The following is a 228887-nucleotide window of genomic DNA, read 5'->3' as shown; positions in this document are numbered from 1 at the left end:
TAAGCCTGCCAAACGACAGAACATCATATTGCCAAGAAACTTGGTTGAAGAAGAATTGGCGAACATTTGGAAGCAAGTCCTCGGTGTTAACACAATCAGTATTGATGATGACTTCTTTGCTATTGGCGGACATTCACTAAAAGCACTGCAAGTCATACATACACTAAAACATCAGCAGAACATTGACATACCGATTGATTTCTTGTTCGAACATCCGACAATCGCTCAGCTTGCCGAAAAACTTTATTCTAAACAGCTGACAGCGGCAGATGAACAGCATGTGATCAAACTGAACCAGCACGGCGCGCAAAATCTTTTCTGCTTCCCGCCGATATCGGGATTTGGCATTTATTTTAAAGACCTTGCTTTATTACTGAATGAGAAGGCAGCCGTATACGGGTTTCACTTTATTGAACAAGACACCCGCATTGAACAATATGTTAATTGCATGACGGACATACAGCCTGAGGGCCCATACGTTTTATTAGGCTACTCTGCAGGCGGAAACCTGGCTTTTGAAGTGGCACAGGCTATGGAGCGCAAAGGATTAGAAGTCAGCGACTTCATTATCGTGGACGCTTATCTAAAAGAACAGCCTTTGCCTATTGATACCGGGAATGACGAATCTGCAGCATATCTGCCTGAAGCAGTCAGAGAAAAGGTGATGAAGAAAAAAAGAAACTATCAAGAATATTGGGCACAATTGCTGAATGAAGGGCACATCAAAGCAAGCATTCATTTCATCGAAGCTGGAATTCAAATCGAAACCAGCGAGAATACAAGCTTAACGAAATGGGAAGGCGCCTGTGGAAACTACAGCGAGTACACGGGTTTTGGCGCTCATAAAGACATGCTGGAAGGAACATATGCTGAAAAGAATGCTGACATCATCCTTGACATTTTAGAAAAGATCACTTCAAATAAAGCAATCCCGCACAAACAATAGAACAGATTCGCGGACAGAGGCATTCTCTGTCCGCTTCTTTTTGTATCAAAGAATGGATCGATGACACTAGGGAATGATAACATCATCCTTTTTCTTGGAGGCTTGTCATGGATCATCTATCTTTTCTTACGTTTATCATGCTGATTCTAGCCAGTTACAGGCTGACACATTTGATTGTATTCGACAAAATCACAGAATTTATCCGAAAACCTTTTATGAAAAAGAAAAGGATTGTTGATCAAAACGGGCATGTAGATGAAAAAAGCGTGCCGGCTTCTAACTTTGGATACATGCTCAATTGCTACTGGTGTGCCGGTGTTTGGTGTGCCATCTTGATCGGACTTGGCTATCTTTTTTTGCCTCGTATTGCAATACCGCTGATCTTTATTTTAGCTATTGCCGGAGCACAAGCGATCCTTGAAACGGCTGTCGGTGTCGGCGTAAAACTTATTGACGTGTTAAAAAGTCTGCAAACCATGATTAATGATAAAAAGTCCTAAAAGCGGTTCACAACATGCTTTAGGACTTTTTTCGTTTATTTAGTGAGATAGACATTCTGTTAATCACCCTTTTATAGCCCGGGAATACCGTAATAGCGAATAGTGAAAGTGATGTAATGGGGGAGAAGAAACAGAATGAAGGTTTGCCAAAAGTCGATTGTCCGTTTCCTTGTCAGCTTGATCATCGGAACGTTTGTCATTTCCGTTCCGTTTATGGCCAATGCGCAGTCTGACAGGGAGCTGAGAGCCGTATGGATTGCTTCCGTATTAAATATTGATTGGCCGTCCAAAAAAGGGTTATCTGTGAAAGAGCAAAAACAGGAGTATAGCAAACTGCTGGACGATGTGCAAAAAATGGGAATGAATGCCGTTATCGTTCAGATTAAACCGACGGCTGATGCCTTTTATCCGTCAGCTTACGGGCCTTGGTCGGAATACTTAACCGGTGTCCAAGGGAAGGACCCGGGCTATAATCCTCTTGCATTTATGATTGAAGAAACCCATAAACGAAATTTGGAATTTCACGCGTGGTTTAACCCTTACCGTATTACAATGAATCATACAGATCTTAATAAATTGTCTGAGAGTCACCCGGCAAGAAAACATCCAGATTGGGTTGCCGCCTACGGAAACCAGCTGTATTATCATCCAGGCATTCCAGAAGCGAGAGATTTTATCGTCAAAGGCATTGAAGAAGTCGTAAAACATTATGATATCGATGCTGTTCATATGGATGATTATTTTTACCCTTATAAAATAGCAGGACAGGAATTTCCTGATCAAGCACAGTATGAACAATACGGAAAAGACGCTTTTTCTAATATCGATGACTGGCGGCGGGACAATGTGAACCAGCTTGTCAAACAAATCAACCAAACAATTAAAGCTGCAAAACCGTATGTCAAATTCGGCATCAGTCCCTTTGGAGTATGGAGAAACGCCGCAGATGACCCGACCGGATCGAATACAAAAGCAGGCGTCAGAAATTATGACGATCTATATGCAGATACAAGACATTGGATCCAAGAAGGCGACATCGATTATATTGCTCCGCAAATTTATTGGAGTATCGGCTTTAACGCAGCGGCTTACGACGTGCTGGCTGATTGGTGGAGCAATGAAGTCAAAAATAGGCCTGTTCACTTATATATTGGCCAGGCAGCATATAAAATCAATAACAATTTTGATCCGCCTTGGTCCGACCCTGAGGAATATGTGCGGCAAATCACTTTGAACCGCCAGCTTGAACTGGTGAAAGGAAGCATGCATTTCAGCCTCAAGGACCTCAACAAAAATCCGCTTGGCATCAAAGACAGGCTTATCGCCGATCTTTACAGCAAGCCGGCACTGGTTCCGCAAATGCCTTGGCTTGACAATACCGCCCCAAAAAAACCGAAGCTTACGAAAGTCACCGAAGACAAAAACGGCAATCTTCTGCAGATTAAAGATCACCCATCAAATCAAAAAACGAAAGAAACAGCCTATTATGCGATATACAGAGCCGAAGGGAAAAAGCAGAACACATTGCTGGCAACGCAAAGAAAAACACATGAGCAGCAAACCTTCTTAGATAACACGGCAGATCCTAACAAGAAATATACGTATTATGTCACTTCAGCAGACCGGCTTCATAACGAAAGCAAGGCTTCCAAACGAACAACAAAATAAGAAATGAGAAGGACGGCTTTCTAAGTCGTCTTTTTTTAAAAAGTGATTTTGGAGACAGGAAACGATGGTAAACCGCTGTAGGCGGTGTTTGGACATTTTCCATTATTGGAATCTGAGAAACTAGTGCTAAGTAAATCGAAGAGAAACACGTACAGGACGTGTTTTACGTTTTCATTTCTAGTCTGGTTAGGTGCCACATTATTTTTTGTGCTGTTCGAAGATGCTGTGTTGACTGATCCGGCTGAAGAAGCCTTTTTGCCGAACTTTCTTCTCTTGGAAGCGGGCACCGCTCTTGTTTTATGCCTTGTGTTCTTTCTCTATCAAAAACTCGATCAATCACAGTTCGCGGTGATCAAGCTAGGTATATGGGGATCAGCGGTCGGTTTATTGATTGATACGATTTCCCTTTGGAATCTCCCTCATCTTCCCGGCTTTATCAAAGGGCCAAGTTATTGCGTTTGCGATATGGATGGTATGCGCCTACTGCATGTATTTGCTCATTCCGCTGAAATTATCACATAAAAAATGATTCAGTTTTAATTTTCAGACTTTTCTTGTCAGGGAATGATTATAGAACTCGCCTAATAGGATGTTACAAAGATGTGAAGGAGGAAACGATGTGAATTTTGAGCTGACAAAAGAACAACAAATGGTGCGTAAAATGGTAAAAGATTTTGCGAAAAAAGAAATTGCTCCTCACGCTGAACATGTAGATCAAACAGGCGAGTTCCCGATGCAAACATTTAAAAAAATGGGTGAACTCGGTCTGATGGGTATTCCATTTCCAGAAGAATACGGCGGATCTGGCGGTGATACGATTTCATATGCCTTAGCGGTTGAAGAAGTCGGCAAAGCCTGCGGCAGTACTGGATTAAGCTATGCTGCAGCGGTCTCGCTAGGCGCAAGCCCTCTATACTACTTCGGAACAGAAGAGCAAAAACAGACGCATTTGACGCCGCTGGCTTCAGGCACAGCACTCGGATCATTCGGCCTGACGGAGCCAAATGCCGGCTCAGATGCAGGAGGCACTCAAACAAAAGCGATTTCAAATGGTGACGAGTATGTAATCAACGGCGAAAAGTGCTGGATCACTAATGCAAGCTACGCACGCACAGTTATTGTAACCGCCGTAACAGGCAAAAACAAAGACGGAAAAAACATCATCTCCGCATTAATCGTGCCAACTGACACACCAGGACTTACGATTACGAGCCCGTACGATAAAATGGGCGTCCGCGGTTCGAATACAGCGGAAATTTTGCTTGAGGATGTAAGAGTGCCTGCGGCCAACTTACTAGGCGATCCAACAAAAGGGTTTAAACAGTTTCTATATACGCTGGACGGAGGGCGAATCTCCATCGCTGCTCTTGCAGTCGGCATTGCCCAAGCGGCCCTTGACGCATCATTGGCATATGCGAAAGAACGAAAGCAGTTTGGACAGCCGATTTCTTCCTTTCAAGCGATTCAATTTAAGCTTGCTGACATGGCGATGGAAATTGATCTGGCACGGCAAATGGTGTTAAAAGCCGCCTGGCTGAAAGACCATAACCACCCGTTCACCAAAGAAGCGGCGTACGCCAAGCTATTCGCATCTGAAATGGCGACAAGAGCTTGCAATCAAGCCATTCAAATCCATGGAGGTTCAGGCTATATGAAAGAGTATGGGGTGGAACGGATGCTGAGGGACGCAAAATTAATGGAAATCGGTGAAGGCACATCTGAAATTCAGCGTCTCGTGATCGCCAGACAGCTTTTAAAATAAAAATGTAAACGCTTTCCTATCATTGAGAAAGGAGGAACAATGAATGGCTGAACTCATCCATTCCACAATCGGCAGGCTGCTGGAACAAACAGCTGATGCGTATCCCGATCGAGATGCTGTTGTGTATCCAGACCGAAATATCCGCTATACGTACGCTCAATTTGACAGTCTGTGCCGTCAAACCGCTAAAGGTCTTATGCGGATGGGGATTGGAAAAGGAGACCACGTCGCCATATGGGCTTCTAATATCCCTGAATGGCTTGCCGTCCAGTTCGCAACTGCGAAGATCGGAGCCGTGCTCGTAACCGTCAATACCAATTATCAAGCACACGAGCTGGACTACTTGTTAAAGCAATCGGATGCCGCCGCGCTTATTATCATGAATTCATACAGGGGCACTTCTTATCCAGACATCGTGAGCAGTTTAATTCCAGAACTGCAAGAAGCAAAGCCCGGCCAACTGAAATCTGAACGCTATCCCTTTTTAAAAACGCTAATCTATATTGGCAATAAACGGTTGCCTGGCATGTATCATTGGGACGATACAGAGATATTGGCGAAAACAGTGACAGATGCTGAGCTTGAAGAGAGAATGAACAGCTTGGATAAAGACAATGTGATTAATATGCAATACACATCAGGAACGACAGGGTTTCCAAAAGGCGTGATGCTGACCCATTTCAATGTCATCAATAACGCTGCTAATATCGCTGAATGTATGGCTTTAACCTCTCAAGACCGCATGTGCATCCCGGTTCCGTTTTTTCACTGCTTTGGATGCGTCCTTGGGGTTTTGGCATGTGTATCCGTCGGGGCAGCCATGATACCCGTGCAAGAATTTGATCCCGTTACCGTCCTTAAAACGGTAGAAAAAGAGAGATGCACAGCGCTCCATGGTGTGCCTACCATGTTTATCGCTGAGCTGCATCATCCGAATTTTGATGCATATGATCTATCGACGCTCCGAACAGGAATCATGGCCGGCTCTCCCTGTCCAAGTGAAGTGATGAAAGCTGTGATTGAAAGGATGGGCATGAAAGACATTACGATCGCCTATGGACAAACCGAAGCCTCGCCAGTCATTACGCAAACGAGAGCAAATGATTCCTTCATAAGAAGAGTCGAAACAACCGGCCGCGCCCTGCCACATACTGAGGTGAAAATTGTAGAACCTGGGACATGTCAAGAAGTTCAAAGAGGCATGCAGGGAGAACTGTGCACCCGTGGCTATCACGTCATGAAAGGCTATTATAAAGACAAAGATGCGACCAGAAAAGCAATCAATCATGACGGATGGCTGTTTACCGGAGATCTTGCTGTCATGGATGAAGACGGATACTGCCGCATCACCGGAAGATTAAAAGATATGCTCATCAGAGGCGGCGAGAACATTTATCCGCGGGAAATTGAAGAATTTTTATACCGGCATCCCGCTGTTTTAGATGTACAGGTCGTTGGTGTGCCTGACGCCAAATTCGGGGAGGAAGCTGCAGCCTGGATTAAACTGAAAGACGGTAAAAGCGTTTCACCTGATGAGCTTAAAGCCTATTGCAAAGGGAAAATCGCCCGCCACAAAATTCCGCGTTATGTTATTTTTACGGATGACTATCCGATGACGGCCTCAGGCAAAATTCAAAAATATAAACTGCGAGAAAAAACGATTGAAATGTTCAACCTATCATCAAGTCAATGAGGTGAAATCATGTTTACAAAAGTACTGATCGCCAACCGCGGAGAAATTGCAATGAGAATTATCCGAACATGCAGCCGTCTCGGCATTAAAACGGTTGCGGTTTATTCAGAAGCCGACAAGGACGCGCTCCATACAAAAGCCGCTACAGAGGCTTATTTGATCGGGGAATCGAGAGTCAGTGAAAGTTATTTAAATATAGAGAGAATCATAAAGACGGCGAAAAAAGCAAATGCCGACGCGATCCACCCTGGATATGGATTGTTATCAGAAAACAGCCGATTCGCTGAACGCTGCAAGCAAGAAAACATCGTGTTTATCGGACCTTCCCCTGATATCATCGCAAAGATGGGCAGCAAAATTGAAGCGCGAAAAGCAATGGAGGCTGCAGGTGTCCCTGTGGTGCCGGGCGTTTCTGAATCCCTCGGAGATATAGAGGCAGCCTGCCGCACCGCAGGTCAAATCGGCTATCCTGTCATGCTGAAAGCTTCAGCGGGCGGAGGGGGCATCGGAATGCAGCGTGTTGAAAATGAAGAAGCATTAAAAAAAGCGTACGAGGGAAACAAAAAGCGCGCAGCAGATTTTTTCGGTGACGGGTCGATGTATATAGAAAAAGTTATTGAACATGCGCGTCACATCGAGGTTCAGCTTTTGGCCGATCAACACGGCCATACAGTACATCTGTTTGAACGTGATTGCTCTGTTCAGAGGCGCCACCAAAAAGTCATTGAAGAAGCACCGTCTCCATTTGTAGACGATGAACTAAGAATGAAGATTGGGCAAACAGCGGTAAAAGCAGCAAAGGCAATCGGCTATACGAACGCAGGCACCATCGAATTCATAGTTGACCAGAAGCAAAATTTTTATTTCCTCGAAATGAATACGAGACTGCAAGTTGAACACCCCGTGACTGAAGAAATAACAGGCCTGGACTTAGTTGAGCAGCAGCTGCGGATTGCTGCGGGCCATACACTCACATTCTCCCAAAAAGACATCCAACGGAACGGGCATGCGATAGAGGTTCGAATATACGCGGAAGATCCCAAGACCTTCTTCCCGTCACCAGGTACGATCACTGCGTTTTCACTTCCTGACCAAAAAGGAGTCAGACACGAATGTGCGGTAGCAAAAGACAGCACCGTTACCCCTTTTTATGACCCGATGATCGCTAAGATGATTGTCAAAGGCCAAACCAGAACAGAAGCAATTGAAAAACTAGAGACAGCGCTTCGCGACTATCGTGTAGAGGGAATCAAAACAAATCTTCCGCTTCTCATACAGGCTGCGGCAACAAAGGCATTTAAAGGAGGGGATGTCACGACTGACTTTTTGAAACAACACCTGTAAAGGAGGCAGTTGTCATGACGGTTAACATACAAATGGCAGGAAACCTGTGGAAAGTCCACGTCAAAGCCGGCGACCAAATCGAAAAGGGCCAGGAGGTAGCCATTTTGGAATCGATGAAAATGGAAATCCCGATCGTTGCAGATAGAAGCGGAATCGTAAAAGAAGTCAAAAAAAATGAAGGCGACTTTGTAAATGAAGGAGACGTACTGCTCGAACTGAGCGATTCCACTCAATAATTTGGAGGAAGAACATGTCATATCCTAAAAAAGTGACAATCAAAGAAGTCGGCCCGCGTGACGGCTTACAAAACGAGCCCGTATGGATCGCAACAGAGGATAAAATAACCTGGATCAACCAGCTTTCCCGGACAGGGCTTTCGTATATTGAAATCACATCCTTCGTTCACCCGAAATGGATTCCGGCGCTTCGAGATGCTATCGACGTAGCAAAAGGCATCGACCGTTTAAAAGGGGTAACGTACGCGGCACTTGTCCCGAATCAAAGAGGACTGGAGAATGCACTTGAAGGAGGCATTAACGAGGCTTGCGTTTTTATGTCCGCCAGCGAGACGCACAACAGAAAAAACATCAATAAATCCACTTCTGAATCCCTTCATATACTCAAACAAGTAAACAACGACGCACAAAAAGCAAACCTCACAACAAGAGCCTACCTCTCGACTGTTTTCGGCTGTCCGTACGAAAAAGATGTCCCCATTGAACAAGTCATTCGCCTTTCAGAAGCTCTATTTGAATTTGGGATTTCTGAACTTTCGCTTGGAGATACGATTGGAGCGGCTAATCCCGCCCAAGTGGAAACTGTACTTGAAGCTCTTTTGGCACGATTCCCGGCTAATCAAATTGCCTTGCATTTTCATGATACGAGAGGAACCGCTCTGGCCAACATGGTCACAGCACTCCAAATGGGCATCACGGTGTTCGACGGCTCGGCAGGCGGGCTTGGGGGATGCCCATATGCGCCAGGTTCATCAGGAAACGCCGCAACTGAGGATATCGTGTACATGCTTGAACAGATGGATATCAAAACAAATGTAAAGCTAGAAAAACTGCTATCTGCGGCCAAATGGATAGAAGAAAAAATGGGCAAACCGCTGCCGAGCAGAAATTTACAGGTGTTTAAATCATCTTGATAAAAGGGAGGACGCATACAATGGGAGACTCTATTCTTTTTACTGTTAAAAATGAACATATTGCGTTGATCACCTTAAACAGGCCTCAGGCAGCAAATGCTCTTTCAGCGGAAATGCTTAGAAACCTGCAAATGATTCTTCAGGAAATTGAATTCAACTCAAACATCCGTTGCGTCATCCTCACAGGCACCGGTGAAAAAGCGTTTTGTGCAGGGGCAGACCTAAAGGAACGGATAAAACTGAAAGAAGATCAGGTTCTGGAAAGTGTATCTCTCATTCAAAGAACGGCGGCTTTACTTGATGCCTTGCCGCAGCCGGTCATAGCTGCGATAAATGGAAGCGCATTAGGCGGCGGACTAGAATTGGCATTGGCATGCGACCTTCGAATCGCAACTGAATCAGCTGTGCTGGGACTTCCGGAAACAGGGTTAGCTATTATCCCGGGCGCTGGAGGGACCCAAAGGCTGCCCCGGCTGATTGGCAGAGGAAAAGCAAAAGAATTCATTTATACAGGCAGACGCGTGACCGCACACGAAGCAAAAGAAATCGGCCTTGTAGAGCATGTCACGGCTCCTTGTGACCTTATGCCAAAAGCAAAGGAACTGGCCGCAGCCATTTCTGCCAACGGGCCGATCGCTGTCCGTCAGGCTAAATTTGCAATCAATAGAGGATTGGAGACAGATCTCGCTACAGGCCTTGCGATTGAACAAAAAGCGTATGAACAAACCATCCCGACAAAAGACAGGAGAGAAGGGCTTCAGGCCTTTCAAGAAAAAAGACGGGCCGTATACAAGGGAATATAAAAGGGAGGCAATGCTCATGGATTATGAAAAGGAACGAACAGAACGGGCTGAACGGATTCGAAAAGGCGGAGCGGAAAAGTATCATCAAAGCAATCGGGAAAAAGGCAAGCTCTTTGTCAGAGAGCGGCTTTCCCTTCTCTTTGACGATGACATTGAGCTAGAAGACGCTTTTTTTGCGGAATGTATGTCAGACGGGCTTCCCGCTGACGGAGTTGTAACCGCTATCGGCAAAATCGGCGGCCAAACCGTTTGCGTCATGGCGAATGATTCAACAGTGAAAGCGGGGTCATGGGGAGCAAAAACAGTTGAAAAAATCATCAGAATTCAAGAAACCGCCGAAAAATTAAACTGTCCGCTCATTTATTTAGTCGATTCGGCAGGCGCCCGAATTACCGACCAAATCAATGTCTTTCCAGGGAGACGCGGTGCAGGAAGAATTTTTTACAATCAAGTCAAATTATCGGGACGCATTCCGCAAATCTGTCTGCTTTTCGGACCATCTGCAGCAGGTGGCGCTTATATTCCGGCCTTCTGTGATATCGTCGTTATGGTAGACGGTAACGCCTCCATGTATTTAGGCTCGCCAAGGATGGCGGAAATGGTTATTGGCGAAAAAGTGTCTCTTGAAGAAATGGGTGGTGCCCGTATGCATTGCTCAATCTCCGGCTGCGGAGATATTCTTGCAGAAACTGAAGAAGAAGCCATACAGCTGGCGCGGGCTTATTTGTCTTACTTTCCGGCAAATTTTCAAGAAAAAGCGCCCATTCATGAGAAACGCCCGCCAAAACACTTCAAAACTCCGCTTGCCGACGTCATTCCGCAAAATCAAAACGCACCTTTTGATATGCATGAGCTGATTGAGCGGGTCATAGATGAAGACTCATTTTTTGAGATCAAAGCCTTATTTGCACCGGAATTATTGACGGGCCTCGCACGAATCCACGGACAGCCTGTCGGCATTGTTGCAAACCAGCCGAAGGTAAAAGGAGGCGTCTTATTCCACGATTCAGCAGACAAAGCGGCTAAGTTTATTACCTTATGTGACGCTTTTCATATCCCATTGCTGTTCTTAGCCGATATCCCCGGTTTTATGATTGGCACAAAAGTAGAACAGGCTGGGATTATCAGACACGGAGCGAAAATGATTTCTGCGATGTCGGAGGCAACTGTTCCAAAACTCTCTGTCATTGTCCGAAAAGCTTACGGGGCTGGGTTGTATGCAATGGCAGGGCCGGCATTTGAACCGGATTGCTGTCTAGCGCTCCCAACCGCCCAAATCGCCGTCATGGGCCCTGAGGCAGCTGTAAACGCTGTCTACGCTAAAAAAATCGCCGAGCTGCCAGAAGAAGAGAGAGCCGCATTTATCAGCAGCAAACGGGAAGAATATAAAGAGGACATCAATATCTACCGTCTGGCTTCAGAAATGATCATTGATGCTGTTATCCCAGCCAATTCGCTGCGTGATGAGCTGGCCAAACGGCTCATGGCATACATGACAAAGGAAATGACATTTACCAATCGAAAGCATCCGGTTTATCCGGTGTAAAAGCAAGAACTTAGGAGCGCAAAAAAGCGCTCCTTTATATATTTACAATAACAACATTATGTCAACTAATTACATTTGTATAAAACGCTTTGTTTTTTAGAATAGTAAATAAAGGCTGCCGCACCTCTAGCGGCAATTGTCAGTTTATCATAAAAAGGGGCCCACATTATGTATCATTTATATTCACATAACGACTTGGACGGAGTAGGGTGCGGAATCGTAGCAAAATTAGCGTTCGGAAAAGACGTAGAGGTCCGGTATAACTCTGTCAACGGCTTAAACGCACAGGTGCAGTACTTTTTAGAAAAAGCGAAGGAGAGCAACAGACAGGACGCGTTATTCATCACCGATCTCGCCGTCAATGAAGAAAACGAAGAGAGATTGAATGAGTATGTTCATGCAGGGGGCAAAGTGAAGCTCATTGACCATCATAAAACAGCCCTTCATTTGAATGAGCATGAATGGGGATTTGTCCAGGTGGAATACGATGATGGAAGGCTCACATCCGCGACATCGCTTTTATATGGCTATCTCGTTGAAAATGGCTTCATGAAACCGACAAATGCCTTAGATCAATTCACAGAGCTCGTCCGCCAATACGATACATGGGAGTGGGAGCGGTACGATCAAAAACAGGCGAAGCGGCTTAATGATCTTTTCTTTTTGCTGTCAATCGATGAATTTGAAGCAAAAATGATCCAGCGCCTTTCCACGCATGACGAATTTTTCTTCGATGATTTTGAAGAAAAACTGCTTGATTTAGAAGACGAAAAAATCGAGCGCTACCTCCGCAGAAAGAAAAGGGAAATGGTACAAACCTTTGTTCACGAACACTGTGTAGGCATCGTTCACGCTGAATCGTACCATTCAGAGCTGGGGAACAGGCTAGGGAAAGATAACCCGCACCTCGATTACATTGCGATTTTGAGCATGGGGTCAAAACGAGTCAGTCTCCGCACCATTCATGATTACATCGATGTGTCAGAAATCGCTGGCCGATATGGCGGCGGAGGGCATGCAAAAGCGTCCGGCTGTTCAATAACCGATGAAGTATACGAGTTGTTTGTAGCTGAAGCTTTCCGTATTGATCCTGTACGGCCGGATGCCTTCCGTAACATCTATAATCTAAAGGGATCTGCGAATGGATCATTATATGAAAATCGCGCACAAATGAGATTTTTTCTTTTCCCTTTAGACAACGAATGGAATATTCAAATTAACGGAGAAACCCAAGACGAAACATTCGCAGCGTTTGAAGAGGCAGAATGGTTTATTAAGAGAAATTATGCCGCATCGCTCGTGCGGGATGAAGTGTTTGTCGCATTTTTAGCGGAGAATCTGAAGCTGGCAAATCAACATCGGAGGTAAAAAAATATGCATAGGGGAGCGTCAGTCACCCCTATGCATATCTGCTAGCTATCGTTTAAATATGGCTGTACGTTTCTTAATCACAAAATAAAGGGCTATCACGACAACAGCCAATATCATAATCGGTGTTGTATAAGTGCCTGCTATATTCTCAACATCATCCCACTGGCTTCCTAGCTGTATGCCTAAATAAACAAACAGAATAGACCATGGAATGATAGCAAGCACAGTCAGTACCACAAATTTGAGAAAAGGCATTCTGGCAATACCTGCCGGAATGGATATGGCATGTCTGACAACCGGTATAAAACGAGCCGAGAAGACAACTCCAGCGCCGTATTTCTGAAACCAGTTTTCCGACATGTCGATATGATGCTTTTTAATCAATAAATACTTCCCGTATTTGTCCAGAAATGGCCTGCCGCCATAGCGGCCGATCCAGTAAATAAAGATCTGGGCAATGGTGCCCCCGATAACACCCGCAATAATTGCGCCAATAAATCCAATCGTGCCCTCCGATACCATATAGCCGCCATAAGCTAATACAATCTCACTCGGAATGATTTCAATCATTAACCCAATCGCAATACCCGCATATCCCATGTTCGTCAGCCATGTTAAAATTTCGCTTATCAAACTGCCCACATTCTTCACAACCTGTCCTAATCTTTTTCACTATTATATGACTGATTGACGAGCAAGATGGTTACAATTTTTTTACCGCAGCATTTCTTTCGTTTCCTGTTTGATCACATCTTCTAAATAGGCCAAAAGCTGAGATCTCATTTCGGGACGCATTAAGCCGATTTCGGTGCTCGCTTTAAAACAGCCTAGCTTATCGCCAATGTCATATCGATTTCCTTCCAGCAGCCGGGCATGGATCGGCTCCTTACGGCAAACCTCACGAAGCGCATCTGTCAGCTGAATTTCGTTGCCCGCGCCTCTGCCAATTGTCTTCAAAACGGAGAAGATCGAAGAATTCAGCACATAACGTCCCATTACTGCGATTTCCGAAGGTGCTTCTTCAGGAGAAGGCTTTTCCACTAAATCGTTCACTTCATATACATGCCCTTGAGACCCTGATGTATTTATAATACCATATTTGCTGACATCCTCAGGGAGAACTGACTGTACACCGACAACCTCTGTGCCATAAACGTCATATACATCCATTAATTGCCGAAGAGCCGGTGTTTCAGACACCATAATATCATCACCTAAGAGAACAGCAAAAGGCTCATCTCCGATAAAATGCTCCGCACACAGCACCGCATGGCCTAATCCGAGCGGTTCTTTCTGGCGGATGTAATGAATGTTGGCCAAATCGGCAATCTGCTGCATTTCCTTAAGTGTCTCCGTCTTGCCTTTTTCCCGGAGATTGAATTCCAATTCCGCCGACCGATCAAAATGATCTTCAATCGAGCGTTTGTTTCTCCCTGTAATAATCAGTATATCTTCAATTCCTGACTCTGCGGCCTCTTCTACAATATATTGGATTGCTGGTTTGTCGACGATTGGGAGCATTTCTTTAGGCTGCGCCTTTGTCGCCGGCAGAAATCTCGTTCCTAAACCCGCTGCGGGAATAACTGCTTTTCTCACTTTTTTTCTCATTCATCCTCACTCCTGATCCTGTATGTTTTTCAGTGAATCTCCAAATACCCAGATTCGGTTTCCGATAAAATTCATCATCATTCCGCCGATAGTGGCGGCGAGCTTACTCACCAAAAGCGAGCAGCCGCAATTTTGAAACAAATAAAGCAGCAAAAAGGTGATCCCCGACGCGGCAATATTAATCATGAGAAAACGCACGATCTCTTTCCCGTCAGCCTTACGTTTCACACAAAACGTCCAATTCCGGTTCCACACATAGCTGTTGACGATACCTGCAGTATAGGAGCAGATCTGCGCCGGCAGATAAGAGACATGACAAGCGGTAAGAAGAAAGAAGACACCAAAATCTATCAGCGTATTGCCGACGCCTACGGTGCAAAAACGGCCTAAGGTCTTTATTTTTTCTTTCAGCGTAACGGACCTCCCTTCATAAAAGATGCGAGTGGCAGTCATATTTGTTGATATGGATTACTATAGCGGACAGTGTTGAATAAACAATTAATAAAATATGAACAAAACATGAAAAAAGCGGGTATACTGCTCAATAGTTTTTATACTCTTTAAAAAGCAGCGGCATGAACGGCTGATTTTTCGAAAACGCTCATTACATAAAGATGAAAAAATATGACATATTTCGCAGGGGAAGAGGGCGAAATGATAACGAAAGGTCTTGCAAAGAAGAGAACAATACTTCAATAGATTGAGTGGTTTTAAGCCTTGATTCCCTATCAGCAGAGATGATGTCTATTATGTCAATAATCGAGGGAACAGTCTAAGCGAAGAAGAGTCGGTAACAGCCGTATATGTAGCCCCATCTAAACAATGAATAAATGTATCCAGTTCCTTTGTAGAATCGAACACGAATTCCTCCAAAAGTATTCTATACACTATTTTTTTAATAATGTAGGATGTTAGATAAAGGGATTTTTTTGAATAAATATACATACCTGCTCAAGCGTTATAGGGGACTTGAACAATTCGCCATTTTATTTTCTGGACAATGACCGCTAGGAATAGGGGAACTTTTCTAGATTGATCTTGAAGAAACAAGTGGTGCAGTCTTCATGACCTGTTGTTAACAAATTTCAAAAGAACCCTTCATTTTAAGGAAAAAGGAGGCTGTTAAGTGATGAGGAAAAAGTGTAGCGTATGTTTATTTGTTTTTGCTTTACTATTGAGCTGTTTATCTGGAAAGTCTGCGTATGCTGCCACCAGTAGTACAATTGCAAAACATGTAGGGAATTCAAACCCGCTTATCGACCATCATTTGGGCGCAGATCCGATTGCGCTGACCTATAACGGGAGAGTCTATATTTATATGTCAAGTGATGACTATGAATATAATAGCAACGGAACGATTAAAGATAATTCATTTGCCAATTTGAATAAAGTATTCGTCATTTCTTCAGCGGATATGGTTAACTGGACAGACCACGGAGCCATTCCAGTAGCAGGTGCCAATGGAGCTAATGGTGGCCGTGGGATAGCAAAATGGGCAGGGGCGTCATGGGCACCGTCAATCGCAGTAAAAAAAATCAATGGCAAGGATAAATTCTTCCTTTATTTCGCAAACAGCGGCGGAGGTATCGGGGTTCTCACCGCAGACAGCCCGATTGGTCCATGGACCGATCCAATCGGAAAACCGCTCGTAACGCCAAGTACGCCAGGAATGTCTGGTGTTGTATGGCTTTTTGATCCGGCAGTATTTGTAGATGACGACGGCACCGGTTACCTGTATGCCGGGGGAGGCGTTCCTGGCGGTTCAAATCCAACGCAGGGACAATGGGCCAATCCTAAAACGGCTAGAGTCATAAAATTGGGGCCTGATATGACGAGTGTTGTTGGAAGTGCATCTACAATTGATGCGCCTTTCATGTTTGAAGATTCGGGATTGCACAAGTATAACGGAACATATTATTACTCCTATTGCATTAATTTCGGCGGCACGCACCCGGCCGATAAACCCCCGGGTGAGATCGGGTACATGACCAGTTCAAATCCCATGGGTCCCTTTACATATAGAGGGCATTTCCTGAAAAATCCGGGTGCATTTTTCGGAGGTGGCGGAAACAACCATCATGCTGTTTTCAATTTTAAAAACGAGTGGTATGTGGTGTACCACGCGCAAACTGTCAGTTCCGCTCTGTTCGGGGCCGGCAAAGGATACCGTTCTCCCCATATTAATAAGCTGGTGCATAACCCAGATGGATCCATCCAAGAGGTAGCAGCAAATTATGCAGGTGTAACACAGCTTTCCAATTTGAATCCTTATAACCGGGTAGAAGCTGAAACGTTTGCTTGGAATGGACGCATTTTGACAGAGAAGTCCACAGCACCCGGCGGGCCAGTAAATAATCAGCATGTAACAAGCATTCAAAATGGAGACTGGATTGCTGTAGGAAATGCAGACTTCGGAGCGGGCGGTGCCAGGTCATTTAAAGCAAATGTAGCATCCACTTTAGGCGGGAAAATAGAAGTGCGCCTCGATAGTGCAGACGGTAAGCTTGTTGGAACTCTGAATGTGCCTTCAACAGGCGGAGCGCAAACGTGGAGAGAAATAGAAACTGCAGTAAGCGGGGCAACCGGTGTGCACAAAGTATTCTTTGTATTTACCGGAACAGGTACAGGAAACTTGTTTCATTTTGATTACTGGCAGTTTACGCAAAGATAGGACTCGTAATGGGACCGCTTAAAAACGAGGAGGGTGAAGTACGAGCCATCACCGGAACAGCCCGCCATTATGGATATGCCATACAGATTTTTTAATACCGTAAAAGACACATGACGAAGGAGAGGAATAAATGATTCCACGCATAAAAAAAACAATTTGTGTACTATTAGTATGTTTCACTATGCTGTCAGTCATGTTAGGGCCAGGCGCTACTGAAGTTTTGGCAGCCAGTGATGTAACAGTTAATGTATCTGCAGAGAAACAAGTGATTCGCGGTTTTGGAGGGATGAACCATCCGGCTTGGGCTGGGGATCTTACAGCAGCTCAAAGAGAAACTGCTTTTGGCAATGGACAGAACCAGTTAGGATTTTCAATCTTAAGAATTCATGTAGATGAAAATCGAAATAATTGGTATAAAGAGGTGGAGACTGCCAAGAGTGCGGTCAAACATGGGGCAATCGTTTTTGCATCTCCCTGGAATCCTCCAAGTGATATGGTTGAGACCTTCAATCGGAATGGTGACACATCAGCTAAGCGGCTGAAATACGATAAGTACGCCGCATACGCGCAGCATCTTAACGATTTTGTTACCTTCATGAAAAATAATGGTGTGAATCTTTATGCGATTTCGGTCCAAAACGAGCCTGATTACGCTCACGAGTGGACGTGGTGGACGCCGCAAGAAATACTTCGCTTTATGAGAGAAAACGCCGGCTCGATCAATGCCCGCGTCATTGCACCTGAGTCTTTTCAATACTTAAAGAATTTGTCGGACCCGATCTTGAACGATCCGCAGGCTCTTGCCAATATGGATATTCTCGGAACTCACCTGTACGGCACCCAGGTCAGCCAATTCCCTTATCCTCTTTTCAAACAAAAAGGAGCGGGGAAGGACCTTTGGATGACGGAAGTATACTATCCAAACAGTGATAACAACTCGGCGGATCGATGGCCTGAGGCATTGGATGTTTCACAGCATATTCACAATGCGATGGTAGAGGGGGACTTTCAAGCTTATGTATGGTGGTACATCCGAAGATCATATGGACCTATGAAAGAAGATGGTACGATCAGCAAACGCGGCTACAATATGGCTCATTTCTCAAAGTTTGTGCGTCCCGGCTATGTAAGGATTGATGCAACGAAAAACCCTAATGCGAACGTTTACGTGTCAGCCTATAAAGGTGACAACAAGGTCGTTATTGTTGCCATCAATAAAAGCAACACAGGAGTCAACCAAAACTTTGTTTTGCAGAATGGATCTGCTTCAAACGTATCTAGATGGATCACGAGCAGCAGCAGCAATCTACAACCTGGAACGAATCTCACTGTATCAGGCAATCATTTTTGGGCCCATCTTCCAGCTCAAAGCGTAACAACATTTGTTGTAAATCGTTAAGAGCACAAAGACACACAAAAATAATAGAGTGTCTGAATTGGCGATTTTTCCGATTGGGAAATCGCTTTTTTATTTTGTTGCTGAATTACAGGAAGAAGAAAGGATGTACATAAAAACAGCAAAGCTTTAATCTTCATCTTTTCTAGTTTACATAATATATATTCTAGGAAGTAAAGAAAATAAATAAATTCCTGTCTCAATATAAAAGTATACTTAAGTTAGTGAGACAGAAATTAAAATTTTTCTGCTGAATGACAAATCAAAAAAATGGCGTTGTCAATCCATAATAAACGGCTTCTAAATCCTCCAGCGTCATATCGCCATATGCGCATTTGATAACAGAATCAGCAAACACATCATAGTCATAATCTGTAGAAAATCCTTGCTGCAGCTGTTTTTCGTAAACTTCGATCTGATCTTTTTGATGCTGGATATCTTTTTCCTTACCTGGATAGTCCGGACCATTTATCATATTACTCATTTTTTTGTACAGCACCATATACTGTTTCAGTATTTCATCCACAACGCAAACCTCCTATTAGATGATAAAAACGGACATCGTTACTGATGTCCGCCAAAAAAAGCTTAACTAATTTGGTTCTGTTCCCCAAATCAGTTTTCCTTGATCATATAATGTGATTTTTTTCGTTGTTTTAAACGTATTTGATTTGAAAAAGGAATAATCGCCGCTTTGTGCATAATTGCTCCAGTCATCATTGTGAAGACGGAGCTGAATATTCCCTGTGCTTGCTCCCGGTGCCAGCGTTCCGTTTTTAAACCCAAGTTCCAGATAGGTATCTGCACCTTGCTTTGGTTTATGCAACGTCACAAACTTGTGTGTCACATTGCCGCATCCAATCTGCGCGTAGTCACAGTCAAAGTTTTGGCCTTTGTTTTTCGCTTTATACCAGTAACGGGCAGTGACATCTTTTAAATCAACCGTGGTATTGCCGTTATTTTTTATTTGAAGCTGCGGACGGATTTGGTTGCTGTTCATACTCCCATCCCCTGCTCTGTATTGTACAGAAATACCGTTTTCCTGTGTGGGTTTATCTTTTGCTGGCGTTTCAGGAATGTCCTTCGTCGAATCTTTGGTGCCGAGAATGTTTTCTCTAACGAATGTTCCTGAAGCAGATAAATCTGACAACTGCCAGCCGCCTGTTTTAGATGCCCCCGGCTTTAAAGCTGAGGATGATTCCTGCTTATCAGAAAGATTCCAGTTCACCCAGCTAATGGTCTTGCTATCGAGATATTTCAGCCATTCCCGCGATTGATCAAGGAATACACCGCCATTTCCGGAAGCATCACTTGTCCCCCATTCTGTCACAAAAATAGGCGCTCCTTTGCTGAGTGCATAGTTTGCTTTATCCCGTAAAAACTGGCCGTGTGTGCCGGCATAAAAATGAAGTGCGTACATAACGTTTGCATCTTTTAGCTGGTCATCGGCTGCATCATTCACATCCTGGCTCCATGTACCGGTTCCGACAATGATGATGTTGTCTGGATCATTTTTGCGGATAACGGAAATCACTTCTTCCGCATACGGTTTAATATCACGCTTCCAGTTCACATCACCGTTTGGTTCGTTTGCAATTTCATAAATGACGTTTGGCGTGTTACCGTAAAGACTTGACATTTCCTTGAAGAATTCTTTTGCCTTCTCTTTATTTTGGTTTGGATTACCGTCATTTAAGATATGCCAGTCAATGATGACATATATCCCAAGCTCTTTTGCCGCTTCAACCGCTTCTTTTACTTTATTTTTCACGGACGGGTTGTCAATGTAACCGCCATCTGCCGTATACATCGCTGCACGGAAAACGGTGATACCCCAATCGTCCCTCAGCCATTTTAAGCTGTCTTTATTGACATATTCTCCATACCATTGCAATCCGTGTGAACTGATCCCCTTCAGCTGTACCGCTTTACCGTCTCGGTTAACGAGCTGTGTACCTTTTATGCTAAGCTGGCCATTCTTGGCTACTGGCGTTTTTGTCCCTGCTGCTGATGCCGGCGAAGCCAGCATGCCGCCCATTGTCAATAACGTAATCAATAAACACGTAATAAAAATCGAGATTGACCGTTTCATATCTGATCTTTTCCTCCTTCGCATCATTTTGGCTCTCCACTTCTTATGAGCACGAACTCATTGTAAAAATCTTTCTCATGATTGTCTATCAACCTAATTTCTTGTTTTTGGGAGGTTTAAAAGCCTGTCAATTTACTCTATCTCCATTGAATAAGACACACATGACACATATAGAACAAAGAAAACTGGACTGAATTGGGACTTTACACGTCATTTTTCATTCGAGTCGAAAAATTAAATTTATTTCCAATAATGAAAAAGCTGCATTCAACTATTGAATGCAGCTTTGTTTTATATTTATATTATGCTTCTTGTTTCTCATCTTCCCATGTTTCAGCGTTTTTCAGCCCTGGGATGTTTTTCGCTTTAAACACAGGATCAAGTCCTTGCTTACGCTGTTTCGCGTAATCTTTATACACTTTGTAAGCAACGTTTGACAGCAGCGTAATCACAATTAAGTTGATCAGCGCCATGATACCCATAAAGAGGTCCGCCATATCCCAAACGATTTGGAAGCCTGATAAAGATCCATACACAACCATAGCAATTACAGCGATACGGTAAATGTTCAGCCATGTTTTGCTTGTTTTAATAAATTCAATGTTTGTCTCGCCATAATAATAGTTGCCGACAACTGAACTGAATGCAAACAAGAACATTGCGACTGCGATGAAAGTCGGCGCCCAGCCTCCAATATGATGGTTAAGAGCAGCCTGTGTTACTTGGATGCCGTCGCCTTTTGGTGTTACACTGTACAGCAAAATAATAAATGCTGTGGACGTACATATGATAAATGTATCGAAAAATACACCTAATGTTTGAATAAAGCCTTGCTTTGCCGGGTGGGATACATGAGCCGTCGCAGCCGCGTTTGGTGCGCTCCCCATTCCTGCTTCGTTTGAAAACAGTCCGCGCTGCGCACCGATAACGATGATGCCGCCTATTCCGCCGCCGACGACTTGTTCAAAACCTAAAGCATTTTTAACAATTGTAGCGATAACGCCAGGGAAAGCCGTAATATTCGTGATGACAACAAATAAAGCGATAAGAATATAAATGCCTGCCATAACCGGCACAATTAGCTGTGAAACAGCGACAACACGTTTTAAACCGCCGAAAATGATAAACGCAGTTAAAACCGCCAGAACTATGGCTACAACTATTTTATTCACATGGAATGCACCATCCAATGCTCCAGCAATTGTATTTGTTTGAACAGCGTTAAAAATCAAGCCGAATGAGACGGTAATTAAGATTGCAAAAACGATGCCAAGCCATCTGGCACCAAGACCCTTTTGAATATAGTAGGCCGGCCCTCCGCGGAAATCCTCCCCGTCTCTCACCTTATAAAGCTGCGCTAACGTACTCTCAACAAAGCTTGAAGCCATACCTACTGCAGCCACTACCCACATCCAAAATACAGCGCCTGGTCCGCCTGTCGCAATTGCTAAGGCTACACCAGTCAAATTCCCTGTGCCGACTCGGGATGCGGCCGAAATAAAGAATGCCTGCATAGATGAAACACCTTTATTTCCTTCCGGCTTCTCCCCTACTATTCTGAACATTTCAATAAAATAACGGAATTGGATAAAACCAAAACGTATGGTAAAAAATAATCCAAGCCCTATTAAAATATAAAATAGGTATTTCCAGATGAAATCACTTGGAATATTAATCAAACTATTGAAAAAAGACTCCATATTTACCTCCCGTTTTCATCAATTCAATACGAATTCGATTTTGATGTTAGATTTTTTAACATAACGAGTTTTATTATATCACAATATGACGAATTAGGAAGTTTTTTCGAGAAGAATATTGTCATATCCAGATGTTACTCTGTTGATCCCTTCTCTATTATTTTCCTACGAATAAAAACATTCCTTGCAAGCTGGCATTTAATTAAGAGTGCCCTATTAACAATGTAATGATTTCTTCCCATTCTCTTGCCTTCCCTATGATTTAGCTCTTAAATAAAGTAATAAACCCTAAACAACAAACATATCATCTAAAATATGCTTTTATTCACAACATAAATCGGGTATACATACACTAAAAAAAGAATGTTTCTCTTTCAAAGATAAGTAAAAAGATATATACTTAACAAAGTGAAATTTATTTTTAAATTTAATAAATCAGGTTTACTTTTAGGATGGATTGGGGTATTATTATAAAAATATTCAGTAATATTAAAGGAGGGGGAGATCATTTGAAAAAAGTAACGATATTGAAAGCATCCATCTTATTCTTGGCGATTGCCAGTTTTCATTTGCTCTCAATTCCCCACGCCTTTGATATCGGTCATCATTATAAAGCCGTAGCCGACCAGCAGGAAATGCATGAGATGAAAGCCGGCCAAAATGCTGATGATGAGAAGAAATCCATCACAGGGGCATTTACACTGACCGCTTTATGGGCAATGGCTGTTCTGCTGTTGACCGCTGAAAGCAAAAGTACGGGATACTCCCGCAGACGTCAGCGGAAAAAAAGCTTTATACTAGCCAAATTTTATCAATCGTCTTATTTCGGCAAACTTCATGTTCAACATCACCCGATTATGTAACGAAAATATGAGGAGGCTGTTTAACATGTTGTTTATCTTAAGAATGGTGATTTTAGGCTTATTCTCTTTCACAGCGCTAAATTTATTTGTATGGCAGGGAATTGAAGTCATTCATGCGGTAACAGATCTATTCACCAACCATGAAAGCTGATAAAAAACAAACGAAACCCGCTCATATAGTATGAGCGGGTTTTTTATTATTGTTCTGTATGAAGGCGCCAAACAGCTGTAACCTTACCTGATTCCTCTTCATCAAAAAAGAAAGAGCCATTGCTGTATCTGTCGTTTGTCCGCAACTCTTTTGCCTGCAGTTCTTTTCTGTCGCCTTTTTCTGTTTCTGCCATTAGTCGCTGTTCAAGACCGCAAGCGAACAGTGCTACAACTCGGTGTGGATTCTTTTTCAGTTCCCTTAGCATTACGACACCGCGTTTTGCGCGGGATGTCTTCTCGAACTCAGAAAGACTCATGCGTTTTACCGCTCCCCGCTGTGTGAACAAGACAATTGAATCAGATTGTTGAAGGATCTCACCGGAGACAACAAAGTCATCCTCTTTTAAGTTAATCCCTTTGACACCTGCCGCACGCGCGCCAACTACATTCACTTCGTCTTCTCCAAACCATAGACCGTACCCTAAGTGAGTGGCCATAAAGATCTGGCTTTCCCCATTTGTTACATGTACATCAATCAGTTCATCTTCACCCTTCAGATTTAAGGCCACAAGCGCCTTAGAATAACGCTGTGCTTTATAATGGGTGAGCTCTGTCTTTTTCACCATGCCGTTTTTCGTAAAGAATAGAAGATATGCCGACGGATCAAATTCTTTTATCGGTATGGCCTTTACAATCGTTTCATCACGGTCAATAGTGATCAGATTTGAAAAATGCTGGCCCATGTCCTTCCATCTGATATCAGGCAGCTGGTGAACAGGACAATAGATGTAGCTTCCTTTGTTCGTAAAGAGCAGCAGCACGTCTGTCGTATTCATTTCAAACTGATGCAGCATCCTGTCCGTATCTTTCATTCCGAAGTCCTGTCCGTTGGAAGCGGCAAATGAGCGCTGGCTCGTCCGTTTTAGGTAACCATCCTTCGTAACGGTTACATATACATCCTCAGATGCAACCATGACTTCGAGATTGATTTTAATTTCCTCAATTTTTTCTTCAATCACGGAGCGTCTCGTATCTGCATATTTCTTTTTCAGTGCTTTTAAGCTGTTTGTAATCACTTTTAGCAGTTTTTTATCATTGCTCAGAATAGATTCGAGCTCTTCAATTTTTTTACCAAGCTCTTCTGCCTCTTCCTTAAGCGCTGTAATATCTGTATTGGTTAAACGATATAGCTGCAATGACACGATGGCTTCAGCCTGAGGCTCCGTAAATTCATATTTCGCGATCAAATTGTTTTTAGCGTCACGTTTATCGCTAGAAGAACGGATTGTTGCAATCACTTCATCCAAAATAGACAAAGCTTTCATGAGCCCTTCTACGATATGATGTCTGTCTTTTGCTTTTTGAAGCTCGTAAACAGACCGGTTTGTGACAACTTCCTTTTGGTGTCCGATATATGCATCCAAAATAGACGGCAGGCTCATCAGCATCGGACGGCGGTTATGGATAGCCACCATATTGAAGTTATATGTGATCTGCAAATCAGTATTTTTGTATAAGAAATTCAAAATGCCTTTGGCATCAGCTTCTTTTTTCAGTTCAATGACCACTCTCAGCCCTGTTCGATCCGTTTCATCACGAACCTCTGAGATGCCTTCAACCTTTTTATCAATACGGAACTCGTCCATTTTTTTTACAAGGTTTGCTTTATTTACTTCAAATGGAATTTCAGTAATGACAATTTGTTCTCGTCCGCCTCTGATTGTTTCAATTTCAGCCTTTCCGCGGATAATGATTTTTCCTTTTCCGGTTTCGTAAGCTTTTCTTATCCCGTCAACGCCCTGAATAATACCGCCTGTCGGAAAATCAGGCCCTTTAATGACTTCCATAAGTTCATCAACAGAGCAAGATGGCATTTGAATACGCTTAATGACAGCATCAATGACTTCTCCCAGATGATGAGGGGGAATGTCGGTCGCGTATCCTGCTGAAATCCCGGTAGATCCGTTGACCAATAGGTTAGGAAACATCGCCGGGAGTACGACAGGCTCCTTGCTTGTATCATCGAAGTTCGGCACAAATTCAACCGTGTTTTTGTCAATATCCCGAAGAAGCTCAGATGCTATCGGAGATAATCGTGCCTCTGTATAACGCATGGCTGCCGGGGGATCTCCGTCGATGCTTCCATTGTTTCCATGCATTTCGATTAACACATTACGAACTTTCCAATCCTGGCTCATCCGCACCATTGCTTCATAAACCGAGCTGTCACCGTGCGGATGATAGTTACCGATGACGTTACCGACCGTTTTGGCCGCTTTTCTGAAGTTTTTATCAAACGTATTTCCATCTGTATGCATTGCATACAGAATTCTGCGCTGTACCGGCTTTAATCCGTCTCTCGCATCGGGCAGCGCCCTGTCTTGAATAATATATTTACTGTAGCGTCCAAAACGGTCGCCGATCACCTCTTCTAATGGTAAATCATGAAATAATTCTGGCTGTGACAATCATTAAACCTCCTCAGCGACCGATAAGTTTTCATTTTCTAAAATATTGCTTTCTTCATCTAAGCCGAAAGCGACGTTTTTCTCAATCCACTTTCTGCGCGGCTCTACTTTGTCTCCCATTAACGTCGTCACACGTCTCTCTACACGTGCCGCATCGTCAATTTTGACCCTAACAAGTGTGCGGGACTCCGGATTCATCGTCGTTTCCCACAGCTGGTCTGCGTTCATCTCTCCAAGACCCTTATATCGTTGAATGGTATAGCCTTTGCCGACTTTTTTCAGGACATCACCCATCTCTTCATCAGACCATGCATATTCAATGATTTCCTTCTTCCCGCTTCCTTTACTGACCTTATATAAAGGTGGCAGCGCAATGAACACCTTGCCATGCTCAATGAGCGGTTTCATATAGCGATAGAAAAAGGTAAGAAGCAGCACTTGAATATGGGCGCCGTCAGTATCGGCATCGGTCATAATGATGATTTTGTCGTAGTTGATGTCATCGATTGAGAAATCTGCTCCGACTCCCCCGCCGATCGCATGAATGATCGTATTGATCTCTTCATTTTTAAAGATATCAGCAAGCTTAGCTTTTTCTGTATTAATAACTTTACCGCGTAAAGGCAGAACCGCTTGGAATCTGCGGTCTCTTCCCTGTTTGGCTGACCCGCCTGCTGAATCTCCCTCAACGAGATACAATTCATTTTTTGCCGGGTTTCTTGAACCCGCAGGCGTCAGCTTTCCGCTTAAAGTCGCTTCTGATTTTTTTCGTTTTTTGCCGCTTCTTGCTTCTTCACGGGCTTTGCGTGCCGCTTCGCGCGCCTGACTCGCCTTGATTGCTTTTTTGACAAGAAGCGTTGCGGTGTCCCGATTTTCCTCTAAAAAGTAAGCAAGCTGCTCTGAAACAATCGCATCAACCGCTGATCTTGCTTCACTGGTACCGAGCTTTCCTTTTGTTTGTCCCTCAAATTGAAGAAGCTCCTCAGGAATGCGGACAGAAATAATGGCTGAAAGCCCTTCCCTTATATCGGTGCCTTCAAGGTTCTTATCCTTTTCTTTCAGCAAAGCCACTTTTCGTGCATATTCATTAAAAGCACGCGTCATCGCAGTTTTTGCACCTGACTCATGCGTCCCGCCGTCTTTTGTTCTGACATTGTTGACAAACGACAAAATATTTTCAGAATAACCATCGTTAAACTGGAACGCAAAGTCCACTTCTATAGAATGATGCTCACCCTCAAACGAGACCACTTCAGACAAGACGTCTTTTTCTTCATTTAAATAAGCAACAAACGCTTCTATGCCGTTTTCATAATAAAAGACCTCATGCTGGTCATTGCGTTCATCAATCAGCTCAATTTTCAATCCTTTTAACAAAAACGCAGACTCTCTTAAGCGCTCAGAGAGCGTTTCAAAATTATAAGTGGTTGTGCTGAACATCGTTGGATCTGGCTTAAAGTGTGTAAGAGTTCCCGTCTTTTTTGTTTTGCCGATCTTTTCGAGAGATGTAACCGGTTTTCCTCCATTTTCAAATCGCTGCTGATAGACAAAACCGTCCCGCTCTATGGTAACCGTCAGCCATTCAGATAAAGCATTCACGACTGATGCACCAACTCCGTGGAGCCCACCGCTTGTCTTATAGCCGCCTTGGCCGAATTTTCCTCCGGCATGAAGCACCGTTAAAATCACTTCAGGGGTTGGTTTGCCGAGCTTATGCATTCCGGTCGGCATGCCGCGGCCTCTATCCTGTACAGAAATACTATTGTCTTTATGTATTTTGACGATTATGTGATCTCCATGGCCGGCAAGCACCTCGTCGACAGAGTTATCTACAATTTCATAAACCAAGTGGTGCAAACCCCGCGCGTCAGTAGAGCCAATATACATACCCGGCCTTTTCCTGACAGCCTCAAGGCCTTCGAGCACCTGTATGGCATCTTCGTTGTAATCAAATTGCTGTTTTCTAGCCAAACGTACAAACCCCTTTCAAAAACTAACATTGTCTTTCTCTTTTTCAGTGTTACACATCATTTGTATATAAGATATTTTTTATAAACCTCGCCTCGAGCCAGTACTGCCTTGGACTCTTCATTATAACCAATATGTTTGCAATCGCAACATAGAGCTAACGAATCAGTTCTTCTCAAAACATCGGCTAGTGCTGTTTTCACACTATGAGAACGTATGTTTGTTTATTATATATAAAGCAGCAGACCTTCGCAAATCGAACGGCCAAACCCAGCTGGACAAGGTATTCAAAAAAAGCTGTTCAAGCTTTATTGTATCTGTTTCACCGTAATACGCAAACAATATCTTAAAATTAAAAAGCAAAAATCCTTGAATTTACAAGGATTTTTGCAGTTCTGCACCTATTTTGTTACAGCGTGTGCCACTTTTATGCACAGATCCATGATAACCGTTCTGCCTTTTTCTTTTAGCATCTGGTATGCTTCCTCATTAACTAGCCCTTGCTGTGCCCAAAATACTGGCGCATCTGTCTCTAAAAACTCTTCCGCCACTCCAGGAAGCTGTTCTGAGCGCCGGAATACATTTACGATGTCAATCGGACCGTCAATCTCTTTTAAAGATGAAACGGCTTTGACACCTAGCGCCTCATCAATTGTCGGGTTCACAGGGATAATTTCATAACCCGCGTCCTGCATTGCTTTTGAAACCATATGTGACGTTCTATCCGGACGGTCTGAAAGCCCTACTACGGCTATACGTTTGCTTCTTTGAAGAATCTCTTTAATTTCCGCTTTAGAAGGGTTTTGCATCGTATGTCACTCCTTTTCCACTTATTTTACACGATCAAAACAGGAGAAATCAAAATATGATGCATGTTTGATTGGATTTGTAAGCAAACTTTACAAAAAAACTTATCATCAGATCATGACATCTCATGTTAAAATAAAAAGAAGGGAATTTGAAAAAGGAGAAATGTAGATGTTAATTGCTTTATTGATTATTTTGGCCTACTTGATAGGCAGCATTCCATCTGGCTTAATTGTGGGCAAGCTTGCCAAGGGAATTGATATTCGGGAGCACGGAAGCGGCAACTTAGGCGCTACCAATGCATTCCGTACATTGGGTGTAAAAGCTGGTTCGGTTGTCATAGCCGGAGATATTTTGAAAGGGACACTGGCAACTGCATTGCCTTTTCTCATGCATGTTGATATTCACCCGCTTCTTGCAGGAGTCTTTGCTGTTTTAGGCCACGTGTTTCCCATCTTCGCCAAATTTAAAGGCGGTAAAGCCGTGGCGACATCAGGAGGCGTTTTGCTGTTTTACGCACCCCTGTTATTTATCACGATGGTTGCGGTATTCTTCATCTTTTTATACTTGACTAAATTTGTTTCTCTCTCATCGATGTTAACAGGGATCTATACTGTTATATATAGTTTCTTTGTCCATGATACGTATTTATTGATTGTCGTTACCCTGCTCACTATTTTTGTCATATACAGACACCGAGCGAACATTAAACGAATTATCAATAAAACAGAACCTAAAGTAAAATGGTTATAAGCTTAAAAAACTTCTCTTTTGACACAGAATAGCCTAATACGTTTATAATAGAGAAAATTCAAATGAAGAACAAAGGGGTGTTCTGTTATGAATATGACAATTAACGAAGACGCATTGAACTGGTATAAAGAAGAACTCGATTTGGAAAGCGGAGACCAGGTTCGCTTTTTCGTGCGCTATGGAGGCTGCAGCAACGTTCAAAAGGGTTTTTCTCTCGGTGTAGCGAAAGATGCCCCACAAGAGGCTGGAGTCACTGCAGAAGCTGACGGCATTACCTTCTTTATTGAAGAAAGTGATTTATGGTACTTTGATAACCACGACCTTCTCGTCAGCTATTCAGAAGACGCTGATGAACCGGTTTTTGAATACCAATAAAAAAGAACGCACATGATGTGCGTTCTTTTTTTACAAATGAAATCGTATAAGATGATCGGTTAGGTTTTCTTGTTCCAAAATATATTTTTGTGTTTCACCCAGCAGATCAAAGTGAGGAAATTCACTTTTCTTATGGATCCATTCTTTTTTTAACCCGTACGCCGCTCCCCACTGAACCAGCTTATCAATGTCTGCACAGCCGGCTTTTGTCACAGTCCTTGCTTCTGGAAATCGGTCATCCAGCCAGTAATGTGTTAAAAATGCGATTTCTCCTCTTTTCACTGCTTGTTTCCACCGGTTAAGTTCCTCCCGTTTCACACCAAACGCCATATCCCGTTCACTTCCCTATTTTTTGGCCTTTTCATATGCTGTGTGCCAATCAGGAAAAGCTTTGCGGAATTGAATTGGCTTAAAGCTTTCTTTATCCACACAAATATGAGATGAGGTGGCTTTGATGGAAAGCTCACCGGCCGGATTATAAATGTGATAACCATAGACGGTTTTAAAGCCGTTATATTCCTCTATCCATGTATGTACAACCGCGGTTTCTCCGTAATGAAGCGGCTTTTTATAGGAAATGTTGATATCAACGACTGGGGACAGAACGCCTCTTTTTTCCATATCACTATATAAAAAGCCTAAGTCCTTAATTAAGGCCGTTCTGCCGACCTCCATCCACACAAGATAATTTGCGTGATAGACAATTCCCATTTGATCTGTTTCTGCATAACGCACTTCTATTTCTTTTTTTGATACATGCAAGATTACTCTGCTCCCTTAACGTCAATTTAGCCCCATTTTACCATAATCAAATCAGAAAGAAAAAAACCAGGTTTCCCTGGTTTTTTAAGAACGGTATCCGTTCTGTCTCGCTGCAGATTCGTCCTGTATTTCATTACGAAACGCTTCAATGCTCTGTTCGCGTCTTGCATTTTTTTCTTTGATACGCTGTTTATCTTCTCCTGAAGCAAACTCCATTGATGCTTCTGCTTCTTCTATATTTTCAATTGTATTTTGAACCATATCCTGCAATTTTTCCACATTGTCAGAGCGATCATCAGGATTAGGCTGCTGATATTGATTTTGGTTCTTTGTCATTCGGATGTACCTCCTAGAAATAAACTCGATTTTTCGCTACTCGCCTTTTGTCTGCATGATGATCGGCCGCTGACCTGAAGTATCATGCATTTTTTCCCCTTTATTGGCTTTATATTTTACAGGCTTTGTACCCAAGTGGCTTGGAGCATATTGAGGCTGACCGTTTTTCTTGTTGTTTCCCATGTTTATCCCTCCTCAACAGATAGGTTTCTCAAAAGGAGGGGTAAACATGAATACAAATTAAAGGTTATTTTTGCTTAAATCGCTGTTCAAGCTTTTCCTCAAGCTGATTTAAAAACTCTGTATTGGTCATCAGCTCTTTTTTGTTTTCCATGACGAGCTCATGAAAAGAACGTTTTCTCATCTTCTTCACGCTTTTCACCTCCGCATATTCTTTTATTTTTTCCAATTCTGAAAACTTGTAAGCATATCTGAGCATAAAAAAAACTGAATCTAATCAAGATCCAGTTTTTGTTCCATTTCTTTTTTTGTCATGGTGCCAACGTGTATGTCTTGGATAACACCTTTTTCATCTAAGATATATGTCGTTGGATATGACATCACGTTATAGTCAGCATTGATCCCTTTTTTATCAATCAGAATTGGGAACGTTAAATCATACGTATCAGCAAACGCTCGGACCTGTTTCTCACTTTTCTCAGCTGAAGTGAAATTTACCGCAACAACCGCAAGTTTGTCGGCGTATTCTTTTTGCAACTTTTCCATCGCAGGCATTTCCTGACGGCACGGCTTACACCAAGTTGCCCAAAAATTGAGCAGCACTTTTTTGCCTTTTGCATCCTGTAAAGAGCTTTTCTCTCCTGACAGCGTTTTCAAAGAAAAATCAGGTGCTTGTTTCCCCACTTGAATTCCGACTTCTTTTTTGCTGTATGTTTGATATAAATTCCATCCCGTATAACCGGCAAGCATGATAAGCAGGATCCCTGCGAGCCATTTTTTCAGCATATGCCACCTCCGCAGCACATTGTGTCATAAAAAGAAGAGAAAGCGAAATGCCTTCTCTTCCTATTGATTCATCAGGACTGCTTCATTTTTTCACGAAGCACCATTTGAAGGATGCCGCCATGGCGGTAGTAATCAATTTCAACTTCACTATCAAAGCGGACGACTGCTTCAAAAGTTGTTACATTGCCGTCTTCATTGATTGCTCTTACAGTCACAAGGTCACGAGGACGAACCGTTTCATCAACATCTACCTCAATGACTTCTTTACCCGTTAAGCCGAGTGTATCCGCATTTTCACCTTGTTTAAACTGAAGCGGCAGCACACCCATGAATACAAGGTTGCTTCTGTGAATTCTTTCGAAGCTCTCTGCAATGACCGTTCTGATGCCGAGAAGGTTTGTTCCTTTTGCAGCCCAGTCACGTGAAGATCCCATACCATAGTCTTTTCCTGCTAATACAACAAGACCAGTTTTATCTTCTTTGTATTTCATGCACGCATCATAGATGGATGTTACTTCACCAGTCGGCCAGTACGTTGTAAATCCGCCTTCTGTACCCGGTGCAATTTGGTTTTTGATGCGAATGTTTGCAAATGTTCCTCTCATCATGACTTCATGGTTTCCGCGGCGGGAACCGTAGGAGTTAAAGTCACGAGGAGAAACACCTTTTTCTTGCAAGTACTTTCCGGCAGGCGTATCTTTTCCGATTGCCCCCGCAGGAGAAATATGGTCAGTTGTGACTGAATCGCCGAATTTACCGACAACACGCAAACCTTTTAATGGTTCAACCTTGCCTGGCTCAACAGACATTTCTTCGAAGAATGGCGGATTTTGAATGTAAGTTGACTCGCTATCCCATTTATATAAAGCTTCATCTGTTGTTTCAATTTCGTTCCAGCGCTTGTTGTCATCAAATACTGTTTCATACTCTTTGCGGAATAGCTCTGGCGTAACAGTTTGCTTAACAAGTGCATTGATTTCGTCCATTGACGGCCAAATATCATTAAAGTATACGTTTTGACCATCCTTGCCCACACCAATTGGATCGGTTTTCAAGTTAATGTTTACCGTTCCAGCCAGCGCATATGCCACAACAAGCGGCGGTGAAGCAAGATAGTTGCCTTTAACAAGCGGGTGAATACGTCCTTCAAAGTTACGGTTTCCGGAAAGGACAGACGTAATCAGAAGATCATTTTTCGCAACCGCTTCTTCAATTTCCGGTGAAAGCGGACCTGAGTTCCCGATACATGTTGTACAGCCGTACCCAACGAGGTTAAAGCCAAGCTCTTTCATGTATGGAAGAAGGCCTGAATTCACAAGATATCCTGTAACAACTTTAGAACCCGGTGCAAGTGACGTTTTCACGTAATTAGGCACCTTAAGCCCTAACTCAACCGCTTTTTTCGCTACCAGTCCGGCGCCGATCAGAACGTATGGGTTTGATGTATTTGTACAGCTTGTAATCGCAGCAATGGCGATCGCACCCGTTTTCATAACTGTTTCTTCACCGTTAAGGAGTTTAAACTTAATTTCTTTATTTTCTTCCTCAGCATTTAAACCGAATCCTTGGTTACCTGCAGGGCTGACTAAGTGCTTTTTAAACGTTTCCTGCATAGCAGATAGCGGGATCAAATCCTGAGGACGCTTTGGACCCGATAAGTTTGCTTCAATTTGAGACAGGTCAATTTCAACCACATCAGTAAATTGAGGGTCTTCCGCATCTGGAGTGTAGAACAAGCCATTGCTTCTGCAGTATGCTTCAACAACATCAATATGTTCAGGATCACGGCCAGTCAGGCGCAGGTAGTTAAGCGCTTCTTCATCTACTGGGAAGAATCCGCATGTAGCACCGTATTCCGGAGCCATATTCGCAATTGTTGCGCGATCTGCAAGCGGCAGTTCAGCAATTCCCGGTCCGAAGAATTCAACAAATTTACCGACAACGCCTTTTTCACGCAGCACTTGTGTTACTTTTAACGCCAAGTCAGTAGCTGTTGTTCCGTTTGGAAGCTTGCCGACAAGTTTCGCGCCGATTACCTCTGGAACTGGGAAGTAAGAAGGCTGTCCAAGCATTCCCGCTTCAGCTTCAATTCCACCGACACCCCAGCCGAGAACACCGATACCGTTAATCATTGTTGTGTGTGAGTCTGTTCCGACAAGCGTATCAGGATACGTTACAAGCTCGCCGTCTTCTTCAATGGCATGGACAACACTTGCCAAGAACTCAAGGTTGACCTGGTGCACAATACCTGTTGCAGGCGGCACTGCCTGATAATTGTTAAACGCTTTCTTTGCCCAGCTTAAAAATTTGTAGCGCTCTGCATTTCTTTCGAATTCCAAGTCCATATTTACTGCTAATGCATCTTCTGTACCAGCTTTATCTACCTGTACAGAGTGGTCGATAACGAGATCAACAGGAATTTCAGGGTTGATTTTATCAGGATCTCCGCCGACAGCTGCCATTGCTTTACGCAGTGAAGCCAGATCTACTACTGCCGGAACCCCTGTGAAGTCTTGTAAAATAACACGAGACGGTTTGAACGGAACGTCGATATCCTTTAATTCGGCAGTTCCCCATTTTGCCAAATTTTCCACGTGTTCTTTTTTGATAACGAAGCCGTCAACTTGACGCAATACTGATTCTAAAAGAACTTTGATGGAATAAGGAAGCTTCGAAACCTTTCCTATACCTGAATCTTCTAACGCTTTTAAAGAGTAGTAATGATATGTTTTCCCATTTGTAGTAAACGTTTTTCTCGCTTGGAAAACGTCTTTTGCTGCAGTTTTTTGCTCGTTTGCCATTCTCCAAAATCCCCCTTCAGATCAGATCATTCTCAGATGAACATTACATTCCATCACAATTTTCTCACAATTTCATATTAAAACAAAATCATACATAAGTAAATATCAATGTTTTTATTAAATACAATAAGTTCGGCTTATGAGAAAAATGTACCGGTAATTTTTACTGTTTACGCTCTCTCATATAACACAATAAAAGGAGCCATATTATGATTGAGGTGATAATGATGGTCAAAAGAAAAGCGAATCACGTCATTAACGGAATGAATGACGCAAAAAGCCAAGGCAAAGGCGCCGGCTATATTGAAAACGACCAGCTTGTACTGACTGAAGCAGAACGCCAAAATAACAAAAAAAGAAAAACCAATCAATAACACCGAACTCTTTTAAGGAGGTTCTCATTTTATGACCAATAAGAATACAAGTAAAGATATGCATAAAAACGCCCCCAAAGGACACAATCCCGGCCAACCTGAGCCTCTAAGCGGAAGCAAAAAGGTAAAGAACCGAAACCATACAAGACAAAAGCACAACTCAAGCCATGATATGTAAGAAAAGCAGACCTTAGTGTCTGTTTTTTTATGCGTTCACCCATTTATAATCCACCGCATATGATGTTAAGCAAGGTTGATATGTGGAGGAATGCTTCCATGGACCATTCAAAACGCAACGATGCAAATGATTTCGATAGTATGGATGAATGGCTTCGGCAATTTTTTGAAGACCCCTTCGCCTGGTACGACGAAACATTGCCTATTGATTTATATGAAACTAGTCAGCAGTATATTATAGAAGCGGATCTGACTTTTTTACAGCCTACACAAGTAACAGTTACCCTTTCTGGATGCGAGTTCATCTTAACTGTCAAATCGTCAGGACAGACTTTTGAAAAACAAATGATGCTTCCTTTTTATTTTAATGACAAAACAATTCAAGCCGAATGCGAAAATCAAATACTCACAGTCGCCGTCAATAAAGAAACAGAAGATGGCTCTTCTTTTTCTCTTCAATTTCCTCTCAGCTAAACATAAAAAGTCACTTTCATCCCCTATTATGAAAGTGACTTTTTTTTCCGTCCATTTATCGTCAAATACCCTCTAGTGACTCTCCCATGGCCAAATAGCAGATTCACTATACAATAGAATATGATCTACTATCTCTTTTGACTAGACGTCTATCACTTTTTTCTATTCTTTTTTTACTGTGTTCTTCTAATCTCTCTTCGTATACAATATGGTTAGAATAAGGGGGAATGATTGATGCTGGAAGGATGGTTTTTATGGTTTATTCTGTTTTGGGTGATCATGATGGTAGTCTTATTATCAATCGGCGGTTTTTTCATGTTTCGAAAGTTTTTAAAGCGTTTACCAAAAGAGGACGGCAGATCAGAGCTTGATTGGCAGGATTACTATATTGAAAACAGCAGACATTTATGGAACGATGAAAACAAACAGTTTCTAGATGAATTGACTGCGCCGGTGCCAGAACTGTTCAGAGATGCAGCAAAAGCCAAAATCGCAGGCAAAATCGGTGAGCTTGCATTAAAAGAAAAGGTAGCAAAGATTGATCAGCAACTTATGATCAAAGGCTATATTCTCGCAACTCCTAAAAGAGACCATACCTTCTTAAAAAGGCATCTGCGGGACAAAAAAATCGATTTGGAACCTTATCAGACCCTTCTCAAATAAAAAACCTTTCCTGACAAGAGGAAAGGTTTTTTAATTCATTTGAATATTAGCTGACTGCAGCTCGTTATGAAGTTTTCGATATGATAAATACATGGCGATTCTCCAAGGCACAATCATACCGAAAGCCAGAATCCAAAACATTCCGCTCAGTGCACCATAATCGATTGATGTGCTCAAGATGGATTTCATCACGATTCTGATCACCAAAAGACCGACTAATATAAAAACAAATGCTTTAGAGCGTTTCATGTAAATTTCATTATTTTTAATTTCGAACTTAGAAGTTTTGATTAGAAAAATAGAGAAAATCACACCTAAAGTGAATGCTTCCAAAAACTCTGCACCAGTTACCCAAAATACCGGAAATAAAAACATTAACGCTCCCGTACTCATAAAAATCGGCGGAAGAATGATTTTTTTTGGTGAAACAGGCTTGTCAGAGGACTTTATTCTGACCACCATCACAGCTACAGCCATTAACACAGCAATAATCGATGAAACTATAATCATCATACTTATCATTCCTTTGTTTCTCGGAGTGTTGATACTATATACTATACTCCAAAACAATAAAAAAAACCATTTTGAAAAGAAATGACTTTAATGTCCCATAACGCGGCTTACAGCTTCCAGCACTTTTGTTTCCTCAAACGGCTTAACAATAAAATCCTTTGCCCCCAGCTCAATTGCTTCCGTTACAATTCTTTGCTGGCGCATGGCGGTGCACATGATGACCTTCGCTTTAGGATCAAAGGTTAAGATATCACGAAGCGCTTTTATGCCGTTTTTCACCGGCATTGTAATATCCATTGTCACAAGGTCCGGTCGCAGTTTTTTATACAGGTCCGCTGCTTGTTCACCGTCCGCCGCTTCGCCTGCGATTATGTAATTTGCATCTTCCAAGATCTCTCTGATTTTCACTCTCATGAACTTGGCGTCGTCTACAACTAAAACTCTTGTCATATTCCCCTCCAACAATCGATTTCCACAGATAATAGTCTTATTGTACCAAAAAACAAAAGGATTATTAGTAGTACGAAAGTAATTTACCGTCAAAAACCAGTAAAGCCTCCAAAAAGATCTGACAGCAAAATAATGATCAGGCTCATCCAATTAAAGAATAACAGCACACCAATCACAATCATCAAAACGCCGCCAGCTTTCATAATGAAAAGCTGGTTCTTCCTTATCCACTTCAGCTTTGTGATAAAAAAAGACAATAAAAGAAACGGTACCGCAAAACCGAGTACATATAACATCATGTATGGCACCGCTGAACCCGGATTGGTGCCTGCAAGTGTGATAACAGCACCTAATATCGGACCGGTACATGGTGTCCATCCAGCTGCAAATGCCATTCCGATTAAGACCGACCCTAAAAACCCGCTTGGTTTATGCTTAAAATGGATTCTCCGCTCTTTCATCATAGCCTCAGGCCGAAACACACCGAGTGTAATGAAACCGAACAAAATAATAAGCAACGCGCCAATTTGCCGAATCGCATCGTGATAATCCCTAAACAGGCTGCCAATAAAAGATGTTCCATAGCCTAAAGCAATAAAAATGACTGAAAAGCCAAGCAAAAAACACAAAGTATGAAACAGGCTTCTTTTCTGCAGCAGCAGCTTTTCTGTTTTTACATCGTCCATGCTGACCCCTGTAATATATGACAAAAAAGCTGGGTAAAGCGGCAGGCAGCAAGGCGAAATAAAGGATAAAAATCCCGCACCGAATGTCAAAAAATAATTCACGTCTCCCATGTCATCATCCCTTCATGATTTGACATTCCTTCAAGTTATGACAAAATCATTTCATTTTTTTAACACTTTCACTTGAAGGATTTCTATTTTCAGAAAAAACTTATATAATTTAATTTGACATTGAGACATTATACTCCTTCTCATTTGAAAATTAGTATAAATATGGATATAATATAAACATTCACTTTGAAGATCTAATGTATGAAAGGATACATCCCTGTGATTAGAGAGCATCTATTAAAAGAAATTGAAAAAAAAAGAGCAGAGCTGCTGCAAATTGTCATGGCGAACGGAATGACATCTCATATTACGATAGAGCTCAGTCAGGAGCTTGACCATCTTCTCATACAATATCAAAAGCAGCGCCTTCGAGCAGTAGCGGGTGATGAATGATTGCAAAATAAAAAACCCGTATAAGGGTTTTTTATTTTATAACCATGTTTCTCTATATCATAATCTTTACGTATTATTTCGTTTGATTATTCATGGCTTTCATCATTTGATTGATTTTCTTTTGAGAAGGTTTCATTCCCATTTGCATCATCATCATGCGTAACATTTGTTCATTAATAGGCGGATTCTTTTTCAGGTAGCTCATCATATATTTACGAGCAATAAAAAACCCGAGTGCAACACCTATGAGCAATGCAACAACGCCCACTAGGATGCCAACCCATAAAGTCATTTTATTTCCTCCTTCATGTTGTCTAGTTTAAAGTGTACTAAACCAAAAGCTATTATACAACATTTACATCTCTTTTTCTTCGGTTTTAGACAAAATTTCTTTCTTTCACTGGATTTAGCCATCCGTAACGCTTCGAATTGAAATCCATTGCTAAAAAGCAAGGGCTTACTTTTCTTAACACTTCAAAGAATATCGTTTCTGCCTCGTAATCTCCCGAAGCCACAATTTCTATCATGTGCTCCTTCATCATAAACGTCGCGTGGCCTTTTGCTTTCGGCAAAGCTATTCTATAAATATAATCCAGCTGCCTGTAATCCGTCTTGTTTAAATTCATTTTTAACCGCTGATGCATATGTAAAATCGGGATTGGTTGTGTAATATATTGAATCTGTTTCTCTGTCATTTCATACTGCTGCTTTTCAAGGCTTGTCCAATGATAGTCTTGAAACAGCTCAAACATAACCGATTCCCGGCCGAAATAGTGATTGGCAAATTCCTCTTTGATCAGGTACGTATAGTAGTGACGTTCCATCTTTTCATCCCCTTTTCCAGCAGCATTTCATTTGCTCTCTATTATACAAAAAAAGAAAAGAAAGAATTGTCTATTACTGTTAAACAGCCAATACTATTTTTGTCGGATAAACAAGAAAAAGAGGATGATTTGACTCATCCTCTTTCAAAAGCTTACTTATTGATTAATGCCTTAACTCGATTCACTACGTTCGGAACTGAGAAGCCGTATTCGTTAATGATGGTTTCACCAGGAGCAGATGCACCGAATCGGTCTATGCCGAGAACGTCACCTTCAAGCCCCGTGTATTTGCCCCATCCAAATGATGAGCCCATTTCAATTGCAAGACGTTTTTTCACATCTGCAGGAAGGACTTCGTTTTTGTATTCATCAGATTGTTTCTCAAAACGGTCCATTGAAGGCATGCTGACAACAGAAACATCGATATTTTCTTTTGCCAATTCAGCCTGCGCTTCAATTGCAAGACCTACCTCTGATCCGGAAGCGATGAGAAGAGCGTCAGGTGTTTCGTTTTTAGATTTAGAAACGACATATGCACCTTTTTCTACTCCTGCCAATGCTTCTTCAGATGTTTGATCGATGGTAGGAAGGTTTTGACGTGTAAGCACTAGCGCTGTTGGGTGGTCAGTGCTTTGCACTGCAAGCTTCCATGCTGCTGCTGTCTCATTGCCGTCTGCTGGACGGATCAAAGAAAGGTTAGGCATTGCACGGAGTGAAGCAAGCTGTTCAACAGGCTCGTGCGTCGGACCGTCTTCACCAACCGCAATACTGTCATGTGTGAAGACATATGTCACAGGAAGGCCCATTAACGCTGCAAGACGAATCGCAGGACGCAGGTAATCAGAGAAGACAAAGAAAGTTCCGCCGAATACACGAAGACCGCCATGAAGCGCCATACCGTTTAAGGCTGCACCCATCGCAAATTCACGTACACCAAACCAGAAGTTTTTGCCTGAGTAATCAACCGCTGTAAAATCACCGGCATTTTTAATAGTCGTTTTGTTCGATCCCGCTAGGTCAGCAGAACCTCCGACAAAGAAAGGAATTTTTTTCGCAAGTCCGTTGAGAACTTCACCGGAAGATGCACGGGATGCCAGGCTGCTTCCTTTTTCATACACAGGAACCTCTTGATCCCAGTCCTTCGGAAGCTCTCCTTTGATTGCCAGTTCAAGCTGTTCAGCAAGTTCAGGATAAACTTCTTTATATTTAGCGAATTGAGCATTCCATTCTTGTTCTTTTTTCTCACCTGATTCTTTAACAGCTGCAGCGAAATGCTCATAAACTTCTGACGGAACGTAGAAGTCTTCTTCATATGTCCACGCATAAGCTTCTTTTGTTAATTTGCTTTCCTCTTTACCAAGCGGCGCACCGTGAACACCGGATGTACCGGCACGGTTAGGTGAACCGAATCCGATTGTCGTTTTCACTTCAATTAATGTAGGTTTCTTTTCATTTTGGCGTGCTTTTTCGATAGCCGCTGTTAATTCTTCAATATTGTTTCCATCCTCAACATAAAGAACTTCCCAATTCATTGCTTCAAAACGCTGTTTCACGTTTTCAGAGAATGAACGGTCGAGGTCTCCATCAAGAGAGATGTCATTAGAATCGTATAGTACGATCAGACGGCCAAGCTGAAGATGGCCTGCGAGTGAAGCGGCTTCAGAAGAAATACCTTCCATTAAATCACCATCACCGCAAATACTGTATGTATAATGATCGACTACGTTAAATGAATCGCGGTTGTATGTTTCCGCTAAATGGCGTTCAGCAATTGCCATACCGACTGCCATGGCAATTCCTTGGCCAAGCGGACCTGTTGTAGCATCAACACCGGCAGTATGTCCGAATTCCGGATGTCCTGGTGTTTTGCTGCCCCACTGGCGGAATCCCTTAAGATCTTCAATACTAAGATCAAACCCGCTTAAATGAAGCATGCTGTATAATAGTGCTGACCCGTGTCCAGCAGATAAAACAAAACGGTCACGGTTAAACCAGCCAGGGTTTGCCGGACTTACGTTCATAAATTTTGTCCACAGCGTGTATGCCATTGGAGCGGCTCCCATCGGCATCCCTGGGTGACCAGAATTTGCTTTTTCAATAGCGTCTATTGACAGTGTGCGAATGGTAGCAACTGATTTCTTTTCAATTGTATCCATAAAAATCCCCTTCCTTATGTGTTGTACCCTTACATCATAAATGTCTGACGACTTTTTCTCAACTGTTTCAGCTTAAATTTGAGAGAAACTTGTTGAATTTTGTCACATAAGAGTTTTGATTATAGTATATGCAAAAGAGGAATACGATATTGCCGTATTCCTCTTATATTAGTGAAGTTTGTTATTTCTTTGTTCTCTTTTTAGCTTTTCTGGTGTAACATCATTGCCTTCTGGGTCAATGATTTTCACACTTTTTAACGTGTTCTTCATAGAAGAACGAAAACCTTTCAAGTACTCTTGACGGAGCTTTTGCTGTTCGGCTTTTTCTTCTTCTGTAATAACGCCAGCTTTAGCTTTGGCAGCAAGTTCATTAATTCTGGCAATTTTCGCGTTTGAAATCATGTTAAACTCCTTTATTGCATTTTGTCTATATAGTACTAGATCAAAAAAAGTTTTACAACTGATTCACTCTGCTGTCTCTTCATTCTCTATGTATTCCTGAAAACGCCGGTGAACGGTTGCTTTAGAGACATCATAGCCAAACCCTCTTAGGGTAGCCGCGATTTCAGCAAACGTCAGTTTATTCGCTCTCAGGCGGACGATCTCTGAGATTGGCACCTCTATTTTTTCTTTTCCACTGTTCCCATGTTGGTTTTTTAAGTTTTTTTGCGGTTTAAAACCGTTTTTTACTGCACGTTTCATTCCCCGTCTGATTTTCATGTTGTGAATCTTTCGCTGATACTCTTCCACAATGCTGACGATTTCCAAGACCATTGAGTCAGCCTCCGATAACTCCAGTTCACCTCTATGAGCCGTTGTATAGACTTTCACACCTTCTCTATAAATACAATGAAGCAGTGCGATTTTTGCGTTTCCCCGTCCGAGCCTAGTCTCATCCTGAACCAAAATGACATCAATTCCAGCGTTCTTAATCACATCAAGCAGCTCAAATACACCATCCCGATCCATTTCATATCCGCTGGCTTTTTCTGAAATCACTTTGACCACTTCCATGCCGTTCTCCGCTGCAATGGCCGTAAGCTCCTCCTCCTGCCGCTTTAATGACGTTTCCTGCTGTTCTTTATTTGTGCTTACACGGGCATAAATGAGTGCTTTCATTTTATCTCTCTTTCCTCTCTATCTTACAGTTGCTAATTCATATGCATCCTGATGCTTCTTTTTCAATGGGATCACTAACTCATCACCCGGCTGGATATCAGAGGTTTGAAGTTGATTTTTATCAGCTACCCATTCAATAAAATCATTTTTGTTTATCTTTTTTGTATCGGCTACCTGATCAGCAATTGACCAGAGTGTGTCGCCTTGCTGGACTTCTATTTTAACATACTGATTAAGCTCTTGGCCGCTGCTTGTATATGACAGCATAAGGATAACCGCGCTCAAAATCACTGTGAACAGACCGACAAAAATAATAGATTCTTTACTCATGATCATAACCTCCAACAGGAATGTTTGTTCGCATTTTTATAATTTCAGTATATACGAACAAACGTTTCTGTCAATTGTTTTTTCGAACCTATGTTTGTACTGTAAGGAAAATCATGCTATAATCTTCTTAAAATCGACGTTTTGAGGTGCGAAAAATGACGAAGCTATCAAAAAGGCAACTTGATATCCTCCGTTTTATTAAAGCAGAGGTTAAATCAAAAGGATATCCGCCTTCCGTGAGAGAGATCGGAGAGGCTGTCGGGCTTGCGTCCAGCTCTACTGTCCACGGCCATTTGGCCCGCTTGGAAACAAAAGGGCTGATCAGACGGGATCCGACAAAACCAAGAGCAATAGAAATTCTTGATGAAGAAGTAGACATTCCGCAAAGCCAGGTCGTTAATGTACCGGTCATCGGGAAAGTCACGGCGGGATCTCCTATTACAGCAGTAGAAAATATTGAAGAATATTTTCCGCTCCCTGACCGCATGGTTCCTCCAGACGAGCATGTATTTATGCTGGAGATTATGGGAGACAGTATGATAGATGCTGGTATTCTCGATAAGGACTATGTCATCGTTAAACAGCAAAACACAGCGAACAATGGGGAAATTGTAGTTGCGATGACAGAAGATGATGAAGCAACTGTAAAACGATTCTATAAAGAGGATACACACATTCGCTTGCAGCCTGAGAACCCAACGATGGAACCTATCATTTTGCAGAATGTCAGCATTCTAGGGAAAGTGATTGGCGTGTTCAGAACCGTCCATTAATCTATTGATCTATCAGATGCATGAAATAACCCCCTTTTCCTTTACGGAGAGGGGGTTTGTTGTTCAAAAAAAGCAGGCTCGCCCTGACTTTTGGGTGCGAGCCTGAATAGGAGGAAAAAGAACATCATGTTTACACCATAATTATCCACCAAACAATTGTTGAAGTCAAGAAATTTTCTTTCCCTCAGGAAACTTTTATTCAAAATATGAACGTTTAGAATATTAGACGCTATCTTCTTAAAAACGTTTCATTTTTAGGTCGTGGAAGGATGCGGTTTTATATTTATTAAAGGGCGAGGCAATTGATATAACTGAAAATTTAGTACATAGTTTAGGTAGTTCAACACTCTGTTAAAACAGCTCGCTTTCTTCATATAAAATGTAATATGTATTTCAAATTCTCCTTCACCGAATCACTTGTGCAGTTCAAAAGATATGGCATCGTTGAACTAATCGGGTAGAAACCTTCCCCAAACATAAAGTCTCCACCAACACCCTTCTTTAAATTTAACCTTATATGAAATATGGTGTGTGATATCAAAAGGCCGTTTCATCATAAAAGTGCATATGGGTTTTTTCTTGTTTGTAATATCGAAGCCTGTCTTGAAGTGTTCCGGTATGAAATTCAAATTTGTGGCCGTCAGGGTCGGTAAAATAAATTGATTTTCGATCGCGTTCATCTCGTTCTCTGCCAGGCAGAATATTGACATGAAGTCTTTTTAATTTAGCTGATACCTCCTCAAATTCATGATCTTCAATTGTAAAAGCAATATGGGTATAAGAAAGCTTAATGTCATTTCTCTGGATGTCTGGTTCTTCATTAAGCGCTAGCCAGATGCCGTTCATGTCAAAATATGCAGTTGTTCTTCCCTTTACCAAAAGCTTTGCATCAAACACTTTTTGATAAAAATCAATCGATGTATCCAAATGCGTAACTGAAAATAACAAGTGATTGATTCCTTTTATCTCCACAAATCATTCCCCCCTTGAAAGCTGATCATCCACATATACGACTTTTTTCATAAAAAGATTCATACTGCTGAAAAAAATACCAGTGTAAACAAAAACGGACTGTTTAAAATAGTAACATGACCATTATGAATGGTTTTGAATTGCATTATTTATCATTTGTTTACGCCCAAGAATTTTCTTCAAAAAATAACAAATTAGGTGGTCAAATGAAACATATCATTGCGCTTGCTTCAAAGATTGCTTTCACTCTCGCCCTTTTATATGTGATTTTGGACAGAGTCTATCACGCATCCTTCTTAAGTGTGATGTTTATTGCACTTTTCTTAGGTTTTGTGTCCTATCTTTCTGGTGACATGCTCGTCTTACCCAGAACAAACAATATTACAGCTTCATTGGCTGACTTTGGCCTTTCATTCGTTATTCTTTGGGTATTTGTTTTAACCCAAACAAGAAACGATTTCTCACCATTTGGAGCAGCTCTCCTTTCCGCTGCCTGTCTTACTGTTTTTGAATACTTTTTTCATCGGTATTTACTGAAAAATGTGCTTGATGAAAATTTCCGAAATGAACTGTCAGCGAGAGATAACACCTTACAGTATCAAACGGAAGCCGCGGACGAGCTGTTTCCCGAAACGAATGAGAAGCATAAGGAATAGGAGGCTGTCTTATCGCCTCCTATTTTTCAGTAGCTATTTTTGAGAAAACGGAACATCACTTCTGTAAACTCATAAAACCTCTCATTTTGAGTAACAGCTCTGCTTTTTAAAGAAAAGATGCCGAACAAAGACTTTCGAAACCCTGTGCTCATTTCTATCTGGATACTTAAACCTGTTTTTGATTTATTTGCAATGTTATTCGGACTAACGCCCGCATGTGGATGGTCCGGATTGAGCAATACAGCAGGAAAACCGGCATGCTGCAATTTCTCAACTAAATCTGCCGCTCTTACGCGATCTGTACCGCCGACTTCGATCTGCTGATCTTCTTCTGCGTACCCGTGTAATGAAATGACATATTCATGATTTCCCGTCATTTTAAGGGCCCGAGGTTCATCAAAGTGCGTGCTCGTAATGTGCAGGACTGAGTTTCCTGCCGATTTTAAGCCTTCAAATAAATACATCGAGTACTCTTTGCTGAGCTCTCTCGCTACTTCACTTGTCCCGCCTTCAATACCTCCTCCGTGAATAGCTAAAACAAGAACAGGGCTTCCGGTTTCTTTCGTAACAATGTCGTAATCAGAAGGATCTTCATTGTTTTTTAATTCCTCAAAATTCTGATATACATCTTCAGCATAAATTGAAGAAATCGGAGCAAATACCATAAAAATAAACAATAATTTTACAATTTTAATAGTTGATGGAAAACGTTTGGCTATGTTACAATCAACATGCTTCAAGGAATGGAGCAAACGGCGGAGCAGGGATACTTTGGCCGGTTTCATCTACTCCGCCTCTAAGTCCAAATCAACAGGATGTAGGTCTCTTTGAGGCTTTAGCACGAATTCTCTTGTCCTCCTTGTTAAATTTTTGTTAAATTCACAATATTATATACCATTAGCCCGGGCGCTGTTCTTCTCATTTTTGAATTTATTAAAAGTAAGCTGGCACCACCTCCCCCATTTCCATACAAAACAAAAATGCACCTGCCCTTTGGCCTGTGCATTTTTATTTTCTCTTCATTCTTCGTTTTTTTACTTGATTTAATTTCATGATGTTTTTTTCAATTTTTCTTATGTTTCGCCTTTGCGGGATTGTTTTCATTTCATAATAAACAGAAATAAACCCGCTTAATGTCACTGCTGCAATATAAAGGGCGCGCTGTTTGATCATCCGGTCAGCGTGTCCATGATCATTCGCTTCTTTTTCCAGCCTTTCGATCACAGCTTTATCAAACAGCTGATCGACATACACTTGTTTCATTCCCACTGCAAACCCCGCAGCCAGCCAAAGAATCAGAAATAAACTGATATAAAACACCATAAACCCTTCCTTTCCTGTCTTGATGCGGCGCAGAATTTTTTTAAAACAGTTCACCTATTACAACTGGCAGACGAAGCTTCTTCTTTGTGTTAGGTTCTTTCAATAGGCTGGTTAATATGTGTAATGCTGTAATGAACAGTTAGAAATTTTATTCCAAACAGCCACATATGATGAACAGCGGTTAATTTGTTGTCATGTGCAGCTTCTATCAGAAAGGTTTCAGATAAAGGAAGCGGACAAGTTCCCGCTATTGTTTGCAGATAAATCCCCTCATCCCCCGCTCTGCTTTTTCTCCGCCTGCTTGTTAAAACCAGCTTCTCCTGATGATGATATGGCTTTAAAATACCTGTCATGCTGCTGAATGGAAGCGGTAAAGAAATATTCATATACCCCTCTCCATTTGAACGATACACTGAATAAAGAGCGGTAAAAATGGTTTCGTTTTTTTCATTTGTTCTAATCCAGGCACGTACTCTTTCCCTTCCGTCTTTTTTCGAATGAACACCTTTTATCTTGCTGTACATCCTATACCAGTCAGGGTTCGTCGAAAGATGTATTTGGCCGATTCTTCTGTTGAACCATTCGTAAACAATTGCAAGCGGCCGAAACCACGTGCTCCATGTTACTTTTGCTTTAATATTGTATTCGATGGTTTGTTCATAAAACGAAAGAATGAGCGGCGCCAGTTTTTCTGGTGAAAAATCTTTTGAACGCAGGCTGCCCATATCATCCACAAGTCCGCTGTACCGAGCGTTATTTTCAGCTTGAACTCTAGCTAAAAATTCTTCTCCAATCTTTCTTTTTCCGTAGATACGGCTGAATGTCTTTACACTGTCTGCATCAAAAGACTTCGAATCCTCTATTCTCCACCCTATGAGAGCGGGCAAGATAACACCAAACGCGTTGACAAAACCGTGAATCCAAATCATCTGATTGATGGTCAATGTAACTTCTTGCCGAAATACACCAAATGAATAAATCATCGAGAAAGCAATCGTTATCATTAAAACAGCGGAAGAAACCCGAATAAGAAATGTCGCCGTCTTGGTGCGAAAAGCTGCCGTGAACACCAAAAATGCATGAAAATAAATCGCCGCCATATAAATGCTAACCGCAATGACATCAAGTGTTTTTGAATATGTGATGCCCAGTGCGATAAGAAGGGGCGAAAGCAATATCACCCATGTTATCCAACTATACAACATCCGATGTTTTCTAATGGTTCTGCCGAGTAAGCCGTTGAAGATCGGGAACAGAAAAGCAGAATAGTGAAAGTGGACAGCAGTCAGCAAAATGATGAGAGGGCCAAATTGCATGATCTGCAAATGGGCAGCATAAGCAAAAAACCAAAATCCTCCTCCCGCCAAATAAATAAGACCGAACAAAACTGATGTCTCTTCGATTCTATGTATCTTTGTTTCCCAAAGGCGGAGGATCGCATACAATGCAATAAAAACTGTGTACATCCACCAGATTAGCGCGAAACCTCCAACCTCCGTCACTAGAGCCAGCACCGCAAAGAATGCGGCTACCGGATAGCACTGGATTAGCCCATATTCCATAAACTGAGCAGCACGAACCGGCGATTGACGAAAAACAAAAGGGAAAATTCCAGGCACGAAAAATAGAATGGATAACAAAACGAGTGCCTCTGCCACTGAAATATCCGGTGCTTCCGCTGCAAGAAATCCTATAAAACAAAGCGCACTGACTATGCCATTTCGTTTCATGATTCTCTCTCTTCCTCCTGAAACGTTCCTTTATAAAAGAAAAGAGTGCCAAGAATTGTATTTTGCACATGCACTTCAATGGTGAAACAATTCTTTTTTTCATCAAACGTTTCGCAAACTACGGATGTACCGGTCAGCCATTTCGGCAACGGGATTCTTTTTCCAAATATCAATAGCCATTGCTTTCCCGATGTGATTGTAAGAGAGCCGTCAAGAGATGCCTCGAACGTCAAAACAGACAACAGCAGATGAGGTTTGCCGAAGAAATCAAGTATTCTATTTTCTTTCTCGTCATATATCATTATCGCGTCAAAGAAACGTTTTTTGCCTTTAAAGAAAAATGTACGATTCCATTCTATCCCTGTATGTTGTGATTTCAAAAGACAAGTTCTATTTTGTATTGTAAATGGAATGTCTTTGCCTCTTTCTGAAAAGAAGCATCTGAAAAAAACACCTAGCTTTAACAGCATTCTAACCAGAAAAGAGCCTCCGCTTATTTCTGACATCGTTCCCGTCCCGCTGAATGTATGAGACCCGTCTAATTGGTACCGTTTCTGCAGCTTGGGATGCAGCAAATGATAGTTAATAATTGATTTTTCATAAATCGAACTCACAATGTCACTTCTTTCTCTTTCGTTTTGTGCGCCTGGCACTGGGGAGCTGCAGGCTAAGAGCGCCGCTTGCAGCGGAAAACACACTCAATAGAACCCACATGAATATTTCGGAACCTAGACAAGCAAACCCAGCAAAAATACAAGCCTGGACACCATGAATGATCCATTTTCTTTTTAAAGAAATCAGCCACAAAATAGCTAAGCCTATCTCCGCTGTTCCTGCCAATATGCTTGTCTCAACACCTGCAAAGCCTTGATAGAACCAAAACAGGCTGAAAAACAGACACATGAACACATAGATGATAGCGGATCGAATAAAGCGCTTCGGATGTTTATTTTGCTCTACCCAAAGCCTTAATGCATCAAAGCTCCAGGCAGTCGCCCAGCCAAGCAGCGGTCGAAATAATAAACGATCGATCCATCTTCCCGGCAGTCCGTAGGCTGTTTTGTATTGGTACTGTGTTAAAAACGTCATTTTCCCATTTTCTCTCTGTATATACTTCCAGTAGCCGCTTCCATGCCGAATCAGAGATAACGGATGATTAGAGCCAAAAGCCAGTGAAGAAGACCTTTCAGATGAACATTTGTTGAAAACACCGACGGTTTCTCCAGTACCTGACACCTTTAATCCAAAGCCTACCCTTGTTTCGTAAAGAAACTTCTGTTTTTCGCATGGTTGTCTATTCAAATACGTAATATTTGAAAACCGGAGATCCCATTCCTTATGCAGTGATGGGTTTTGTGTATATTCCCAGAGTGTATCCAGATCAGATTTCATTTCGATTTCTACATAAATCGGTTTCTGCCTCACAGCCCCTTCTCCCTTCTATTTCAAGCAATTCCTATATTAGCATATTGGTCGATTTGAAAAGTGTATATCTTTCCAAAAAAAGTATAAAAAAGAGAAGAGAGGTTTCCTTCTCTTCCTTGGGATTCATTACTGAGTTTTAACCGTGCCGTAATGAGTAATTGTGACGTTCACACTGTATGTGATGTCGGCTTTACTGAAGGTGTCATCCCAGTTATTTTTCACCCTTTTCCATAAGTGAGGATATGTAAGTCTTAAAGATTCATCAAAACCCGCAACATCTGCTTTATAATCATGCTGAATTTTTTTTAATACCTGACCAACTATTTTCTTTACTTCGTTTTCAATAGTCGTTTCGAGACGATCTATAAACTGGGTGTCCAACGCCTCTTTTGTGTTCCAGTTTTCAACCAAATCGCCTTCTGATTCAATATCGACATGGAATGAAATATCTTTCCCTTTTACGATTGGCTGAATTTTACTTTTGATTTTATTGATATCATACGCTATCGTTTGTTGGCTCTTTTTATCATGGCTTTTGACAACTCCGCCTTTCCCTTCTCCTCTAATCCATGTAATCCCCTCAGTTTCATATTCATTTAAAGTGCCTATCATTTTTTTCGATTTTCCGTTGATTACAGCTGCTCCGGAATACTTGACCGCTCCATTCGCCGCAACCACATTTTGCAGTAAAAAGCTGCTGCCAGAATGCAGTTTTCCAATTAGTTTCGCGAGTGTCATAGGGGGAAGAATTCTGGAAACTTTATGTTCATTTTCACCTAATCCAATCAGCCGAAATGCCGGAATTTCTCCGTTCTCTTTCAGCTGGAGAGCGTCTCTTGCTTCCCCTTTAGCAGATAAAACAAGACAGCTCAGCCTGATTTCATTATCACGAAAAAATTGATCCAGCATTTCGTCGATAGGAAATGTGTGCAGCACATCTTCACTCATGACAACAACTTTTAAATGCGGGCTAAACACTTCTCGGTCCCGTCTTAATGCAACCTCACTTCCGATCTGCTGTAATGAATCCCCTGTTTCACTTATATTAATGTACGCTTTTTGTGCTCCTTGTCCGCTACCGCCTCCCCCGCTTGTGCCCGCGCCTGCCGCTTTTTCATTAACAAATTGATAGGTCAGCGTAATGTTGTCTTTTTTCGGATAGCTCCCGCCCTCTTCTTTTAACTCTTTTTCAGTGTTCGTTTCTTTTCCTTTATCAATTGCGATAGCGAATGTGAGACCCAGATCTTCTATTTCCCGACTGCTCCAGCATCCTGTTACGCAAATCATCAGCAGACATACTATGACCATAGCAGGCAATTGACGTTTTAGTTTACTTTTCACCTCTTTTCCTCCATTTCGAAATGACTAACAGCAAAATCGGCAAAGCGCCAAATATATACAAAGCGATATGACTGACCGTATCGCCCAATATAAAGACGTCATTTTCATTTTTCGGCATGCAAGAGAGGATATATATAACAGGAAGCAGCCCAAACATACATGAAAGGGGTTTCTTTTTAAAAACTTGTGAGACTCCCAGGGAAGCTGCATAAAAAGTGATAATAAACGTGGCAAAAAGCTGCATAATCCAAATCACAAGCAGAAATGATTCAAACCGTTCAAATATTAAACCAGGTATTTCAAAACTTCTCATCAGGTCAAGCCCCGGCCATGTTCTCGTCACAACTCCCTCAACTGATAGTGCACCGATGACCATAATCATCGTAATCATATAAAAACTGGTCACAACGCCTGTCCCGATCACAACTGCTTTCACCGCATTTTTCGGCTTTTTCATAAATGCTACTAAAATGAACATAATTTCTGAACATGTAAATGAAAGGTTCGTTGTCTTTACACCTCTAAGAACCGGCATGATTCCATCACCTAATACAGGCCGCAAATTGTTGATCTCAAATATGCCTAAACTCATGAGGGCTATCGTTAAAAAGATGATGACCGTAATCGGAAAAATCATTTCAAAAAGCCGTGCAATCGGATCTAGGCCTTGTGTAATTGAATAAAGCCCAATCCAAAGAACTGTCATAATGATGGCCCAAGACGGTGTCCCTTCGAGGAGAAAAAAATCCACGATTTCGGACATGACTCTGACTTCAAATGCACCGAGTGCCAGAAAATAAGTAATAAAAACAATACTGATCAGATGCCCGAGCCATTTTCCTACAATATGTCGGGAGTATTCATAAAAGGTCTCCTGAGGATACTGCTGGCTTAATTTAACTATAATCATCCCGGCTATTACCGCTAGAACCCCGCCTAATAAAACTGAAATCCATCCATCAGGAGATTGTGTTTGTTCTGTTACTGTCCGAGGGAGCGTAAGAACTCCGGCAGCAAGCATATAATTAATGATGATAATCGTTGCCTGAGCGGTTGTGATTTTACTGGTTGGGCTGAACATGAGACTTTATCACCATCCTGTCGAGTTCATCACTTCACCCGTTTTGTATTATCTGTATTCATCATTTTAGGCCGGCGCTTCATGACTAAAAGAGGCATTCTGATAACAAAGTCTTTCCAATCTTTTAAGTGATAGGGCACTGCCGGACTTGCGTATGGCACACCAAAGCTCTTTAGCTTTACGACATGGCTGCTTAGCAGCAGATAATACATAATGACTCCAAACAATCCAAACACCGCCGCACAAAACATCGCGCCAAACCGAAGCATCCGAAGTGCTATACCTGTGCTATAATGCGGGATGGCAAATGAAGAAATTGCTGTGAGCGCAACAACAATGACCATGATTGGACTGACAATCCCCGCCTGCACAGCTGCTTCCCCGATGATTAATCCGCCAACTATGCCTATTGCGGGTCCAATTGGTTTTGGCAAACGAAGCCCCGCCTCTCTTAAAATTTCAATCGCGACTTCCATAAATAAGGCTTCAATCAGAGATGGGAACGGAACACCTTGGCGCGTCCCGGAAATTGAAATCGCCAGCTTGGTCGGAATTAACCCCGGATGAAAAGAAATAAATGATATATATAAAGCGGGTGCGAATAACGTTATCATTGCTGCGATGAACCTCAGCAATCTGATGAGCGAGCTCGGGAACCACCGTTCATAATAATCTTCAGGCGATTGAAGCATCATGCTGAAAGTGACTGGAACAATCAAAGCAAACGGAGTGCCGTCAAGCAGAATGGCTACTCTTCCTTCCATTAATCCGCTTATGACGCGATCAGGACGTTCTGTACTCTGTACTTGCGGGAACGGGCTCAAATAATTATCCTCAATTAACTGTTCAACGTAGCCTGACTCCGGCAAATGATCGATCTCAATCCCTCTCACTCTTTTTCTTACTTCCTCGACTACTTTTGGATCTGCAATGTCATTCATATAAGCGATGATTAAATCCTTTTTTAATCGTGTTCCTACTTCAAATCTCTGCAATGTTAATTGATCATTTTTTCCTTGCTGTCTCAAAAGAGCTGTATTCGTACTCAACTCTTCTGTAAAGCCTGTGCGCGGCCCTCTGACAAGCGCTTCTGAAAGCGGCTCCTCGATACTTCGATTTTGTTTTTTTACAGTTCCCAGAAGAAAGGCCTGCGGTATTCCATCAATGAGAAGCGCTGTCGAACCCATGAAAACATTCAACACGATATCACTGATTTTCTCTGATTCTATGACATCACCGATTGATACGATTTGATTTTTTATCTGTTTCGAAGTTAAAATACCTTTGCCGGATTGAGAAATTTCATCGCTTACCTGATTAGGTTGATTCATGACTAACACTGATAGTCCTTTATTAATCAAGTCCTGATCAGACAGTCCTTCAACAAAGATCAATGCCGCTTTCACATGTAATTGAGTGATTTCAAGCTCACGGAAATGAACGTCCCCGTTATGTCCTATTTTTCTTTTTACATGTTCTAAGTCGTATCCGATGTTACCGGTTAACACATCCTGATCCTGCTTTTCAGCTGTCGAATAATCTGATTTATGCTGCTTCTTTGTTTTGTACTGATTGTTCCGCCACCTCATCATTGCACCTTCTTATACATGAATCCAAGTAAACACTTTATAGATTACATATGGAACGAGAAATACTACTAACGCTTGAAACCACACATTCCAATCAGTAAGTGTTGATATCATGTTATCCATCTGTCATTTCCCCTCTCTCTAATAGGATTATTTTTCCCGTATACCTATTTTTTATGTTCGTCTTTTTTCTCAATAAAAAAAGCATGATGAACATTTCATCATGCTTTTAAAGAAATCAACCTGACCATTTTGCATAATTAACACAAAATGAGCCTTTTAGCAGTCTGGGAAAACTAAAATTCCAGCTTGAAGCTTTCTGCCTGATCTGAAACTTCCACAGGAATCCCCATTATCGTTTTCGGTTTGGAAACGTAAACAAAGCGCATTTCTTCCTCTAATTGCTGAAACGCTTTTTCACTAACTAAAATTCTGGCCGGCTTCCCTGGACTGTTATCAATGGCTGCTTTGATTTTTCCAAGCATAAAAAACCTCCTGTTTTAGAAAATGGCTCATTTACTATTAAAACAAAAATCGCAAAATAAATTGGCTGAACAGGAATTCCAGTTCAAACATAACAGTTGCGGCTGAGCAAACAAGCATGAACGAAATGACAACATACACGTCTCTCTCTTTCTCGAACATGCAGAATTCTCCCATTCACAGATCAGACTGGCGACTGACACGCTGTTGAACAGCAGCTCTAGCATAAATAATGCACGCTATGGACATGATCTTATTAGTTATTATATGATTGAATTGAAAAAACATCATTTGTCAAGAGGTAAACGAAATGGCTCAAAACAACGAAAACACATTACCAGATATTACAAAAAGCATTACCCTAGAGGCTCCCATTCAGAAAGTCTGGGAGACAGTCTCTACTTCAGAAGGCATTGCCAAGTGGTTTATGCCCAATGACTTTCAGCTCAAAGAAGGACAAGAATTTCACTTACAATCACCGTTTGGGCCGTCCCCTTGTAAAGTTTTGGCTGTTCAAGCTCCAACTGAACTTTCTTTTGAATGGGATACAGAAGGATGGGTCGTTACCTTTCAATTAGAAGACTTGGGGGAAAAGACAGGGTTTACCCTTATTCACAGCGGCTGGAAAGAGCCGAATGAAGTGATCGGCAAAGCAAACGAGAAAAGCTCCGTCGTTCGCGGTAAGATGGATGGCGGCTGGACTGGCATTGTAAATGAACGGCTTCGTAAGGCTATCGAAGAATAAAAAAGAGAGAGGTATCTCTCTTTTTTGTTTTTTTCCAAGGGTTATACTTCACAATTTGAGTCCATCAATCATAAAACGTAACAGTTTTAGATTTACCAGAGTAATCGGTAACAAAGAACTCGGCCTTGTTATTGCTCCCATCTACAAATTTTCCAATACTGCCAAAGGTGTGGCATTCTCCGGGTGAAAAATAGTTTGCCCCTACATAATCATCAGGATTGTCACCGGGATCATCCTCATACAAGTGCAGTGAAACAGAAAAAGGAGTGCTTCCTGAAAGGCACACTCTAAAATCTCCTCCGGTCGAGTATACCGTCGGACTTGAGTAAGTATATGTGTAAGTCCCCAACTTATCCCACTCTCCAGCCCCCGCAGTTCCGGCTTTTTCTGCTTGTGCCGTTAATGGAAAAACCGCAGCCAATCCTAAAACAGACAAAAATCCAACTACCTTAGTGAATCTCATCAGCTACACCACTCCTCTATTTCAATAATAGCCGTAGATACGTTTGTATCATTTCCGGCAGAGCTACATAATTGATCCAGCCTGCCTCACTGCTTCTTAGGCAGGTGGCATTGGACATTATATTCAGCAGCAGCCGTTTTATGAATCTGCCTTTGTGCTGGTTTTAAAATGTTCAAAATAAATGCATTCCCATTTGTACTGCTATCTCTTATAATTTGTTTAAAAGGTTGTACTTCAATCAGGGGGAAAAGGATATGGAATTAAGCTTCACAAAAATACTCGTTATTTTGTTTGTGGGTTTTTTAGTATTTGGGCCTGATAAACTGCCGGCGCTTGGCCGTGCAGCAGGAAAAGCCTTATCAGAATTTAAACAAGCAACAAGCGGACTGACTCAGGATATCAGAAAAAATGACTCAGAAAACAAAGAAGACAAACAAATGTAGGATAAATCGTTTGGGCCGATGAAAAATCGGCTCTTTATTTTGATTTGTTTTTGTGTCATCTGTCTTTTTTTAATCATTTGGACAGCCCTTTTTTCCTTCTATGATTTTAACTGTCCAAGCCGCAAAATCTACTCGCCGTATAATAAAGCGTAGTAAAAATAAAGGAGGAGTATATATGGGTTATTACAAAAAATACAAAGAAGAGTATTATACGGTCAAAAAAACGTATTATAAGAAGTATTACGAATATGATAAAAAATACTATGACCACCATGATAAAAAATATGATGACTGTGATTACGACAAAAAATATGATGACTATGATAAAAAATATTATGATCACGATAAAAAAGACTATGATTATGTTGTAGAGTATAAAAAGCATAAAAAACACTACTAAACGCCATTAACATCTCCTCGTTTTTACTTTCCCCCGGCTATTGCCGGGTCTTTTTTGTTTGTGCACTATATGTATATTTCTGAAGCTTCCCTTTCTATGAAAACCTTGGTGACTGAATCTAAAAAAGAATAATGAATATTTAGTACATAGTTTAGTTAGTTCATAAATGAGCGCATTCAGTTTATTGCAGTTACAAAGAAACTTTTATAAACTCTTTGAGGATCATACATAAAAGGAGAGGTTTTTTGTATAGAAACATCGTATTTTATCTCATTTTACTTTGTCTATTTATATCAGTTGTCATGAAAAGCTTTGAGGTGATAAGAACAATAGCCAATGTTATCTGCTTTGTTTTCGTATTGCTGTATTTTAAAGATGAAATGAAAACATACTCACGTAAAGCCTTAGCAATCCTAAGTATTTGTTTTCTTTTCTTAGTCGGTATCTGTGCTTTTATCATTTTACAAGGACAGACATTGATGAAACGTCACCTCTTTTTTACAGGCTGGGAAACGATAGCGGGCATTCTTTTAATGATCGTTTCTTTAAGCATTTGTACTTTTATTTTGAGGAAAATTTCAAATCGGATAAAACGATTGTGATCTCGTTCTTTCCTCTGATAAAGTTACATAGCTTTCAGATTGGAGAAGCTTTTCGTCCCATTCAAAATGAAATATTTTGTCGATTTATATACATCAATCCAGTTCCAAAATAAGGTATAATAAATGGCGAAACCACTATCAAAAGGGGGAATTTTGGTGAAAAAAGTATTGATTGCAGGTGCAGTAGGAACAGCAGTTCTTTTCGGAACCCTTTCATCAGGTATACCAGGCTTACCCGCGGCAGACGCTCAAGTCGCAAAAGCAGCATCCCAGTTGCCTAACGGAATCGGCGGCCGTGTCTACCTGAACAGTACGGGCGCCGTTTTTACAGCTAAAATCACGCTTCCTGAAACTGTCAAAAACAACGACTCGGTCTCTACTCCCTATATTTATTCTGGCTTTAGGGCAACAAGCGGAACTGAAGCCGATATCGGGCTTCAGTACAGCAAACAATACAACGTCTGGAAGCCCCTCATGAAGGTTGGGTCCAAAAATGAAGAAACGTACATCGAAGGAAAAGACAAATTCACATACAATAAAGGCTTCCGCCCTGGAAGCACAGTCCAAATGACAATCTATAAAAATTTAAGCGGCAATACGCGCATGACCCTTTGGGGAACGAACAATGACGGCTACACCGGACGGATTATCACAGAAATTCAAGGAACCAACATCGGCACGATTTCAAAATGGAAAACCCTTGCTACCGCGGCTGTTTCGTATGAAAGCCAGCGTGATGCGATCAAAGCAACCTTTTCGACATCTTTTAACAACATCACAATCGACAATAAAGCCGTCACTCCTGTGGTAGATACACAGGATTTCGCAAAGGTTTCAGTTGCAGGAAATAACGTTACGATCTCTGTTAATAAATAAACGAAGCAGCAAAAAGCCGCCAGCATTGTCTGGCGGTTTTCTTTGGAGCATACTGGTCATAGTTCGTTTCTTCAGCTCTTTTGTTTAAACTTAACTTTAATAAGGGTGGAAATTGGTATGAAATATGAAAAAACAAGTCTTTTTGGAATGATTTTAGTTATTGTAGCACTTCTAATATCTATATATTTTATGTGTAATACAAATGCGTTGGTACCTGCTGGATATGATTTAGCTATTCATGGAATTGTAATATCTAGAACTGTAATGATTGCTTTTACTTTGTATTTAGTTTCAAAGTTAGGATATTTTCTTCTGAATAAAAAAGATTAACTGTAGAGTTAATCTTTTTTATGTATTATACGTGTTTGTCCTTCAATTTTTATTCATCTTCCAGATTGCTTAATGAAATTAGGATACCTGCTATCCATTCACTGCACAATAAAAAGGCAGCATTAAACCGCTACCTCAAATAAAAGCTTGTCCCCATGTTTATAGTTGATTAATTTGAAATCATCAATGGTAAAGTTATAAAAATCTTTCACTTCAGGATTGATCCATAGTTCAGGTGCTTCAAACTGTTCTCTTTCCATTTGAATTTTCAAATTGTCTATATGACGTGTGTACACATGGCAATCCCCAATGTTAAAGATATATTCACCAAGCTCATAACCTGTGACTTGAGCAATCATGCGCTGCAACACATTATACTGAAAGACATTGAATGGATTTCCCAACGCCATATCATTGCTCCGTGCTCTTACCTCCAGATGGAGTTTCCCTTGTTTAACGTACCATTGTGTCTCGTATACACATGGTGTTAAGGCCATTGCGTCTAATTCATCAGGATTCCAAAGCATTGTAATGTGTCTCCGTGAAGATGGGTTGTTCTGCAATTGATGAAGAAGATAATCAATCTGATCCACTTTTTCTCCATTTAGACTTCTGTTTTTCTTCCCCAGCTGAAATCCATATGCATGTCCGATGGTGCCGTCTTCTTGTTTCCACTGATCCCAAATATGTACGCCCATCTTGTTTAAATCATTAACATCATTAGATTTCAGCTGCCAAATCCAGAGCAACTCTTTAATGGCTGTTTTCCAGGCAACCTTTTTTGTCGTTAAAATCGGAACCTCTGAGTTGTCGAATCTCATTTGCTTACTGATTACACTTAGAGTATGTGCCGGTGTTCCATCTGAGTCCCACTTGGTTCTCACATCAAACTCTTCGTCTGAGATTCCATTATTGATAATATCCTTTATAATTGAATTGTATTGTTTATCGAATTGCGTCATAACTATTCATATCCTTCTTTCATTTTCAGTTCTAAGCATAATTTATTACGAATGCAATATTATCGCAAATACTAAGCACTCGCAGATAAAGTGAGGATCTTATTCCACTCACTGTGTGTTTAAAGAGGAGTTAATAACCCCCTCTTTTACACCTGTATTTCTCCATAACATAGTCTGTCACATAGCTCATAGTTACCGCCAGTTTGGTACATACACCGTTGATAACATTGTTGAGGATTATAAGAAATGGTTTGATATTGCGGCACATAAAAATTCAAATAGTCAGGTGTTTGTGTATACCAAATTGGAAATTGTCTAAACACATTAAATCCTCCAATAGCTTTTTCTGATTTAATGCATTGTATTTTACCTCAATATCAATTGTCATTTGTCCATGTGCAATTGGGCTTTCTTTAAAATAAATTCTCTCTAATTTCATTCATTTTTTTTATGATATTTGGCAGCGGTTCATTCCTTATATGATCTGTTTCTAACCGGTTTTGATGTTTGTTTTGATGTCTAACTCTAAACCCTTCAAAAGCAGTGTTAAAAATCACATCATAGAGCTCTTGAATCTTAACCATAACGTTCAAATATTCTTCAATGAGAAAGTCCCTTTTTACGTATACTAATCTTCTCTATACACTTTACTATTATTTTACAGTGATTGAGTGCTCTCTCTCGCTCTTAAACAGCTATCCGTTTTGTTTTTCAGAAAGTGTTTTAAACAGCCTCTTTTTACTATTCTTATTTTATTTGACCATACCATATCATTTAAACTTCATAAATTAAATTCGAATAACATAAAGGAGGAATTTAATTGGGTTATTATAAAAAATATAAAGAAGAGTATTACACTTGGAAAAAAACATATTACAAAAAGTATTACGACAATGATAAGAAGCATTATGATTGCGACAAGTATTATGATCATGATAAAAAACATTATGATTATGATAAAAAGTATGATGACCATGATAAAAAGTATGATGACCATGATAAAAAGTATTACGATGATCACGATTATCATTACGAAAAAAAGTATTATGATGACGATGATCATTATTATGATTTTGTCGAATCATATAAAAAACATCACTAAATCTCTTAAACGTCTATTTATTCCCCGGCGACATACCGGGGGCTTTTTTATGATATTTATCGACGGTACTCAGATTTTTTTGTGAAGTCTTATGTCTCATTTCATCTTATATTTTGAACTTGTTCTCATGGCTGCTGTAAATTCAATTATTAATGAACACATGTCATTTAACTTGGCTTATTATTAGTGGCATTACTAGTTTGTAGTTGCCTTCCCCTACTTATAAAAATTTAGATAAAAGTATTTCTTTGTACCTTGGCTGAAACCTCCATTGATCAATCACACAGCATGAAGACAGCCAAGGATTTATTTTGTTTACTTAGTACCTGTTGAACCGAGTCCTCCTCTATCCTCGTTTCCCAAATGCTCGACTTCAACCAATTCAACCGCCGGCATTTTCTTCATGATTCTAAACTGGCAGATACGATCACCCTTCTTAATTTCAGTATCACGCAATGCATAAGCGGGAAAGAACCAGAAATCGTTGTCTCCCTTATATGACTCATCGATAACACCCATTGAATTTGTTTGAATAACGCCAAAGTTCTTATATGTACTTGAACGAGGGACGACATGTGCTTCGTAACCTTCAGGCAGCTCCATTGCAACACCTAATGGGACAAGCTTAAATTCATCTTTTTTGATTGTTACATCTTCAGCTGCCCGAAGATCAATCCAGTCTCCCTGCTCAATTTTGCTGATTCTTGTTTGTGTTTCATCTAGATACTTGATTTTAATTTGCATTGTCATGTACTAGCTCCTTTAATTTTTATTGACTATCATACAGTAAGGCTTGTTCTTGTGTCATTTTCATCAGTTATAAATTGAACGTCTTCAAAATCATTCTGTAAAGCATTGAAGTAAAGTTTTTCAATGATATTTTTGTTTTTACAGTAAATCGAAACGTAGCTATTATCTGCTATCAAAAGGACAAGTTCGCAATCACTGTCAGCAAACTCTTCATATGTATTGACTTGATTAACCATTTTTCCATATGGAAATGCTTTCAGTTCAACGAAAATGGTATAGTACTGATTCGTTTTTAATTGTTGCTCAAAAACTGCCCCTTCAACAATTGCGTAGTCATGAAAAAGCTCCTCATCATCGAGCTCTCCTTCTACAACAAAATAAGATTCCCCACTCGTTTGCCACCTCTAATTAGCTATTTCTACCGGCTGCAGTATTCTCCATAGAAAATTTCCATATTCATTCGGTATTTGAAAACTAACTCCCCTACTCACGTATACCCCTTACTTAAACGATTTTTGTGAGTACGAGTTTAATTATATACTCTGATGTTAGGTTTATGGAACAAGGAATCGACTGCCTTTTCAACCGATTATCTTTTACAGAATTTCCTCAGCCCTCCTCATTTAAAAGGTTCTTCAATGTTCATAACAATAGACGCCCTCTTGTTCTCTTGTCTTTGTTGAGAAAAGTTAGCCAGTCAGTGCCTTCATATGTAGTGTCCTGCTTGTCTCAGACCGTACTTGATTACGCTGCTTTAATCATCCTGATGTTATGACATGTTTACTCCGTCATAAATATTCACCAGAAATAAACATACGCTTTTTGTATTTCTTGTGAATTATAGGATTTCCCAAAGGTCTTTCCAACTCTTTACCGAATGTATAATTTTGTAATTTATTTCTTATATAGGAGATGAAGAAAAGTGTTTAAGAAAATTGTGGTAGGTTCGATTTTAGTTAGTTCAATTACAGGATTAAGCTCTACTTATGCTTCAGCTGCATCAATTGACCACACACCTAAAAAAGTCACTGCGTTTGCCGCACAATCCGATATTATACTAGAAGAGGAAGAAACGTTTAGAGGTGACGGAAAATTTTATTTTGATTATTATGGAAGTGAAGATGGCGAAATCAGAGTTTTTGTTGAGAATACAGGAAGCAATCCATTTGAATTCAAAATTGTAAAACCAGGTGGTGGAACAATCGCTTCCGGCTATACAGTTAAACCTGGCAAAAGTGTAACTCTAACTCTTGACGTATCACACTATAAAACCGGAACATATTATATTCGCTGTCAAAATGATGATGGAGCTAAGATAAAAGCTTTTGCAAAAGTGCGTGCTCTCTAATAGGAATCCAATGGAGCAAGGAAGATTGCTGTTACTTCCTTGCTTTTTCTGTGCTTCTATACTGCAAACATCAAACATCAAACATCACTAATTCTAACCTGTATCCTTTGTATTGATGAACGGTAAGTATTTCCTGATTAGATTTCTCGTTATCATCTACCCTTAGAAAAAAATGTCCCAAAACAAATAATCATTTTTGTAATCCTCGGTCGCCGTACCCATTAACACCCCACTTACAAGCCTCATGTATCCCGTACTTGCTATTATTCGAACATTGATAGGCACCTTCTCGTATCACATGGATTTGCTGTTGAATGATTTCAAATAAAGTTGAATAAAATAAGATCGAATCATCCAACAATTAACATTTATTCTTGCGGCAATAGGTGGTATTTATAATCCATAAGAAGGAAGGAAGCGTTGATGATAAAGCTTTGCCGAGAAGTTTGGATCGAAGTCAATCTTGATGCCGTTAAAAAGAATTTGCGAGCGATTCGCCGTCATATTCCACATAAGAGCAAAATTATGGCTGTCGTAAAAGCGAACGGTTATGGTCACGGGTCTATAGAAGTGGCACGCCATGCACTGGAACACGGGGCGAGTGAGCTCGCTGTTGCCAGTGTGGAGGAAGGAATCGTTTTACGAAAAGCTGGGATTACAGCGCCTATCCTTGTGCTTGGTTTTACATCCCTTAGTTGTGTAAAGAAGTCAGCAGCTTGGAATATAACATTATCAGCATTTCAGGTTGATTGGATGAAAGAAGCAAACGAGATATTGGAAAAAGAAGCGAGTGCTAACCGGCTGGCCATTCATATTAACGTGGATACCGGCATGGGACGATTAGGTGTACGCACAAAGGAAGAACTTTTAGAAGTAGTGAAAGCCTTAAAGGCAAGTAAATTCCTCAGATGGACAGGGATTTTCACACATTTTTCGACAGCTGATGAACCGGACACAACACTCACAAAGCTGCAGCACGAAAAATTCATCAGTTTTCTCAGCTTTTTAAAAAAACAGGGGATTGAGCTGCCCACCGTGCATATGTGCAACACGGCTGCAGCTATCGCATTTCCGGAATTTAGCGCTGATATGATCCGTTTAGGTATCGGCTTATATGGTTTATATCCTTCAGCCTATATTAAACAACTAAATCTCGTTAAGCTTGAACCTGCGTTAAGTTTAAAGGCGCGCATCGCTTATGTGAAAACCATGCGTACAGAACCCCGAACCGTTAGCTATGGTGCTACATACGTCGCAGAACCTAATGAAGTAATTGCTACACTCCCGATTGGCTATGCTGACGGCTATTCTCGTGCCCTTTCCAATCGCGGGTTTGTTCTTCATCGCGGAAAACGAGTGCCAGTGGCGGGGAGAGTAACAATGGATATGATCATGGTCAGTTTAGGAGAAAACGGTGAAGGTAAACAAGGAGAAGAGGTCGTGATTTACGGTAAGCAAAAAGGAGCCGAGATTTCCGTTGATGAAGTGGCTGAAATGCTCAATACGATTAACTATGAAATCGTGTCTACATTAAGCCGCCGCATCCCTCGTTTTTATATAAGAGATGGCGAGATTTTTAAAGTATCAACTCCAGTATTATACGTGTAGAACATCTTAAAATGCTGAATCAAAATCCCTCTACCAGAGGGATTTTGTTTTTTCTGAAACTAAAAAAATCCCTCCTATAAGAAGAGAGATTTTCAACATATTTATACCTCAATAATTGATTGTTCAGGAGTATTATGATCGTGTCGAGAACGAAAATGCTCTTCTAATTCTTCAAGTGTACGCCCCTTTGTTTCCGGCATGAATTTGTATACAAAACCGATTGCCAATACACCTAAAGCCACAAATATAAAGAATGTAAAAGACAAACCTACAGAGCTAAGCAAGATCGGGAAAGCAAAACCGATCACAAAGTTTAATATCCAAAGGAAAAAAACACTTATCCCAGAACCAAGTCCTCTTAACCTTTGAGGGAATATTTCCGCTATGACAAGCCAAGTCACAGGTCCTACACACCCTTGCATAGAGGCAAGAAATAAAACGGTCAAAGAAAGCACTACATAAGGAAGTGCCATAGATCCATCAAGCACAATTGAGAAAATCGCAATCAATAGGAGCGCTGTAGTCGTCCCCGCCAAACCAATCAATAATATTGGACGCCGTCTCACTTTTCCGACCAGCCAAATCCCAAATATAACTGCAATAACTGATATCAGCCCATTTCCAATATTAGCGATTAAAGCCGCTTTTGTACCAAAACCAGATTCTTTAAGGATTTGTGTGCCATAATACATAATCGAGTTCACACCTGTAATTTGATTCACTATGGCAACACCGATTCCAATCCATAAAAGACGGCGCAGCCATGGTGTAGAAAAGTCCTTGAGTGATGCCTTTTCTAGTGCTGTATCTTTTTCTACCGCTTCTTGAATTTCTCTACATTCAGCTTCTGCACGTTTATCTTCTCGAATTTGTTTAAGAACTCGCAGCGCCTCACTGTTTTTGCCTTTGGAGATTAGCCATCGGGGGCTTTCTGGTACCTTAAGCATACTGGCAAATAACATGATAGCCGGTACAGCACAAATGACTAGCATGTATCTCCAAACATGTCCCGTATTTGCCATTGTTACACCGAGGATCGCATTAAAAACATATGCTAAAAATTGCCCGCCAACAATCATTAGTTCATTTTGGGTTACTATACGCCCTCTCTTTTCATGCGGTGCCATTTCTGCTAAAAAGGCCGGCACCATCGCCGAGGCTCCTCCAACAGCCAGCCCCAGTAAAAAACGAAAGACCGCCATGATGAAAACGTTAGGTGCTAACGCTGTTCCCAGTGATGCCAGGAAAAATAAAAAGGAAAGATTAAGGATCATTTTACGGCGGCCATATCGATCAGCCAATCTTCCGCATAACAACGCTCCAAACGCGGCACCTAATAAAAGAATACTCGTAACAAGCCCTTCTGTAACCGGTGTTAAATCAAGCTGATCTGGCCTTGCCATAAAAGGTAAAGCTCCATTTATAACTCCGGTGTCATATCCAAAGAGAAGCCCTCCAAAAGTTGCTGAAATCATTATTAATTTCAACCTTCGATTTCGATGTTCATTCATATCCAATTCCCCTGCCTTTATTAAGAATACTTAATAAGCTCTTTCAGTGTGGATATTGAGTCAAAACTAAAGTCATCTCTATCTTAGATTTTCGCCTCTGGATTTGTAACCGTTTACATTTTTAGCCAATAGAATAAACCTAAGCTATTAGTTGTTATGTTGTAGTAATGTTTTTGTCACATTATTGTCATTTCTCATATTATCATAATTTTAAAAGCATTTTCAGTCAATATTATTTTCAGGATTATTTATTTCCGCTATCTGATGGTGATGTTTTGATCATCTCGTTGTGAAGTTAACTATTGGCAATTTGAGTGTTATAAGTTCCCTTGAAGTTTTCCATTCACAAAAAATGTCCATATCGTTATAATGATGATGTTTAATCGCGAAAAGAGAAAATGATAAAGAGGGAATCAATATGAAGAAGATTTTGATCAGTATGATCGCAATCGTTTTAAGTATTACTTTGGCAGCTTGCGGATCACATCACGCAGCCAAAAACCATTCAGATTCTAATGGGACGGAGCAAGTCTCTCAAGATACTCAATCTAATGAATATAATCAGACAGAACAAAAGGCCGGCACGCCTCATTCAAAAAAGCAGAAGAAATTGGTCAATGTTACATTAGATAGGGCAATAGATGGAGATACGATTAAGGTTATTTACAACGGAAAGAAAGACACAGTTCGCTACTTGCTCGTTGATACACCTGAGACGAAGAAACCAAATTCTTGTGTTCAACCATACGGTGAGGATGCGTCGAAACGAAATAAAGAATTGGTCAACAGCGGTAAGCTACAGCTGGAATTTGATAAAGGCGATCGCAGAGATAAGTATGGAAGACTGTTAGCATACGTTTATGTTGACGGCAAATCTGTTCAAGAGACATTATTGAAAGAGGGATTGGCCAGAGTAGCATATGTATATGAGCCTAACACAAAATACATAGACCAATTCAGACTAGATGAGCAAGAAGCAAAATCAGATAAACTGTCAATTTGGAGTAAGAGCGGTTATGTGACAAACAGAGGATTTAATGGCTGTGTGAAATAGAAAAACACTGTTCGTTAAAAAAAGCAGCAAACCTAGCAGAATGCAGTTTCCAAAGAATGAGAAAGAGATGATGGCGTGTCTAGTTTCCATTCTGCTTATCAAGCTAAAATCATCAACTAGCCTGTAAAATTTCCGCTGTATAGTAACAATAAAAAACACCCCTTCACGTCAATGTGAGGGGGTTATTTGTGTGTAAACATCCTTCCTATTTCATCATAAATCAAGAGATCCCTCTACCGTCGTTAGCGCGGTTTCATACATCTTACCCATTGGCATTCCTAAGCTTTCCCACTTCTTGAAGTGTTCGCTGACAGAATACGGTTCCGCTCGTTCGTTTTGTCTGCTGGACACTCCAATACTGTTTAAAGGTTGCCATACCTTATTCTCACCATCTTTTCAAAAGAAGGCAGCCATGTCATCAAAGGCCTTTAATGATGATTGATCATTAATTGTTCTTCGGTTGATCTCCAGACAATAACATCATTAGTTTTTTCGAAAGCTCTTCAAAGCTGTATTGAGATCCTTTGTGTGAGTGTAAATGTTCTTATACAAATCAAATAGTGTTTTATATTTTTGTACATTTTGTGCCTTTGGATAAAATGTAGCAGCCTCACGAATGAACTGCTCTGCACATTCTTCAAGTGATTCAAACCAACCGCTTCCAAAAGCAGCCAGCATTGCAGCCCCCATAGCTGGCCCTTGTTCATTTTCTAACTTAATTACCCTCGCATTGAAAATATCAGCTTGCATTTGCAGCCACGTATCATTTTTAGCTCCCCCACCAATAGAAACAACAGTATGAACTGATTTTCCCGCTTCGCGGAATAGCTCAATTGATTCATGTAAAGAGAATGTGATACCTTCCATTATTGCCCTCAAAAAGTGCTTTCTATTATGGGCTCCATCCATCCCGATCAAGCTTCCCCGAATAGAAGAATCAGCATGCGGCGTTCTTTCACCAACCAAATAAGGAGTGTATAGCAGTCCATTGGCTCCTATCGGAATAGCTTCCACCCCCTGCAATAATTGCTCAAACGATTCGTTTGGTGCAAACGTTCTTTTAAACCAGTCCAAGCTGTATCCTGCAGCGAGCGTGACGCCCATCGTATAAAAAGAATCCTTTTTTCCATGATTAAAAAAGTGGACTTTCCCTTTAAAGTCTCTTTCTTTTTCTTCTTCGTAGGAAAGTATGACCCCTGACGTCCCAATACTGCATAATGTTTTTCCGGAAGAAAGGATACCTGCTCCAATAGCGCCGCAAGCATTATCTGCTCCCCCAGCGTACACTTTTGTTTTTTCTAATAGCCCGGTCTTGGCGGCAACGTGCGGAAGCAGCGACCCTACACAATCATGAGATTCAACAAGCGGAGGACAAATATCTGCAGAAATACCAATTTGATTGCAAATATCATTGCTCCACTCCTTGCGAGTAATATGTAAAAGTAAAGTTCCTGCTGCATCGGAGTATTCGGTGTGAATGGCACCGGTCATACGGAATCGCACATAGTCTTTCGGAAGCAAAAACACAGCAGCTTTTTTAAAAAGTTCAGGTTCATGTTCCTTTACCCATAACATTTTAGGTAATGTAAACCCTTCTAAAACACGGTTTTTTGTGATGTCAAGAAGATGATCGCCAAATTTCTCGGTCATCCTTATACATTGAGGCGTTGTTCTGGTATCATTCCAAAGAATTGCATTACGTAACACCTGACGATCTTGGTCAAGCAGTACTAATCCATGCATTTGTCCCGAATAGCTTATCCCGTCAATATCCTTGGCTTGAACATTGGATATAGAAACCAATTCAGCCAATGCTTCAATTGTTTGCTGCACCCAGTCTTCAGGATTTTGCTCACTATATCCCGCCTTCTCTTGGATGAGCGGATACCTTTTGGACGTTTCTGCACAAACCTTGCCGTTTTGGTTAACTAAAATGGTTTTAACAGCACTCGTTCCAAGATCTATTCCAATGACATACTTCATTTTTTCACTCCTTGCCCTTTTAAAAAACCATTCACTCTAAATAAATCCTAATTATAGAAGTTACCCGTCATAACAACAAGCAATAGGAAAGGAATCATGACGGGTAATTCAGTGATTTGGTATTGATAGCAGGATCTGGAGCTTATCCTGTTATACTTCTAAAATGTATTGGTTCAATATCGCTTTTAATTTCTCCTGTCTTCCCGATTCGTTTTTAATTGATTTATGATTTAGCGCATATTGCTCAAGTGTGTGGAAATTAGCTCTTCCTTCTATAATTTCAAGACCAATCCCTTCAGTAAAGCTGCGGTAACGATGTTGAATCACATCTTCAAACACACGATCTTCGATTAATTTGTGGGCAACTTTCAATCCTCTTGCAAATGCATCCATCCCTGCAATATGGGCATATATTAGATCATCAGGCTCGAAAGAAGATCTTCTGACCTTCGCGTCAAAGTTTAATCCGCCGCTTCCAAGGCCGCCATTTTGCAGGATTTCGTACATTGCTAATGTCGTAGAATATAAATCCGTCGGAAATTCATCCGTGTCCCAGCCTAAAAGAGGATGACCCTGGTTTGCGTCAACAGAGCCAAGCAGACCATGTACTCTTGCCATGCGTAATTCATGTTCGAATGTATGCCCGGCTAATGTGGCATGATTGGCTTCAAGATTTAATTTAAAATGATTGTCTAAGCCATATTGCTTCAAAAAGGCAATGGTTGTTGCTGCATCTGTATCGTATTGATGGGTGGTCGGCTCTTTTGGTTTTGGCTCAATCAAAAACTGCCCTGTGTACCCGATTTCCTTCGCATAATCCACTGCCATATGCATAAATCTAGCCAAATTATCAAGCTCAAATTTTAAATCGGTATTTAACAATGTTTCATATCCTTCACGGCCGCCCCAAAATACATAGTTCTCAGCGCCAAGCTCTTTTGCTGTTTCTAACCCTTTTTTCACTTGTGCTGCAGCATACGCAAACACATCTGCATTGCAAGAAGTCGCGGCACCATGGACGAAACGGGGATTCGTAAACATGTTTGCGGTATTCCATAATAGCTTAACGCCGCTATTTCTCATGTAATCTTTAATCATGCCCACGATCATATCTAAATTTTGGTTTGTCTCTTTTAGCGTACTGCCTTCTGGTGCAATATCCCGGTCATGAAAAGCAAAGAATGGTGCATCTAGTTTTTCAAACATCTCAAATGCTGCTTCTACTCTCATCTTCGCTAGATCCATGCCTTTATAGTGATCCCATGGTCTTTGCATCGTAGCTGCTCCAAAAACGTCTGTTCCATCAGCGGTAAATGTATGCCAATAGGCAATAGAAAATCGCAAATGCTCTTTCATCGTTTTTCCGCCGATTACTTCTTGAGGATTATAATATTTAAATGCTAAAGGATTAGTCGAATCTTTCCCTTCGTAAACCACTTTGTTTGCGCTTCCAAAATAGTTGGTTGAACTGGAATGAGATTGAGCCATGTAATTTCCCCCTTAAAAATAAATTCAAAACATGATCATTCAAATACAAATGCATTTTATTTCATCTTGTAAGTTACCTATTAGTTTGTTGTTTAAACAAACTAACTTATTTTCATCTTATATAACCTCGTCAGTATTTTCAATATTTTTTTTAGTTTTTTATGAACACATTAGATATAATAAAGATAAGATTCGCTATGTACTATGTTCATACTTAATTTAAAGGTTATACAAATGGAGTGGATGAAGTGGATATCGCAGATCAAGCCTTTGTTAAAAAAGTAAATCAAAAGTTATTATTAAAAGAAATCCTTAAAAATTCACCTATTTCAAGAGCAAAATTATCTGAAATGACTGGATTAAATAAATCAACTGTCTCATCACAGGTAAGCACGTTAATGAAAGAAAATCTGGTATTTGAAATAGGTCAAGGACAATCAAGTGGCGGAAGAAGACCTGTCATGCTTGTTTTTAATAAAAAGGCAGGATACTCCGTAGGAATAGATGTTGGTGTGGATTATATCAATGGCATTTTAACAGACCTTGAAGGAACAATCGTTCTTGATCAATACCGCCATTTGGAATCCAATTCTCCAGAAATAACGAAAGACATTTTGATTGATATGATTCATCACTTTATTACGCAAATGCCCCAATCTCCGTACGGGCTTATTGGTATAGGTATTTGCGTGCCTGGACTCATTGATAAAGATCAAAAAATTGTTTTCACTCCGAACTCCAACTGGAGAGATATTGACTTAAAATCTTCAATACAAGAGAAGTACAATGTGCCTGTTTTTATTGAAAATGAGGCAAATGCTGGCGCATATGGAGAAAAAGTATTTGGAGCTGCAAAAAATCACGATAACATTATTTACGTAAGTATCAGCACAGGGATAGGGATCGGTGTTATTATCAACAACCATTTATATAGAGGAGTAAGCGGCTTTTCTGGAGAAATGGGACATATGACAATAGACTTTAATGGTCCTAAATGCAGTTGCGGAAACCGAGGATGCTGGGAATTGTATGCTTCAGAGAAGGCTTTATTAAAATCTCTTCAGACCAAAGAGAAAAAACTGTCCTATCAAGATATCATAAACCTCGCCCATCTGAATGATATCGGAACCTTAAACGCATTACAGAATTTTGGATTCTATTTAGGAATAGGCCTTACCAATATTTTAAATACTTTCAACCCACAGGCCGTAATTTTAAGAAATAGCATAATTGAATCGCATCCTATGGTTTTAAATTCAATGAGAAGTGAAGTGTCGTCAAGGGTTTATTCCCAATTAGGCAATAGCTATGAATTATTGCCATCTTCCTTAGGACAGAATGCGCCGGCATTAGGAATGTCCTCCATTGTGATTGATCATTTTCTAGACATGGTTACAATGTAATTTTAATGGAATGGACAGCTCATCTTTAAAGATGAGTTTTTTTATTCTAGGAGTATTTCTGAAGCAATAGTGACATAGGCACCTTCTCATATGAAAAAGGAGTTCTAAAATAGAAATCTCCTTTTTCATGTGCAAATTATTTTTCTTTATAACGAAAATATCTAAAGTCGGCCGGAATATGATTACCACTGGTATCTTGGCATTGCATCCCTACAAAGGCCCCTGTGAAGAATCCTCCCCCACGGATGTAATCATCTGATAATTTTTTCGATTCCAGTGCAATGTCAATTTTGTGCCAATCTTCTTTGTTAAAAGAATAGAAATAATAATATTTGTCCTTTTCAATATTTACTCTTAAATATACATACTTTACTTCACGAGGAATAACAATTTTATTGTGTAATGGCTGTGAAAAAGAAAAGTTGTCACATATTGTTAATTCAAGAATGCGGCCAAGTTCTTCATCATGCGTGACTTGAAGAGCCGTCCAGTTCTCTGTATTGTAGTAATTCACTAATCCAGCGGCTTGTTGAAAATTTTCCGGATAAAACTCAACAGCAGTTTCGGCTTCAAAATGGAGACTTTGCCAGCGTCTGGCTACAAATGCCTGAGTAAATGTCGAGGTCAATGATTCATGACCGAATAATCGTAAATGATTTGGCGCTTGAGTCAATGAACCTAATTCATTCGTGAATGGAATCCTTAAAGTTTGAAAATTTATATTTAATGTTGAATCCTCAAATTCATCAACTTCCGGGTACGTTGCTTCAAATATTGTTTCGGGTATAGAAGGTGCATCTACCTCCAAGCTTCCTTCTTTTCCACCTACTACATAGGGCCATTCATCTTTCCAGTAAAGTTTTTGAATAGCTGTTTCTCTGCCCAAAGGACAGTATCCTCTCTGCTGAAAAATTGAATCATCGTCAGGATGAATAGGACGTCCCGTTAAATGAGCTAAATACCACTCATCTGTATGTGTTTGAACAATGGATGCATGACCACATTTTTGCAATGGATTTCCTGGGTCATGCCATGACGTTAAGATTGGATTATCGGGATGAACTTCATATGGCCCCTCAATATTTGCAGAACGGGCAATTGTAGCAGCATGTTCGTACCGTGTTCCTCCTTCTGCAGTTAATAAATAATAATAGTTCTCGATATGATAAAGGTGCGGAGCTTCTGTCAGTTTTCTATCCGTTCCTTCAAATATGACTTTTGGTTTACCGATTAATTTTTGCTCTTTATCAGAATATTCCTGTATAACAATTCCTCCAAATGAGTGCCGATCAATACGGTGATCCCATAACATATTTAATAAATACTTTTTTCCATCCGTATCATGGAACAAAGAAGCATCAAACCCCGAGCTATTTAATTTAATCGGCTCCCCCCAATCACCATTAATCGTTTCACAGGTAACTAAATAATTGTGACAATCTTTCCATGCGCCATCTACTACCTTAACATCCGTATAGATCAGCCAAAACTTCCCATCACTATAGCTTAAACATGGTGCCCAAACCCCACCTGAATTTGGATTTCCTTTCATGTCTAATTGTGAAACTCTCTGTAATGGATGTGCAACTAAGTGCCAATTTACTAAATCTTTTGAGTGGTGTATCTGGACTCCCGGAAACCACTCAAATGTAGATACAGCGATATAATAATCCTCTCCTGCCCTACAAATACTTGGATCGGGATTGAATCCTTTGAGTACTGGATTGGTAATCTTCATTTGGGACTCCTCCTCAGTTTATTTTCTTTTTTAAGCCTTGAAATCGTCAATATGATCCAAATAAACTTTGTCTCTATTCTCTAATTCTCGAACCATGTTTTTATATTTTTTCTCATCTAAGTTATAGAAATTAATATCAATTAAAGCTAGAACAAGCAAGAACACGGGAATAATGGTTGTTGTAATTAAAATCCCCATTAATGCCGTTGGGGTTTGTGCCTGATTTGCTACATATCCAAACTTATCAAGAACCAGACCCGGAACAACTCCTCCTAAGGCCATGCCAAACTTAAAGAAAAATCCGATTATAGCGTAAATGAGCCCACCCATTCTTTTCCCAGTCCTGTACTCTCCATATTCAATTGTTTCAGGAATAAGCGCCCACATATATCCCCCGGCAGTGAGACTTCCAGCAGCTGCGATTAATCGGCAGACAAGTATGAGGTAAACATTACTTGGCGGAACAAACAGTAAAGCTAAGAGGCCGATAATATTCAGTAATAATGCATAGTTTAGTAATTTCTTTTTCCCCAAAAATTGATGAAGCCTTGGAATAAACGGTAAAATGACCAAAGCGGGCAAGCTTCCTATCAAACCGTACCACTTCACCAAATCCTCTCTTTCTAAGTTATACGTTACGTAGTAAATGCCAACCGAATTACTGATGGAATTCACTCCAAAAATAATAATAAAGAAAATACTTAATACAACAAGTGGACGATTAACACGAAACTGCTCAAATATATCCGTAAATTTAATTTTCTCTTCGGATTTTTGAAGAGTGACCCGCTCTTTTGTGCTTTTAAAACAAAAGATTAAAAGGCACCCGCCTATCATTCCCAAAATACCCATGGTTAGTTGCCAGCCAAGAGACTCGTTGCCGGAAGTATCGCTTAAATAAGCAGCCAGTAAGGGAACAAAAAATGCAACGACAAGTCCCCCAAGATTCGCAAATAACATGCGAACAGAAGTTATACTAACCACTTCTTGATTATTTCTAGTCATTGCAGAAGTTAACGCGCCATATGGAACGTTTATCGTTGTGTATGTAAGCGACAAGCCAACATAGGTTATATAGGCATATATTAATTTCCCCATATCCGAAAAGTCTGGTGTTGTAAAACAGAGTATTGCCAGTATGACAAATGGAAAAGCTCCGAATAAAAGATACGGTCTAAAGCGTCCAAATCTGCTGTTCGTTCTGTCAACTATTGTTCCGATAAAAGGATCAGCGAGAGCGTCGATTATTCTAACCACTAAAAACATAGTACCGGCTGCTGCTGCCGATAAACCAAAAATATCTGTATAGAAGAACAAAAGATAAGTAGACACTGTTGCATAAATTAAATTACAAGCAAAATCTCCAGACGCATATCCAACTTTTTCAACCATGCTAATCTTCTTTACATTTTCACTGAGCATGATTTCTCCCCTTTTCGATCCTTTAATATGGAACAGTGTGAAACGGTATAACAATTTCTCGAATTTACGGTCAGTAAACGTTTATAAAAGCGCTTTCAAAACAGTGCAAAAAAATATGGTGATCAGCAAGCAAAAAATTCATCTTTTTTCGTCATACCTTATATACCTGGAAAAGGATAAAAGCCTCATTCTTTCGTTTCTTATATTGTTTAGCTCCATTAAATCGACCCTCTTATCCCCCTTCCATCCATATTCAGTAAGACCTTATCTTGTGGACAATGAAAGTTCATCTTATTAGTTTGTTGATCGAACAAACTAACTTGATTTAATATTATAAAATCCTTTCGACTTTTTCAACATCTTTTTCAGAAAGTTTAAACAAGTCGGATTTCAAAAATTCTAAAAAGCCTTTTGTATTACTTAAAAAATTCGATTTCATTTGTTGTAAGAAGTGTATAAAATTTTAAAGTCATATATACTACAATTCCTCAGGTTCTCCAACCAAAAGCAGTCTATTCAGATCTGCTCCTTAGTGTTTTCTCTTTTAACTTTTTGTTTAGCTTAAACCCAATTAAGACATTGACAATCGCAGCTGGAAAATATAAAATTCCTGCACCCATTATTCCCAGCGCAGTACTTGAACTCACTATAAATGCCTGCATTTCTGTGTTTCTTGACTTCAGGCTAAGCAATACTAGGATACCGGCTAAAATCCCTATAAGCCGTGCAATACCTGAAATAAAGAAATCTGTTAGGACTCCAAATAATTGTCCAATAATTGATAGCACAATCCCGAAAAAGCTGGATAATAAAACTAATTTTTTCATGGTATTCCCCCTCCTTTTGATGCGTGAATGCCGATGTTGTGGAATGAAAAAGAGCATTAAACTAAATGCTCTTTTTGCTTTTGGTATCCGACAGTCATATACAAAGAAATTTATGTATTTAACTTTTCATCATTTTTAAAAGTTCTACCTATTCCTTTTGTAACCTGCATAGAGGCCGCCAAAAATAACTATAACATTACAATCCAAATAAAAAAATTCAAGTCAATTCCCCCAATTAAAAATAACACTTCTTATGCTCTCGGATTAATTAAACAATCTGAATATTCACTCTCTTTGTTTTAGCAGCCTTTACTTATTGTGAACGGTGTGAACACATTATTTAAATTCAATTTAAATTCGCAGAAATATTGAGTCCCAATAAATTAACGCAGCAATAATGCTCATAATGTAATACCCAAAGCTTCTGAATACGGTAAGAGCATTTGACGGATAATCAACAAACCAGAAAAAAAAACACAGCTAAAAAGGCTACTGCAGCATAAATTAACAAATTGATCAAACTGAATTTATATAACCACAAAATGGTACCTCCTCTATTCTTTAAATTTTAAACTCCAAATAACAAAGCCCCTCCGATAAACCAGAAAAAAGGAAATGGAAACATAATTGCATTTAAGACAATCCCATATACAGCACACCGTTTATTTGTCTTCATTGAAACGAACGCTAAAATGATTCCTATAGGAGAAAGTAATAATGGAAAAAACACCGGCATTCCTTGCCATGGAATTGACATAACTCCCGTAAAAAAATTAATAATTAAGATAGCTGAGATAATTGGAATCGTGATTGAAAAAATAGCTGCAGCTTTTCTAATATTCATATTGAAAGCAAGTCTCCGTTCTCCTTAAAATTGTAGTTTTATTTAGTCTTGAGAAAGTTTGTCAAAATCTCTTTCTTTCATTTCAGGTAGAGTGATATCAATCCCTAACATTTTTATTAATTCTTGTACACAGCTTTTTATTGCAAGCATATTAAATGGGAAATCGAAATCAAGTTCCTCTTTAACGCTTAGAATATCCATTGCATACGAACAGTTATGCTTCATACCCAAAAGAATACGATTGATCAGATAACTCAAAGTGAGTAACTAAATAAACACTAATAAGGTTTCCACCTTGAGAATCAAAATCTACTAATCTTTCATCATGAATGCTTCTTCAACATTGTCTAGATCCTCCTTAAAACTACTGTTCTACTTAGAAATTAAACATCTTGGTCGCATTTCTCATTCTTCCGCCATTGAATAGCATTTCGGCGAGTTATTGCAACAGGTATTAATAGTAGAGTACCGACAATAAGCAACATAAAAAAGATCACAAACAGCGAACCTGTTCCCAGAACAATTTCTTCATAGGTAATAAAGCGCTCCTCCTCCTGCAGGACGAAGAACCGAGAATTTTCAAGAAAGGCTAGATGAAAAGCGATAGACGTCCATAAGCTTCCTGTTACAATACGCAGGAGTTGAAGGATGAATCCAAAACCCAACAATAAAACAATGTAATCTAATGTGATAGCAGATGATTCAATTCCAACTATATATTGCAAGCCACTTACAGTTATTGGTGCAAGCACAAACAGGATCGGCTGTAGGAGTAAGGCCATAAAACAGTTCCAACGCTTATTTAGAGCATAGTACACCGTCCCCCGAAAAGTTAATTCCTCTGGAAAAGCTTCATAAAAGAAAGCGATAATCATATTTAAGAGCAATGCTGTCACTAAATGGACAGAGAAGTGAAATTGTGTAACTTTGATCCAGCCTAATAAATGGGCGATAGCGAAACCAGACCCGGATAGTACAATCACATATATTGCTCCTATTATGGCTTTCGGAATGGCTTGCCGCCACCCAGACAGTCCTATGGAATAAAAGGGTCTACTAGACATCCGTTTAAGAAGAATGTAGAGCAACGGGACAGTTATTAATGTGACTAAACCTGCTTGGATGCCTTGCTTCAAAAGCTTGGAAGCTCCTGCTTGGCTAGCCATTGAACCGACTAAAGTAGCAAAAAACAAAGCAAATACGAATGTTCCCCAACTGAGCAAGACAGTTCCTAACCATTTATGATGATTGTCTTGTTTTCCGCTTTTGGTGAGATGAATTTGCATTTGGATACCCCTCTCACATCATTCATATTAAGCACTATAAGCCCTACTATCACTATACGTTCTATAGCTGTTATGGTTTCAAATTCCTGCATTACCCCTCTTACAATTCCACTCTTCCTCTAAAATAGCGTAATAATATTCATCCCACCATTCATTGCCTTTCGGAATACATTTTTTAAAAAATCCTTCTCTTCTCATTCCGATCTTCTCCATAACTCGGTATGAAGGAATATTCTCAGGTTGACACGTAGCTATAATCCTATGTAAGTTCATTTCTTTAAATCCATATTCCAAGATAGCTTGGGCTGCCTCAGAAGCATACCCTTTATTTTGATAATTGGGATTAAACACCCAACCAATTTCATATGTATGTTCACCAAAATACTTATAAAAGACAATATGGCCTATAAGAAAGTCTTCATCTATTAGTATCACAGGGAATTTTTCAGCGTTATCACCTTTGTTTTTATTTACAAATGCCTTTGCATCTTCTTCAGTAAAAACCCCTTCAGGTATATACTTCATTACATTACTATCAGATGTATACTCATATACTGCTTGCCAATCTTTGAATTCAAATTCACGTATCAATAACCTTTTTGTTGTTATGTGCATTAAAGCAACTCCCCTCTAATATACTTAATCTTTATTTCAATATGAAGACAACAATAACCTCTTTAAAAAATGACTATCCTTATTCAACAACTCTTGATAGAACAACTCAAGGATTTCTGACTGTGAACAAGCAATGGAATATGATTCTCCAAAATAATCCCCCTATCCTTCTCTGAGGGGTAATATGGGGAATTTATGACAAAACTAAAGACGAAGTAAGATCATTTACTGTGGATGCAACTCGTAAGCCAGATTGCAAAGATAAAATATGTAAGAATTAAACAAACATCCTCTTACAATAAGTAAGAGGATGTTTGTTACCAACAAGATTGTTTAATTTAATTGGTATTCCTTTTTAAGCTTTTTAAGAAGTGAAATTTCAACTTCGTATTGGCTTCCATAAATTCTGCTTATTTTTTGCACTTCTTCCTTTGAGCCGAAGAAAATAACTTTAAAATCATCATTTACGTATTGAACTACAAAAAAATCATCAAAATCATCAAATGTATTTTTATTTATCGAAATAAAACCACTTGATTGAGCTGTTGTTTTTACACTAATCCGTCTGCCATCACTCACAACATCAAATCCATGCTGATTAGTTTGACGTGCCAGAGTGCCGTTGGTTTGGATTGCACAAATGAATTCACCGATTCTGCCAATTAAATGTCTCAATTCTGTAGGCTTACAGTTCAATACATTCATTTCATATCTCAGGATTTGGTTATATTCATTATAAAGGTTTACAAGTTGTTCTTTACTAATGATTTCGGCTTGATCATTTATTTGGTTATTAGTAACAGAAGCTTCTCGGAGTGATTTAACACCGTTTACCCATTCGCCTACGATAACTTCCTTATCTTTCCCATTTGATTTTCTGAAAATAAGTCCTGTATAAAGAGAGTTTTCACCTAAGTATTTGTAAGAACTTCTATTCATATATTCAAAGAGGTGCTTATTAAAAGAAATCCCCTTATTATACCGGTTATAACAATAATCTGATAAAATAATGCTATCCGGATTAGTTCCGTATTTTTCTTGAAGGGTTTTCTTTAATTCTTGAGGTGAAACCAACTCATTGATCTTATTTTTCAAAGCATCCTTAATTTGCTCGTAAATTGTCATTATACTTCCCTCAAATTGCAGTTTCTTTGGTTGTTGAAATTAGTCATAATTTTTTCTTTTGCCGAAGTGTTATTCTGAAACCAGTTTATAATACTCTTGGAGATTCGGATTTACTTCCCAATATTTCGTTCCATTAGAAGACACTAGCATATCAAACCATATCTCGAAATTAGAATTTAAGTTAATCGCATCTTCAATATCGTCAATTGAGTCTTGATATAACATATAACCTAATCCTTTTTTTGATTTGTTTGTGTCTATGACATACCTTCCATCAAAATGATATCCTATTAATAAGTATCCCTCTGGGAAATCTTGAACCTCATTATATTCAATGATTCCCTCTAAGCTAAGTATTTCAATGCCATCAAACATTTCCACCCCATTGTGTTGTAACAAAAACTCTTTATAGTCATTAGGGAAAGTAACACCTAATTCCTTTTCTAAGCCGCTAATTTCTTGAGGAGTTGCTGGATTTTTGAAATGAAAAGTAGCATCTTCCAAGACATAACCCCCATGATGAAACACAGGAAATGTACCATATTTAGTAACTGCTTTCTTAATACCATCTAGTGTCATGTGGACTAATTTTCCTTCTTCCATAAATGCTCCTCCTTAAATCATCCCATTAAATTTTCCCACACAGAAATTTAAAAGGGACATAAACTGTTTATAAAGAAACAATTTTATTCATAATTAAAGCAGCATTAGTGGTGAACAAAATGTAAGTATGATTTGCTGTTTTAATCACTACCCTATCCGTAGAGCCATAAGGAAACCCAATCCTTACTGCGCTTTTCTCCTCTCCCCCATAGTTTGGATCAAGAAATACATCATTGATTTCTTTGATTGGAATTTCAATTTTGGATAGCTGCCAATTGATAATTAAGTTTTCATTTGATTTTTCAACGTTGATTCCAAGCATAAAAACATTCCCCTTTTGACTATGAATTCAGTGAAACAAACACGCTTTAAAATTTAATAAATCCAAAAAGTAATACTTACGGGAAATATGACTATAAGCAAAAGAGCCCTTTCAGGCCCTTATTTTTCTTTTACCCTTGGTATGAATTTGTTACAAACTCTTTTGCTTTATTAGCAACAGCTTCCCAAGTGGCGGCAGCATGATCAAGATCCGCAGAAAGCTTATTGATATCCTCATTCTCAAACCCTTGGGCGAGTGAATAAAATTGATTTGCTATAGAATGCCAGATGCCTTCGATTTGTCCTATAAACTCCTTAGACTTTTCTGCTTGGGCTATTACATTAACCAGGTCTATATTGATACTGTGAAGCATCCCCAAAACTTTTACTTCTAAAGAAAGTTGTGCATCCATATTGTTTAACATATTCAGAAAATGATCAATTTGTTGTTTAACTGATTGTATATCAGAACACTCTAATATTTCAGATACAATAAAACCAAATAGAGGCCCTAGATCAAAGCTGAATTTTACTTTCTCATTAATATCATGACCTTCAACAAATATACCCAATAATTTTTTTAATTCTAAAAACATATTTATTGAATCATGTATCTCACTCTCATCATTATACTGTGAATCTAAATATGCGACTTCTTTTTCTAAAGAATTATTCAATTGTCTAACACCTATACAGTCGTTACTACCTTGAAGGAGGGAATTTAATTGGTTTTGAACCTCTTTTATAGACTGTTGTTGTTGATTGAGTTCTCCAGCAAGCATTGAACAGGAAGACTGAAATTGCTTCGCAGCCTCTTGTCTTCCTTGTTCATTGCTATCGATAGACATTATTTGTAATAATTTTATATCCCTATTTATTGTTCTAGTTGCAAAAGCTCCAATATTATTAATATCGTTAACCATATTAAGAACACTGCTGAATAAATTCTCCATCCACCAGTTACACAACTGTTTATATTCATTAAAAACATTATATATTTTTTGAAAATCTTGAGGAACTCCAACGTCATTCGGTATAGCCAGATAAGTTTTCATCTCTTCATTGCTCACAGGTAAACCCGATCCTGTAAGAATATCCGCTTGAGTATTTGCCCAGAATCTAGTAGATATTAAAAGCCCCTCTTTTTCTAAAAGGCCTTGAGGCCCATATGGAGATGTTGAATCTAAAACTTTTTCATATTTCATTTTTAATCCACCTTTCATATTTCCAACGCTATATTTAATATAACAAAAAAATTCAATTATTCATTATTTTTTTATTTTTTTCAAATCCTAGATATAAATGAAGAAACGTTTAAAAATTGACTGAGTTAAGAAAGAGATATCTGAATGGAGTGCCTAGTTCTCCTCCCTGCTTACCAACATAAAATGGACAAGGATCAAGGTAACTAAGCAAATGAACGTTGATTGAAAGTCCTTTGCGGCTTTCTTTTTTATTTCTCGAATTGTTTGTCATTGAGTAAAAATATTAGCGTTTCTTCAATTTCTTTTTCTAAGTCATTATTATTTAAATCGAATAATGTTCCATAACCTGTACCCTTATATCCACCGTAGTAATACCACAAATCCATTGTGAAACAGTCTAATTCTTCATCACAGACTATTGCAGGTTGATAGTAATTAATTGCTATTTGTGAACGGTATTCTTTTTCAAAACATCTCTCAGCTGTAAAATCATTTAGCACATCTCCATCTATGTCTCTACAAACTTTGATGCTGAGATTTGGTTTATCCTGAGCTTCAAAAACACCTGCATACTTATTCTGCAGCTTTTTCGATACTACTTCCCCCAGGCTCTCCAACTCAAATATCACTTGCTTTAATTCTTGATTTATATCCTTTTCTGGAATCTGTATATAACCCTCATCGAGTGGACTTTGATTTTTCTGTTTCTTGAGTAATTGACTTAAAGCTTTCCACACAGTATTGTCCTCCTATGATAGCTTCTTTAGACGTGCCTCTATGGAAATGGTCATTTGGTGATCAGCTTCACGGAATGCCTCAGCAAATGTTTCAATTCCGGTATCCTAGATACATGGCGTTCGATAATCATGCCCACAATTGCCCCAACTGTGTGGACCAGTTGCAACATTCTGCGATTCATTACCGACCTTGTCAAAGGGATGTTAAATAAAAAAAGAACCTTAATTTTCCCATTGGCTTATTGGCTTACTTTTGAAAATTTATAAATTATTATTATATTGAACAGTGTTGGTATGATGTATATAAGACCAGTTCCAAGTAGACCTATTATTGAACTAATAATTAATAATATGCTGAAGGCTATTTTATTATTTGTCTGGATTGAAGCAATCATGGTTATAATTCCCGCCAAAGCACCTAAAAACCATAAATTCCCCAAAGTGTAAGAGTCATCTATAACCGCAAACAGTTGAGCCAGTACAGAAAAAACCGCTCCTAATCCCCCGGAGAAGATAGTCAATTTTTTCATAGAAATCTCCTTTTTGAAAATTGATTTAGATTTCAACGTAATTATGGATTCATTTGGTTATGATGTCAATGATAAACATCTACCTTACTCATCTTATTATTGCTGGTAGAAGTATTGAACAATGGAATTATCACAGAATTTGTCGAATTATTTATGCGTATTGCTTCCTTAAGCGTGGAATTATTTCCCTAATTGAAAATTTAGTACATAGAATTATTAGTGACATAGACTAAAAGTTACCCTGCTTTTTAGCAGTGCCGCTCCATAATTTATTACCTATTAACATAAAAAATCCCCTGACACCTTTAGTGCCAAGGGATTGAAAAATTAATACTGAGACATATACTGTTCGCGTTCCCAAGGATGTACTTGCGTGCGGAACATATCCCATTCGATTTCTTTTGCTTCGATGAAGTGTTCGAATAGGTGCTCGCCCAGCGCTTTGACCATGACTTCGTTTGATTTGAATTCTTCTAGCGCTTCCGCAAGTGTTGCTGGAAGGTCAACGATTCCGTTTTCCATGCGCTCTTCTTTGCTCATCACATAGATGTTGCGGTCGATTGGAGCCGGCGCTTCCAGTTTGTTTTTGATTCCGTCTAATCCTGCAGCAAGCAATACGCTAAGTGCAAGGTATGGGTTTGCAGCTGGGTCTACACTGCGTACTTCAACACGTGTGCTGATGCCGCGAGAAGCCGGGATACGGATAAGCGGGCTTCTGTTTTGCGCGCTCCATGCTACATAACAAGGTGCTTCATAGCCAGGAACAAGACGTTTGTAAGAGTTTACTGTCGGGTTTGTTACTGCTGTAAAGCTTGTTGCGTGCTTCACGATACCTGCAATGAAGTGTTTCGCTGTTTCACTTAACTGAAGATCTGCGTTTTCGTCAAAGAATGCGTTAACACCATTTTTGAAGAGTGATAGATTGCAGTGCATACCTGAACCGTTCACACCGAACAATGGTTTTGGCATAAATGTCGCATGCAGGCCGTGTTTGCGGGCAATTGTTTTGACAACTAGTTTAAATGTTTGGATGTCATCACAAGAGCGGACTGCTCCAGCATATTTAAAGTCGATTTCATGCTGACCAGGTGCTACTTCGTGGTGAGACGCTTCGATTTCAAAGCCCATCTCTTCAAGCTCAAGTACGATATCGCGGCGGCAGTTTTCTCCTAAATCAGTTGGAGCTAAGTCGAAATACCCGCCTTTGTCGTTTAGTTCAAGCGTCGGCTCGCCTTTTTCGTCCAATTTGAATAAGAAGAATTCAGGCTCAGGCCCAAGGTTAAAATCACTGAAGCCGAGGTCTTCCATTTCTTTCAGAATCCGTTTTAAGTTGTTTCGCGGGTCACCTTCGAAAGGTGTGCCATCCGGATTGTAAATATCACAGATGAAACGTGCTACTTTACCTTTTTCAGCTGTCCATGGGAAGATAACAAATGTATTTAGATCTGGATACAGGTACATGTCTGACTCTTCGATACGAACGAATCCCTCAATAGAAGAACCGTCAAACATGACTTTATTATCAAGCGCTTTTCCAAGCTGGCTTACAGGAATCTCAACATTCTTGATTGTTCCAAGAATGTCAGTAAATTGAAGGCGGATATACTTCACGTTTTCTTCTTTTACTAATTTTTCGATATCTTCTCTAGTGTACTTTGCCATTTGGTAAAATTCCTCCTCTTAAAAGGTAAATGTATATAGCAAAACAGTTGCTAACGGATTAATGAAAGAAGCGGGACATGTCGCCTTGACGGAATGTATTCCCTCTTTGAAAACGGCCGGCTTGCATGAGCTCGTTTTTCAGGAGCTGTCTCAGTTCGTCATCGGACAGATCATGTTTCATTGGTTTTTTCGTCTTCTCGTTTTGTTTTTGTTCTGGCTCGGCTTCGGCTTTCGCCAGAATCTGTTTAATTCCTGCCATGTTTACACCTTGTTCTATCAGGTGCTTGATTTCTAACAGTTTATCTACATCATGAAATGAAAATAATCGTCTATTTCCTTCACTTCTGGCTGGAAATATCAGTCCATTTTCCTCATAATATCGAATTTGTCTTGCTGATAACTCAGTTAACTGCATGACAATTCCTATTGGAAATAAAGGCATTGAGCGGCGAATATTATCACTCATCTCAATTTCCTCCTTTTCTTAACTTAGTTTCATTATAGGTGATGTTATATTATGTGTCAATACGATGTAAGGATTCTTAACATCAAATCCAGAGAAATTTTTAAAAAATTTAAATTAATTGCTTTTCCATCAATGAATCCACTGCACTGCATATGGCATTCTTCACATGCGAATAGGTTAATCCTCCCTGAACATACGCTACATACGGCGGGCGGATAGGGCCATCAGCTGATAATTCGATGCTTGCTCCTTGAATAAACGTTCCTGCTGCCATAATGACATCATCCTCGTATCCAGGCATGTAGGCTGGATAAGGCGTCACATGAGCATTGATTGGCGATGCAAATTGAATAGCCTGGCAAAAAGCAATCATCTTTTCTCTGTCAGAAAACTCAACGGATTGTATTAAATCCGTTCTTTTCGCATCCCATTTCGGGTTTGAAGTGAAGCCGAGTTTTTCAAGGAATCTTGCTGTAAACACCGCTCCCTTTAAACTTTGAGACACAACGTGAGGCGCCAAAAAGAAGCCTTGGTACATTTCTTGGAGCGAGTAAAGAGATGCCCCCGCTTCTCTGCCGATACCGGGTGACGTCATACGGTATGAGCATGCTTCAATCCATTTCGCTTTTCCGACAAGGTAGCCGCCTGTTTTCGCAAGGCCGCCGCCCGGATTTTTTATGAGAGATCCCGCCATCAGATCGGCTCCAACATGGCAAGGCTCAAGCTCTTCCACAAATTCTCCGTAACAGTTGTCCACAAAGACGATCAGGTTTTCATTGATTTCTTTTACAAAACGTATCATTTCTTTTATTTCACTAATTAAGAAAGAAGGGCGATTCGCATATCCTTTTGAGCGCTGAATGCCGATTACTTTGGTTTTCGGATTGATCGCAGCGGCGACTGCATCATAGTCTATCTTTCCATCTTTCGTCAGATCAACCGCATTATAGCCGATTTGAAAATCCTTTAGCGATCCAGCGTTTTCTCCACCCCTGACGCCCACAATTTCCTCTAGCGTATCATACGGCTTGCCCGTGATATAAAGGAGCTCGTCCCCCGGTCTGAGGACACCGAACAAAGCAATTGAGATGGCATGTGTGCCTGAAATGATTTGCGGCCTTACAAGCCCCGCTTCTCCGCCAAACACATCCGCATATATGCTTTCAAGCGTGTCTCTTCCGATATCATCATAGCCGTATCCAGTAGACGGCGTGAAATGAGTGTCGCTTACTTTGTGTTTTCTATAGCTTTGAAGCACTCTCCACTCATTTCGCTCGCTGATTTCTTCTATTTGTTTATGAATGCCGGCAATGTCCGCTTCCACTTCCATTGCCGTTTTCTTCAATAATTCTCCGTGTGTTAATGTGTCAAACATGTCTTTATATTTCCTTCCTACATATACTTCTTTAATTCACCGATGATACTTTGCTCTTCTTGGACATAGCCGGATATGTCATACTGTTCATTTTCTTCATTAAAATAGAAGCGGTCTACCATCGTTTCCGATTTGATTCTGGAAAGGAGCTTCCCTTCACTTGCCGGCACATGTGCTTCAAAAGACGTTAACAGTTCTTGGCGCAAATAGCGCTGAATCGCTTCTTTAAAGATTTCAGCGTCGTCCTCAAATTTCGCACTGACCATAATGTGATCCCTTCCGGCGGACGGTATAAAATCAGGCAGTTTTTGATCACGTTTATTGTAAGCCGTCAGCATCGGGATATCATCTGCTTCAAGCTCCTCAAGCAGCCGAAGCACTGTTTTTTCATGTCCCGCATAATCCTCATTTGAAGAATCAATTAAATGCAGAATTAAATCCGCTTCTTTTACTTCCTCAAGCGTTGAGCGGAATGCAGCAATCAATGTCGTCGGAAGATCCTGAATAAATCCTACTGTATCTGATAGAAGAACACTGTAGCCGCTTGGCAGGACCATTTTTCTGGTCATCGGATCGAGCGTGGCAAACAGGAGGTCTTCTTCATAGCTGTCAGCACTCGTCAGACGGTTGAACCATGTTGATTTCCCTGCGTTTGTATAGCCGACAAGCGCAATTTGAAGCACACCGTTTTTCTTTCTTCTTTCACGGTATCGGCTTCTATGGCGAATGACAGTGGAAAGCTGTGTGTTGATTTCATGAATGCGATTTCTGATATGGCGGCGGTCGGTTTCCAGTTTCGTTTCCCCGGGACCTCTTGCCCCAATTCCACCGCCTTGCCGGGAAAGGTTGATCCCTTGTCCCGTCAGACGCGGCAGTGCATATTGCAGCTGAGCCAGCTCAATTTGAAGTTTGCCTTCTCTCGTTCTCGCCCGCTTTGCAAAAATATCTAATATCAATTGCGTGCGGTCAATCATCTTCACTTCAATTGCTGTTGCCAATGACTTCAACTGACTTGGCGACAGTTCATCATTAAAGATGAGGAGATCAGCTTCAAGCTCTTCCACGAGTGCCTTCAGCTCTTCTACCTTCCCTTTTCCTATATATGTAGCGGCGTCAGCCCTGTTCCGTTTTTGTGTGACGCTGGTCAGTACTTTTCCGTCTGCTGTTTTCGTCAGAGATGCTAGCTCTTCCATAGAATTTTCAAAATGCTCATCCGTGATATGCGGCAGCTGACATCCGACTAAAATGGCTTTCTCCTGAATCGTTTCTTGTTCGTTCAAATGGATGTTCCTTTCTTTTGCATATTGGGCAGTAGTATTATCATACCAAACCCTGCATGTGTATACCACAAATCGATTGCTTTGAAAAGCGGAAATACGAGCAAAAAACAGACCTCTCAAAAACTGAGAGGTCTATGCAGATCCAGATGCTTCTTCTTTAATGGAAAGATCTTGGCTTTTGATGGTCATCAAGTCGCTTTTTAAGTATTGGTCCCCCATTAAAAGCCTCATGGCTTGTGCTCTGATCGATTTTTCGATCACATTTCTGACAAAACGTCCATTGCTGAATTTAATGGGACTTGTCGTGCTTTTCACTGTCATTAAGTAATCTTTCAATTTCCATTCCGCTTCTTGACTGAGCTGGTATTCCCTTTCATCGATCATTCGTTTCGCAATCTCCATGAGCTGGGTCACAGAGTAATCCGGAAAATCAATGGAGATGGGAAATCTTGATTGGAGTCCGGGATTTAACGAGAGAAAATGATCCATTTCCCGTGAATATCCGGCGAGTATCAAAATAAACTCATGCTGTTTGTCTTCCATATGCTTGAATATGGTTTAGTCTTTTATGCGAGTTTATAAACTCCCCTCCCTGCTCGCCGTTAAGAAAATCCACATGGCTGTTTTCATTATTAAGTGAAGAACTTTTCCATACAACTTCCATGTGATCATCATCAAACAGAGTTACTTTTTCAATGAAGAAATCAAGGAATTGCCGTTTTTCTTCTATTGTAATTTCATTTTTAATCATTTTAGAGAACGAGCCAATATAATCGATCATTTTTTGTTTTTTGTCTTCAGTTTGTTTATTTGCAGCCAATTGTGAATTAATTATTTTAATCTCATTCTCAATATGCTCTTTGTTCTGTTCCAATGGCTGAGACAGTTGGTCGAACATACTTTCTTTAATTTTCCCTTTCCCAAAAAGAATCACATAATTTGCAATTTCTTCATCTATCTCACCGAGTTGTTTTTCTAGTCGACTTGCTTTTGCTTTGAGTTCATCGATTTTCTTTTGATCAGACGCTTCCTCTAAAAATGATTCTAGAAATTTCTCTGGATTCTTCATGAGTTTTATAAACCAGTTCCAAAAAACTTCATCAACGATATCGACTCTCCAGTTCTTACCTTCACACGAAACAACTTTCTTGCCATTTTGATATCCTTTTGCAGTCTTTGCTCTACAAGAATAATACTTATATACGCCTGATTTAGTTTTAGAAGTTATTCCTGAGCCACATGCCCCTCCACAACGGCCGCATTTCGCCTTGTTTTTCAGCAAATAGTCTTTAGTAGCTCGACTTCTTCCCTTAAAGTTGCTCTTCAATCGCTCAATGATTTGCTCTCGTGTAGCTTTATCCCACATTGGAGGAATCTTTATCAATATCCATTCGTCTTTGTTTGTCGGCACCTGTTTCTTCTTACCGTTAATTTGAACAACTTTTGACTTTCCATAATAAAAATCACCTGTGTAATCTTCATTCTGCAACATTCTACTTACAGTTGCCTGATACCAAGTCTTTCCGTTAGGAGCAGCAACTCCCCTTCTTGAAAGTTCTTTAGCAATTTCATTCGAGGACATTTTTTTGTTTAAGAGCATATCCTTCATTTCAAGCAAAATTTCTTTTTCTTCTTCGTTATACTCAGGAAGATCTGTCACTGTATTAAATTTGTACCCATACAACCTTTTAAATGAAGGAAATTCACCTTTCTTCGCTTTAGCCAATCTTCCTCGCTTTGAGTTAGCATGAATTTTCGCCTTATTGTACTGTGCAATTGAACCTTGAATGTTGTACATCAGCATTGATTCAGGATCATGAGGATTTACTTCAAATTCAATAAACTCGATATCAACACCCATACCCCATATTCTTCTTGATACCACACCCTGTAAGGTGTTATCTCTAGTTAGACGATCTGGGTGTAATACTATGAATTTTTTTCCTAGTCCTTTTTCTAATAAATATAAGGCGTGATTAAGAGCTGGCCGGTTTGGATCATCTCCCATGCCCCCCGGTTCAACTAACGCAATTATTTCGCTTTCCTTGTATCCAAATTTAGAGATTGCTCTTTCTTTACACCTTTCTATTTGTGACTCAATTGAAAAACCCTTATTAGCTTGATCTGTTGTTGATACTCTGGCATAAATCAATGCATTAATTTTGCCAATCAAATGCATTATATTGTCCGTACTTAGCTTTTGATCTCCCTTTAATATAAGCAATAGATCATAACCTCCATATTGCTTTATCTTTTATGTCTGTATATAAGCACAAGTATACCATGGGAAAAACAGGTATACTTGTTTTACCTTATGCTTTTTTATACTTGTACATTAATGTAGCTGCAAAATCATAAAATTCTTTAGTTGATATCACCTCTTCAACCCAATTTTCTACATCCTGATTAATAACTGTGGTTACCTTATAGTTTTCTGCGCATTCTCTTCTTTTGCTCATTGATGCACCACTCCCATAGATGACTTGTCATCAATGTATGAATTAAGTGGTTTGTCCAATAACTTGGATTTCTTTATCAATTCATCGCAAAGTTTGTTTAGATAATATGTATAATTCACTTTCTTTTTCATCCAGCGCACTTCTGTACCGATCTCTTCACAAATTGCTATCGGGATACTGGACTTGTTAACTTTATTATTATATGTGTGTTCTAACTGCTTTTCGGCTATGTTTTTGTATTTCAAAAATTCATCAATATGTACGAAATAAACCTTGTTCTCAGGCTCTCTAAACTGAAACAGAAAACCAGGAATTATGTTTGGGTACTGTGCTGCCTCTTTTAAATGTTTAATCTGCTGCCCTTTTATGATCTTCTCACTGAAGGAAATGGACTTGTTCTTTGTCGACTTAAGCTCAAAGGGAAATAAGTATCCGTTAAAATGCAAGAAACAGTCATATTTGTTTTTCGATACTGCTGCCCCTCTTTTCAAGAACATTGGATTAACATCTTTAATTCGGTAAAAGAACAACTTCTGATCCGCTGCAGATTTTTCAATGTTCGCTTCAAAAACTTTCCCTTGATTGTTTGCTCCCAATCAATCACTCTCCTAATCTAAATCTATATTGAAGGTAAAATATGGTTGTGTTAATATAACTCTTGTATTAGTCTTGAATGTTGGAAAGGTGGTCAAAATGAGCCTTTATTTAATTCCGGCGCTCGTTATTTCACTTTGTCTTAATGTTGTTTTATACATTCAATTAGCAAAGAATAAAACTGCTGAATCCACTAAAATAGGATGGAAAGAAAGGATTGGACTTAACAATCCCTTAACAGCTTTGATCTGGGCTTTTCTTTGCATTTCAATAGTGTTAAGTATCTTTGGCTTATTAGTTGGGCTTTTCAATTTATAAACCCCTTAACTTATCCACTAATTTTATTTTTATCCTAAATAAAAGACCGATTTTATTTTAAATAATGCCCATTAACACCTTATCTGCTGGGGTTTGTAATAAAGTATCATTTTGTGATAAATACTCATACAACCAGTCTTCTATTAAATAAACGTGTTTTTTACAATCAGAATTACTTTCCTTTACTTTTTCAATTATCTTTTTGCTCTCTAGCATTTGAACGGCACTTCTTTCTGAATCATGAGAATAATATTTTGTTTTATACCAAATGAATCCATTCAAGACATCTTTTTCTCCACGTGTTAATGTTTTTAAATATTTAATCTTTCCTTTTTTAATTCTGATCAATTTTATTTTTAGCAAAACGAAATCAATGATTTTAAAAAACAAAAAAGAAAACAGCATACTGATCGACATTGCGACTAAAATGCCAAAAACAAATAATGCGTTATTATCCGTAAAGTTTTTCACTTGAAAAATATTAGTCACCCAGAGTCCTGATAATCCCCAAATTAGTAACCCGAACGACTGCCTAGGGGTACTATTTAACACTAATTCAAAAGTTTTGTTTACCAAGTTTTTTATCCTCCTTTTCTGAATGAAATCAACATGTTAAACAATCGCTTTTAAATCACGCTTGTATATTCTCTCGTAGCCCTTTACTTTATCACATAACTCATAAAATCCAATTTCATCGAATACCTCTTGTATCTCTTCTCTTGTTTCTAAATTCCATCCCAATTTCGGATCATTTTCATATTCACTGTCATCATTTAAAATAATTCTTAACATTGAATCATCACCTCTGTATAAAATTAAAATTTTAATTCCTCTTACCTTAGTTTAATAACATCAACTTTTGGTATGTCTCTTAACCTTGATACGTTATCGTGATAAATAACTCCAACAGTTTCACCTTGAAATTGCTTATCAATGAAATCTTCAACCTTCTTGAGTGCCACTCTAAAATTTCCTTTACGCAAAAAGCGGAATTCGATTTGTCTTGAACTTACAGTTAGAAATAAACCGATGTCTTCCTGTACCCCAGAGGAGAATCCCAATACTGGTTTACCCAATTGCATCTTGAAGTCAATTTCACAAAGTTTAATTAACATTCTTAAGGGAAACTTCTTGCTAAGAACTAATGAAAATGAATGTGACAATGTGTATCCCCCTATCTAAACCTATAATTAATTCCATGCTAATTTATGCTCCATGGCCAATAGACATTAAAATCACCCTCTCTTTGTAAAAACGTGTATAATCCCTGAAAAAGTCTCCATAATATGATTCAAACAAGCTTGTTTTCATTACACTTTAGGAGATGAATAAGATGGCTCAACAAAGTAGATCAAGATCAAACAACAATAATGATTTACTAATTCCTCAAGCAGCTTCAGCTATTGAACAAATGAAACTTGAAATAGCTTCTGAGTTTGGTGTTCAATTAGGCGCTGAAACTACTTCTCGTGCAAACGGTTCAGTTGGTGGAGAAATCACTAAACGTTTAGTTCGCTTAGCTCAACAGAATATGGGCGGTCAATTTCATTAATTTATGAGGGGAATTATTCCCCTCTCTTTTTTAAGTCTCTTCTCTAAATCCATACAGAACTAATGGTATTGTTTCCACCTCTTTTTATGTCACTAACTACTATTATTAAGCTCCTCGACTTGCACTGTGTAATGTCTGTACCATTTTATTGCCTCCTTTGATTAGCCACTCGATAAATTGTATTCTCTTTAAAATACAGATTTCATTTAGAATAAAGTCTAAAATACCTCTGCAGATCGACTTTAGTCATGCACAGTTACCTCTGTCGCCATCTCCGGACGCTGACGGAGACAGATGTAACTTCAGATAATTTGGCTCTTTGATGATCAATAATGTAGGTTCCTTGGCGACGACTTTACTGCCTTCTCTGGCTGCCATAAACGTTCCTCTAGTGTCGTACAAACCGGAGTCGTTACCGTATTCTCATCTCCAGGTATAACAACAACGTCTTGATTTGTTTTTGCATATTGAACTACGAATCTATAAGAATATGCTCCGCCAATAACGATATCTCCAAAACGAGATTTATAACCGAAATATTTATCATCCTTCTTTTCAAATACCGTATTCGCATTATTGATTACCGTTTGATTTACGTTTTCCATTCCGTCAGCCTCCTCGTTTTTAACTTCATCGACGATGACTTCGTATTCCCTTGATATTACACAATTAGAGTGCTCTTTTACGGTAATCGTACCGTAGATGTCTACTACGCTTCGTACCGTGTAGATATCGCCATTCTTATAGTGGCCTGATGACAATAGTACTTCCGTAATTAACACGCGCTCGTCGACTTTGGGGCGACGATTTTCTGTTACGATGACTTCGACGTCCTTTTTTCGGACGTACACCACCCCATCAGAACCATCGATTTTATACGAATCCTCCCACGTCCCTAACAAAGGAAAAATCTGACCGGTCATATCACCGTATTTACTAAAATTCCTTATAATACGGACATACTTTTTCGATTCCATTCCATCAACTCCTCAGATTTCATTTAATTGCTGTTTCAAATCAAAGAATTCATCATGAAGAACTTTAAATTTATCCTTATTTATGTATGCTTTTTCGTTAACCAGTTCAAATAGATTCAAATACTTTCTTTTATTTCTTCTAATAATTCGTAAAGCAATCGTGCAGCTAACCCATTCTTCATCTTCCAATTGGGTTAAGACTTCGCTTAATTCGAATAACAATTTAAGCTTCTCTTTGTTTTGCTGAGTTTCAAGTCTTAAAAGATCCCTCTGTTTTTCAAGCAGAGTTGTTTCAATTTGGTATTTCTTTTTCTCCAAGGCTGTTATCTTTTCATTTGCGTTATGTATTTTGTCTCCTACCTCCAATGAATCACCTCCTTAAAGTTTGAATAAAATAATAGTTTTATTAAAATGCATATTTTTTGTTTTTGTAATTTAAATAAAAAACTTTTATTTCATTATTCTTCTGTTATCATATTATACATATTTTTTAACTTTGTCTATAATTATTTTCAAAAGTTAGGAAGGAATAATTGCATTTGTTCTTTTCATCGGCTTCATTATGTTGTTTATTAGCCACTTTCCAATGATCATCTAACATTGGAAAATATGAATCTGCTTCTTTTGAGACTGAGTCAACAATTGTCAAATACACTTTATCAGCGTAGGGCAAGAATGCTTTGTATATCATACTTCCCCCTATCACCATCACTTCCTCATCAGTGTTAACTTGACCTTGAATGAGCTTTAAGACCTCCTCAATTGAATGATACACAAATGACGAATAATCTGGCTTAAAGTTCTGATCCCTAGTAAGTATAATATTCCTTCTATTCTGCAGAGGCTTACCTGTCATACCGATAATTGATTCGTATGTTGATCTTCCTTGAATACATATTTTCCCCTCAGTTTTTTCTTTGAAGTGTTTCATGTCAGCAGGCAAATGATTCAGTAATTTGTTTTGATATCCAATGGCCAGATTTTTATCACAGCAAGCAATCAGAGATAGCATTAAACCGCTACCTCAAATAAAAGCTTGTCCCCATGTTTATAGTTGATTAATTTGAAATCATCAATTGTAAAATCATAAAAATCTTTCACTTCAGGATTGATCCATAGTTCAGGTGCTTCAAACTGATCCCTTTCCATTTGGATTTTCAAATTGTCTACATGACGTGTGTACACATGGCAATCCCCAATGTTAAAGATATATTCACCAAGCTCATAACCAGTCACTTGAGCAATCATGCGCTGCAACAAATTGTACTGGAATACATTGAATGGATTCCCCAACGCCATATCATTGCTCCGTGCTCTTACCTCCAGATGGAGTTTCCCTTGTTTAACGTACCATTGCGTCTCGTATACACATGGTGTTAAGGCCATTGAGTCTAATTCATCAGGATTCCACAGCATTGTAATGTGTCTGCGTGAAGATGGATTGTTCTTCAATTGATGAAGAAGATAGTCTACCTGATCCACTTTTTCTCCATTTAGACTTCTGTTTTTCTTCCCCAACTGAAATCCATATGCATGTCCGATGGTGCCGTCTTCTTGTTTCCATTGATCCCAAATATGTACGCCCATCTTGTTTAAATCATTAACATCGTTCGATTTCAGCTGCCAAATCCAGAGCAACTCTTTAATCGCTGTTTTCCAGGCAACTTTTTTTGTCGTTAAAATCGGAACCTCTGAGTTGTCGAATCTCATTTGCTTACTAATCACGCTTAGTGTATGAGCAGGTGTTCCATCTGATTCCCACTTGGTTCTTACATCAAACTCTTCGTCTAAGATTCCGTTATTGATGATATCCTTTATAATTGAATTGTATTGTTTATCGAATTGAGTCATGATTCTCAGTCCTTTTGGAAATAGTATTTGAAAAAGCAAAGCATTAATTAAATATTTTATACGAAAATATCTGCAAAATAAAATACAACAAAAAGAAAATTCCCACAAACAAATAACAAGTAAAAATATGTATTTTGCTTAGTTTTTTCACCGTCTAATACATCTAAAACTTTAAACATACTAAGGACAACATAAATAAGTGAAACTGCTGTCCAAGCAAGCATTAGAATGTTATCATGCATAATTAATCCGATATAAGCCAAAGGGACAATGAAAGATATCCCCTTGAGTAAAGTAAACAGGTAAATCAAATTCTTATTTCGTTTCATATTTTCTAATGATGAATTATCGACCACATTCTTTACTTTTCTATACGCATTACCTTCTCCTCGAACAATCAATCTGACCTCATTAATGTTTAATGCAATTAGATAAGCTGCTAGAAATAAAGTTACATATGTTATAATAAACATCTCCTTATTTTATATTTGTCTTTTGATTTATTACTACTCTAATCAAGTGATAATTAAGCATTTAGGCGAGTCATGGAAATCATAATCCCCTACTTTAAATAAATTAGTCGGTCTTGATCTATTCACTCGGCTATGCTGGTCAGAGTTCCTCATTAATAAATCATCTTGCAGCATATTCTTATATCCATGTAAATTAATCAATTCATTTATTTCTTCGGGCGTACCCTCAAATTCAATACCATTAATATTTGATTTCATCCAAAAAGCTCCCCTTTAATTCATTCACTTGATCAGCAATGTTTTCTTTAATTGTATATGGCAACTGATCGATCCCTTTTCCAATTCGTTTCTGACCAGTTTTCCTGATTTTTGTTGTCATCTCTTTAAAACACTCTAAAGCAGTATCTGCAATTTCATCATATAGCCCCTGAATTTTCACTAATACACTTAAATACTCTTCGTCACCTTCTTCAAATAGTGCCAACCCTTCTTCAAGTTTATTGATCTTTTCAATACTCTTTATTATTTTATTTTTATCCTTAAACAATTAATCACCCACCCAGTTTATTTTGGTCATGCATCTTCATGAAGTTAGCTGCTGCCTTCTTGTATCTCAGGTCTTTCTCGTACTCAGCAACTTGTCTCATATGTTCAATAAATTCATCTTCAAGTCCTTGCAACTGAAGAAATCCAAAGCAAAGACCATTCCTATAAAGCATGTCGTCATATTTTGCTTGTAAAGCTCTTTCTTTGCTGTTAATGATCTCTTTCCTCCTTAAATATTAGATAAAAAAATCTGTGCCATCTCCTTTTCTCTAAATATGTTAAAATGAACCAAAAAGGAAATTGTGGTGTATTTATGCTAGACTCAGCTTTTTTCTTGCAATACTTTATGGTTCTTTATTTTTGCTTCATATTTTATAGACTCATTAGACGATTCCTTTACAAAAAAGGTCGGCTGCCAGTACATAAACATATCGTTATCCTCTGTTTATTGGTTTACTTTTTCAACTTGATAAGTGTTACACTTTTCCCTATGCCAATAGATGCTAATTTAATTAAGGATATGAAGGATGACACTTATATCCCTTTTGTATCAGGAAATAACTTTATCCCGTTTTACTTTTTTGTAGACGTTTACCATGAAGGACTGCAATATTATGTAATTAGATCACTTGGAGGAAACCTAATATTATTACTGCCAATTGGCTTGTTGTTTCCTTTTTTATTCGCGAAGTTAAATAACGTAAAAAGGATTTTGCTAACTGGATTTTTCATATCTCTATTTATTGAACTTATACAGCTTTCGTTTTCAGTGTATATAGGATCGATTTACAGAAGTTTTGATGTAGATGATTTAATACTTAACACCTTAGGTACTTTAATAGGGTATTGGTTCTTTTACATTTTAAGAATGCTCTATGAAAAATTGAGTTATCGTATTAAAAATAACTCGTCATCAATAAACATTGAATAATTTATGCATTCTCTCATATGATAATATGTACCTTGGCTGAAACCTCCATTGTTCAGATCACAGCATGAATACAGCCAAGGTTTTTAATTTTACTTACTTCGCCCCCGTTGAACCGTGTCCGCCACGATCTTCATTCCCCAAATGCTCAACCTCTACCAATTCAACTTCCGGCATTTTCTTCATAATTCTAAATTGACAAATCCGATCTCCCTTTTTAATCTCAGTATCACGTAATGCATAAGCAGGGAAGAACCAGAAATCGTTGTCTCCCTTATATGACTCATCGATTACACCCATTGAATTTGTTTGAATAACGCCAAAGTTTTTATATGTACTGGAACGAGGAACGACATGTGCTTCGTAACCTTCAGGTAGCTCCATTGCAACACCTAATGGGATAAGCTTAAATTCATCTTTTTTGATTGTTACATCTTCAGCTGCACGAAGATCAATCCAATCACCTTGCTCCATTTTGTTAATTCTTGTTTGTGTTTCATCTAAGTATTTGATTTTAATTTGCATTATGTAATAACCCCTTTTGTTTTTGGTATGTAAGTTCTTGTATTGCATTCTTCAGTTAAACAAACTGTTCATTATTGTTCGAACTTTGCCCTCAACTCTTCATATAGTTTACGATCATGTTCTTCTTTCTCTTTGAGATACTTTTCCCTTTTTGCCTCTTGCTTCTTTTTCAACTCATTCTCATACTCTTCCCACTCTGTTTCATCGATCACACCTTTTTCATGTAATTCTCTTTTCAGAGGGTGTAATATCTTCTTTGCTTCATAAGCGTATAAAATTCTTGTCTCATAGTCATCATCCCAACCAGCTTGTTGACAAGTCATAAACACGCCTCCATCCTTAGTAATAATTGTTGTTTGCTCACAAAACTGATTTGCCCAAACATAAGCAACTTCTTTACCAATTAATCCTTCTTGAGTTTCAATGAAATACATTTATTAGCTCCTTTTAATTTAAATTTGATTAAAATTACCCTTTTATCGTAATTCCTGTAGTAACTCATCAAGTTCATTAGGCTTAAAACCAACACTTCGGTTTACTTCTTCTCCTTGATCATTCAGCAAAATGGTTACCGGTACTCCCATAACGCCAAATCTAGACGCTACTTCTGGTTCCTGTGTAACGTCAACTGTCTCAAATTGAATATCTGCTTGTTCTAAGTAATTGGACACCATTTTACATGGATTACAATTAGGCTGCTCTAATTTAATTAATCTCATCGAATACATCCTCTCTCGGTAAAAATGAAATCTGAATCCCTTAATGGTTCAACCGTTGCTTTTTTGTACCCATTTCCTTTAGTTGAAAAGAAGTCATGAGATTTGGTCTTAGTGCTCAATCCATTAATAACAATTGGGTTAACGTCTTCTTCCTCAAACAGATGATCGAATCCCAGGTTGTTTAAAGCTTTATTAGCATTGTATCTGATGAATTTCTTAACATCAGGAGCTAAGCCAACTTGATCATAGACATCTTCTGTATACTCCAATTCATTTTCGTAAAGCTCCTGCAGTAAGTTTAAAGCCCATTCGTATAATTCCTTTTGCTTCTGTGGTGTTTGCTTCTTATAAATCTCCTGAGCTAACAATCCGACATATACGCCGTGTATCGCCTCATCACGGATAATAAGGTTAATGATTTCACCGCTTTGCATCAGTTTTCCTTGTCCGTAAAAGTAAAGTGGATAATAAAACCCTGAGTAGAAAAGAAAACTCTCTAGGAACACAGAAGCAACCATTCCTTTGAATAATGAAATGTCATCGTTTTTTTGAATTGACTTATAGATTGAAACAATTATTCCCGCTTTCTTTTGCAAAAATTTATTGTTTTTCACCCATTCGAAGACTTCATTGATCTGCTCGGTTGGAGCTAATGTAAGAAAGATGTTGCTGTACGACTTCGCATGGACAGCGTTCTCCATCATGGCCATGAAATTTAAAACTGCCTTTCTTTGATGTCCATCTACATGTTCAGCAATTATAGGCATCCCCGTATTCCCCTGCTCTGTATCAAGAAGCGTAAGTCCGGCCAGTACCTTCATATAAGTGTCCTGCTCATTTTTCCCAAGGTACTTCCATGTGAGGAGATCGCCGTTTAAAGCAATCTCTTCCGGAAGCCAGAACTGTTTCACGTTTTGGTTATAGAACATTTGGGTAAAATCGTCTTCATGCTTTGACCAGTTTGCAGCTGTGTAGATTGTGTTTGGCTTCGGCAATTATTCGTCCTCCTTTTTAAATCCAGTAGACTTCCTCTGCTACCTTTCTAGTATAAATCGCGTCTTCTTTATTTCTGAAATATCCTAAATATTTTGTTTTCTTATTAACATCTATCCTCGCTTCCCATTTCTTTAATCTACCATTCCAATAGACTCCTCTCTGTCCGCTTGTATTATTTGAAGGAACTCCTCTGTTTTGACTATTCTGAGCTGCCGTAACCACACGCAACGCCCATCTGCAATTATCTAAAGTATCTTGTAAAATATGATCTACCTGAACTTTTGAATCATTAACACCCATAATCCAACGATGTAATCGAACTTTTCTCCATGATCCATCCGTATTTCTTTTGTTACCTTTCACGTAGAAATTCTTTATACAATTATCCCAACTCGCATGCCACCAACCTTCTATCTCTTTTGCCTTTTCTAAGTCGTTTGTGGAAATCAAGGTTTCCAAAGACCCGTACTTCTTGCTTTCAATGAATATTGCGGTTGTATCGCCTCGAATTTCATATTGATTTTTCATAGTGAGATACCTTTTAAACTACACACGATAGGCATCCTTCTTGAGTTGTATCTTTTGTTCTAGCATAGTAGAGAGTTTTAATTCCTCGATGGTGAGCGTAGAGATCTATTCTATTCAGGTCTCTCGTTGTCATCGTATCTTTCAAGAACAAGGTAAATGAAATTCCCTGGTCAACATGCTGCTGAATCGTAGCAATAAGATCAACTACCTTGAACATGTCCATGTCATAAGCTTCTTTATAAAAGAACCAGTTCTGAGCTGATAAACCTGGCATCGGATAATAAGTCTTACTGTTACCGTAGGTACGTTCTTCAATTCGCTCCATAATTGGCATTACACCTGCTGTAGATGATTGGACATATGAGATGCTTCCCGTAGGTGCAATTGCCTGTCTATATGAATGGTACAGACCGTATTTCATTACATCCTCTTTAAGCTTCATCCAATCTTCAGTATTAGGAATATGCTGATCTCCAAATAGCTTTTTAACCTTTTCATATTGAGGGCTATAATCATTTGTTACGTACTTTTCGAAATACTCGCCTGATTTATAAGTCGAACCATCAAACTTGTAGTATGTCTCCCCTGTTTCTCGTGCAATTTCCATTGAACGTTGCAGAGAGTAGAAGTTAACCATCATAAAGTATGTATTAACAAAATCCTTAGCTTCTTCACTTTCATAAGCAATATTATTTTGAGCTAGAAATCCATGGAGGTTCATCTGCCCTAGACCAATTGATCTCATTAGTGTATTTGCTCTCGCAACTGCTGGAGCATTTACAATGTTTGTTTTCCTTGTGATAGTTGTCAGTGAGTCAATTGCTATTCTGACTGTTGAAGCAATTGATTGATTGCTCATTACATTTACAATGTTAATTGAGCCAAGATTACATGAGATATCTAAGCCAATTTCATCCTCTTTATCGTAATCCGTATAAACTGATACTTGTGACGATTGGAGGACTTCAGAACACAAATTTGAAAACTTCACTTTTGAAATATGTTCATTTGGATGCACTTTATTTACATTGTCAGCGAACATAATATACGGATAGCCAGATTCGCTTCTTAGAATGGCCAATTGCTCTAACAGCTTTCGAGTATTCCCTTTAGCTTTTCTAATCCTAGGGTTTTCAACAAGCTCATCATACATTTCATTGATGCTCATCTCATCAAGATACTGTCCATATTCCTTGTATACTGAGTGCGGATAGAACATGTAATAATCCTTGTCTTCCCTTGCAAGTTCAATAAATTTATCAGGAACAACTACACCAATAGACAGTGTTTTAACTCGGACATCTTCATCAGCACTTATTTTTTTGGTATCCAGGAAGTCTGTAATGTCTGGATGGAATACACTTAGATAAACTGCTCCCGATCCTTGCCTTTGTCCCATCTGATCTGCATATCTAAAAGCATTATCCAATAGTTTCATGACACCTACGACACCCTTAGTCGCATTCTCTACGTCTTTTATAGCTTCACCTTTAGCTCTTAATTTGTTTAGATTTAATGCTACTCCTCCACCTAGCTTAGAAAGCTGCATGGAGATATCAATGGCTCTAGAGATAGCATTCAAACTGTCATCCACTTCAAGTAAAAAGCAGCTTACCATTTCTCCTCTTCGCTTACGTCCAGCATTAAGGAAAGTAGGTGTTGCCGGCTGATACTCTTGTTTCATCATAGTATGTACTTCCTCAACTGCTTTCTCGTAATCCCCATCAGCACAATAGAGAGCTACAATTGAGACACGATCCTCGTACCTCTCCAGGATCTTTGTTTTATCATTTGTCTTCAATGCGTAGTCATTGTAGAACTTAAACGCACTCATAAAAGATGGGAATCTAAATTTGTAACTGTAAGCAATCTTATAAATTGATTTAATCTGTTCAAATGTGTATTGATCTAAGAATTCTTCTTCGTAATAATCATTTTTAATCAAGTAGTCCAGCTTCTCTTTTAGATCATGGAAAAAGACTGTGTTTTGATTTATGTAATCAACAAAGTAGCTATGAACGGCCTCTCTGTCCTTCTCAAATTGATACTTCCCATCTTTCTGAATCATGATCTCATTATTGAGCTTGATCCACTTTGGTATTGTGTTTGTCAATAAGTTGTACCTCCTGAATGAGCTTCTGTAAGTCTTGTTTCGTTCCACTAAGTTCAAACTTTAATAACAATGGTGTGTGGAACTTAGCTGAGAGCTTGTCTCCAGCTAAACCATAGTTATCACCCCAAACCTTGTTACCACTAACAACAACTCCTCTAATTTTATTTTTATTCTTTTTGATAAAATTCAAAGTCCTTTCAGGTACTTCCCCAAAGCCTATCGTATATGTAATATGTATGAACTCTTGAGTGATGATCGTATCATCAGTTATTTCAATTGCCTCAATGTCTAACTCTTGTTGCAACGCTTTTACAAACCTTCTTACATTGCCAGTTTTACTCTCATATGTAATGATCACTAATCGTTATATGCTCCTGTAATTAATCTTGTAGTTGCAGATTCAGCTTCATTTTCAACATGGTAATATGCTTCAGCTATTTCACTATTAATAGCTCCCATCTCAGCATAACCTTTGGCCATTTGAGCCTCATATGGAGACAACTCCTCTAATTCAACAGGGATATAGTTATCCTTTTGGCTTTGAGGAATAACCATTTGGTGTCCTTCTAAGTCAGTTGCAATAAGTTCTCCCTTAAATACTGTAAATGACTCACCATTTTGCATATGTATCTTCTTATTTTCTTTTGCTTCTTCCATAGTCACCAGATCATTACGCTTTACGTATAGCTGTCTAGCTGCCCCCATTTTACATCTCCTTATTATTTGTTTTTATTTTGAATAAAGCTGTGATTTTATCTAGATTTAATCCGTATCTTTTTGCCCTCCTTACTCTTTTTCAATCGTCCATCCGTTTAATCTTGCGTACTTTAATTTTCTTGAATATCTATGTTTCCACTCGTCCCACCTTTTCGTTTCCCCGAGCGTAGCGAATGGATCTTGTTTTTTCTGTTTTAAGAGAATATCACCAACCCATCTAGGAACTGACGGTTTATAGTTATTTTCCGACATCTATTCGTCCTCCAATTGTAAATTTCTGTATCTTCCTTTATTATTGTTTTGGCCAGCCCTCTCCAAGGAGCTTTTTAGCTTCATCAACATCTATGAATCTTTCAATTTTGTGTCTATAGTCATCGATCCATCGGTAAACACATACTGCATTTTCTTCAACTTTCATGACAGTGTACTGCTGCATAGGATCTTCTATAAGGTGAAGTTTCTGATCTTTATAAAATCCTTGAATCATTTAATGTCCTCCTCTTATTTTATTGAATTACTCTTACCTCATGTGGTACTCCACTTTCTTCTTGAGCATACACAGCATCATTATGAGCCTCAATAGCATCATCATAAGTATTAACAAGTGTTCCCATGCAATAAAGTCCATATTTTTTATTCATTTTCATCATCCTTTTAGTTTAATTTTTTGAATCTCTTAATCTCTTTACCATCAACAACCACTTTTCCAAGGAACATGTCTTTAGGTCTTGCCCAAAGAACTCCGTCATGGTCTTCATATGTAACCAGCTTTTCTTCTGTTTCAGTGTGAATAGCCTCTCCAATAACCTTGTAAATGCCACCTTTATAGTGTTTAAAATGACATCCGATAAAATCAAATGTGTCTATTGTAGCTTTCCTCCTTAAACTTCCTCTAAATGCAACACAAGAACATTTTTATATGGCTCTAATTGAATCTCATCCCTTGCTTCTTCACCATCAATCCTGAAGTTAACTGGTGTGTCGCCATAAAAGTCAAGTTGATCTTGTAATGCTTTAATTACATCACTTACTTTTGGGTTAATTAACTTGCCATTAATCTCATCATAAGCCACGGGCTTTCCTCCACTTTCTTTAAAATCATCCTTTTATCCAATTTCTTTATTTTCATCCTCAGTTAAATATTGAACAGTAAGTACAACCTTTGTTATTGGGGATTGAGAATTTTCAAACTCAACATTTGTTACTTTTAAAGCGAGGTAAAGGAATTCTTTATGTTGGTAAATAGATAAAAATAATGGGAAGGAACTTTTAAATCCTTTTTGAAGCTTTTTCAATTGACTATTGGTTAGATGAATAACTAATTTTTCATCCATTTCGGTTACAAAAATATCATTTAGCACTAAACATTCATCTGGCTCACACGGTAGCCACTTGTACAATCCCATATTATAAAATTTCAACTGTTCAATTTGCACTTTTATTTCCCCCTGTCAAATATCTTTAAAATAAAACTTTTATTTAGACTTATTGTCGTTTTGCAAAATGGTGTCAGCAGGTAAAGTTGTTACTTTCATTTCGCCGACTATTTCACCAGTTGATTTCTTTTTGAAAATAATCTTTGCAGCATTATCATTACTCACCTTGAGTGCCTCCTTAGATAAACAATGTGCTAACATACAGAACAATCAATACGAAAGCTGAATGAAGTAAAGACTTACCGGCTTTCTTGAAAATGTTCTCATCTTTTTCCTGATCTGACCGTTTTACACCTTTGACAAATACGTTGAGTAAAACACCAATAACAAATGCATGAGGTAAAGTGACATGGACATTTTGAATGTTGTATGTATCAATAAGCAAAGGATTTAACACGTGATTCAATCCGTAATAAACAATTAGTGACATAGTCAACGCTTCAACAAAAATAAGTAATCCAACTACAATTAACGAACCTGACCCAATAAAGAAACCGCTCCAAATATCTTTTGTATCCTTATTCAATAAAAATCTCTCCTTTAATTTTTAGTAATTAGTCTCTTCCACCAGGAAGTTTTTATCTGTCTTTGATTTTGAGTATCATTGTTTTTTGCTTTCTTATTATTGTGTTCTGCGCATTCCTTCAAGCTTTTTTCATCTACAATTGTCTTAATCACTCTGTCAGTTTGATATGTCCACTCATTATGTATGTTTCGCTGCCTGTCAGTCACTATGACATATTCATTAAGTCCAGGGATATAAACTTTACCTCCAACTTCTATAGGCTCAATATCTATATAACCCTCGAAGATTGGCTCAGTGTGAGTTACCTTACACACTGGCTGAGTAATCCACCTCTCTGTACCTGGGGCACGGTGTGAGTAATAACTTTCTTTCATAACCAATCCTTCAATCTTTGCTTTATGGCGTCCCACTTATTCACCTCCTTATAAGTCTCTTTAAAAATTGAATTTTATTTAGATTACTTCATAATGCGTTTGTGATATTCCATAATCATTTCCTTTGCAAAAAACCGTTCCAGTTTCTCGTGCAACCACCTCTTTAACTACCCATTCGCTTCCAACGGGATAGATAATGTGCCCCCAATAACCTTGCACTTCCTTTGTGACTCTAATTTTGTCTCCTTTTTTGGCACTCATATTGATTCTCTTCCACCCCATTATTTGTTTTGATTTGTCGTATACTGCGCTTGCCCGGGAAATTATGAATATTTCTTTGAGGTTTATTTCCCTTTTATAGATCCACCAACATCAGACCGTCTAACCCATACACCTTGTCTCTTTCAGTTAACTTTCCATTCTCTCTCATTATCTTCAATGCATTTTCTGCTTGTTTACGGTTTGAATAAATATGTGGGTGGTAACCATAAAGGTATTTCCCCTCACTCTTTGCAGCAATTACGAACATATTCATTTATCAACTCTCCTTATCTCTCTTAAATTTAGACAAAAACTTCATTTTTTCTTATATAGACTTAAATCCATGTCGAAATATATCGTTCCGCATATCATGTTCTATCTCCCTAAAGGAGGTGGAAATATGGGATTCTTCGGTGGATACTCTAACGGAAATAACGGTTACTCAAACGGTTATGGCAGCTCCTTCGCTTTGATCGTGGTGCTATTCATTTTGTTAATCATTGTTGGAGCTTCTTTCTTTGGTGGTTATCCAGAGGGTGTTCCAATCTAGTTTGGTATAAGCACCTCCCTGTTCGACAGACGCCATAAGAATTTTTTATGGCGTCTTTAATTTTGAAAACAAATCACGATAAAAGGAATATTTTATCCTCTTATTTTGTATTTGATATTTAATCCTAAATGTTCTAATGTCTTCTTAACACTTAAATTGCTGCATTCATTTTTCACTCTCTCGGAATAGCCCTTTGCACAACCTTCACAACAATTGAAGTCTTCGTAAGTTTTTTCATCGCTGATTCTAAGACAAATTGTTTTTCCGCTTATGTACTCTTTACAGATGTCACATATATGATTCATTAACACTCTCCTTCGCCTTTAATGTAAATTCATTATATACATATTATTTGTATTTGTCTATTGGTTTTTAAATAATTTCTTTAATATTTTTCAGCTTTGAAAAAACAGACATTATATCTTTATCACACCGCTCCCAAACACGCTTTTCTTCAGGCCTTAAAGTGTTTTCTAAATAAACATAGAGTTTATCTAATACTCCTTCGGCAGCATCAATGTCATCAATAACAAGATCTCTTACAATATCCTTAATGATATCCTCCCCTTATGAAAATATGGTTATTGCTTTTCCATTGTCATTTTTTATGTACGGAGAATGATTTCGGGCAAGATAGTTCCTTGACTTTCCTTCTCCCAGACTTACATTATAAATATCCCTTACCTCATGTACTTCGTATGCTTGTTCTTTTGCATGTTCAGGTGATAGCGCCTCAATAACTAGAGACGCATTTTCACCTTTGCTATCTTTACACCTTACATAATACTTTTTCAATAAACATCCCTTTATCCTTTCATTTTTTCTTGAAACAATTTAATGAATCAAGCCTTGATATGTATTTGGTTTAATATTGTGTAGAGTGATTAGGTTAGTTAACCGCTCGATTTCCTTACTCATCGCATAACATTGATCAACATAAAATTTCTTTGGCATAATCACAAACTGGCCATCTTTAAATCCTTCCGCACCGGCTTCTTGCATTGCTGCTGGAAAGATATCAATTAGACTCCCTTTTTTAAAGCTCTCAATATACTCATCTACTGAAATAGTGTGCAAAACCCTAGCTAATACTCCATTGGTCTTTTCATCGTTATGTACGTAAATACTTTGTGTATGTGGTTCAATAACTACAAAATCAAGAGCGTTTACCAAGTCAATTTTTTCTTGATCAGTTAGCATATTCACTCTCCTTTTAAATAAGATTTGAAAAACTCACTTAAGTTATCAGCCATAGCTGCAGCAACTTCAGAAAAGTATTTATGTCTTTTCTCCTCTGATTTCAAAAACTCAACTGTCGTTTCTGCAATTTCTTTAATCCTGTCTTCTTTGATATTTCCATTCCTAACACGCTCTTTAATCTCCTCTGTCTCTCTTTTTAAGGACTCAGGGTAACTTTCCAATCAATACACTCCTCTTATTTTACATTTGTTTAAAAGACAAATTTTGTTCAGATTCTTTATTAAAGTATGTATGTATTAATTCCTTGAATATTGATTCAAGCACAGTTACAGTAATTGAATTACCGGCTTGCTTATATAATTGTGAGTTACTTATACCTGCTGCAAAAGCTTTTTCAAAATCTTCATCATCGAAAGCTTGTAGCCTAAAGCACTCTAACGGTGTTAATCTTCTAATTCTGTATTTTGGATATTCTCCAACCGCTACCCCGTGTCTGTCAATTGTGTTTACTGTAAATGCTGGTTCACCGTCATCTTTAAATCTTCTTCCATTTTGTCGCTTCTCCCCCCTTTCTGGGGTTAATACTGGCCTTACCTCAACAACTGCATTTTGTTTTTGGTTCCTATTCAATCCTCTCCAGTCAGAAGCAGAAAGCGTATGAGATACAGCAAGTTCTCGTCCAAGCCCGCTTTTTCTGGAGTACTCAACTGCAATTTTCAGTCCCTCTCCTTTATTAGTGGTAATTGTGGGGCTTAATCCAGATGAATTATAAACATTTCCATTCATTCCATTACCAGAGGGATTAATATTACCTACTTGCTCAACAGTAAGATTTTCATTAAGTCGACTTGTAGACAACTCTTTGATCAAACTGTTTGTTTTATCTTCATTTAAGTAGTACTTTTCATCAACGTATTCTTCTAATAAATCTTTTAGCCTCTTCGTAGCAGCCGATTGAGCTGTCCATCTAAAATTAAAGCTTTTAATATCTAATTCTGCCAATCTCTGTTTCCCTTTTTGAAGTATATCCTTTCTTTTAAAATCCAAAGACCATTCTTCATTTTTAATTAAATCTTCTCTAATTCCAATTATGTAAAGTCGCTCCCTATTTTGTGGAACATTAAAGAACTTTGAATTAAGCAGCTCTAGGTCAATTCTGTACCCAACTTCACTGAAAGCTTCAGCCATAACATTTAATGTATTTCCTTTATCATGGTTGATCAACCCTTTAACATTTTCAAAAACAAAAAACTTTGGTTGCTTTTCCTTAAGAGTCTCAACGTATTGAAAAAACAATGTCCCTCTTGTATCTTCAAATCCCTTTCGATGGCCGGCTACACTAAAGCTTTGACAAGGAGATCCTCCAACTAAAAGATCAAATTCAGGTAGTTTTTTCTTATCAATCTTGCTTACATCTCCAAAATTTAATTGCTCATCAACGTTGTGAATTGCACAAAAAGATTTCACGGCATATTTATCAATCTCACTAAAACCAACCAGCTCATATCCAACCCCAATGTTTCTTAGTGCAGCTTCAAATGCACCGATCCCACTAAAAAGACTCATTACACGTAGTTTACTCAATAAACAACCTCCATATATTTTATTTTTACTCTAAATAAAATCGATCTTTTATTTAGTTGTTATGTAATCCTTTAAGCGTTCATTTGCAATATCACAATACTCTTTACTAATCTCTATTCCTATGTATTTCCGATTATTTAAAGCTGCCATCTTAGCCGTAGTACCACTCCCCATGAATGGGTCAAATACTATGTCTCCCTCATTTGACCAAGAAAGGATGTGATCTTCAGCAAGCTTTTCTGGAAATGTAGCTGGATGTTTAAAAGAAATTTTATCTTTCGAAGTCATATTGAATCCAATTTGATAAGAAAAGATATTGGATGCTACTTTTTCTTTAGATACAAAACCCTCAACCAATCTTAGTGACTCTGGTTCTTTTCCATCTGCCTGTTTGTTTTTTCTTGTTCTCCCTGTAAATTTTCTTCCGTAGCTTTTACAGGGAACCTTAATAGGGTTGAATGTTTTAAGTCCGCCCTTAGTTAATATAAAAATGTATTCAAAACATTGAGAATACCTTTTCGGGGGATTTCCTGCACCGCCAAATACATTTTTTTTATGATAAATCATTGTATCATGTAGGTTAAAACCTATCTCTTTAAAATACAATGCTTGCTTAAAACTTGTGCCTGACTCGGATCCGTTATGTGTTTTATCTCCTACAACCCAAACAACTACTCCACCCTCTTTTGTTACCCTATACAATTCTTGAGCAGTTTCCTCAAAGTTAAATGAATATCCGTTGTAATTTCTTAAGTCATCATAAGGAGGAGAAGTCACTGTTAAGTCGATAGTGCAATCACCGATATTCTCTTTCATAAACTGAATACAATCATTATTATGTATTTTGTTTAGTAATAAATTCTCTCCGTTTATATCCAGCTCTCCTTTCTCTATAAAAGAGATATTTTAAAGTAATTTTCGTTCAATCTCTTCCCAGTTCATAACACGAATAAATCTGTTGTCATTCCTGTTATGGGGAGCATCAAATAGAATCTTCATTCCTTCAAATGATTCTAAGTTATGTATTCCGTCATCTATCATGATGTCTGCTTTAATTATGCTTTTATTGCCACAAAGCACTACATTGCTATGTGGGATAAATGAAAAATGCTCAGTAAGCCATTCAAGCTTTGCTTTAAGGGACTCTGGATGGTTTGTTGCAGTAGTCACAACATATACTTCATATTTCTTCATCAGCTCTTTTACTACTCTTTGGCTGCCTTCTATAACATCAAGATTTCTGAACAAATTGTAATCTAAATGTCTATAAACATTATTGTTGGTATTTGTATATTTTTTTATATCCCAGCACAGGATGTCCTCCTCTTTGAGAAAAGGATCATCGTGTGTGTTAATGTTAGCTACCCAATCACTTAGTAAATCAGCTAATACCTGATCCATGTCAATTGCAATTACTTTTTTCATAAATTCCCCTATTCCACTAAAAAGATTATGTCTTTAGCAATTTCGTCACTTGACCATTGTCCAGTATCCCATGAATATGTATGTAATCCCGCATTGCTCATAACTTCTCTATACAACTCTAAAATTGAATCAATGTCTTTTCCTTCTATATACTCATCTCCCCGTACGTTTAACCGTTCCTTAATAATGCTTGGATCAGCATGTAAGTATACAACCTTCGTTTTTGCTTTAATTTTATCCTCAATAAATCTAAGCTGTTGCTCTGTAAGGATCGAGTAATCTTTGAATTTCTTTGCATATACCAAGTTAGAATAAACAAACCTGTCAATAATCACATTGTCTTCGTCAGCCAATTTGTTGAAGTGCTCAAATAATTTCTCATTCCCGCTTGTGGCCAACTCAAAGCTTGAACCTTTGATAATTGGGTACTTCAGTTCTTTGCTAAGCTTTGCTGCAACTGTTGATTTAAAGCAGCAATCAGGCCCCTCCAAGATAATTAATGCCATTAATCCTCCACCTTTCTTATTTTATGAAATCCAACAACCTGATAAGTACCGTCAGGATACTTCACTTCTACCTGGTTGTATCGGTAATCAACTTTCGCAACAGCTCCAATCTCATCTGTAAAATCAACAATTACCTTTTGACCTTTTCTAAACATAAGTTAATCCTCCCTTTAGTGGCGTTAATTCATGTTCTTTAAAGTAAGTAATGTCACCTGTTTCATCGCTAACTGCATAGTCATATGTAGCTGAATGTAAATGCTCGATAATCTTTCCTTTTCTCCCCACATGATGTGGGCATCCGTATCGTGCATTATTGTTAATTTCTACAGCTAGCCCAACAGGATAACTCCAGTATTTAGGCAATTTAATACCACCTCCCCTCAATAAAAAACCTCTTAATCTTCTGTTACTATTCTAGAAACCTGTTTTTCATTAAACCCAAGGGACGACAAGAACCTCTTAAAATCATCTAACAACAATCCAGGGATTTCCCCTTTATGTTCTTCAATAATCGACGGTTTATAAGTCTTATTTAATTTGGTTACCTGTCCATATTCGTCTGTGAATGACATTTCAATTTGAATACACTTCAATTATCTCACCCTATTTTTTAATTTTGTCTTGAAATTTTAACTACTTGATGCCATAACAACATCATCAAAACTCCTTTCATCATAAGTTCCATCATAATAACAAAGTTCCACTGTCTTTGTTTCAGGGTAAATGGCTTCAATAACCCCGCACTCCCCAGTTGATTTGACCCTGGCCTCTTTATCTAAAATGAACATCCTCTTCACTCTCTCTATGTAATAGTTTTCCTTGGGATAAATTTCATGTTATGTATTGCATCGAACGAATTGTTGAAATGTTTATACCTTTCAGTTATTTGGATCGATTTACCAGCTCACTCTTACATTTTTACGACCAAATGCATTTGCTTCTTGCTCACTGTCCATTAGAATATCAATTCGATTGTTTTTAATATCTCCTCCTGTATCTATTGCATATGCTTGAAAGCTATTCCCTTCATATGAAACTTGCACTAATGAATACAAAGGAATTATTTCTGGATCAACAGCGATTATTCTTTTTCCATTGTAATAGGATGTGTTTGATACATCATAGCCGGTTTTTGTTTTCCCTATGCACCCTGTAGAACAAAACGCTGTGTAAGCAGTGGCAATCACTTCATGACTCTTCACTGCCTTTACATTAGTACTTTTTGAAGCTGGGTTATCTTCACTTCTCTTTTTATTAATTTTTTGCACTTTTTTTGTTTTTGTATGTTTTGCTGCTTTTTTATTTTCTTCTGTTAGATATGTAATCGTCGCATTAAGATACTTTTTTCTACTTTCAGCCTGCTTTTCTTCCTCACTCTTTAGCCTGGGAAGGATTCTTGGAACGTCAATTTCATGAATTAGTTTTTGGGTCACCTCTTTTTTATTTAGATAAAATGACTCTTTTATTGAGACTTGATTGTCCTGATGTGTATACAAGTTTTTAGCGCTATATACGAGCCCTACTCCTAACAAACCAATTGTAGCAAAAAGTGTCATTTCGTTAATTCTATGATATACATATTTTTTGTGTTTGTCTATAAGTTTTTTGAAAATTTTCATCTCTCCTATCATCAGCTAAGATTTATATTTCTGCCCTTTTAGTTGTCAAACTCATATTTCCTTCATTATCAACATTGTCTATTCTGCAGACAGTGTGATTATATATGCTATCTTTATAGACTTTCGGAATAAAATTGTTACCTCTTCTGAAACCAGTAAACATGAGCAATGTTCCTCTGGTATACCAAGATTTCTCGACTACCTCTTTCTTTCCGCCACCAATGGATCTAGAAATCTGTTTATTGTAATGACTAAAGCTGCCCGACCACTGTTTAACTGTAACCACCCCTGTTGGTGTTAGAAGAGTAATTGTATGTTTGTTTTTATCCCTATCTAAAACAGTGCCTATAATCCGTGTAGTCTCATATTCATAGAGAGTTTTCCCTCTCCATTGATAAGGTTTACCTTTGACCGGCTCTGCTGGCAGTTTATAAAAGTCAGCAATATCATACTTGGCAAAGTTTACACCAGAAAGCTCATGGTCATTATAATAATAGCTCAATGAATCCATTTCCCACTTACCTAATGATCCATCGGCGTATTTTTCCCACTCTTTTATTAATAAACAATCATTCAATTTCTTCAGTGGTTCTTCTGTTGTTATCCAGGACTTTATTTTAGACATCTTGTTATCATATTCTTTTTTAAAAGCTCTTTCAGAAATGACAAGCTGCCCGTTTAACATGTCAACTACACTATCCTCACTGAAATGCTGGTTATAAAACGAAGCTGATACATCATCCAATAAAAAAAGTTTATCTTTTGGCGACTTTAATGTTTTGTACACCTTTTTGCTGATGTAATCTTTAAAACGAAAGAATCTCACTTCTTGTGCAAATTCTGAAGGAACAATGTTGTTTTCAATTAGCATTTTTAAATTAGACAACGTAAGCTTACTTTTTGGTTCTGATATTAAGCTAATAAAGGCCTTCATGATTTCTTGCCTGTTTCCAAAAGAATCAAAGCAGCCTCCTTTTATTAATTGGATTACTTGTCCTTTCTTAATAATGCCGCTCTTAAACATTCTTTCAATAAAGTCGTTAAAGTCACTATATGGTCTATTTAGAACTATATGATGAATAACATCGTCTCCAATTCCATTCATTCCTTTAAGTCCAAATAAAATTGAATTGTTGTTAATATCAGTCCTAAAACCAAAATCAGCCTTATTTATATCTGGGAGGTCTATTTTAATCCCTCTTTGTCTGATGTTTCCAATGGCTGAAGCAACTTTTCCGTAGTTTGTAGCAGCTGTCTTTTTGTTGTCTTTTGTATCCTCGGTATCTATTCCTCCGCTGTTTACCGTTAAACAAGCAGTATTCCAGTATAAAGGATTATATCGATAGTTTAAGTTCAATTCCTGTAATGCAATAATTGAATATGCCAAGGTATGAAGTAAACTAAAACTGTAGCCAAACTGTCTTTTAAATTGAACATTCCAGACATAATTCAACAGGTTATCAGAAGTGCCAATCTCCTTTCCTTTTTTAAAAAACAATTCTTCCACTTCTTTTAGTACATCTTCTTTCTTTTTTGCTATGGATTTCCTAAGATAATTTGATTCTTTAATGTCAAAGTTAGCTATATCTTTATCCATAACCATCTGCATAACCACTTCTTGAGTATCAGCAACACCATAAATATCCTTAAGGTGCCTCTCCATTACATTGATTTCCTTTTCGTTTAGGCCGTGCTGCCTCATTTCTTCATACCATTTATCTAGATCATTTTTGTATTTAACATATGTATCTACAGGCTGTTCTTCACTGTCTGACATAAGCCTCATTAAAGAATTGGTTACTGCTGCTTCAAGTAAGTTCTTAGGTTTTACTTTGACAACTGATTGATGACCGACTTCAGTTGAGAACTGGAATAAATCCATGATCTCCCCATTACCAGCCATTTCCCATAGCTTATCATCTTCATACTCAATTACGTCTGGATGGATGTATTTGTTGTATGTTTCCTTCAAGCTTCCTTGCCATTCAATTTCTTTATTCTCGATTAATTGGTCTAATGTTACTCTAATCTTATCTAAAGCTTCAATTGTAAGAAGGTCAAACTTTACTGAGCCCATGGCTTCACTGTCACCCATATTAAACTGTGTAATATAAGCTCCTTTAGGAGTTTTCATCATTGCATTCGACTTTGTATATTCATCGTTAAAGATAATTACTCCGGCTGCATGAGAAGAGCGCTTATTAGTTAACCCTTCAATTTTTAGAGCTGTTTCTTTAAGATTAGGGTATTGTTCAACCTCCCTAATAAACTCTTTAATCGGCTTCCTGCCAGTTTCTTTGTCACCATAAAAACAATGTGTTAAAGGCCAGTTAGATCCTCTTTCAAATGGAATCATTCCACTTAAATACTGGGATATATCATTATCGATTCCTAAGCCTCTACATGCTGTCTGAAGCGCTGATTTTGAACCCTCAGTTCCAAAAGTAGCAATTTGAAGAACACGTTTGTCTCCAAACCTTTCTCTAAGTGCCTTAAGAATTTTTTGTCTTTTTGATCCTTCAGTATCAATATCGATATCTGGAAGGTCAGGTCTCGATTTATGTATATGTCTCCAATGTGGTAAATCATATTGCATTGGATTAATTTGAGTGTTATCGAGGAGATAATTAACTAAGTAACCTGCAGCACTTCCCCTGGCTGCCCCTACTAAACTATCTCCTCCACACTCCTCATCCCAAATAATATTAATGATTTCTCTAACTGTTATGTAATAAGAAGGCATAGACTGGTTCAGCTTTTGGCTGATTTCCCAAAGTTCACCCAGCTCAACGTTAATCCTATTCAATATTTTATGAAAAGCTTCTCTCGTTAGTTCGCTTGTTTTTAATTTCCCTTCAAATCCGTCCTCAATTAACTTAAGGAGATATCTATCTTGTTCATCTGCTGATTCAGACATCTTTTTTATATATTCATATTGATCATATGCTGGTTTAAATAAATGTCTTAATTTAAAGTTAGGAAGCTCCATCTTAGGGATAATTGGTTCGTGCTCTATAGTATAGTCTTCAATCATCTCACCAATGTGCATTGTATTTTTTATGGCCTGATCGATGACTTCTTTATCAATGTAGTCCATTCTCTCGTGAATTTCATCAACGTTTTGAACGAAACAGGCTTCATAAAAAGAATCAACTTCTCTTTCTCCATCCTTAGCGTTTAAAAAGGCTTGATGAATTGCTCTATCTTCTGGTCTTAGATAGTGAGCATCTGTTGTAACAATCATTTGCAAGTCATACCCGTTGGCTATATCTATCAGCTTCTTGTTACAGTAAATCTGTTCTTCACTCAGTGCAGGTTGAAGCTCGATAAAAAACTTATCCTTCCCAAAAACCTCTATACACCAAGTTATAAACTCATGAATCTTTAGTTTGTGCTGCTTAATTGACTGAGAATCACCAGTTTCTTCAAAAGCCTTTATCTTTAACAGGTGAATGTTTACCTCAGACCCCAGGCAAGCTGTGGTAGCAATGATGTGGCCTGGATCTTTACTTAATAGCTCCTCTACATCCTTTTTTACTGTCGGCACTCTTTCCATTGTTCCTGTATAAAATGAGTTTTCCCAGGCTTGAGAAGACAGTATTCTTAACTGCTCATGTCCTTTTGGATCAATTGCCAACATCAAGAAATGCGGAAATTTTGTCACTCCCGATTTATAGTTATCTCGAACTTCCTCTAAAGAATCGACTAGGTACGCTTCATTGCCCAATATCAGTTTAAAATCTTCTGGCATATCCCCCTTCTTTTTCATTTCTCTAACTGTTCGAATAGCATCTAAATGTGCTGAGAGGACTTCATGGTCTGTTATGGCCAATCCCTTATATTCCATCTTTACTGCAGTTTTGAGCAGTTCTTTAACTGAGTTTGTTGAGTCTAGAAGCCTTATGTTACTCCTATCTGTGTGACAGTGACATCCTATCAACTTTTCTCCCCCTTAAAACACAAGTTCTTTTTGTTTTGTGCGAACCACCTCCAATTCATAAATCTCGATTTGAGGTGTTTTCTTGCCTTTGTATTCATTCGCCTTTACTTTACCAATTACATTAATGATTAATGTTCCATTTGTTTCTGTAAGCTGATTAAAGTAATTCTCATCACTTTTAAATCTTATGTATTCAATATCGTCATGCTTAAATTTAACAGTTGTCTTATTCTTTTTCCCTAAATGCTCAATTTGTTCGACATCAATTTCAAGATCCGTTATAGCTATTAAGGGTTCTTCAACTTTGTAACCCCAATAGTCTTTGTAACCATCAAGTTGAAGGATAAATTCTTTTCTCAATCGTTTTGCTGGGATCTCAAAATCAACATTCTGAATACCTTCTTCGATATCTATGTCTTTAAATTTTTCATTCAGCACTTTGTTCACCAGGATTAAGTTCTGTCGTTTAATTGCAAAGCCAGCTGCATTTGGGTGACCTTCAACAAACTCAAATAATCCAGTATCTATAAGCTCTTTCTTAAAATCCTTAATAAACCCTTTATCATATCCTCGTATAGAGCCACTCAAAATATCTTTACCTTTTTTGGGATCGCTTCTGGCTAACAAGACCGGCTTTTTATATTCTTCTGCAAGCTGATTGGCCACCAGTCCAGTTAGGCTTTTATCTAGAATTCCTTCAACGTAAACAATCAGTACTTTATTCGCTGTTAAACTTTTCTCCTCTATTCTATTTTTAATTTCCACTCCAGCTGCATCTGCAATCCGTTTCTGCTTTGCTTTTAGATTTCCTAGAATCCTAACTGTGTCATCATGTATTGACACAAGCTCAGTTTCATTTTGCCCACGTTTTTTATAGGGTACCTTTTCTTTAGAAAGGAGGAATGCTCTCATCATTTGATTTTTTTCTTCACTGCTTCCAACCCTAATGGCAGCGTTAATTAAAGGGTTAATAAAGAATTGTGTATTCTGTATGTTCTTGTCACCCTTGGTTGAAAACTCTTGCTTCTTAAACAGCTTCTTTAATAATGGATGCTTAATTTTCTTCAAGCCTTCATTCATAAAATACCTGGTTTCAAGGTTTCTTGAATCAGCCGAATCAGCAATGTTACCAATTGATACAAGGTCTAAGAATTGTTCGGCTTCATTTTTATTTAGTTTTTCATCAACTGCCTGGCAAAATTTATAGGCCATTCCTGCACCTGTCAGAGTTTTATTCGAATAATTAGGCGAAAGCTGATTATTTACTACGATCGCGTGTTCAGACACTCGTTCACATTCATGGTGATCAATAACAATTATTTCTGTGCCTCTCTTATTGAGAGCCTCATGTTCCTCAAATTGACTTGAACCTGCATCTGGGATTATGACTAAGTCAACATCATCAGGAATTGTATCAATAAAAATCCCATGCTCTTTCCCATTTTGAATTCTGTAATGTATATTAGCTTTCGGACAAATCTTCTTTATGTAATTTATAATGATTGAGCTGGATGTGTATCCATCAACATCACTGTCTACCTGAACAAACAATTTATTTTTATTATTTAAATGCTTAATAAGACAATCTGCAGCTTTATCAATATTATTAAGCTTTGAATAATGAATAACTGAACTTTGATCAACATTAACAAACAACTTTGGATCTTCTATGCCTCTATTTTTTAAGATAGTAGCTAAAGGATTGAAATTATAATCATTGTCGCCAATTAGTCTATACTCCATTAAACTCCCCCTTCATCTGTGCCAATCTCAATTTTCCTTCTCATTAGCTCCTCTAGAGTTTCCTTTCCCTTGTCAGCTGGGCTGTCCTTGTAATCCAGTAAGCCTTCATAATCCCACAAAACATACACACGAACATAAGGAGTAAATTTTGCTGCGAGCTTTAGAATTTTCTTCTGATATTCAACCAATTTTTCTTGATATTTCTCCTCTGTCTCATGTTCTTTTGGTGGTCGGTATTTATCAAGAGCAATAAAAACTTCTTCAACACCAAGAGACAATAAAATGTCACGGTGAAAATTAGAAATATTACTTGAACAAACAGCACAGGTGAAGTTTGATTCACCGTAAAAGTCTTGGCATTTTAATACTGATTTTTCTGATTCGAAAATCAATACTTTCTTGAACCTTTCTATCGAATTTTTTGTTTTATGTAATCCATATAGATTCATCATTGTTTGATGGTTATATAAGATATTGCCAACTTTTAAAGGCATATATTTATAGCCTGCATCAACTTCTTCTTTAATCATTGAGCGCCTACGTATACCAATCAACCTATTATTTAAATCTCGATGGGGAATGGTAATCCCTTCTGTATGTGGTCTAAAATAGTACCCAATCTCAAACTCTTTTAATGTCTTATGACTTATTCCCTCACCTAGCCACAATTGGTGAGGATAAGGCACAAACACATCTAGAACAGTTTCATTAAAGCTGGGGAGCTCAATATGTATTTTTTTCTTCTTTTTGAACTTCCCCATCCATTCCCAGTCATCAATCAAATCATTGTTTATGTATGTCTCTCTATTCCCGAATCCAAATGTTCTTCCTGCTATTTTGGCAACATATTCGATAGCCTGGTTAAAAGAAATATTAATTCCTTTTTGGCTTTTTGCTCTTATAACAAGTTCAAATACATCAAAATTATCTCCACACTCTGTATAACAGTGAAACTGTTTTGCTTCATGATAGTAATACAGCTTATAACTTCCACCAGCAGCATTGTGACAAACGGTTCTGTAGATTGGATTTCCTTGTTGATCCCACTGATTGTTCTCACTACCTAAATCTTTTAAAATCTTATGTATATCCTCAATGGTCAGGCTTTCTTTTACTCTGTCTTTATCATACTTCAAAGGGCGCTACACCCCTCATCCTGCTTTTATATTCAATTTCTCAACTGTGATTAGTTCATTGTCAAGATTTGTTGTGAAACAGTCCTTTATCCGCATGTTGCCCATATTGATATAAGAGAAGACTTTAACTTTGTCATACTCATTTCCCCTATTTTTAAATACATGTGTAACAAAATTTGGCTCTGGATAAAATCCTTCTTTTAAAATTGGATCAATTGCATCCTTCTCTTTTTTACTTAAAGGAAGAATAATCATTGCAGCATCTGTTTTATCTGCGATAGCCTTACTTCCTCTCAAATAAGAAGCATCTATTACTTGTCCTTTTAACCATGCTTCTTTCCAATCACCATTCAACTGAGTTGCGCTCATCATATAGACATCATATTTATTACATAAGCCCTTTAACTTATCCGACATAAGCAAAAGAATTTGGTCTTCCCTTAAATTGACCCCACTTTTTTTGCTCATCTCTGAAAAAATGGTTACTGATGAGTGTATATAATCGAAATAAACGTACTCTACATTGTTTTTAATGACGTTCTTTTCAATGGTTCTTTCAATCTCCTGAACATTAAAATCAGGCAGATGTTCAAACCATATGTTAGACTCCTGAAGAACTTTAGCAGCCTTACGCACAAGTTGTTTTTCTTGTTCATTGATTGTGTTTCTAAGGATTTTTTTCTCTTCTACACCACTAATGTAGGCAAGTGCTAAGCTTTGCAATTCTTCGGCCATCATTTCTGTTGAAATAACCGTAGAACTTTCACTCCATGGGTTTGATACCCATTCCTTCTTTTTAGGATCATAAAGTTCGATTGCACTTAAGCGACAAGCGTCAGCGACCATGTTTCTTGTTTTACCGCCACCTGTAATACTTGAGCGCAGATAGAACTTTTTCTTCCGTGATCCACGAAATATTGAGGTGAGCATTTCGCTATTTAATGGAACTCCAATATCCGGGGACTCTTCGAATGAATCCAATAATTCATTAATACCTTCTCCGCCCTGGATTCCCACACTTTCAGATGAAGTTCTGAATTTTTCTTTTATGTCTACAATCTTCATTTCATAAGCTGCTAAAATCTCATCAATCGACTTCTTATCAAACTGTTCTTGCATCTTTTCCTGTTCTTTTGGGTCAATCAGAGATTCATCATATATTTCCTTAATATCGAATCCCAATCCATCCATTTCTCTAAGCAGACTAAACTTTTTTAATCTTTTATAGTGGTAATCAAAGTTTTCGACAACTGCCAACTCTTGAATTCTTTCTATATATTCAAGACCGTTATTATCATGGAAAATTTTATACTGAATATCGTAATCCTTTAGATATCCATCTATTTCAACCTCATTCAATACTTCAGTTCCTTGATGAAATAGATTGCTCATAGCAAAAAACAATATTGAATGAAACCTTGAAGGAAAATCATCCGAAGTTATCTTATATTTATTGCTCTCTGACAAGATTGTGGGATCTTTTAAAATGCTCCCTAAAACTTGAATTATTGCCTGTTTGTCTTGTAGCAAATGGACTCTCCTTCCTATAGCGTTGAGATATCAACTAGTCTTCTTTTCTTTCTCATTCCTTTTTTTATGACTAACGTTATTTCTTCTCTTTTATGATTCTTTGGATCTTCAGCTGATTTTCGGATGGCTTTTTGTCTAATGTAATGCCGCTTTGCTTCATCATAAACAAATGGAACGATTCCAATGCCATCTCCTTCTCTGGGTTGATTATCCAAAGTTTCATAAAAGTACCTAAGTGCTAGCTCAATGCCTTTAAGCTTATACCCATATTCCTCTTGATACTCTTTAATTTGTTTCAACATCATGCCAGTTGGAGATGTAAGACCATATAGATTGCATATGTATTGAATTAACTCTTTTCTGTGATCTGATTCTTGCTTCCATGTATTAAAACACTTTTCATGGTAATATCTTTTTTTATAAGGAATGGCTGAGTCTTTGTCTAACTTGGTCTCGCAATAAGGACATTTAACTTGTCTCCCCAAATAATCACTCCTAATAAGGAGGAGAGAATAATCCCCCCTCTTTTATTCTGCTAGAAGGTCTTTTAGATCATCTAGAATTACAGACATGACACCTACTTGCTTACGGCTGCACTCAGTAACTTTTACACCCTTACCTAAATGTTTCTCTGTAATCTCATTAACTTCTTCTAAACGGCCTTCTTCATTAAGCTTCATGCCAATTTCTTTAATTTGATCCATTAATGAGTTGAAATCAAGTTCTTCTGAAGCGTTGTTTTGTTTTTGCTCTTCGTATGTAACAGCAACAATTCCTTCTGCTTGCTCCTGTCTTTCGACTGCCTCAATAATTGCTTTTTCTAAGTTTTCTGCAGTAAATTCAGGAAGGTATGTGTCAATGTAATCAAATCGGCTACGAGCAAAATGTTCTTCAGTTTCAGCCAACCAGGCGCTTGATTTGATTACCTTTCTATCTTCATCAACACCATTAGAACTTAGATAGAGAACAATATCACTGTTATCAATTACTGGTGCTAAAACTCGTTTATCTCCCTTTGGATGTACTTTACCTTTTTTGTCTTCAGCAGCATGAGCAATAAAGATAACCGTAAATCCTACGCCAATTAATTTATTGATTTCTTCCCATACTTCAGTTTCGTACTCTTTCCAAAGGCCAAACCCATCATTACCATCTTTAATCCGTTCTACATCATATTGCTCGCAGACATATCTGGTCGCATATTTAGCAAAAGCATCTACTTCATCAACAATGATTGTCTGATACATCTCTTTGGCCTTTTCAGCATTTTTGGTTAACTGCTTGTTTACCTTTTTAAAATCAGCCCAACTATTGATAGGCATGAATTGGACACCGGCAATGGCATTTAATCCTTTTTCGAATGGCAGATATAACGGTTTCTTCATCCGAGTGCTTTGCTTAGTTTTACCTAAGTTGTTAGAACCGTAGATTGTGATAACTTTTCCTTCTAATCCTTTTGCTACTACAGAAACTTGTGGGTTGAAAATATCAATTGCCATTTAAGTTCTCCTTTTATTTTAAATTTGTTGGGTGAGTCGGAGCTCACCCCAGGTATGTATTAGATTAATGATCTATTTTATTTTAGAAAGGGAGATCATCATCTAAAATTTCAACCGGCTTTGAAGGCTTGTTATTAGGAGCACTTCCACCAAAGCCAGACTTTTTATTATTTTCATTGCTGCTTTCGTTCTTAAGTCCTTCTAGATAAGTCTCTCTTTCAGTCAATGCTTTTTTAATTACTTCTGGATTAAAAGCATTTTTACTATCTTCATCATAAGGATCGTTCCCACCTGTAACTAGGTACTCTCTTTTTGTAATGGAGGTGATTTCTTTTTTGTCTTCTCCAAATGCAGCAGTTTTGGTTGTTACTTTTTGTTCTTTATAATTAATAATCTTTCCGAAGACATTAACCGTAGATCCTTTTTCATAATTGTTTTCAACATATTGAGAACCTTCCTTAGTCACTACAAATGTAAAAGGAATGACTTTCCCGCCATACAAAGGGATATAACCATTTAAATTAACTCTTCCTGTTTCTTCTCCTTTTACTTTTTCTTCAGTTACATTTTTAACAAACAGTTCAACATCAAATTCAGCTTTAGGATTAAATTCTTCATTAGCATCCAGTCTGTTTACAAAGTTGGTGGTTAGCTGTGGGTACGCCTTTAATACTCCTTGAGAGTAATATTCATTTAATCCAATCTTACCTTGGGTGATTCTCACTTTATCAGCTTGATCTCTTCCATGTTCTGCGATGGACTTATAATCACTTATGATAGTTTGATACCCTTTGGCAATAGCATTATCTGTACCATCAGCTTTCTTATATTTTGAAAAGCCTTTAACTGTATGCACTTCGTTAGGTGCAACCTCAATATCTAATTCAATATTAAGTCCATTTCCATTTTTCCACTCAGTGTGTCTTACTTCTGCCAGAGTTCCTTCAAGTGTTACAACGTTTGATGCTTCACGTAATACCGTTTTGTTTTCTGCCATATTTTAATCATCCTCTATTTTTATTTTTGTCTATTGTGATTTTTCTTTGAATATGTAATTTTGCTAAACTTGCAGTCTTTGATTCCAAGTTCTTTACTAAGTTCTATGTACCTTCTTTTTGGGAACTTCCAATCATTTTGGTCAGAAAAGCATCCTGATTTATTTACAATTTCAAATACCTGCTTTTTTCTGTTAACTTTGATTATCATATTTCCGTAAGCGTACTCTGTGCAAAATAAACGTTTTTTCACTCGCTCAGGATGAGTTTCTTTGACAAGTAGGACATTCCTTATCATCTTTAACAGTGCCTGATCAGGAGTAATTGTCTTGTTGCCTTTAACGTTTTCTCTGTAATAGCTTAATGCCTTCTCTGTTATCCCAAGTACCTCCAAATAATTCGCCTCCTTCCCTTTAACTTGATTTTATTATATACATATTTTTTATCTTTGTCTACATGTTTTATAAACTTTTATATTTTTTATTTTTGTATTTCATTTGCGATCTTTCTAATTCGAATAAAATTATCATTTTATTGAGTATAAGTGTCAAAGAGCCACACAATGGCAGCTCCTAGAGTTGATCAACCTCCGACTCTTACTTCCATATTAGCTCATCCCCCAATAATATTAATCACTTTTTAGCCCCCAAAACCATTTTAATACTCTCCCTTAGGATTAAAGAGAATTATATCATGGATTCATAATATTTAAACAATTTCACTCCACAACCACATATCCATTGTTTGCAATGAAAAGCCATCAGGCAGCTGCTTCATTTTCACATTTACATTGTATCTTCTGCCGGTTGTTTTATGTACAATAGCCAGTTCTTCTCCATTAAAGAATCGCACAATGGCCTCATCAAATGCAATTGGCTGATTAACCACATAACCTTCCTTTAAAGCTCTAATAAACAAATAGGGATCATTTTTATACAGCTCATAAAGAATGTTCGCATATTGTTCGTTCTTGTCTCTAAGTAGTTCAAAATTAATCAACGGTATGTATAAGTCTTTGTCTGATAAATTTAATTTGTTTCTAAAGTATTTAATTGCTTCATCTTGCTCTTTGGAAATGATGTTTGACATTCAGTTAACCCCTTTATTCGTATGATAACTAGGCTAATCTTAGAGACTAGCCCAGCATTGCCTTATAAATATTCTACTAGACCATCGTCTTTAGCCCCTTCTGCTATTAGACTATAGGCAGCCAGAAGATGCTCTTTGATTTTCTCTTTTGTTTCTTCCCCGAATGCATCAAAACCAATTTTAACATCGCTTGAGTAATTAATTTTCCTATTCCCTACTTGAACTACATTTTCCTTTTTAATTTGAGCAATAAAATAAGCATTTGCTAGGTTCTTTCCTAAATACTCCTCTGTTAATGGATCATAATCATCGAAAACCTCATACCGTATTTCTCCGATTCTAAGCTTCTGCTCACTCATACTCTCATCCCCTGTTTTGAAATTTTTGGTACTACTAAATTATATACCAAAACCCATAAAGGGAACAAGTGTTCTCGTTAAGATTTTTTATTTATAATCGATTACTGTATCATCTAAGGCTAATCTAGGTGTGCCGCTGTCGTATGTATTATGTATTAAAGTTGTACTGGAAGCATTAAACGTTGCAAATGGATGCGAAAGCACTCTTGCACCAATACCTTGAACATCATTCCTTATTAATCGAACCTTTTTTGTCCCGTTTAAATATATTCCATAGCCTTGATCTGAATCTCTGTTAAACATGATTTCATTTCCTTTAACCATATGCTCAGAACCGCCTATTAAGTGGATCGCAATGATTGCTTTGCAATTATATATCTGATTATCACTTATTCTGATATTGTACATATCAGCTGCCCCCATAATTGCAACATTTCTTGGTTCAAATATCTCATTCCTTGTTAGGAAGACTTCTGAATCTTTATCCCAATATATCCCGTAACCTTTTCCACTCAATAAGAAATCGTTTAGCTTAATTCTGACTGCCTGAGATCTCTCACAATATAGACCTCCGTAAAGATTGGAGAACGTATTATTTAAGAATTTAACGTCATTCGAATCCATCACTTTAATTGCATATGCTGAAGTTGTACCTTTCCCTTTATTATTGCTTACTTTAATATCTGATGAATTTCTCACCTGGATCTGAATACAATCGCTGTCCTGTATTCTGTTGTTTGAAATGGAAACATCTTCGGCCATATGTGTTGCTATTGCACAATTTGAAGCGTTCTTTACGGTATTATTATCAATCGATACCCCTTTCCCTCTAATCATCATGCCTATTTTAAACCCTTGAATATTGTTATCAGTTATTTGAATTCTGTTGCCAGTCTCAGTGCTCGAAACACCTACAGAGTCTATTCCGTACTCTTTAGACCCCCCTTCATTTATTATCTTGTTACCCTTAATACTCACATCTGTACTGTAGCCATATGAAATAACATTGTCACAGTAGTTATCTTTGATGGAAACTTTACCGCTTGTATGAGCAGTAACCGAACCACGACCATTTTTTCTAAACCTGCAATCCGATATCGTTAACTCATAAGGATGATCGTACTTTCTTCCGTTTTCTCCGTAGCCCTCTAAATCAATACCTAGTTGAGGGCCAATTGTATCTCCTCCAGCTTCCTCTATATCACAGTCTTCAACCAATAAACCTTCACAACCGTTAGTAGCTAAATTGTTCCGTCTCCCTCTTTTCAGTTCGCATTTTCTTACGGTCACACTTTTGGAAGGCGTATAAACCATCCCTGGGTAATTCATCATTCCGTGAGCTGCAATCCAAATGTTGTCTCCAATACAATCTGAGATTTGTACATTTTCAATCAAAACATTTTTGCTTCCATGAACATGTATTCCAAATCCCCATTCATGTGTTTTTCTATCGGTATCAATTAGAGAATAATCATGTTGATACCGGTCACCTATAATACGACCTCCTCTAATTATTACGTTCTCTGCAAGCCCAATATAAAAACAAGAATAGCCCTGATACCCATTAGGGTTAACTTGAAACACTGCTTCTGGATCCAAAAGGAGCTCCATATTTGATGGGATTTTAATTCCCCCACCAATTTCAGGATTTCGTTGATTTAATGTATTTACTGAATCAATAATAAAATTCCCTTTTGGAACTTCAACAATAGGAAAGTTGTTCTCTGATGCATATATAAGAGCTTCATTAAATCCTTTAGTTGTTTCAATTGGATTCGAGTTAAATGCATTTATTCCCCACTGATCAAAGTCAACATAGTATCGTATGGATTTATTCAACAATGTCATGGTGCTACACCAGCCATACAATACACATTTTCATTAATGAATTTAGTTAGAACAGCAATATAGTCATAAAAAACTTGATTCTGCGTTCCATTGCGTCCAGCCAGTGTAAAAGTATTAAACATTTCTCTTCGTTGTTCAGTGCTTATTTCAAGTTGAATACTCATACCAGTGCTATTTTTATTAGCAATGTTCTGCTCATTTGTGCCTGCTAAACGGGAATCTTCAGACAGTAATTCTGCAGAAAAGCCTGCATCGGTAAGTAATGATGTGATTTTTGCTGCTTTTTCTCTGTCTGTCCCACCAACTAAAGTTTGTTTCTTACTTGATGCATACCCATGAATTGAGATTGTTAAATCATGCTTACTCAATAAATCTAAAGCTTGAGGTTCATCGAAATTCGTACTTGTAATATGCAACTCAGAAGCTCCTGGTATCCTTAAACCTTCAAATAGATAGGCAGAGTAAGACTTACTTAATTCTCTTGCAAGCTCACTAGTCCCTCCTTCAATACCTCCACCATGGGGTGCCAGAATAAGCACTCTCCTGTCAACATCGGTAGTTAGAATGTTATAGCTCAAAGGTGACTCATTTTCTTTCAACTCTTCAAAATTACTATACTTATCTGCAGCTAGAACTGAATTGGGATTAAACAATGCAAACAATGAAGTAACTAGGATTGGAAAAGACTTCTTGTCTGTGATATACTTATATAGCTTCGTAACCTTGCGAAGTGTGCGGTAGAGAAGGTTAGGCCCGCCAAAGCTCGCCTTCTCTGCCCCCTTAACCTCTTTTTCTTCTATTCTGTTTTTAAACTTTAACAATCAACAACTCTCCTTATATAATTTTATTTTTATTCTTTATTTTCACCTTATAAGCAATCACATTAGTACCACCCCCTTATCCGAATAAAATATCGTTTTTATCTAGATCTTCTAATTTTATTTTTATCCAACAAATCAATTATGTAAGTCTCATACATGTCATCCCAATAAGGATTTGTTCTTGCTATGTACTTCTTTACTCTCCCATTCTCCTCAATCTTAAAGGTTTGCCCCTTTTGAATGTCAGTGAACTTTTTCTTTTTCCATATTCCTCTGATTAACACTTCAACTTCCTTAACCTCAACTGTTTGCTGCTGCATCACATTCCTCCTTTTTGATTTTCGTGTATCAAGCCTGTACAATATTCAAAAACCCTAAAGGATGATGAACATGTGTGGCAGGTTCACTTTATTTTCTGAGTTTGATGACATCATCGAGCAATTCAACATAGATCAATTCTTACCCGAAGGTGAATATCACCCAAGCTATAATGTCGCTCCTTCACAAAACATCTTGACAATAATCAACGATGGCTCTAATAACCGTCTTGGTAATCTTAGATGGGGTCTCATTCCTCCTTGGGCAAAAGATGAAAAGATCGGATACAAAATGATTAATGCTCGTGCCGAAACATTGGCTGAGAAACCAAGTTTTCGAAAGCCACTCGTCAGCAAACGTTGTATCATACCCGCTGACAGTTTTTATGAATGGAAACGCCTAGATCCAAAGACTAAGATTCCTATGCGGATTAAGCTTAAATCATCTAATCTCTTTGCTTTTGCCGGCTTATATGAAAAGTGGAGCACGCCAGAAGGGAATCCTTTGTACACTTGCACAATCATCACAACAAAGCCTAATGAGCTTATGGAAGACATTCATGATCGGATGCCAGTTATCCTTACTGATGAGAACGAAAAGGAATGGCTTAACCCTAAAAATACTGATCCTGATTATCTACAAAGCTTACTGCAGCCATATGATGCTGATGACATGGAAGCATACCAGGTTTCATCTTTAGTGAATTCACCTAAAAACAATTCACCTGAGCTCATTGAATCCCATTAAGTACCACTGCCATATCGCTTTATATATCACCTTCGCTTAGCTAATATGTTCTAAGTAGGAGGTGATATTTTGTTTGTATCGCCAATGCTATTGCATTCAATAAAAGAGCCTTTTAACGACGAGAACTATATCACTGAGCTCAAATTTGATGGAATCAGACTCATTCTGTCTAAATTTGATAATCAGATTAAGCTATATACTCGTCACAATAATGAAGTAACAAGCAAGTTTCCTGAACTCTTGGATTTAGATATCCCAGATGGAACCGTGCTCGACGGTGAAGTCATAGTAGCTGCCCAAGGCGGTGCTCCTGACTTTGAAGCTGTAATGGAACGTTTCATGTCCAAAAAATCAGCCCACAATATCGTTTACTGTGTCTTTGATGTTATTTACAAAGACGGTCAGTCAATTGCAGCTAAACCACTCACTGAGCGTAAGACAGCTCTGAGCTCACTTGAACTGAATCATCCAAATGTTTGTGTAATCGAAGGAATGCAAGGTAACGGACTCGCTTACTTCAATCTGACCAAAGAAAAAAATTTAGAGGGAATCGTACTCAAGAAAGCTGACTCCCCTTATGAGATTAATAAACGTTCGCATAATTGGCTGAAAGTGATCAATTACGATTACACTGAGGTTCTCATAACTGGCTACACCAAAGAGGATATAAAATTCCTTCTGTCTTATCCTGATGGATCTGCAGCTGGGTTTATGGAATTCATGCCTCATGCAGAACGAAGTAAGTTCCACTCTATGAAACAAGTAAAATCTGAATCTGATGAATATGTATTTATTGAGCCTATTTTATGTAAGGTTAAGCACAGATTTAAGACTAAGCACGGCAAACTCCGCATACCTTCCTTTGAATCCTGGAGAGTGTAATCTCTCCGTTACATAACTTCTTAGAGCCTAGCCTTTTAAAATTCAATGAAAATTTAGTACATGGATCAATTAGTATTCATCCATTCATCGAAGCTATAAGGATAATCAACAGTCTCTATAAACCCTATTTCTTTTGCCTTCTGACGGATTTCCATACATCCTTCATAGCTGTAAGCCCATATTTCTTTATAATCCCTCAGCTCGCCGCATTTCCCTGTTATGATGAACTTTCTAAAACTGTTGACCAGTTGCCACATGTTGCCTCCATGCGAAAAGCCGTTTGGACTCCCGTATCCCATTTCATACGGATAAACGTCATCACCCGTGTAATCATCAACGAAGAACAGTTTTTTCTTAAACCTGAAATACGCTATACGATCCTTTGACTTGCGGTAGAATGTACGATGATCAATGCTTGCAATAAGCTTTATCAGATCATTAATATCGTTCATGCGTTTTATTTGCTCTTGATTTGGCACTACGGTTACCTCCTTCCATTAAAATAAATATTTTATTTTGATTGTTTTTATCCTATCTTCAAGGGAACAGGAGTTCTCTACTCCTTTCTAATAAAAACTGAGATAATTCACTTACTAACAAATGAAAGGATGATTTTTTGGAACTCAAACCTGAAATAGTAAGAGATATACTGTTAACTATTGAAGCAACAAAACCACGAAATAAATTTTTAAAACTAAGTGACTTACATCGTTTCGCTGTTTCAAAACAGTACATCCTTGATGATGTTCTTTACACGGTCGAAAAATTAGTTGAAGCTGAATTTATAAAGGCTGATTTAGATAAGATAGAGGTTGGTCAAATGACATACAATGGTCATATGTTTTTAGAAACAATAAAAGATCGAAACGTATGGGAAAAGACAAAAGCTGTTGTATCAAAGGTTGAGGGAGTCTCTTTATCTATTCTCACAGATGTAGCATCGAGCATCCTAAAATCTTATTTAATAAAGGAATAATCCAGTCAGAAATCTTCAGTCAAGATCGCTATAATATTTACCACGTATTTTAGGGCAAAGATTAGTTATTATAGCGATCGTTTCAACAGCTCATCTATATAAAAACTATCTTTTATTCAATCTCTATATTCAACCCAGTTGCTCCCACTTTAATTTCCTTCATCTCTCCAATCTGTGGCATATATAAATGTTTCTTTTCATTCACCGAAACAATTTCACCCTTCCAACAACCGTTTTGCACAAAGAATTTTGTCCCAATTGGTAAAGTTCGAAGATCTGCGCTCTCTATGTATTCTCCTTCCTCTCTATACACCTCTCCTTGTTCAGAAACCCTCCTTTTAGAAACTTTAATATCGATTTTGTATAGTGAATTTTCATCTTCAAGCATTAATTTATGTAACCAATCAGTTACTTTTGATTGCCCATCAATAACGTTAACCGTTTCGAAAATCTTCCTGTACATGTCATTCCTCTTCTCTTGAAAAATACTTATCTACCACTTGTTTTTCTAAGTAAACGACACCATCTATTAATATACCTCTATGTACATGTACATCTACATCTTCAACAGTAACGATTCCGCCTTTCCAGAAGTTATTTAGGCAATCTTCTTTAACAGTTAATGTTTGACCCTTATAATAATCATTCGAATCTTCTTCATTACTATTCAATTCAAGGATCTGGTCATTAAATTGAATTGTCACACCATCAGCAATTATCTTATCTCGCCCAACTTTACTTAGCGAATCCGCTAAAATAACAAACTCCTGATTATATTCTCCTCCATTAACATCCACTGTAATTGAGTATTGATTTCTTTTATTCATTGATTTCCCTTCCGACTCCATCAGCTTGTCTAATAGTGTCTAACAACTCTTTCTTCTTGAAATAGGTCTTTTCCAAACGATTTACTTCCTTTTGCAATTCAGTAGCAGCATCATACTTAAGGATCCATTCTCCTACTCCACAGACTTCTCTTCGTTCTTTCTCAAACGTTTTTATGTGATGGCCTTCAAACCAAACCCTTACTCTTGTTCCGTTTTCAAATTCATTATTAAAAGCAGCTTCTTTGTTAATTCCCGCATAAATGCATTTATATTTACTGTTGTCGACTACGTATGTATTCATTTTGCCACTCCCTTGTAGATTCTATTGACTGTCTATAATGGAATCCCAATCAAACGTTTTAAGAACCTTAAGCAACCGTTCAACTTTTCGTGCTCTCCACGCTGTCATTGCGTAAGTATGCACTTCAGACGTGTAATGATGCTTATTCAAGTTGATGTGTCTCTTCGCTTCTTCTTTGGTCAAAAACATTGTATCCGGCCGTACAATATGAACCTTTCTTTCTGGAATTAATTCTGCTTCTTCATCAATGTATTTTTGAATCCACTCAATAGGATTATCACAGTCGTCGTTTTTCAACTCTGTTAAAGCTTCCTTAGAGAGCTCACTATCTTCTTTTAAATCTTCTAAATAATCATCTAAAGCATATGCTTCTGCAATATATGGCAGGTATACAGAATACCGTTCTGCATTTTCCGCTCGAGCTTCGACCCATTCATAATCACCAACTGTCCAGAAACGTGGTGCAGCTTGACCGTCGCTGTCTTGATTTTTCAACTCTTGCTGAAGTTCTTTTAAAAACTGAATATCTTGATTCATCCGCTTCCTCCTATCTGTTTAAAATCACGATTTTAATTTAACTTTAATGTGTATCATCTTGAGAAAATCCCCTTTAATTGGTAAACTCATACTTAACTTACATAAGAGTAGGTGATTCCTTGAGTAAAACAATCGGTATTACTGGGTTTTTCTTAAGCATAGTAGTGCAATCATTTTCGGCGAATGATTCGCTATCCCACAAGATCGCTACGGGTTTATTATTTGTATCAATTGCAATTTATAATTTTGACCATGCTAAAGATTATTCCAAAGCATCCCTTGTCGTAATATGCCTCTCCTTTTTCGTACTTGCTTTGAGTATTCACAAGCTGCTTTCCTTTTCTAATGACCTATTTGACAATGTGGATATAAATTTCGGAGTAATATTCATCCTTCAAATCACACTAATAATTGGATCTGTAGCAATAGCTATCAGTATTATGAAATTTATCTGTGATCGTCTAAAAAAGAAACCTAACGGTAAAGAGTGTTAATCCCTCTTTGCCTTTTTAAGATAAATACTTCTTCTTATGTGGCCTTCTATGTACAAAATCAAATGCGATATCAACTTTCTCCGGTTTCCTTTCCTCTGTTACTCGCTTCGTAACAACAATCAGTTGACCATTTTCTTGGCGATCAATACTCTGAACGGAATATCCTTTAGCAGCGTAATATTCACCGATAATCTCATCCACGTGGTTGCTAGGTAGATTCCTTTTTATCACTAGTATAACCTCCACTTATTTTATTTTTATTCTATCTTTTTTATGATTCCATCCTATAATCCATCTCTCCATTTGCCTTCTCATCTATCACGACATTAACCGACACACATTTTCCATATATATGGGAGTAATTTCGCTGTTTTGGCAATCGTCATAACCATATAATGTAATTGTAAGAAAAAATTATATGAATGGGGGATTTACATGAGTTACAAAAAAGTATTAACAGGTGTTGCACTATCGGTTGGATTACTCGTTTCTGCTTCTCCTGCATTTGCTACTAGCCCATCTACTATGGTTAAAGAGAATAACATTGTTCAAGACGAAATAAGTGTGAAAGCATTGCATACAAAGTATATTTACCATCACAATATTAGCGATTTTAAAAATATTGAGCCAGACGATAACGGTATAAACTGGTACCTAAAAGGCATTGAATATAAAGATGGATGGTATGTAGGGAAGTACCAAGCAAATTATTGATTTATTAAGGGGGGGAACCCCCTCTTTCATTATTAGGAGATTTTTTGTGCTCATTGTTTTCAAATACCCCATAAAACACCACAGTTATAAAATATACTTATGTCTTATATCACCCTAAGTTAAACCATACAGTATCAGTTATATATTATTTGATGTAGCCTGCTCTTTTGTCCTCCGTTCTGAATAAAATAATCCTTTTATTGTGATTTATTTTCCAACGCTTTTAATTCTTCTTCATACAAAGGTAGAATAGCCTTTTCGGCTTCGACCTTAGACACACCATGCTGCTCCATATACGTAACAATATCCATTCCAATGTTATTTCCTAGCTCAGTTTCCCAAACTATGTGATCAGCCATAGCAAGATTTCCATCCATTAAGTAGTTCATCCCCTCTCTATATAAAACAGTCTTTTTATCCAGTCGCTCTCTGCTGATTACTCATCACTTGTGGCTTCGCTTTAGCGCAATTTGGGATTGTTTATTATCTTATTAAAGCAGTTGTCAGTAACTTCAATTCTCGGGAGCAGATACTCACCCAGTTCTGTACGTGAATCCCAACTCACTTCTTTAATACTGGCAATCATCCCTTTTTCATCAATGGAATACTGAATCGCAATTTTATCAGCTCCACATTCATACCTTTGTCTAATTTTCATCGGTACCCCTGCCTATCTTCGAAAAGTTATGTATTATTTAATTATCCCTTAGTCATTTCTTTACTTCTCTTTAAAACTTACATTTTATACACTAATTTTAATTTTGTTACCTTAGTGAAAATTACACAATTCAATATGTACTTACTTCTTTGCCCTTACTTTCTTCTTCTCTTAACATATCTTCAGCTATATACATCCCCTCGTAAGCATAATCAATTATTGAATGAAATTCTCCGATGACTCTTCGTAAATTTTCCTCTTCTTTGTATGCTTTTAATCGCAGAATCGTTTTCATTAATTTATCGAGCTTTTCATCAAGCAACATAGCTCCCTTTACCATCTCCTATATACATATTATTTGTATTTGAATAAACTATAACCCATCATTTAATATCTGTCAATTAGATTCGGCCAATTTATGTGACCGAATCTAATTTTAATCTGAGAACATAAAGATCAATTCATTGATGTCATCCCTAAGCTTAACGAGGCTTTGTGGTGTAACTGAAATTGTAATATCTAATTTCTCTCCCTTGAAACCAAGTAGGAATTGATAATGTTCTGAAGTCAGCAATTTTTTTGTAAGTTTCAGACTAACCTCTTTGTAATTATCTTGATCAACAAATATATTCAAAACAATACCTTCATTCTCCTCTTGCTGCTGATTACATTATGTTTAATGGAGTCTTTCTTTTTTTTATTTTTACTCAGGCAATTCTTCTGTATTTGTTATTTCATATTCCATATCACTTAATTTAAAATTTTCAACTGATCCGTCAGCTTTTAAAAACGAGACTTCTTTAGATAAAAGTAAATTTTCACAAATCCTGGTTACCAATGTTTCAGAGACTTCTGGACTATCTGCTTTGTTTTTGAGTACAATCTCCAGATTCAGTTCAATATTGTTTAAATAACCTGCCATCCTCATTCTCCTATGTTCAATTTTCTGTGATAAACCCTTAAGGTGTTAAGGGAACGTGCGTTCTGTTTTGTATAATCATTATACATAGAAAGTAGGTGTTATGCTAGTGGTTATTTATCGGCTTCGTATGGTATGATATGTATTATGTCTTTCCATAACAGAACGCAGGAGGATGTCCGATTATGATTAAAGTTGAGATCGGGCAATGCTTGATACCTGAATTATGTAGAAAGAAAGACATTACAATCAATGAACTTTCAGAGATAACTGGGATTAAGAAACAGCAGCTGAGCGACTATAATCGATTAGTTAAAGTAGATATGTCTATTCGAACTGCAAAAAGAATTGCTGCTGCTTTAGATTGTAATGTCGAAGACCTCTATGAATTCAAGGTTGAAAGGCATTGAAACGACTAAGACTTTGGTCTTGGTCTCCTCCTTAGTAAACCATATGGTTTACATGACCATCTTACTACATTTAAACATGTATTTAAAGTGATTATTTTGTCTATTTTTGTCGAAATGCGAATTTTTTCACAATTTTTTGAGATAAAAGAAAAATCCATTTAACCAAAATAGTCAAATGGATTTCATATTTAAATGGTCGTCTCTTTTAGACCTAGTTCTTCTGCGTAATATTTATTAACTTCTTCCTCATTAATATAATCTTGCATTGAATAAACTGCTCGATATTTGGATTTCACTCTTAAATTAAAGTCATCTATAATCTGATACCTTACAGAGTTATCAATAACCCCTTTTTCTTTATAAAGCTGATATGCTCTATACAAATGACCAGATCTAACAATAGTATTTGGTGTTAAAAAGTTAATTTTAAAGAACTCAGATATATCAGTAATTAGATTAGTTATGACAAATTTACTTGCTTGGCCGTCTCCTTTGTTGGACGTTCTTTTTGTTTTAACTACATAATCATTTTCAACTAAAAAGACTTCTTTTGTTTGGCCTTTTGCCTTCCCATTCTTTAATTTATATTTAGTTTCCTGAGCTGCATTTAAGGCAATAACAAGACATTCACTACTAACTTTTAGTTTTCGTTCACCGTGCTTTGAATCATAGAGGGTTAAAACGTTACCATTTAGCATCGCATCCTCAACTTGCTTTTTGGTTAAACTTAGCAATTCAGAATGAGCTAAACCTGAAACCCCTTCAAACAACAGCCTTAATACAGCCTTTGATTGATAGTTAACTAATTGATTTTCCATTTCCTCTAATTCACTATAAGTAATATATAATTTTTTGTCTCCGAGACATTCATAAAGCTCTTCTTCAGAAATAGTTCTTGCCAAATTGGTTAATCCTTTACTTAACTTATATGAAATTGCCCAATCAATATACAATGACAATAATGCTAAGGTTCTTCGAACACTACCAATAGTGGTTTGATCGAATGATCGTATAAGTTCTAAAATTTGCATTGATGTGAAATCATAAATGTCTTTATTATATAAAGTCTCAGTAATCTCTGCTTTTGCAAAAATAGGCCTCATCTGCATAACCATACCCTCAGATAAGGTATCTAAATATTTTTCCTTAATCTCATTATTGAACATTGCAACAAACAACTCCTAAGTAATTACTCGTCTATTTTTAAATTGTTAAAGAAATTCCATATCTTTTGTGGTGATTTAGCATTTCCATTCTTGTCTACTACACCTAATTCATCCCACAATTTATTTTTCTTACTAAAGTCTATAGAGCTTAAAACATCGGTAATTTTACTTTCTAAATCATCTAGACTTACTCCATCTAACTGCAACTTCTTAGCTAATCCCACATAACCATTAAAGAACAAATAGTTGTTTACAAAACTTCTCTTCCGTTCTTTTGCTATATCACCTAAGAACTCATCTACATATTGTGTAGCTAAAGCATCAAAGAAAGATGTAAGGTATCTTGCAGTTTTTAAGATGTCTGCCTGAGTAGAAAAATCTTTTTTAGAATAGCTTCTTTCAATTGCCTTTTTGAAGTCAGAAAAAGTTATAAGTAAGTTTTGATTCTGATTTATCCAGTCTCCATTTGTCTTTATATAATCACCAATTATGCTATTATCCTGAATAAACTTAACAATTTTATTTGAATAAACATTTTGACTCATCTCAGCTACTTTAGATTTCTTCACTGGATTTATTGTATTTTGTTGCCCAAAATGCTCTCTCGCCCTTTTTTGAGTGTAGTTATAGATGTCCACTTTAAAGGTTTCTTCAAACAAATGATCTAACTCAGGATGCTGTCTTATAGCCATAGTAATGCCTATTAGCCGGTGATACCCGTCTAAAACGTCTAAAATGGTGTCTTCAGTCACTGTAAGCGACATAGTGTCGTCATCATATTTTAATTCTTCGCCACAACTTGCGCTTCCAACACGTGCATTAAACGTGAAAACTGATTTAATTAATTTCCCATCTAAGAACAGTTCCTTTATTTCTTCAACCGATTGTTTATTGAGCTGCGGTACAGGTATCTCAATATCTGAGCCCTCTAGTTTTTTCGTTTTGTTCGTTCTTTGAGCATTAGGATTATAGTGCAATAACTTATTTTCAAATAGCATAAACAACTCTTTAGCAGTGATGGGGAAGAAATAATTATCATCCGAATACTTTACAACTTGTTTGAATGTATACGGAAATTTTATATCTTCCTCCACAGATCCTTCCCATAACGTTTCAATTTCTCTCATATCCGTTTCTGTGAAGTAATTTCGTGGATTAAACCTTTCACTTTCAAGAACTGAGTATAGTGACTTGGCTAAAAAGTACATATATTCTTTAGAAATTTCGACTTCTGGATTTTCTATATCGTAAATTAATTTTTGTGTTGTCCCTGGAGTAATTTTATTTTTAGCCATCTCTAATTGAATATCGTTAATAAAAGATCTTATGTGTTTATTTTTCGAGATAGCATCTTTCATTTCTGAAAGCAGTTTCTCATTTGCAGACTGATCAAAGATCACTGTCATATAGCCTTTCACCTCATGTCATGTTGCTAAATTTAAAGTTACCAAAGGCAATCTGGTTAATCAAGAAGAATTATCATTTGAACTGAGTAATATACCGAAAAAATGATTAACGCTCATTTACATGCTTTATAAACTTTTTTAATGTAGCTAGATCAGTGTTTTCAAAAAAACTAATAAAATCCTCTTTAGTTGCTTCATATAGTGGATTTAAATCAATTTTTTCATCCATTGTGACACCAGCAGAGTTTGCAATGTTAATCTTTCTGCTCATATATCTCTCTGTTGTTAATGTATTTTTATGATTTCCTTGTTCTTTTGCTGCAAGTAAATCGTGACCAGAATTCTCATAGACATAGTCAATTCCTACACCCTTAAATGAGTGTAAGACTAATTCTCTTTCAGGAGGTATACCTAACCTTTTTTTCGACCTTTTCAAGGAGTGTCGTAATGATTGTTCCGAAAGCCCCTGAAAAACCAATTCAGTTTCGCTGACATCCTCTTCCTTCAGCTGCAACAATTCCTCATAAAATACCTGGTTAATGCCTGTAGACACAACCTGAGATCCTTTATCAATAACTGTTACTATATAATGGCCTGTACTTTCATCAAGCTGTATGTCTTTCCATCTTACTCGCAAAATCGCACTTACACGAAAAGAAGTTCTGATGGCGAATTTAACAAACAGCTTTTTCATTAAAGGTTTCTGTCTTTCATTTATATACATATCCTGAGCGATTCTTTCGGCTTCTGTCTGGGTTGTTTTATCCCAGTTTTTAGTTACTGTTTTAAGCCTTTCGACAGTATTAAACACCGACAAGTCAATATAGTCCTTATAATCATGCTCCAAATATGTATAGAGCATCTTCAGGGAGGTCATTTTTCTGTTAATACTATTATTAACTAATCCCTTTTCCTGAAGATACTTCACATAGTTGCTTAATTCGCTTTTACTTACAACTAAATCATCGGGAACTAAACTTTTGACATCTTTACCTTTAATCACACTAAAGAACTGCTTAATATCCCCTTCATAATTCTTTCTGGTGTTCGACACCCTTCTAGTTGATGAAGGCATCATATAGTTAGAATTCCCTGAGCTACTTCTTATATCTTTATTGATTAAAAAGCCCTCGATATCATCGTAAACCGCATAATTTTTTAATTGTTTAACTTTATTTTGCATTATCTTCTCCTCCTTTCTCATCCAATAACTCATCAATAGAGACATTCAATACCAGAGCGATAAGCTTTATGGTTGTAACATCTGATTCATCTGGCATTTCAATGATTTTGTTTAATTTCTGAATATCAATCATTGTCTCCCTCGACAATTCCTCTATTGTGATGCCACGTTTGACCAATAGCTGTTTTATTCGCTCTGACATGTCAACCTCCTACTTTTTATGTATACTATAGATTGCAGTTCGTATATGTTATGGTTGATAAATAAACTCTTCAAATTCAATTGCAATGTGTCGTTTTAAATTCTTCACAAAATGTATTAGGGATATAAAATGCGGATTATTTTCAATGCTTCTTTTTAATCCATCTCCACCTAATAATACTCTATTTAGATCTTTTAATAATGCTGCTATCTCTATTTTTGCACCATGTAGATCATCTTCAGTTTTTGCATTAACAATCATTTTCCTAATGTTTAGTACACTCTCTATGTAAGTTTGTTTAGCATTTAAAACAAAATCGGCATCAATATCTTTATGATTTGTAGACCTAAGTTCTACAACATGCATCATTAATCCTCCTTGTATTCGCTTAGCAATTTCATGTATCCTTTAGTTAGTTGTTTTCGAACATTTTCATTCTTCATTATTTTTGACTTTTCAATGCTTTTTTCATGAAAAAACAAATCATTTTTAACTAAGCTTTCAACTTTCTTTTGGTAAATGGTTTTATGCATTGTCATACTGTTTTTTAAGTAACTAATTGCGGACATACCACCAACCTCCTATATACATATTTTTTATCTTTTACATCTATAGCAATTGTAATGCATTACAAAAGGGAAGTAAAGATTTTTTTAACGACAAATAGCACATTCTACGCAATTTTTTTTGCGAATGTGCTGCTTTGTAATGCATTTCATTTAATTAGGGTGTATGTATTTGAAGTTGATCACTAGATGTTATTAAAACCTAATATTTAAGTGATGGCCTTAAAACTACAAAAGACGCTTAGCTCAAAAGAGCCAAACGTCTTCCTTTTCTCTGTTTAATTTAATTAAATAAATAATAATACTAATAACTTTATGTGTCAATGGATTTTATGCTCCACGTGGCATTCCAGCAACCTCATAATCACCTGAAGCTTGTTGGATTGAAGAATCTGCACTTATGTAAGAAGTGCCTAGTGCGCCCAAGATAACTAAAGCCATAATAAGTTTTTTCATTGTCTCACCTCCTTTAAAGTAAAAGTAATTTTAAAAGTTTTTGATTTTCACCCATCTTTTGCAGTTCTAACAGTGGCAGCCTAATAAGGAATTTGTCATTAGACTTTTTAAAATACTCGATTGAAGAATAGAAACATGCTTTATTTTGTTCGAGTCTTCCTTTCAAATAATAATGCATTGCAAGCTCATTATCGTTGTGAACTAAAAGATCTAGTTTATCCAAAACTTCTTTTGCTTTGGAATTTTCATTAAAGTTGATAAAACAATGAGCTTGCTCCTGCAAATCCATAATTGAATCAGCTTCAAAATTAATCCACTTATTTTCTTTGCGCCATACATTATTTAAGAAGCACAAAGCCTGCTGGAAAATCATGTTGTAATTTTCATTTTGAACAGAAACGCTTAGCCCTTTTAAAAAGTTTTCTTGAGCCAATTCATAATTCGAAAATAATAGAGAGTTGCCAATAGTTAAGTAGCTGAAAACCTGAAATCTCAGGATATTTGTACTTTCCAATGCCTTTTTAGAGTACTCTCTGCACTCCTCTAATGAATTTTCATTTAACTTTATATTAGACATTAGAACATGAACTCTTGTTTGATATGTATTTCTAATGTACATGTTCTCAGAAATCTCACTTAGGTCAATTTGTTTTATAAGTTGGGCCATCGGAGAAAAGTTACCAGTGCTTAAATAATGATAAAGCAGCAAGAGTCTTGAGAAAGAATTCATTTCAGGTGTTTTTATATTTAATTTGCCGAGTCTTTTCACTGCCTCAAATTCAGTAATAACACTGTTAGACAGTTCTCTATGTATTTTATACACTTTTCCATATTCTTTACTTTTCATATTGCTGCAAGAAATCATTGAATCTATTAAAACATCTTCTATTTCAAAAAACATATTTGCATCAGCATACTCCAATGCACTTCTAGCTGCCTTTGTCTTAACATCTAGGTTAAAACAGTAATCTTTCATTAATTCATATTCACGGTCTGGATACTGACTCTTAACAATGTTGACTATTGAAGAAAATTCATTAAATGTTTTCCCATCATGGTTTAAGAAGTCATAAAGAGGATTGGGGTTTTTAAGGCCAGCTACTGTTGCCCATTTATTCATTAAAGAGTTGTCATTTTCCAAGTCTTTCTTCATAGCTATCCTTATTAACTCCATTATTTCCCCTCATTTCTTTTTGTTGTCTTTATTGGTTAACTTAATAATACTATAGATCACATTACGAGTCAATTATTTTATACATATTTTTTGTATTTGTATTCTCTTTAAAATTCCTATTTTATCTAAACACAATGAGGGTTAATCCTCATTGTGCATAATTGGCCAAACGCAACTTTCTACTCTCTTCTTTAGTTCTATTTTTGTCTTATTGTCTAATTTATTATATAGCTCCCTCATAAGCTGGCGTTGATTAATAACTATTTCAGCAAGCACTTCTCTATTTGCTTTCTTTAGTTTTGCTTTAGTTAACAACCACTCATCTTCATATCCGATAAACTCAAGAAGCAGTGTTTCTAGCTCGTTAACTTTACTCTCCAACCGATTTTTATACTCAGCTCCAGCTTTAAAACCTTTTTTGAAGTATTCACTTTCTTTATTTTGTTTCTCAATGTTGTTCATTATTTCATTCATATTGGTTTCTCCACTTCTAATTTAATACCCCTTTGAAATAACAAGCTCTTTATTCAAAAAGGTCTTTAATTGACTCTAATAGACTTCCATCAAGAACTTTTTTCGTTAAAAACTCTCCTGCTGCTCTTAATACTCCTTGAATGAAAAACAGCGAATATTTACTTTTCTTCTTATCCGGTTCATCAAACGTACCCGGTGTTGAAAACTCAATTGTTCCGTTATTAAGTATTCTTGCTTCGCCTTTCTCAATTTTTCTGTTTAAAACTTGCAATGATTGATCTAGTGTCAAATTATTGTGGCTAATCCTCAAATGCAGATCTGATGTAAAATTATTAATTTGGCTATACAATTTTTGACGATTTAATTTATTATATATGTGTTCATTTGCAAAGTTTCTCCACGATTCATCTTCTGTGGAAAGATCACTTATATTTAAATTCGTTAAAGAATCTAAAGATGCTCTAGTTATATAATAAGAAATTTCCTGGAGCTTTATTATTACCGCTGATACACTTGGAAACTCTCTAAATATCCTTGCTGGTTCACCAATCACAATTTTTAAAATTTTATCACCGGTGTTAAAATAATTTTCAAAGTCCTCTTCTGTTATATTTGAGCCTTTATTGATATCTTTGTAGTGACGATAAGAGGAGAAGTATTCAATAAATACTACATCATCATTAACTTTCCATTTTTCAACAAATGAAGCACCGTTAATAATTTTTAAATACTCACTGATTAACAATTGTTTACCCTCTACTTTCTTTTTCAATTTTTTTAATTATGTAATCAAATAAAATAATGGCCTTTAATGAGTTTTCTTTTGTTCCATATTCAATATCCCCTCCATGTAATATCGCATGGCGACTAAAAACAGGAATGTTCTGATTATGTTCAAATCCATTTAGTACAGTCTCTATATAAAATTCTTCAATTTCTTTGTCATAGTTAAAGAGCTTCTGGTTAACCAATATACTCTTTAGCTTATCCTTTACTAAAGAAAAGTTCATTTTTCCAACATGCCCAGTTCCGTCAGCAATCGCCCCTTCAAGTTGACTTAGGAATATAGGTATGGAAAGAAAAAACAAATCGTTATTGTGTGCAAACACTGCTTCCTCTAACAAAGGAACCCTACGCTTTAGCCAATCTATGTTACTCCAGCTTTTTAATAAGTATTTAACTCTAAAATGGTCATAATATTTAAATAGAAGATTATAAAATTCTTTCTCTTTGTCTCCTTCCGAATCAAAAATCTTTGCTACATCAATTGTTAAACGAAGTGGAACGTTTCCATTTGGCGGAAACCCATGACTTATCATTACACTCTTATATTTAAAATCTAAAGGATCTAGCATTTTATTTATATTTTGTTCAAAATTCGTTAGAAATTTCTCGTTAAAACTTTTTATTTTATGAGAAAATTCATTTGCTTCTGTTTTAAACACGAGTGCACTCTCCCCTGCCTGTATTCTTCTACCTTTCTATTGTTGTTTACAACCCTTTAAAGCCGCTTCCATTCAACATACTCAAATCGCTTTTGATACAAGTCTTCAAGTATAGCAGCCCATTCAATCCATCCTTCAGCAACAATGCTTTTCTTTTCCCCATCCTCAATCCACTCTATCCAATACACCTGAACACTCCTAACGCTTTACAACTTGAATTTCCCTTACCTCACATTGGACATTACACTTTGTTTTAAGCTCGCTTGCAACCTCAATGACTTCATACATTGTTTGCAATTTAGAAGCGCCGTGGAGGTCACTAGATGTCAAATAACCGTCCTCATCTAACTTAAATGATTTGAAGTATTCCTTGTTTTCAAACTGCAGTACATAAAAATAATCAATCAAAGGCATAAATCAACCTCTTTTAAATAATTTTGTAATCCTCATTACTAATGGCAACATTCCAATTAACATGAAAAAAGCAATAACGTTAAGCTTATTTTTGAAAAACAGGCTGGCCAAATTCCTTTCCATACCCGTTGCTGTTTTTTTATCCATGAGTTCTTTAAACTCATCATCATAGACCTGATCAACAAAAATAAACTTAATGCCAGTCAACAATCCAACTCCTAGCCAGATAATTAAAAAATAAGCAAAACCAATCATTTGTTCCCTCCCTATATCGAACGGAATTTGATATTCTTGAGTATGTTGAATAAATTATGTAGGTGATCTTGTGGAAGAGAAATACGAAACAAACGGGTATGATACTTCAATCGTTTATGATTACAAAGAATATCCTGATGTAAAATACGGTCGCTGCGACAATTGCGATTACACATTGTTCAAAAGCTCTGTAAAAAGTGGTATATTCTTGCGCGAATGCCGGCGTTGCGGTATGAAAAAGAGCATTTAGTTTAATGCTCTTTTTATTTAAAACACTTCAATTATTATAAGCTTTAAATTAGTCCTCAGTTTTAAAATAAATTAATATTCATCTTCAAAAAAACTGCTTATTTTTATCGCTATGTCAAAAATAATTAATACAATCGTCATTGCTGTTACGAAATAATTTACTATAGGGAGAAAAATAAGTAACCAATCCTTGCCGCTAACTTTTCGTCCAAGCCCTGCCCATCTGTTCGAGATGTTATACTTATACAGTAGCCCAAGATATGAAACTAACGCACAACAGATATAAAAACCTATCATCACGAAATCCCTCCATTTGTTCCATTGTTGTTACAATGAAGTCTTTTATTTTAGGTTTTTAGCATTTCCCATCTTGATCACTCGCTCAAATTGTTACTGTATATTAGTACTCATAAACCTATAAAACAGGTTATTAGAAGAAAAAAGTGTAAATTTGAGTAAACAAATCTCCAAAGTTATCTTTTGTTTCCTCACTTAATTGAATGTAAAGTGAGACAGCAGCAATTAATGTAGCAACGATAGACAGAATTACAGTGATTATCGTTAAAGAAAAAGTAAATCGTCTAAGTGAATTATTTGTTTTAATCTCTAATAAATCTACAGTATCATCAATCATTTTTGAAAAATGTTGTGAGTGGTTATATGTTTCCTCCACTAAATAACTAGTATTATCAACAATCATTTCAGCAACTTTTATATTGTCAAGCCGTGGAGATTCAAATCTAAACGTTTCCCTTATAAACTCTTTTATTCTATTAAAATGGTTATTATTAATTTCATATTTAAAACGTTTAAGGATCTTTATATTTTGTTCCAACTCATATCTAACATTAATTAATTTTCGATATTTTGGTTTTGCTTTTTTAATTGATTTAAAGGTTTCACTTTGTATAACCGCTACCTTCTTACTTGTATCCTTTGCATATTCTCTCATGACCAACATAGGGAGGTAAGCGTCAGAAAAGTCTCGTAATTTGTATACAATTTGATGTTCAAGGGAACTATACATTGGCTCTCTTTCTATTTCTGTGTTACATGTAACTTTCAATGAACAGTCAATAAAATGAGATCCCCTCTCATATGGGTATAAGCTCCATACACCATCTTCTGAAATATCTTGATAAGAATTATCCATACCAACTGAACCCCAAAAATGATTTTGCTTAATACCTGCCTCTTCTTTGATTTTGCAAGTTAATTGTTTTAATTTATAAACATTTATACTAGGGGGAATTAAATTATTACCTATGAAATACATATCAAAATAATTACTGATTACTTTCATCGTTCTCCATTTTAATTCTATCAATAAGTCCTCTAATAAATTCCTCTTAATTGTATAACTGGGGACTCTACTTATCCCCCAAGATTTGAAAAAATTCCTAAAATAAGGCGTAAAAGGAGTAAAAACAATGTGATCCTTCACGTCATTTTTAACAACTTTTTTATATTCTTTTAGAAAATGATCAGCAGGAGTAATCACAAATTGTAAAATCACAGATGAAGAAGTAATTTGGCAAGCTTGAACATTTAATTGTTTAACAAAGTTAGTCAATGTCGTTTCTTTTCCGATATCGATAAACCCAAAGTTGCTCCAGCGTTCCCCGTGAATGCTTTGCTTTACTTTGTTACAAAAATTATCTATTCTCTCTTGTTGACCATGTTCATATCTCGCAGGGAATTTTTTTATCAATTTTTTTAAGCCTTTATTTAGTTTATCAATATTCTCAATTGGAATATATTCAGCAACATATAATGATAGTAAATCCAGCTCAATATCATTTGGCATTTCTGTTGTCCATTGGCTAGTCTCCCAAAAGCTAATGTCTTCCCTTGCTGATTTTAAAACTTTAGGAACAAATTTTGATTCAACAGTGCAATCTTCCTGCAGTTGTATTTTTTTTATATATGGTACTAGAAGATCAGTGAATTTCTTATTAAATTTTTCTTTATGACTTAGCCTCTTTTGGCTATGAGGGTTTTTTATCTCTATCATTTAAACCTCCAAAAAATTGTGGTGCATCTATTTTTTAAAAAACCGGATATTCAAATAAATGTACGATTTTATGCAGACCTAGAAAACTTGTAATTCTTTCCTAACCTTATAACTTTAGTATACCATTTTCATCCTGAGTGATCGATATGGTTATTGTCTTTTTGGAATATAAGCAATTCCTGCAGCTCGATGTTTAGGTATGTACATACCTTATCCAACAGCTCTCTCGGATACCGCTCCATTTCGTCATGATAGAGCTTTCTGACGGTCGGATACTCATGATCAATATCCCTGGAAAGCTTTCGAATACTGATCTTTCTTTCGTCTAATATGGCTTTAAATTTTTAATCAATCATAGCGCCGCACTTTAATAATTGAATATCGATTGGACTATGAAAAAAGCCAAGGTTTCCTTGACCTTTATCTACTATTTAACAGTAGTGAAACAGATTTCTAATTATCTCCATCCCATTGATAGGGTTCACCTATGGGACTGTACAGAATATCAATATCTATAAACTTCTTATGGTTCCCTTTAGGGTATTTAACTAAAATTAAATCCCACTTTCTAGGTACAAAGTCAACATCGTACCTCCAAAATTTTATTTCTTTGTCCTCTTCATTTACAATTCCATTAGCTTTTTTTCCATAGACCTCTAATTGTTCATTAGGAACATAGTATGCAGTATACTTATATTCTTGTTGTCCATTTCTATTGCCAACTTCTCGGTTGGATAGTCTATATGCGATAGAATCATATTCTTGATATTCCTCATTTTCTTCACTTTGAGTGTTGTGCTCATTTTTTTCTGAATTAACTTCGTCATTAGATTCACCTAGATCATCATTTACGAATTCTTCTTGTACGTAAGAGTTAGCTGTATAGTCTTCATGATCCTTGCTAAAATATACGATTAATATAATTCCAATTACACCAAGCAAAAAAACCGATACCTTTTTCATAATCCCGCCTACCTAATCAAAATATTTATTATTTTTGAGAATTTAATCAGACTTTAATCAAGATCAAAAGAACAGTAGACTGAATTATCTTCTTCATGTTTGATATATGTATTGCCTTTTAAGAAATAACGTAACCCTGTAGCAGCTTTTAGAATAGATATGCTTCGCTCTCGTACATGTGCTTTTATGTCTTGATCATCTTGTTTATATCCAGTTGCAGAAAATCTAACATGAATTGCAAATGATGAATTTTCGAATTTGAAGCTTATTATTTCCATGGCATAGCTCCTCTCTTTTCCTTAATTATACAACCGCCAAAATTTATTTAAAACTGCTGTTTTATTCAGATTGTATTAACAGACTTTTTTCATTGTTAATACCTCTTTACTATTTTTCAAAAAGTAGTTCAGAATCATCATTAATAAGATTTTCAGAAAGTATTCTGTTTTTATATTCATCATATTCCAGTTCAGACAAGTAGACTTCAAAACCTTTTTTATTGCTTAACTTTATTGCTTCAATAGTTTTGTCTGCTTCTTTCAATGCGCTTTCTTTAATTAAGAAACTGTTCATATTCACGCCACCACTATGTTTTAAAACTACACCATAAAGAGTTGTTATTGTACTCATTTTATATTCTCCTTTTCTGTTTAAAATTGTTGTTTTATTTAAAATTGGATTCTTGAAATTACTTCACTGTCCCAGTCTTTTTTATCTAACGGTGGCTGTAAATTATACCCCATTACACAAACAAAGTTATATGAATCACCGAGCGCTAATCTAGCTTGTTCTGGATTAAAGTCATTTAGACAAAACCCTATTTCTCTAGCCAGTCTTAATGCTCCGTCCTTCCCCGCATAAACATTTGATTGACCCAAAGAAGTTTGCAATGCTTCTCTAACATTTACTAAGTAATTTTTATATGTATTTTCCATTGTGACTATTCCCTTCTCTTCATTCTGTTTAAAATATGCATTTTATAATGTTTATATTTTTTGTATTTGTTAATTGTATTATAACCTGATTACCCTTATCTATCAACAGTTTATTATACATATTTTTTGCTTTTATATTATTTCTATAATAAATCGCTCATGAGGGGGTTTGGGGGTGGTGTGAGCAAAAATTGTTCAGGTGAGGAACGAACCGTTTTGAACAATTAGCAGCACCCCCATTCTCTTATTTTATTATTTAATTTATTTTTGTCTCTCTTAAAGACTTAGACGGAAAAACCCTTGGTATTATTGAGCTTTTTTAAGAGTTTAAGAGGTTTATTCTCTTTAACTACCCATTTAACCATTCAATTAGCAGCTCCCTCATCCTTAATGAGGGTATGTATAATGTTATTTCTTCACCATCTCTAATTGCAGATCTCCAAATCCATTGTACTAATTCGGATAATGCAAATGCATCTTGATCAATTGTTATTTGATATTTCTCTTTAAAATAATTATATAGAACAGTGTTAACGTATCTGTTTATTGTATACACCAAGTGTTTTTTGTGCTTAAAATCATTGGTAGCTCTTGCATTACATGACACAAACCCTTTTGTATATCCATTCCCCTTTACTTTGTTTTTGTGTTCTGAATAAGTCGTCCACATAGCTTCATCACTTGATGACTTAACAATGTTGTTAAAGTAATTGAATACATTGTTCTTTACCTTCTTGATCGTATATGGAGATTTATTTTTATACCAATTAGATGATAATGAATAATCCAATTGGCCAACTGTATTTAAGTTACCTTCATATATTTTTATTTTATTTCTTAATTGAGCCTTTAGAATACTCTCATATTCAGTATTATGTTTAGTAAACCTGTATTGCCCATCTATAAATTCAGAAACGTATTTTTGATACTTGATATTGTTTATATCATAATAATATCTTTGTATTTGAGCATCAAACATGTAAGTGAGTATATAAACTTCTTTAAACAACTTGAATATATCTGCAGGAAAATTCCAAATCAATATATTGTCTTTAAAGTACATCAGATTATTGTTTAAAGCCATATCGCGAATATCATCATAACGTGTTTCATAGTCCTTTTTTTCTTCGTTCCATTTGACAAATCCGTCTTCAACATATATTAACTTTGATTCAAATAGTGTAGTTAGATCATGCTTCTTAACGCGTAACTGTTCAACTACTTCCATAACTTCATCTAAAATCAATGTATAGTTGCCTGAAAGGATCAACTCCTTTGTTTCGTCATTAGCATTTTTGAATAGATTATGTGTAGCAACAATATTTTTGTTCTGAGATAAAAGTTCATGAAATGACTCAAACTTATATTGTGTTTTGTCACCTTTCTTCTTTACTTTAGGTTCATAAATTTGTTTACTGCTTATGCTCTTCTTAATGCGATCCACTTCATCCAAGTACGGTGTAATGAAAATAAAATTTTCGTCTGTCCCTGAATTATTCATCATGTCAATTGCTGCAGATGTTTTACCGCTACCCATAATAGAATCCACTATTTTTATTCTTGTCATAAATCTTATCCTTTCCTTTTAACCATTTTTCAACCATTCTGAAAGTAGTTCTTCCATTCGTAGTGAAGGAATGAAAATTGTTAAAGGTTTATTGATATTTCCACAGTTTACTATCCATTTTAAGATCAATGATAAAGCATATGTATCTTCATCCAACGATGATAACTCTTTGTATTTTGCAAGTAAAAATGAATTTGGAAAACAATTAGCTGCAAAGCAAAGATAACTTTTCTTTTCTTTTAGATATTGCCCATTGAGTGGTACAAATCTTTTCTTGTTCCCTTTAAATTCTAATTGCCTTGCGTATTGCGTGAATGTTGTCCAGCAACGATCTTTACTCGTTGAACTTGTTTGATTATAAAAATAATTATTCATATTCAATTTTAGTTGTTGCACATCTTTTGTGTTCTTACTGAACCAGGTTTTACTGTAATCATATTTAAATTTTCCGCTATGAAGTAACTTACCTTTTTTCTTATGAATCATTAAATTCTTCCTTAACAGCTGTTGTGTTTCCTCTGAAAGTTTTTTGCAATAGAACACATCTTCCACAAAATCAGATGGCGCCGAAATATTGTGCATTGTAGTAGAGCTTAATACGTTATAAAGGTTGTTTATGTCTTCTCCATCTAACCACATTTGTTCAATTGTAAGTAAATCAGTTTTGTTCTCAACATACTCCAATATTTCAAATGTGAAATCATTTAAACTATATTTATCCCAATCCTTTTGAAGAAGATGTGAATGGTGTAATCCATAATGTAGATCAGTTACATGCTGCTTCCATCGTTTAAATACGTTTATACTGCTACCTATATATTTCTTCCCGTTAATTTTATTTGTTATTTGGTAAATCCCCCTCATTCATTGACTCCTTTTAACACCTTTATTCTCTCCATATACCCTCCTTATATTTTAAATTTGAATCGAAAAATAAGGAACGATAATTGCCTTACCGCTCCCTTATTTATAACGCATATTTAATTATCCTTGTGTTGCTGCATGATTAATACTGAATCACCTTGTTTTACTTTGCTTATCTCTTCTCTGTACTCTAAAAGGTCTTTATCAATTCTGACAGTTGCTTCTTTGATGGAGTCAATATCTTTCTTGAGCATTTCCAATTCCTTTGTCAGCTGCCGAATAGCATCCAGGAATTTTTTCTCCAATCATCTCACCTCAATGATTTTATTATACCATGAGGCCTATAAGATTAGTGTGACTTGTTTCTTAGTTTAATGAATACAAAATAGATGATCCACAACAATATGGCAATGATACATGTGACTACAAAGATTGCATTGATTAGTGTTTGTGCTTCGCTGCTGAAGTAATCCTTAATGAGTTGAAACATTAAGAATAAGCCAATGAATGTGATATGGGTAAACCATAATGAGAATCGTTTCATGTTTGCAATGTGCTTGATCATGTTATAATATGGGTAGGAACTAAAGGAGAAGTTCATTCCCCTTTAGCTTAGCTCTCATCGGCGTATACGTTGGCGTTGTCTCTTTGGTCGGAGCCGCTTGCGTATACGCTTTTTCTTTTTGCTTGTCCCATTCTTTAGGTTTCTTATCTTCTCAACTATTGTTAGACTGTTGATTGTAAGAACCGTTAAAGATATGAGGAAAGCAACTATGATACCCACTTTCTCAAGCACTATGTACACCTCCTTTCCTATGACTCTATTATAACATATTCCATTATTTTTATATACATATTTTTTATATTTGCGATGAGTTATTTGTGTGTTGATGGAAGTTGTTGTAATGCTTTGTGTGCTGTCTGAGTGAGCAGTAATGTAAATGGACTGGATATTGATTAAGGATGCTTAGAGAGGTGTTATATTGATTTTTAGAGCGTGCGAGTGTGATTAGGTTGGATGACTGGATGAATAGTGTTATGTATATGATGTGGGAACAGATGAGGTTAGTAAGCGTGATGAGTGGTTATTGTAGGACATATAATTGGATAAAAGGATAAGTATAGTGGTGAGGATAAAATAAATATGTCTTCGATTCCCTCGGATTCGTTATAAATACGATTATTTTTAATGAATGGTTATTCATTTTTAAATTGATAACCAATTTATTTTTTTAAAAATTAATTCTTGTGTTTGGCCTGGAATTATGTTAGCACTGTTGTAGGCCTACCCAAGTCATCAAATACACGTATAATGTTCCTTATACACGTATTACAATACCAATATATGGGGGTATATTTACATCTAATGGTAAAATTAAGGGAACAGATGTACCCATAGCACTTCCATTTCCACACCCTATCCAAATTTTCATTTTCCTAATTCCACATCAAAATTACCCTTTTTCACATCGTAATCGCTATCGTAAAAGCCTTTTATATCAACATTTTTCCCTTTTCAAATTACCTCGTTTTCATCAATATTTAGATAAAGCAGCCACTTCCCCCTACTCTCACTTATGTTTTACGATCGTTTATCCCCTAATTACCATTCGATACAGCAAATACCCTTATGTTTACTGGATTTTTAAGCTCTTTAAATATTTTTACGATAGGCATGTTTTTAGATCACGATAATCACTCTATATGGCTTAGAATTCATCTCAATAACCTGGAGCTGTTAACATACTAGCGAAAAAACAATAGACAAATACAAATAATATGTATATAATCATCTCATGGGTGAGGAGGTGAGATAATGCAAAAGGATTCAAAGAAAGTAACGTACATGTTTAGTAATTTAATTGGATTTTTAGAGACTACTATTATTGAAGGAACTGCTTCACAAGAAGAAAACACTCTTTATGAGGACTACAAACTATTTGGAACAATCGATAAAAAGAGCTATACATACAAAAATCTTGTACATAAGTATCTAAAAAGCGATTATTAAAATCAAAAAATATACATATAAGTAATAAGGGGAGAATTTATTGAAAGGAAAAAAAGACGGTCTAAATAAGCAAGTACATATTTACAGTATTGATACTTCTGCTTTTTATAATGATCAAGAAAACAAATTACATAACAAGATTTTAAAATCATATAGGTACAGAGATTATCTCAAAAAACTTGAACATGTTGATAAAAAACATAAGAAGTACATAACGCAAAGGATTATTTCCTTAAAAGAAAATCTTTATAACGCCTTTAACAATCATAATCAAATAAGAACACTTAGAACAGATTCCCTGAAAGATAATAATGTGATTTCATTATTTGATTCAGTCTTAACTCGAACGTTGGGAATCAAAGAAGACTCTCTCTCTGAAGAGATCATGGTTGTCCAAACTTATCACTTTCAAATTTTAAGGGACATTATTGATAAAGGATTCATACATAACAATGAGAAATACGTTTATTTCACTAGTAGCGCTGGTCAAATACGAACAAAAAAATCCTGTTTTATCAAGCAAAGCACCTTAGATAAGTATCAAAATTCTTTAACTTGTGGCCTTAGTGTGGAGCAAATCAATGCTCAAGGTGGGAGTAGCATAAACAAATGGAATAGCTACATGGCCTTATCGAATAGCGCCAGCAGTCCATGGGAAATTGATATTGATAAAGCAATTGTCGTAAATGACTTAGAAACAAACGTTTCCAGCCTGGTTGATTATATTGACCGTGATACATATGAAATCACTCGTAAAGTTATGGATATTCCTATAGAACATACAGATGGTTGCGGAATGATGCTTCCCAGTTTGAGCCAGAAAAGCTTTATGGTCAGATTGCCTTGGGTTAAGGGTCTACTAGTCCCATTTGATTTTAGGAAGTTTGCTGAAAAACACAGTTCGTTTACAGTTAAGGACGTCTACGGTAAAGAATGGGACATTATTAATGACGATATCCAAATAATTTTTACGAAAAGCCAGTTTAAGATGTGGAAGTACTATGATTCATGGGATGACTATCGCAACAAATTTAAAAAGTATGGATGTCTTGGGGCTAAGTTAAATGAAGAAGATCCATCGGTTGAGGGAAAACTGACTTACCAAATGCTACAAACACTCACTGATATCACAGATGAGGAATTGAACCAAATCAGCTCAAAGACTGTCAGAGAGATTACTCAATTAGGCACTGATAAAGAAACCATGATGAAAGTTTTGGGGGCTACCGAGAAAAATAAACATAAGACAAGTCTTCAAGAAGCTCTACTGATATATCCAGAGCTGTTAAATGATGATCACACTAAAGAAATCATTAAGAATAAGAAAAAGAGTATGATTAAGGACGCCAAATCAGGAAAATTACTTGTCAGTGATGCTAGGTATACATATTTATGCCCAGATCTATATGCTTTCTGTGAAAGATTGTTTCTTGGAATTGAGAATCCGAAAGGACTGCTTTCAGGAAGCGATGTCCATTGTTCTTTATATGATGAAGGGTACATTGATATTCTTCGCTCCCCTCACCTATTCAGGGAGCATGGTGTTAGGTGGAACAAAAAAGATGAGGAATATGAAAAGTGGTTCATTACCCCAGGTGTTTATACCAGCATTCATGATCCGATATCGAAACTGCTGCAGTTTGATAATGACGGGGATAAGGCCTTAATTATTTCTGATAAGCTAATCGTCAATATTGCAAAGCGTAATATGGAGAACATCGTTCCTTTGTATTATGAAATGTCTGTAGCCCAGAAACAAGAGATTAATAGCAGAAACATCTATGAAGCACTAACTCTTGCTTATGGAATCAATATCGGGGAGTATAGTAACAACATCACTAAGATATGGAACAGTGACAATATAAACCTGGACGTGATCAAATGGTTATGCATGGAGAATAACTTTACTATCGATTAAATTTATAGTCGCGTCGCATAGCGATATGCGGATGAAAAGTCAGTGAACCTAGAAAACTAGGGTGTGCATTCAGCGAAAAGTAGCGATAGGAAATGATCGTTAATGAGTGTGCTAACAGGGGAATTCTAATTAATACATTTTACATTTTGAACAATGATATTTAAAACAAGGGGGTGACAAAGTGAAGTTTATAAATGAGGATGAGCATAAATATTTGAGTGGGATATATAAGATTGAGCAGATAAGCACCGGCTTAATATATGTGGGGAAAACTAAGATGAAATTTATTAAGCGTTACTGGCATCACACTTGGAAGCTGAAAAACAATTCGCACTGTAATCGACATTTGCAGAATAATTGGAATAAATATGGAGAAAACGATTTCCAATTCCATGTTTTACAAACAGTTGATCCAAACTCAGATATGAACGAATTAGAAACTCACTACATAAATGAACTAGGTGCCTATTTAAATGGCTTTAACATGACCACCGGCGGAGAGGGCAAGAGTAATTGTAAGATGTCTGACTCCACCAAAAAGATTATTGGGGAAAAGAATAGGATTAATAACATCGGAAGAAAGCTTAGTGATGAGACTAAAGCCAAAATGAGTAAGGCGAGAATTGGCAGAAAGCTCTCTCCGCAGCATAAGGAAAAGCTTTTACAATCTAGAATGAATAAAAGGCATTCGCCAGAATCTAGATTAAAGATGCGTCAGTCTCATTTAGGGTCAAAAAATAAATCCTCAAAAATAAATGAAACGAAAGCACACGAGATAAAAGTTCGATTGATTAATGGGGAAAAGATGTCTGAAGTATCAAAATCAATGCGTGTTTCCTACCCCATCGTTAAATCAATATTACAGTGTAAAGTATGGAATCATATTCATGTTACTGGGTGGGACGACTTTATTCTTAAATACAAAAGCAAGAAGAAAAGCACTCTTACTCCAGAAGAAGTATTTTGTATAAGAGAACTTCTTAAAAAAGGGTTATCAGCACCCCATGTTGCAAAAATGTGTAACATAAAACCCAATGTTGTTTATGGAATTAAACAAGGAAGAACCTATAAAAATGTGAAATGAATGTAGAATGTATTATATGAAAACCCTGTGCCAAGCGTTTACATCATGCTGAGAAGTACTTGTAAATGAAGGTGCAACGACCATCCTTTATGGAGTAATAATAAGGTGAAATTCCTTATTATGAAGCGCTGACCATCTGTCTAGTACAGATGATGATATGGTCTATTCCCTAATAAATATCGGGAAACCGAGGGTATCAAAGTTCGCAAAAACCTTATTCATGCCCACCCGCCCTGATCATGTTGATGAGCAAATCAAAGATTACATAAAAAATAAAGTGCCCCACTTCTTCATCAATGCAAAGGATAAAGAAGAACATAGCGTAGAATCGATTAATGAAAGTACAGTAAATAAGTTAGACTCAATTATTCCTAATGAACGAATCAACTTTAACGCAGTTGCAGGAAAATTTGATTACCGTTTCTTACTTCGAAATAAAAAAGTGAAACTTGATGAAACGGTTATCAATGAGTACAAACGTCTTGACCGAAACAAAAAGTGGCTCATGAATAATGAAGAAATTAAACCAGGAGAAAAGCTATACGTCTATAAGATTATCAAACAAAGATTAATGGAAATACATAACGATGAGCAACTTATTACAGATGTTTTAGTTAAGTACCTATATAAAAAGAAGAGTAAATTCAAATCGACTTTGTGGGAGTGCTTTGGCGAACATATATTGGAAAATTTAAAGATTAACTTAAGGAATTTTAAGGCTTGTGGGAATTGCGGAAAAATGTTCAGTCCCTCTTCTAATAAATCTAAATACTGTAACAATTGCTCAAAAAAAATGATCTTAGATAAACATAAACGCTACAATAAAAAAAGATAACGACCAATAGAAAGTGCCTTGAGCCTTACTCCCCCAAGGGATACAGCATTTCTCGGCAAAAAAAGGTCAACAAAAAAGCACCTTGAACCCTTGGTACGACTGGGCTGAAAGCCCCTTTTGAGATAATCGCCATAAGGGAGAAAGAAAGCTAATTTCCACATAAAAGGGCGAGTAAGTCTCCCATTTTTTCAAAAAACCACAAACGTTACCGTAATTATACTTTAACACAAAAATAAACGAAATCACTAGGAGGATTTAAAACATGAACAAAACAGAATTTGTTGGAGCAGTTGCAGAAAAATTAGGTGTTACTAAGAAAGAAGCTACTCCTAAAGTTGAAGCAGTATTTAATGTCATCGTTGAAACACTAACAAAAGGTGAATCAATTAAGGTTCCTGGAGTTGGAACATTTGAAGTTCGTGAACGCGCAGCTCGTAAAGGGAGAAATCCCCAGACAGGAGAGGAAATTGATATTCCGGCTACAAAAGCACCTGCATTTAAGCCGGCAAAAGCACTTAAAGACGCAGTCAAAGCTAAATAATCAGTTAATGAGGACGACAGGAAAGGCTACCTGCACGCTTTGTCACAAAGAGCTTATGCTCCTAAAAGTGGCAGAGTTGAGTTATGGAGGAAATTGTCGACCTCCCCTCTTTTCGCTTTTCATCTTCAACTCCGGGTTAATTAATTATAGTTATTTATTTATGGCATGGGGGTGCCGTCAATAATTAGTTGATTACTGATATTTGGGATATCAGTTCTCGACTAATGTTCATTTATGAAGGTAAAGACTAATCTAAATGAATATTAGTGGAGATTCCTCTTCAGTGTGGACTAGCTTTTCTTGATTAAACAATATCTACTCCCCCTATTTTCTGTATCATTCTGACACAAACTGCGGTTGGTCATTGCAGTTAGTCGGATAATAGTCATTTATGAGGGTGCGAGGTTAACTCGGATGTCTGTATCTAAAGGAGACAGGTAAATGACTATTATCGGGCTAAACATGTCGGTAAGACCTATGCTACTCAAGTTTTTTATATGTAGGGTGAATCCCATCACAGTCTTACTATGGGTGACATGTAGCCTGAATATTAATTGCGGTGTACTGCTTCGGCTTACACTTAGGTAAGGCAGATGCGTCTTCCTTACCTCAAATTCCAATTAACAACATATTCGCTATTTATTCGCTACTTCTCCTTCATTCTGAATGGAGACTTATCTTTCCCATGCACATACCTCCTTACACGGGTCAGAGAAAACTGTGCAAAATAAGAGACTGGCGATCTACACGCATTGTATGTAGATAAGGTGTGTGACCTGACAAGAAAAGACAGGAATGTCTCTGAAAAGGGTTATATGGGTCTTACCTTTTCAAATGTTTTGATTAAAACTAAGGATAAAATTTGTTTTATTGGCAATTTATTTAAGAATCTATTAGAATATAAAAGATGTATGTCTAAAGGAGAAGATAATAAATGTCAAAAATCGCTTTATTTGAAGCTTTACCTTTAAGAAATGCAATCTCAAAACGTATTCAGGAACTTTTACAGGAACGAGATAGTGTTGCATATGTTGAGCATGATAAGGATGAAAAATATACAAAACCAACAAAAACTGTAGACCAAATCACAGCTGAGCTAGAATCGACTAAAAAAGATTATCGTGAATTGGTAGTACTAATAGCTAAAGCCAACCTGGATGCAAAAGTTTTGTGGGATGAAAAGGAATTATCGATCACAGAAGCGCTTGAATTAGCACAGCAACTTAGAGGCGAAGCGAATAAACTCAAAAGCTACGGTCGTTCTCAGAAAACTGAACGAGTAAATTCTTATTCTGATGTTATTAGTTATCGTGAAGCCTTGTTTGATCCTGATAAAATGCAAGCTAAAGGATTAAAGTTAGAAAGAATGGCTAATCGTCTTTCAAACTCTATTGAAAAAGCTAATCATAATTATGAAATTGAGTTTGAAGCTGCAGATAAGTATTTATAAAAGCTAAGGTTTTAACTTAGCTATGAGGGTAAAATCACTTTTATCTTGATAGCTGGGTGTAAAACTGCCCAGCTTGGACAACAGAGAAGTAGAAAGCCGCTTTAGTTTAGAGCGTATCTAAACTGTAATACCAAAACTCATTTATTTCCTAGGTTGGAGACGGATTACGTTTTACAGCTTACGAATTAAGAGATTTACGAGTTTACGGACGCAAACCTTTATTAGTGATATTTTAATCAAAAATATACTCTGTTCTCTGTTGTTCCAATAATTTAACTCATGTGCCATGCTGTACAAGGAGTTCCTGAAGACGTCATTATGACGTCTTTTGTTATTTTCAGATTTCCCTGTCAATCCGAAGGCTTACGTTCCTACGTGAGTTACTGATGTAGGTGAGATGGGTTAATTAAAACCGTTGGAAGACGAGGGTTATGACCTAATTCAAATATTCCATTAGTTGGAGGATTAATGCTATACGCATTCTTTCTCAATCTGAAAGCAGTCAGAAAAAGGCTTCCGCACCTTACGGCGGAGGTCTTTTTGTGCTTGCGTTTTACTTTATCGATCAGCCGGAATGTACTTAGGAGCCTTCCGGTACGTAAGCTATCAATAATCTCCTTCGGGCGTTTCCCCAACGCCTATCCGACTTATCTTTCATCTCCTTTATATCCCCTTCTCGGATGTTACCGATGCTTCGGATCATCGGGCTTCCGAAGGAGCTTATTGTACGTAAATAAAACAAATAATTGGAGGAATCGTCTTGGCTAAAGGTAAGAAAGAATATTCTTTTAAAAAATGCACTGTGAACGTTGATGAAGATCAAATTATTGAGTATAAAAATGATGGGATACATATCCACTCATTATCTAAGTACTTAAGAGAAATTGAAAGCAAAACAGAACCGATTGATTTCACTTTAAAAAGCGACAGTGAAGTTGTGCCTCAAGAAACTGAAGGACTCTCTGAGTAGGCGGTGACTAAATGACAGCTATTTTAAACCCTGTGTTGCACCGTGAAAAGGAAGAATCCTTTACCGACTACCACATCCGACTTTTTAAAAATAAAGATACTTATCACATTGATACTAAAACCATTGCCGCTCTCTTAAACAAAGATCAAGGTACAAATTATGATGAGAGTAAATGGCGCAAGGATTATAAGCAATATGAACGATGGAATGATTACATAATGTCCAAGAATTTGGATGAAGAAATTCTAAGGAAATACGAAGAAGTGCGACTTCAATCTGAAAAGGAAAAGATTAGAACTCGTGATCAAAAAAGAGAATACAGAAAAAGTATAGCGAATCAAGCTCGCTTTGAGAAAATCAAGGATGACGTAGTCCAAGCTATTGTTAATTTAGAATCCAAAAGACCTCTTCGTTTCACTTACCCCCTCCCTGCAGCTGCTGAAAAGCATGGGCTTGCTTTATTCAGTGACTGGCACTTCGGAATGGAAATCGATAACCGCATCAATAAGTTCAATAAAAAAATATTCGATGAACGAGTTGAGCATCTCACAAACAAAGTAATTGAGTATGGAAAGAAGAATCATGTCTCCACATTACACGTTGCAAATCTTGGCGATTTAATTGGAGGTCTTATACATGTTTCAACGAGAGTTCAGGCTAATGAAGATGCTGTAGAACAAATTAAATATGTATCAGAAACGCTTGCTGAGGTTTTAACGATGTTGGCAAGTGAGTTTCAAGAAGTTAAGTTCTACAACGTAGCAGGCAATCACGGTCGCCTCTCCCCTTCTAAAAATGATGTCGGGATTAAAGAAAACTTTGAATACCTCATTAATTGGTATCTCGAAGCTAGATTAAGAGATATTAAAAACATTTCAATTGAACCGGAACAAGATGGCTTTATCCCCGCTAAAATCAACAATCATAAAGTCGTGTTTGTCCACGGTCACTATGATCGTGTTGATCAATGCGTAACCCGCCTACCTCAATTACTTGGCTATATCCCTTCTTACATATTTGGTGGTCATATTCATCACAACTATGAAAAAGAATATGGCAGCACAACAGTTGTTGTAAACGGAGCGCTTGTTGGCGCTGATGATTATGCTATGCAGGGTCGCTTTGGTACGAAACCGTCTCAAAAGTTTATGGTATTTAATGATGACGGTGTTGAAGCTACATACATTATTCGTTTTAAAAATAAAAACTAAAGGAGGAACCTGCTTGGATTTAGCAATGCATGAAGTGTATAACCTTCACTTGTATGATAGAAAAACTGAGGAATCTTTAGTTGATTTAACAACACTTCAAGATGTTGAAATTTTTTATAGTGATGAACATGAAACGTATTTGATTTTTGCAAAGAATGCTCTGCTAAATTTTGAGGTGCTTAAATTTTTAGGTGATTATAAAGCTCCTACCTCCTTTGAATCAAAGTTGGGAAAGAAACAATATATTTCTGTTTTAACTGAGACACCTAAGCATGAATTCAAACTGTTGGCTGAAACTGTCGGTTCTTGCCCTGAGTCATCAGAGGCCCATAGAGTTACCTTAGAATTTAACAATGTAGAAATTATTTCTAGAGCTGAATTAAAAGGTGTTAACGGAGAAGTATCGGGTTTAGACTTGATTTTTAAAGTGAACCCAGTAGATAAAGGATTTTTTAAAATTCACTATTGATAAAACTTTAATTTTATCCAAATAAACACCTTTTTAGAACGCCCAGCGATGATTGCGGTACTCCCCTTCCGCTCTATTACTGGGCGTTTCATAAAATGTGTTTACATCAACTTTATGGAGGTGAAATGGTGGGTCGGAAACCTAAAGAAAAAGAAAAACTGTTATGTGCTGCATGTCAAAAGGAAAAAGACAAAGATTCTGGCTTTTATAATTCCCGCAGCAAGCTTTACGAAAAAATAGGAAAAGTACCAATTTGTAAATCTTGTCTCAAGAAAAATATTGATTACAGCAACATGGACTCTGTATACACTGTCTTACAGCAAATCGATGTCAAATTTGATCCTTTATACTGGGAGCAAGCAGTTCAAAGAAAAACTGACACATTTAGTGCATATATGACAATGGCAAATTCTCTAAAGCAGTTTAATGGAACTGGTTGGAAGGACAGTATTCTAGAACAACAAGAAAAAGCTATTGCTGCCGAAACTCAGCGTGATTCAGTAGAACAAGTCTCAGATGAAATAATTGATAAATGGGGAATTGGTTATACACCCGATGAATACCACCAGTTTGAAAGGAAGTACAACAAACTCATTCGAAATTATGGAGAAAAAACCGCTCTCCATACTGAGGGATTACTCTCCTATATTCGCTTTCGTGTCAAAGAGGAATTAGCTACAGCTAAGGGTGAAGTAAAGGAAGCTAAAGAGTGGGGTCAAATGGCTTCAAAAGCAGCTACTGACGCAAAGATCAACGTTTCTCAGTTAAGCAAAAGCGATATTAGTGGCGGTGTGGATGTGCTGTCACAACTCTTCGAAGCAGTTGAAACTGAATTAGGCATCATCCCTCTCCTTCCCCGCCTAACCGCTCAACCTTACGATGATGCTGATTTAATCATTTGGGCCATAATCAATTATTACAGAAGACTAGAGGATAAAGAAAAAGTAGCTTATAAAGACATATATCATTTTTACGATGAGATGCTCGAAGAAGATTTCAAATCAAAGGGGCTAACTACAGAAGAAATTGAAAACTTGAAAAAAGCACGAAACAACGTTTTCCGTGACTTAGAAGATGTGTATAAAGAGCCACTTTACGACACTGGGGATGAAGAATAATGGCAAGCTACAAAAACTTCACCTCTAAGAACAATAAACATACAAAAAATCGAACAGATATTTATGAATCCTCTTTTGAAACTCCAGTAAATCCCAATGATAGCTCTAACTTAATACAGAAAAACATTTCAAAATGGGCAGAATTCACCTCCTTCATTCGTTTTTATCCTGATATTTTCTACGACATGTTAAAACCCGAAGTTGGTGGAATCGAACTTGATTTATACCAAAGAGTTATGATGAGAACCCTAAGTCGCTTCCCTCAAAATTACTTCTGTATTCCTCGCGGCGGATCAAAAACCCTCACTCAAATCATGGTTGCGTACCATACAGCAATCTGCTTCCCAAATGTCACATTAGCAATAACCGCTTCAACCAAAGAATCTGCGGTTAAAATTTGGAAAGAAAAACATGATGAAATTTTAAGGTTCTATCCTTCTATTGCAGATGAAATCAAAAGCGAAAGTTTTTCCAAAGATACTGGAAGAGTTGAATTTCAAAATGGCGCAATTATCGATAACCTAGCCAATGCCCAATCTTCAAAGGGATTACGTAGAAGACGTGGCTCTCTTGAAGAATCTGCATTAATCGATAAAGATCTCTATGATGATGCCATTGAACCAATATTCAATATTCCACGAACTACAATGACTGGTGAAATTGATCCTGCAGAATTAAATGGTCAAATAAACCGTTTTTCAACATCAGGATACAAAAACTCTGATGAATACGAAAAGATTCTTACTATGGTTAAAGAAACTGGTGACTTGAAAGGCTCCTTTGTGTTTGGATCTGATTGGAGAATTCCTATCCACTTTGGTCGTCAAAAAATTTCCACTATTAATAAAGCCAGACAAGGAAACGTTACCCGCTTTCGACAAAACTACCTTTGTGATTGGATTGGTGCAAGTGACGGAGCTTTAATCAACATTAGTAAATTAATTAAAGCCAGAACTATTACACAACCAGAGCTATCTTGTCCTCGGGATAAAAACAAAAACTTTTTGCTTAATGAGTATGTTATTGGTGTAGACGTTGCACGTTCTGCAGCTGAGTCAAACAACAAAACGGCTATTATTGTTTTAAAAATTATTAGGAATAGTAACAACCTTATTAGACAAGTTCAAGTAGTTAATATCATTGAACCACCTAATGGATTAAGCTTTAAGGAACAATCCATCATGGTGAAAAGAGTCTTTAAAAATTATGGCGGAAACCAAGACCTCTCACTCTCTAGAGTAAAAGCTGTTGTTGTTGATGGTAATGGAGTCGGCGGTGGATTAATCGACCGATTATTAGAAGATGTTACTGATCCTGAAACAAATGAAGAGCTTGGATGTTGGGCTACAATTAACACTGATCAAAAACCAGACGTGCCTAATTCACCTGAAGTCGTTTACAATCTAAAATCACAAGGTATAAACCAGGATATTATCACCCAGTTTTTAGACTATGTTGAATCGGGGAAGTTAAAGTTACTCAAAGCTTTCGAAGATATCAAAAACCAAAAAGACATTGCAGACGATGTTATGGTTGAAGCAGCATGTATTCAAACTCAGTTGTTTATTGACGAAGTGGCCAACCTACGGATCAAGAAAAACCAAAATTCTTTTACTGTAGAACAGGTTGTAAAACGTATCGATAAAGACAGATACAGTGCGATTGCTTACGCCTTATATTACATTGCTCAATTTTTAGAGAAAGAGGAATCCGATGAAGAATATTCATTTGGGTTCTTTTTTAATTGAATTTTTTAATCAGGAGGTGAAAAATGGATACCCAAAAAGAGCCGTCCTATGAATATAATACTGATTTATCAAACCTGGATTCGCTATTCTTCAATACCTCAAATACTTCAGTTTCATATGATCGAGTGAAAACTTGGCTTAATAATCACAATCTTTATAACAAACAAATTCGAAATGCCTCAAAATTTCTTTATAATTCAAATGGTATTTACAGGAATGTAATTGACTACATGGTTTCTCTCCCTACCCTAGACAGAGTTGTCTACGGGAACTCAAATGATCATGATCAATTAAAATTGGACAAACGAACATATGGAATCGCATTAAGAAAAATAAATGACAAAAATATTGTTCGAGATTCACTTAGAAAATTAAGTCTTTACGGCACATCTTTCCATTATTTCGAATCAGTTGCAGCTGAGAACTTTCCTAAAACACTTAGTGATTATGAAGTTGATTCAATATCTGAAATCAACGATACAAAAGAGTTCAATTGTTCTATCCTCCCTCTCCCTATCGATTACTGCAAAATTGTCGGGAGAAAAAACTCTTCATATTTGGTGGCTTTTGATGTATCCTACTTTGATCAATTCACAAGCAAAGGGAGATCTTTAAAACTTAAAAGGTGGCCAAAGGAATTTAGACAAGGTTATGTTGAGTACAAAAAAGATCTCAATAAACGTTGGCTCGTATTAGACAACAATAAGACGATCACCGTTAAAGGCAGCGCTGATTTGGAAGATCAATGGGGACGACCGATTGGACTAGCTGCATTTGTTGATATGGTTTATGACGATTATTTTGTTGATACAAAAAGAAACATTCTTGATGATTTGAACAGTACATTAATTTATCAAACATTGCCCGAAGGTGAAAAGAAAGGTGTTTCTTCCTTAACGCAAAAGCAACAAGAGCAACAGCACAACAGCATCAAAAATGCCTTAGTTTCTAAAGGCGCTGTCAAAGGGATAAAATTCTTCTCTTTGGCCTCAGGCACTAAGCTAGACAAGCTTGAGACAAACGTTGATTTCCTTAAAGTCAAAGGTGAAGATGAATTAATAAAACGAATATCAACTAACTTAGGTTTTGCAGGTTCAGCGTTAAATGGTCAAGACGGAAATTATTCCTCTCAATCTACAAACATTGAAATGGTGTCCTCACAAATTTTCTCCTGGTTAGAACAGATCTCTAGTGAGTTTAACAAAGTCATTAATGCAAATATCATTAAAAATCCCAAGTCTTATGTTGAAGTTTACTATCTCCCCCTTACCCACGTTAACCGTAAAGAAAAAGTCCAAAATATGAAGGACTTGTACACGAGTGGTCGAGGAAGTTTAACTGCTTGGATAGCAGCTACTGGGTGGAATCCTGATGCCTACTTGTCATTAATGGAATATGAAAAAGAAGAAGGATTCGATGAGAAGTTCCCTGTTCATGCAACTTCCTACACCATGAGTAAGAATGATAAGTCTGCTGGTCGTCCTGAAGACGATAGTTCTCAAAACGAGAACACCATTAAGTCCAAAACAAATAACAGTAATGGTACGCCCTCTGGCTCATGAAGGGAGGTGAATTAATATTTGAGAAGTGCAATCTTAGAGATTAATAATCAACGAAAAGTAAGTGGACGAACCTTTGTAAAGTGGGTTGTTCTTGAAATACATGAAAACAATGCCCAATACAATAAAAACGGTATTACCTGGATCGAAAAATACGTTAATGCAAACTTAAATTCCATTAAGGATATGCCGCTGTGTGTAGAATTTATTGATTGTGAAAACAGTGAACCATTTGGCCATGGCATGACAGAAATTAAAGATGGGACTCCCCTGTTTGAAAACAGCACTGTAGTTGGTGTTACAACCAATGGATATATCGACACTATAGAAGTAAATGGTCAACAAAAAAGAGTGTTAATTGGTGAAGGTTTTATTTACAACCAAAGGTACCCTAAGTTTGTACAATGGCTTAAATCGAAAATGTTTGATGGCGAATTCCCTGAGACCTCAGTAGAAATTTCTGCAGTTGAAGGCAGCTCTTCAATTGAGTATGACGGTGGGTATAAAGAAAAAGGTCGTATACCTATGAGATTTGATTTCACCGGCGACGCAATTCTCGGAATTGATCCAGCTGATGATGCTGCTGTCTTACTGGAACTAAATAATAATCACAAGGAGGAACAGTCAATGGCAAAAACACAAGATGAAGCATTAGTTGAATTGAATAATAAGCTAAACATTGAGAATAAAGCACTTGAAACAAAAGTGGCTGAACTTAATGAGGCGCTTAAGAAAAAAGATGAGGAGTTAAATGCTGCAGTAAAAGCAGCTAAAGATGAGAAAGCAAAAGTTGAGGAGAAAGAAAAAGAAATCAAAAAAGCAAAAGAAGAAAAAGAAAAAGCTGATGCCGAGTTGAATTCACTGAAAGATTTCAAACAAAACGCAGAAAACGAAAAGCTAAAAAGTGAACTAAATCAAGATCTCAATAAATATACAGAGAAAGAAAAATCGGTCGCGAAAGAAAAAATAGAACTCTTCTCCAAATCTCCTTCTCTTGAGCTAAAGACACAAATTCTCTCGGAAATTAACTCTTCAATTGCTCAATCATTTATTGCACAACGTCAAAAGAATCAATCAACTGAAACAAATAGCACTAATGATAAAGACATTTTTTCAGAAATTAATGATGCTGGACAAGAAAGCTCAGTATCTATTAATGATCTCTATTAAAATAAAATAACACTTTTATAGAAATGAGGAATTTATATGTTCAAGTTTGGAACTATTGGTGCCTTCAAACAGGTGCGAAATAACCCGCGTTGTAAAGCAACGAAAGATTTAGTGCCTGGCTTGGTTGTGTTACCAGATGACTCTACTGGCCTGGCGCCTACCCCTGCCGATGCTACAGCAGCAAAGGGCGACATTTATGTTGTTGGCAATATCATTGATAAACCTGAGGTTAGAAACAAAGCTGATTTTAAAGTATTGAAAGATGAATACGTTCGTGCTTTCCGTGTAACTGATTTGGCTGACCTACCAGTTGAGTTGAGTCAAGATACAGTTCAAGGTTTTGATGCTCTCATTGTGGGCGATGTTATTGTCCCAGCAGGTGATGGAACTGGTCAATGGACTAAAGCTGGAGAAGATGTTGCTGATTATAAAGTTAAGCTTAAAGTTCTTGAAAAAACTACATTCGGTGGTAAAGGTCTGTACTTAAAAGTACAAGCCTAATCCCTAACTTTTGGAGGTAAAACTTATGAAAATTGAACTTAATAACGTAAAACGGGATTCAGATGTGTTTGCTAATCCCAAGTTAAATTCAAAATCGCCAATTATTGAGATCTTCTCTGCAATTGCAACAGGCAAAGATATTTCTAAATTCGGTAATAAAGCCGATACAGTTATGAAACATGTCAAAGATTTAGCAGCTCAAGCTGTACTTGGAAACCCCGTGGCAAAAGCTGAAATAAATACAATTGTTAGATTGGCAATTGAGCCTAAACTTATTTCAGCTGTTAAATTATTTGATTTCATGGGTACTTTTAGACAAATCGGTTATGATCAACAACCAATGATGACTACATACGCACACGAATCAATTAGAAGTGGTTTCCAAGCTTCTCGTGGAGACGTTCCTTTTGCTACTACAACTTGGAACGAATACCCTATTGGAACACAGACTATCTCAGCAGGCTATGCTGTTAATTACCGTGAAATCCAAAGTGGAAACCTAGATAAAGTTGCTGAAGGTATGGAACAAGTTCAGACCGACATGATGAATAAAGCTATGTATTATGTCGTAAATGAAATGTACAACGCCATTAAATCAGCTACCGGTGTTAAATATTTCTCGGAAAATGCCGGTATTCAAAAATCTGCAGTTGATGACACTATTAAGAAGGTTCGTAGATTCGGTCAACCATCTATCGTTGGTGATTATTCTGTTGTTTCTCAGTTAAATGATTTTGCTGGATTCCAAGCAGTCGCCGGAGATGCGACTAGTACAAAATTGCCTGAATCAGTAATGGACGAAATCCGCAAGACAGGTTTACTGAGTACTTATAAAGGTTCTTCTGTTGTTGAATTACCTAATGCATACAACCTCACTGAACTTAACAAGACTGGAGATAACTTCAAAACTTACCTTCCTGAAGGTCTTCTATTCTTCATTCCTCAAGGTGCAAAATCTCCTCTTCAAGTATTCCAACGTGGTGGATTAACTTCTATGACAGGTAACGATATCGTGTCTGGTACAGAAATTACTCGATTTGACATGGAAATCGGTGCAGGTGTTGCTAAAGGACAAGAATATCAAATCGGATTAATCCGTGATGAAAATTTCGAAATCACACCTGAATAAAATCATTATGGAGGGCATTGTCCCTCCTAAGTAAAATTATGGAGGGTATTATGTCAATTAATTTAGATAAGAAAATCGCTATTAAAAATTTGTGTTCGTGGGACTTATATTTCAAAAAATTAGAAAGCCATGGAGATTTCCGTTTACCTGCTAATGGCATTCGTCAAATTACAGTAGGTGAAGTTCAGTCTCAAGTGTTTGATAATGTGAAAATGTTTGTAGGCACTGATGGGCAAGGGTCTCATGCGAAAATTTTCATTGATGATAAAGAAACTAGGGTTCACCTTGGGTTTGAGGCTGCTGAAAATGACAGTGAGCAAGAAGTGATCACACCTGAAAGAATCAAGCAGATTTTAGCTTACAAAACTCAGAAAACATTCGAAGAAAATGTAACTAAAGATATCAAACTAGAATCCGAAAAAGCTCAGCTATTTGAAATTGCAAAGAAAGAAAAAGTAAATGACTATAAAAAGATCAAGTTTATCGAAGAGTTTACTGGTTTTAAGTTTGATACAGAATCATAAGGAGTGATTTAATGACGCCTTATGAAAAAATTATCAATGTTTTTCATTCTTTGTTTCAATCGAACGAAGTGTTGCCGGAGGGTCTAGAAAAACAGTTTTTGATTAATGCTATTAGCGATTACGAAACAGATCTTACAGATCTTGGTTTCCATGAAGAAACTAATACGTTTGATGTCACACTTTCAAGAGCTCAAACCCAATTACTCGGAATGCTTATGTACAGAGGATATTTAGGCAGATACAGAGATAGAGCTCTCAAGTTGAATAACGTAATTGGACGAGATATTCAATTAACAGGCTTAGCAAACACAAAAGCACAAGTAAATAGAGCATATGAGAGCTTGTGTGATGATATTGATCAAAAAATTAGCAAGCTTAAAACCAATAATTTCGAGTGAGGTGCTTAGATGTCAATAGATTGGTACCTTTCTTCCTCCTCGAATTATTTAAGTGGCTGGGAAAACGATGAATTTAATACGAACAAATATGAAATATTTAAAGAAATTCTTGCGAATTCACCCGAAACATATGATATTGAGCTCAATCATAAGTCTCAACAGGTAATTATCCAAACAACCCAAGACAGTGAAACTAAGAAAGTGCTTACCGTATTAGGATTGCTTAATCGAGGCGACTTGATTAAATATGATGATAGTTATTGGATTGTTAATTCAAGACCTACAGACAATAAAATGAACGATAGTGCTACTATGAGACAATGTAACACCTCATTTTTTCTAACCTCAGAAGACAAGTTAGTCGATACTGGCAAAATTAACGAAATCACCGGTAAGCCAATTTATGAAAAAGTACCTGGTGAAAAAACTGAAGTCCCCTGCATATTCGAAAGGACAACTTCAATAAATGGCACTGAATTGGCGGTAAATCTTCCGGATGGTCAAGCAAACATTACAATTCCTTATCTTGTTCATGAAAAATTGAAAATCGGACTTACCCTCACCTTCTTTGGCGAAGATTATCAAGTTGATGATATAGACTATTCTAAAGTTTATGGAGACCACGGAACAATAAAATTGGTTGCCAAAAAGAAAGTTGGTGAAAAGACATGAGCATGACTGTTGAACAGATGACAAAAGTCTTCAGATTAGTTATGGATGATGTTGAACTGAATCGGCTCTTGTATTACAAAACTGATCCTCTCTCCCCTTCTCATCCAGATGTTCAATCACTCGAAAATTATTATGACTCCACAAATGACTCTCCCGCTATAATCAATACCATATTCAAGCGAGCACCTAAAACAGATGATCTATCGGATTCACCATTATGTAGGATGTGTGTTTATTTAGGGAACGCATTACCAAAACCATCCAACCAAAGTGCGATGCTTCTCGATCAAGACTTGATGATTGATGTTTTCACCCATATTAACACCTTTGAAGAAACCGAATTTAGAAATCTTAAGATTAATGACAGAATTAATAAGCTCTTGTTCAATCAGAATTTTGCTGGTATTGGTAAGACAAACTCTTATAAAAGACTGCTAATCACTAATCCTCCTGATGGTTACCTCGGATATAAATTAATTTATACCTTTGGGGCAATTAAATGATTGATAGTGAATTCTTTATAACCGGTGAACCAATCCCTACTGAATTTGGCGATTGTCGGTTTATAAAAGTTAAGGAATATGCTTTTTTAACTCCGTACCTCAGCTGGTTTAAGATGTCTAAGAAAGAGATTATTTATACTTACAGCAAAAAAGAAAATAATCAATTTGGCCAATTAGATGGTCTTATTGCCGAACTTAAAAAACTGTCATTATTTGAAATTACAAGTATCCTTCCGAATTTTAAAGAAGCGTATGAAGTAATATTTAGTACAGTTTTTAATGGCGTTGAAATTTTAGAGAAACTTACACCGGAAAACTTTGAAGCCCTAAGAGAATTGGTCTTGAGAATGTCTTGTCTAAAAGAGGAAAAAATCAGCTCTAACCCAGAGATACAGCGAGCTAACGAGCGCAGCAAAAGGGTGAAAAGTCAGGATTCGGATATGGTTGATATGGCAGACATCATGAGCAGTGTTGCTGCTCACACTGGATATTTGTACAAAGATATAAATGAAATGACTCTGTTTCAGTTATACATGACTTACTACAGAGTTGGTCAATTCAAACAGTACGATACCTCCACCCTGTTTGCAACCGTTTCACCTGATGCAGCCAAACACATGGAAAGCTGGGGAAAACATATCGACTTATTCGAAGAAGAAAAACACTACATAAGCAGAGAAAGTTTCATGAAACAAACTAAAGGTTTTGGTAAAGGCAGCGCATAGCTGTCTTTTTTATTATTTAAGGAGGCAACAATTAGATGAAAACAGTTATTCAAGATACAGCTGACGTTTATTTTAAACGAAAATCTGACGGTAAGCTTGTATTCACAGCCGAGGCACAAACAGCATCATTCTCCCAAGCAATCTCCGAAGAAAAACTCAGAGGTGGAATCGGAAATAAACCACTTTACATTCTTAAATCTGAGAAGGAAATTAACCTAACTGTCAAAAATGCTTTCTTTGATTTAGAATGGCTTGCAATGACACAGGGTGAAACAATTCAGGAAGAAACAAAAGTAAAGGTTTTCGATAGAGAACATGGGCTGATTGTAGATGATACAAACAAAGTTACTCTAAAAGGAAAACCTGTAAGCGATGTTACTTTCTATAACAAAAAAGGTTTAACATATAAGATTGCTGTTTCAACTGATGGCACTTATACAATTCCAACAGCATTTGCGGCTGCTAAAGACAAACTAACAGCTGTGTATCAAATTGAAAAAGTCGGTAGACGTTTAGCCATTAAAGCCAGCAAGTTCTCAGAACGATATGAAGTTGAATATCGCACCATTGCTTATAACCCTGATACAGAAGAAGTTTACAGTGACATCTATATCCAGTTCCCTAACGTTTCTCCTTCAGGGGAATTTGAAATGTCATTAGAAAATGGAAATGCTTTAGCACCTGAAATTAAGTTTGAAGCGTTAGCAGATACAGATACAGACGAAATGGCTGTAGTAATCGAAGCAAGTAGAGATGAAAATACCGCAGCTCCGGTTGAGGATACAACAGGTTCAACTCAAAGCTCAGATCTTGGCGGAACAACTGAATAATTAAGGAGGCGTTTATTATTGCTTTTTTAAACCAGGACGGTGATAAATACACCTCTGCAAAAGATGATGGGACAGGTAATCCCATAACAGCTGTATCAATTGAACGTTCCACTGTCCCCTTGGAGGTTGGTCTCAATAATGACCAGCCGCTTAATGTTAATGTGGCCAACACTGCACTTGATGTAAATATAACTAATACGGCTTCTGTCCCTGTTTTGGTTAAAAACACTGCAGCAATTAAAACCCAAGTTCAAAAATCCTATTCTGAATTTGTTGTTACTGATGCTGATACCGTAGCTACAGGTGCAACTAAGTCTTATACAGTTGATCTAATCGATTCACTTGGTGTTTTCAGAACTTACGGTGTTGTTATGTACACAACTCAAACAGACAGCTCAAACAGCAAAGTTTTAGCAAGTATTTATTCCGTACCGAAAAACATCCCATTTTATTCTGCTACTACATCAGGTAATGATAATTCTGTTCTTTTCAACAGCATTGCTTTTGTTCAGAATTACCCTTTACAAAAACAATTAACTTTCACTGCTCCAAAAATACATCTGACAGTTAAAGCAGCCGGTACAGTTGATCTAACTGGGTTAAAAATCGTTGTTTGGGGGATGGAATAATGACATTTGATGAAGTATGTGGTCTGTTCAAACAATTTGATGGTTTGGAACAAAAATTCCTATTGCTATCAGATGGATCCTATATCAGTGTTGATGATTTCAAGCAACGGTTTGAAGGCGACTTCAATGAATACGAACCTTTAAGTTCGCTTCAGTCATCCCCTTCTTCTACCCCAGCTTGGGAAGGTATATGGAATAAGCTACAAGAGGATGGGCTTTTTGAATAAGCCCTCCCCTCTTGTTTTTCTAGATAAAAGACAGTTTTTATTCAAATTAAGGAGGTGGAGTTGTTGACAGAAACGACTGAAAATGTCGTAGTAACGATTCCAGACAAAACTTCATTTACATTTCATGAAGCAACAACTGCCCCATCAGAAGGTGAAGAATTTGTAGTGGGTCATTTTCGGGAACTTACTGTTAAGATCTCTGGTTCCTCAACATCAAGAGAAATAAAGTTTTATGCAGTTGATGACAATGGCGAAAAAACAGCTTTATCCGGAGTCAATAGAACTGACTTCCAGCTTTCTACAAGTACCCTGTCCACAAATGAATATTGGGATTTCAATATCAGCGGACTCTTCAAAATATGTTTTGAAGTGGTTTCAACTAACGGAGAAGTAACAATAAAAGGAACCGCGGTGAGTTAATTTGAACAGTAGTGAATTCATTGGACAGTTAAAACAGAATAACATACAGATTAACAGCTTAAAAGGATCATTTGCTCAAACTGAGAAACATATGATTGACCATGAAAAGGCCTTAACTAATCAAGTAAATCTTTTCATGGAACAACAAAATTCTGAGTTAAAAACACATATTGAAAATACTTCGAACCCTCATAATGTAACAAAGACTCAAGTCGGTCTTAGCGATGTCATAAATGAAACTCAAGCTACAAAAACAGAATTTGACACCCATAAAGATGATAAGAACAATCCTCATATGGTAACAAAAGCACAAGTCGGTTTAGATTTAGTAGATAATATCCGGCAAGCATCCAAAGCTGACTTTGACACTCATAATGCAGATACTAATAGACACGTTACTACTGATGATAAAACAAAGTGGAACAATGCGCAGCTGTATAAAATCTCATCCGACTCCGGATTGCATAAATTAGGCTTAGCCAATAAAGATTTGTTTACTGAGTTAACGAACGCAAGAACATCAACCTTTTATACAAACTCAACTACAACAAATAATCCCAATGGGACTGTTTCATTACGTGGTCTTCAAATTGGACAAGATGGAATTAGTGAAGTTTTAGGTATGGGCAATGATGGAACTACTTGGAGAAACACACAAAGCAATGGGTGGAAATCTTGGCGCCGGCTAATTGATACAGCTGACCTTTCATTCACATGGAATACAGCTACACTGCAAAATGGATGGAAGCATTATAATGGTAGCGTTGACGTGCAATATGGAATTGATTTCTTAGGTAACGTCTATATTAGAGGTGCTGCAAAAGATGGTGCAATTAATACAGCTGTATTTACGCTCCCAAGTGGTTATCGCCCTTCCCAATCTTTCAACTTTATCTCCTCTAATTCAACAGGCTCTTCTTCCCCTTCTATTGCGAGGATATCAGTAGGTACAGAAGGGATTGTAACAATTGAAAGTGTTGAAGCAGGGAACTCTTATGTTAGAGTAGATACTATTTTCCGAGTTTAGGAAGGTGTTATATGAAAAAATTATATAAATATGATGAAAATTTGCTTTGGGTTCCTGGAGAAGAAATTGAAATTGAAGACAATACAGAAATTCCTGCTGATTATACAGATATACAACCTGAAAGTGGATTTTTCAAGGCGAAACTTAACAAGGAAACTGGCAAATGGTATGAATCAGCTTCACAGGAATATATTGATACTTTGTGCAATAACAATACTTCAGTAGTATCCACAGAGTTAGAGTTAAGCAAACTAGTTGTGGATATTGGGAAGCAATTAACGAATACCAAGTTGGAACTGTTGCAATTGAAAGGAACTAGTTCATTATGAACTTTTGGGTTGTAGCACTAAATCAAGAATGGGCAACTGCAGATGAAGTTAAAATTGCTTATGAATACAACGATATATCTAAAGATGAATTAGCCTTCGGAGTTGAGAAAGGGTTCATTTCAGTGCAAGATTATGAAGCCATAACTAATGAAGGCATTCAGCAATAAGGCTGCTTTATTGGTAGCTAAAATTCCAAGACGCCCTATCATTTTTCGTGGTATTTTCTTAAGGATAATAAAGGAGGATAATAAATGGCATCAAAAAAGTTGAATTTAAGTTTAATTGAGGAAAGTGTCAATAAGTACGACAAGAAAGAAAAAGTCCAATTAACCGATGATGTACATGTATTCATCTACCCATACTTTTCTCCTTCTCGGTTAACAAAAATGCTAACTGAAATGATCTCTGATCAACAAAAAGCTGAAGATAAAGGTATTGATTTTAGTAAAATCAACACTGTTCAATGGGTATTCTTTTCAATTGTCAAAGAATTTTCAGATTTGGGGATTCCGAATGACATCAAAAATAAAGTTAAATGGTACCTTAAGCTTGTAGATTCCGAATTCTTCCCTATGATTATTAACAGTTTTCCAAAAGAAAGTATGAAGAAGCTTAAAGATGCAACAAAAGCTTTAGAAAAAATCACTGAAGATTTGTTAACTATGAGCCACAAGGAAATAAACAAACTTATTCTAGAAAAGGTAGAAGAAATAGAGACTGGTTCTGGTGAAGTTAGTGGCGAAAACAATTAAAGATATCAAAGCTATGGTTGAACAAGCTGCAATTCAATCAATTCATAAGTCTTCCTCTAATGTGAAACAAATTATGGTGAAAACAGGACAAGAGCACATTGATGAAGATGTTTACGGTGCATATGATCCCCTACTTTATGAACGCACAGGACAAGTTAAAGATGCATTTATAACCACCAACGAAAGCAACGGGGTGTCATTGGACAATATTAGAGAAGATGATGGAAAAGACATTGCTACAGTTATTGAAACCGGGCATGGGTATACATACCCTGATTCATATGAATATGGATATGGTAAACCTCGTCCTTTTATGAAGAATACCTCTGAGACCTTAAGAGATGGGCGATTAACTGCAGCGCTAAAAAAAGATTTAAAAGCAGATGGTATTAAAACGTACTAATGGTGGTGAATTAATGACCAAAATTAAGAAAAACATGCTACGAGATAGGGCTAAAAAACTGCCTGAAATCACAGACGAAATGTGGCAACATGTAAATGACGAATTAAAGACAATTGTTGATGAGTTCATTGCTGTTCAAAACTTTAGTCCAGCAACAAAAAAACAATATCAATCAGGGCTTAGACAGTTTGGTTATTATGTATATCAATCGATGAATAACAAACCTTTATACAAGCTCACCAAAAGGGATATTCTTCGGTATTTAAGCTATCTTCGTGATAACCGTAAGCTCTCCTCTTCTGCACAAAGTTTTAAAAAAGCTTGTGTATCATCCATGTTTAACTACATCGAGAATGTTATTGCTGATGACGAGGATTTCAAAGAGTATCGGAGTTTTAGAAATTTAACCCGAGGGCTCCCTCCTATCCCCAAAAACAAAGTATATGACAAAGTGAAAATTACTTTTAATGAGTACAAAGATATGATGGATGTACTTAAAAAGGACGAGAATTATTTAGGTATGGCCTGGCTTGCAACAGCCTTTAATGTTGGAGCTAGAAGAAGTGAAATTATACAATTCAAAACCGAAATACTTGATTATCCAATACCTGATGGTAAAACGTTTGTATACAGTCATAACGTGCGCCTAAAAGGACAAGGTGATGATGGGAAAGTAGAGCCTTATATGATTAATCTTGAGGCATTAAAATACATGCGATTATGGGTTGAGAAGAGAGGCTATGAATCGGAGTACATATTTTCAACTAAATACGGTGGCGAAGTTAAACAAGCTTCAAAGTCATGGGCAGATTATTTTTGTTCAAATGTTTTAAGTGATATTCTCCAACGAAGAGTTAATCCTCATATATTTAAAGCCTCTTGTGTAACTTACCTTCTTGAAAGTGGAGTGGATTTAAAACTCGTTTCAAAGTATGTTGCACACCACGAAGATGTATCAACCACCATTGCCCACTATGATCTCAGGGAATTTGAAGAAGAGAAAAATAAGATATTCTCATAACACTCCTTCTCGCCTTCTATATAAAATAAAATTCCTCTTTTATTCAGAATCAAGATTCCTCGTTTGAGGGATTTTGCTTATGTATAAAAATCGTTTGCAAATTTAGCTATCTACTCCGTAGTCATTTTAACTGTCGTCTGAACTCTTATGAATAAAACACTTTATAAATTTCCATATTTACCCGATATTATTACAGAGGTGAATATGGTGAAGTTTACGGAATTGGTAAAGCATCAACTTGTGACATTGAAATCAAGACAATTAATAAAGTTTATCAGAAAGGAATTTCCTGTTAAAGGAGACAACTATTCTGATTACATGGAGAAATATGAAGCACTTAAGCAGTTAACTTCTAATGATTTTTCTGCCGGAATTGCTCGGATGACGAGAATTGAAACAAGTTACGATAATTCTAAAAATGCTGCACTTCTCGTTTTAATATTCAACTTGATTTTCGGTGTCCTAAAAGTAGTCATTAGCGCTGGTATTGAGCTTAATAACATTACAGATAAGGTTGCTCAGGGTCTAAACGTAGCCTACGGACTTTTTATCATTATATTTGCTGGCATCTTTTTTGTCGGACTGTGGATTGATAAGAATAAAGTAACAACAGCTACTTATTTCAAAACACTTCTGGAGCAAGCTAAGTCTGACAAAGAGAATGAAAAGGATTCTTTACCGCCTACAAAAACAAGGTCATGTAATCAAATTGAAGTAAAGATTTTGAAGGTGTGGCCTTTCTGGAAAAAGAATAACTTTTATATAAAACAGGCAAGATCTTTGGAGGAAGTCTTACTTCAATGGTCAAACGAAGAAGTAGCCTCTTACATTAGTGATTGTCTTGGTTATTGGTCATCTAAAGACAAAAAAGCTGAATTACAACGAATAAGAGGTTTAGACCTGGACACTATAATTTTGGCTATAGCAAGGATGAAGGACATCGAAGAGTATTCCGATAATTCAAAGATAGTGCCAGGCTTAACATCGGTAAGCACCTTATTCGTAACTCATCTTGTATACTACTTCGCTTATGCAAACGAAGGTAAGCCCACCATAGCATCGGTTACTATTGGATTTATGTTTTCTGTAGGGATATTTTATGGCATTACCTTTGGTATGGATAGTGGTAGAACTCGTCGATCACGAGCAATTCAATACAGAAGCTTATTGGAACAAGTAAAGACCGAAATAGAGAAAAACTAATGATTCATTTCTGCCCTTTTGTTAATTCTAACCCTTTGGAAATCATGATATAATGCAGGAAAATAATACTGGTGGTGGTTGGATGGGTTATAAGATTATGGCTTATGGTGGCTATTTTTTATTCTGTCTTTTCTTTTTGCTAATGGATGGCTGGAGAGGCATGGGAATTTGCTTAATAATTGCAGGATTAGCCCTATTAGCACTTGAGCCTTATAAAATTAAAAGCCAAAAAAATATAGATAAACTAAAAGAAAATGCGGAAACACTTAAGCACTTCGACGGTGGTTTTAATCCAGACAATTTCTTTAATACTTACAAAACTAAAATTGCTTTTAAGGAATCTGAATCCCTTGTGAAAATATATCATCTTAATAGAGATGAACATATTGAAGAATACACAATCCCTTTTTCCAATATTATTGAATCCGAAATTACTTTGGACAATCAAATAATTTCTAAAGTATCAAAATCGGGAATTGTAGCTGGCGGGCTATTAGCTGGAGGCATCGGAGCCGCAATTGGAGGGTTGTCTGCCTCTTCAATACAAAATGAAATGGTCAAATCTGTCACGCTAAAGATTACTGTTGAAGACCTCAGTAAGCCTATCTATTATATCGATTTCCTCCCCACACAAGAAGTTGAAGGGTATAATACTCAGGGGTATAAAAAAGATAGCAATGTCATTCAACAAGCACTTACGAATGCAGAATATTGGCATGGTGTTATGGATGTAATTATTAAGAAAGCAAACAAAGTCGCTCAATAACTGAGTGGCTTTTTTCTTTGTCCTCTCCCCTACTGAAAGGAAGTGATTCTTACTTGAGTCAAAACCTCAAAATTATACTAACCCCACAAGCTGATACCTCATCTAAAACTGTCGAACAGTTAAATCAGCAAATTAAATCTCTGGAAAAGAAACTCAACTCCCTCAAGCTCAATACGAATATTGATTCTACAACCTTAAAAGCTCTGCAAGAATTCTCCTCTGCTGTCGATACATATCAGAAAAACCTAAAATCCTATAATCAAACAGTTAGAGAAACCTCAACAGTAATTAAGAATGCTGACGGATCGGTTGAAAAACTCACCCAGCAATATAAGAAGAATGGTGAAATACTTCAACGCGAAACGAAAATAATCAATAATCGCAATACTGCTCTAAAGCAAGAAACTCAAGAGGTTAACAAGCTTACACAGGCCACTGAGAAACTAGGACAGGTTCAAAAAAAGACTGTGCAGAAAAATCTGCAAGGACAACCAACAAAGATTGTGCAGAAAAATCGTCAAGGGTTCGATGATATTGTTTATACAACTGATCCTAAAACTAATTCGACCTCTTCAAAAACTACAACTAATTATGACCAACAAAGGAGAGCAATTGAGCAGCTTAAGCAAGATCTAGAGAAGCTTAGACAGCAAGGTATTGTTACTGATACGACCATCTCATCTCTTGGCCGAAAAATAAACACAGCTCAATCCGCTCAACAAATTGAAGCACTGCAAAATAGGATAAGGATGTTAGATGATAAATCTGCGGCAGTTGCTAAGAACAACGAATTAAAGAAAACTATTGAATTGTATCAGCGACAGGCACAAGTGAATGTCCAAAACTTAAATACACGGTATGGCAGTTCAATGGGCTCTAGTAATAGACAAGCTGTTCAAGATTATTTGAATGCAGTAAATAGTCTTAATGTAAGCACTGGAAGCAATAATATCAGATCACAAATTCAAAGCTTGAATATGCAATTTAGAGAATTAGCCTCCAGCGCTCAAGCAGCTGCTAATCAAGCCTCTTCTTTTGGAGCAGAACTAACCCAAACCTTCAAAAGCATGTCCACCTATTTAATCTCCGGTTCTTTATTCTATGGGGCTATCTCTGGACTTAAAGAAATGGTATCCCAGGCAGTTGAAATTGATACGCTCATGACAAATATCCGCCGTGTTATGAATGAGCCGGACTATAAATATAATGAACTTCTCCAAGAATCTATTGACTTAGGTGATACACTTTCAAATAAAATCACAGATATTCTCCAAATGACAGGCGATTTTGGGAGAATGGGTTTCGATGAAAGCGAACTCTCTACGTTAACGAAAACTGCTCAAGTTCTTCAAAATGTCTCCGATTTAACTCCCGATGATACAGTTAATACTCTTACGGCAGCAATGCTCAACTTTAATATTGCAGCAAATGATTCAATATCAATTGCAGATAAATTAAATGAGGTTGATAATAACTATGCTGTTACAACTCTAGATCTGGCCAATTCTATCCGTAAAGCTGGTTCAACTGCTTCTACATTCGGGGTAGAGTTAAATGATCTTATTGGTTATACAACAGCAATTGCTAGTACAACCCGTGAGTCTGGTAATATAGTCGGGAACTCCTTAAAGACAATTTTCGCGCGGATTGGGAATAATCAAAGTTCAATTAAAGCGTTAGAACAGATTGGTATCTCAGTTAAAACAGCTGGCGGTGAAGCCAAATCAGCAAGTGATTTAATTAGTGAAGTTGCTGGTAAGTGGGATTCGCTTTCTGATGCTCAAAAACAAAATACTTCAATTGGAGTAGCTGGTATTTATCAATTATCCCGTTTTAATGCAATGATGAACAACTTCTCTATTGCTCAGAATGCGGCTAAAACTGCGGCTAACTCAACAGGAAGTGCTTGGAGTGAGCAGCAAAAGTATGCAGATAGTCTACAAGCTAGGGTAAATAAGCTTCAAAATAACTTTACTGAATTTGCTATTGCAGCTTCAGACGCTTTTATTAGCGACGGATTAATTGAATTTACTCAAGCCGCAGGTTCTTTGCTTAACGCTTCAACAGGAGTAATCAAATCAGTTGGATTCCTACCTCCCCTTTTAGCTGCAGTAAGCACTGCAACCCTTTTGCTCAGTAAGAATACTCGCACATTAGCCACCACCCTAATTTTAGGAACCCGTGCAATGGGGCAAGAAACTTTAGCGACTGCTGGGCTAGAAGCTGGCATGACTCGTGCAGCTGTCGCCTCAAGAGTTCTAAAAACTGCTCTTCGAGGGTTGCTTGTGTCAACATTAGTTGGAGGTGCGTTTGCTGCTTTAGGATGGGCACTAGAATCATTAATTTCATCATTTGCAGAAGCTAAAAAAGCTAAAGATGATTTTGAGCAGAGCCAGCAAACCAATGTCGAAGCAATTACGACCAATAAAGACTCCACTGATAAACTAATACAGCAATATAAAGAGCTTCAAAAGGTTAAAGAGTCAAGATCTTTAACTTCAGATGAAGAGCAAGAATACCTTCAAGTCACTCAGCAATTAGCACAAACTTTCCCTGCATTAGTTAAAGGCTATGATTCTCAAGGAAATGCAATTCTTAAGACAAATAAAGAGCTTGAAAAAGCGATTGAGAATACTAAAGAGTATTTGGATTTAAAGAAACAAGAAACAAGAGACAGTGCAAAGAAAACATTCGAAGACGCTTCTAAGGAAATTAAAAAGTCTAAGAATGAATTAAAGCAGTACAAGCAAATAGCTGACTACAATGACAAAGGTAGACCTAAATGGGATCTCATTGCCGATGACAATGACTATAAGATTGCCGCTGATAAAGCTAAACAAAGTATGCTCAAAGCTCAATCTGACATTGAGAGTGGAAATGCTAAAGTTAAAGATAGCGTCCTTTCAATTGCAAATGCTTATAGTTCAATTGATATCAGTAATACTTTAAAGACGAGTATTAGTGATGTTGTCAACAAACTGAACTTAAAAGACGATTTAGATCCTGAAGAATTAGAAAAATTCTCCTCTTCTTTAGGAAAGCTTCAAGAAAAAATGCAAAAAGCTTTAGATTCAGGCGATGAAAAAGCTTTCGATAACGCAAAAAAAGATCTTCAAAGTCTCTTAGAAACATACTCCAAATCCGATTCTTCTATTGATGTTTTTAAAATGAGCTTCGACAAAGCACAGAAGAACATAAAAGATGGAGATAAGAGCTTATCTTCCGTCAAATCTGAAGTTGGTGATTTAGGTGAGACGCTGGCAGAAGCAGGTAACGAGGCAGAAGATTTTGGTAAGAAGCTAAAAGAAGCTCTGGATGCAAATAGTGTTGATGATATTAAGGCAGCTATTAAAGAAATGTCAGATGCTATGCAGTTCGATTCCGTTCAAGATGCCTTAAATGGGGATATTTTTAATAACACCAAAGATCAAGTGGCTCCTCTCAATGATCTTCTAGAAAAAATGGCTGAAGGTAAAAGCATTTCTGCAAATGAAGCTAATACCCTTATTCAAAAAGATAAGGAACTTGCCAAGGCTATTAGCATTGAAAACGGTGTTGTGAAAATTAACCGTGATGAAGTTATCAAACAAAGAAAAGTTAAACTTGATGCTTACAACGACATGGTTACCTATAGCAACAAATTGATGAAAACAGAAGTTAACAACGCTATCAAAACTTTAAACGCTGATACCTTACGGATTGACAGCCTGAAAAAGCTACGAAAAGAACGAAAGCTTGATATGTCTGAGGCTGAACTGTCAGACCTAGAAGTTAAGTCAATTAATAATGTTGCAGATGCAAAAAAAGAACTTAAAAAGCTTGAAGAGAAAATGCTTCAACCTGGTGGGTACTCCAATAGTCAAATTGAAGCAATGCAAAGCGTTAAATCAGCTTTAGAATCTTATATTTCAGCATCTGAAGAAGCCACCAGCACACAAGAAATGAATAAACAGGCACTTGTTGAAGCTGGAACATCTTTGGAGAATTGGACAGATCAACAAGAAAAAGCCAATGAAGAAACCAAGACTTCCATGTATGTTGTTGATAAATACAAGGAAGCATTAGAAAAAGTTAATGCTGAGATTGACAAGTACAACAAGCAGGTCAATGATTATCCAAAATACTCTCAGAAATATCGAGATGCAATTAAGAAAGAAATTAAAGCACTTCAGCAAAAGAAAAAGCTTATGCAGGAACAAGCTAAGTTGCTTAAAGATCAAATTAAATCCGGTAACATTACTCAATACGGTATTGTAACCTCTACAACTTCTTCTGGCGGAACCCCCTCCTCAACTGGTGGATCATATTCAGGCAAGTATTCAAGCTACATAAATTCAGCAGCTAGTAAATACAATGTTGACCCTGCCCTTATTGCAGCTGTAATTCAGCAAGAATCAGGGTTTAATGCTAAAGCACGATCTGGTGTAGGTGCCATGGGATTAATGCAACTGATGCCAGCAACAGCAAAAAGCTTAGGAGTAAATAACGCTTACGATCCTTATCAAAATGTTATGGGTGGAACAAAGTACCTCGCCCAACAACTTGAAAAGTTTGGCGGTAATGTTGAAAAAGCATTGGCTGCATATAATGCTGGGCCTGGTAATGTAATTAAATATGGTGGTATCCCTCCTTTTAAAGAAACACAGAATTACGTCCAGAAGATCATGGCCAACTATAGCAAACCGCTCTCATCTGCCACTTCTTCAATCGCCAGCTATTATACAAATAATAGCGCTTTTAGGGTAAGCTCCAAATATGGACAACAGGAATCTGGTCTCCGCTCCTCCCCACACAAAGGAACTGATTTTGCTGCAAAAGCAGGTACAGCAATTAAATCTCTTCAAAGTGGTAAAGTCCAAATTGCTGGCTACAGTAAAACTGCAGGTAACTGGGTTGTTATTAAACAGGATGATGGAACAGTTGCCAAGTACATGCACATGCTTAACACTCCTTCTGTAAAAGCAGGTCAATCAGTTAAAGCCGGTCAAACTATTGGTAAAGTTGGTAGCACAGGGAACTCGACTGGGAACCACCTTCATTTACAGATCGAACAAAATGGAAAAACAATCGATCCTGAAAAGTACATGCAAGGTATTGGAACTTCTATTTCAGATGCGTCACAAGCTGAGGCAGAACGGCAACAAGGGATAGCTCAGGCTAAATCTGACCTTCTCTCCCTCCAAGGAGATATCAGTTCAGTCAATGATCAGATTCAAGAACTCCAGTATGAACTAGTTCAATCTAAACTCGATGAGTTTGATAAAAGAATTGGGGATTTTGATGTTCGGATAGCAAAAGATGAATCAATGGCTAACAGATACACTTCTGACAGCAAGGAGTTCCGAAAATACACCTCTGATCAGAAAAAAGCTGTGGCAGAGCAAGCTAAAATCCAACAACAAAAAGTTAATTGGATTCAAAAAGAAATTAAAACAAATAAAGCATTGAACTCCGCTCAACGTGCACAGCTTCAAGAAGAGCTTAAACAAGCCAAGCTAGATTTAATTTCTGTTCAAGACCAGGTTCGTGAGTTACAGAAACAACTTGTCCAATCTAAAGTTGATGAGACACTCAAGTCAATTGAAAAGTCATCTTCTAAAACCCAAGGGAAAATTAAAGATGTTGATAATAAAATATCAATGACTGAAGAAGATGAAGACAAGGTTAAGTACTATAGCAAACAGATAAAGCTCATTCAGCAACAACAAAAGGAAGCCAAAAAATATATCAAACAGCTTGAAGAGCAAAAGAAAGCTGCGAAAGGTTTCCCTGACATCCAGGAACAGATCACTGAAGAAATCGAAAACTGGAAAGATAAACAGAAAGATTTTAACCTTGAGCTTTATAACACCAAGAAGTCGATCAAGGATATCTATAAATCATTGGCTGATGAAGTTGTATCCGTCTACAAAGAGATGTACGAAAAAATGCGGGATATTGAGTTAGAAGCCCATCAGAAAGCGACACAAGATAAGATTGATGAGATCGACAAAGAAGACGAAGAAGCTAAATATCAAAAGGAATTGAAGGAGAAAAACCAAGCAATACAGGAAACAAAAGATAAGATCAGTAAACTTTCCATGGACGACTCCTCTGAGGCTAAATCGCAAGTCAAAGACCTAGAGAAACAACTTCAAGAACAACAGGAAGCTTTGGATGAGTATATAAAAGATCGTAGCAACACAAAACGGAAAGAAGCCCTTCAAGATCAGCTTGATAAAGATGAAGAATCAATTAACAACAAGTACGATGACCTGGTAAATGATGAACGAGCATTCAAAAAGCTTGAAGATAAGCTTATGGATGGTAAAATCACTGATATCGCTAAACAGCTTAATGAATTCACCAAGTTCATTAACGAGAATATGAAGTCGATTGGGAAAAGTATTTCCAATAACTTGATTGATAAGCTTAAGGACGCTGCCAGTGCATTAAATACCGTTACAACTGGAAATACAACAGGTAAAAAGGTGTCATCATTTGCTTCTGGTGGATATACAGGCACAGGACTTGGAGCAGGAAAGCTTGCATTCTTACATGACAAGGAACTTATTTTAAACAAGACAGATACTGAAAACATGCTGGAAGCTGTGAAACAAGTTCGTCAAACGTCCACTGATAATTCAGTAAAGACTACCTCTAAATGGGGTCAACCTGGTAAAATTTCAGATGTTTTAAGTAAGAGTATCGCCCTTGTCACCCCAGCAATGAACGCTGCAGTTGCTAGTCAAACAAGTCTAACTAAAGGCTTAATTCCAACTCTTAAGAACTTCTCGACACCTACTGTAACCCCTTCTACACCTCAAGGAAATACATCAAACAATCAGAACTCATTCACAATTAATGTAACAGAAGCTAGTAATGCTAAAGAAACTGCAAGCTTAGTGTACAAACAATTAGCAAATGGTCTTAAAAATACTGGACTGAATTTCAACATAACATGAGTCGGCTAAAGCCGGCTCTTTTTATATTGGGGGTGAAAAATTGATTAGACAGAGCCAATATTTCCTGTTTGACAACGAAAAGTCGATTGACTACGGAGTGGAAAACGTTAATACAGAGTCTGGATTAGTTGAGGAATCTTTTTTGGGTTCACGATCAGTTAATGAAACTTATGTAAAAGGAAGATCAGAGCCGTACACTGAAGGTGTCAAAAGAGAAGCAAAACAATTTCCTTTAAACTTTTATGTTGGTGAAAATTATGATGAGAAAAAAATAAGAGCAATTAAGCGCTGGCTAGATGTTGATGATTACAAGCCTTTAGCGTTCAGTGAAAATTTAGACATTGTGTATTATGCAATGCCCGTGGACACCAGTGATTTAGTCCATAATGCGGCTAGACATGGATATGTTCGTTTGACAATGAAATGCAACTCCCCTTATGCATACAGTCGACACACAAGTACCCACTCCTTTGATATATCATCAGGAATGAAAATCATTGAACTCCATAACAAAGGTGATGTTGTGATTTACCCTACTGTTGAAATTCTTAAAATTGGTGACGGCGATGTGAAAATCGAGAACCTGAGTCATTATACTGAACCCTTTATATTTAGCAATCTAAAAGACAGAGAAATTGTTAAAGTGAATGGTGATAAAGAAATAATCGAGTCGTCTTTATATGGGAATGAAAGATACGATGATTTCAATGACAATTATATTAGATTGGATTACGGAAAAAACCGATTAAAAGTGACCGGAAAATGCAAACTGAGACTCACTTTCAGATTTAAGTATCGATAAGAAGGTGAAAAATTGATAACTATTCGCAAGGATACAGAAATAAAAAACATACGCTTATCCCTTGCTAAGCCAGACAAGACTAAAATAGCCAACATTGATGAAGTTCTGAATCCAACTGTAACTTTAAATCATGGAAGCAGCGTTCACGAACTCTCCTTCTCTATTCCGCTTAAGGCCACCTATGATGGGGTCATTAAAAGGAATCATGTTGTAGATTTACTAAACCCCTGGTACCTAATTAAAACTGAGTTCTATGGGCTTACGATCTGGTTTATTATCACAAAAAGAACCAAGTCTTTCAGCAGTGAAATGGATACTATACAAATTGAGTGCAGATCTCTTCAACATGAATTGAGCAGAATAAACGTTCTTAAATATGAGGAGACATCTAAAAATCTCCAGGAAGTAGTTACAGACTGTTTAAAGAATACCAGTTGGACGGTTGGATACATAGATACTCTCTTTAATATAAAACGAAGACAGTTTGATGTATCATCAACTAACAAGCTTGATTTTTTATATTCAATCTGCGAGAAGTTCGATGCAGTTCCAGTCTTTGATACAGTAAAAGAAACTGTAAGCTTTTATAAAGAATCAGACATTTCGAAATACAAAGGCCTCAAACTGAACCCACGGCAATATATGATTAGCATGGACGATTCTGATGATGCAGACGAATTGGTAACAAGACTGTATGCTATTGGAAAAGATGGCATAAGTATTAATTCAGTGAACCCGACTGGACAATCGTACATTGATGATTTCTCTTATTTCCTCTTCCCCTTTCAACGTGACGAACAACGAAATGTTATTTCCCACAGTGCCTATATGCCAGATGAACTTTGTCATGCAATTCTGGATTACAATGACCTTGTTAATAACGAAGGAAATGCGTTTAATAAACTTCTCACCCAAAAGAACGAAGCTGAAACTAGTTTAACCAAATTGAATAATGAACTTTACACCCTTGATCTTGAAGTCCAAAAGCTATTAGATCGAATTGAAGTTGCGAAGAAAGCTGGAGATGACACAAGTCAACTGAAAGCTCAACTTGTCGTAAAACAGAAAGCAGTTGCAGAAAAGAAAAACCAAATTGCTACGATTGAATCAACAATTTCTCAAATATCCGCTTCAATTTCTAAGCTTAAAGAAAAGCTTTCTTTTGAGAACAATTTTAGTGAAAATCAGCAAAAACTGCTCTCACGTTTCATTTCGACAGCTGAGTGGTCAAATGACAGCATCTATGATGAGAATGAACTTTATGATGATGCCAACGAAGAACTCGAAAGTCGCAATACACCGCCAGTAAATGTAACACTCGATATAGTAAACTTTTTTAACTGTCTTAGTGAAAAACATAACTGGGATAGGCTCAGTTTAGGAGACATAGTACGAGTTCAACAGAATGATTTAAATACCGATATTAAAGCCATACTTTCAGCAATAACAATTGATTTTGAACAGTCAAATATTAGTGTCACAGTTACAAATGGAAAAAGAGTTCAATCTGATTTTGAGAAAATCATAAAAACCGTTTACAGAACAAACAAAATAAGCACTGAATTAAACAAAAGAAAGATTGAATGGGACAAAGTAACTGAAAACTTCAATATACGAAATGACAGAATTTCTGTACCGCCTGTCTCCCCCACTATTGCCTCTGACGGCACCGCTATTACCCATAAGGTAAACGATAATGGATCAGTCGATATTACAATCCAGTGGGACTATGTTGATTCCGATGAGGACAAATACAACATCGATGGATTTGAGGTTTATTTGCATGGCAGTGATGACAATGAAGAGTACACGTTTGGTTCTGTGCAGGCAAGTGAAAATTTGCAAAATGTTAAATATGACAGGCGTACAGCTACTTTTACCGGATTGCCTTCAAATATGTACTATACAATTGGTGTTCAAGCTTATCGAAGAGTAGATGCAGATATAGATATAAATCAGATTCTTCTTTCGGATATAGTTAAATCAAGTCATCCCTCTGAAAACCCCTACCTCCCTTCTCCTTCTGTTGAAGTTAAAGGAAGTCTTAATGGAAAAGTAAATGGTCTTTATACCATCTCTACTGAAACAAAGCCTGAAACCCCTGAATCCGGAACAATATGGATTGATCCAAAAACAAATAAGCAAGAACTTTTTAACGGCGAACAATGGATTGTCTCTTCCTCTGGCTCGGCAGATTCCTTGAACGGATACGTAGCATCAAAAACAAACACTCCAAATTCGATACCTGTTCGTAATGAATCAGGTGTAATTAATGGTTCTATTGATGGTAATGCAGAATCATTAGGCGGCAGATTAGCCTCTGATTATGCTCTAGTTAAAAACATTCCAGTCACACCTAAGTTTGCTAAAGGAACTTATATTGGTGATGGGACTACGAGCAAACAAATCCCTCTCACTTTTTCTCCAGACATGGTCAAAATTACACCTATCTCTTCTGAGGACACCCAGTTAGTTATTGAAAGCTCTTCTGGAGGCTATGCATATCAAACAACATCCTCTGGACTCTCTCTAATTGGAGGAGATTTAAGCTATGGTACCTTAGGTGAAAAATTATTTGTAACTGGATCTGATGCTAATTGCAGAGGAAATAAATTAAACGTCAAATATATTTGGGAAGCATACCAACAAAATTAATGGAGGTGATTAATCTGACTGATTTCGCTGAGCTATATAACGATCCGATTTTAAGCAAAAAAAGAAAAGGATCAGTTGAAGATCCCTACCTAACCTATAATGAAACACTTACGGTATCCAATGGTAGAGTTCTTCTAACTGAAGTTCCTAACCGTGAATTCCGTGTCGAAGTTATTGGCGATAACAAAGAATGGCGAGAAATTGAAGATGGCGAACTTGAAGACAACTATTTTAAAGTTGATTACCTAATGGGTGTTGTATTTTTCAAAGCTACAAATGAAGGAAAATCGCTTACATTCAATTATAGTGGCGAAGGAGCCTCCTTCTTCCCTGCCTCTCGAATTTGGATTAAACGCCAAGGAAACATGGTTGTCGAAACTCTTCAGGGACTTATTGACGAAGCCGAAGATGCAATTATTCGAATGAATGAGCGAATTGCTGAATGTGAGCGTGTTACAAAACGGTGCATTGAAATTACAAACTGGTGCAGACAAGCCACTTCTGATTATGAGTATGTTGTTGAAAACACCAGAAAAATATATCTGCCAATGGTTTATACATATAACGATTTATTGAACACCTACCCTACTCCTCAAATAGGATGGGTTGTCACAGTTAAAGAATCAGGAATTGAATATCGATGGGATGGCTTTGACTGGATTAATATTAGTATTTCTGATCAGTTTGATGGTTATGATGTTGTTTGCAGTTATATTGAGCCTTATAACATAAGAACAATATGGCTTAGAACAAACAATGCACCTGCGAAAAAACGAGTAAAGACTTCTGTAGAGACTCCTGATGGAAGCATGATTTGGATTCGCAGAGGTTAAAGGAGGTTACATATTGAACGAAAATTTAATACCTGTAAATACTATGGGCTACTATGACGAAGAAGCACAAAAGTGGGTACCCGTAGATGCAGTTGGCTTAAAATCAAATGACAATAGATACACTGCAGATGATATTCGTAGTAAATTTGATGAATTCAAAAAGAACACAGACACATTACGAACTGAGCTTGAAAGCACAGGTGTTAGCATTACTAGGTTTGGTGCTAAAGGCGATGGAGTAACAGATGATACAGATGCATTTCAAAAAGCCTTGAATATTGGCGGTAAGGTAATTATCCCGCCTGGAACATATCTTGTAGGTCAGCTAAAGATAAACAGCAATACTCACTTCTTTGGTTCAGGAAAACCAACAATTAAACATAATCTCTCCACCGGCTGGTCTTCTCCATTTCCACGTGCAATGATTGCAAATTCTAATTTACCCACATATAAAAAACCAGATGATGCTACCAGAGAATATAAAGCTGGCTTAAATAAAAATATAATCTTAGAGAACATAACTTTTGATGGCCAGAATAGCCCAATCTACGGTATACAGATGGTTGCTGCTGATTATGTTTCCATCATTAATTGCGACGTAATTAATACATCTGGTGGGCTAGATTTCAGAGCTGTTAGAGATTCTTATGTAAACTTACATCTAGACAATGTACAAGAAGATGGCATTTCAATCTCTGATCAAAATTTTAAACCTTTGACTGGAGAAAGAGGTATCTCTACTCGAGTACTTTTCGAAAAGTGTCTCGTTGAAAACTCATGCCTTGTTAATTCTGACACTCCCCCAGATGCAAATGCATATGAATTTGATGATGGTATGTCTCATATCTACCTCTTAAATTGTGGAGCTATAAATAATCATGGATCAGGCTTTGAAGTTCACGTTCATACTTCAGAATATGATGTTACAGATATCCACTTTATAAACTGCTTCGCAATCAACAATACCCCGTCAGCCGGTGTAACACGAACAGTTGCTGGCTTCCACCTTGGTCAAACTCCTCTCGAAAGTAAATTAGGTCGGATTTATTTCGAAAACTGCACGTCAATTGGAAGTCCAAATGCTTTTGCTGGAAGCCCCGGTTCACAAGAAGGTACTAAGGATGAAATTTTTATACACGGCGGCTACTGGGAAGCTGGAAACTTTTACGAAAACGAAGTAAGAGATATGCGTAAAACAGCAATGTTATTGAAGAAACAATTTAATAACTTTGTCATTAAAAACGCTACAATTAAGGCTCCCAAAGATGGATTTGGCATCTATACATATTTAGAGGGTAAAGATTTAACTATAACTGGGAACATATTCAAAGATACCTATATAGCTGCAAGGCTAGGTCATTATGAGGGAGACGTTGTTTTTAGTGATAATCGAGTAGACCCAGGGGAACACACCACAAGTCCTTACTCTGCTTTTGTTTACGTTAATACTAAAACTGCGATCATTAAAGATAACATCCTTAGAATGAATTCAAATGATTACTCTTCTTCAATAGTTAGAGTAAACGGTGTAAAACGAAGCATCATTTCGGGAAATACAATTGAAAACACAGGTACGCTTTATAACAATGCTATTCAGGTTGATGGTGTAGGAGAAACAATTGTTGAAAAGAATATAGCAACTAATTTTGAAACTGGCGTGTTTATGTCTAACGAGTCTGATTCAGTGATTATATCAAACAACAGCTTTAAAACATGCACTCGAGTCACTAACAGAACAGATGCCAGCTTTTTAATTCTTGGTCAAAATGCTGGTGCTACGGTTAATAATCCTGGATGGATTAATGCTCAATTAGAAAACGGGTGGCAATCTTTCAGAACACCTCGATACACTAAAAATGGAAACATTGTCACTATTTCTGGGGCCGTTAAATCTGGAACTGCTGGAACTACAATACTTACTTTGCCTGAAGAATACAGACCAGCATATGCAGTAACATACACTCAATACAATAGTGGGACATCAACAAAAAGTGTTGTAATGACAATAAACAATACGGGCACTGTTGTTCTCTCTACAGCAATTCCGGGAGCTAATACTGATTATGTTTTATTAGATATAACTTTTACCTTAGGGTAATAAATAGAAAGGAGTCCATGATGTGGACTCCTTTACTTTTAATTCCATTAGGAATATAATTGGAAATGAATAATTTGGTAATGTTATAGACTTTAATACTTATTATTTAATTGAAACTTTTGGAGGAATACTTTATGGCATTGAAGAGTCTACTCTCTTTTAAAAATAAACTTCAAAGCAATGTCAGCAACATTGAGTCAGAAATGACCATGTACAATGAAATGATTGAAGGCATCGATGAAATCGAAACTGAAGACGGAGCTCAACAAAAAGTTGATGCACATAAAAACGAAGAAGGATTACATGTCACAAGTTTAGAGAGAGAAAAATGGAATTCGGCATATCAAACATCTACGGAAACAAAAAATACAATTGATCAATTAAGTTTATCTAATGCTCAATCAAGGCTTACACTTTTAAGTGCATATGATGATATTGAAGCATATCACCCAAAGGTAGTTGGTTTTAAGGAAAGATGGAACGGCTACCTCTACTGGATGGCATTCACTCCATACCCTAAAGGAGCTCAAGCAAAAGAGAATCCTCATATTTTAGTGAGTGATGACATGATTAACTGGTCTGAACCTAACGGATTTAAGAATCCTCTTGAACCGCAGCCTAATGGAAGTGCAGATAAACAATATAATTCAGATACTCACATGGTCTATAATGACCAATTAAATAGATTAGAAGTCTATTGGCGATTTGTAGATGATGATGCCAAAACCGTGACGATTTTTAGAAAAGTCACAATAGATGGTAAAACGTGGAGTGATAAAGAGGTTGCAATTACCGGCATCAGAAGTGACAGAGATTATATTAGTCCTGCAATTATCTTTGAGGACAATAAATACAAGATGTGGTGCGTTACTAATGGATACAAAGTAATTTACTCTGAGAGTACCACAGGAACAGAGTGGGATGAATTTAAAGATATTAATATCCCAATGGAAGTACCTATGAACTTATGGCACCTTGATGTTATCCATACAGATGTTGGGTACGAGATGGTTGTTACAGCTTTTGTTACAGGCCAAGACAGAAATACAATGACTCTTTTTCATTCAGTGTCAGAAGACAACGTAACATGGTCTTTAGCTAAACCTATACTCAAACCATCCAAGAAGGAATTTGCATGGGATAACCAAGGAATTTACAGAGCTTGCCTTATGAAAATGGAAGGTATGTACTTCCTTTATTACTGTGGGTCAAGTAAAAAGTGGGATCGTGGAACAGGTTTAAGTTTTGGGACAGATATTTATCAATTAAAAGGATTAGACAAAAACGATGTCCACATTCTACAAAATGTTCGATCCGTTAATATGATTTATAATGCCTTCCTAAGAAACTATGGATTGCAAATAGCTGCACTTCAGCCGGACAATTCAATTTGGAAAGCATGTTTGCGTTTTAGTAGCGCAAATGAAGTGAAATTCGTTAATGATTTCAATGAAAACACTTTAATCAATTTAGCTGTTGATGCATTGAGAACATCTAATGGAATTAAATTCATTGGTAAATCAGCTTATTACAACTCTAATGAATTTAAAGTGTATGAACCAGGTAGGGCTAGTGTTGTTGGGATTGGGGCTGCTGATTTCTTAAGACCTAAGAGAGTAAATGATCCAACAAAGTCTGGGGGTCTAGAAATATCTTCAGTTGTCTTTGAGGATAACGGGGTTTGGGATGGAACTGAACGTGAAGGTGCAATTAGATATGACAGCACACGGAAAAAGCATGTGGGATTCGATGGCACTGAATGGCATGATCTATATTAATTTTTAAGGCACCTTCTCTAGAGGGTGTCTTATTTAATTGAGGTGGTGATTATGTTTTAGATAAAATATAGATTTTATTCAAAATACATACTTGAAAGACAGAGATAACAAGAGCATACGTGAGATAAAGAGAGATTGGGTTTAGTCCCCTTCTCTCTTTTTTGTGCTCAAATTTAATTATTAGGAGAGATGTTTTTATGACAATTCAAGCGAGACAAATGCTGGTACCATCAAGTAAATATACAATTAAATGTCCTTATGCAATGACAGCTGAATATATCACATTCCATAATACAGCCAATGATGCATCAGCAAATAATGAAATTAGCTATATGAGAAATAATAACGCAACAGTATCATATCATTTCGCTGTAGATGATAAAGAAGTTGTTCAAGGACTTCCTACAAACCGGAATGCATGGCACTGCGGTGATGGAGACCACGGTACAGGAAACCGCAAATCAATTGGTGTGGAAGTTTGTTACTCTAAATCAGGTGGGGAACGTTACAGAAAAGCAGAAGCTCTTGCAATCAAGTTTATTGCACAACTACTCAAAGAACGTGGCTGGGGAGTTGAGCGAGTTAAGAAACATCAAGAGTGGTCAGGTAAATATTGCCCTCACCGTGTTTTAGATGAAGGTCGTTGGGATGAAGTTAAAACTGCAATTGCTACTGAATTAAAAGCTCTCGGTGGTAAATCAACTACTCCAACTAAACCAACAACCTCCTCCCCTTCCTCTTCATCAGCAGTAAGTGGTTCACTAAAATCAAAAGTTGACGGTCTTCGTTTCTATTCAAAACCATCTTGGGAAGATAAAGATGTTGTCGGCACAGTAAATAAAGGCATTGGATTTCCTACAGTTGTTGAGAAAGTTAAAGTCGGATCTGCGTATCAATATAAAGTTAAGAACTCTAAAGGTGCTACATATTACATCACTGCTTCTGACAAATATGTTGATGTTACAGGAACAATTAAAACCTCCTCCTCTGCCCCAAAAACAACATCAACTTCTTCAAGCTCCTCATCTATTAAATCCGTGGGAAAAATCAAAATTGTCGGTGTATCAAGCGCAGCAATCGTAATGGACAAACCTGATCGAAATAGTTCTAAAAATATTGGCACAGTTAAGCTTGGAAGCACTATTTCAATTTCTGGTTCAGTTAAAGGTAAAAACAATTCAAAAGGTTACTGGGAAGTTATTTATAACGGTAAACGTGGATACATCTCAGGACAATTCGGTTCAAAAATTTAATTATATTCAATAATCTCGGAGGATATTTGTTGATCTAATGTATCAGTGACTATCCTCTTAATTTTAGGAGGTGATGTAATGTCACCTTTCTATATTCATTAAAGGTTGGTGACAAATGGATAACTTTGAGCAAAGCACCATTTCAAGATTAAGTGCACTAGAAGAAAAAGCAAAACACACCAATAACAAGATTGACTCTCTTGAAGAAAGAACAAATGTTATTGGTCGTATTGCTACGCTTGTTGAGCAGCAAGTCGAAATTAATAAAGATTCTCAAGCACAATCAAGAGAACAGTTCAGCACTCTAAGCGAAATGAGCAACAGTTTAAAAAATCTAAGCAAATCATATGAAAAACTGGACAATCGAGTTGAAATATTGGAACGCTCTGATTCTACTCGTAAAATTGATCCCTCACAGTTTACAAAAGACCTTGTATTCAAGGTGCTGCCAAGTGTAATTGCCACTATTGTCGGTGCATGGTTGCTCATACATTTTGGCCTCAAATAAAATTAACAGGAGACGATTAAATGACTAAAATCAACTGGAAAGTAAGACTTAAAAAGAAAACATTCCTTGTCGCAATTTTCTCTGCAACGCTTTTATTCGTACAAGCTATTGCCTCTGCTTTTGGATACGACTTAACTGTATTTGGCGACAATTTGACAGAGAAATTTAATGCACTTCTAACTTTTTTAACAGCGATGGGGATCATTGTTGACCCTACAACTCAAGGTATTTCTGATAGTGAACAAGCAATGGATTACGATTCACCGAGATAAACCCCATACCCTTCTCTTGATTGAGGAGGGTATTTTTTTCGTTTTGTCGTAATGAAAAAATTGCAGAAAACTTTACATCCTTTTACAATTTTTTCAATGACTATGTTATGATTGTTTTCGAGAGATTTTTGAAATTTTCAGAAAGAGGGGTTTAAATGAGTAAGATCGCTTCTGAAGTTGTCGCTACTACACTGAATGACTGGTACATTGCTATAAAAAAACAAAAGGTTGATGAATCAATAAAATATTATTCAGAGATAAAGAAACTTTTTGATGAAATGGAAGAAGATCAAGAAGTTCTTGCGTATTATAGTCTATTAGAAGAAAGACATAAAATGTTGCTGCATTCTTCACGAGGAGAGCCTTTACAAAAGCACACCTATTTTACTGAAGACAATCAAAACTTCATAAAAAAAACAAATGATAAATTAGAATACAACTTTTATTTATTTGAAGCAATGTATGAGGCATACAACAAAAACTATGATCGAGCAATCAACTTATATGGATTAGCTGAGAAAAAGCTTGCAGAAATTCCAGATGAAATTGAAGCAGCTGAATTTTACTCTAAAGTCTCTTACTTATATACTCTTGTTAAACAAAGCATTGTGGCACAACACTATATAAAAAATGCAATTTCAATATATAAGCGACACCCTGATTATAAATGCAAACTAGCTACATCAACAATGATTGCAGCTGCAAACTATGCTGATATGAAACGATTTGAGGAAGCAGAAAAATATTATTTAGAAGCAATTGATATTGCAAAAGAAACAAAAGATGAATTTTTAAAAGCTCAATTATATCACAACCTCAGTATCGTTTATTCTGATTGGAACAAACCTGATAAATGCATTAAATCTCTTGAAAAAGCAATAGGAAATGAGTCTTGGTTAAATTCTATTTATTATATAAATTCTTTATTCATGATGATTAAAGAACTCTTTAAAATTGACGAAAAAATGAAAGCCATTAATTTTTACAATAAAGCACAGGAAAGACTCATATTAATGGAGAATAAAGTATACGAAGCCAAAATTAGCATCTTATACAACCTTTATTGTGGGGAATTAAAAAATAATTTCAATAACTGTATTAGTAATATTGAGTTTTTAAAACAGCAAAATGAACTTGAAAGTGTAGATGAATTGTCCTACATAGCTGCAAAAAGGTTTGAATCAATAGGTGCTTTTGAAGAAGCAACGAGCTTTTTCAATGCGAAAGTTTGGGCTGAACAGAAAATGAATCAGGTGGAGGGAATCTTATGAAAAAACTTGTGCTTTGCGTATCTATTTTAGCTGTGATTTTAAGTGGAGTAGCTTTAACGCAATTGAGTACAGATTCACCATCTAACATCCAGGTAGCTGAAAGGCCTGTCGGAGGTTAAAAAAAGGTTGATTAATTTAGCCCTACTCATAAATTTGAGTGGGCTTTTATTTTATGATTTATGTCCACCAGTCAACCCTGCTCTGTGAAGAGCAGTGCCAGCAGGTGTATAAGAAACTGCTCTCAGAATCGCTTTAGAGCCGTATTTACTTCTAATCCCATCCATTACAAACCCAAGTTTCCTTCTCTTTTCATTATCCACTTCAAATAAACTCAACTGTTGATTAACATCATCCTCAATATTTGATAACGTAACTGAGATACTTCTTACTGTTTTACCCGAGTAAAACTTATTAAAGAGTATCAAGCAGCATTTATAAATATCCATCGTGATATTTGTGGGAAGCTCAATTGTTTTGGATCGATGGAATCCACCACCAAGCTCATCCTTGCTGTACCCAATTCCCAGGCTGATCGTTCGACCAACTTTATTATGTGTACGTGCCCTTCTTGCGACTTCTTCACAAATCTCTAGAAGAACAGCCTTAATCTCTTCTCTCCTTGTGTAATCCCTCAGTAAAATCTGACTCTTGCCAAAACTAATCTGCCCCTGCATCAACGGAGCACCTATTTCAGATAAATCAATTCCATGAGCATGATAATACAATTGGTTTCCCATTATTCCAAATTTCTTTTCAAGCAGCTCTAAAGGAAATTTAGCTAACTGGCCTACAGTTGATATTCCCATCCGATTCAGATTTCTTTCCATCCTCCCTCCTATTCCCCACATTTTAGACAAAGGTCGAACCTTCCAGAGTTTATTTGGCACATCTTCATATCTCCAACGTGCAATACCACTTTTTGTTTTCTTACTCTCCAGGTCAAGTGCAAGCTTACTGAGCAACATATTGTCACCAATTCCAACTGTACACATCAGGCCAAACTCTCTCCGCATGCTACTTTGAATTGCTTTGGCCATTTCTTCAGGATTTTCTTTTCCTGCATCTAAAAAAGATTCATCAATTGAATACGTATGGACACATCTTTCAGGAACAAATCTGTAAAACAGCTTTGTAATCTCAGTCGAAACTCTGATGAAAAGCTTCATTTGCGGATTTACAATGTGTATTCTTGGATCTTCAGGTATCTCGAACAATCTCGATCCTGTTTTGATTCCAAAATCTTTTTTAAGTGCAGGAGATGCAGCTAACACTACACTTCCCTGTCTCTCCGTATTTCCTACAACTGCAAGGTAGCATGTTAAAGGATTAAGTCCCATTGTTACAGCCGATACAGAAGCATAGAAGGATTTCATATCGACACAAAGTATATTCTTACGTGGAAATTGTGAGTAATCAATCATTGTATGTAACTCCTATGATGTTATTCATGTTGATATATACTGTTTTGTCATGCTGATCTTTTACATGAAGCCTGTGTTGTTCAAAATTAATGTAATGGACTCTGCCGTTGACATTTTCAACGAATCCATTGTTAAAGAGTTTGAATTTCAACTCTTTATTAAATTCAAGTGCCTCAGAGACGAGAAGATCCATCTCTTCAATTTGTTGGTCATCTAAGGATGGTTTTTCAATTTTTGATACATCAATCAAATCTTGTTTAAGTTGTGTTAAATGTTCTGGAAGCATCATTGATGTCCATTTGATTGTTCCTCGATCCCTAAGCATATCGACTCACTCCTTTATTGATCTAATATTAACAGAACAAACGTTCTTCATTCAAGATAAACCAGAACAAAAGTTCGATGTAAATGTTGGTAATAAAATATAAAGGTCAATGATGATTTGCGTAGTATTAATAAAGGAGGGATTCTTTTCCATGAAGGAGAGTGTAATGGTTAATGAAGAAGAGGCTAATCGGATTTTTGGTCTTAGTTCCTGCTTTGATTATGTCGGGTATTACTTTAATCGAAGCAAATAAAAAGTCCCCTTTGGAAGTAATTGATAATATTCGGGATGAATTTGGTATATTCAGTGTGCAAATTGGTCAAACAGATCCGGCAATTACAATTGGCATGGATCAAACCAAAAGTGAAGCAAAGCTCCGTGAGTATTTAAAAGATAATCTGTCTAGAGAAGCAAAGGAAAAATATAAGATCTATATATTAAAAGATGATATTAATAAATTGGAGAAAGAACATCGAGAGTATTTGAATGCAAATAACCCCAATAAGTAAAACGCCCAGCATTTTTATTAAGCTGGGCATTGTTTTCATTATTTAAATAGAATTTCTATAAGCATTAATTGCTTCATTTCGCAACAGCATATTATCTTTATTAACCATGCCTAAGTTATATGCTTTTTTGATAACATCTAATACCTGCGAATCCATTGTAGAAAGGTTTCCGCCTGCAGTAAATCTCATTTTCCAGTCTTCTAAAGACTTATTCAAATCAAGCGTGCTTTTTTTATTCTCGGGTTTAACGATCTCATTTTTCTCAAGTTTTTCGCAAAACTCGTTAAAACCTATGGAAGATTGCTGAGTATTGTTCTGACCATACCCTTCTGTTGCTAAGCTACAAAAAGCTAAGAATTTTGGATCTTTAGTTACATCATAATTAGAAGTACTAATCACCTGGTTCACTCTCTTTCAAAATCAATTTTTTGACTGTAAACAAAAGTAGTGCCTGAGCTCAATGCCTTAATCTGTATAGAGTTATCTTGAAGTGCGTCCATGGGAACCTCAAAATATTTATCCCAGCCTATTACCACCTTATTTTGACCAAGGATGGCATCAGATTTAAACATCTTAGCTGTGCCGTTATACAACAGATTCTTACCATCTTTGCCTGTGATAACTGTTAACTTGGTATAACCCATAAAACGAGCTTTCACATATAGTTTATTCCCCTTCAAAACGTTTGGCGCTTTGGTTTGACTAGCAGTGATGTTATCCCAAGCAAAATCGTTTCCGTCTGATGTAATCCCTGTAATTTGTAGATAGTAGAGTGGTAATGCTTCTGCCGCTTTTGCTTTTGATGAATCAGTGAAAGCGAAAGCAACAACTGCTAGAAGAGCAAGCAGTACATATGTAATTCTCTTCTTCATTTCCTAAATCCTCCTTGGTACAAGTTTACATGTTAAATATCGTCAATTGGAGGGAATTGTTTAATATTTGAAATAAAAAAAAGAACCTGCATTGAGCACGTTCATTTCATACTGTCAATTTATTGTGAATTTTTAACGACAAGGGGATTAATGTATAGTATAATATTTCCTGTACATTAAGTTTGCTCACTCAAGGGAGTCTTGCTCATCCCCTATGAAAGGGGGTGGGAAAATGACTGTTTACGAATCATTAATGATAATGATCAATTTTGGCGGGTTGATATTAAATACCGTCTTGTTGATCTTCAATATAATGATGATTGTAACGTCAAACCAAAAGAAAAAATAGACCTCCCTTGAGCCCTGAACAAGTTTAAGGGAATGGTCTATCTCAGTTAATACCAATGAGCAAGCCCTTTGATGGGCAGCTTTTTGTACAGAGCCGGGGTGTTCGCGCACCTCGGTCTTTTTATTTTATGCATTTCTACAAATCAAAATGCAAAAAATAATTATTTGTATCATTACCCTAATTATAACCATATAGAAATGGTATTTGCAATACTATTGCTTTATGGTTAAAACCATTATTTTATTGAATTGTGGATGCTTACTTCTGCAACATCTCATACAATTGCAATACTTTTGCTTAGAGGAGCGTTTTAAAAAAGACTATTTGTCTTTCCCAAAGAGCAACTTTCCAAAATCATTGTCCAAAATCTCAATTTCAACATCGCTAACATTATCATCAGTTTCAGTTGGTTCATCAACTAAACTTAGGATAAACTCCTCAAACGAATTGGCAATCAGGAAAAAGTCTTTCTCAGGATGACTTGATTCATGATCCCAAAACAATATCTTTTCATTATCGATATCCATACATATTTCATTCCCGCCTGCAGAGCTTGCAATCGGGATAATATTTCTAGGAAAGCGATCAGAATATGTATCGATCGCTTTCTGAAGATTGTTGTGATCGTTCGCTAAACCATAAAAACCCTCTAACAATTGTATATCATCGCCCTTGCCCATCCAAGGATCTTTCTCTAAAGGTTTATAGCAAACGTCATACTCAATCTCATCTGTTGTTTTTTTTACTTTCTAAATAACATCCTCCATATTTCTTCAAAAAGTCCTTATAATCTGAAGGTAATTGATTGCCTATGTTCATTTCAAGCTCTTTGAGTTGTTCATTTGTATTAATGCTAGGATATCTGCCAGCATCAATCGTAAACTCTTTCAACTTTTGTTCGATCTTAGTGAAGCTCATTTTAATACCCTCCGCATTGCACATCTTTAGCAATGAACAATTGCAATACTTTTGTTTAATAGATTATTCAATTTCTATGCCATCATATGCATCGCCTAGTGATACATAATCATCCCTTAACCAATACCAATGTTTACCCTTATTTTCAAGCAGTCGCTGTATTAAATCTGTAAATGAACTTGCTATCACCTGTGTTTCGCCGACTATTCCATGTCGATCAAAAAAACTGTCATAGCATTTTCCTTTTCGCTGATCGTTTAAGTCAATTGTTAGGTATTCTCCTTTTCCATCCGTGCAAACAATATACCACTCGGATGAAATGTCTTCTTCACAGAGCTCCCCAACAATAATGGGATTAGCTAATTCAAACTCAGCTGGTCGTACTATGTATATTGGATAATCCGCATTTTCATATAAAACTGCTCCACCACATTGTTCATAAAATTCACTAATATCTTTTGGTAGTTGATGCTTCTCGTCTATTACTGGGAGACCATCAGCTTCAAACAGCCGACAGTCTGATGTGGAAGCAATCTTCTTGATTAACATATCAATGCTCAAGTCCGCACCTACTTTCTAAAGTTGTATTGATTAAATGCGTTATAATATTGCTGTCTAGCTTCTTTAGGAACATTAGCAGCATCAAACATCTTCTCAGTAAGTTCTTGTATTTCTCTGGGGGATACTTCTTTCCAGTTTACTTTGCCGCCAACTTTCTTCCCTGTTTTTTCGAACAACCATTCTCTATATACTTTCTTGGTAGCGTTGTGTTGTTCCTTAGTTAAAGCTACTGTTGGTGTGTTACTCCCTCTACTCACATAATTCGGAACATTGTGTTTAGCCCATACGTCCATTACACCGTGATGATTCTCTAAAGGACTGTTACTTGGTCTATAATCAACGACATCGAAAGGTTTTACTTCTTTATCTGACCCTTTAGCAAAACTCATTAGCTGATTTTTTAAGTTTTCTCCATCCACTACATTGTATGGCACGTCCCCTGCCATAGCAAGATCGTACTTAGGGTTATAAGGCAGCAAATCTGGAATCTTGACGTCCTTAATTTTCTTCCCTGCTTGACTAGCTTTATTTATTACCTTGCCTGCTGCATCAGCTTTGTTAATGGCTCCTGCACCTTTTGTTCCGACAACAGCTGCAGCCACTGAGCCAATTGCATACGTTACCCATCTTGACCTTGAATAGGCATCTCCATTCACCATATCCTTTTGATATGACTCTTCAATTGCAGCAGATATTGCATCATATGTTTTAACTGGATGAATAACTGCATTGCCAAGCGCTGACAATGTTTCTCCTGGATCGGTGATGAAGTCCCATAAGCCGGTTACAGTGTCTTTGCCAACGTCATATAAGCCTACCCCTACACCTTTTACGATGTCCCAGGTGATTTCTCCTGCTCCTTCTAGCTGCTTTGCTTGTTCAATTTGCACTGCAAGCTGTACTTGAGCTGGCTCCAGATTCTCGTACCCTACTTTCTTAGCAATCTCTAAATATTCATCAGGATCAGACACACCGTCATTAAGTTTCTTTTTCAATTCCTTAATTTCTCGTTCTTTTGCTTCTTCTTTCTTCACGGTTAAATAAGCTTCTGAATGCTGCTCAATATCGCCTTTTTTCTTATGTATGTCACTTTCTCTATACGCTTTAGCGTTATAGTGAATCGGTGTGGCGTTCTTCCCTTTGCCTGTTGATTCCTGTAGCTTTTTAAAATCTTGCTGGATGAATTGTTCATTTGGTTCAGTCTCAGCGTACTCTGTTTTTAAATCCTCATCAAGCTTGTTTATCTTATCGATTGTTTTTTCACGTTTGTCATCTGCAGAAGAAAGTTTGTCTTTGAAGTCTTCTGTTGAGAATATTTCAAGTGGAAGAATATCATTGATGTCGTTTAAAATGTCTTTCATTGCTTTTTTCTGTTCAGACATAATGGATTTTGATTTTGTGTATGCATTTACAAGTTCATGTTCTAAGAAGGATTCTTCTATGTATGCATCAGACATCTTAGCGTCTTCAAGTTTTGCAGAAATGCTGCTTAAGAAAGCAATTTTCATATCGATAAGATCAATCCATTGATCTGTAACGCCGACATGGTCATGATAAAATGCTTTAATGTTGTCTGCACCCTTACCTGAAAACTCGCTGTCGTCTAGGTCAGCTACAGCTTTAAACGCTTTTTTAAGCTTCACCATTTGCGACCTTAGTTCCTTATACTCTTTGGTTCTTTTATCCGCTTCAGAGAGCAATGAATCAGCTTCAAATACCTTCATTTCATTCTCCTTTCAAGCCTACTCTATGTAAATTTTACCACAATCATTTGCTTGAATAACAGAAAAAGACAGCCAGAACTGACTGTCTTATACATCACACTATCTTGTTCTATAATAATTTTCTGCGGTATAGTAGCGCCAATCCCAAAAAGGTTCCCCATTAGCCAATATATACCGGTCTAAAAATATTTCAAAGTTTAAATTTAATGGATTATATTCTAAACCACTTTCAAATATATAGAGATAGTTAGGATCACCTTGATTAATTTTATCTTTATCGATCATTAAATGGCATTCTTCCAATAAGTAGCCAATTGGGATACCATTGATACCTTCAAACAAATCCTCATATTTTAGTTCCTCTTCAATCTCTTCAAGGCTAAATAGCTGAAGTCCTCCACCTATATTCTCCCCATCAGAAAGAATCTCAAAAATTTTCGCACCGTTATGTAGTGTGATGAACTTCTGATAATCCTCTGGAAGGGTGATCTGGTGTTTAGTTTCAAAACTTTGAATCTCATTAAGGGTTGCTTTGTCCGAGGAAAAAGTAACAAGGCATTCCATGGTATCTCCTTCAGAACAAAACAATTTAATGGCTCCTTTTTCATCTAAGAGACTTTTCAAACCATTTACAGTCTTATGAACAAAGTTAGTCAAATAAATCGCCCCACTTACTTGTTAATATCCAGTCCACCAAGGAGACACAGTTTTTCGGTGGAAATCCTTTTTTAATGGGAATAAATTGTTCATATCATTATTCCCTCCGTACTGAAGAGGAATAATATGGTGAATTTCATAATCACTCCAATTCCATTTAGGGTCTCCATATTTCTTTATATACCAACTTTTATATTTGTCTCTAATTTTTTTATCCCTTTTCTCTCTATCTTCAACTGGGATAACTTTCATGTTAGCATAAGCCGGTGCCGGCATTACTTTTTTGTTATGATTGTTTTTTGCATATGGGTATAATACTGCTTTTTTATTTGCAAGAAATGGTGAAGACGTTTTAGAGTCAACTACTGGAGGAGAGTCTTTCCATACAACTGAAGCCGAAAATTCTCTTTTATAGAAGCTAGTTCCACCCACTCTAAAACTTTTTGAAGAACTTGCTCCTGCCTTTATTTCTCCAAGCATAAATTTCTTAGTGTGTGCAAGAACTCTAATGTACTTTCCATTTACGGATTTATTGGCTAGTAAGTTATTTGAAGCATTCACGTACATAGGCTTTGTGCCAACAACTTTAGTGATTCTAATAACGTTTGTTATTGATTTGTTCTTCTCACTTAATAATGTTTCAACTTGTACTTCTACATAGCCAGGTACTTTCCCTTTAGTTTTATTCTTTATTTTGGTCTCTTTATTAGAATATAGATCAACTCGATCTCCTGAGATACTTGAATCGTAGTTGTAGAGATAATCATGATTTAACTCAGATGCGAGAATATCTGCTTGTTTAATTTGTTCTTTTTCATTTCCAAGATCAACTTTTTTTAATTTGGCATTTTTATTTTCATCTACTTCAAATTTAAGTGTTCCCTTAAACAACGAGGTAACATTCTTCTCAGAATTAGAGGAAGTTGCTTCAACCTCTTTAGTGTTTAAGAAAAGTAGCATGGTAAATGATAAAACTGCAAATAAAATTAGTGGAACAAATTTTTTCATAATGGTTTCTCCTTTATTGTTAAAATTTCAACCTCTTATGAAAACTCACAGATGAATATTTTTTCTTTTTTTACATTTAATTCCTCCTTTCGAGAAAGATAGTACCACTGACCTTTTTTTCAAGCAATGCTTTTTACTCACTTTTAAACTATTGTTTATGTAAGATTTTATTTAAAATTCAATTTGAAAAGATTGGATAAAGGATTATAATTATTGATGGTCTACCGATATAGATAGAGAACAAACACTTTAAAAGGGGAAATGAAATTGAAGAAAGTAATATTAGGCTTTACTGCATTCACTTTAAGCTTATCATTGGCTGCCTGCGGCTCAAATGATTCTGAAAAAGTAAGCACAGAAAAAGAAACACCACAAGCTTCTACAGATGTAGAAAAGAAAACAGAACAAAAGGAATCTACTAAAGAAAAAACTGCTGACAAGTCTAAGGAAAAAGACAAAAAGGAATTGGTCGATGTTACTCTAGATAGAGCTGTTGATGGTGACACAATTAAAGTTAATTACAACGGAAATGTAGACACAGTGCGCTACTTGCTCATAGACACACCTGAGACGAAGAAGCCAGATTCTTGTGTTCAACCATATGGTGAAGATGCGTCTAAGCGAAACAAGGAATTGGTCAACAGTGGTAAGCTGCAACTGGAGTTCGATAAAGGTGACCGCAGAGATAAATACGGAAGACTATTAGCTTATGTTTATGTGGATGGCAAATCTGTTCAGGAAACATTGCTAAAAGAAGGATTGGCCAGAGTAGCGTATGTATATGAGCCAAATACGAAATACATAGATCAATTTAAGAAAGACGAGCAAGAAGCAAAATCAGAGAAGCTTTTAATCTGGAGCAAGAATGGATATGTGACTGACCGAGGATTTAATGGCTGTGTGAAAGAGAAAACCACTGCAGTTAAAAAAGCAACAACATCTAAACCGGCAGCTAAACAGCCTACAACTCCAAAGGCATCAAGTGAAACTTCGACTACAACTGAAAATGAAGCTTCTGCAGAGTCAACTGGGGAAACAGAAACGTTTAAAAATTGTACAGAGTTAAGAAAGAAATATCCCAACGGAGTTCCTAGCTCCCACCCTGCTTACCAATCTAAAATGGACAGGGATCATGACAACTATGCTTGTGAACGATGAAAGGAGATAAGTGATGGGACAAAAATTTCATAAATTAAACTCTAAGTATGGAATCATAGATTATCCAATACTTTTAAAAGATCTTGAGTCCATCATTCAAGAATTCCCTAAATCAGAAAGAAAGTTTTATGAGTATGCAATTAAAGCTTTAAAAAAGGAAGTTGGGAAAAAGGAAAAGATTTTACATATGACTTCTGCAGATCCAAAGCTTACTAAATTTGGTTTTATGGTTATTACTGAAAAGAAACTTCTATTTGTCACTATGAAAGGCGGTATTTTCGGGGGTGCAGATACTGAAGTTGTTGAATTTAAAAGTATCAAAGAAGTTGACTTCGATATTGCTCCAAATCCCTTGGGAATGGCCACGATGCAATTGGGTATCCTCCATTTAAAAATCAAAGGTAAGCTTGGAATGAGTAGCAAGCGTACCATTAGAAATATTGATGAACATTCTCTTGATAAAATAGTAGCTATACTAAGAGAGCAAACAAAATAAAAAGCCCGTTTTTGGGCTTTTCTTTTTTTATATGGCTAAGTTAAAGATAAAGGTTGATTTAATATTATGGATAACGGAGTTTCTTATATTTTATGTAGTTTTAAATGGATTTCTAAGTTTACTTGGTTATTTATGTTAAACTAAATATAAAGAGATTGTAAAAACTTCCACTTAAATTAACGGGTCAGTTAGTTTAAGAAGATGAATAAAAAAACAACACCTTTCATCAAGGGGTCTTGCTAATTTAATTGTTGCAAACTTACAGAGTATCTAATAAGAGGTTATAGATAGGAGATGAACTAAATGAAAAAAATAGTTGAAAGTACAACTTTTCCAAGAACAAAACAGTCTATAACAGAAGATTTGAAAGCTTTAGGATTAAAGAAAGGGATGACCGTACTTGTACATTCCTCTTTATCATCTATAGGATGGGTAAATGGTGGAGCTGTTGCTGTGATTCAAGCATTAATAGATGTTGTTACTGAAGAAGGTACCATCGTGATGCCTTCTCAATCCGTGGAATTATCTGACCCAAAAGAATGGGGAAACCCTCCCGTACCAGAGGAGTGGTGGGATATTATTAGAGAAAGTATGCCAGCCTATAATTCTAACTATACTCCCACTACTAGAGGGATGGGGCAAATAGTAGAGTTATTCAGGTCTTATCCAGAAGTTAAAAGAAGTAATCACCCAAACTACTCCTTTGTAGCTTGGGGAAAACATAAAAACAAAATCCTTAATCAACATCCTTTAGAATTCGGACTGGGTGAACAATCACCTCTGGGGAAACTTTATATACGGGAATCATATGTATTATTATTAGGTGCTGATTTTGATAGTAGTACCTGTTTCCATCTTGCTGAGTACAGAATTCCTTATCAAAAAATTATAAACAGGGGTGCACCTATAATAGTAGAAGGTAAAAGAGTATGGAAAGAATATAAAGAACTTGAATTTAGAGAAGAACTATTTCAAGAAGTCGGTCAAGCGTTTGAAGCAGAACATAATATGAAAGTTGGCAAAGTGGGTTCTGCTAATTGCCGCCTTTTTTCACTTACAGAAGCAGTGGATTTTGCTGAGAAATGGTTTATTAATAATGATAGTAAAAATATAAAAAAATAGCTTGGTCTACCAAATGAGTTTAGTAACACTTTTTAAAACTATCGGGTTCTTTAGGTTTAAAATTGACAGTTAAATCATTGAGCTTGGAAGGAAATTTTTCAAGCTTATTTTTAGTGTCCACCTGTTTAGCCTTTTCACTGAGAAGGCCTCCCACTCTGTTGATCCTCGCTTAACAATGGGAGGGCTTAACTCGTTATAAAAATAAGCGCTCTCCCCTTCGGAAATACGCCTGGCTATTTATTACCTTATTATCATATTAGCCGATGTAAAGCAAAACAGAGTGTCACGTTGACTCAAAATTTTGTCAAATCATTTCATCCATAATAATCATCTGAATTGTAATTAAAGTACTCAAAAGTATCTTCAATGACTTTCTTGCAGATATCACATACATCCCAATGTCCCATATCATTTTGTTCGGTATAAACTTTGGACACTTCACAAGTGCAATAGTCTACTTCTTTAAACATGCTTATCCCCCTTCGTCTTTGAGATTATCATACCACGTAATCCACGAATTAACTTATGCTTTATACAATCGGCTCGCCTCTTCATTCTTTAATTTCCTTCACTAAGTAAATCACTTTGCAAATCCACCAAAAATGCAGATTCAAAGCCCTTTGCAACTCTCTGTTGTATAAACCAATTTTATATCCCCCATTCAGTGACTGCATAAATAATTTCATTTGGGTTAGGATCATGATCTAAATATCCACCATATCGAGACACTAGAACCCCATATTTAAAATTAAAGTCAATAATCCATAAATCGCTGTTATTTATTTGTTCCCACAGAAAATTAAAGTTCTCTATTATCCAGTTACCGTTAATCAGAAAAATTGGGCTATCCTCTATCCCTAAATATAAGTAAACTTGTTCATCAGGAAGCTTAGTTTGTTGCACATGATTGATCACTTCATATTCCCAACTGTATTCTTTTCTATGCTCACTGTATTTAATTGCAAAATCATTTTTATGTAATTCAAAGTTCCATTTTTTCTGAACTTTATCTAGGATTCTTTCTAATTCAGGAGATGTGATTAGACTACAATCCTCAATAGTAGTTGCCATATCACGAGGCAGTGTTGACATCAATGTTACTCGGAGGCTTTTTTGTTTGTTTATTTTCAACTTCCGTCTAAGAAGCATTTTTCGATTGTCCATACTATCCCCCATAAATAATAATGTAAGGTTAATAAAAGAAGCCAGAGAGTATGTGAGGGAACTCTCTGGCCTATAGTGGTTGATACACCAACTATGATACATATACAGGATACTTTATATTTGTGATGTATTCAAGCAGCTTTCAGGTTTAAATAAAATGGGAATTTTATCGAGAATTAATTATTATATACAGACATATCCGATAAAGCCAAAACTAGATGTAGAATCAAATTTAATTTTTATACTGATTTTTAAAGGTTAAGTGTTTAATTCCCTGATCCTTAAAAACTTGACGGATATAAGGTGGAGAATAATCGAAAGCTCGACTAATTTCCTTCAGGCTCATTTTCTTATTGAAATGCAGATCATAAAGAAAAGCAAAGTCCTTAGTTCGTCTACGCTTAGACAATTCCTGAAATGAAAGCTTGTCCACATTTTGTGATTTAAATAAATCTAAAATAATCCAATCTGAGATATTTAGTTCCTTAGAAATCTCTCCTACAGTTTTAAGCTCTTCAAAGTGCATTTTTTTTATCTCATTAAATCGCTCTAAATATTGCTGCCATACGTATTTATGCTGACGTTGAGGCTGAGGGATATCGAGTTGAGAAGTGGCATAAAAGTTAAAACCTTGTTCTTTACAAGTGTGTCGATCGCTTCTTTCCCAAAGTCCTTTTCGCCGCCTCTTGCCAGCGAGTAGGCTTCGTCTATAAACAAAATGCCACCTAATGATTTTTTGATTAAATCTCTCGTCTTTTGGGCGGTGTGTCCGATATACTCCCCGACCAAGTCAGCCCGCTCCGCTTCTATTAAGTGGCCTTTTGACAGGACATTCATTTCAAAGAACAGCTTGCCGATGAGCCGTGCAACCGTCGTTTTTCCCGTTCCCGGATTTCCTTTAAACATCATGTGCAGCACTTGCTTTCCAACCTTCAAGCCTTGCTCCGCGCGTTTTTGGTTCACAAAAATCCAGGCGTATATTTCCTTGATGTTGCGTTTCATTTCCTCCATCCCAACTAATGCGCTCATCTCTTTTTCGATTTCCTTCAAAATGCCGTGCTTTGCTTCGTTTTTTTGCAATGCAGCCTGATATTCCGCATCTGCCTCAGCATTCGTCAGCACCTGCTTTTGCCCGTTCAGAATAATGTTGATCTGTCCGTTGTTTTTATAAGTCACAGCGCGCTCCAACATCTTCACCTCTCTGTTCTCTCTATATGATATTCAAGCGGATGCCGATTGTGACAAACGCCTATCATGTGTCGAAACAATTGCTTTTTTCGGGAACAATAAGGAATCCTGCGCTTTCCCGAGAAATACTTTATTTCTTATTGTATTCACGGACATGGGGTGGACAAACCATGAGATTTTGTTTTTAATCATTTTGTCAAAGTATTATAGTGAGCTTCTTTCTCATTATTTTCTCCATTCGCCAATCCTTTTTTCATGCAACGGGCTGTTTTTTGTACGAAGCGTATTACCCGCCCTAAGATACCTGAAGTGTTTTTCTTTTTTTCGATTTATAAAGGGGTGTCTTTAATGAAAGGAGCTTTTCTCATCAATTTACGTTTCAAATGCTTGATTTAATATGAACGCAAAGCTTAAAACCAGCAGGAATCAGTGCAGGTTAACCGAACTCAAAGTACATACAAACATATGGTATATGTACATATTTCATGTCGGACCGTATCTGTTGTCGCTTCATGTTGAATTGTGCGCTTTCCCGAGAAATAATTTCCGGATGTGAAAGGTTATTTCCTCATTTTTCAGTTGAATGATAATCGTACAAGCAGAAGCCGTGTTTTTTCATATCCTGTAATGAGGTGATGAAAAATGGTTAAAATTTTTATTGATCCTGGCCATGGCGGGTCTGATCCAGGCGCAACAGGTAATGGCCTTCAGGAAAAAACGTTAACCCTGCAAATCGCTTTAGCCTTACGTACGATATTAACTAATGAATATGAAGGCGTTTCTTTGCTGCTGAGCCGGACAAGCGACCAATTTGTCAGCTTAAACGACCGGACAAATGCCGCAAATAACTGGGGAGCAGATTTCTTTTTGTCCATTCACGTTAATTCCGGGGGAGGCACAGGTTTTGAAAGCTATATTTATCCAGGTGTAGGAGCCCCGACGACGACTTATCAATCGACAATTCACTCTGAAGTGATACAAGCTGTCGACTTTGCCGATCGCGGCAAAAAAACAGCGAACTTCCACGTCCTAAGGGAGTCGGCAATGCCTGCCCTCTTGACCGAGAACGGCTTCATTGATACCGTTGCCGATGCAAATAAGCTGAAAACGAGCAGTTTTATTCAAAGCTTAGCGAGAGGACATGCAAACGGGCTGGAGCAAGCCTTTAACCTTAAAAAGACTTCCAGCTCAGGGTTATATAAGGTTCAAATCGGCGCATTTAAAGTCAAAGCGAATGCCGACTCGCTCGCAAGTAAAGCCGAAGCCAAAGGTTTTGACTCGATTGTCCTTTTAAAGGACGGATTATACAAAGTGCAGATTGGCGCATTTTCATCCAAAGACAATGCAGACACCCTCGCTGCCAGAGCGAAAAATGCCGGCTTTGACGCTATTGTGATCCTAGAATCATAGCCGAGACGGGGACGAGCGTCTCATAAAAAAACCCGGCTCCTCATCGCGAGAAACCGGGTTTTTTTATTCAAGAATATCAACAACAAACTGTGACCATGTTTCCAGACGGTTGTAGATGTCTTCCTGTTTTAATTCAGAAACTTTCATCCATTTACCCGCAATTTGTTCTTTCTCCTTCACTTCCACTTGTGCCCCAGGCTTTAATTGAAGCGCAGAAAGAATACCGATATGCACTTTGCCAACACTGTTTTCATCATCATTGATCAATCCCAGTGTGACAATCGCCTGTTTATCTTCTTCATTTATTTGCAGTTCTTCCTCAAGCTCACGGTCTGTGTTCAGCTTTAAGACTTCAGCAAATGAAGCTGCGCCTTCGATGGCGTTCATATGGCCGCCAAAGCCGAGAGAAAGCTTGTTGTGCAGTCGCGATTCACCGCCGCCAGCCAGCCGCTCGTAAAGAAAAACTTCATCTTCACGCTTAATGACGACATAAGGTATCGGCTGCTTGAAACGCGGATCTTCTTCTGCGTCCCCTCTTCTCATTTCACGATAGGCCGCTTCAATCTGAGCCATGATTTCGGCTACTCTGCTATCTTCATTGTACACGCCCTGGAAGGTTAAGCTTTCTTTCTTAAACACATCATCGCGCGGGGCAACTAAAATCATTTCGTCCATTTTTCCCATGGGTACTGCGTCCTCCTCATTTGAACCTTCAAGCCGAAAAGAGCAGATATTATATCTGCTCTTTTTCATCTTCAAAATAAAAGTCATCATCTTTGAGCGGCTCAACTGTCGCTTTTTTATAGCCATTCCCCTTCATAGAGAAGAAGTCATGCGATTTTGTTTTTGTGTTTAATCCGTTTAATACGATCGGATTAATATCTTCCTCTTCGAAGTATGGATCAAATCCAAGATTCATCAGCGCTTTATTCGCATTATAGCGGATGAATTTCTTTACATCGTGTGAGAGTCCGACTTGATCGTACAAATCCTCTGTATATTCAAGCTCATTTTCATATAACTGATTCAGAAGGTCAATCGCAAATTCACGAAGCTCTGCTTTTTTCTCTTCTGTCTGTTTATTATAAATTTCCTGAGCAAGGAGACCGACATACACGCCGTGAATCGCTTCGTCACGAAGGATCAGGTTAATGATCTCACCGCTTTGCATCAGTTTTCCTTGTCCGTAGAAATATAACGGATAATAGAAACCGCTGTAGAAAAGGAAGCTTTCCAGATAGACGGAAGCAACCATCGCTTTGAACAGTGAAATTTCATCATCTTTTTGAATGGCTTTGTAAAGCCCGACAATCATTTGCGCTTTTTTCTGCAAATATTTATTTTGTTTAACCCATTCAAATACTTCATTGATCGTTTCAGTCGGTGCAAGGGTCATGAAAATATTAGAGTACGACTTCGCATGGACAGCGTTCTCCATCATCGCCATAAAGTTCAGCACCGCTTTCCGCTGGTGGCCATCTACGTGTTCAGCCACGATCGGCATCCCCGTATTCCCCTGCTCTGTATCAAGAAGCGTAAGTCCGGCCAGTACCTTCATATAAGTATCCTGCTCATTTTTTCCGAGGTACTTCCATGTGAGAAGATCGCCGTTTAAAGCAATCTCTTCCGGAAGCCAGAACTGTTTCACGTTTTGGTTATAGAACATTTGGGTAAAATCGTCTTCATGCTTTGACCAGTTTGCTGCGTCATAAATTTTTGTCACTATAAACTCTCCTTTAATCAAACAACACAAGAAAGGCAGCTGTCTTGCCCAGTATCTTTCGTTCTTGCATAGTAAATGGTTTTAATACCTCTATGATGTGCATACAGATCGATTCGGTTTAAATCACGGGTCGTCATTGTGTCTTTTAAGAACAATGTGAAGCTGATTCCCTGATCAATGTGCTGCTGGATAGTGGCGATCATATCCACAACCTTGAACATGTCCATATCGTAGGCTTCTTTATAGAAGAACCAGTTATTAGATGCAAGCCCAGGCATTGGGTAGTACGTTTTTGAGTTGCCGTATGTTCGTTCTTCAATCCGTTCCATAATCGGCATAACAGACGCCGTGCTTGATTGAACGTATGAGATAGAGCCTGTCGGCGCAATGCATAATCTGTAGCTGTGATACATACCATGTTCAGCCACAAATGCTTTTAGCTTTTTCCAGTCCTCTGTCGTCGGGATATGCATACCTTCAAACAGATTAGCTATTTTTTCATATTTCGGTGAGAAATCAGTAGAAACGTATTTGTCAAAGTATTCACCTGTCGCATAGGTTGAGCCTTCATATTGATCAAACGTTTCGCCCTTCTCTTTTGCGATTTCCGCAGAACGCTGGATGGAGTAGAAGTTCACCATCATAAAGAACGTGTTTGCAAAGTCACGCGCTTCCGGGCTTTCATACGCAATGCCGTTTTGCGCAAGGTAGCCGTGAAGGTTCATAGCACCGAGGCCGATTGATTTCATCGCTTTGTTTGCCCGTCTTACAGCAGGCGCATTACGGATGTCAGTTGTTTCAGACACGTGTGTTAAAGAGTCTGTCGCAAGCTTGACTGTCTTTTCGATTGATTTATGCTCCATGACATTGAGAATGTTAAGCGAACCCAGGTTGCAGGAAATATCCAGACCGATTTCATCTTCTTCATCATAGTCTGTGTATGAAGAAACTTGAGATGCCTGCAGCACTTCAGAGCAAAGGTTAGAAAATTTGACCTTGGAAATATGGTTATTCGCATGCACTTTATTGACGTTATCTTGGAACATGATGTATGGATAGCCTGATTCAGAACGAAGCATCGCCAATTTTTCAAGCAGTTTCCGCGGGTTGATTTTTTCCTTTTTCACCCGAGGGTTGTCGACAAACTTGTCGTACATTTCGTTCATGTCCATCTCATCCATGTGCTGGCCGTACTCTTTATAAATCGTGTGCGGGTAGAATACATAAGCCGCTTTGTCCTCGCGTGCAAGCTCAACGAACTTATCCGGAATGACAACACCGATAGAAAGCGTTTTGACACGCACATCTTCATCCGCAGAAATCTTTTTCGTATCAAGAAAATCATTGATATCGCGGTGGAAAATGTTTAAATACGCCGCGCCGGATCCTTGTCTTTGTCCCATTTGGTCAGCGTAACGGAACGCGTTATCAAGAAGCTTCATGACGCCTACAACGCCTTTTGTCGCATTCTCAACATCTTTAATGGCTTCACCTTTCGCGCGAAGCTTGGACAGGTTAAGAGAAACCCCGCCGCCAAGCTTAGAAAGCTGCATGGAGATATCGATCGCTCTTGAAATGTCATTTAAAGAATCATTAACTTCGAGCAAGAAGCAGCTCACAAGTTCACCGCGGCGTTTTCTGCCGGCGTTCAAAAATGTCGGTGTGCTCGGCTGATATTCTTGATTGATCATCAGGTTTACATATTCTTTTGCTTTCTCAGTGTCGCCGTTAGCGAAGAACAGCGCAACAATTGAGATCCGGTCCTCATAACGCTCGAGGATTTTTTTCTTGTCATTCGTTTTCAAAGCATAGTCATTATAGAATTTAAACGCACTCATGAAGGAAGGAAAACGAAACTTCTTAGCGTAAGCTGTCTTAAACACTTCTTTAATGTCTTCAAAAGAATAAAGGCTTAAGAATTCCTCTTCGTAGTATTGGTTTTCAACCAAATAATCCAGCTTCTCTTTTAAATCGTGAAAGAAGACTGTGTTTTGATTGATATAATCTACAAAATAGCTATGTACAGCCTCTTTATCCTTGTCAAACTGGAATTTTCCATCTTTTTGGATCATGATTTCGTTATTTAACTGGATCCATTTTGGCACTTGATTTTGTGACAACTCTTTCTACCTCCTGAGTAAACAATTCAACGTCTTTAGATGTGCCGCTGAGTTCAAATTTGTGCAAGATCGGCACCTGATATTGTCTTGAAATGGTATCGGCGCTTTTTGCAAAGTTATCGCCCCATACTTTGTTGCCGCTCGCAGCGACTCCTAATAAGAGATGGGCGTATTTTTCGAGAAATGATTGTGTTGATGCCGGTACCTGGCCGAAGTTTGTCGTGTAGGTGACCAAAACAAACGGAGTGTCCACGTGGTCCATTTCGTCCACCTTGCGTATCTGCTGAAAACTTGTTTTATTCACAAACCGCTGAACATTCCCTGTTTTCGAATCAAATATGATTTGTACCACGTTTTATCACGACCTATCAAAAAATATGAATCTCTCATCACTAACACTATATATAGTATACTACCCTCTAGCAAAAACACAATATATAGATTCGTTTTTATGAAAAATTCATATTTTGATCAAATCAGGCAAATGGGCAGACTCATTAGGGCCCAAAAAAGAGAGCAGAACGAGAATCATCTCTCGTCCTACTCGGGGTGTCGTTTTTTAGCCGATGTTTATCATAACATGAAAAAAAACTGCTTAGTAGTCTAGATTTTTTTTTCTTAAGCTATCACAGCATTTTTCGCTCTCTACTGTTTCTTCTATTTCAACATCCGCGCCGATCTCTTCTAAAACCGCCTTCAAAGCAGTGATAATTGACGCTTCTCTGATTAATTCTTTTCCGTTCACAATGATACTTGTTCCGTATTCATAGCAAGAATCATCTTCGCAAATTTCTTCCCAATGATTCACGATCACTTTATGCTTCATGTTTTCACCCTCTGTTTGATCTGTGTCTGTATTTAGTTTAGCGGCTGGCATCCGCTTTGTAAATTCGAATGCTTGTGAATTTTATTCAAGCTCATCATCCGCGTATTCTTTCTTCAGCTTTACCTCATTGCGGGACTCATTATACTCATAAATTTTGATATAGCCGTCCTCCATAACGCCAAAATGGTTATGTTCAAGTGGAAACGAGGTGGGCTGAGGCGTTTCATAGTCTGAATTGCCGCTGTCTGTTTCAATAATGGTATCTTGATTCCCGCACGCCCCGAACAGTAAAAAGACAGCTATCCATACAAGTGCAATCCTGATTCGTCTCAGTTCTGCTTCACTTTCAAACAAGGTCGATCACTCCCAAATTCATTTTATACATAATATACCATTTCCACTTCCGTATGTTGTTCTCATAAAAAAAGACCGTGCCTTGGCATGGTCAGCTTACACAAAAAGCTTGGAGCAAAAGTGGATGCATGTTAAAAATGGCCGCCGGGAACCCCCGGCAGCCTTTCCTCATGTCTTGACATGGCATTTTTTGATCTATTCGAGTTCAAGCTGGACGTTTTTTTGCGGCGCAAACGTTGAGATCGCATGTTTATATATAAGCTGCTGCTTACCTTCCGATTCCAACAATACGGTAAAGTTATCAAAGCCTTTCACCTGGCCCCGCAACTGAAAGCCGTTCAGCAAAAAAACAGTGACATACGTATTTTCTTTCCGGATTTGATTCAAAAACTGATCCTGAATATTAATCGGTTTCATGTTTCGTCCTCCTTGATTCTCTATATCATACAGTTTCGATTAAAGTTCGAGTTTTCCTGCTATATGTGTGAAAATTTCCTTTTTTTTCAGCTCCATATCAACAGGCGGTGTCATATCGAACCATGTGACCTGCATTTTGTTGCGAAACCACGTCAACTGGCGTTTCGCATACCGCCTCGAGTTCTGCTTTAGCTGTTCGACAGCATCGGAAAGTGTCACAAAACCGTCAAAATATGCATACAGCTCTTTATAGCCTATCGCCTGTATTGATTGACAGTCTCTCACGTTCTTGTCGTATAAGCGTTTCACTTCCGGAAGAAGGCCTGACTCCATCATCATATCGACCCGCTGATTAATTCTTTCGTAGAGCGTGTCTCTATCCATTGTCAGGCCAATTAACACTGCATTGTACAGAAGTTCTCGTTTTTGTTCCTTCAAATGCTGGGACATCGTTTTTCCGGACGTATGTAAAATTTCCAGTGCGCGAATGACTCTTCTTGTATTATTCGGATGAATCGCAGCTGCTGCCTCGGGATCTGCTGCAGCAAGTTTGGCATGAAGAAAGTCAGCGCCTTCCCGCTCAGCAGCCATTTGCATGCTCTCTCGAAACACGGGATCATTTGCCTCTTCCGTAAATGTATAATCGTAAAGCACAGATTGTATATAAAGCCCTGTACCGCCGACAATCATCGGGAGCTTTCCTCTATTTGCAATCTCGCTGATTTTATTTCTTACTAAGCTTTGATAATCGGCAGTAGAGAAAGAGTCTTGGGGATCTAAAATGTCAATCAGATGATGGGGCACTCCCTCCATCTCCTGTTCGGTAATTTTAGCTGTTCCAATATCCATCCCTTTATAAATCTGCATCGAATCTCCGCTGATAATTTCCGCGTTTAAGGATTTGGCTAGCTGAATACTTAAATTGGTTTTCCCCACTGCCGTCGGTCCGACTAAAATGACAACGGGCTGCTTCGTATTATTCAATATGTATCACTCTCTTTTATAAATCTCCCCCCATTATAGCATTCAACATGGACAACCACCTATCCATTTTGCCCTTTTTTTGCATCGGTAAACATCCTTCTACCAGCCGAGCGGCTCATTGCCGACAATTTCCCTTGTCTTTCCTTTCAGGGTATGACGATGCGTTTTTCTTCTGTCATCTCCGGGATCGTACACAACCCCTCCGTACTGGATCTCAATCGGCTCGTTATAGGCCAGATACGTCGTTTCTTCGATTTCATGATAATGTGTGCCATCTGCTAAGGGAATCGCCGGTCCTGAGATTCCGTAATACCGATGAAAATGGCCGTTTTCAAATGAAGTGATCCCTGTATAGTAATGTGTATGCTGATCGGTATTTGATCCGTTTGCCGGCTGAGTAAACCCTTCGATGAGATGATAATGGCCCTGTTCTCTCGTTGTTTTGACATGATAAGCATGTGCGTGGGGCGGTGCTTTTGACCAGTCAGACTGATACAGGCCCAATGTGTTCACATCCTCCTTTTCCTCGATTCGCCCAATCAAATCCGGGCAGGGTGAATACACTGCATCATCTACACTTTATTACAGGAGGAAAGAAAACATGAACGAGTTAGAGCATTTCAGCCCTGAAGATACAAGAATATTTGGAAGGCCATTCGGATTCGGGAGACCATTTGGGTTTGGAAGACCGTTCGGGTTCGGTTACGGGTTTGGAAGACCCGGATTTGGTTATGGGTTTGGCCGGCCATTCGGATTTTTTGGAGGACCGTTTATCGGCGGCCTTGCAGGCGGGCTTATAGGAAGCGCTTTATTTAATCCTTATTTGTATGGCGGATACCCCTATTATCCGTATGCCCCGTTCCCTTTTTATTATTAAACGCACAAGACCCCTTAAAAAGGGGTCTTTTTTAGTGTGTGAAAATGAATCTCTTGACTCATACATAGGCATACACTAATATTTTTCTAGCTGAAGTTTTTTCTAATCTAAAAATATAGTGAGGAGAATTCATGATGTTGATAGGATATATATTCCTCACGATTGCCATATGTTCGGAATCGATAGGAGCAGCCATGCTGAAAGTATCTGATGGCTTCAAAAAGTGGAAGCCAAGTGCTTTGGTCGTTATTGGCTATTCCCTCGCCTTTTATATGCTGTCCCTGACTTTAAACCATATTCCCCTGGGCCTCTCCTATGCGACTTGGAGCGGGGCGGGCACGGTGCTGACGACAGTGATCGGAGTAAAATGGTTCAAGGAAGATCTGAATGCCAAAGGGCTTATCGGGATTCTTTTATTACTATCAGGGGTCGTGTTACTTAATTGGCAGTAAAGGAGTGATGAAGATGAGAGGATTGCTTTATTTGGCTCTCGCCATTGTATCTGAAGTGTTTGGGAGCACGATGCTGAAGCTTTCAGAAGGATTTACACAAGCCTGGCCCATTGCCGGAGTCATAGTCGGATTTCTTTCTGCTTTTACGTTTCTAAGCTTTTCTTTAAAAACAATTGACTTATCAAGCGCGTATGCAACATGGTCGGGCGTTGGTACCGCACTTACAGCAATTGTCGGGTTTTTGCTTTTTGGCGAAACCATCAGTTTAAAAGGTGTATTCGGCCTCACGCTTGTCATTGCAGGCGTGGTCGTGCTAAATCAATCGAAAGCCCACGCTGAAGATAAAAAACAGACGGCCTGTGAGTGACCGTCTGTTTTCTTTATTCTCCACCCAGTTTCACAGAGGCTTCAAGCTGCAGCTCAACATTTCCTTGAATTGCACGCGAAATCATGCATGACGACTCCGCTTTTTTACAAAGCTTGTGCGCCAATGCGACGTCGTCTTGTGAAGCATCATGTTTAAGTACGACAGAGGGACGGTGAATGATCTTTTTGTATGTAAAGACTCCTTTTGTGACGTCGACAATGCCTTCTGACTCCATCTGTAAGTCTTCTTTTTCCAGCCCGCTTCTCTCCATCATCGCTGCAAGTGTAATAATGTAACAGGTCGCTGCCGCCCCGAGAAGCATTTCATCTGGGTTGGTCCCTTCTCCCGGGCCATCCATTTCTTTAGGAATGGAAATCGATGTGATCAGGTTTCCGCTTTCGATCGTACCGACATCATTGCGGTTACCCGGCCAATTCGCTTTTAAATAAAAATGATGATCTGCCATTGTTTTGCCTCCTTTTTTATCCTATTTCAGTCTACTGATCTTCTCTTATTTTGTCTTCTGATCTGCTTGTTACGAATACTCTTTTTCCAGGACACCTTTGATCGCACTGACATAAGCATAAAATTCACTGTTCTTTGTGTATTTTCTATTTTTATAATAAAAATCATCAAAAAATGCTTCTCTCTGCTCACGGCTGATTTCCAGCTGGATACTTAGCCCCGTTTCCCCTTGGTTATTAATGTTTTCGGCATTCAATCCAGCAAGACCGCTTTTAGACGACGCTAACTCAGCGGAAAACCCTCTCCGCTCAAGGGCTCTCACAATCATTTTCGCCCGCTTTCGGTCTGTTCCCCCTACAAGGGTATTCTTGTTCTCCCCTTTATATCCGTGAAAAGCCACCACATATTGATGCTCCTTGATTTTCTTTTTTGCCAATGGCTCATCAAAGTTGGTGCTTGTAATGTGCAGCGTTTGGTTATCGTGGGACTTCAACCCTTCAAACAGGTATGTAGAGTATTCATTATTGAAATAACGAACAAGCTCACTTACTCCGCCTTCAATTCTTCCGCCATGCGGAGACATAATTAAGACTTTGCTTCCTTTTTTCTCATTATATGAAATATCGTAATCGGCTGGGCTCTCATTCTCTGCCAAGCTGCTGAAATTTGAATATGTATCTGGCTGATTTGATGGTTCTGGTTCCAATGAGTAATGAACATATCTCAAGAACAAGACAATGGCTAAGACTAATATGACATTTAGTAAAAATCTTCTCATGTTTAACTCCTTTCATAAGAATGGCGCGGTTCATTATATGAGGTTTAGCCAATAGGTTTTATCTTACCATTGTATACACAATATCATCAGTGAAAAAGTTCCCGGTTTCAAAAAATCAATTGATTGTCACGGTTATTAGCGGTTCATTTCAAATAAGAGTGAAAAAAGGTTGAGAGGAAAGACAAAAAAGGTAGGAACAACCTCACTTGGCAAATAAATGTATATAGGTTTAAGGAGGGTTTTAGTAACAGGCTGCCCAGTTGCTGAGACGGACAGCTGTTACCGGCCTGCAGAATAGAGATTTTGCTTATTTGTTCTCACAAAATCACAGGAGAGGATAGAGTCCAATAAAAATGTTCTGATCTGTTGTTTCGAAAAACAAAATGCTTTGATTTTCGTTTTGCTTTTCTGTCTCACAATAATCGTTCTTTTACTAATCGTTCCGTCTTTCTTCATATATATAATGCTGATTGGCATTTGGCTTTCCAAAGATCGGTGCAAGTAGAAATTCATACGGTTGCTCTCCCCTTCCCAGTTTGATATGACCACATTATAATACGAACAAACGTTCTTTTTCAATCCCCAATGATTTCCTCAACTTCTGAATCTATCGCATCTAATGCGAAAGATTCAGAAAAACAAACTCTTGTCTGTCTCTTATAGAGGACAAACAAACTTACCAAACCTATCATCTGTTCATAGAGTATACAGAGAACCTTATAATAGGAGGAAAATACATGTTTGGGTACTCTATGGTACAAATGGTGAGAGCAAATGCTCACAAGCTAGATTGGCCGTTACGGGAAACCGTATTGCAGCTTTACAGGCCCTTCAAATGGACTCCTTGCTTCTTGCATAAATTTTTCGAAACCAAATTGCAAAACAGAAAAAAAATGTCAGTCATTATCGAATTTGAGGAAGGCTGTCACGAGACCGGCTTTCAAATGGCTGGAGAGGTGCTGCAAAAAGAAAAACGCAGCAAGCTAAAAAGCCGCTTCAACAAAATCAATTGCTGCAGCGCGGAGGTTACTCCTTCAGCATTACATTCCCTTCTCTCTGAATGCAGCAATATCCGTAAAGTGTATTTAAACCGCGAAGTCAAAGCGCTTTTAGACACGGCAACCGAAGCAAGCCATGCGAAGGAAGTCGTCAGAAACGGGCAAACCCTGACAGGAAAAGGTGTTACTGTCGCTGTTGTCGATACAGGAATCTACCCGCATCCTGATCTAGAAGGCAGAATTATCGGATTCGCGGACATGGTCAATCAAAAAACAGAGCCGTACGATGATAATGGTCATGGCACACACTGTGCAGGTGATGTCGCAAGCAGCGGTGCATCCTCTTCCGGTCAATACCGCGGACCTGCATCGGAAGCCAATCTCATCGGCGTAAAGGTATTAAACAAACAGGGTTCAGGAACGTTAGCAGATATTATAGAGGGTGTTGAGTGGTGTATTCAATACAATGAGGACAACCCCGATGAACCGATTGATATTATTAGCATGTCGCTCGGGGGCGATGCCCTTAGATATGATCATGAACAGGAAGATCCGTTAGTCAGAGCGGTTGAAGAAGCGTGGAACGCAGGGATTGTCGTCTGTGTCGCTGCCGGAAACTCAGGCCCTGATTCGCAGACCATTGCAAGCCCGGGCGTGAGCGAAAAGGTGATTACAGTAGGTGCGCTTGACGATAACAATACTGCAAGCAGCGATGATGATACTGTCGCTTCCTTCTCAAGCCGCGGCCCGACAGTATATGGGAAAGAAAAGCCTGATATTTTAGCGCCGGGTGTTAATATTATTTCCCTTCGCTCTCCGAATTCTTATATTGATAAGCTCCAAAAGTCAAGCCGTGTAGGGTCTCAGTACTTTACAATGTCAGGAACCTCGATGGCAACACCGATTTGCGCAGGAATCGCAGCTTTAATTCTTCAGCAAAACCCGGATCTTACCCCCGATGAAGTAAAAGAGCTTTTGAAAAACGGCACGGACAAATGGAAAGATGAAGATCCGAATATCTACGGAGCGGGCGCTGTCAACGCAGAAAATTCCGTCCCCGGCCAATAAAAAGCACCAAAAAGCCGGCAATTCTCTCTCAGCAGAACTGCCGGTTTTTTCGTTTGAATATTCATAATCATAAGGTAAAATAATGGAAAATAGATGAAGGAAGTGAAGAAAGTGCCATATTATATCTGCAATACATGCGGTGTGCAACATGCACAGACTGTAGATCCGCCCAACTCGTGTCTGATTTGCGAGGATGAAAGACAGTATATTCATCCCGATGGACAAACTTGGACAACTCTTGAAGACATGCGTGAGAAAGGAACCCTTCAAAACATCCTCCAAAAGGAAGAAGAGCATCTTTACAGCATCAAAACTGAACCAGAGTTTGCGATTGGACAAACAGCCCATCTTATCCAGCATAAGGGCTTCAATGTGCTGTGGGATTGCATGACATATCTTGACCAAAAGACAATTGATCAAATCAACGAATTAGGCGGTATTCAAGCCATTGCCTTGTCTCATCCGCATTATTACTCTACTCAGGTTGAGTGGGCTGAAGCGTTTCAGGCGCCGATCTATATCCATGAGGATGATAAAGAATGGGTGACAAGGCCAAGCAATCACATTCACTTCTGGTCAGGGGAAACGCTCAACGTAAAGCCGGGACTGGACCTTTACCGACTGGGCGGACATTTTAAAGGCGGTGCTGTTTTGCATTGGAGCAAGGGCAATGAAGGGAAAGGGTGTCTATTGACCGGAGATATCATTACGGTTGCGGCGGACCGAAACTGGGTCAGCTTTATGTACAGCTACCCAAATCTCATTCCCCTTCCCGCCTCCAAAGTTGAAGAAATAGCAGCCAAAGTAAAACCGCTTCAATTCAACCGGCTTTACAATGCTTTTTCTAAAGTTGTCAAAGAAAATGCAGGTGAAGCGGTCCAGCGTTCTGCCGTACGCTATATCAAGGCTCTCAACAGCGAATTGTTTCATACATAAAGAGTGAGGCGGCTCTTTTCCGTGTAAAAGATGCAGCAATTGGGAATAGTATCGTGTAGATCAAAAGGAGGAATATTGATGGCACACACGAATACACAGCTTTCTCAATGGCTGGAATCAAAAGTCGGCCAGACGCTTGATATTAGAAAAGGTGAATTGACCCATGATGAAGAGATATCAGACTTGGATCAGATTGTTCTCCACCTTCAAAAAGTGGCTATACGCAGTACGAATCATCCTGATGATTATGTTGCGAAAGAAGAGCTTGTTTTAGAAGGCGAAGGAACAACATTCACTGAGGACGGAAACGTACCGCTTCCGCAAAATGCCTATGAGATTCCTTTATTAGGTGACATTCATATTCACCAAGAAAACGAAGGATTGAAGGTCGTAACAGATCGTGCAGTATATACAATTGATATCCAGCGCAGCTGACAGTCACTTTCATCAAAATAATACAGCGTAGCGCCTTTGAGCTTTCGTTCAAAGGCGCTGCTTTATATCGAGCCGTTTTTTCACTTTTTTCGTTCTTCACCCTATTGAATGACTCCTAAAATAGATATATAGTTTTAGAGACAGGATTACATTTCAAATCATTCTGTTTTTTGTAAACTAATTCAGCAATTTGATTCATCTATTTACCCTATTAGGCGAGGAGAATGCAAATGGAAAAATTGATGTTTCATCCGCATGGTAAAGAGTTTCATCACAATCCTTTTTCAGTTTTAGGGCGATTTAGAGAGGAAGAGCCCATTCACCGATTTGAATTAAAACGGTTCGGAGCCACATATCCGGCCTGGTTAATTACCCGATACGATGATTGTATGGCCTTTTTAAAAGACAATCGAATTACAAGAGACGTAAAAAATGTGATGAACCAAGAACAAATTAAAATGCTCAACGTTAGTGAAGATATCGATTTTGTATCCGATCATATGCTGGCAAAAGACACACCTGACCATACCCGCCTGCGATCACTTGTTCATCAAGCATTTACTCCCCGAACCATTGAAAATCTGCGCGGCAGCATTGAACAAATTGCTGAACAGCTTTTAGATGAAATGGAAAAAGAAAATAAAGCGGATATCATGAAATCCTTCGCTTCCCCTTTGCCTTTTATTGTTATATCTGAATTGATGGGAATCCCAAAAGAAGATCGGTCACAGTTTCAAATCTGGACCAATGCGATGGTTGATACCTCTGAAGGTAATAGAGAGCTGACAAATCAGGCTCTTCGTGAATTTAAAGATTATATCGCCAAGCTGATCCATGACAGAAGGATAAAGCCAAAAGACGATTTAATCAGCAAACTTGTGCATGCTGAGGAAAACGGCAGCAAGTTAAGCGAAAAAGAGCTCTATTCGATGCTGTTCTTGCTCGTTGTAGCCGGCCTTGAGACGACTGTTAACTTACTCGGCTCAGGCACACTCGCATTGCTGCAGCACAAGAAGGAATGTGAGAAGCTCAAGCAGCATCCTGAAATGATCGCTACAGCGGTTGAAGAATTGCTGCGATACACCTCACCTGTCGTTATGATGGCAAATCGGTGGGCCATCGAAGACTTTACATATAAGGGGCATTCGATCAAAAGAGGAGACATGATTTTTATAGGCATTGGATCTGCCAATCGCGACCCGAATTTTTTTGAGAACCCCGAAATATTAAATATAAATCGGTCACCTAACAGACATATTTCTTTCGGTTTTGGCATTCATTTCTGCTTAGGAGCGCCTCTTGCCAGGCTGGAAGGCCACATTGCATTTAACGCACTTCTGAAGAGATTTCCTGATATTGAACTTGCGGTTGCACCTGAAGACATTCAATGGAGAAAAAATGTCTTTTTAAGAGGATTAGAAAGTCTCCCTGTTTCACTTTCAAAATAACATTCAAAACGCCCCCTTTTAAAAGAGGGGGCGTTTGTGTTTTCTCAGCGCTTCACCAATTCATCTGTTTCTTTTTCTTCCCTCGCTTCATGTTTCTTCCGGAAAGCCTTAAGGAAATTCGCATTCACTACTCCCCTGTTTGAATAAAGCTTTTCACAAAATTCTAACATGGCTGTTGACGCTTTCGGTTCGGTTAATATCATGAAGTGGTTGCTAGAATCGACATCCACCAGGTGGAAATGGGGAATTTGCCGCTCCCATTCCTCCCAATAAGCAGCTTGATCAAACGGTTCTTTTTCATTTGATAAAGTGAAATAAGTGTCTAAATCACCAAAGAAAGACCTGCTTTTGTTGCGGAAATAATAACATTTTACCGTCTCAGGATCAGGGAGAGGCTTAACAGTGTACGACTCCAAATCATAGGCGCGCTGTGTTTTCATCATTTGCTGAGCCTGCGCACGTATTTGCTTATTTGGTTTGTTTAGCCCTCGTTCTTTTGCCAAGTCAATCAACTCAGACAGGAATTCTTCATCCTCTAAGCTTATGTCCACCTCTTCACGGCTGATGAGAACATCCGTAAGCTTTTCCCGTTTCGCAATCGATGCCAGCATCGTATTAATTGTTTGCAGCATTGACGTTTTCATAGATGTCTCATTCTCTTTTGTCTCAGAACGATATGGGGAGTCAATCATCATCATGCTTTTGACAGCTAGGCCTTGGCTTTGCAGCTGGCGAGTGACTTCATATGCAATCATCCCGCCTAAGGAATATCCGCCTACATCATAAGGACCTTCAGGCTGTATGGATCGAATGATCTCTATATAATAGGAAGCCATTTGTTCAATTCCGTGCAAAGGAGCAGAATCAGTCATGAATCCTCTGGCTTGAATGCCGTAAAAAGGGCGCTGGCTCTTTTGTGCAAATTGCTGATAGATTTCAACTCCTCCTACTCCGCCATGGAACCAAAAGACAGGGCGCCCCCGCTTGCCGTCATTTAACGGTATCAATTCCGGAAACGTGCGAGCTTGATCATTTTGTAAGGATGTATCCTCCTGTTTCTTTGCGATCAAGTCCATCATGTCCTGAACAGTATGGCATGCTTGAAGCTCCGTCAAGGCAATGAGAGGGTCCACCTTTGATTGCAATTGCTGTAATAACTGTATGCAAGAAATTGAATCAAATCCATACTCCTGCAATGGCTTATGAGGCTGCAGTTCATCCGGAGCCATCCCTAGTACATTTGCTAATATGTGATGATCGCTGCTGTTGTTGATACGCTCATCCTGTGAAACAGAAGGCGTATTCTCTACTGCTTGAAAGCCGTTCCAGCAGCTTCTCTTTTCAAATGGATAGGTTGGCAACGGTATTCTGCGGGCACCTTTTCCTTGATAAAGCTTTTCCCATGGGATTTGCACCCCTTTTGTCCAGCAAAACGCGATCTTTTCAAGGTTGTTTTCAGACAACAAAGTCTCGATCACCATTTCTCTTAATGGACCATCCAGCAAGGCTTCGATATCTGACGAGCCATTTTCTGCATTTCCGCTAAAGACAGGTACAGAACTCTTCGGCTTATCGCCTTTTTCTGCTAAGCAGGCTTGCAAGCCGATTACCAGTTCTTCTTTACTGCGGACGACGAGCGCCAGGCGATCTTCCATTTCCTCTCGGCCGGTTTGGAGTGTATAAGTATAATCTTGTAATGACAGTGCTTGTTGTTTATTCACATAGTCAAGCTGCTGTTGAACAATTGCTTTTAGCCCGTCTTGATTCTTTGCAGAAAGAACCACAATGTGGGCACCATTCTCACTCATACTAACAGGTGGTTTTGGTAAAGGAATATATTCTTCTAAAATGACGTGCGCATTTACGCCTCCAAAGCTATAGCTGTTGATACTCGCTCTGCGCGGAACTTTTTTGCCTGCAGCGTCACTTAAATCCCCCCATTGCTGATTCTTGGCAGTCACTCGGAAACGGGTGCCCTTTAATGACACCTGGTCATTCAAAGACGAAAATCCGGTTATGCCTGGTATTGTTTGATGCTTCATCGCCATGCTGACCTTCATAAGAGCAGCCATGCCTGATACGAGTTCACCGTGTCCGATGCTCGGCTTTAAGCTGCTGATATAACATGGCGCTTCCTCCCGTACTTCCTGTGGAAGTTCCAATTCGAGCTGACTGCAGCCTGACTTTAACGCCTCTATTTCTATCGCGTCTGCCAATGGAGAGGCGATCCCATGTGCTTCTATATAGGTCACCGTTTTGGGATCAATTTGCGCTCCTTGATAAGCCTTCAGCATTGCATCCTTCATGCCGGCCGGATTTGGCGCGTGAAGTGACATTCCCCTGCCGCCATGCGATACACCTGAACCTTTAATAACCGAATAAATATGGTCAGAATCTTCAATGGCTTTTTGCAATGGTTTAATGATGAGAACTCCTGCTCCTTCACTTCTGACAAAGCCATTTGCATCTGCTTGAAAGGATTTGGCCTGTCCTTTCTCACTCAAATAGCCCATTGAGTCAAAGCCAATAAAGCCTTTTGGTGAAAGCAGCAAATTCACAGCCCCGACAATGGCTTGCTCACATTCGCCGTTTCGAATGGATTGTATAGCTCTGTGCAAAGCCACGAGAGCTGAGGAACAGGCAGCTTCATAATATTCACTTGGCCCTTTTACATCAAGTGCATAGGATATACGGTTTGGAATTAGGGAAGGAACCACAGCTGTATCCGTATTGCCGGCTGCGACAAATACTCCTGTCGGGCGGCTGGATACAACCTGCCCTGTTAAGCCTGCATCTTCCATCGCCTTCCATGCATGTATCAAGAGCAGAAACTCCTGTGGGTCCATATGCGCCGCTTCTTTAGGCGATATGCCAAAAAACAGGGGATCAAACTCACCTATTCCTTCTATAAAACCGCCCCATTGAAGGCTTGATTGCCCTTCCTTATCGGCTGCGGCATATTTGCGCCAGTCCCAGCGGTCTTTCGGCACTTCAGAGACACAGTTGTTTCCTTGGATAAGGTTATCCCAAAATTCCGTTACGCTGTTTGCTTTCGGAAACTGTCCCGACATGCCGATAATGGCTATGCCGTCTGCCGCGTG

General features: G+C 37.7%; 278 protein-coding genes and 16 pseudogenes (2 of these 294 running past the window's edge). 104 read left to right on the top strand and 190 right to left on the bottom strand.

Annotation, left to right across the window (positions count from 1 at the left end):
• The 13 genes and pseudogenes from ppsE to nrnB all read left to right on the top strand — a co-directional run.
• A protein-coding gene (gene ppsE, locus KXZ66_RS10620; RefSeq protein WP_103803620.1) for a plipastatin non-ribosomal peptide synthetase PpsE crosses the window boundary here: on the top strand, positions 1 to 946 show its final stretch. It extends 2894 nt beyond the left edge of the window; only the last 946 of its 3840 coding nucleotides appear in the window; the start codon falls outside the window, past its left edge; its stop codon occupies positions 944 to 946.
• 107 nt (positions 947 to 1053) lie between these two features.
• Entirely contained in the window at positions 1054 to 1446 is a 393-nt protein-coding gene (locus tag KXZ66_RS10615) for a DUF1360 domain-containing protein (protein ID WP_014479963.1), read from the top strand.
• 135 nt (positions 1447 to 1581) lie between these two features.
• Positions 1582 to 3114, top strand: a complete 1533-nt coding sequence (locus tag KXZ66_RS10610; RefSeq protein ID WP_151870214.1) for a glycoside hydrolase family 10-like protein — start codon at positions 1582 to 1584, stop codon at positions 3112 to 3114.
• Positions 3115 to 3198: 84 nt separating this feature from the next.
• Positions 3199 to 3350: pseudogene (locus KXZ66_RS10605) on the top strand (hypothetical protein).
• Positions 3340 to 3643: pseudogene (locus KXZ66_RS10600) on the top strand (hypothetical protein). Before KXZ66_RS10605 ends, KXZ66_RS10600 begins: the two co-directional pseudogenes overlap by 11 nt.
• 90 nt (positions 3644 to 3733) lie before the next feature.
• A complete protein-coding gene (locus tag KXZ66_RS10595; protein ID WP_151870215.1) occupies positions 3734 to 4876 on the top strand; it encodes an acyl-CoA dehydrogenase in 1143 nt (380 codons plus the stop codon).
• Positions 4877 to 4919: 43 nt separating this feature from the next.
• The gene (locus tag KXZ66_RS10590; protein WP_021479786.1) at positions 4920 to 6569 is read left to right on the top strand and encodes an AMP-binding protein; all 1650 of its coding nucleotides are present in this window, start codon (positions 4920 to 4922) and stop codon (positions 6567 to 6569) included.
• Positions 6570 to 6578: 9 nt separating this feature from the next.
• Positions 6579 to 7913: an acetyl-CoA carboxylase biotin carboxylase subunit gene (locus KXZ66_RS10585; protein WP_038827841.1), complete on the top strand. Its 1335-nt coding sequence runs from the start codon at positions 6579 to 6581 to the stop codon at positions 7911 to 7913.
• A 14-nt stretch (positions 7914 to 7927) separates the two neighbouring features.
• The gene (locus tag KXZ66_RS10580) at positions 7928 to 8149 is read left to right on the top strand and encodes an acetyl-CoA carboxylase biotin carboxyl carrier protein subunit (protein ID WP_021479784.1); all 222 of its coding nucleotides are present in this window, start codon (positions 7928 to 7930) and stop codon (positions 8147 to 8149) included.
• Positions 8150 to 8163: 14 nt separating this feature from the next.
• Positions 8164 to 9063: a hydroxymethylglutaryl-CoA lyase gene (ldeG, locus tag KXZ66_RS10575; RefSeq protein ID WP_038827842.1), complete on the top strand. Its 900-nt coding sequence runs from the start codon at positions 8164 to 8166 to the stop codon at positions 9061 to 9063.
• 20 nt (positions 9064 to 9083) lie between these two features.
• The gene (locus tag KXZ66_RS10570) at positions 9084 to 9866 is read left to right on the top strand and encodes an enoyl-CoA hydratase (protein ID WP_015251989.1); all 783 of its coding nucleotides are present in this window, start codon (positions 9084 to 9086) and stop codon (positions 9864 to 9866) included.
• 10 nt (positions 9867 to 9876) lie between these two features.
• Positions 9877 to 11412 (top strand): acyl-CoA carboxylase subunit beta, encoded by a 1536-nt coding sequence (locus tag KXZ66_RS10565; RefSeq protein ID WP_080121075.1) that lies wholly within the window; start codon positions 9877 to 9879, stop codon positions 11410 to 11412.
• 168 nt (positions 11413 to 11580) lie between these two features.
• Positions 11581 to 12780 (top strand): oligoribonuclease NrnB, encoded by a 1200-nt coding sequence (nrnB, locus tag KXZ66_RS10560; protein ID WP_151870216.1) that lies wholly within the window; start codon positions 11581 to 11583, stop codon positions 12778 to 12780.
• A gap of 48 nt (positions 12781 to 12828) precedes the next feature.
• Here the strand turns inward: nrnB and KXZ66_RS10555 are convergent, their stop codons facing one another.
• The 3 genes from KXZ66_RS10555 to KXZ66_RS10545 all read right to left on the bottom strand — a co-directional run bounded on the left by KXZ66_RS10555 (position 12829) and on the right by KXZ66_RS10545 (position 14844).
• Positions 12829 to 13425 (bottom strand): undecaprenyl phosphate transporter UptA, encoded by a 597-nt coding sequence (locus tag KXZ66_RS10555; protein WP_003231529.1) that lies wholly within the window; start codon positions 13423 to 13425, stop codon positions 12829 to 12831.
• 72 nt (positions 13426 to 13497) lie between these two features.
• Positions 13498 to 14391 carry a UTP--glucose-1-phosphate uridylyltransferase GalU gene (gene galU / locus KXZ66_RS10550; protein ID WP_038827847.1) on the bottom strand — a complete coding sequence of 298 codons (894 nt, stop codon included), beginning with the start codon at positions 14389 to 14391 and terminating at the stop codon, positions 13498 to 13500.
• Between the two features lie 6 nt (positions 14392 to 14397).
• On the bottom strand, positions 14398 to 14844 hold the full coding sequence (locus tag KXZ66_RS10545; protein WP_014479951.1) for a GtrA family protein: 447 nt from the start codon (positions 14842 to 14844) through the stop codon (positions 14398 to 14400).
• 676 nt (positions 14845 to 15520) lie between these two features.
• On the opposite strand from KXZ66_RS10545, the gene xynD reads away from it, so the two are divergent.
• Together xynD and xynC are read left to right on the top strand one after the other, a co-directional pair.
• Complete coding sequence (gene xynD / locus KXZ66_RS10540; RefSeq protein ID WP_021479780.1) at positions 15521 to 17062, top strand: alpha-L-arabinofuranosidase; 1542 nt, start codon at positions 15521 to 15523, stop codon at positions 17060 to 17062.
• 130 nt (positions 17063 to 17192) lie between these two features.
• Entirely contained in the window at positions 17193 to 18461 is a 1269-nt protein-coding gene (gene xynC / locus KXZ66_RS10535; RefSeq protein WP_038827855.1) for a glucuronoarabinoxylan endo-1,4-beta-xylanase XynC, read from the top strand.
• Positions 18462 to 18720: 259 nt separating this feature from the next.
• On the opposite strand, the gene KXZ66_RS10530 is transcribed toward xynC, so the two are convergent.
• From KXZ66_RS10530 to KXZ66_RS10520, 3 genes are all read right to left on the bottom strand, one after another.
• Positions 18721 to 18984 (bottom strand): YnfE family protein, encoded by a 264-nt coding sequence (locus KXZ66_RS10530; protein WP_003231535.1) that lies wholly within the window; start codon positions 18982 to 18984, stop codon positions 18721 to 18723.
• A gap of 66 nt (positions 18985 to 19050) precedes the next feature.
• Entirely contained in the window at positions 19051 to 20550 is a 1500-nt protein-coding gene (gene eglS / locus KXZ66_RS10525) for an endo-1,4-beta-glucanase EglS (RefSeq protein WP_049140160.1), read from the bottom strand.
• Positions 20551 to 20852: 302 nt separating this feature from the next.
• Positions 20853 to 22250 (bottom strand): alanine/glycine:cation symporter family protein, encoded by a 1398-nt coding sequence (locus KXZ66_RS10520; RefSeq protein ID WP_021479777.1) that lies wholly within the window; start codon positions 22248 to 22250, stop codon positions 20853 to 20855.
• A 509-nt stretch (positions 22251 to 22759) separates the two neighbouring features.
• Here KXZ66_RS10520 and KXZ66_RS10515 point away from each other — a divergent pair.
• Positions 22760 to 23113 (top strand): hypothetical protein, encoded by a 354-nt coding sequence (locus KXZ66_RS10515; protein ID WP_014476950.1) that lies wholly within the window; start codon positions 22760 to 22762, stop codon positions 23111 to 23113.
• Positions 23114 to 23138: 25 nt separating this feature from the next.
• The gene (locus tag KXZ66_RS22570) at positions 23139 to 23264 is read left to right on the top strand and encodes a hypothetical protein (RefSeq protein ID WP_003231548.1); all 126 of its coding nucleotides are present in this window, start codon (positions 23139 to 23141) and stop codon (positions 23262 to 23264) included.
• Between the two features lie 46 nt (positions 23265 to 23310).
• On the opposite strand, the gene parC is transcribed toward KXZ66_RS22570, so the two are convergent.
• The 3 genes from parC to KXZ66_RS10500 all read right to left on the bottom strand — a co-directional run bounded on the left by parC (position 23311) and on the right by KXZ66_RS10500 (position 28508).
• Positions 23311 to 25731: a DNA topoisomerase IV subunit A gene (gene parC / locus KXZ66_RS10510; protein WP_014479945.1), complete on the bottom strand. Its 2421-nt coding sequence runs from the start codon at positions 25729 to 25731 to the stop codon at positions 23311 to 23313.
• 3 nt (positions 25732 to 25734) lie between these two features.
• The gene (gene parE / locus KXZ66_RS10505; protein WP_014479944.1) at positions 25735 to 27702 is read right to left on the bottom strand and encodes a DNA topoisomerase IV subunit B; all 1968 of its coding nucleotides are present in this window, start codon (positions 27700 to 27702) and stop codon (positions 25735 to 25737) included.
• Positions 27703 to 28100: 398 nt separating this feature from the next.
• The gene (locus tag KXZ66_RS10500; RefSeq protein ID WP_003245606.1) at positions 28101 to 28508 is read right to left on the bottom strand and encodes a CoA-binding protein; all 408 of its coding nucleotides are present in this window, start codon (positions 28506 to 28508) and stop codon (positions 28101 to 28103) included.
• A gap of 169 nt (positions 28509 to 28677) precedes the next feature.
• Here KXZ66_RS10500 and plsY point away from each other — a divergent pair, with 169 nt between their 5' ends.
• Together plsY and KXZ66_RS10490 are read left to right on the top strand one after the other, a co-directional pair.
• Positions 28678 to 29259, top strand: coding sequence for a glycerol-3-phosphate 1-O-acyltransferase PlsY (gene plsY / locus KXZ66_RS10495; protein ID WP_003231560.1), 582 nt, complete (start codon positions 28678 to 28680; stop codon positions 29257 to 29259).
• Positions 29260 to 29346: 87 nt separating this feature from the next.
• Positions 29347 to 29634, top strand: a complete 288-nt coding sequence (locus KXZ66_RS10490) for a HesB/YadR/YfhF family protein (RefSeq protein WP_003231562.1) — start codon at positions 29347 to 29349, stop codon at positions 29632 to 29634.
• A 30-nt stretch (positions 29635 to 29664) separates the two neighbouring features.
• Here KXZ66_RS10490 and KXZ66_RS10485 read toward each other — a convergent pair whose 3' ends face one another.
• The 7 genes from KXZ66_RS10485 to acnA form a co-directional block, all read right to left on the bottom strand.
• Positions 29665 to 29964, bottom strand: a complete 300-nt coding sequence (locus KXZ66_RS10485) for a hypothetical protein (protein WP_024571429.1) — start codon at positions 29962 to 29964, stop codon at positions 29665 to 29667.
• A gap of 15 nt (positions 29965 to 29979) precedes the next feature.
• Positions 29980 to 30396, bottom strand: a complete 417-nt coding sequence (locus tag KXZ66_RS10480; protein WP_017696516.1) for a YbgC/FadM family acyl-CoA thioesterase — start codon at positions 30394 to 30396, stop codon at positions 29980 to 29982.
• Between the two features lie 84 nt (positions 30397 to 30480).
• Positions 30481 to 30732, bottom strand: a complete 252-nt coding sequence (gene tlp, locus KXZ66_RS10475) for a small acid-soluble spore protein Tlp (protein WP_003231568.1) — start codon at positions 30730 to 30732, stop codon at positions 30481 to 30483.
• Positions 30733 to 30768: 36 nt separating this feature from the next.
• Positions 30769 to 30915 (bottom strand): acid-soluble spore protein SspN, encoded by a 147-nt coding sequence (sspN, locus tag KXZ66_RS10470; RefSeq protein ID WP_003231569.1) that lies wholly within the window; start codon positions 30913 to 30915, stop codon positions 30769 to 30771.
• A gap of 64 nt (positions 30916 to 30979) precedes the next feature.
• The gene (locus KXZ66_RS10465) at positions 30980 to 31105 is read right to left on the bottom strand and encodes an FbpB family small basic protein (RefSeq protein WP_041851057.1); all 126 of its coding nucleotides are present in this window, start codon (positions 31103 to 31105) and stop codon (positions 30980 to 30982) included.
• A gap of 80 nt (positions 31106 to 31185) precedes the next feature.
• Entirely contained in the window at positions 31186 to 31698 is a 513-nt protein-coding gene (locus KXZ66_RS10460; RefSeq protein ID WP_041850783.1) for a redoxin domain-containing protein, read from the bottom strand.
• A gap of 71 nt (positions 31699 to 31769) precedes the next feature.
• On the bottom strand, positions 31770 to 34499 hold the full coding sequence (gene acnA, locus KXZ66_RS10455) for an aconitate hydratase AcnA (RefSeq protein WP_021479772.1): 2730 nt from the start codon (positions 34497 to 34499) through the stop codon (positions 31770 to 31772).
• Positions 34500 to 34726: 227 nt separating this feature from the next.
• On the opposite strand from acnA, the gene sspO reads away from it, so the two are divergent.
• From sspO to yneK, 4 genes are all read left to right on the top strand, one after another.
• The gene (gene sspO / locus KXZ66_RS10450) at positions 34727 to 34873 is read left to right on the top strand and encodes a small acid-soluble spore protein SspO (protein ID WP_003244839.1); all 147 of its coding nucleotides are present in this window, start codon (positions 34727 to 34729) and stop codon (positions 34871 to 34873) included.
• A gap of 31 nt (positions 34874 to 34904) precedes the next feature.
• Positions 34905 to 35051 (top strand): small acid-soluble spore protein P, encoded by a 147-nt coding sequence (locus KXZ66_RS10445; protein WP_003221237.1) that lies wholly within the window; start codon positions 34905 to 34907, stop codon positions 35049 to 35051.
• 80 nt (positions 35052 to 35131) lie between these two features.
• On the top strand, positions 35132 to 35524 hold the full coding sequence (gene cotM, locus KXZ66_RS10440) for an outer spore coat protein CotM (protein ID WP_072174018.1): 393 nt from the start codon (positions 35132 to 35134) through the stop codon (positions 35522 to 35524).
• Positions 35525 to 35758: 234 nt separating this feature from the next.
• Positions 35759 to 36187 carry a DynA interaction protein YneK gene (gene yneK, locus KXZ66_RS10435; RefSeq protein ID WP_003231580.1) on the top strand — a complete coding sequence of 143 codons (429 nt, stop codon included), beginning with the start codon at positions 35759 to 35761 and terminating at the stop codon, positions 36185 to 36187.
• A 30-nt stretch (positions 36188 to 36217) separates the two neighbouring features.
• Here the strand turns inward: yneK and KXZ66_RS10430 are convergent, their stop codons facing one another.
• From KXZ66_RS10430 to ccdA, 3 genes are all read right to left on the bottom strand, one after another.
• Positions 36218 to 36709: a CcdC family protein gene (locus KXZ66_RS10430; RefSeq protein ID WP_072174017.1), complete on the bottom strand. Its 492-nt coding sequence runs from the start codon at positions 36707 to 36709 to the stop codon at positions 36218 to 36220.
• A gap of 78 nt (positions 36710 to 36787) precedes the next feature.
• Positions 36788 to 37150, bottom strand: coding sequence for a response regulator (locus KXZ66_RS10425; RefSeq protein ID WP_014476939.1), 363 nt, complete (start codon positions 37148 to 37150; stop codon positions 36788 to 36790).
• An 89-nt stretch (positions 37151 to 37239) separates the two neighbouring features.
• Complete coding sequence (ccdA, locus tag KXZ66_RS10420) at positions 37240 to 37947, bottom strand: cytochrome c-type biogenesis protein CcdA (protein ID WP_015383767.1); 708 nt, start codon at positions 37945 to 37947, stop codon at positions 37240 to 37242.
• Positions 37948 to 38166: 219 nt separating this feature from the next.
• Between ccdA and ynzD the strand changes: the two genes are divergently transcribed.
• The gene (gene ynzD / locus KXZ66_RS10415) at positions 38167 to 38340 is read left to right on the top strand and encodes an aspartyl-phosphate phosphatase YnzD (protein ID WP_010886518.1); all 174 of its coding nucleotides are present in this window, start codon (positions 38167 to 38169) and stop codon (positions 38338 to 38340) included.
• Positions 38341 to 38413: 73 nt separating this feature from the next.
• On the opposite strand, the gene KXZ66_RS10410 is transcribed toward ynzD, so the two are convergent.
• From KXZ66_RS10410 to yneA, 6 genes are all read right to left on the bottom strand, one after another.
• Entirely contained in the window at positions 38414 to 38632 is a 219-nt protein-coding gene (locus KXZ66_RS10410) for a YneF family protein (protein ID WP_003221221.1), read from the bottom strand.
• Between the two features lie 85 nt (positions 38633 to 38717).
• Entirely contained in the window at positions 38718 to 39164 is a 447-nt protein-coding gene (gene sirA / locus KXZ66_RS10405; RefSeq protein WP_003231591.1) for a sporulation inhibitor of replication protein SirA, read from the bottom strand.
• Between the two features lie 152 nt (positions 39165 to 39316).
• Positions 39317 to 41320, bottom strand: a complete 2004-nt coding sequence (tkt, locus tag KXZ66_RS10400) for a transketolase (RefSeq protein WP_003231593.1) — start codon at positions 41318 to 41320, stop codon at positions 39317 to 39319.
• Between the two features lie 168 nt (positions 41321 to 41488).
• A complete protein-coding gene (locus tag KXZ66_RS10395; protein WP_003231595.1) occupies positions 41489 to 41722 on the bottom strand; it encodes a DUF896 domain-containing protein in 234 nt (77 codons plus the stop codon).
• Positions 41723 to 41785: 63 nt separating this feature from the next.
• The gene (locus KXZ66_RS10390) at positions 41786 to 42439 is read right to left on the bottom strand and encodes a YneB family resolvase-like protein (RefSeq protein ID WP_041850785.1); all 654 of its coding nucleotides are present in this window, start codon (positions 42437 to 42439) and stop codon (positions 41786 to 41788) included.
• 18 nt (positions 42440 to 42457) lie between these two features.
• Positions 42458 to 42775, bottom strand: coding sequence for a cell division suppressor protein YneA (yneA, locus tag KXZ66_RS10385; protein ID WP_003231598.1), 318 nt, complete (start codon positions 42773 to 42775; stop codon positions 42458 to 42460).
• A gap of 149 nt (positions 42776 to 42924) precedes the next feature.
• Between yneA and lexA the strand changes: the two genes are divergently transcribed.
• Positions 42925 to 43542, top strand: a complete 618-nt coding sequence (lexA, locus tag KXZ66_RS10380; protein ID WP_003238209.1) for a transcriptional repressor LexA — start codon at positions 42925 to 42927, stop codon at positions 43540 to 43542.
• A gap of 370 nt (positions 43543 to 43912) precedes the next feature.
• Here the strand turns inward: lexA and KXZ66_RS22565 are convergent.
• Positions 43913 to 44171: pseudogene (locus KXZ66_RS22565) on the bottom strand (hypothetical protein).
• Positions 44080 to 44514 (bottom strand): metallothiol transferase FosB, encoded by a 435-nt coding sequence (gene fosB / locus KXZ66_RS10375; RefSeq protein ID WP_219144964.1) that lies wholly within the window; start codon positions 44512 to 44514, stop codon positions 44080 to 44082. The pseudogene KXZ66_RS22565 and the gene fosB overlap by 92 nt, the downstream one beginning before the upstream one ends.
• A 206-nt stretch (positions 44515 to 44720) precedes the next feature.
• On the opposite strand from fosB, the gene KXZ66_RS10370 reads away from it, so the two are divergent.
• On the top strand, positions 44721 to 45170 hold the full coding sequence (locus KXZ66_RS10370) for a YndM family protein (RefSeq protein ID WP_015483284.1): 450 nt from the start codon (positions 44721 to 44723) through the stop codon (positions 45168 to 45170).
• 26 nt (positions 45171 to 45196) lie between these two features.
• Here KXZ66_RS10370 and pghL read toward each other — a convergent pair whose 3' ends face one another.
• The 10 genes from pghL to KXZ66_RS10320 form a co-directional block, all read right to left on the bottom strand.
• Positions 45197 to 45955 carry a gamma-polyglutamate hydrolase PghL gene (gene pghL / locus KXZ66_RS10365; protein WP_219144963.1) on the bottom strand — a complete coding sequence of 253 codons (759 nt, stop codon included), beginning with the start codon at positions 45953 to 45955 and terminating at the stop codon, positions 45197 to 45199.
• 223 nt (positions 45956 to 46178) lie between these two features.
• Positions 46179 to 46493 (bottom strand): hypothetical protein, encoded by a 315-nt coding sequence (locus KXZ66_RS10360; RefSeq protein ID WP_166668905.1) that lies wholly within the window; start codon positions 46491 to 46493, stop codon positions 46179 to 46181.
• 89 nt (positions 46494 to 46582) lie between these two features.
• Positions 46583 to 48223 carry a YndJ family protein gene (locus KXZ66_RS10355; protein ID WP_219144962.1) on the bottom strand — a complete coding sequence of 547 codons (1641 nt, stop codon included), beginning with the start codon at positions 48221 to 48223 and terminating at the stop codon, positions 46583 to 46585.
• Entirely contained in the window at positions 48220 to 48837 is a 618-nt protein-coding gene (locus tag KXZ66_RS10350; RefSeq protein ID WP_029726669.1) for a DUF4166 domain-containing protein, read from the bottom strand. Before KXZ66_RS10350 ends, KXZ66_RS10355 begins: the two co-directional genes overlap by 4 nt.
• A gap of 4 nt (positions 48838 to 48841) precedes the next feature.
• Positions 48842 to 49648 carry a hypothetical protein gene (locus tag KXZ66_RS10345; RefSeq protein WP_219144961.1) on the bottom strand — a complete coding sequence of 269 codons (807 nt, stop codon included), beginning with the start codon at positions 49646 to 49648 and terminating at the stop codon, positions 48842 to 48844.
• A 126-nt stretch (positions 49649 to 49774) separates the two neighbouring features.
• A complete protein-coding gene (locus KXZ66_RS10340; protein WP_070549056.1) occupies positions 49775 to 50989 on the bottom strand; it encodes a Ger(x)C family spore germination protein in 1215 nt (404 codons plus the stop codon).
• Positions 50979 to 52070 carry a spore germination protein gene (locus KXZ66_RS10335; protein WP_219144960.1) on the bottom strand — a complete coding sequence of 364 codons (1092 nt, stop codon included), beginning with the start codon at positions 52068 to 52070 and terminating at the stop codon, positions 50979 to 50981. The genes KXZ66_RS10340 and KXZ66_RS10335 overlap by 11 nt, the downstream gene beginning before the upstream one ends.
• A gap of 29 nt (positions 52071 to 52099) precedes the next feature.
• A complete protein-coding gene (locus KXZ66_RS10330; protein WP_133953863.1) occupies positions 52100 to 53662 on the bottom strand; it encodes a spore germination protein in 1563 nt (520 codons plus the stop codon).
• Between the two features lie 293 nt (positions 53663 to 53955).
• Positions 53956 to 54144: a hypothetical protein gene (locus tag KXZ66_RS10325; protein ID WP_003231626.1), complete on the bottom strand. Its 189-nt coding sequence runs from the start codon at positions 54142 to 54144 to the stop codon at positions 53956 to 53958.
• Positions 54145 to 54181: 37 nt separating this feature from the next.
• A complete protein-coding gene (locus KXZ66_RS10320; protein ID WP_015713998.1) occupies positions 54182 to 54304 on the bottom strand; it encodes a hypothetical protein in 123 nt (40 codons plus the stop codon).
• Positions 54305 to 54452: 148 nt separating this feature from the next.
• On the opposite strand from KXZ66_RS10320, the gene KXZ66_RS10315 reads away from it, so the two are divergent.
• Complete coding sequence (locus tag KXZ66_RS10315; protein WP_015713997.1) at positions 54453 to 54887, top strand: SRPBCC family protein; 435 nt, start codon at positions 54453 to 54455, stop codon at positions 54885 to 54887.
• A gap of 64 nt (positions 54888 to 54951) precedes the next feature.
• Here the strand turns inward: KXZ66_RS10315 and KXZ66_RS10310 are convergent, their stop codons facing one another.
• A complete protein-coding gene (locus KXZ66_RS10310; RefSeq protein ID WP_009967329.1) occupies positions 54952 to 55350 on the bottom strand; it encodes a hypothetical protein in 399 nt (132 codons plus the stop codon).
• 16 nt (positions 55351 to 55366) lie between these two features.
• A pseudogene (locus tag KXZ66_RS10305) lies at positions 55367 to 55526 on the bottom strand (hypothetical protein).
• Positions 55527 to 55604: 78 nt separating this feature from the next.
• Between KXZ66_RS10305 and tatAC the strand changes: the two are divergent.
• From tatAC to KXZ66_RS10280, 5 genes are all read left to right on the top strand, one after another.
• Positions 55605 to 55793: a twin-arginine translocase TatAC gene (gene tatAC / locus KXZ66_RS10300; RefSeq protein ID WP_003231634.1), complete on the top strand. Its 189-nt coding sequence runs from the start codon at positions 55605 to 55607 to the stop codon at positions 55791 to 55793.
• Between the two features lie 175 nt (positions 55794 to 55968).
• Positions 55969 to 56193, top strand: a complete 225-nt coding sequence (locus KXZ66_RS10295; RefSeq protein ID WP_015713994.1) for a hypothetical protein — start codon at positions 55969 to 55971, stop codon at positions 56191 to 56193.
• A 245-nt stretch (positions 56194 to 56438) separates the two neighbouring features.
• Positions 56439 to 56795 (top strand): YoqO family protein, encoded by a 357-nt coding sequence (locus KXZ66_RS10290; RefSeq protein ID WP_043857554.1) that lies wholly within the window; start codon positions 56439 to 56441, stop codon positions 56793 to 56795.
• Positions 56796 to 56948: 153 nt separating this feature from the next.
• A complete protein-coding gene (locus KXZ66_RS10285) occupies positions 56949 to 57671 on the top strand; it encodes a YrpD family protein (RefSeq protein ID WP_134157202.1) in 723 nt (240 codons plus the stop codon).
• A gap of 42 nt (positions 57672 to 57713) precedes the next feature.
• Entirely contained in the window at positions 57714 to 58001 is a 288-nt protein-coding gene (locus KXZ66_RS10280; protein ID WP_125121357.1) for a hypothetical protein, read from the top strand.
• Between the two features lie 122 nt (positions 58002 to 58123).
• Here KXZ66_RS10280 and KXZ66_RS10275 read toward each other — a convergent pair whose 3' ends face one another.
• Complete coding sequence (locus KXZ66_RS10275; protein ID WP_219144959.1) at positions 58124 to 58963, bottom strand: thymidylate synthase; 840 nt, start codon at positions 58961 to 58963, stop codon at positions 58124 to 58126.
• Positions 58964 to 59237: 274 nt separating this feature from the next.
• A complete protein-coding gene (locus KXZ66_RS10270; protein WP_003231643.1) occupies positions 59238 to 59402 on the bottom strand; it encodes a hypothetical protein in 165 nt (54 codons plus the stop codon).
• 381 nt (positions 59403 to 59783) lie between these two features.
• Between KXZ66_RS10270 and KXZ66_RS10265 the strand changes: the two genes are divergently transcribed.
• Complete coding sequence (locus tag KXZ66_RS10265) at positions 59784 to 60065, top strand: spore coat protein CotU (protein WP_219144958.1); 282 nt, start codon at positions 59784 to 59786, stop codon at positions 60063 to 60065.
• 315 nt (positions 60066 to 60380) lie between these two features.
• On the opposite strand, the gene dutA (KXZ66_RS10260) is transcribed toward KXZ66_RS10265, so the two are convergent.
• Both dutA (KXZ66_RS10260) and KXZ66_RS10255 read right to left on the bottom strand, forming a co-directional pair.
• The gene (gene dutA, locus KXZ66_RS10260; RefSeq protein WP_003245820.1) at positions 60381 to 60815 is read right to left on the bottom strand and encodes a dUTP diphosphatase DutA; all 435 of its coding nucleotides are present in this window, start codon (positions 60813 to 60815) and stop codon (positions 60381 to 60383) included.
• 29 nt (positions 60816 to 60844) lie between these two features.
• Positions 60845 to 61306 (bottom strand): annotated as a pseudogene (locus KXZ66_RS10255) (DUF2691 family protein).
• A gap of 431 nt (positions 61307 to 61737) precedes the next feature.
• Between KXZ66_RS10255 and KXZ66_RS10250 the strand changes: the two are divergent.
• Complete coding sequence (locus KXZ66_RS10250; protein WP_014479913.1) at positions 61738 to 62163, top strand: hypothetical protein; 426 nt, start codon at positions 61738 to 61740, stop codon at positions 62161 to 62163.
• Positions 62164 to 62586: 423 nt separating this feature from the next.
• Positions 62587 to 63771: an alanine racemase gene (gene alr / locus KXZ66_RS10245; RefSeq protein WP_161986818.1), complete on the top strand. Its 1185-nt coding sequence runs from the start codon at positions 62587 to 62589 to the stop codon at positions 63769 to 63771.
• A gap of 101 nt (positions 63772 to 63872) precedes the next feature.
• On the opposite strand, the gene KXZ66_RS10240 is transcribed toward alr, so the two are convergent.
• Positions 63873 to 65288, bottom strand: coding sequence for a sugar porter family MFS transporter (locus tag KXZ66_RS10240; protein ID WP_161986030.1), 1416 nt, complete (start codon positions 65286 to 65288; stop codon positions 63873 to 63875).
• 412 nt (positions 65289 to 65700) lie between these two features.
• On the opposite strand from KXZ66_RS10240, the gene yncB reads away from it, so the two are divergent.
• Entirely contained in the window at positions 65701 to 66336 is a 636-nt protein-coding gene (gene yncB / locus KXZ66_RS10235; protein WP_017697666.1) for an endonuclease YncB, read from the top strand.
• A gap of 213 nt (positions 66337 to 66549) precedes the next feature.
• Here yncB and KXZ66_RS10230 read toward each other — a convergent pair.
• From KXZ66_RS10230 to xylA, 3 genes and pseudogenes are all read right to left on the bottom strand, one after another.
• A pseudogene (locus tag KXZ66_RS10230) lies at positions 66550 to 66715 on the bottom strand (glycoside hydrolase family 11 protein); the annotation flags it as partial.
• A gap of 104 nt (positions 66716 to 66819) precedes the next feature.
• A complete protein-coding gene (gene xylB, locus KXZ66_RS10225; RefSeq protein WP_219144957.1) occupies positions 66820 to 68319 on the bottom strand; it encodes a xylulokinase in 1500 nt (499 codons plus the stop codon).
• 150 nt (positions 68320 to 68469) lie between these two features.
• Positions 68470 to 69807 (bottom strand): xylose isomerase, encoded by a 1338-nt coding sequence (gene xylA, locus KXZ66_RS10220; RefSeq protein WP_185184374.1) that lies wholly within the window; start codon positions 69805 to 69807, stop codon positions 68470 to 68472.
• Positions 69808 to 70055: 248 nt separating this feature from the next.
• Between xylA and KXZ66_RS10215 the strand changes: the two genes are divergently transcribed.
• Positions 70056 to 71210, top strand: a complete 1155-nt coding sequence (locus KXZ66_RS10215; protein ID WP_032725798.1) for a transcriptional repressor XylR — start codon at positions 70056 to 70058, stop codon at positions 71208 to 71210.
• A 136-nt stretch (positions 71211 to 71346) separates the two neighbouring features.
• Here KXZ66_RS10215 and xynB read toward each other — a convergent pair whose 3' ends face one another.
• From xynB to KXZ66_RS22560, 12 genes and pseudogenes are all read right to left on the bottom strand, one after another.
• Positions 71347 to 72948, bottom strand: a complete 1602-nt coding sequence (xynB, locus tag KXZ66_RS10210; protein WP_219144956.1) for a xylan 1,4-beta-xylosidase — start codon at positions 72946 to 72948, stop codon at positions 71347 to 71349.
• 30 nt (positions 72949 to 72978) lie between these two features.
• Positions 72979 to 74370, bottom strand: coding sequence for an MFS transporter (locus KXZ66_RS10205; RefSeq protein ID WP_077671703.1), 1392 nt, complete (start codon positions 74368 to 74370; stop codon positions 72979 to 72981).
• Between the two features lie 512 nt (positions 74371 to 74882).
• Complete coding sequence (locus tag KXZ66_RS10200) at positions 74883 to 75197, bottom strand: hypothetical protein (RefSeq protein WP_134991481.1); 315 nt, start codon at positions 75195 to 75197, stop codon at positions 74883 to 74885.
• Positions 75198 to 75548: 351 nt separating this feature from the next.
• Positions 75549 to 75726, bottom strand: a pseudogene (locus KXZ66_RS10195) (UPF0715 family protein); the annotation flags it as partial.
• A 39-nt stretch (positions 75727 to 75765) separates the two neighbouring features.
• Complete coding sequence (locus KXZ66_RS10190) at positions 75766 to 76041, bottom strand: hypothetical protein (RefSeq protein WP_128747121.1); 276 nt, start codon at positions 76039 to 76041, stop codon at positions 75766 to 75768.
• A 42-nt stretch (positions 76042 to 76083) separates the two neighbouring features.
• A pseudogene (locus KXZ66_RS10185) lies at positions 76084 to 76372 on the bottom strand (hypothetical protein).
• A gap of 52 nt (positions 76373 to 76424) precedes the next feature.
• Positions 76425 to 77327 carry a CPBP family intramembrane glutamic endopeptidase gene (locus KXZ66_RS10180; protein ID WP_151870225.1) on the bottom strand — a complete coding sequence of 301 codons (903 nt, stop codon included), beginning with the start codon at positions 77325 to 77327 and terminating at the stop codon, positions 76425 to 76427.
• 78 nt (positions 77328 to 77405) lie between these two features.
• Entirely contained in the window at positions 77406 to 77942 is a 537-nt protein-coding gene (locus KXZ66_RS10175; RefSeq protein WP_015483262.1) for a GNAT family N-acetyltransferase, read from the bottom strand.
• A 333-nt stretch (positions 77943 to 78275) separates the two neighbouring features.
• Positions 78276 to 79067: a DUF7225 domain-containing protein gene (locus KXZ66_RS10170; RefSeq protein ID WP_151870226.1), complete on the bottom strand. Its 792-nt coding sequence runs from the start codon at positions 79065 to 79067 to the stop codon at positions 78276 to 78278.
• Between the two features lie 69 nt (positions 79068 to 79136).
• Complete coding sequence (locus KXZ66_RS10165; protein WP_151870521.1) at positions 79137 to 79571, bottom strand: SMI1/KNR4 family protein; 435 nt, start codon at positions 79569 to 79571, stop codon at positions 79137 to 79139.
• Between the two features lie 166 nt (positions 79572 to 79737).
• Complete coding sequence (locus KXZ66_RS10160) at positions 79738 to 79992, bottom strand: SunI/YnzG family protein (protein WP_015252034.1); 255 nt, start codon at positions 79990 to 79992, stop codon at positions 79738 to 79740.
• A gap of 130 nt (positions 79993 to 80122) precedes the next feature.
• A pseudogene (locus tag KXZ66_RS22560) lies at positions 80123 to 80386 on the bottom strand (hypothetical protein); the annotation flags it as partial.
• 912 nt (positions 80387 to 81298) lie between these two features.
• Between KXZ66_RS22560 and KXZ66_RS22835 the strand changes: the two are divergent.
• Positions 81299 to 81403 (top strand): annotated as a pseudogene (locus KXZ66_RS22835) (excalibur calcium-binding domain-containing protein); the annotation flags it as partial.
• A 41-nt stretch (positions 81404 to 81444) separates the two neighbouring features.
• Here the strand turns inward: KXZ66_RS22835 and KXZ66_RS22830 are convergent.
• From KXZ66_RS22830 to KXZ66_RS10085, 14 genes and pseudogenes are all read right to left on the bottom strand, one after another.
• The gene (locus KXZ66_RS22830) at positions 81445 to 81933 is read right to left on the bottom strand and encodes a hypothetical protein (RefSeq protein ID WP_151870228.1); all 489 of its coding nucleotides are present in this window, start codon (positions 81931 to 81933) and stop codon (positions 81445 to 81447) included.
• Between the two features lie 239 nt (positions 81934 to 82172).
• The gene (locus KXZ66_RS10145) at positions 82173 to 82463 is read right to left on the bottom strand and encodes a hypothetical protein (protein WP_101502297.1); all 291 of its coding nucleotides are present in this window, start codon (positions 82461 to 82463) and stop codon (positions 82173 to 82175) included.
• A 327-nt stretch (positions 82464 to 82790) separates the two neighbouring features.
• Entirely contained in the window at positions 82791 to 84125 is a 1335-nt protein-coding gene (glnA, locus tag KXZ66_RS10140) for a type I glutamate--ammonia ligase (protein ID WP_003231737.1), read from the bottom strand.
• 58 nt (positions 84126 to 84183) lie between these two features.
• Complete coding sequence (gene glnR, locus KXZ66_RS10135; protein ID WP_003238341.1) at positions 84184 to 84591, bottom strand: transcriptional repressor GlnR; 408 nt, start codon at positions 84589 to 84591, stop codon at positions 84184 to 84186.
• Positions 84592 to 84700: 109 nt separating this feature from the next.
• Positions 84701 to 85966, bottom strand: coding sequence for a methionine gamma-lyase family protein (locus KXZ66_RS10130; RefSeq protein ID WP_029317829.1), 1266 nt, complete (start codon positions 85964 to 85966; stop codon positions 84701 to 84703).
• Between the two features lie 17 nt (positions 85967 to 85983).
• Positions 85984 to 87246: a GTPase HflX gene (gene hflX, locus KXZ66_RS10125; protein WP_032725748.1), complete on the bottom strand. Its 1263-nt coding sequence runs from the start codon at positions 87244 to 87246 to the stop codon at positions 85984 to 85986.
• 132 nt (positions 87247 to 87378) lie between these two features.
• A pseudogene (locus tag KXZ66_RS10120) lies at positions 87379 to 87804 on the bottom strand (stage V sporulation protein K); the annotation flags it as partial.
• Complete coding sequence (locus KXZ66_RS10115) at positions 87770 to 89470, bottom strand: recombinase family protein (protein WP_219144955.1); 1701 nt, start codon at positions 89468 to 89470, stop codon at positions 87770 to 87772. The gene KXZ66_RS10115 and the pseudogene KXZ66_RS10120, both read right to left, overlap by 35 nt.
• Positions 89471 to 89558: 88 nt before the next feature.
• The gene (locus KXZ66_RS10110) at positions 89559 to 89705 is read right to left on the bottom strand and encodes a hypothetical protein (RefSeq protein ID WP_160171069.1); all 147 of its coding nucleotides are present in this window, start codon (positions 89703 to 89705) and stop codon (positions 89559 to 89561) included.
• Positions 89702 to 90301: a Holliday junction resolvase RecU gene (locus tag KXZ66_RS10105; RefSeq protein ID WP_114523498.1), complete on the bottom strand. Its 600-nt coding sequence runs from the start codon at positions 90299 to 90301 to the stop codon at positions 89702 to 89704. Before KXZ66_RS10105 ends, KXZ66_RS10110 begins: the two co-directional genes overlap by 4 nt.
• A gap of 159 nt (positions 90302 to 90460) precedes the next feature.
• Positions 90461 to 90610, bottom strand: a complete 150-nt coding sequence (locus tag KXZ66_RS10100; protein ID WP_219144954.1) for a hypothetical protein — start codon at positions 90608 to 90610, stop codon at positions 90461 to 90463.
• 64 nt (positions 90611 to 90674) lie between these two features.
• Positions 90675 to 91193 (bottom strand): super-infection exclusion protein B, encoded by a 519-nt coding sequence (locus tag KXZ66_RS10095; RefSeq protein ID WP_219144953.1) that lies wholly within the window; start codon positions 91191 to 91193, stop codon positions 90675 to 90677.
• A 36-nt stretch (positions 91194 to 91229) separates the two neighbouring features.
• Positions 91230 to 91409, bottom strand: coding sequence for a hypothetical protein (locus KXZ66_RS10090; protein WP_219144952.1), 180 nt, complete (start codon positions 91407 to 91409; stop codon positions 91230 to 91232).
• Positions 91410 to 91450: 41 nt separating this feature from the next.
• Positions 91451 to 91780, bottom strand: a complete 330-nt coding sequence (locus tag KXZ66_RS10085; RefSeq protein ID WP_072692893.1) for a hypothetical protein — start codon at positions 91778 to 91780, stop codon at positions 91451 to 91453.
• A 170-nt stretch (positions 91781 to 91950) separates the two neighbouring features.
• On the opposite strand from KXZ66_RS10085, the gene sspC reads away from it, so the two are divergent.
• Complete coding sequence (sspC, locus tag KXZ66_RS10080; RefSeq protein WP_009967454.1) at positions 91951 to 92169, top strand: acid-soluble spore protein SspC; 219 nt, start codon at positions 91951 to 91953, stop codon at positions 92167 to 92169.
• Positions 92170 to 92449: 280 nt separating this feature from the next.
• Here the strand turns inward: sspC and KXZ66_RS22825 are convergent.
• The 8 genes and pseudogenes from KXZ66_RS22825 to KXZ66_RS10040 all read right to left on the bottom strand — a co-directional run.
• Positions 92450 to 92547: pseudogene (locus tag KXZ66_RS22825) on the bottom strand (hypothetical protein); the annotation flags it as partial.
• 611 nt (positions 92548 to 93158) lie between these two features.
• Entirely contained in the window at positions 93159 to 93512 is a 354-nt protein-coding gene (locus KXZ66_RS10070) for a hypothetical protein (RefSeq protein ID WP_033884589.1), read from the bottom strand.
• A gap of 124 nt (positions 93513 to 93636) precedes the next feature.
• Positions 93637 to 94158 (bottom strand): dihydrofolate reductase, encoded by a 522-nt coding sequence (locus KXZ66_RS10065; protein ID WP_219144950.1) that lies wholly within the window; start codon positions 94156 to 94158, stop codon positions 93637 to 93639.
• Positions 94158 to 94997: a thymidylate synthase gene (locus tag KXZ66_RS10060; RefSeq protein ID WP_219144949.1), complete on the bottom strand. Its 840-nt coding sequence runs from the start codon at positions 94995 to 94997 to the stop codon at positions 94158 to 94160. Before KXZ66_RS10060 ends, KXZ66_RS10065 begins: the two co-directional genes overlap by 1 nt.
• Before the next feature lie 56 nt (positions 94998 to 95053).
• Positions 95054 to 95398 (bottom strand): hypothetical protein, encoded by a 345-nt coding sequence (locus KXZ66_RS10055; RefSeq protein ID WP_219144948.1) that lies wholly within the window; start codon positions 95396 to 95398, stop codon positions 95054 to 95056.
• A gap of 114 nt (positions 95399 to 95512) precedes the next feature.
• Positions 95513 to 95728 (bottom strand): hypothetical protein, encoded by a 216-nt coding sequence (locus KXZ66_RS10050; RefSeq protein WP_219144947.1) that lies wholly within the window; start codon positions 95726 to 95728, stop codon positions 95513 to 95515.
• Complete coding sequence (locus tag KXZ66_RS10045; protein ID WP_219144946.1) at positions 95712 to 96017, bottom strand: hypothetical protein; 306 nt, start codon at positions 96015 to 96017, stop codon at positions 95712 to 95714. The genes KXZ66_RS10050 and KXZ66_RS10045 overlap by 17 nt, the downstream gene beginning before the upstream one ends.
• Before the next feature lie 4 nt (positions 96018 to 96021).
• Complete coding sequence (locus KXZ66_RS10040; protein ID WP_116316022.1) at positions 96022 to 96189, bottom strand: hypothetical protein; 168 nt, start codon at positions 96187 to 96189, stop codon at positions 96022 to 96024.
• Positions 96190 to 96299: 110 nt separating this feature from the next.
• Between KXZ66_RS10040 and KXZ66_RS10035 the strand changes: the two genes are divergently transcribed.
• The gene (locus KXZ66_RS10035; RefSeq protein WP_306989432.1) at positions 96300 to 96947 is read left to right on the top strand and encodes a VanZ family protein; all 648 of its coding nucleotides are present in this window, start codon (positions 96300 to 96302) and stop codon (positions 96945 to 96947) included.
• 93 nt (positions 96948 to 97040) lie between these two features.
• On the opposite strand, the gene dutA (KXZ66_RS10030) is transcribed toward KXZ66_RS10035, so the two are convergent.
• The 19 genes from dutA (KXZ66_RS10030) to KXZ66_RS09940 all read right to left on the bottom strand — a co-directional run bounded on the left by dutA (KXZ66_RS10030) (position 97041) and on the right by KXZ66_RS09940 (position 105413).
• Positions 97041 to 97469: a dUTP diphosphatase DutA gene (dutA, locus tag KXZ66_RS10030; RefSeq protein WP_219144944.1), complete on the bottom strand. Its 429-nt coding sequence runs from the start codon at positions 97467 to 97469 to the stop codon at positions 97041 to 97043.
• A 71-nt stretch (positions 97470 to 97540) separates the two neighbouring features.
• Entirely contained in the window at positions 97541 to 97903 is a 363-nt protein-coding gene (locus KXZ66_RS10025; RefSeq protein WP_087961104.1) for a hypothetical protein, read from the bottom strand.
• A gap of 42 nt (positions 97904 to 97945) precedes the next feature.
• Positions 97946 to 98188 (bottom strand): thioredoxin family protein, encoded by a 243-nt coding sequence (locus tag KXZ66_RS10020; protein WP_017697105.1) that lies wholly within the window; start codon positions 98186 to 98188, stop codon positions 97946 to 97948.
• Positions 98185 to 99165 carry a class 1b ribonucleoside-diphosphate reductase subunit beta gene (nrdF, locus tag KXZ66_RS10015; protein WP_219144975.1) on the bottom strand — a complete coding sequence of 327 codons (981 nt, stop codon included), beginning with the start codon at positions 99163 to 99165 and terminating at the stop codon, positions 98185 to 98187. The genes KXZ66_RS10020 and nrdF (KXZ66_RS10015) overlap by 4 nt, the downstream gene beginning before the upstream one ends.
• 34 nt (positions 99166 to 99199) lie before the next feature.
• On the bottom strand, positions 99200 to 99712 hold the full coding sequence (locus KXZ66_RS10010) for a hypothetical protein (protein WP_160245171.1): 513 nt from the start codon (positions 99710 to 99712) through the stop codon (positions 99200 to 99202).
• 13 nt (positions 99713 to 99725) lie between these two features.
• On the bottom strand, positions 99726 to 101825 hold the full coding sequence (gene nrdE, locus KXZ66_RS10005; protein WP_219144943.1) for a class 1b ribonucleoside-diphosphate reductase subunit alpha: 2100 nt from the start codon (positions 101823 to 101825) through the stop codon (positions 99726 to 99728).
• Complete coding sequence (gene nrdI, locus KXZ66_RS10000) at positions 101788 to 102183, bottom strand: class Ib ribonucleoside-diphosphate reductase assembly flavoprotein NrdI (RefSeq protein WP_219144942.1); 396 nt, start codon at positions 102181 to 102183, stop codon at positions 101788 to 101790. Before nrdI (KXZ66_RS10000) ends, nrdE (KXZ66_RS10005) begins: the two co-directional genes overlap by 38 nt.
• Positions 102183 to 102530: a hypothetical protein gene (locus KXZ66_RS09995; RefSeq protein ID WP_032721808.1), complete on the bottom strand. Its 348-nt coding sequence runs from the start codon at positions 102528 to 102530 to the stop codon at positions 102183 to 102185. Before KXZ66_RS09995 ends, nrdI (KXZ66_RS10000) begins: the two co-directional genes overlap by 1 nt.
• An 81-nt stretch (positions 102531 to 102611) precedes the next feature.
• Positions 102612 to 102794: a hypothetical protein gene (locus KXZ66_RS09990; protein WP_219144941.1), complete on the bottom strand. Its 183-nt coding sequence runs from the start codon at positions 102792 to 102794 to the stop codon at positions 102612 to 102614.
• Between the two features lie 40 nt (positions 102795 to 102834).
• Positions 102835 to 103029 carry a hypothetical protein gene (locus KXZ66_RS09985; protein ID WP_198879061.1) on the bottom strand — a complete coding sequence of 65 codons (195 nt, stop codon included), beginning with the start codon at positions 103027 to 103029 and terminating at the stop codon, positions 102835 to 102837.
• A 19-nt stretch (positions 103030 to 103048) separates the two neighbouring features.
• Positions 103049 to 103183, bottom strand: coding sequence for a hypothetical protein (locus KXZ66_RS09980; protein ID WP_068947567.1), 135 nt, complete (start codon positions 103181 to 103183; stop codon positions 103049 to 103051).
• A gap of 13 nt (positions 103184 to 103196) precedes the next feature.
• Positions 103197 to 103391: a DUF1653 domain-containing protein gene (locus KXZ66_RS09975; RefSeq protein WP_257475335.1), complete on the bottom strand. Its 195-nt coding sequence runs from the start codon at positions 103389 to 103391 to the stop codon at positions 103197 to 103199.
• 32 nt (positions 103392 to 103423) lie between these two features.
• On the bottom strand, positions 103424 to 103615 hold the full coding sequence (locus tag KXZ66_RS09970) for a hypothetical protein (RefSeq protein WP_068947566.1): 192 nt from the start codon (positions 103613 to 103615) through the stop codon (positions 103424 to 103426).
• A 33-nt stretch (positions 103616 to 103648) separates the two neighbouring features.
• Entirely contained in the window at positions 103649 to 103978 is a 330-nt protein-coding gene (locus KXZ66_RS09965; RefSeq protein ID WP_032721796.1) for a hypothetical protein, read from the bottom strand.
• 39 nt (positions 103979 to 104017) lie between these two features.
• Positions 104018 to 104143, bottom strand: coding sequence for a hypothetical protein (locus KXZ66_RS09960; RefSeq protein ID WP_219144940.1), 126 nt, complete (start codon positions 104141 to 104143; stop codon positions 104018 to 104020).
• 13 nt (positions 104144 to 104156) lie between these two features.
• Complete coding sequence (locus tag KXZ66_RS09955; RefSeq protein ID WP_219144939.1) at positions 104157 to 104504, bottom strand: hypothetical protein; 348 nt, start codon at positions 104502 to 104504, stop codon at positions 104157 to 104159.
• Between the two features lie 14 nt (positions 104505 to 104518).
• The gene (locus KXZ66_RS09950; RefSeq protein ID WP_219144938.1) at positions 104519 to 104914 is read right to left on the bottom strand and encodes a hypothetical protein; all 396 of its coding nucleotides are present in this window, start codon (positions 104912 to 104914) and stop codon (positions 104519 to 104521) included.
• Positions 104915 to 104956: 42 nt separating this feature from the next.
• Complete coding sequence (locus KXZ66_RS09945) at positions 104957 to 105139, bottom strand: hypothetical protein (protein WP_114523509.1); 183 nt, start codon at positions 105137 to 105139, stop codon at positions 104957 to 104959.
• 94 nt (positions 105140 to 105233) lie between these two features.
• A complete protein-coding gene (locus KXZ66_RS09940; protein ID WP_101502272.1) occupies positions 105234 to 105413 on the bottom strand; it encodes a hypothetical protein in 180 nt (59 codons plus the stop codon).
• Between the two features lie 126 nt (positions 105414 to 105539).
• Here KXZ66_RS09940 and KXZ66_RS09935 point away from each other — a divergent pair, with 126 nt between their 5' ends.
• Positions 105540 to 105689 carry a YjcZ family sporulation protein gene (locus KXZ66_RS09935; RefSeq protein ID WP_071579003.1) on the top strand — a complete coding sequence of 50 codons (150 nt, stop codon included), beginning with the start codon at positions 105540 to 105542 and terminating at the stop codon, positions 105687 to 105689.
• Between the two features lie 92 nt (positions 105690 to 105781).
• On the opposite strand, the gene KXZ66_RS09930 is transcribed toward KXZ66_RS09935, so the two are convergent.
• The 27 genes from KXZ66_RS09930 to KXZ66_RS09800 all read right to left on the bottom strand — a co-directional run bounded on the left by KXZ66_RS09930 (position 105782) and on the right by KXZ66_RS09800 (position 127303).
• Positions 105782 to 105994, bottom strand: coding sequence for a hypothetical protein (locus KXZ66_RS09930; RefSeq protein WP_213416761.1), 213 nt, complete (start codon positions 105992 to 105994; stop codon positions 105782 to 105784).
• A gap of 67 nt (positions 105995 to 106061) precedes the next feature.
• Positions 106062 to 106244 (bottom strand): hypothetical protein, encoded by a 183-nt coding sequence (locus KXZ66_RS09925; protein WP_052475788.1) that lies wholly within the window; start codon positions 106242 to 106244, stop codon positions 106062 to 106064.
• Between the two features lie 12 nt (positions 106245 to 106256).
• Complete coding sequence (locus KXZ66_RS09920) at positions 106257 to 106484, bottom strand: hypothetical protein (RefSeq protein ID WP_041056330.1); 228 nt, start codon at positions 106482 to 106484, stop codon at positions 106257 to 106259.
• Positions 106485 to 106523: 39 nt separating this feature from the next.
• Positions 106524 to 106889, bottom strand: a complete 366-nt coding sequence (locus KXZ66_RS09915) for a hypothetical protein (protein WP_032721780.1) — start codon at positions 106887 to 106889, stop codon at positions 106524 to 106526.
• 2 nt (positions 106890 to 106891) lie between these two features.
• Complete coding sequence (locus KXZ66_RS09910; protein WP_017697085.1) at positions 106892 to 107110, bottom strand: hypothetical protein; 219 nt, start codon at positions 107108 to 107110, stop codon at positions 106892 to 106894.
• A gap of 19 nt (positions 107111 to 107129) precedes the next feature.
• Positions 107130 to 108473 (bottom strand): DNA cytosine methyltransferase, encoded by a 1344-nt coding sequence (locus KXZ66_RS09905; protein WP_219144937.1) that lies wholly within the window; start codon positions 108471 to 108473, stop codon positions 107130 to 107132.
• Positions 108474 to 108521: 48 nt separating this feature from the next.
• Positions 108522 to 109289 carry a DNA-methyltransferase gene (locus KXZ66_RS09900; protein ID WP_219144936.1) on the bottom strand — a complete coding sequence of 256 codons (768 nt, stop codon included), beginning with the start codon at positions 109287 to 109289 and terminating at the stop codon, positions 108522 to 108524.
• A 90-nt stretch (positions 109290 to 109379) separates the two neighbouring features.
• Positions 109380 to 109898, bottom strand: a complete 519-nt coding sequence (locus KXZ66_RS09895) for a 5' nucleotidase, NT5C type (RefSeq protein ID WP_032721774.1) — start codon at positions 109896 to 109898, stop codon at positions 109380 to 109382.
• A gap of 8 nt (positions 109899 to 109906) precedes the next feature.
• The gene (locus KXZ66_RS09890) at positions 109907 to 110404 is read right to left on the bottom strand and encodes a deoxynucleoside kinase (protein WP_208476144.1); all 498 of its coding nucleotides are present in this window, start codon (positions 110402 to 110404) and stop codon (positions 109907 to 109909) included.
• Positions 110404 to 110559, bottom strand: coding sequence for a tudor domain-containing protein (locus KXZ66_RS09885; protein ID WP_041338484.1), 156 nt, complete (start codon positions 110557 to 110559; stop codon positions 110404 to 110406). Before KXZ66_RS09885 ends, KXZ66_RS09890 begins: the two co-directional genes overlap by 1 nt.
• Entirely contained in the window at positions 110552 to 110767 is a 216-nt protein-coding gene (locus KXZ66_RS09880; protein WP_019712328.1) for a YorP family protein, read from the bottom strand. The genes KXZ66_RS09885 and KXZ66_RS09880 overlap by 8 nt, the downstream gene beginning before the upstream one ends.
• Positions 110768 to 110799: 32 nt before the next feature.
• Positions 110800 to 110997: a hypothetical protein gene (locus tag KXZ66_RS09875; protein ID WP_041336515.1), complete on the bottom strand. Its 198-nt coding sequence runs from the start codon at positions 110995 to 110997 to the stop codon at positions 110800 to 110802.
• Between the two features lie 36 nt (positions 110998 to 111033).
• The gene (locus KXZ66_RS09870; protein ID WP_068947558.1) at positions 111034 to 111192 is read right to left on the bottom strand and encodes a hypothetical protein; all 159 of its coding nucleotides are present in this window, start codon (positions 111190 to 111192) and stop codon (positions 111034 to 111036) included.
• 108 nt (positions 111193 to 111300) lie between these two features.
• On the bottom strand, positions 111301 to 112017 hold the full coding sequence (locus KXZ66_RS09865) for a 3D domain-containing protein (RefSeq protein ID WP_219144974.1): 717 nt from the start codon (positions 112015 to 112017) through the stop codon (positions 111301 to 111303).
• A gap of 28 nt (positions 112018 to 112045) precedes the next feature.
• Positions 112046 to 115963, bottom strand: coding sequence for a DNA polymerase III subunit alpha (dnaE, locus tag KXZ66_RS09860; protein ID WP_219144935.1), 3918 nt, complete (start codon positions 115961 to 115963; stop codon positions 112046 to 112048).
• Positions 115964 to 115975: 12 nt separating this feature from the next.
• Entirely contained in the window at positions 115976 to 117706 is a 1731-nt protein-coding gene (gene recJ / locus KXZ66_RS09855; RefSeq protein WP_219144934.1) for a single-stranded-DNA-specific exonuclease RecJ, read from the bottom strand.
• The gene (locus tag KXZ66_RS09850) at positions 117706 to 118842 is read right to left on the bottom strand and encodes a hypothetical protein (RefSeq protein ID WP_219144933.1); all 1137 of its coding nucleotides are present in this window, start codon (positions 118840 to 118842) and stop codon (positions 117706 to 117708) included. Before KXZ66_RS09850 ends, recJ begins: the two co-directional genes overlap by 1 nt.
• 15 nt (positions 118843 to 118857) lie before the next feature.
• Positions 118858 to 120372 carry a replicative DNA helicase gene (locus KXZ66_RS09845; protein ID WP_219144932.1) on the bottom strand — a complete coding sequence of 505 codons (1515 nt, stop codon included), beginning with the start codon at positions 120370 to 120372 and terminating at the stop codon, positions 118858 to 118860.
• A 14-nt stretch (positions 120373 to 120386) separates the two neighbouring features.
• A complete protein-coding gene (locus tag KXZ66_RS09840; RefSeq protein ID WP_219144931.1) occupies positions 120387 to 120857 on the bottom strand; it encodes a hypothetical protein in 471 nt (156 codons plus the stop codon).
• 42 nt (positions 120858 to 120899) lie between these two features.
• Positions 120900 to 121871, bottom strand: a complete 972-nt coding sequence (locus KXZ66_RS09835) for an ATP-binding protein (protein WP_160243798.1) — start codon at positions 121869 to 121871, stop codon at positions 120900 to 120902.
• An 82-nt stretch (positions 121872 to 121953) separates the two neighbouring features.
• On the bottom strand, positions 121954 to 122868 hold the full coding sequence (locus tag KXZ66_RS09830) for a hypothetical protein (protein ID WP_219144930.1): 915 nt from the start codon (positions 122866 to 122868) through the stop codon (positions 121954 to 121956).
• Positions 122869 to 122888: 20 nt separating this feature from the next.
• The gene (locus KXZ66_RS09825) at positions 122889 to 123260 is read right to left on the bottom strand and encodes a hypothetical protein (protein WP_033885449.1); all 372 of its coding nucleotides are present in this window, start codon (positions 123258 to 123260) and stop codon (positions 122889 to 122891) included.
• A gap of 314 nt (positions 123261 to 123574) precedes the next feature.
• Complete coding sequence (locus KXZ66_RS09820; RefSeq protein WP_219144929.1) at positions 123575 to 123955, bottom strand: hypothetical protein; 381 nt, start codon at positions 123953 to 123955, stop codon at positions 123575 to 123577.
• A 62-nt stretch (positions 123956 to 124017) separates the two neighbouring features.
• Positions 124018 to 124314, bottom strand: a complete 297-nt coding sequence (locus tag KXZ66_RS09815; protein ID WP_019712320.1) for a hypothetical protein — start codon at positions 124312 to 124314, stop codon at positions 124018 to 124020.
• 87 nt (positions 124315 to 124401) lie between these two features.
• Positions 124402 to 126162, bottom strand: a complete 1761-nt coding sequence (locus KXZ66_RS09810; RefSeq protein ID WP_159376861.1) for a right-handed parallel beta-helix repeat-containing protein — start codon at positions 126160 to 126162, stop codon at positions 124402 to 124404.
• Complete coding sequence (gene pghZ / locus KXZ66_RS09805) at positions 126159 to 126983, bottom strand: gamma-polyglutamate hydrolase PghZ (RefSeq protein WP_219144928.1); 825 nt, start codon at positions 126981 to 126983, stop codon at positions 126159 to 126161. Before pghZ ends, KXZ66_RS09810 begins: the two co-directional genes overlap by 4 nt.
• Before the next feature lie 98 nt (positions 126984 to 127081).
• Positions 127082 to 127303: a hypothetical protein gene (locus KXZ66_RS09800; RefSeq protein ID WP_213408260.1), complete on the bottom strand. Its 222-nt coding sequence runs from the start codon at positions 127301 to 127303 to the stop codon at positions 127082 to 127084.
• A gap of 70 nt (positions 127304 to 127373) precedes the next feature.
• Here KXZ66_RS09800 and KXZ66_RS09795 point away from each other — a divergent pair, with 70 nt between their 5' ends.
• Complete coding sequence (locus KXZ66_RS09795; RefSeq protein WP_219144927.1) at positions 127374 to 128048, top strand: SOS response-associated peptidase; 675 nt, start codon at positions 127374 to 127376, stop codon at positions 128046 to 128048.
• Between the two features lie 69 nt (positions 128049 to 128117).
• Positions 128118 to 128930, top strand: a complete 813-nt coding sequence (locus tag KXZ66_RS09790; RefSeq protein WP_219144926.1) for an ATP-dependent DNA ligase — start codon at positions 128118 to 128120, stop codon at positions 128928 to 128930.
• A 65-nt stretch (positions 128931 to 128995) separates the two neighbouring features.
• Here the strand turns inward: KXZ66_RS09790 and KXZ66_RS09785 are convergent, their stop codons facing one another.
• The gene (locus KXZ66_RS09785; protein WP_219144925.1) at positions 128996 to 129409 is read right to left on the bottom strand and encodes a hypothetical protein; all 414 of its coding nucleotides are present in this window, start codon (positions 129407 to 129409) and stop codon (positions 128996 to 128998) included.
• 137 nt (positions 129410 to 129546) lie between these two features.
• Here KXZ66_RS09785 and KXZ66_RS09780 point away from each other — a divergent pair, with 137 nt between their 5' ends.
• Positions 129547 to 129906 carry a DUF2513 domain-containing protein gene (locus KXZ66_RS09780; RefSeq protein ID WP_219144924.1) on the top strand — a complete coding sequence of 120 codons (360 nt, stop codon included), beginning with the start codon at positions 129547 to 129549 and terminating at the stop codon, positions 129904 to 129906.
• Positions 129907 to 130018: 112 nt separating this feature from the next.
• Here the strand turns inward: KXZ66_RS09780 and KXZ66_RS09775 are convergent, their stop codons facing one another.
• From KXZ66_RS09775 to KXZ66_RS09760, 4 genes are read right to left on the bottom strand one after another with little or no spacing between them, the layout of a single operon-like run.
• The gene (locus tag KXZ66_RS09775) at positions 130019 to 130369 is read right to left on the bottom strand and encodes a hypothetical protein (protein WP_219144923.1); all 351 of its coding nucleotides are present in this window, start codon (positions 130367 to 130369) and stop codon (positions 130019 to 130021) included.
• A gap of 1 nt (position 130370) precedes the next feature.
• Complete coding sequence (locus KXZ66_RS09770) at positions 130371 to 130733, bottom strand: hypothetical protein (RefSeq protein ID WP_219144922.1); 363 nt, start codon at positions 130731 to 130733, stop codon at positions 130371 to 130373.
• Positions 130726 to 131034, bottom strand: a complete 309-nt coding sequence (locus KXZ66_RS09765; protein WP_219144921.1) for a hypothetical protein — start codon at positions 131032 to 131034, stop codon at positions 130726 to 130728. Before KXZ66_RS09765 ends, KXZ66_RS09770 begins: the two co-directional genes overlap by 8 nt.
• A gap of 21 nt (positions 131035 to 131055) precedes the next feature.
• Entirely contained in the window at positions 131056 to 131571 is a 516-nt protein-coding gene (locus KXZ66_RS09760; RefSeq protein ID WP_219144920.1) for a hypothetical protein, read from the bottom strand.
• Positions 131572 to 131690: 119 nt separating this feature from the next.
• Between KXZ66_RS09760 and KXZ66_RS09755 the strand changes: the two genes are divergently transcribed.
• Positions 131691 to 132065, top strand: coding sequence for a YoqO family protein (locus KXZ66_RS09755; RefSeq protein WP_101502251.1), 375 nt, complete (start codon positions 131691 to 131693; stop codon positions 132063 to 132065).
• Between the two features lie 15 nt (positions 132066 to 132080).
• Here KXZ66_RS09755 and KXZ66_RS09750 read toward each other — a convergent pair whose 3' ends face one another.
• Positions 132081 to 132302, bottom strand: a complete 222-nt coding sequence (locus tag KXZ66_RS09750; protein ID WP_101502479.1) for a hypothetical protein — start codon at positions 132300 to 132302, stop codon at positions 132081 to 132083.
• Between the two features lie 198 nt (positions 132303 to 132500).
• On the opposite strand from KXZ66_RS09750, the gene KXZ66_RS09745 reads away from it, so the two are divergent.
• The gene (locus KXZ66_RS09745; protein ID WP_159376867.1) at positions 132501 to 132779 is read left to right on the top strand and encodes a hypothetical protein; all 279 of its coding nucleotides are present in this window, start codon (positions 132501 to 132503) and stop codon (positions 132777 to 132779) included.
• Positions 132780 to 132976: 197 nt separating this feature from the next.
• Here KXZ66_RS09745 and KXZ66_RS09740 read toward each other — a convergent pair whose 3' ends face one another.
• The 5 genes from KXZ66_RS09740 to KXZ66_RS09720 all read right to left on the bottom strand — a co-directional run bounded on the left by KXZ66_RS09740 (position 132977) and on the right by KXZ66_RS09720 (position 134359).
• The gene (locus KXZ66_RS09740; protein WP_229042887.1) at positions 132977 to 133156 is read right to left on the bottom strand and encodes a hypothetical protein; all 180 of its coding nucleotides are present in this window, start codon (positions 133154 to 133156) and stop codon (positions 132977 to 132979) included.
• An 83-nt stretch (positions 133157 to 133239) separates the two neighbouring features.
• Positions 133240 to 133437, bottom strand: a complete 198-nt coding sequence (locus KXZ66_RS09735; protein ID WP_219144918.1) for a hypothetical protein — start codon at positions 133435 to 133437, stop codon at positions 133240 to 133242.
• A 130-nt stretch (positions 133438 to 133567) separates the two neighbouring features.
• Complete coding sequence (locus tag KXZ66_RS09730; protein WP_003231036.1) at positions 133568 to 133762, bottom strand: hypothetical protein; 195 nt, start codon at positions 133760 to 133762, stop codon at positions 133568 to 133570.
• A gap of 111 nt (positions 133763 to 133873) precedes the next feature.
• A complete protein-coding gene (locus KXZ66_RS09725; RefSeq protein WP_017697045.1) occupies positions 133874 to 134071 on the bottom strand; it encodes a hypothetical protein in 198 nt (65 codons plus the stop codon).
• A gap of 69 nt (positions 134072 to 134140) precedes the next feature.
• Positions 134141 to 134359, bottom strand: a complete 219-nt coding sequence (locus KXZ66_RS09720) for a YopT family protein (protein WP_017697044.1) — start codon at positions 134357 to 134359, stop codon at positions 134141 to 134143.
• Between the two features lie 182 nt (positions 134360 to 134541).
• Here KXZ66_RS09720 and KXZ66_RS09715 point away from each other — a divergent pair, with 182 nt between their 5' ends.
• Positions 134542 to 134766 carry a helix-turn-helix domain-containing protein gene (locus KXZ66_RS09715; RefSeq protein WP_004399410.1) on the top strand — a complete coding sequence of 75 codons (225 nt, stop codon included), beginning with the start codon at positions 134542 to 134544 and terminating at the stop codon, positions 134764 to 134766.
• Between the two features lie 188 nt (positions 134767 to 134954).
• On the opposite strand, the gene KXZ66_RS09710 is transcribed toward KXZ66_RS09715, so the two are convergent.
• The 14 genes from KXZ66_RS09710 to KXZ66_RS09645 form a co-directional block, all read right to left on the bottom strand.
• Positions 134955 to 135932 carry a phage lytic cycle repressor MrpR family protein gene (locus KXZ66_RS09710; RefSeq protein ID WP_019712299.1) on the bottom strand — a complete coding sequence of 326 codons (978 nt, stop codon included), beginning with the start codon at positions 135930 to 135932 and terminating at the stop codon, positions 134955 to 134957.
• A gap of 23 nt (positions 135933 to 135955) precedes the next feature.
• On the bottom strand, positions 135956 to 137338 hold the full coding sequence (locus KXZ66_RS09705) for a DNA sulfur modification protein DndB (protein WP_144453796.1): 1383 nt from the start codon (positions 137336 to 137338) through the stop codon (positions 135956 to 135958).
• 106 nt (positions 137339 to 137444) lie between these two features.
• Positions 137445 to 138521 carry a tyrosine-type recombinase/integrase gene (locus KXZ66_RS09700; RefSeq protein ID WP_219144917.1) on the bottom strand — a complete coding sequence of 359 codons (1077 nt, stop codon included), beginning with the start codon at positions 138519 to 138521 and terminating at the stop codon, positions 137445 to 137447.
• Entirely contained in the window at positions 138511 to 138723 is a 213-nt protein-coding gene (locus KXZ66_RS09695; protein ID WP_019712296.1) for a helix-turn-helix domain-containing protein, read from the bottom strand. Before KXZ66_RS09695 ends, KXZ66_RS09700 begins: the two co-directional genes overlap by 11 nt.
• Before the next feature lie 48 nt (positions 138724 to 138771).
• Complete coding sequence (locus KXZ66_RS09690; RefSeq protein ID WP_061891116.1) at positions 138772 to 139089, bottom strand: hypothetical protein; 318 nt, start codon at positions 139087 to 139089, stop codon at positions 138772 to 138774.
• Positions 139090 to 139091: 2 nt separating this feature from the next.
• Complete coding sequence (locus KXZ66_RS09685; RefSeq protein ID WP_004399418.1) at positions 139092 to 139292, bottom strand: hypothetical protein; 201 nt, start codon at positions 139290 to 139292, stop codon at positions 139092 to 139094.
• Positions 139293 to 139619: 327 nt separating this feature from the next.
• Positions 139620 to 139745 (bottom strand): lysogeny pheromone peptide AimP, encoded by a 126-nt coding sequence (aimP, locus tag KXZ66_RS09680; protein WP_009967508.1) that lies wholly within the window; start codon positions 139743 to 139745, stop codon positions 139620 to 139622.
• A gap of 13 nt (positions 139746 to 139758) precedes the next feature.
• Positions 139759 to 140919: an AimR family lysis-lysogeny pheromone receptor gene (locus tag KXZ66_RS09675; protein WP_219144916.1), complete on the bottom strand. Its 1161-nt coding sequence runs from the start codon at positions 140917 to 140919 to the stop codon at positions 139759 to 139761.
• A gap of 141 nt (positions 140920 to 141060) precedes the next feature.
• Entirely contained in the window at positions 141061 to 141393 is a 333-nt protein-coding gene (locus tag KXZ66_RS09670) for a hypothetical protein (RefSeq protein WP_159376874.1), read from the bottom strand.
• 49 nt (positions 141394 to 141442) lie between these two features.
• On the bottom strand, positions 141443 to 142138 hold the full coding sequence (locus KXZ66_RS09665) for a hypothetical protein (RefSeq protein WP_219144915.1): 696 nt from the start codon (positions 142136 to 142138) through the stop codon (positions 141443 to 141445).
• Between the two features lie 4 nt (positions 142139 to 142142).
• On the bottom strand, positions 142143 to 142838 hold the full coding sequence (locus KXZ66_RS09660) for a hypothetical protein (protein WP_159376876.1): 696 nt from the start codon (positions 142836 to 142838) through the stop codon (positions 142143 to 142145).
• Positions 142839 to 142894: 56 nt separating this feature from the next.
• The gene (locus KXZ66_RS09655) at positions 142895 to 143026 is read right to left on the bottom strand and encodes a hypothetical protein (RefSeq protein ID WP_219144914.1); all 132 of its coding nucleotides are present in this window, start codon (positions 143024 to 143026) and stop codon (positions 142895 to 142897) included.
• A 10-nt stretch (positions 143027 to 143036) separates the two neighbouring features.
• Positions 143037 to 143252 carry a hypothetical protein gene (locus KXZ66_RS09650; protein ID WP_010328081.1) on the bottom strand — a complete coding sequence of 72 codons (216 nt, stop codon included), beginning with the start codon at positions 143250 to 143252 and terminating at the stop codon, positions 143037 to 143039.
• Between the two features lie 3 nt (positions 143253 to 143255).
• Entirely contained in the window at positions 143256 to 143507 is a 252-nt protein-coding gene (locus KXZ66_RS09645; RefSeq protein ID WP_219144913.1) for a hypothetical protein, read from the bottom strand.
• A gap of 70 nt (positions 143508 to 143577) precedes the next feature.
• On the opposite strand from KXZ66_RS09645, the gene KXZ66_RS09640 reads away from it, so the two are divergent.
• A complete protein-coding gene (locus KXZ66_RS09640) occupies positions 143578 to 143757 on the top strand; it encodes a DUF8096 family protein (RefSeq protein WP_003231000.1) in 180 nt (59 codons plus the stop codon).
• Positions 143758 to 144186: 429 nt separating this feature from the next.
• Here the strand turns inward: KXZ66_RS09640 and KXZ66_RS09635 are convergent, their stop codons facing one another.
• The 11 genes from KXZ66_RS09635 to KXZ66_RS09585 all read right to left on the bottom strand — a co-directional run bounded on the left by KXZ66_RS09635 (position 144187) and on the right by KXZ66_RS09585 (position 150895).
• Complete coding sequence (locus KXZ66_RS09635; RefSeq protein WP_219144912.1) at positions 144187 to 145770, bottom strand: hypothetical protein; 1584 nt, start codon at positions 145768 to 145770, stop codon at positions 144187 to 144189.
• Between the two features lie 128 nt (positions 145771 to 145898).
• A complete protein-coding gene (locus KXZ66_RS09630) occupies positions 145899 to 146102 on the bottom strand; it encodes a helix-turn-helix domain-containing protein (protein WP_219144973.1) in 204 nt (67 codons plus the stop codon).
• Positions 146103 to 146223: 121 nt separating this feature from the next.
• Positions 146224 to 146733, bottom strand: coding sequence for a hypothetical protein (locus tag KXZ66_RS09625; protein ID WP_219144911.1), 510 nt, complete (start codon positions 146731 to 146733; stop codon positions 146224 to 146226).
• 53 nt (positions 146734 to 146786) lie between these two features.
• A complete protein-coding gene (locus tag KXZ66_RS09620) occupies positions 146787 to 147011 on the bottom strand; it encodes a hypothetical protein (protein WP_219144910.1) in 225 nt (74 codons plus the stop codon).
• A 109-nt stretch (positions 147012 to 147120) separates the two neighbouring features.
• Entirely contained in the window at positions 147121 to 147363 is a 243-nt protein-coding gene (locus tag KXZ66_RS09615; RefSeq protein ID WP_210216315.1) for a hypothetical protein, read from the bottom strand.
• Positions 147364 to 147401: 38 nt separating this feature from the next.
• Positions 147402 to 147668 (bottom strand): hypothetical protein, encoded by a 267-nt coding sequence (locus KXZ66_RS09610; RefSeq protein WP_219144909.1) that lies wholly within the window; start codon positions 147666 to 147668, stop codon positions 147402 to 147404.
• 349 nt (positions 147669 to 148017) lie between these two features.
• Positions 148018 to 149235: a hypothetical protein gene (locus KXZ66_RS09605; protein WP_213377198.1), complete on the bottom strand. Its 1218-nt coding sequence runs from the start codon at positions 149233 to 149235 to the stop codon at positions 148018 to 148020.
• Positions 149236 to 149253: 18 nt separating this feature from the next.
• Entirely contained in the window at positions 149254 to 150099 is an 846-nt protein-coding gene (locus tag KXZ66_RS09600; protein WP_219144908.1) for a GIY-YIG nuclease family protein, read from the bottom strand.
• 116 nt (positions 150100 to 150215) lie between these two features.
• Positions 150216 to 150404, bottom strand: a complete 189-nt coding sequence (locus tag KXZ66_RS09595) for a hypothetical protein (RefSeq protein WP_003230987.1) — start codon at positions 150402 to 150404, stop codon at positions 150216 to 150218.
• Positions 150405 to 150448: 44 nt separating this feature from the next.
• Entirely contained in the window at positions 150449 to 150700 is a 252-nt protein-coding gene (locus KXZ66_RS09590; protein WP_159376885.1) for a hypothetical protein, read from the bottom strand.
• An 18-nt stretch (positions 150701 to 150718) separates the two neighbouring features.
• Positions 150719 to 150895, bottom strand: a complete 177-nt coding sequence (locus KXZ66_RS09585) for a type I TA system toxin YonT (RefSeq protein WP_017696861.1) — start codon at positions 150893 to 150895, stop codon at positions 150719 to 150721.
• Positions 150896 to 151915: 1020 nt separating this feature from the next.
• On the opposite strand from KXZ66_RS09585, the gene KXZ66_RS09580 reads away from it, so the two are divergent.
• From KXZ66_RS09580 to phrK, 43 genes and pseudogenes are all read left to right on the top strand, one after another.
• Positions 151916 to 152110, top strand: coding sequence for a hypothetical protein (locus tag KXZ66_RS09580; protein WP_068947523.1), 195 nt, complete (start codon positions 151916 to 151918; stop codon positions 152108 to 152110).
• A gap of 40 nt (positions 152111 to 152150) precedes the next feature.
• Positions 152151 to 154025: pseudogene (gene yonO, locus KXZ66_RS09575) on the top strand (DNA-directed RNA polymerase YonO); the annotation flags it as partial.
• Positions 154026 to 154209: 184 nt separating this feature from the next.
• Positions 154210 to 155112, top strand: coding sequence for a GIY-YIG nuclease family protein (locus KXZ66_RS09570; protein WP_003230984.1), 903 nt, complete (start codon positions 154210 to 154212; stop codon positions 155110 to 155112).
• A 202-nt stretch (positions 155113 to 155314) separates the two neighbouring features.
• Positions 155315 to 155947 (top strand): annotated as a pseudogene (locus tag KXZ66_RS09565) (hypothetical protein); the annotation flags it as partial.
• 262 nt (positions 155948 to 156209) lie between these two features.
• Positions 156210 to 156488 (top strand): HU family DNA-binding protein, encoded by a 279-nt coding sequence (locus KXZ66_RS09560; RefSeq protein WP_042976245.1) that lies wholly within the window; start codon positions 156210 to 156212, stop codon positions 156486 to 156488.
• A gap of 934 nt (positions 156489 to 157422) precedes the next feature.
• A complete protein-coding gene (locus KXZ66_RS09555; RefSeq protein WP_068947520.1) occupies positions 157423 to 157938 on the top strand; it encodes a hypothetical protein in 516 nt (171 codons plus the stop codon).
• Positions 157939 to 158698: 760 nt separating this feature from the next.
• The gene (locus tag KXZ66_RS09550; protein ID WP_068947519.1) at positions 158699 to 158908 is read left to right on the top strand and encodes a YonK family protein; all 210 of its coding nucleotides are present in this window, start codon (positions 158699 to 158701) and stop codon (positions 158906 to 158908) included.
• An 11-nt stretch (positions 158909 to 158919) separates the two neighbouring features.
• Positions 158920 to 160119: a metallophosphoesterase family protein gene (locus KXZ66_RS09545; RefSeq protein ID WP_219144907.1), complete on the top strand. Its 1200-nt coding sequence runs from the start codon at positions 158920 to 158922 to the stop codon at positions 160117 to 160119.
• A 13-nt stretch (positions 160120 to 160132) separates the two neighbouring features.
• Entirely contained in the window at positions 160133 to 160588 is a 456-nt protein-coding gene (locus KXZ66_RS09540; RefSeq protein WP_219144906.1) for a hypothetical protein, read from the top strand.
• Between the two features lie 125 nt (positions 160589 to 160713).
• Entirely contained in the window at positions 160714 to 161706 is a 993-nt protein-coding gene (locus KXZ66_RS09535; RefSeq protein WP_250540177.1) for a hypothetical protein, read from the top strand.
• A complete protein-coding gene (locus KXZ66_RS09530; protein WP_219144905.1) occupies positions 161706 to 163454 on the top strand; it encodes a terminase large subunit in 1749 nt (582 codons plus the stop codon). Before KXZ66_RS09535 ends, KXZ66_RS09530 begins: the two co-directional genes overlap by 1 nt.
• A gap of 23 nt (positions 163455 to 163477) precedes the next feature.
• Entirely contained in the window at positions 163478 to 165016 is a 1539-nt protein-coding gene (locus KXZ66_RS09525) for a hypothetical protein (protein WP_119996891.1), read from the top strand.
• An 18-nt stretch (positions 165017 to 165034) separates the two neighbouring features.
• On the top strand, positions 165035 to 166183 hold the full coding sequence (locus KXZ66_RS09520) for a hypothetical protein (RefSeq protein ID WP_219144904.1): 1149 nt from the start codon (positions 165035 to 165037) through the stop codon (positions 166181 to 166183).
• A gap of 36 nt (positions 166184 to 166219) precedes the next feature.
• Positions 166220 to 166684, top strand: a complete 465-nt coding sequence (locus KXZ66_RS09515) for a hypothetical protein (protein ID WP_032721631.1) — start codon at positions 166220 to 166222, stop codon at positions 166682 to 166684.
• A gap of 25 nt (positions 166685 to 166709) precedes the next feature.
• Positions 166710 to 167813: a hypothetical protein gene (locus tag KXZ66_RS09510; protein WP_017696876.1), complete on the top strand. Its 1104-nt coding sequence runs from the start codon at positions 166710 to 166712 to the stop codon at positions 167811 to 167813.
• A gap of 50 nt (positions 167814 to 167863) precedes the next feature.
• Entirely contained in the window at positions 167864 to 168337 is a 474-nt protein-coding gene (locus KXZ66_RS09505; RefSeq protein ID WP_017696877.1) for a hypothetical protein, read from the top strand.
• An 11-nt stretch (positions 168338 to 168348) separates the two neighbouring features.
• Positions 168349 to 168735 carry a hypothetical protein gene (locus KXZ66_RS09500; protein ID WP_147797635.1) on the top strand — a complete coding sequence of 129 codons (387 nt, stop codon included), beginning with the start codon at positions 168349 to 168351 and terminating at the stop codon, positions 168733 to 168735.
• A gap of 9 nt (positions 168736 to 168744) precedes the next feature.
• Positions 168745 to 169407 carry a hypothetical protein gene (locus KXZ66_RS09495; protein WP_032721626.1) on the top strand — a complete coding sequence of 221 codons (663 nt, stop codon included), beginning with the start codon at positions 168745 to 168747 and terminating at the stop codon, positions 169405 to 169407.
• Entirely contained in the window at positions 169404 to 169910 is a 507-nt protein-coding gene (locus KXZ66_RS09490) for a hypothetical protein (RefSeq protein ID WP_219144903.1), read from the top strand. The genes KXZ66_RS09495 and KXZ66_RS09490 overlap by 4 nt, the downstream gene beginning before the upstream one ends.
• Positions 169907 to 170635, top strand: coding sequence for a hypothetical protein (locus KXZ66_RS09485; RefSeq protein WP_042976254.1), 729 nt, complete (start codon positions 169907 to 169909; stop codon positions 170633 to 170635). Before KXZ66_RS09490 ends, KXZ66_RS09485 begins: the two co-directional genes overlap by 4 nt.
• 35 nt (positions 170636 to 170670) lie before the next feature.
• Positions 170671 to 171465 carry a hypothetical protein gene (locus KXZ66_RS09480; protein WP_010328117.1) on the top strand — a complete coding sequence of 265 codons (795 nt, stop codon included), beginning with the start codon at positions 170671 to 170673 and terminating at the stop codon, positions 171463 to 171465.
• A 17-nt stretch (positions 171466 to 171482) separates the two neighbouring features.
• Entirely contained in the window at positions 171483 to 172094 is a 612-nt protein-coding gene (locus KXZ66_RS09475; protein ID WP_213384731.1) for a hypothetical protein, read from the top strand.
• Positions 172094 to 172321, top strand: coding sequence for a hypothetical protein (locus KXZ66_RS09470; protein WP_009967521.1), 228 nt, complete (start codon positions 172094 to 172096; stop codon positions 172319 to 172321). Before KXZ66_RS09475 ends, KXZ66_RS09470 begins: the two co-directional genes overlap by 1 nt.
• A gap of 63 nt (positions 172322 to 172384) precedes the next feature.
• On the top strand, positions 172385 to 172741 hold the full coding sequence (locus KXZ66_RS09465; RefSeq protein WP_219144902.1) for a hypothetical protein: 357 nt from the start codon (positions 172385 to 172387) through the stop codon (positions 172739 to 172741).
• A 1-nt stretch (position 172742) separates the two neighbouring features.
• Positions 172743 to 173768: a hypothetical protein gene (locus KXZ66_RS09460; protein ID WP_219144901.1), complete on the top strand. Its 1026-nt coding sequence runs from the start codon at positions 172743 to 172745 to the stop codon at positions 173766 to 173768.
• Between the two features lie 11 nt (positions 173769 to 173779).
• Positions 173780 to 174097 (top strand): hypothetical protein, encoded by a 318-nt coding sequence (locus KXZ66_RS09455; protein ID WP_219144900.1) that lies wholly within the window; start codon positions 173780 to 173782, stop codon positions 174095 to 174097.
• Complete coding sequence (locus tag KXZ66_RS09450) at positions 174094 to 174264, top strand: XkdX family protein (RefSeq protein WP_219144899.1); 171 nt, start codon at positions 174094 to 174096, stop codon at positions 174262 to 174264. Before KXZ66_RS09455 ends, KXZ66_RS09450 begins: the two co-directional genes overlap by 4 nt.
• 84 nt (positions 174265 to 174348) lie before the next feature.
• Positions 174349 to 174849, top strand: coding sequence for a hypothetical protein (locus tag KXZ66_RS09445; RefSeq protein ID WP_219144898.1), 501 nt, complete (start codon positions 174349 to 174351; stop codon positions 174847 to 174849).
• Positions 174833 to 175252, top strand: coding sequence for a hypothetical protein (locus KXZ66_RS09440; RefSeq protein ID WP_219144897.1), 420 nt, complete (start codon positions 174833 to 174835; stop codon positions 175250 to 175252). The genes KXZ66_RS09445 and KXZ66_RS09440 overlap by 17 nt, the downstream gene beginning before the upstream one ends.
• A gap of 13 nt (positions 175253 to 175265) precedes the next feature.
• A complete protein-coding gene (locus tag KXZ66_RS09435) occupies positions 175266 to 176273 on the top strand; it encodes a tyrosine-type recombinase/integrase (protein ID WP_219144896.1) in 1008 nt (335 codons plus the stop codon).
• 204 nt (positions 176274 to 176477) lie between these two features.
• The gene (locus KXZ66_RS09430) at positions 176478 to 177476 is read left to right on the top strand and encodes a hypothetical protein (RefSeq protein WP_219144895.1); all 999 of its coding nucleotides are present in this window, start codon (positions 176478 to 176480) and stop codon (positions 177474 to 177476) included.
• A gap of 82 nt (positions 177477 to 177558) precedes the next feature.
• Positions 177559 to 178242, top strand: a complete 684-nt coding sequence (locus tag KXZ66_RS09425) for an immunity protein (protein WP_219144972.1) — start codon at positions 177559 to 177561, stop codon at positions 178240 to 178242.
• 53 nt (positions 178243 to 178295) lie between these two features.
• Complete coding sequence (gene cwlP, locus KXZ66_RS09420) at positions 178296 to 185186, top strand: transglycosylase CwlP (RefSeq protein WP_219144894.1); 6891 nt, start codon at positions 178296 to 178298, stop codon at positions 185184 to 185186.
• 40 nt (positions 185187 to 185226) lie between these two features.
• Positions 185227 to 185988, top strand: coding sequence for a distal tail protein Dit (locus tag KXZ66_RS09415; protein ID WP_219144893.1), 762 nt, complete (start codon positions 185227 to 185229; stop codon positions 185986 to 185988).
• Between the two features lie 12 nt (positions 185989 to 186000).
• Positions 186001 to 188643 carry a DUF7359 domain-containing protein gene (locus KXZ66_RS09410; protein WP_219144892.1) on the top strand — a complete coding sequence of 881 codons (2643 nt, stop codon included), beginning with the start codon at positions 186001 to 186003 and terminating at the stop codon, positions 188641 to 188643.
• Between the two features lie 14 nt (positions 188644 to 188657).
• Positions 188658 to 189476: a hypothetical protein gene (locus tag KXZ66_RS09405; RefSeq protein WP_219144971.1), complete on the top strand. Its 819-nt coding sequence runs from the start codon at positions 188658 to 188660 to the stop codon at positions 189474 to 189476.
• 13 nt (positions 189477 to 189489) lie between these two features.
• A complete protein-coding gene (locus KXZ66_RS09400; RefSeq protein ID WP_219144891.1) occupies positions 189490 to 191574 on the top strand; it encodes a glycosyl hydrolase family 28-related protein in 2085 nt (694 codons plus the stop codon).
• A gap of 134 nt (positions 191575 to 191708) precedes the next feature.
• A complete protein-coding gene (locus KXZ66_RS09395) occupies positions 191709 to 193352 on the top strand; it encodes a hypothetical protein (RefSeq protein ID WP_219144890.1) in 1644 nt (547 codons plus the stop codon).
• 197 nt (positions 193353 to 193549) lie between these two features.
• Positions 193550 to 194605, top strand: a complete 1056-nt coding sequence (locus KXZ66_RS09390; RefSeq protein WP_219144889.1) for a peptidoglycan recognition protein family protein — start codon at positions 193550 to 193552, stop codon at positions 194603 to 194605.
• A gap of 115 nt (positions 194606 to 194720) precedes the next feature.
• Complete coding sequence (locus KXZ66_RS09385; RefSeq protein ID WP_219144888.1) at positions 194721 to 195113, top strand: hypothetical protein; 393 nt, start codon at positions 194721 to 194723, stop codon at positions 195111 to 195113.
• A 20-nt stretch (positions 195114 to 195133) separates the two neighbouring features.
• Entirely contained in the window at positions 195134 to 195385 is a 252-nt protein-coding gene (locus KXZ66_RS09380; protein ID WP_042976275.1) for a phage holin, read from the top strand.
• Between the two features lie 155 nt (positions 195386 to 195540).
• Positions 195541 to 196656 (top strand): response regulator aspartate phosphatase RapK, encoded by a 1116-nt coding sequence (gene rapK / locus KXZ66_RS09375; RefSeq protein WP_219144887.1) that lies wholly within the window; start codon positions 195541 to 195543, stop codon positions 196654 to 196656.
• A complete protein-coding gene (phrK, locus tag KXZ66_RS09370) occupies positions 196653 to 196775 on the top strand; it encodes a phosphatase RapK inhibitor PhrK (RefSeq protein WP_004399440.1) in 123 nt (40 codons plus the stop codon). Before rapK ends, phrK begins: the two co-directional genes overlap by 4 nt.
• A 51-nt stretch (positions 196776 to 196826) precedes the next feature.
• On the opposite strand, the gene KXZ66_RS09365 is transcribed toward phrK, so the two are convergent.
• Both KXZ66_RS09365 and KXZ66_RS09360 read right to left on the bottom strand, forming a co-directional pair.
• Entirely contained in the window at positions 196827 to 198077 is a 1251-nt protein-coding gene (locus KXZ66_RS09365) for a Y-family DNA polymerase (protein ID WP_219144886.1), read from the bottom strand.
• A complete protein-coding gene (locus KXZ66_RS09360) occupies positions 198070 to 198402 on the bottom strand; it encodes a YolD-like family protein (protein ID WP_069322722.1) in 333 nt (110 codons plus the stop codon). The genes KXZ66_RS09365 and KXZ66_RS09360 overlap by 8 nt, the downstream gene beginning before the upstream one ends.
• A gap of 173 nt (positions 198403 to 198575) precedes the next feature.
• Between KXZ66_RS09360 and KXZ66_RS09355 the strand changes: the two genes are divergently transcribed.
• Positions 198576 to 198911: a YolC/YozM family protein gene (locus KXZ66_RS09355; protein ID WP_159376906.1), complete on the top strand. Its 336-nt coding sequence runs from the start codon at positions 198576 to 198578 to the stop codon at positions 198909 to 198911.
• A gap of 42 nt (positions 198912 to 198953) precedes the next feature.
• Here KXZ66_RS09355 and KXZ66_RS09350 read toward each other — a convergent pair whose 3' ends face one another.
• Positions 198954 to 199310 (bottom strand): hypothetical protein, encoded by a 357-nt coding sequence (locus KXZ66_RS09350; protein WP_019712874.1) that lies wholly within the window; start codon positions 199308 to 199310, stop codon positions 198954 to 198956.
• Positions 199311 to 199315: 5 nt separating this feature from the next.
• Positions 199316 to 199783, bottom strand: a complete 468-nt coding sequence (locus KXZ66_RS09345) for a YolA family protein (RefSeq protein ID WP_219144885.1) — start codon at positions 199781 to 199783, stop codon at positions 199316 to 199318.
• Positions 199784 to 200015: 232 nt separating this feature from the next.
• On the opposite strand from KXZ66_RS09345, the gene bsrG reads away from it, so the two are divergent.
• A complete protein-coding gene (gene bsrG / locus KXZ66_RS09340; RefSeq protein WP_041338712.1) occupies positions 200016 to 200132 on the top strand; it encodes a type I toxin-antitoxin system toxin BsrG in 117 nt (38 codons plus the stop codon).
• A 320-nt stretch (positions 200133 to 200452) separates the two neighbouring features.
• Here bsrG and KXZ66_RS09335 read toward each other — a convergent pair.
• From KXZ66_RS09335 to KXZ66_RS09315, 5 genes and pseudogenes are all read right to left on the bottom strand, one after another.
• A pseudogene (locus tag KXZ66_RS09335) lies at positions 200453 to 201050 on the bottom strand (SMI1/KNR4 family protein).
• Between the two features lie 63 nt (positions 201051 to 201113).
• Positions 201114 to 201611 carry an SMI1/KNR4 family protein gene (locus KXZ66_RS09330; RefSeq protein ID WP_003246188.1) on the bottom strand — a complete coding sequence of 166 codons (498 nt, stop codon included), beginning with the start codon at positions 201609 to 201611 and terminating at the stop codon, positions 201114 to 201116.
• Positions 201612 to 201619: 8 nt separating this feature from the next.
• On the bottom strand, positions 201620 to 203335 hold the full coding sequence (locus KXZ66_RS09325; RefSeq protein WP_219144884.1) for a ribonuclease YeeF family protein: 1716 nt from the start codon (positions 203333 to 203335) through the stop codon (positions 201620 to 201622).
• Between the two features lie 99 nt (positions 203336 to 203434).
• Positions 203435 to 203992, bottom strand: a complete 558-nt coding sequence (locus KXZ66_RS09320; RefSeq protein WP_141556159.1) for an SMI1/KNR4 family protein — start codon at positions 203990 to 203992, stop codon at positions 203435 to 203437.
• A 21-nt stretch (positions 203993 to 204013) separates the two neighbouring features.
• Positions 204014 to 205000 carry an HNH endonuclease signature motif containing protein gene (locus KXZ66_RS09315; protein WP_219144883.1) on the bottom strand — a complete coding sequence of 329 codons (987 nt, stop codon included), beginning with the start codon at positions 204998 to 205000 and terminating at the stop codon, positions 204014 to 204016.
• 267 nt (positions 205001 to 205267) lie between these two features.
• Here KXZ66_RS09315 and yokF point away from each other — a divergent pair, with 267 nt between their 5' ends.
• The 3 genes from yokF to aacD all read left to right on the top strand — a co-directional run bounded on the left by yokF (position 205268) and on the right by aacD (position 207776).
• The gene (yokF, locus tag KXZ66_RS09310; protein WP_219144882.1) at positions 205268 to 206158 is read left to right on the top strand and encodes an endonuclease YokF; all 891 of its coding nucleotides are present in this window, start codon (positions 205268 to 205270) and stop codon (positions 206156 to 206158) included.
• A gap of 13 nt (positions 206159 to 206171) precedes the next feature.
• Positions 206172 to 206654, top strand: coding sequence for a PH domain-containing protein (locus tag KXZ66_RS09305; RefSeq protein ID WP_032725953.1), 483 nt, complete (start codon positions 206172 to 206174; stop codon positions 206652 to 206654).
• A gap of 303 nt (positions 206655 to 206957) precedes the next feature.
• Entirely contained in the window at positions 206958 to 207776 is an 819-nt protein-coding gene (gene aacD / locus KXZ66_RS09300; RefSeq protein ID WP_004399070.1) for an aminoglycoside N3'-acetyltransferase, read from the top strand.
• 19 nt (positions 207777 to 207795) lie between these two features.
• Here aacD and KXZ66_RS09295 read toward each other — a convergent pair whose 3' ends face one another.
• From KXZ66_RS09295 to KXZ66_RS09275, 5 genes and pseudogenes are all read right to left on the bottom strand, one after another.
• Positions 207796 to 207930, bottom strand: a complete 135-nt coding sequence (locus tag KXZ66_RS09295; RefSeq protein ID WP_004398929.1) for a hypothetical protein — start codon at positions 207928 to 207930, stop codon at positions 207796 to 207798.
• A 160-nt stretch (positions 207931 to 208090) separates the two neighbouring features.
• Positions 208091 to 208246, bottom strand: coding sequence for a hypothetical protein (locus KXZ66_RS09290; RefSeq protein WP_003246211.1), 156 nt, complete (start codon positions 208244 to 208246; stop codon positions 208091 to 208093).
• A gap of 178 nt (positions 208247 to 208424) precedes the next feature.
• On the bottom strand, positions 208425 to 208940 hold the full coding sequence (locus KXZ66_RS09285; RefSeq protein WP_219144881.1) for a hypothetical protein: 516 nt from the start codon (positions 208938 to 208940) through the stop codon (positions 208425 to 208427).
• A gap of 232 nt (positions 208941 to 209172) precedes the next feature.
• Complete coding sequence (locus tag KXZ66_RS09280; RefSeq protein ID WP_032721590.1) at positions 209173 to 209466, bottom strand: hypothetical protein; 294 nt, start codon at positions 209464 to 209466, stop codon at positions 209173 to 209175.
• A gap of 107 nt (positions 209467 to 209573) precedes the next feature.
• Positions 209574 to 210131: pseudogene (locus KXZ66_RS09275) on the bottom strand (AAA family ATPase); the annotation flags it as partial.
• 639 nt (positions 210132 to 210770) lie between these two features.
• On the opposite strand from KXZ66_RS09275, the gene cwlC reads away from it, so the two are divergent.
• Positions 210771 to 211538, top strand: coding sequence for a sporulation-specific N-acetylmuramoyl-L-alanine amidase (gene cwlC / locus KXZ66_RS09270; protein WP_015383726.1), 768 nt, complete (start codon positions 210771 to 210773; stop codon positions 211536 to 211538).
• Between the two features lie 63 nt (positions 211539 to 211601).
• Here the strand turns inward: cwlC and KXZ66_RS09265 are convergent, their stop codons facing one another.
• The 9 genes from KXZ66_RS09265 to KXZ66_RS09225 form a co-directional block, all read right to left on the bottom strand.
• Positions 211602 to 212222 carry a hypothetical protein gene (locus KXZ66_RS09265; RefSeq protein ID WP_101501636.1) on the bottom strand — a complete coding sequence of 207 codons (621 nt, stop codon included), beginning with the start codon at positions 212220 to 212222 and terminating at the stop codon, positions 211602 to 211604.
• Between the two features lie 49 nt (positions 212223 to 212271).
• A complete protein-coding gene (gene nrdF, locus KXZ66_RS09260; protein WP_003231754.1) occupies positions 212272 to 213261 on the bottom strand; it encodes a class 1b ribonucleoside-diphosphate reductase subunit beta in 990 nt (329 codons plus the stop codon).
• A 17-nt stretch (positions 213262 to 213278) separates the two neighbouring features.
• Positions 213279 to 215381 carry a class 1b ribonucleoside-diphosphate reductase subunit alpha gene (gene nrdE, locus KXZ66_RS09255; protein WP_014479842.1) on the bottom strand — a complete coding sequence of 701 codons (2103 nt, stop codon included), beginning with the start codon at positions 215379 to 215381 and terminating at the stop codon, positions 213279 to 213281.
• Positions 215341 to 215733, bottom strand: coding sequence for a class Ib ribonucleoside-diphosphate reductase assembly flavoprotein NrdI (gene nrdI, locus KXZ66_RS09250; RefSeq protein WP_151870230.1), 393 nt, complete (start codon positions 215731 to 215733; stop codon positions 215341 to 215343). The genes nrdE (KXZ66_RS09255) and nrdI (KXZ66_RS09250) overlap by 41 nt, the downstream gene beginning before the upstream one ends.
• A gap of 243 nt (positions 215734 to 215976) precedes the next feature.
• Positions 215977 to 216207, bottom strand: coding sequence for a hypothetical protein (locus tag KXZ66_RS09245; RefSeq protein WP_003245262.1), 231 nt, complete (start codon positions 216205 to 216207; stop codon positions 215977 to 215979).
• A gap of 81 nt (positions 216208 to 216288) precedes the next feature.
• Positions 216289 to 216561 carry a YmzC family protein gene (locus KXZ66_RS09240; RefSeq protein ID WP_014479841.1) on the bottom strand — a complete coding sequence of 91 codons (273 nt, stop codon included), beginning with the start codon at positions 216559 to 216561 and terminating at the stop codon, positions 216289 to 216291.
• Positions 216562 to 216756: 195 nt separating this feature from the next.
• A complete protein-coding gene (hfq, locus tag KXZ66_RS09235; protein ID WP_003221097.1) occupies positions 216757 to 216978 on the bottom strand; it encodes an RNA chaperone Hfq in 222 nt (73 codons plus the stop codon).
• A gap of 39 nt (positions 216979 to 217017) precedes the next feature.
• Positions 217018 to 217962: a tRNA (adenosine(37)-N6)-dimethylallyltransferase MiaA gene (miaA, locus tag KXZ66_RS09230; protein ID WP_069837521.1), complete on the bottom strand. Its 945-nt coding sequence runs from the start codon at positions 217960 to 217962 to the stop codon at positions 217018 to 217020.
• Positions 217963 to 218061: 99 nt separating this feature from the next.
• Entirely contained in the window at positions 218062 to 218475 is a 414-nt protein-coding gene (locus KXZ66_RS09225; RefSeq protein WP_003231769.1) for a YmaF family protein, read from the bottom strand.
• Positions 218476 to 218563: 88 nt separating this feature from the next.
• On the opposite strand from KXZ66_RS09225, the gene KXZ66_RS09220 reads away from it, so the two are divergent.
• The 3 genes from KXZ66_RS09220 to ebrB all read left to right on the top strand — a co-directional run bounded on the left by KXZ66_RS09220 (position 218564) and on the right by ebrB (position 219658).
• Positions 218564 to 218839: a hypothetical protein gene (locus tag KXZ66_RS09220; protein WP_003245252.1), complete on the top strand. Its 276-nt coding sequence runs from the start codon at positions 218564 to 218566 to the stop codon at positions 218837 to 218839.
• A 134-nt stretch (positions 218840 to 218973) separates the two neighbouring features.
• The gene (ebrA, locus tag KXZ66_RS09215) at positions 218974 to 219291 is read left to right on the top strand and encodes a multidrug efflux SMR transporter subunit EbrA (protein ID WP_101501639.1); all 318 of its coding nucleotides are present in this window, start codon (positions 218974 to 218976) and stop codon (positions 219289 to 219291) included.
• 13 nt (positions 219292 to 219304) lie between these two features.
• The gene (gene ebrB / locus KXZ66_RS09210; protein WP_003245163.1) at positions 219305 to 219658 is read left to right on the top strand and encodes a multidrug efflux SMR transporter subunit EbrB; all 354 of its coding nucleotides are present in this window, start codon (positions 219305 to 219307) and stop codon (positions 219656 to 219658) included.
• 13 nt (positions 219659 to 219671) lie between these two features.
• Here the strand turns inward: ebrB and KXZ66_RS09205 are convergent, their stop codons facing one another.
• The 3 genes from KXZ66_RS09205 to KXZ66_RS09195 form a co-directional block, all read right to left on the bottom strand.
• Complete coding sequence (locus KXZ66_RS09205; protein ID WP_003231775.1) at positions 219672 to 220124, bottom strand: OsmC family protein; 453 nt, start codon at positions 220122 to 220124, stop codon at positions 219672 to 219674.
• 69 nt (positions 220125 to 220193) lie between these two features.
• Entirely contained in the window at positions 220194 to 220901 is a 708-nt protein-coding gene (locus tag KXZ66_RS09200) for a poly-gamma-glutamate hydrolase family protein (RefSeq protein WP_003245758.1), read from the bottom strand.
• A 279-nt stretch (positions 220902 to 221180) separates the two neighbouring features.
• Positions 221181 to 221414, bottom strand: a complete 234-nt coding sequence (locus KXZ66_RS09195) for a hypothetical protein (RefSeq protein WP_014476869.1) — start codon at positions 221412 to 221414, stop codon at positions 221181 to 221183.
• Between the two features lie 224 nt (positions 221415 to 221638).
• On the opposite strand from KXZ66_RS09195, the gene aprX reads away from it, so the two are divergent.
• The 4 genes from aprX (at position 221639) to KXZ66_RS09175 (ending at position 225786) form a co-directional block, all read left to right on the top strand.
• Positions 221639 to 222967 (top strand): serine protease AprX, encoded by a 1329-nt coding sequence (gene aprX, locus KXZ66_RS09190; RefSeq protein WP_219144879.1) that lies wholly within the window; start codon positions 221639 to 221641, stop codon positions 222965 to 222967.
• 111 nt (positions 222968 to 223078) lie between these two features.
• Entirely contained in the window at positions 223079 to 223903 is an 825-nt protein-coding gene (locus tag KXZ66_RS09185) for an MBL fold metallo-hydrolase (protein ID WP_161621590.1), read from the top strand.
• Positions 223904 to 223981: 78 nt separating this feature from the next.
• Positions 223982 to 224338 carry a protein YmzB gene (locus tag KXZ66_RS09180; RefSeq protein ID WP_038828291.1) on the top strand — a complete coding sequence of 119 codons (357 nt, stop codon included), beginning with the start codon at positions 223982 to 223984 and terminating at the stop codon, positions 224336 to 224338.
• A 230-nt stretch (positions 224339 to 224568) separates the two neighbouring features.
• Positions 224569 to 225786, top strand: coding sequence for a cytochrome P450 family protein (locus KXZ66_RS09175; RefSeq protein ID WP_128740345.1), 1218 nt, complete (start codon positions 224569 to 224571; stop codon positions 225784 to 225786).
• A gap of 44 nt (positions 225787 to 225830) precedes the next feature.
• Here the strand turns inward: KXZ66_RS09175 and KXZ66_RS09170 are convergent, their stop codons facing one another.
• Positions 225831 to 228887: the final stretch of a beta-ketoacyl synthase N-terminal-like domain-containing protein gene (locus KXZ66_RS09170; protein WP_151870231.1), read on the bottom strand. 4575 nt of this gene lie beyond the right edge of the window; only the last 3057 of its 7632 coding nucleotides appear in the window; its start codon lies off the right edge, out of view — the gene reads right to left on this strand; the stop codon is at positions 225831 to 225833.

The organism is Bacillus sp. LJBS17 (assembly GCF_019334685.1).
In the GTDB taxonomy this organism is placed as follows: domain Bacteria; phylum Bacillota; class Bacilli; order Bacillales; family Bacillaceae; genus Bacillus; species Bacillus subtilis.
The sequence above is the reverse complement of the archived record's forward strand: the minus strand, read 5'-3'. Positions and strand labels throughout refer to the sequence as shown.

What these genes read in the sequence shown, in the direction of transcription:
- KXZ66_RS10615 (WP_014479963.1), top strand. Translation starts at nt 1,054, where the DNA reads ATGGATCATCTATCTTTTCTTACGTTTATCATGCTGATTCTAGCCAGT.
- KXZ66_RS10610 (WP_151870214.1), top strand. Translation starts at nt 1,582, where the DNA reads ATGAAGGTTTGCCAAAAGTCGATTGTCCGTTTCCTTGTCAGCTTGATC.
- KXZ66_RS10590 (WP_021479786.1), top strand. Translation starts at nt 4,920, where the DNA reads ATGGCTGAACTCATCCATTCCACAATCGGCAGGCTGCTGGAACAAACA.
- KXZ66_RS10585 (WP_038827841.1), top strand. Translation starts at nt 6,579, where the DNA reads ATGTTTACAAAAGTACTGATCGCCAACCGCGGAGAAATTGCAATGAGA.
- KXZ66_RS10580 (WP_021479784.1), top strand. Translation starts at nt 7,928, where the DNA reads ATGACGGTTAACATACAAATGGCAGGAAACCTGTGGAAAGTCCACGTC.
- ldeG (WP_038827842.1), top strand. Translation starts at nt 8,164, where the DNA reads ATGTCATATCCTAAAAAAGTGACAATCAAAGAAGTCGGCCCGCGTGAC.
- KXZ66_RS10570 (WP_015251989.1), top strand. Translation starts at nt 9,084, where the DNA reads ATGGGAGACTCTATTCTTTTTACTGTTAAAAATGAACATATTGCGTTG.
- KXZ66_RS10565 (WP_080121075.1), top strand. Translation starts at nt 9,877, where the DNA reads ATGCTCATGGATTATGAAAAGGAACGAACAGAACGGGCTGAACGGATT.
- nrnB (WP_151870216.1), top strand. Translation starts at nt 11,581, where the DNA reads ATGTATCATTTATATTCACATAACGACTTGGACGGAGTAGGGTGCGGA.
- galU (WP_038827847.1), bottom strand. Translation starts at nt 14,391, where the DNA reads ATGAGAAAAAAAGTGAGAAAAGCAGTTATTCCCGCAGCGGGTTTAGGA.
- KXZ66_RS10545 (WP_014479951.1), bottom strand. Translation starts at nt 14,844, where the DNA reads ATGACTGCCACTCGCATCTTTTATGAAGGGAGGTCCGTTACGCTGAAA.
- xynD (WP_021479780.1), top strand. Translation starts at nt 15,521, where the DNA reads ATGAGGAAAAAGTGTAGCGTATGTTTATTTGTTTTTGCTTTACTATTG.
- xynC (WP_038827855.1), top strand. Translation starts at nt 17,193, where the DNA reads ATGATTCCACGCATAAAAAAAACAATTTGTGTACTATTAGTATGTTTC.
- eglS (WP_049140160.1), bottom strand. Translation starts at nt 20,550, where the DNA reads ATGAAACGGTCAATCTCGATTTTTATTACGTGTTTATTGATTACGTTA.
- KXZ66_RS10520 (WP_021479777.1), bottom strand. Translation starts at nt 22,250, where the DNA reads ATGGAGTCTTTTTTCAATAGTTTGATTAATATTCCAAGTGATTTCATC.
- KXZ66_RS22570 (WP_003231548.1), top strand. Translation starts at nt 23,139, where the DNA reads ATGTTGTTTATCTTAAGAATGGTGATTTTAGGCTTATTCTCTTTCACA.
- KXZ66_RS10500 (WP_003245606.1), bottom strand. Translation starts at nt 28,508, where the DNA reads ATGCAAAACCCTTCTAAAGCGGAAATTAAAGAGATTCTTCAAAGAAGC.
- plsY (WP_003231560.1), top strand. Translation starts at nt 28,678, where the DNA reads ATGTTAATTGCTTTATTGATTATTTTGGCCTACTTGATAGGCAGCATT.
- KXZ66_RS10490 (WP_003231562.1), top strand. Translation starts at nt 29,347, where the DNA reads ATGAATATGACAATTAACGAAGACGCATTGAACTGGTATAAAGAAGAA.
- KXZ66_RS10485 (WP_024571429.1), bottom strand. Translation starts at nt 29,964, where the DNA reads ATGGCGTTTGGTGTGAAACGGGAGGAACTTAACCGGTGGAAACAAGCA.
- tlp (WP_003231568.1), bottom strand. Translation starts at nt 30,732, where the DNA reads ATGACAAAGAACCAAAATCAATATCAGCAGCCTAATCCTGATGATCGC.
- sspN (WP_003231569.1), bottom strand. Translation starts at nt 30,915, where the DNA reads ATGGGAAACAACAAGAAAAACGGTCAGCCTCAATATGCTCCAAGCCAC.
- KXZ66_RS10460 (WP_041850783.1), bottom strand. Translation starts at nt 31,698, where the DNA reads ATGCTGAAAAAATGGCTCGCAGGGATCCTGCTTATCATGCTTGCCGGT.
- acnA (WP_021479772.1), bottom strand. Translation starts at nt 34,499, where the DNA reads ATGGCAAACGAGCAAAAAACTGCAGCAAAAGACGTTTTCCAAGCGAGA.
- sspO (WP_003244839.1), top strand. Translation starts at nt 34,727, where the DNA reads ATGGTCAAAAGAAAAGCGAATCACGTCATTAACGGAATGAATGACGCA.
- KXZ66_RS10445 (WP_003221237.1), top strand. Translation starts at nt 34,905, where the DNA reads ATGACCAATAAGAATACAAGTAAAGATATGCATAAAAACGCCCCCAAA.
- cotM (WP_072174018.1), top strand. Translation starts at nt 35,132, where the DNA reads ATGTGGAGGAATGCTTCCATGGACCATTCAAAACGCAACGATGCAAAT.
- yneK (WP_003231580.1), top strand. Translation starts at nt 35,759, where the DNA reads ATGCTGGAAGGATGGTTTTTATGGTTTATTCTGTTTTGGGTGATCATG.
- KXZ66_RS10430 (WP_072174017.1), bottom strand. Translation starts at nt 36,709, where the DNA reads ATGATAAGTATGATGATTATAGTTTCATCGATTATTGCTGTGTTAATG.
- KXZ66_RS10425 (WP_014476939.1), bottom strand. Translation starts at nt 37,150, where the DNA reads ATGACAAGAGTTTTAGTTGTAGACGACGCCAAGTTCATGAGAGTGAAA.
- ccdA (WP_015383767.1), bottom strand. Translation starts at nt 37,947, where the DNA reads ATGGGAGACGTGAATTATTTTTTGACATTCGGTGCGGGATTTTTATCC.
- KXZ66_RS10410 (WP_003221221.1), bottom strand. Translation starts at nt 38,632, where the DNA reads ATGACTTTATGGGTTGGCATCCTAGTGGGCGTTGTTGCATTGCTCATA.
- sirA (WP_003231591.1), bottom strand. Translation starts at nt 39,164, where the DNA reads ATGGAACGTCACTACTATACGTACCTGATCAAAGAGGAATTTGCCAAT.
- tkt (WP_003231593.1), bottom strand. Translation starts at nt 41,320, where the DNA reads ATGGATACAATTGAAAAGAAATCAGTTGCTACCATTCGCACACTGTCA.
- KXZ66_RS10395 (WP_003231595.1), bottom strand. Translation starts at nt 41,722, where the DNA reads ATGATTTCAAACGCGAAAATTGCCAGAATTAATGAACTTGCTGCCAAA.
- KXZ66_RS10390 (WP_041850785.1), bottom strand. Translation starts at nt 42,439, where the DNA reads ATGAAAGCACTCATTTATGCCCGTGTAAGCACAAATAAAGAACAGCAG.
- yneA (WP_003231598.1), bottom strand. Translation starts at nt 42,775, where the DNA reads ATGATCATGAGTAAAGAATCTATTATTTTTGTCGGTCTGTTCACAGTG.
- lexA (WP_003238209.1), top strand. Translation starts at nt 42,925, where the DNA reads ATGACGAAGCTATCAAAAAGGCAACTTGATATCCTCCGTTTTATTAAA.
- KXZ66_RS10370 (WP_015483284.1), top strand. Translation starts at nt 44,721, where the DNA reads ATGAAACATATCATTGCGCTTGCTTCAAAGATTGCTTTCACTCTCGCC.
- pghL (WP_219144963.1), bottom strand. Translation starts at nt 45,955, where the DNA reads ATGAAACCGGCCAAAGTATCCCTGCTCCGCCGTTTGCTCCATTCCTTG.
- KXZ66_RS10360 (WP_166668905.1), bottom strand. Translation starts at nt 46,493, where the DNA reads ATGGTGTTTTATATCAGTTTATTTCTGATTCTTTGGCTGGCTGCGGGG.
- KXZ66_RS10355 (WP_219144962.1), bottom strand. Translation starts at nt 48,223, where the DNA reads ATGAAACGAAATGGCATAGTCAGTGCGCTTTGTTTTATAGGATTTCTT.
- KXZ66_RS10335 (WP_219144960.1), bottom strand. Translation starts at nt 52,070, where the DNA reads ATGTTCAGCCCAACCAGTAAAATCACAACCGCTCAGGCAACGATTATC.
- KXZ66_RS10330 (WP_133953863.1), bottom strand. Translation starts at nt 53,662, where the DNA reads ATGATGAGGTGGCGGAACAATCAGTACAAAACAAAGAAGCAGCATAAA.
- KXZ66_RS10325 (WP_003231626.1), bottom strand. Translation starts at nt 54,144, where the DNA reads ATGCTTGGAAAAATCAAAGCAGCCATTGATAACAGTCCAGGGAAGCCG.
- KXZ66_RS10320 (WP_015713998.1), bottom strand. Translation starts at nt 54,304, where the DNA reads ATGTTCGAGAAAGAGAGAGACGTGTATGTTGTCATTTCGTTCATGCTT.
- KXZ66_RS10315 (WP_015713997.1), top strand. Translation starts at nt 54,453, where the DNA reads ATGGCTCAAAACAACGAAAACACATTACCAGATATTACAAAAAGCATT.
- KXZ66_RS10310 (WP_009967329.1), bottom strand. Translation starts at nt 55,350, where the DNA reads ATGAGATTCACTAAGGTAGTTGGATTTTTGTCTGTTTTAGGATTGGCT.
- tatAC (WP_003231634.1), top strand. Translation starts at nt 55,605, where the DNA reads ATGGAATTAAGCTTCACAAAAATACTCGTTATTTTGTTTGTGGGTTTT.
- KXZ66_RS10295 (WP_015713994.1), top strand. Translation starts at nt 55,969, where the DNA reads ATGGGTTATTACAAAAAATACAAAGAAGAGTATTATACGGTCAAAAAA.
- KXZ66_RS10275 (WP_219144959.1), bottom strand. Translation starts at nt 58,963, where the DNA reads ATGACGCAATTCGATAAACAATACAATTCAATTATAAAGGATATTATC.
- KXZ66_RS10270 (WP_003231643.1), bottom strand. Translation starts at nt 59,402, where the DNA reads ATGAAATTAGAGAGAATTTATTTTAAAGAAAGCCCAATTGCACATGGA.
- dutA (WP_003245820.1), bottom strand. Translation starts at nt 60,815, where the DNA reads ATGACAATGCAAATTAAAATCAAGTATCTAGATGAAACACAAACAAGA.
- alr (WP_161986818.1), top strand. Translation starts at nt 62,587, where the DNA reads ATGATAAAGCTTTGCCGAGAAGTTTGGATCGAAGTCAATCTTGATGCC.
- yncB (WP_017697666.1), top strand. Translation starts at nt 65,701, where the DNA reads ATGAAGAAGATTTTGATCAGTATGATCGCAATCGTTTTAAGTATTACT.
- xylB (WP_219144957.1), bottom strand. Translation starts at nt 68,319, where the DNA reads ATGAAGTATGTCATTGGAATAGATCTTGGAACGAGTGCTGTTAAAACC.
- xylA (WP_185184374.1), bottom strand. Translation starts at nt 69,807, where the DNA reads ATGGCTCAATCTCATTCCAGTTCAACCAACTATTTTGGAAGCGCAAAC.
- xynB (WP_219144956.1), bottom strand. Translation starts at nt 72,948, where the DNA reads ATGAAGATTACCAATCCAGTACTCAAAGGATTCAATCCCGATCCAAGT.
- KXZ66_RS10205 (WP_077671703.1), bottom strand. Translation starts at nt 74,370, where the DNA reads ATGCTCAGTGAAAATGTAAAGAAGATTAGCATGGTTGAAAAAGTTGGA.
- KXZ66_RS10200 (WP_134991481.1), bottom strand. Translation starts at nt 75,197, where the DNA reads ATGAAAAAATTAGTTTTATTATCCAGCTTTTTCGGGATTGTGCTATCA.
- KXZ66_RS10190 (WP_128747121.1), bottom strand. Translation starts at nt 76,041, where the DNA reads ATGAATATTAGAAAAGCTGCAGCTATTTTTTCAATCACGATTCCAATT.
- KXZ66_RS10180 (WP_151870225.1), bottom strand. Translation starts at nt 77,327, where the DNA reads ATGCAAATTCATCTCACCAAAAGCGGAAAACAAGACAATCATCATAAA.
- KXZ66_RS10175 (WP_015483262.1), bottom strand. Translation starts at nt 77,942, where the DNA reads ATGCACATAACAACAAAAAGGTTATTGATACGTGAATTTGAATTCAAA.
- KXZ66_RS10170 (WP_151870226.1), bottom strand. Translation starts at nt 79,067, where the DNA reads ATGACAATTTACGAGCAAATTAAGGATGCTTTGAAAAATAAGATCAAT.
- KXZ66_RS10160 (WP_015252034.1), bottom strand. Translation starts at nt 79,992, where the DNA reads ATGCTTGGAATCAACGTTGAAAAATCAAATGAAAACTTAATTATCAAT.
- KXZ66_RS10145 (WP_101502297.1), bottom strand. Translation starts at nt 82,463, where the DNA reads ATGAAAAAATTGACTATCTTCTCCGGGGGATTAGGAGCGGTTTTTTCT.
- glnA (WP_003231737.1), bottom strand. Translation starts at nt 84,125, where the DNA reads ATGGCAAAGTACACTAGAGAAGATATCGAAAAATTAGTAAAAGAAGAA.
- glnR (WP_003238341.1), bottom strand. Translation starts at nt 84,591, where the DNA reads ATGAGTGATAATATTCGCCGCTCAATGCCTTTATTTCCAATAGGAATT.
- KXZ66_RS10130 (WP_029317829.1), bottom strand. Translation starts at nt 85,966, where the DNA reads ATGTTTGACACATTAACACACGGAGAATTATTGAAGAAAACGGCAATG.
- KXZ66_RS10110 (WP_160171069.1), bottom strand. Translation starts at nt 89,705, where the DNA reads ATGAGCAAAAGAAGAGAATGCGCAGAAAACTATAAGGTAACCACAGTT.
- KXZ66_RS10090 (WP_219144952.1), bottom strand. Translation starts at nt 91,409, where the DNA reads ATGTTAAGAATTATTTTAAATGATGACAGTGAATATGAAAATGATCCG.
- sspC (WP_009967454.1), top strand. Translation starts at nt 91,951, where the DNA reads ATGGCTCAACAAAGTAGATCAAGATCAAACAACAATAATGATTTACTA.
- KXZ66_RS10065 (WP_219144950.1), bottom strand. Translation starts at nt 94,158, where the DNA reads ATGCTATCTCTGATTGCTTGCTGTGATAAAAATCTGGCCATTGGATAT.
- KXZ66_RS10060 (WP_219144949.1), bottom strand. Translation starts at nt 94,997, where the DNA reads ATGACTCAATTCGATAAACAATACAATTCAATTATAAAGGATATCATC.
- KXZ66_RS10050 (WP_219144947.1), bottom strand. Translation starts at nt 95,728, where the DNA reads ATGAAATCAAATATTAATGGTATTGAATTTGAGGGTACGCCCGAAGAA.
- KXZ66_RS10040 (WP_116316022.1), bottom strand. Translation starts at nt 96,189, where the DNA reads ATGCTTTATAGGAATGGTCTTTGCTTTGGATTTCTTCAGTTGCAAGGA.
- KXZ66_RS10035 (WP_306989432.1), top strand. Translation starts at nt 96,300, where the DNA reads ATGAACCAAAAAGGAAATTGTGGTGTATTTATGCTAGACTCAGCTTTT.
- dutA (WP_219144944.1), bottom strand. Translation starts at nt 97,469, where the DNA reads ATGCAAATTAAAATCAAATACTTAGATGAAACACAAACAAGAATTAAC.
- KXZ66_RS10025 (WP_087961104.1), bottom strand. Translation starts at nt 97,903, where the DNA reads ATGTATTTCATTGAAACTCAAGAAGGATTAATTGGTAAAGAAGTTGCT.
- KXZ66_RS10020 (WP_017697105.1), bottom strand. Translation starts at nt 98,188, where the DNA reads ATGAGATTAATTAAATTAGAGCAGCCTAATTGTAATCCATGTAAAATG.
- KXZ66_RS10010 (WP_160245171.1), bottom strand. Translation starts at nt 99,712, where the DNA reads ATGAAAAATCAATATGAAATTCGAGGCGATACAACCGCAATATTCATT.
- KXZ66_RS09995 (WP_032721808.1), bottom strand. Translation starts at nt 102,530, where the DNA reads ATGGGGGCAGCTAGACAGCTATACGTAAAGCGTAATGATCTGGTGACT.
- KXZ66_RS09990 (WP_219144941.1), bottom strand. Translation starts at nt 102,794, where the DNA reads ATGTCGGAAAATAACTATAAACCGTCAGTTCCTAGATGGGTTGGTGAT.
- KXZ66_RS09985 (WP_198879061.1), bottom strand. Translation starts at nt 103,029, where the DNA reads ATGATTCAAGGATTTTATAAAGATCAGAAACTTCACCTTATAGAAGAT.
- KXZ66_RS09980 (WP_068947567.1), bottom strand. Translation starts at nt 103,183, where the DNA reads ATGAATAAAAAATATGGACTTTATTGCATGGGAACACTTGTTAATACT.
- KXZ66_RS09945 (WP_114523509.1), bottom strand. Translation starts at nt 105,139, where the DNA reads ATGAGTGCCAAAAAAGGAGACAAAATTAGAGTCACAAAGGAAGTGCAA.
- KXZ66_RS09940 (WP_101502272.1), bottom strand. Translation starts at nt 105,413, where the DNA reads ATGAATATGTTCGTAATTGCTGCAAAGAGTGAGGGGAAATACCTTTAT.
- KXZ66_RS09935 (WP_071579003.1), top strand. Translation starts at nt 105,540, where the DNA reads ATGGGATTCTTCGGTGGATACTCTAACGGAAATAACGGTTACTCAAAC.
- KXZ66_RS09930 (WP_213416761.1), bottom strand. Translation starts at nt 105,994, where the DNA reads ATGAATCATATATGTGACATCTGTAAAGAGTACATAAGCGGAAAAACA.
- KXZ66_RS09915 (WP_032721780.1), bottom strand. Translation starts at nt 106,889, where the DNA reads ATGCTAACTGATCAAGAAAAAATTGACTTGGTAAACGCTCTTGATTTT.
- KXZ66_RS09900 (WP_219144936.1), bottom strand. Translation starts at nt 109,289, where the DNA reads ATGAAAGAGAATATCGGTGATTGCACTATCGACTTAACAGTGACTTCT.
- KXZ66_RS09895 (WP_032721774.1), bottom strand. Translation starts at nt 109,898, where the DNA reads ATGAAAAAAGTAATTGCAATTGACATGGATCAGGTATTAGCTGATTTA.
- KXZ66_RS09890 (WP_208476144.1), bottom strand. Translation starts at nt 110,404, where the DNA reads ATGGCATTAATTATCTTGGAGGGGCCTGATTGCTGCTTTAAATCAACA.
- KXZ66_RS09885 (WP_041338484.1), bottom strand. Translation starts at nt 110,559, where the DNA reads ATGTTTAGAAAAGGTCAAAAGGTAATTGTTGATTTTACAGATGAGATT.
- KXZ66_RS09870 (WP_068947558.1), bottom strand. Translation starts at nt 111,192, where the DNA reads ATGTTCATTTTAGATAAAGAGGCCAGGGTCAAATCAACTGGGGAGTGC.
- recJ (WP_219144934.1), bottom strand. Translation starts at nt 117,706, where the DNA reads ATGGAGTATAGACTAATTGGCGACAATGATTATAATTTCAATCCTTTA.
- KXZ66_RS09835 (WP_160243798.1), bottom strand. Translation starts at nt 121,871, where the DNA reads ATGGCAATTGATATTTTCAACCCACAAGTTTCTGTAGTAGCAAAAGGA.
- KXZ66_RS09830 (WP_219144930.1), bottom strand. Translation starts at nt 122,868, where the DNA reads ATGGCAGAAAACAAAACGGTATTACGTGAAGCATCAAACGTTGTAACA.
- KXZ66_RS09820 (WP_219144929.1), bottom strand. Translation starts at nt 123,955, where the DNA reads ATGTCAAACATCATTTCCAAAGAGCAAGATGAAGCAATTAAATACTTT.
- KXZ66_RS09815 (WP_019712320.1), bottom strand. Translation starts at nt 124,314, where the DNA reads ATGAGTGAGCAGAAGCTTAGAATCGGAGAAATACGGTATGAGGTTTTC.
- KXZ66_RS09810 (WP_159376861.1), bottom strand. Translation starts at nt 126,162, where the DNA reads ATGACATTGTTGAATAAATCCATACGATACTATGTTGACTTTGATCAG.
- KXZ66_RS09800 (WP_213408260.1), bottom strand. Translation starts at nt 127,303, where the DNA reads ATGCAGCAGCAAACAGTTGAGGTTAAGGAAGTTGAAGTGTTAATCAGA.
- KXZ66_RS09795 (WP_219144927.1), top strand. Translation starts at nt 127,374, where the DNA reads ATGTGTGGCAGGTTCACTTTATTTTCTGAGTTTGATGACATCATCGAG.
- KXZ66_RS09775 (WP_219144923.1), bottom strand. Translation starts at nt 130,369, where the DNA reads ATGTACAGGAAGATTTTCGAAACGGTTAACGTTATTGATGGGCAATCA.
- KXZ66_RS09770 (WP_219144922.1), bottom strand. Translation starts at nt 130,733, where the DNA reads ATGAATAAAAGAAATCAATACTCAATTACAGTGGATGTTAATGGAGGA.
- KXZ66_RS09765 (WP_219144921.1), bottom strand. Translation starts at nt 131,034, where the DNA reads ATGAATACATACGTAGTCGACAACAGTAAATATAAATGCATTTATGCG.
- KXZ66_RS09760 (WP_219144920.1), bottom strand. Translation starts at nt 131,571, where the DNA reads ATGAATCAAGATATTCAGTTTTTAAAAGAACTTCAGCAAGAGTTGAAA.
- KXZ66_RS09745 (WP_159376867.1), top strand. Translation starts at nt 132,501, where the DNA reads ATGAGTTACAAAAAAGTATTAACAGGTGTTGCACTATCGGTTGGATTA.
- KXZ66_RS09740 (WP_229042887.1), bottom strand. Translation starts at nt 133,156, where the DNA reads ATGGATGGAAATCTTGCTATGGCTGATCACATAGTTTGGGAAACTGAG.
- KXZ66_RS09735 (WP_219144918.1), bottom strand. Translation starts at nt 133,437, where the DNA reads ATGAAAATTAGACAAAGGTATGAATGTGGAGCTGATAAAATTGCGATT.
- KXZ66_RS09730 (WP_003231036.1), bottom strand. Translation starts at nt 133,762, where the DNA reads ATGTTGCTTGATGAAAAGCTCGATAAATTAATGAAAACGATTCTGCGA.
- KXZ66_RS09720 (WP_017697044.1), bottom strand. Translation starts at nt 134,359, where the DNA reads ATGGCAGGTTATTTAAACAATATTGAACTGAATCTGGAGATTGTACTC.
- KXZ66_RS09715 (WP_004399410.1), top strand. Translation starts at nt 134,542, where the DNA reads ATGATTAAAGTTGAGATCGGGCAATGCTTGATACCTGAATTATGTAGA.
- KXZ66_RS09710 (WP_019712299.1), bottom strand. Translation starts at nt 135,932, where the DNA reads ATGTTCAATAATGAGATTAAGGAAAAATATTTAGATACCTTATCTGAG.
- KXZ66_RS09705 (WP_144453796.1), bottom strand. Translation starts at nt 137,338, where the DNA reads ATGACAGTGATCTTTGATCAGTCTGCAAATGAGAAACTGCTTTCAGAA.
- KXZ66_RS09700 (WP_219144917.1), bottom strand. Translation starts at nt 138,521, where the DNA reads ATGCAAAATAAAGTTAAACAATTAAAAAATTATGCGGTTTACGATGAT.
- KXZ66_RS09695 (WP_019712296.1), bottom strand. Translation starts at nt 138,723, where the DNA reads ATGTCAGAGCGAATAAAACAGCTATTGGTCAAACGTGGCATCACAATA.
- KXZ66_RS09690 (WP_061891116.1), bottom strand. Translation starts at nt 139,089, where the DNA reads ATGCATGTTGTAGAACTTAGGTCTACAAATCATAAAGATATTGATGCC.
- KXZ66_RS09685 (WP_004399418.1), bottom strand. Translation starts at nt 139,292, where the DNA reads ATGTCCGCAATTAGTTACTTAAAAAACAGTATGACAATGCATAAAACC.
- aimP (WP_009967508.1), bottom strand. Translation starts at nt 139,745, where the DNA reads ATGAAAAAACTTATTATGGCTTTAGTTATCTTGGGCGCACTAGGCACT.
- KXZ66_RS09675 (WP_219144916.1), bottom strand. Translation starts at nt 140,919, where the DNA reads ATGGAGTTAATAAGGATAGCTATGAAGAAAGACTTGGAAAATGACAAC.
- KXZ66_RS09670 (WP_159376874.1), bottom strand. Translation starts at nt 141,393, where the DNA reads ATGAATGAAATAATGAACAACATTGAGAAACAAAATAAAGAAAGTGAA.
- KXZ66_RS09650 (WP_010328081.1), bottom strand. Translation starts at nt 143,252, where the DNA reads ATGCCTTTGATTGATTATTTTTATGTACTGCAGTTTGAAAACAAGGAA.
- KXZ66_RS09645 (WP_219144913.1), bottom strand. Translation starts at nt 143,507, where the DNA reads ATGATTGGTTTTGCTTATTTTTTAATTATCTGGCTAGGAGTTGGATTG.
- KXZ66_RS09635 (WP_219144912.1), bottom strand. Translation starts at nt 145,770, where the DNA reads ATGATAGAGATAAAAAACCCTCATAGCCAAAAGAGGCTAAGTCATAAA.
- KXZ66_RS09625 (WP_219144911.1), bottom strand. Translation starts at nt 146,733, where the DNA reads ATGAAAAAGGTATCGGTTTTTTTGCTTGGTGTAATTGGAATTATATTA.
- KXZ66_RS09620 (WP_219144910.1), bottom strand. Translation starts at nt 147,011, where the DNA reads ATGGAAATAATAAGCTTCAAATTCGAAAATTCATCATTTGCAATTCAT.
- KXZ66_RS09615 (WP_210216315.1), bottom strand. Translation starts at nt 147,363, where the DNA reads ATGAGTACAATAACAACTCTTTATGGTGTAGTTTTAAAACATAGTGGT.
- KXZ66_RS09610 (WP_219144909.1), bottom strand. Translation starts at nt 147,668, where the DNA reads ATGGAAAATACATATAAAAATTACTTAGTAAATGTTAGAGAAGCATTG.
- KXZ66_RS09605 (WP_213377198.1), bottom strand. Translation starts at nt 149,235, where the DNA reads ATGACAAGAATAAAAATAGTGGATTCTATTATGGGTAGCGGTAAAACA.
- KXZ66_RS09600 (WP_219144908.1), bottom strand. Translation starts at nt 150,099, where the DNA reads ATGAGGGGGATTTACCAAATAACAAATAAAATTAACGGGAAGAAATAT.
- KXZ66_RS09590 (WP_159376885.1), bottom strand. Translation starts at nt 150,700, where the DNA reads ATGAACTTCTCCTTTAGTTCCTACCCATATTATAACATGATCAAGCAC.
- KXZ66_RS09580 (WP_068947523.1), top strand. Translation starts at nt 151,916, where the DNA reads ATGCAAAAGGATTCAAAGAAAGTAACGTACATGTTTAGTAATTTAATT.
- KXZ66_RS09560 (WP_042976245.1), top strand. Translation starts at nt 156,210, where the DNA reads ATGAACAAAACAGAATTTGTTGGAGCAGTTGCAGAAAAATTAGGTGTT.
- KXZ66_RS09555 (WP_068947520.1), top strand. Translation starts at nt 157,423, where the DNA reads ATGTCAAAAATCGCTTTATTTGAAGCTTTACCTTTAAGAAATGCAATC.
- KXZ66_RS09545 (WP_219144907.1), top strand. Translation starts at nt 158,920, where the DNA reads ATGACAGCTATTTTAAACCCTGTGTTGCACCGTGAAAAGGAAGAATCC.
- KXZ66_RS09535 (WP_250540177.1), top strand. Translation starts at nt 160,714, where the DNA reads ATGGTGGGTCGGAAACCTAAAGAAAAAGAAAAACTGTTATGTGCTGCA.
- KXZ66_RS09530 (WP_219144905.1), top strand. Translation starts at nt 161,706, where the DNA reads ATGGCAAGCTACAAAAACTTCACCTCTAAGAACAATAAACATACAAAA.
- KXZ66_RS09525 (WP_119996891.1), top strand. Translation starts at nt 163,478, where the DNA reads ATGGATACCCAAAAAGAGCCGTCCTATGAATATAATACTGATTTATCA.
- KXZ66_RS09515 (WP_032721631.1), top strand. Translation starts at nt 166,220, where the DNA reads ATGTTCAAGTTTGGAACTATTGGTGCCTTCAAACAGGTGCGAAATAAC.
- KXZ66_RS09510 (WP_017696876.1), top strand. Translation starts at nt 166,710, where the DNA reads ATGAAAATTGAACTTAATAACGTAAAACGGGATTCAGATGTGTTTGCT.
- KXZ66_RS09505 (WP_017696877.1), top strand. Translation starts at nt 167,864, where the DNA reads ATGTCAATTAATTTAGATAAGAAAATCGCTATTAAAAATTTGTGTTCG.
- KXZ66_RS09500 (WP_147797635.1), top strand. Translation starts at nt 168,349, where the DNA reads ATGACGCCTTATGAAAAAATTATCAATGTTTTTCATTCTTTGTTTCAA.
- KXZ66_RS09495 (WP_032721626.1), top strand. Translation starts at nt 168,745, where the DNA reads ATGTCAATAGATTGGTACCTTTCTTCCTCCTCGAATTATTTAAGTGGC.
- KXZ66_RS09490 (WP_219144903.1), top strand. Translation starts at nt 169,404, where the DNA reads ATGAGCATGACTGTTGAACAGATGACAAAAGTCTTCAGATTAGTTATG.
- KXZ66_RS09485 (WP_042976254.1), top strand. Translation starts at nt 169,907, where the DNA reads ATGATTGATAGTGAATTCTTTATAACCGGTGAACCAATCCCTACTGAA.
- KXZ66_RS09480 (WP_010328117.1), top strand. Translation starts at nt 170,671, where the DNA reads ATGAAAACAGTTATTCAAGATACAGCTGACGTTTATTTTAAACGAAAA.
- KXZ66_RS09470 (WP_009967521.1), top strand. Translation starts at nt 172,094, where the DNA reads ATGACATTTGATGAAGTATGTGGTCTGTTCAAACAATTTGATGGTTTG.
- KXZ66_RS09455 (WP_219144900.1), top strand. Translation starts at nt 173,780, where the DNA reads ATGAAAAAATTATATAAATATGATGAAAATTTGCTTTGGGTTCCTGGA.
- KXZ66_RS09450 (WP_219144899.1), top strand. Translation starts at nt 174,094, where the DNA reads ATGAACTTTTGGGTTGTAGCACTAAATCAAGAATGGGCAACTGCAGAT.
- KXZ66_RS09445 (WP_219144898.1), top strand. Translation starts at nt 174,349, where the DNA reads ATGGCATCAAAAAAGTTGAATTTAAGTTTAATTGAGGAAAGTGTCAAT.
- KXZ66_RS09435 (WP_219144896.1), top strand. Translation starts at nt 175,266, where the DNA reads ATGACCAAAATTAAGAAAAACATGCTACGAGATAGGGCTAAAAAACTG.
- KXZ66_RS09430 (WP_219144895.1), top strand. Translation starts at nt 176,478, where the DNA reads ATGGTGAAGTTTACGGAATTGGTAAAGCATCAACTTGTGACATTGAAA.
- KXZ66_RS09425 (WP_219144972.1), top strand. Translation starts at nt 177,559, where the DNA reads ATGGGTTATAAGATTATGGCTTATGGTGGCTATTTTTTATTCTGTCTT.
- KXZ66_RS09395 (WP_219144890.1), top strand. Translation starts at nt 191,709, where the DNA reads ATGGCATTGAAGAGTCTACTCTCTTTTAAAAATAAACTTCAAAGCAAT.
- KXZ66_RS09390 (WP_219144889.1), top strand. Translation starts at nt 193,550, where the DNA reads ATGACAATTCAAGCGAGACAAATGCTGGTACCATCAAGTAAATATACA.
- KXZ66_RS09385 (WP_219144888.1), top strand. Translation starts at nt 194,721, where the DNA reads ATGGATAACTTTGAGCAAAGCACCATTTCAAGATTAAGTGCACTAGAA.
- KXZ66_RS09380 (WP_042976275.1), top strand. Translation starts at nt 195,134, where the DNA reads ATGACTAAAATCAACTGGAAAGTAAGACTTAAAAAGAAAACATTCCTT.
- rapK (WP_219144887.1), top strand. Translation starts at nt 195,541, where the DNA reads ATGAGTAAGATCGCTTCTGAAGTTGTCGCTACTACACTGAATGACTGG.
- phrK (WP_004399440.1), top strand. Translation starts at nt 196,653, where the DNA reads ATGAAAAAACTTGTGCTTTGCGTATCTATTTTAGCTGTGATTTTAAGT.
- KXZ66_RS09365 (WP_219144886.1), bottom strand. Translation starts at nt 198,077, where the DNA reads ATGATTGATTACTCACAATTTCCACGTAAGAATATACTTTGTGTCGAT.
- KXZ66_RS09360 (WP_069322722.1), bottom strand. Translation starts at nt 198,402, where the DNA reads ATGCTTAGGGATCGAGGAACAATCAAATGGACATCAATGATGCTTCCA.
- KXZ66_RS09355 (WP_159376906.1), top strand. Translation starts at nt 198,576, where the DNA reads ATGAAGAAGAGGCTAATCGGATTTTTGGTCTTAGTTCCTGCTTTGATT.
- KXZ66_RS09345 (WP_219144885.1), bottom strand. Translation starts at nt 199,783, where the DNA reads ATGAAGAAGAGAATTACATATGTACTGCTTGCTCTTCTAGCAGTTGTT.
- bsrG (WP_041338712.1), top strand. Translation starts at nt 200,016, where the DNA reads ATGACTGTTTACGAATCATTAATGATAATGATCAATTTTGGCGGGTTG.
- KXZ66_RS09325 (WP_219144884.1), bottom strand. Translation starts at nt 203,335, where the DNA reads ATGAAGGTATTTGAAGCTGATTCATTGCTCTCTGAAGCGGATAAAAGA.
- KXZ66_RS09315 (WP_219144883.1), bottom strand. Translation starts at nt 205,000, where the DNA reads ATGAAAAAATTTGTTCCACTAATTTTATTTGCAGTTTTATCATTTACC.
- KXZ66_RS09305 (WP_032725953.1), top strand. Translation starts at nt 206,172, where the DNA reads ATGGGACAAAAATTTCATAAATTAAACTCTAAGTATGGAATCATAGAT.
- aacD (WP_004399070.1), top strand. Translation starts at nt 206,958, where the DNA reads ATGAAAAAAATAGTTGAAAGTACAACTTTTCCAAGAACAAAACAGTCT.
- KXZ66_RS09290 (WP_003246211.1), bottom strand. Translation starts at nt 208,246, where the DNA reads ATGTTTAAAGAAGTAGACTATTGCACTTGTGAAGTGTCCAAAGTTTAT.
- KXZ66_RS09285 (WP_219144881.1), bottom strand. Translation starts at nt 208,940, where the DNA reads ATGGACAATCGAAAAATGCTTCTTAGACGGAAGTTGAAAATAAACAAA.
- KXZ66_RS09280 (WP_032721590.1), bottom strand. Translation starts at nt 209,466, where the DNA reads ATGCACTTTGAAGAGCTTAAAACTGTAGGAGAGATTTCTAAGGAACTA.
- cwlC (WP_015383726.1), top strand. Translation starts at nt 210,771, where the DNA reads ATGGTTAAAATTTTTATTGATCCTGGCCATGGCGGGTCTGATCCAGGC.
- KXZ66_RS09265 (WP_101501636.1), bottom strand. Translation starts at nt 212,222, where the DNA reads ATGGGAAAAATGGACGAAATGATTTTAGTTGCCCCGCGCGATGATGTG.
- KXZ66_RS09245 (WP_003245262.1), bottom strand. Translation starts at nt 216,207, where the DNA reads ATGAAGCATAAAGTGATCGTGAATCATTGGGAAGAAATTTGCGAAGAT.
- hfq (WP_003221097.1), bottom strand. Translation starts at nt 216,978, where the DNA reads ATGAAACCGATTAATATTCAGGATCAGTTTTTGAATCAAATCCGGAAA.
- KXZ66_RS09220 (WP_003245252.1), top strand. Translation starts at nt 218,564, where the DNA reads ATGAACGAGTTAGAGCATTTCAGCCCTGAAGATACAAGAATATTTGGA.
- ebrA (WP_101501639.1), top strand. Translation starts at nt 218,974, where the DNA reads ATGTTGATAGGATATATATTCCTCACGATTGCCATATGTTCGGAATCG.
- ebrB (WP_003245163.1), top strand. Translation starts at nt 219,305, where the DNA reads ATGAGAGGATTGCTTTATTTGGCTCTCGCCATTGTATCTGAAGTGTTT.
- KXZ66_RS09205 (WP_003231775.1), bottom strand. Translation starts at nt 220,124, where the DNA reads ATGGCAGATCATCATTTTTATTTAAAAGCGAATTGGCCGGGTAACCGC.
- KXZ66_RS09200 (WP_003245758.1), bottom strand. Translation starts at nt 220,901, where the DNA reads ATGAGAAGATTTTTACTAAATGTCATATTAGTCTTAGCCATTGTCTTG.
- KXZ66_RS09195 (WP_014476869.1), bottom strand. Translation starts at nt 221,414, where the DNA reads ATGAATTTCTACTTGCACCGATCTTTGGAAAGCCAAATGCCAATCAGC.
- aprX (WP_219144879.1), top strand. Translation starts at nt 221,639, where the DNA reads ATGTTTGGGTACTCTATGGTACAAATGGTGAGAGCAAATGCTCACAAG.
- KXZ66_RS09180 (WP_038828291.1), top strand. Translation starts at nt 223,982, where the DNA reads ATGGCACACACGAATACACAGCTTTCTCAATGGCTGGAATCAAAAGTC.
- KXZ66_RS09175 (WP_128740345.1), top strand. Translation starts at nt 224,569, where the DNA reads ATGGAAAAATTGATGTTTCATCCGCATGGTAAAGAGTTTCATCACAAT.